Raw genomic sequence first — 227199 nt, 5'->3', positions numbered from 1 at the left:
GATCGACGACCTGGTCGCGGCCGTCGACGAGGTACGGGCCAGCAAGGAGTTCCAGGAGTGGCTCGATGTCCAGAGCCGATTCCACGACTACTCGTATCGGAATACGCTACTCATCAAACAGCAGTGTCCCGAGGCGACGAAGGTCGCGGGGTATCGGACGTGGCAGGAAGAGTTCGATCGGTACGTGAAGGAGGGTGAGTCGGCTATCTGGATTTGGGCGCCGATCATTACGACGCGCTGCCCCGAGTGTGAGAATTCGCCAAGCTACCACGAGCAGACTGGCTGTGACTACGACGAGACGCCACCAGAGGAGTGGGCAGAGGGGGTAGTCGGGTTCAAGCCCGCGCCAGTATTCGACATCTCTCAGACCGAGGGTGAGCCGCTCCCAGAGCTGGAGACCGACGCGGCCGGGGACGCCGGTGACCTCGTCGGCCGGTTGTTCGACATCACCGACGAAGTTGGGGTATCCGTACGTGTCGTGCCCGACGACGTGTGGCCACACGGGAACGCAGACGGCATCTGTCGGTGGCCCGAGGGACAGGACGAGCAGCCGGTCGTCGAGGTACGGGACCGACCGGACCGAGCCGCAGTCGCCGGGACGCTCGTCCACGAGTACGCCCACGCGCTATTGCATTCAGGGGAGCTCGACGCGTCCGAGCGAGCGAAACGCGAGATCGAAGCGGAGGCCGTCGCCTATATCGTCGGTCGACACTGTGGCCTTGATATGAGCGGGTCCACGTTTTACCTCGCCGCGTGGGATGCGGAGTCAGCGGACGCGATCCGGAACCGGCTCCAACGGATCAGCCAGACGGCAGCCGACTTGATCGGGTTTCTCGAGGATTGAAGTCGAACTTGTTGGCCTTAGCTCTCGGACCTCGTTCGGGTTCCTCTATTTGAAAATGGCGAACTACCTGTTTGGGTAGCGCCGGTTGAGCCACTTCCTGGTTTCGTGTTTCAATTCGACGGCAAACTCGTGCGCCGAAATCTCACGGATCGTTTCCAGGTTTCATCGCTGGAGTTGCCCTGGTATCTGTCTCGACGAGCGTATTTTCGTCGTCTGCCAACCCGATCAGCGGTACCGTGTGGTCAAACGACGGGACTACCTACTAACTGGGCACTCTGCTATGCCTGTCGTTCACTGATTTCGCCAGCGATGCGGTCCCCGGGTTCACGGAGTTCGCCGGATTCGACCTCGTAGACGTAACCCGAAACTGTAATGTCGTCCGGAATGAGGTCTGATTGTCGCAGATACTCGACCTGTGCCGCACAAGCTTCGTCGATATCGTCGGTCATCTTGACCCAGTCGATGACGTCGGCATCGCCGATGTTGAGTTCGGGAAGCGACGGGTCAAGGGCAACATCCGATAGGTCGCCGGCCTGTGCTCCGAGTCCCTCACGGACGGCTTCGTCCGGGGCACTCATCATCCCACAGTCGGTGTGGTTGATGACGATGATTTCGTCCGTATCGAAGAAGTTCGTCGTCAGTGCGGCCGAGCGGATGACGTCGTCGGTGACCTTCCCACCAGCGTTCCGGAAGATCTGGGCATCCCCGAGTTCAAGTCCGAGTACGTCTTCCACTGGGATCCGTTCGTCCATACAAGCGATGACGAGGAGATTCTTGTTCGTCGGGATGCCCTCGCGACGGCGGCGGGCCCAGTTGGAGCGCTCCGAGACTGTCTCGTCGACGTGTTCGTGGTGTTTGTGATCATCTACTATGATTGGGTGGAAGGGTTGAGTCCGTAGGAGTGTTTGGGTATGACATGGCTTTGCCGCCGACTGTCATTCACTCAGTCACCCCCATCGCTCCGTTCGGAACGGTCAACTCGGACACTGTATTGACCGGTCCCAATCCCCACTCAGCTAGTACGGTTTTCACTATCCCATCGCCCCTCACAGCTGGCGAGTTCGTCGACTACGCCGCAAAATCCCGCAAGCCTGTAGACTGCAGATATCCGCTACAACTGGTCAGTCTGCTTGATCGCGAGCGATGGCTGTGCTCAGAAAGTACAGTCCACGAGTATCACGTTGTCCTGCATAGACTAAGTGAACGACAATTTTAGCAAAGCACGCCGATCGGAACGAATGACTCTCTATTACTGACCGACGACGTCCGGTTCGAGTGCGCCGACTTCATCGAGAATCGCATCTACATCGTCCTCAGCAACTCCGTTTTCTCTGAGCGCCTCTGCCAGATATGTTGCAACACGATCGAAGGCTTCATCGGTGATTCCCATCCCTTCGTGGGCTTGCTGCATGTCGGCCCCATCATACGAAACTGGGCCTCCTGCGACAGCGCTTAGGAACTGGACCTGGTGGGCAAACAGTGCCTCCTGATCGACATCCTCGAAATATGGTTCGAGAACCCTGTCGGAGAAGACACGCTCGTAAAAATCAGCCACAACAGATTCAACTGCTTCACGACCCCCAATCCTGGCATAAATCGACTGGGTCTCTGTCACTATTCTGCGTGAGTGTCGCCCTCGTCATGATTGCTTTGAAAGAACATGTTCGAGAATATCTTACTCAACCACATGATCATCGCGTTCGTAGCAGAATTCTTTCGCTGAACCGGAGACAGGGGTTCTCGTGGCGCTCGGCGTACTGAAATGGCGTTCGCCGCGGACCGGGTTGAAGCCACCTGTTCATCAGGCTCGGAGACCGCCTTGGAGTGGTAAATCGAGCTGTCTGTCTCATTTCTCGTCGAAGCCGTGCAAGCGACGGTGCTTCTGCAGGAATTCGACTGCTGGATGATGGGATTCATCGTCGGGGAGGTGAATCTCGGTTCCGGCCAGTTCACTGAACTCCGCGTAGCCGGGTTGGTCTGGCGCTTCTGTGACGAGCACATCGTAGTCATCGGACACTGAGAGCCATCCCGAGTCGAACGCCCAGTGGTGGAGTTTGCACAGGGCTAGCCCATTGGGAACGACGTCTCGGCCGCCAGCGCCCTTTGGATAGATGTGGGCCGCTTCGACTTCCGGCGTGCCATCAGGAGTGGTTCGATGGCGTCCACAGACCGCACAGCGGTTTCCATAGGCTGCACGGACGTCCCGCCTGAAGGCTGTATCACGTACCCGGCGACGCTGCTCGATGAATTGCTGGTTCTCGTCGGTTAATTTGGGCGCATCTGCGTCGATGGCTTCAGGTGTGGGTGGTTCATCCCCACCCAACGGTCGCTGTGTGGGCTCACGACCGAGGAGGACAGTCGACAGGGGGCCTTGTTCCTCGCGAAGCGTCCGTACTCGCTCAGCAGCGACACGGGTGAATCCCTGCACGACTGGACGGCCATCGTATCCGAGCCACTCCCAGACCTGCTCGACGGTGGGGACTGCCGTCGTGTATGCTTCGATCGTGTAGCAGTGGCGACTCCGGGGTTCGTCCCAGAGAAGTGAGCCAGCTTGGGTGCTCTCGAATGCTCGTTCGATGCGTCCGCCAGCGATGAAGTCGCCATCGTGGTAGAAGAGGAGGTAATCGCCAGCGGCGAGCTGGTCGATCGCAGCCTGTTTCTTCGTGGCGTCAGTTTCGGTCGTTCCCCAGATCCGCACTTGCTCGTAGCCGGCCAGTTCCGGTGGGAGCGTCTCGTATTGGGAGAGATCGTGTGGGTGTACGACTGATTGGCGAAAGCGAGTCAGCCAGTCGTCACTGACCGGGACGAGATAGAGGCCTGCGGGGGGCGTTGGCTCGGTCTCGACGATATCCAGGCTAGATTGGAGCCGCGCCAGTGCACGGCGCCCGCGACTGGTGAGTTCGTATGCGCCGTCGTGTTTCTCGATGTATCCAATCGCCAGCAACCAGGTGTAGTGTTTGATCGGGACGTGGTCGGCGGGCTGGTAGTCGGTATATGCCTCGGCAAGGATCGTATCACGCTGGTTGAGTGGAATCGGTCCTGCTTCTAATCGGGCGAGGAGATAGTCGAAGCCAGTGACTGTCCTCCGGAGTGCATCGAAGAGGATGTCGTATTCACGATCGCCCGGCTCATCGAGTGCAGTGAGGAACCGGTCACCGGTTTCAGTGAGAGAGATAGTGCCCATAGATTCCGGGTGTGAGATGAGCCCCAGATCTTCGATAAAGGGGACTTGCTTGTCGAAGGTGGATTCGCGGGCACCGAGTTCTGTCGCAAACCAGGCCCGGAGAGCGGTTTCCGTTGGTGTCTCGGTCACGATGTACTGGCACATCGCGACGAGATTCGCGAAGCGATCGCTGGCGCCCCCGATAAAGCGGACTGCTGTCGGGTATCGGTCGTCATCGTCGACAGCGACTGGATAGACACTGAGAATTGGATCCGAAGGAGGATCACGGGTTCGGGAGTTCTCTCCGGCCTCAGGCGGCATGCTCTGTGTATGTGGGGATTGGTGGATGAAGATTGGGGTTGGTGGGTCACGATACCCCGCAGTGGTTGTTGGCCAGGACCGCTCCCTGGCGGTAACTCTGCAATGATAGTCCCATGGTCGAATACTCGAAGGAAGTCGTTTACAGCCCTACAACCGCATCAGTGAACTATGGCAGCCTTCGAGCCGGAGAAACTCGAGGACAAATATGTTCAGTATCCAGATGAGCTCCAGACCGCATACAAGAACGCGTACCAGCACGTCCACGGCCAGTACGACTCGGCACTGCTTCGCTCGATCGGCCGCCAGATACTCGACGAAAGTGAGCCATTCTCCGAGGCGATGGCGAGTTTCGGGTCGAACTCCCCGATAATCCGCGTGAACGGGTCGGACAGATCCCCGTCAGCGACGAGACGTTCGAAACCGTCCTCCAGGCATTCGTCGACCGCATCGAACTGGAGTTGCGGCGTGTCTTTGAGTTCGAAGATGCTTGAGGAACGGTGATGGCCCGGCAGATGCACTCAACCGATACAGCGTGGGGTCAGAGAACCGTGACACAACCGTTGAGCGCACGCTCGGAGTTGCCAGATCGATGAGGACGCGATTCGGTGTCGATCCTCAGGTGATCACGCTTGCACTCGCCCGGATGTCTGAATCCGTCGGCAACTCGTTTCTCATCGTCGTCCTGCCGCTGTTCATCGCGAGTGACTTCGTCACGGGCAATACGTTCGGACTGACGGAGGTGTTCGTGACTGGGTTCGTCCTCTCTATCTTTGGGTTCGTCAACAGTCCGCTGCAGCCGTTCACCGGGCGCCTCTCGGACCGAACCGGACGGCGGAAGGTACTGGTCCTGTTCGGACTCGTACTCATCGCCGCGGCGAGTTTCTCGTACTCGCTGGCCACGACGTACTGGCACCTCCTCGGCCTGCGAGTCCTGCAGGGTATCGCCGGTGCGTTCATCATTCCGACGACAGTCGCACTCGTCAACGACCTCGCCGACGAGGGGAATCGCGGCGGCAATATGGGGACGTACAACACGTTCCGGCTCATCGGATTCGGCGTCGGCCCGATTGCCGCCGGTGGCGTCGTGGCTGCCGGGCCGTACTCGCTGTCGCTCGGGGCCACGACACTCTCGATGACCGGCTTCGACGCCGCCTTCTACTTCGCGGCCTCAACCGCCACACTCGCGTTTCTGCTGGTCCTAGGACTCATCCGCGACCCTGACGTCGAACCCGACGATTCTGACGAGTCGGTAATCGAGGGGATTGCCGTCTTCGATCGGACCGGGACGAACCTGCTCGACCCTGTGTTCGCACTCGGAGTCGTCTCCTTTTTCATGGCTGTCGGCATTGCCCTGTTTGCCACGCTCGGGAGTATCGTCAACGCACGGCTGGATCAGGGCCCAGAGATGTTCGGGCTCCAGTTCGCGGCGTTCATCCTCGCTCAGATACTCCTGCAAGCGCCGATCGGGCGAGCGACCGACTACTACGGCCGGAAGGCGTTCATCTTGGTCGGGACGGTACTGCTCGTCCCCACAACGCTCGCACAGGGACTCATCCCTGGAGTGGTGCTTTTCGAAGGCGTTGTCTCGGAGTCGTGGCTAATGTTCATCGCACGATTCCTGCAGGGCGTCGCCGGCGCGATGGTGTTTGCCCCCGCGCTCGCGCTGGCGGGTGACGTCGCGTCTGAGGGCCAATCCGGATCGACCCTGTCCGTCCTCACGATGGCCTTCGGCTTCGGTGTCGCCGTCGGGCCGTTGCTCTCGGGCATCCTCATCACCTGGGGGTTCGTCGTTCCGTTCGCCTTCGGCGCGCTCCTCGCTGCAATCGGTATCGTCCTCGTCGTAACGCAGGTAGAAGAGGTAAACACTCCCCGACGGCCAGTTCCATTCGTTGGATACGTAACGTGACAGACGTTCCGCTCAGTACAGGCGAACGATGTAACGGGAGTTGTCGTGACCTACCTCGTGGCTGTCAGAAGCGGCGTGCTGAATACAGAGGTTGCAGTCAGCAAATTCACGTCCCCGCTAGATGGGTTTTAGCATACTGTTGTACTATCCACTACTCCCCGCCCCGGACAACGTGGCCGTACTTCAACAGAGCAACGAACACAACCCCACCGACTGCGTTTCCCATCGTGGCTAACGCGAGGAACGATACGTAGTCAATCACTGATACTAGGGGCGAGAGAAAGACGCCGAACAGCACCTCAACGTTACCCGCGATTGAGTGAGGGAGGTGGAGGATACCGATTACACCCGTGACGATCCAGATGATAATGAGACGGCTTGTTGTCTCTTGAGCAGCGGTGACCAGCCACGCTAGTAGTCCCATCAGCCACCCCGCAAGCACGCCAGCGATGAAGAGCCATGTGAAATCGTGGGTAACGAGTGAGAGAGCGATAGTCTCGAAGGCCTCCGGCGAGGCGACACCTAGATCGGGCAGCAGCGTAACGATGAGTGCGACGAACGCCGCACCACCGACGATATTACTGGCGTAGACCAGACCCCAGAGACGGCCTAGTTCCGCGAGTGACGCTTGCCCGTCAATGACCGGCATCACGGCCACGGTCGTATGTTCAGTGAACAGTTCTAACCGTCCTAAAATAACAAACATGAATCCGACGGAGTAGACACTTGCGAGTAGTAACTCCGTCCCGAGATCCCCGTACCCACCCGATGAAAGAGTGAGTATCACTGCCATCAATAATGGTCCAAACCCAATATCAAGGCCGGCCGAGACTCCAGAAAGTAACAATCCGTTCGTTTCGCGGTTGACTTCGTGGTACCCGCGTTCAATCAACGAATTGAGAACCTCTGTAACTCGCATCGGATCAGCGGTATCCCCGTTTTCCGGTCCTGATTCCTCCACAGACTTCCTCCGTGTCCGTCGCTCAAAAAGCATATTGACCGATGCAAATCAGACGCATCTTCGTGACCAGTTTGGGAGAGTTCTACCCTGACCAAGGCAGAATGAACGACCTCCAGTGACAGAACCGCGCCCTATATTCCGCACGACACTCTGAACACTACCGATTTTCGGCAAGGTGGCCAGCGGTCAATACGCAGATGTACTGCGCAGGGAATTCAGCGGGGAAACCACTGAAAACAGTAGCCAGTTCTACTGCCAGCGGCGGATCTGTTCAGTACAGGGCTTGGCCGTATCACCGAGAAGCGTCTCGATGGATGAGATTCCCGTCGATATCTCGAACAGCCAGTCCAAAAGTCCACACAAGCAACGTTTGGATTCTGGGCCGAACAAGATGTATCTGCACCTGCCAGCAGCAGAATCTTCCACGTAGGAGTTATTAGTTATGTTGGGTGTTATCAATGGGCGATATCGACGTAGCTATCGGCATCGACGCGGACTGTGTCGCGGGATGGCTCGGGTCGTATGGTGGCGAAGACTCGCCTGCAGACCTCTCCCGGGGACTATCGGCAGGCAAGGAGGGCATACCGCGCCTCCTCCAGTTACTCGAAGACCAGGACGTCACGAGCTCATGGTACGTCCCCGGACACACCATCGAAACGTTCCGCGACGAAATCGAAGCCGTCGCGGCTGCTGGCCACGAAATCGGCATCCACGGCTACACTCACGAGAATCCGACTGACCTCTCCCGCGAGCAGGAAGCGACCATCATCGAAGCGTCCATCGACCTTGTGGAAGACGTCACCGGTTCCGAGCCGGTCGGCCACCGGGCTAGCTGGTGGGAGTTCAGCGACAACACGCCCGACTTGGTTGAGGAGTACGGATTCCTCTACGACAGCAGCCTGATGGAGCGCGAGTTCGAGCCCCACTGGATGCGGAAGGGCGACGAGTGGGCAAAAATCCAGTACGACGAAGCCCCTGAAACGTGGATGGAACCGTATCGGGAGGGCGAGGAGACGGATATCGTGGAGATCCCCATTAGCTGGTACCGCGACGATATCCCGCCGATGCTGTTCATCAAGCAGCCGAACTACCACGCCGGCTACAAGGACCCCGAGATGATGTACGAGCAGTACTACAAACGCCAGTTCGACTTCCTCTGCGACCGCCGCGGTGCGGGCGTCTACACGTTCACCATCCACCCGGACCTCCACGGCCTCCCGCACATGATTCCCCTCTTGGAGGAGTTCATCCAGTATGTCAAGGGCACGGACGGCGTGGAGTTCCACACCCTCGAAACCATCGCACGGAAGTACAAGGACGACCCCTCGGTCTACGAGAGCGAAACCGAGTACGTCTAACGGAACGCCGCGAATACCTCTCGGATTTTCTCGCGGTCGTCGTACGCCGACAGCGCCAGCAGTAGCGCGAGGCGTGCCTTGTGAGCGGGCAGATTCGATGCGAAGATAGCGCCGTGTCGGTGCAGCGTCTCTCCGCCGCCATCGCCGCCGTACACCGGCACGACAGACCCATCGAAACAGCGTGAGGTGACGACGACGGGCACGTGATCAGCAGCGTTCGCGACGGTGTCGCCGAGACCCGCTGTGACGTTCCCGAGACCAGTCCCCTCGACGACGACGCCGTCGGCGTCTCGTTCCAGCGCGGCCTCCAGTAGGTCAGCACCGACAGCGGATCCGCTCTGCACCACGTATACGTCGGGTGCGAGCGACCTCGCGGGTATCGTCGGCGACTCGCTCCTCGGCTTCCGGATGACGTGCACCGTGTCGCGTTCGACGGTGGCGACGGAGCCAGCGCCGGGCGATTCGAACGCCTCGAGTTTCGACGTGTGAGCCTTCGTCACGTAGCGGGCCGCGTGGACTTCCTCGTTGAACGCGACGAAGACGCCGCCGCAGTCACGGTCGCTGAACTCGCGTGCGGCCCGAAACGCCGTGCGAAGGTTCGCGGGGCCGTCGGGACTCAGCTCGTCCGGTCGGCGCTGTGCCCCGGTCAGGAACACCGGCGTCTCCGGTGCGACGGCAGCGTCGAGATAGAAGGCGGTCTCTTCGAGCGTGTCCGTGCCGTGCGTGATCGCCACCGCATCCACGTCGGGATCGTCGTCAAGGGTTGCCACACGATCGGCAATGGATTCGAGCGTCGCGGCGTCCATCTCGAAGCTCAACGTTTGCGCGACCTGTTCGACGGTGACGCTCGCGTACGCTTCGACTTCCGGAACGGCTGAAACGATTTCTTCCCCCGATTTCGCTGGCGTCGCGCCACCCTCACCAGGCGTGCTCGCGATGGTACCGCCGGTGCCGAGAACGACAATTTCCATACGGGTAGTCCCATCCGGAGGGGAGTCAACGTTTTGCCGGTGAGGGATCGGCCACCCGCGACAACCTTCGTTTAGGCAACAGACAGCAATCGGTTACAACGGCCATGGGAATTATCGACTAACCAATCACGGTCAGATTTCATCCTCACCGAGTACGAAACCCGGCCCCAAGTCGGTGGACCCGCGAGTGCCGGACTCGGAGACTGAAGTGACCGCCGAATCCACAATCGAAGAGAGGTGGGCCACGGCTCACGTCAAGCGGTCCAGTCAGCGATGGGAAACTCGTCGAACCGCTCATCGTTCGAGTCCGGAAGCACGTACTGCTCCCACTCGTGGACGCCCGGGTCGCCGTAGTCGCCGATGTCCGGGTGTCGAGGAACGTCGTCGTAATCGGCCAGTCGCTCGCGGATGATTCGGCGGGCTCGTTGACCCGTCTCGGTGTCGCCCTCGAGTCCGTCGAACACCCACCTCGGCTGCACCGTGAGTTCGAGACCGTGGGGCGTGTGCCTGCTGTGACGCCGTTCGTAGGCCGGCGCGCGGGCCACCACGAACATCGATTCGCCAGCGTAACAGAACTCCCATCCGGTGTCGGCGGGGTCGCTCGGTACGTCTTCGGGCCACGGCTCCGGGTCGTGACGGTGGAGGTACGCGAGAAGGTCCCACACATCGTCTCGGTACTCCGCGACCGAGCGCGTTTCATCCTGCGGTTCGAAGAAGATAGCCAGTGCAGTGATGTCGGCGATGGCCGGCGCTTCGTCGAAGTAGTCCGCGAGTCCGTCGGCGACCGTCTCCTTCCCCGCCTCCGTGCTTGCAGCGGGCGCGAACATGTATCGGAGGTCGCCGTCTTGGTGGGCGTCGACAGCGAAGTGGCAGGGAAACGGCAACTCCTTGTCGGTCATCGTCTCGTGAAACGCGCCGTACCGTCGGGTCTTCCACTCCACGAGTCCGTCGTCGATGGCGGACTCGATCTGGGATCTCGTCTGGAGACCACTCACGACCCTACTAGAGCCGCGAGTGAATTAAACTCGCTGCCCGTCGCACCGGGCTGTGAGGGCGATGGTTACGGCCGATCGTCGTGGACGGAAGCGAGGTCGACCGTGGTTCCGTCGGGGGTTCGCAGATTGATGGGCGTGAGCGTGGTTCCGCTGGCGGCACCCTTCGCCGAACACGCCGAGACCGCAACTATCGCGTCCCGCTCTGCTCGGAACGTCACTGCGTCGCCAGCCTCGGCGGGACTCTCACGCACGTCGAAATACACCTGGTCGGTGACCGTCGAGTGTTGGAAGAGATTCATCGTATCGGGCACCGACGTGTCGAGGCCGAAAGCGTCGAGCGCCAACGCGAGGTTCTCCCGACAGCCGCCGGGTTCGTTCTGATACCCCTCGCCGGTCGGGCGGTCAGTGAGCATCCAACCGGTGCAGGGACCGAACATGATGTCGTGGACGCCGCAGTCGTCTTCGGTGATGGTAAGCAACTTCTCGCCCGCCGTCGTGTAGAGTGCGTCTCCGGTCGAGATGCGGAGTTTGCCGTTGCAGTCGCGGGTGTACGACTGGGCAAACGCCTCCGTGGGGTCGTTGCGGACGAACGCCACGAGGTCGGCGACCTGGCGCGATTCCGGCGTGATGACCTTGAACGTCTCCCCGGCGTCGACCGCGAACGCACTCCCACTCTTCGGTGGGATTCGATGGGTCTCCACGAGTGGGCCGACGGTCGCCTAAGTGAAAAATCACTACCCGGCGGTCGTGGATTAATCAGCATCTGGTGCCAGTTTCTCCGATGAAATCGTTGATATCGCCTCCGAATTAGTATTCGCGTTACAGCGATAGCGAGGCGAAAGCCTACCCGTTCACGGGTGGGATGAAGCGCCAGCGTGTGGAACCTGCGACGCATGTGCGTTCCGTCTGCAGGCATTCCAGCGGGCAGGTGTTGCAGATCCAATCGACTACGCTGAGCGGCCGGCTTATCTCGAAGAGTCGTAGCGCCACTCGAACAGCCTGTACTCGTTGTACGGACCTCCCCTCGTGACCTCGCCGGGAGTGCTGCTTCGAGAGCGGGAATTCATGGACTTCCTGGTGTTGCTACGTGGAATTTTATCGCCCCCCGAGAGCGGTGCGGGCGCCCGAACTCCCGCGGAGTACTAATGGCACATCGCGCATTCATCGCCTACGAACGACCGGATAGTACGTACAACCTGCACTACTCGCACATGGGCGGCCAGAACCTCCGTCTCAAACGAGCCATCACCGAGGAGACGCCGTTCGGGAGCGACAACCCGTCGGAGACGCTCCGGACGGTTCACGATCAACTCCTCGAATCGGACTCGCACGGAGAAGCCGGTTGCATCCTCGAACGACACGACTGCCCGTCGCCACAAATCGACATCGAACCGCGCGGGCTCGACTGGACGCTTGACGAGATCGTCACCGACCTGCTGGACTATCAGTACTACGACGCGTGCTACGTCGTCGACAGCAACTACCGGGTGACCGCCTACCGCACCCACTGGTTTGGCCTGCAACACGACTGCGAGACGATCGATGACTCACCTGCAGTCGGCCACGGTGCCCTTCGAACCGTCCGGTGGCACGAGGGCGAGCCGGTCGGTGACGGCTTCGCGCAGGGCGAGTTCCACGGGCTCAAGGCGACGGTCGGCGACATGCTCGATCGCGGCGTCTTCACCCACCTCGAAGCGATCGTGTACATGGCCCGGAAACTCGACGAGTGGACCACTGAGACACAGGCACTGATTGTTCGACATCCACATCTGAATCGGTAACGCAGGAGAGTCTCAGCGGCTCACCCGCCACTAGAGCCGTGTGGGCCTCCATTCGAACAGACCCATTGTTTGAGCCCTTCGACGGGACAGTTCGCCGAAAGACATAGACGGTGCATGCACGTACATGCATACATGGGGACGACGACGATCTCACTCAAGGACGAAGCGTACGAACGGCTCAAGGAAGCCAAGCAGGAGGGCGAAAGTTTCAGCGATGTCGTCCTTCGACTAACCGATTCGCCGAGTACCGAAGCACAGATCGCCGAACTCGCGGGCGGGCTCGGTACCGAGTTCGCCGAGATGGTTGAGGATTCCTCGGCCGAGGTGCGCGACTCACTCGACGTGGAGTCGGGTACCGACGAATGAGGCTCTTGGATACGAACGTCCTCGCCAAGTGGGGGAACCCGGAAGCGAGCGACGAGGTCGTTCCGTACCTGCAGGACCACGCGGACGAGCAGTTCGTCACCTCGTCGTTCGTCCTATTCGAGTTCTTCCGGCCCGCGAAGCGGCGGGACAACTCCCGCGAAGTCCACGCGTGGCTGGACCGAGTCTTGGACGGCGTCGAACCGTTCACCCAGAGCGCGGGCCTCTCAGCGGCGAGCGTCGAGGCGAAACTCCAGACACAGGAGACGTCACTCCCGATGCGAGATCTCCTGATCGCGTCCCACGCCAAGGACCTTGGAGCGACGTTCGTCACCGTGGACAAGGGTGACTTCGCGAACCAGCCCGTCCAACAGCTGCTCGACATCGACATCATTCGGTAAGTTTCCGACCAGTGGCTCCGGGTCACGCTCGATGACTGTCGTGTGTAGCGTCGATACCAACCTGATCGACCGAGACCCTCACAGCATGGGAACCGGGTAAACCGATTCACTCGAAATCCGGTGTGCGACGGCACGGTTCGTTTGTCGCCCCCGAGAGAGGTGCGGGGGAACCAGGCCCCTCGCAGAGTACCAATGGGACATCGCGCACTCATCGCCTACGAACGACCGGACAGTACCTACAACCTGCACTATTCACACTGGGGCGCCCAGCACCTCAGACTCAAACCAGCCATCACCCCTGAGACGCCGTTCGGTGGCGACGACCCGGAGGAGACACTCAGAACCGTCTACCGGCGACTTCGTGAAGCGACGACCAATAGCACTGTCGATCGCGTTCTCGACACTCACGACATCCCGTCGAGACAGATCGATATCGAACCGTGGGCGATCCGGCTCACCCTCGATGAGATCATCACTGAATATCTGGACTACCTGCATCACGAAGCGTGCTACGTCGTCGACACCGATTTCCGAGTTACCGCATATCGGACCCACTGGTTCGGCCTACAGTTCGATTGCAAGGCCGTCGAGGATGCGCCCACGGTCGGCAACGGTGCGCTCCGTACTGTGCGCTGGTACGACGGCGAACCAGTCGGCGACGGCTTCGCACAGGGGGAGTTCCGGGCGCTCAAAGACGTCGCCGGCGACCTGATCGACCGCGGTGTGTTCACTCATTCAGACGCCATCGACTATCTGGAGACGAAACTCGACGAGTGGGCCGAAGATCAGGAAGAACTCATCGTCCGTAGACCGCAATTTGTCGAGTAGCGCGTCCGATTCGTTCGGAACCCGGTGTGCGCCGTCGTGTGATTTTGTCTCCCCCCGAGAGGGGTGCGGGGGGCAACAAACGAGGCCTCGCGCTGACCTTCGATGGCGACGACAGAACCCTACGAGAGTGACTTCGACGAACAGAGTGGTCGAACGATCCCTGCCGAGGAGTGTCCTGAGTGCGACGGGCGACTCGCCACGGACGGCGGCGAAACCCGCTGTACAAAATGCGGACTCGTCGTCGAGGCGTGTCGACTCGACCGACGAGGACCGCGTATCTTCGACGAGGACGAGACGAACCGGAAACGGACGGGCGCGCCGATTACCGAAGCCCGTCACGATCGCGGCCTCTCCACGGAGATTGGGAGCAAGATCGACGGACAGGGCAACGAACTTCCGGGGAAGAAGCGACGGCAGCTGGGTCGACTACGCCGCGAGCACACCCGCGCGAAGTGGCGGTCGAAAGCCGAACGAAATCTCGCCCACGGCTGCACGGAAATCGCGCGAATGACCGGCGCGCTTGCCCTCGACCAGGACGACCGCGAGCAAGCCAGTGCCCTGTTCCGGTCGGCGCAGAACAAAGACTTGCTCCACGGACGGTCGATAGAGGCGTTCGCAGCGGGCGCCATCTACGCGGTCTGTCGCTGTACCAACGCCACCCGAACTCTCGGCGAAGTTGCGTCGGTCGCGCAGGTCGACCGCGAGCGCGTCACCAACGCCTACGACGTACTGAACGACGAACTCGGCCTTCCTGCACCACCACAGCGACCGCGAGAGTTCATCCCCAGCCTCGCCTCGGCGATGGACGTTCCCACGGACACCGAGTGTCACGCTCGCGCACTCGCCGAGCGCGCCTGGCGTGCCCAGGAAAGCATCGGCGTCCATCCAGCGGGCTTCGCAGCGGCGTGTCTCGCGGTTGCCTGCCGCGACCATGGCGAGGACTTCACACAGCTCGACCTCGCCGCTGCTGCCGACGTGAGCCCGGCGACGGTCCGCGACCATCGCGACACGATCGAAGCCGAACGGGAGGCGTGGGACCGATGAGATTCGTCTGGTTCCGTGGATGGGTCCCCGGCCTCGATCCGACCGTCGAGCGCGTTCACGAGTGCCGCCACTGTGGGAAATCGGTGGACTCGTCGACGAGTTCGTGTCCAGCCTGTGGCCGGTCGGCCATCGCGACGTACGAGATCACGTAGGCGCGCAGCAGGCGACCATTCTATCCGCGCCCTGAGGGGCGGGGCGCTCGTGTCCGGGCGCTCCGGAGACCCATGCACCCGCTCGAACAACTCGACTTTCCGACCCGAGCCGCCAAGCGCGCTCAGTACGAAGCCTTCGAGTTCGTCCTCACGACCGAGGGCATCCTCGTCCGGAACTGCAGCCATCCCGACCCGAGCGAACACGAGTACCTCGTGGCCATCGAGGGTGGGCTTCCGACCGAGTGTGAGTGTCCGGCCGACGAACACTACGAGAGTGCGTGCAAACACCGCGTCGCCGTCGCGATTCGGCGGCCACTTCTCGATGCGATGGCGCCGGCCAGTCAACCCATCGTGGCGGACGGCGGACGGGTCGAATCATCCACGACGCTGTCGGACTTCGAGGAAGTGACGGACCGACGCGGTGGAACAGATGATTCAGATGAGTCGGGCGAGGACTGCGACGAATGCATTGGCGAGTTCCCGTGCTGGGAGTGCGTTCTGTTCGGCCGTAAAGAACTGCCCGACTAGCTGTCCGCTAGCCTGGAGCCAAAGACGGATATCGCGAAGAAGCGAGCGCTGATCGCCGCTGATCCCGATAGTTCCAAATCGTGTCTCGCAATCGTCCGAGTAACTACCTCTACTGCTTTCGATGCTCACCAAGACCGGCCATTCCTTCCCAAGAGTGAAAACACATGCTCGCCAATGACAGTAACGAGATTTGTAGATAATGAGAGTAGGACGAAAAAGCTCAGATCACGACTGGCACGCTTTAGACGACGAGTTTTGTGGACACTCTTGGCAGTATCAGAAAGACGACGAGATCTCTCAAACGAAGGAGGTAGATGATCCGAAGGAACTGAAAGACGCCTATTGCGGACAATGCGAAGCCCAGCGGCGTGCCCAGGGTGTAGAGCCATAGCGCTCACCCGTATCACCGTCTGGTAGAGTGAACCGTTTGAATCGCCGTTGCTTAGCGCGGTATTCTCCAGAATAAGCCCGAACAGAGTGGTTGTTCGGATACCGTTCCACTCGCCGTATGATCGCCTCTCGTCGTCCTTTTCTAGTATTTACGAGCCAATAGATCCCCGTCGTTCTGCACGTAGATCGGCCCGGATGTTAACCATTATCGCAACAAAATAACAACCAAGAGGAAGGTATATGTAACGAGGGGTTTCAACCAGCCAATAGACACTGGTCGTGGCCATCGTTCCGGGGGGAACGTGGGTGCGGCAAGTGGCGACACTGGAAACCATGCGCCCTGCTAGTGATATCGACGACGCGGGGGAATCGATTCACAAAGCACTTCGAACCCTATGGGGGTCTGTTCCGAAACTCGGGGTCCTAACGGTCGCGCTGGCCCTGTTCGCCGTGGAACCGGCGAGCGCGCAGTCCGTCGGCGAATCGTTCTGTGAGACGGACATGGCCACGACGATCAAGAACCTCTTTACGCTCATTCAGTTCGGCGGCCCGCTCGTGGGTGGTGTCGTCGCACTCGGTGCGACGGTGGCGCTCCCGCTGTTCAGACGGGCGGATACCAAGAAGGAGTTGAAGTCGATACGTGCGCAGGGAGTCGTCTGGGGCGTCATCGTGGCGCCGCTCGGGACGACCATCCTGCAGTTCCTGCTCACGTCCGTCGTGGCGGGTGGGTCCAGTTGCAGCTTCTGATCCGGACGCTGGGCGTCACCACGGCGGTCGCGCTCGCCATCGCCGTGAGTGCGCTCGTCGCGACGCAGTCGGTCGCACGCCCGCTCGGTGATTCCCGATTCGCCCCGAACGAGACCGGTCACCACCACGATAGCGACCGGAGTCTGTGGTCACGGGACCGCGATACCATCAATCGGTCAACGCTCCGGAACTGGACAGGGAGCGGTGCGGCGGAGCGTTCGCTCGCCGCGACGACGGACGTGCCGTTCAATCGGCCACCCGGCGCCGTCGCGGAGTGGAATCGAGAGATCGTCTCCGAGTTCCCGGAGTTCAGGACGGACAGATCGGTCTACCCCGCTACGGCGTCGCCGACCGACGGGACGTTCGTTCGTGACGCCTATATCGAGATCTTCACCGTCCAGCCGTCGACGATTGTCCGAGCCACGTCCGATCGGCAACCGCATTACGTGGCTCCGGAGGGAGAACTCTACGCGACACTCGACTATCGGGTCGTCGTCCCACCCGATTCGAGTACGCCCAACGCCACCGAGACCTGGGAGTTACTGTCCCACGACGTCTCGGCGGTACAGCTCCGCGTCAACGGCAACTCCGAAGCGGAGAGTGGGGGAACGCACGTTCAGACGCTGGAGTACGACCTCGCCGAGCACGCCGGGACGGACCATACGCTCACGGTCGAGACCACCGTTTCCGTCTCGCTCCAGCACCACCACGAGTGGTGTTCGAATTTCTCGGCGGGCAACTGCACGTCGTGGTCGTCCGAGACAACGAATCTCTCGGAGAACGTCACCGTCTCGGATTCGATGGATGTGACGGAGTACAACCTCAACGTGTCCGGTTCCTACGCACGGTTCCCGAACGGCGACCTCGGCATCTTCGCCTTCAAGCACGACCCGTGGCTGGGATACGAACTCCCCGGTGGCCGGATCAACGGCATCTGGCGCTTCTACGCCGCTCGGGATCCGGGGTGGGACAATCTCGTGACCGCGACGGCCGAGGGCGTCTCGGTCGAGCACTCGCCCATCCATCCGTTGCAGGTCTCGGCGTACCCGATCAAGACCGGACCGACTGCATCGCCGGCCGAGACCGTCACAATCCAGGACGCTTACGGCTGGGAGTACGACCCCCCGTCGCTCCGGGAGACAGTCCACCTCGACGTCCTCGAACAGCCATACCAGGGGAGTTTCATGATCGCGGCGCGCTTCCAGACGCCCAACCAGACCGTCTCGGATCTGACCGCCTACAGGCTCGTTCACGGTGTGAAGACGGAGACCGATCCGGACGCGTACGACGAGATCCCGATCCACCGGAGCAATCTCACGCTCGACGTGCTGAACAGGGGTGCGACGAACGCGACCGTCCGCGTCACGCTCACGGACGCACAGACGGGCGACCCCATCGCGACAGAAGAGCGCGAGGGGTACATCGTGCTCGCTGGTGAGCACGTCCAGACTGGGTCCGACGGGACGCTTACGAAGACGATCGACCGGCCAGCCGGCGCCATCAGCGCCCGCTACGAACCCAGGCGTTGGTGGCTGCATTCGATCGGCTACGTCGGGGACTCGGACGCATCGTCCGTCCAGGGGACGGCACTCATGATTGTCCGGTGGATCTACCGTGCAGGCGTACCGGTGTCGTTGTTCCTGCTGGCCGTCTTCTTCATCGACCGCATCACGGGGATGCCTGTCTGGCCCCCATGGAGGGAACTATGACGGGTGGGCGCTTCTCTCGCCGGCGGTTCATCCAGGGCGGGCTGGCGCTTTCAGCAACCGGAGTCGCTGGGTGCGCAAACTTAGGCGTCCCCTCCGGATCACAAACGGCTTTCAGTAAGACATCGGTCGACGGCAATCAGCTCGTGGTACAGTTACAGTCCAAACGAGACTTCTCCCACGTAAATCTAATCGCACCCGATGGGAATGAGTTCCAATCACTAAGTGTTGACTCGGGGGCGTCCGAAATACGTTTTCCACTCTTTGACTTCTCCTCAGGTCAGCGCTACTCTCCGGGAGAACACGAAGTAGTCGCAATCCAAGACGGTGAACAAGTATCTTCTACTACGGTAGAACTAGCTCCTGATTTAGAATTAGTCAGTGTAGAGCAATATTCGGGTGGTGAAGATTCACCGCAGAACCGCGCGAATTTACTAGTGACTGTCGAAAACGTAGGAACTGGTCCGACATGGATTTACTACTTGGCATATGAGGGGGCACCTAATTCAACTCAGACACCCAGAGAAGGTCACCCAAGGAATTCACCGTCACAAGCTATTGAAAAGCCAGAATCAGAAGATGAAACGATTCTAACTCCAAAGGAATCACAGTCATTCCTCAGCCGGTGGCCCCCCTTGCGGTTTTCGGGGAATGAACATTGCAGAGGCATGGAGATTGAGTTCGATCTAACGGTATACTCTGGCGTTGGAGAGAACATCAAGCAGCCACTTCGGGCGACTCTCTCTGGTCAAAGGATTCAAGAACTGTACAGAGAGACTTGTAGCGACATTTCCGTGGAGATGGTGAAAGATGAGTAGGCAACTCTGGCGTTCGGTCCCGTTTGCTCTGGCTCTGGTAGCTGGACTCTTTACCAGACCAGTGCGCGCTCAGAGCGGTGATGATTCTAGTGGTGGAGGGGCTTTAGGTGATACCATTGTTTGGGCCATCCAGAAGGCGCTTGAGGTTCTCTTTGAACCTCTTGAAGCTATTATTGAACGTCATGCGAACGATGTAATCGAAATTATCGTCGGCACTCCCCATCCTAATCGCATCTTTGCCGAACCGACTAACAACTCATGGCCCGACATTTATGCATACTTTTGGGACGTTGTAGTGCCGCTATCGCTACTTCTCTGGACCTTAGCAGTCGGGATTGTAATTCTCTTGGAATCCACAAGTTATCTCTTCAGTAGCTATCACCGCGCAAAGTTGAAACGCCGGGCATTTGCGGGACTACTTGGGATTCTCGCCTGGTGGTGGATGGATGCGCTTGCACGTCAGTTTATCCAAGAATTAGCACTCTTTATCGCTCCTGACCTTTCTGAAGTTGAGCTGTTCCAGACCCTCTCGTTCGGATCAATTGGTGCTTTAACGACCGCGATTACTCTCTCTGTCGATTTTGCATTATTTGCGCTGGTTGTGCTGATCTATTTCATCCGTGAAATCGTGCTGTATCTCTTCACCCTCATGATGCCAATTATGATTGCACTGTGGATTCCGGGAGTTGGTCCCTTTAACCTCGTCTCCAAGTTCATGGAGCGCTTGGCGGGGTTCTACGTTCCTTTCCTGTTCATGACTATCCCGGTCGTTTTCCTATTCCGGCTTGCCCATATCTTGGGTGCTAATTTCTCGATCTCTCTCACTGGAATCGGCACTTGGCTTACCGCGCTGGTAATCCCAATTGTCGCCATCGTCTCTCCGTTCGTACTCTTCTGGCAGGCCGGGTCGATCTTTTTCATGGCCCAGAGCGCCTCGCGGCATGCATCCTCACGGCGAGCACGGTCGCGGGTAAACCGGACACGAGACACCGGGGGTTCCGCGCTCCACAGCGGGCGGAACTTCATCCGGGGTGTCCGCGGCCAGGCCGCCATCAGATCTGACGGGCAAGCGGTCTTCGACTCCGGGAACTCCCGTGCCCACGCCGCGGGATCGCGGCTCAACGATACGGGGTCGCGACTCCAGGGGACACTCCATCGGAGTTCCGGTACAGATGCCCGTTCAGACGGTGGCTCCACGGACAGATCCGAGAGTTCCGGTTCCGCCGAATCCACGGACAGCCAGGGCGAGTCGGACGATGGAGACGATCGCGACCGTCAGTTCGACGCTCTCAGGGATCCAGCGCGGACTGGCAGCCGTTCGAGTAGCGAATCGAACGACGACAGCGATCGCAGTGCGATCGACGACGACCCACGGTACATCCGCTAACCATGGACGACGACGCAGTCAAACGAATTCCGAAGTCGCTCGGTACAGACACGAAACTGCTCGGGCAGTACACGATGACCGACCTCGCTGTCGCCCTCTTCCCGGGCGTTCTCACCGTGCTTCTCCTGCAGGTGGTCCTGCCTGCAAACGTCACCGTTCGCGGCTACCAACTCGATTCACTGACGCTCCCGATCGCTGGCGTGATGATCGCCCTCGGTGCCATCTTCGTCTACCTCACGCCGGCCTACACGACCAGCGCCGACTGGGTTACCTCGATGCTCACCTTCCATCGACGCTCGGACCAGCTCGGCCACGAGGCAGCCACGGAGTACACCCAGATCGAGCGGGTGTATCCCGACCGCGGTGCGATCGAGCGCACGGACGGCGCGGTCATCGGCATGGTCCAGGTCATCCCGCCGACGATGGCGCTGGCGACCAGCGAGGAGTGGGCGACGAAGGCCGAGGCGTTCCAGGACTTCCTGAACACGACCGTCGAGTTCCCCATCCAGATCTACTCGACCACCCAGCCGTTTCCCGTCGATGAGCACCTCGCCCAGTACGAATCGCGACTCGACGATCCGGACGTCGAGGCGAACCCACGGCTCGAAGCGCTCATCGAGAACTACGTTCAGTGGTACGAGGCGGAACTCGAAGAGCGCCGGATGACGATCCGCGACCACTACGTCGTGGTTCCGGTGACGCCGGCCGAGGTACAGTTCGACGAGGCGAGCCTTTCCCAGAAACTTGCAGAAGTGCCGGTGCTCGGGCTATTCGTCCGGGAGTTGTACGCGCCCCGAAAGGCCGTCGAACGCCAGGCACTCATCGACGAACTCGACGACCGACTATCGCGGGTCCAGTCGGGACTCCGGTCGATCGACGGCTGTACGGCCCACCGCGTCGACGCGACCGAGGCGACGAAGATCATCGGCGAGTACTGGAGCGACGAGTCACAGCACTACGGCCAACTGGATCAGGTGCTTCGCACGCGCGGTATCGTCGGAGGTGGGCAGACGTGATCGGATCGTTGCTGTCCGTCCTCCCGACGCGAGAGGAGACCGACGAGGAAGCGGACGAGCAATCCGACTCGGAGACGGACCCGGAACCAGCCGAGAGGGGCACAGCCGAGGACCAGGACTCGGACGAACCAGCAGCGAATCCCACGACAAACGTCAGCGTCGAGTACGACGGCGCGGACTCGGAGCTGCCCTCGGTTCCCGACATCCACCAGACGGTCGTTACGCCGTCGAGCATCGAGCGCTATCCCGACGCGGTCCGGACGGGCGAGCAGTGGACTCGGACACTCTGGGTCGGGGAGTACCCGGACACGCCGATGGACGGGCTCTTCGAGACGCTGTACTCCACTGCGGATACGCGGCGAACGGACATCAGCCTCCACATCAGGCCACGGGATACGAACGCGACGCTCGACACACTCGAACACAAGATCGAAGACCTGGAAGCCGACCGCGAGTACCTGGCCGAGAAACGACGGGCGGGCGCCCGCGGCGTCGAGAAGGACCTGCAGGACTACCAGGACCTCTACGACGCGCTACGGAACACGTCGATGCAGGCCTTCGACGTCTCGATGTATCTCGCGGTACAGGGCGACGATCGCGACGACTTCAACGCGAACGACGTGATGAACACGACCCGGCAGTCGCCGGCGAACCTCACACCCGTGCTACCGCGGTGGACACAGCTCGACTCGTTCATCTCGGCCAGCCCGGTCAGTGTCGACAAACTCAACGAGTCGCTGGATACGACAACGCCGATGCTCGCTCGGGCCGTCGGTGCGATGTTCCCGTTCGTCGCCGGCGCCTTCGCCGAACCCGGTATCGAGTACGGCACCTACGCGCTCAACGAGAGCCCACTCATTCTCGACCGGTTCGAACGGGAGACGGGGTACTGTTCGATGGTCATCGGCCAGCTCGGCGCCGGGAAGTCCTTCTCGACGAAACTCCAGTTGCTCAGGCGGGCGATGTACGACCGGGACACCGTCATCATCATGCTTGACCCGCTGGAGGGATTCGCCGGCGTGAACGAGGCGCTCGGCGGGGAGCGCATTACCGTCGGCGGCACGCGCGGGTTCAACCCGCTCGAAATCAAGGCGACGCCCGAGGAGGTCCTGCGAGAGGTGCCCGATCTCGATCCGTGGTCCGAGCAGATCTCGTGGATGCTCACTTTCTTCGAGACCTTTTTCGCTCACGTCGCATCGAACCCGCTCGAAGAGCGTAAGCAGACGCTTCGGCGGGCGATCCAGGAAGCCTACGAACGCCAGGGGATCACTCGGGACCCGTCGACGCACGACCGGGAATCGCCGACGATTCGCGACGTGATTGCCGTCCTCGAAGACCTGCTGGAGGATCCCGAGGCGTTCGGGTATGCGACAGAAGGCGAGCAGGAGAAAGTCCAAGGCGATGCCCAGACGCTGCTGACGGATCTCCGACCGTCTTTCCGCGAAGGCGGCGAACTCGCGAACCTGGCCCAGTCGACGGAGTTCGATCTCGACTCGTCGGTGCTATACCTGGACCTTCACCAAGAAGAGGGCGCGACCGGCCGCTCGGAGACGAGTCTCATGATGCAGGTGCTGTTCAACGCGGTCTACGAGCGCGCCAAGGGGACCGATAAGAAGGTCATCTTCGCTATCGACGAGGCGCACTACCTGCTCAACGACGCGACGTCGCTGGAGTTCCTGGAGACGGCTGTCCGGCACAGCAGGCACTACGACCTTTCACTGCACTTCATCACCCAGACGGGCGGGGAGTTCACGCTGACGCCCGAGGCGCGGACGATCGCGAACCTCTGTTCGCTCACGCTAATCCACAGGGTCCAGGAAGAGGCCGAGAAGCTCTCGGAGTGGTTTGGCCTGACCGAGCGCGAGGTAGAGTGGATTCGGACAGCGAAAGCCGGCAACGACGAAGACGGATTCTCCGAGGCCCTGCTTGGCATCGACGAAGAGGGCTGGTTCCCGCTTCGGGTGCGGGCGAGTGAGTTCGAGGTCGGCGTGCTCGACCACTCGGGCGACTAACTGCTCGCTCCCACGTGTCCCAACTCGCGAGTCCGGGACATTGCCTCTGCTGTAGGCGATATACGTGCCACGTCGATCACTCCGACTTACGTATGTGGTACGATATCGGGGTACAACATTATTCACCGGTGCCACCGTAGTTCCCCTGTGACTCGCGGCCACTCATTCATCACAGCTACGGTCGTCGTTCTCGTGCTCTTCGCCGGTTGTACGGGCGTCGTCGAGAACAACGCCGCTCCACTTACGACGGACAACCCGGAGACGATCGCGAGCGATTCGCCTGCCACCGAGGGCACTCCACCCTCGTCCCCATTACCATCGCCGGACGAGACGACTACAGCAGAGACAACAACGGCGTCAGCGGATGGAGCCGTCGAGGTTCACTTCATCAACGTCGGCCAATCGGTGAGTACGCTGGTCGTCAGTCCCACCAACGAGACGATGCTGATCGACTCCGGTGACTATCAGGACGACGGTGAGTACGTCCTCCAGTATCTCAAATGGCACAACATAACCCGGATCGATCACTTCGTCGTCACCCACGCCGATGCGGACCACATCGGCGGGAACGCAGCCATCATCGACTACTACGAAACCGAGGCAAACGGGATCGGCGCCATCTACGACCCCGGAATCGCGGCGAGTACGCAGACCTACGAGGAGTACCTCGACGCCGTCGAAGCGCACAACGTGACGCTGTACGAGACACGCGAGGGCGATCCGCTGCCATTCGACGGTGCTGATGTCGACGTCCTCGGTCCACCCGAACCGTATCTGGAGAATCGCGACCGGAACGAGAACAGTATCGTCCTGCAACTCAGCTACGGAAACACGAGCTTCCTGTTCACGGGGGACGCCGAAGACGATCAGGAAGCGTATCTCGTCGACACGTACGGCAGGGCACTTAAGTCGACGGTCCTCAAAGCCGGCCACCACGGGAGCCAAAGTAGCACCAGCGGCGATTTGCTCGATGCGGTCAGCCCGAAAGCGGTCGTGATATCCAGTGCGTACGACTCGCAGTACGGCCACCCGCACGAGGAGGTCCTCCAGCGGCTAGCCAACCGGTCGATCCCGGCCTACTGGACGGCGACGCACGGCAATACGGTCCTCGTGAGTAACGGGACCCATATCACTATTGAGACGCAGCAGGGCGCACCCACCGATCCGACCAAACTCCGGACCGGGACGGCTATCCAGCCGGGTTCGACAGATCCCGTGGAGACCCGGACGACGATCGCCGGGTCGGAGGGCGGATCCACGGAGACGCCTGTCGCAACTGACGGCGGGACAGAGACTGCCGTAGACGAAGGCTCACTCGTCGTCGACGAGATTCACGCCGACGCTCAGGGGAACGAACAGGAGAACCTGAACGACGAGTACGTGGTCTTCAGAAACACCGGGACCGAACCGCTGGACCTGAGCGGCTGGACCGTTGCAGACGCGGCCGACCACACGTACACGTTCCCGGACGGATTCACCCTCGCTCCCGACGCGACTGTGACGCTCCACACCGGCAGTGGTTCTGATTCCGATACCGATCTCTACTGGGGCTCGGGAAGTCCGATCTGGAACAACGGTGGCGATACAGTGATCGTAACTAACCCGGCAGGTGACGAAGTCATCAGGGAGGAGTACTCGTGATCCCCGACGGAACCTACACGGCGGTCGTCGACCGAATCGAAGACACACTGGCGACGTTACAACTCGAAGGCGACGACGACCTCTACAATCTCGTCATCGGCGAGGAGGAACTCCCGGAGCCCGCACGCCATGCCGATGCGATCCTCGATGTCGAACTCGAAGACGAGGAACTCGTTCGAGCGGACTACGATGAAGCGGAGACCGAAGCGCGCAGAGACAAAGCACAGAGTCGATTCGACCGACTTTCGGAGCGTCCTCCTCGGGATGATGAGGACTCCCATTCCAAGTGACTGGGTTCAAGCGTTACACTTGCACTCGGTGGACTTCAGCAGTATCTTGCGGGTACGTCTTTGCGATGGATTAAATCCTGTTTCGTTCCAATCCCGGGTCGACGTGGACCGTGGCTCATGAATCACCACCCCACTCGACCCCACTCATTGCCAGTCACTCACTGAGAGCGGCGGCAGAAAATCCCACAGGACAGAAGGTCTTTGCTGCGAGACTGTGGGGGAAGTTGCCCGTACACAGGTGAGAGAAGCGATCTACTGCGCTCCGCAAACTGGCTCATCATCACCCACCCTATCTACTGTTACCGGCCCCTCCCCAGCAGGGGTGCTTTCAAATCTCCTGTAACTCCATGCTCAACCACTAATTATAGTGAAATGTGCGGTATAGAGCTACCAAAACAGATTGACGGAGCGCTCATTCACGTCCCCGACGTACTGGGGAATGCAGTTCACACCCGAACCTCAACCCCAGTGGGCTGCCAGTGCCCGTCCATTACACTGCCGGTTCTTGCGGACACCGGCCACGTGGTCATTCACCGGTGTCTGCTTCGAGTGCGTCGACACGCTCCTGCAGCTCGGCGATCTACTCTTCCTGTCGGAGACACACCGCCAGCCAGATCTGCGGCAGGAGCGAACACACGTTAAGTCCGGATACGTATAAATCGCTACTCACCGGGTGGGAACTACCACCTAAACGAATAGGGCAAACGATGATACTATACCGCAGATAACTGGGAAAATGCCCATCCGACGGGCAACGAAGCCATCCACTTCGTTGGAGCTGCCAGAACTCCACACCCAGATCCCACTCACCGCGACACGTCTTTGGACCCGCCCCACGCCCGGAATTCCGGGCACGAGGATGTTCCGAAGGGGGAACGTAGTGAGGTGACAGTTGGTAGATTCCGCGCCGCTTTGAGTTGCTGGGCGGAAGCGGCATCGCCACCGTGACCTTGGTGTTCGCTCTTGGTGGCCCCTTCGAAGACCATCACGACGACACGTCTGGCGAGTCCGGGGAGACGCCCAGCAATTCTGCAGCGTGCTCGACCCTGAGCGCGGAGCCGACGTTCCGTGGAACACAACGAGGTCGATCTCGTCGAGGAGATACGTCGGGACGTTCTGCTCGACGACCCGGTTGACGAGCGTCTCCACGTCTGCGGCGTGAGTCGTCCCGATCACCCCGTGGCCGGTGTTGAGAACCTCCGCGAACGTCTCGAAGCTCTCCGGCGTGTTGATCTCCGCGATGAGCTCCACGTCGGGATTCAGATAGTTGGTCTCGGTCATGAGGTCGGTCATCGTCACGCGCTTGTACTCGTCCTGGTGGTCGCGAGTCGTGAGCGACACGCCGGTCTCGTGGGGCAGCCAGACCTCCCGCGACCCTTCGTCGATGCTCACCGGGCGGTCGCGGAAGCTGATGAACGGCATGTGGGCGTTCCACATTCAGAAACTACTAGTAGACACTATTGTGTCGAAAACCACTATACGATAGATGACTAAACCATCATTCCATCATATTACCGACAATATTAATCAGGTCTGCTGGATTACAGTCGATTTCAGCAAAATACCCCTCATTACACGTCGAAGTCTCGATAACAAGATGACAAGTTCACGTGCGAAGATCTCAGTTCTGGTGCCCCGCAATACTCCCTTACAATCAACGATTCAAACGATGACCGCTTGCTTGGGTCCTACTCCCTCTAGCCCCCGACGACTTGGGGAGATTCAAACGCACTCTCTTCCCACCTTTCGGCATTTACACCCTTGATCAAAAGCCAGAGGGGAAATAGCAATTCCCCAATGAATGTGAAGTCAGTGAAGGTGATACCAAAACTAGGGGCCAAGAAGAATATGAACGAATCGATCATGTAGCCAAGTCCGCCGATCACCAGCAGGACTCCCAAGACTCGTGGAATGAAGCCGGACTTGTACACTAAGAGTCCCATTGGGAGTAGCCACAGCCCCCAAAATATCTGAGCAATAAAGATCCCATGCTGGTGTAAATCAAGGAAGAGAGACGCTAGGCCTTGTGACTGTTCGGTTGTGAAGCTCGCGGAATACTCCGATCCGCTCACAAGGAGCAATGTAGCATAGTGAGTGAGCTCATTGAGCATAGCTATTGGGACGCCAAGTAAGAGGAAGATGACCATAAGCGAGGCAAGGTTCTTACTGACTGGCTTCAGTAACTTGTACAAGAGAATTACCACGAATATATTGATTACCTGAGCGAGGAGAGCACTCACGATACTCAGTCGAAACAACGATTCATTAGCTGCAATATTACTGGCTGTCGTTGCTATATCACCGGGCACAAAAAGTGTTGAAGGGACATATAATATCCCGAAAACCCCGACTGGAATGAGACTCAGATGCAGGAAACCAGCGATTCTGGCGAGCCTATTCGGCGATATTCCGAGGTCGGTACTCCTGACACTATCTTTTGCATCACTTGCCTCCATAGTGACCCTAAGACGCGCACACAGAAGTGTTTGGGCATCAACTATTCCATACTTTAATACATGTGCTAATTGGGGAGTACTGAGATGAATCAGCGGCCGCGTTGAATTCACAGCGCGTATCTCATAAAGAGATCGTCGTTCCAGTGAGACATGTCGGTAATTCAACCACGTAATTCGTTGGCTGCCCGGCCATTCCATGGGCGCGATGTGGTCCGTTCCACGCGAGGCTAGTCTTCCCCGGCTCGTACGTCGAAAGATGTAGTAATCAGCTCCCCATCGGGCTTCGCCTGTAAGAAGAACCGGTATCGGCCAGTGGTAGGAAACCGAACAGCAAACCGAACGATACCGTCCTCCGGGGCCGTCCCTTCAGGATGAACGTGGAGATATGCGAGATCTCCGTCTCGAAGCGCAACTAGATGGCCGAGTGCGCCGAGATACGGATCAAGATGAGCGACATCCCCGTCCTTGCGCACTTCAAACTCGATATCGGCCGTCTCACCAGCGGTGATTTGCTCCGAGGCGAGTTCGACAGTGTACCCTTCGATCTCAGCCTCACGCGTGGACTGAGGACGGCCTTCGTACTGAGCCGAACCCGACGACAGCATGTCTACACCGAGTGTCGTTGGCTGTCCATCTACGAGTACATCGACGAATGCCCGATAGACTCCAGGATCCGGGAGGCTAAACTCCACTGACCACGTCCCGTCGTCGGCCAGTGTTGGATGGAGATGCTGGAAGCGAGTGAGGTCACGGCGGACGAGAATTAAGTGAGCGAGTTGGTCGTGTGTTTCTTTAAAGTCTGTGACCACGTCCCCGGCCTCGGTGCGCACTCGATACGTCCACTCGTGAGGCTTCTCGGGATCGATACGTGTCCCGGACACCTCAAGTTGGAGCCCATTCGCGGCGACGCTTAGTCCACCTGGTTGCGAATGACTACCTGCATCAGTGTATCCGTGAGAAGTGCCGTTACCGTGGTTATTCGCCGCAGGGTCGGAATCGTGGTGGTCGTCGGCCATACGGAACGTACGTCCGCAATCGTCTACTATCTTGTTCCGCTCCGAAGGAGTTCAGCATACAGTGTTGTCACCAAGAACTGCTACGAATCTATGGATTCCAGGGAGCTGTAGTTTCGAACCCGCTTACTCCCGGTCTCCCTGCAGGCGAGGCAGTCGAAGAGCTATGTGATCTACGGTTAGTCGGCCGGCGGAGCACTCCCGGACGGAGCGACCCCGGAAAGCGACGAAAGGTCCAGATCGACTCGTCGGAGGAACTGTGCGTTGATTGCGACGATAACAGTACTAAGCGACATCAGGAGTGCACCGACGGCGGGGGAGAGCAGGATTCCGACGGGCGCGAGGATGCCCGCGGCGAGCGGGATGGCGAATACGTTGTAACCCGCCGCCCACACGAGATTCTCCTGCATCTTTCGGTAGCTGGCCTTGCTGAGTTTCACGAGTCGGACAACGTCGAGCGGATTATTTTGGACGAGGATGATATCCGCTGATTGGACAGCGACGTCCGTCCCGCTCCCGATGGCGATACCGATGTCAGCTCGTGTTAGGGCTGGAGCGTCGTTGACGCCGTCACCGACCATTGCGACCAGTTTACCCTGCTCTTGAAGTTCACTGACCTTCTTGTCCTTATCCTCCGGCAGTATTTCTGCGAAGACTGTGTCTATTCCGAGTTCTTCGGCGACGGCGTGGGCAACGTCTTCGGAATCGCCGGTCAACATCGCTACCTCGATACCGAGTTCGTGCAAGGCGTCTACGACTCGGTAGCTCTCCTCTCGTATCACGTCCGCCAGTGAGAAGGCTGCAATCGGCTCTTCATCACGAACGAGGTAGACGACTGTCTGTGCATTCTCACCGGCACGGTCGGCGAACTCCGTGAGTTCAGAGGGTACCTCACTATCGAGTTGTGCGAGGAGGTTCGGCCCGCCGACGTACACCGTTTCTCCGGCTACCGACGCCCGAACGCCACGACCCTTTATCGCCTCGAATCCGCTCGCATTCTGTACAGCGACGCCGCGTTCATCCGACGCGTCGCGGATGGCTTCTGCTATCATGTGCTCCGAGTCGCCCTCGACAGCGGCTGCAAGTGCCAACGCCTCGTCCTCGGTGACGTCATCGACAGTCTCAATCTCCACGACTCCTTGCTCTCCTTCCGTGAGTGTCCCCGTCTTGTCGAAGACGATGGTGTCCAGGTCGCGTGCCTGTTCCATGGCAATCCGATCACGAACGAGCATGCCGTTTCGAGCAGCGAGTGACGTGTTGATGGCGACGACCAAGGGGATGGCGAGTCCGAGTGCGTGGGGGCAGGCGATCACGAGGACAGTGACTGCACGTTCGATGACGGGCGCACCGAACGTCGTGGCGACCGTCCACGCCGCCGCCGTAACTGCCGCCGAGGCCACCGCGACGTAGAATAGCCACCCGGCAGCCCGGTCGGCGAGCATTTGGGTCCGGGATTTGCTTTGTTGGGCCTCTTCGACGAGGCGCATGATTCCTGCGAGGGCAGTGTCGTCCCCCGTCGCAGTAACTCGGACCCGGAGACTGCCGTCTCCGTTGATCGTTCCGCCGATTACTTCGTCACCGGGCTCTTTCGAGACGGGACGTGATTCTCCAGTGATCATCGCCTCGTTGACGTCGGAGTCACCCTCCTCAACGACGCCGTCGGTAGGGACATTCGCGCCAGGGCGCACGAGAACGAGATCACTCTCGTCGAGTTCGCTCACGGGAACCTCCTCGGTGTCGCCACTCTCGGTGATGCGTTCAGCAGTGTCCGGAATCAACTTGGCAAGCTCGTCAAGTGCACTGGAAGCACGGCGGACGCTCCGCATCTCGATCCAATGCCCGAGAAGCATGATGTCGATCAGGGTCACAAGTTCCCAAAAGAACGCCGACTGTGCGGGGACGATGACGGTAGCCAGGCTGTAGACGAACGCGACAGTGATCGCCATCGAAATGAGCGTCATCATGCCCGGTGACCGGTCCCGAAGTTCCGGGACGGCCATCCGGAGAAACGGGACGCCACCGTAGGCGAAGACGATCACTGCGAAGACGGGGTTGATCCACTCGCTTCCGGGGAACGCCGGAACAGAGAATCCGAGCCACTCTTGGAGGGCCTCGCTGTACAGGAGGACGGGAATCGAGAGGAGTGTCGAGACGAAGAATCGGCGGCGGAACATCTGTTCGTGGCCCTCGTGCATCCCGCCCCCACCGTGGTCCCCGTGGCCTCCCTGGTTCATCCCTGCGTGGCCCCGGTGCTCAAACTGTTCTTCGACCTGCCGCCCGGCTTCGTCAGCATCGGCTTCGTCTTCTAGAATCGATTGTTCTGTCCGGACTTCGTCGTCCTGAACCTGCCCTTCCTCCGTGATTGACTCAGTTTGGAGATCTTCATCGTCACGGTGGTCATCACTGTGATGTTCGTGGTCGTCCATTGCGGTTCCTCAGTTACTCGGACCTACGCGTCCAAGTCTGATTACTCCCTGGCCGTCAAATCTCGGTACCAGTAGATACTATCGATGTCTTCTTACTCTCCCTCTCCGCGGATGACCATCACCTTCACACGGCGAACGCCGTCGAAGTCGCGGAGCCGATAGGTTAGTTCTCGGACTCGATCGGCTGGTCCCCGACAGAACAGTGATTCTAGACACCACTCGCCGTGATGCGTATGACTCGTCGTATCGATCACATCCTGATACTCGTGTTGAACCGCGTGGAGGTCTCCTATGACGTCGTGATGGCGATAGTCGAAGGCGATGAGGGCGACGACTTCGCCCGCTGTCTCTTCGAGGCGCGAGTGTGCTTCGATGTACTCCAGCATCGCTTCTCTGACTGCCCGCGACCGGTTTTCAATCTCTTGCTCTTGCCACACCCGGTCGAACTCTTCGACAACCTCGTCAGGGATGTTGAAGCTCGTTCGCATACACCTATTCTCGCAGTGCAGTCACAAGGTGGCTCCGTATGACGGAACCACCGATTCGGTATTAACAACCGTTATCCACGTTCTCGGCCGACTCTCTCACAGATGTTACACGGTGAGGCACTCGGGCTCCTTCTCGGAGCGGTCGCACTCGGTGCCGTCCACGGCATCGAACCGGGGCACGGTTGGCCTGTCGCCGCCTCCTACGCGCTCGACCAGACGAATAAGTGGGTATACGGATTCGCAGCGAGTTTCATCCTCGGGATCGGACACCTCATCAGCAGTATCGCAATGGTGGCGGTGTTCTTCTACGCAAAGAATTATTTCAATCTCACACAGATCAATGAGCCGATTCACCTCATCTGGAATATATTCCTCGGAGGGCCAGTTAGCGTGGTCGCTGGTATCTTGCTCATCGCGCTCGGAATCCATGAGTATCGTTACGGCCACTCAACCGGCACTCACGATGGCGATCATGACCATTCGCGCAGTGACCATGACCACGACCATTCACATGATCATGACGATGATTCCGGGCATGGGCACGATCACAACCACCATTCACACGACAACGACGACGGTCATTCACATAGCGGAGGCGGTGAGGGACCGCTTGACCGACTGAAAGGATATTTCCCATTCATCGTGGGCCACTCTCACTCGCACTCGCACGACGACCTTGATGAGGCAGCTGACCGCGGCTTGTTCGGTATCGCGTGGTTCGCCTTTCTCCTTGGGTTCGCACACGAAGAAGAGTTCGAGATAATCGCGCTCTGTGCCGGATCAAGTCATTGCCTCGAATTGATGAGTGCGTACGCTCTTACGGTCATTTTCGGGATCGTCGGGTTGACGATGTTGCTGATAGCGGAGGGTGTCATAGAAAGCCTCACACACGAGGACGCAGGGTGTTGGAACTGTGTCTACGAGCGCCAGCACCCTGCAAGAAGAGGGTTCTATCGACGAGTTCTTCAATGTCGTGGCTACCGAGACGCTCGCGTTGTTCGAGCATCTTGAGTTCGACTTTTTCAGCGAGTTCGACGTGTTCGCCCCCGCTCGCCGGGGGCGAACACGAGACCACCACCCACCAGAACTCTTCCGAGCGTTCCTCCACTGCTACTACAAGGACATCTACGGCATTCGCCCGGTCACACGAGAACTCCAGAACACGGTCGTCTGGCTCAGCTGTGGCTTCGATCGACCGCCCTCAAGAGACGCGGTCGATCGCTTCCTCACCGACCTCGAACACGTCGTCGACGAAGTCTTCGACCACCTCGTCGAGCAGGCCGCCGCCCGCGGCCTGCTCGACATGACCTACCGAATCGATTCGACGGACGTGCGAGCGATGCCATCCGACCCAGATGCGTCGAAGAACTACGACCCAACCGCTGAGGAGTACTATTACGGCTACGGCTGTACGATCGTCTCAACCGGCGCAAAGATCCCGATTGCAGCCGAGTTCACCGAGAGCAAACAAGCCGCAGAAGAGACGGCGATGCGCGTCACCCGTGACGCGCTCGCCGTCGCCCAGCCGATCTGGATGCTCGGTGACAGCGCCTACGACACGCTCGACTGGCACGACCTCCTGCTGACCGCAGGAGTCGTGCCAATCGCCCCGTACAACCCGCGAAACACCGACGATCCGCTCAATATCAAGTACAGAGTCGAAGACCGCATCGAGAAACACAGTGACGAGATTCAGCTCAAACAGTCGATCCTAGACGAGACGTACAACCGCCGGAGTCAGGTCGAGCGAACGAACGATGCGGTCAAGGACTGCGGCCTCGGGACGCTACGCGCCCGAGGCCGCGTCCACGCCCGAGCGCAGGTGTTCCTTGCGCTCTGCGTTCGACTCGTCGTCGCCGTCACCAACTACGAACGAGGTGACAATCCGGGAAGCACCGTCATCACGGTATGAGATGGATTCTATGACACCCTCAAACGAGCGCCTGGTCGTCGGGCCGCAGGTCGGTCACGTCGAGGGAACGGAGCGCCGACCGGCGCATCCCCGTTCGCCAGAGGATGAGCATCACCACGTGGTCGCGGCTAGCGTAGTGGTGCTCCCGCAGGTACGAGAGGGTCTCGTCGGCGCGGTCGGCTTTCAGGTGAACGTCCCGACTCTTGGCGCCGTCGGGCAGCTCGGGCGCGTGGACTTTCTCAGCCAGCCCATCGCGGACGCCCTCGATGTCGGCCCAGTACCGAAGCGCCTCGCGGATCGTACTGAGTTGCTTCTGGAGCGTCAGGGCGGCAATGTCGCCCCGACGCCAGGCCACGAAGTCTGCGAGGTCGCGCCCAGTAAGGTTGTTCAGATTCTCGATCTCCCGTGCCTCACACCACTCGTTGAAGAACCGGAGTCGCGTCCGCGCGTTCCGAATCGTACTCTCTCGGACGGAGGGTTCGTGGTGCCGGAGGAACCGCTTGATGCCTTCCTCCGGCGGGAGAGGTGCCAAGTCGTCTTCGCTCATGCGGGCCCTCCCGTTCGGTCGAGATCTCGGTCGTAGGGACCGACAGGTGTCAGCAGGCGCACCTCGTCGCGCTGGAGCAGGTCACCGCTCCGCCGGTCGAGGAGTTCGTTGAAGACGCCATCGACGCCCTCGACGCTGGCGCACTTCGAACACCAGAAATGGTGGTTCGTGGGCTCCCAGGAGCGGTGCCCGCGGGGACAGGTGAACCGCCAGCGGTCGTGGCGGTCTTCGATTCGGACGGTCTTCTTCTCATCTTCCGACATAGCCGACCGGGACTGAACATCCGGGATGTAAAAGGGGAAATCCAGACGCGTGTGGTGAAAGTGAAACTGCCGAAACTGGTTACTCGCCTGCAATAACCCTCTGATTCTACCCACGTGAGCGGCTGAGCCGTCTGTGAAAGTGGTGGTGGTTCGATACCTCAAACATCCTGGCTTAAGCCAGCGCGCGTTTCCTGTCGTCATGTGTTCGCTCGCGAGAGCGACACCCCGGCCGGCGCGTAGGGTCGTCGGCCACCGACTCTTTCTCGCAACCAACTCGCACCCGACCGGGAAGTCACTCTTACAACCCCACTTTTGTGCCATCTATTTCAACCTTGTGTCGTATATGTCAAAACCAACCCGTATGCATTCACTCACAGAACCGACCGGTGCAACTATCGGGGTAGCGGAAGACTCGCGGGTATGCGTCCGCGAGTGGCAGGCATGAACGAGGTAGACGATGCGATCCTGGAATTTTTCGCTGACCAGGATGATGGCCTCGTTCTCTCTCCAGCCCTGATCTGGTTCAATCTTCACGACCGGCTATCTGTCATTGAGAAGAGCCACGAGACAGTAGCACGCCGTATGAGGAATCTCGAAAAACGCGGGTTGCTCGAAAAAGTGGACGAAAACAAAGGTTACTATGCAATGAATCAGAAGGGCCGCGACTACCTCGCTGGCAACCTTGAAGCGGACGATCTCCGGCTCGACGACGAATAACTAATTCCTCAATCGGTTCGGTTTCTTTCCTCACATTCCTTCGTGGAACACCTGTTCAGTACAGATGCGAACTGAACAGCAGCGAGGGTACCGTACAATCGCCGCGATCGACGCGGATCCGAGTTACAGCAGGTCGTCGCCCAAATCTACGTACTTGCCCGCTCTCCCGCCTGGACTCGGGTACTCCCCGGAGAACAACCTGAAAACGACGAACAGGTACACGGGGACGCTGACTACGGTCAGGAGATCGACAACCCAGTAGTCCCGTCCGCCTTGTCCGCCGAGGGCGTTCACGGCGAACCAGTCGATAGCGAACAGCACGACCACGAAGCCGCCGATGAGAGCGAGCAGTATCGCGGCGACGACAGCGAGCAATAGCGCTCTGCGTAGCAGCCACTGGGCCGCACTCGAAGTCACTGAACGGACCCGCTGTCCTCGTTCCCCCATACCGTAGCACCTCGTGTCAGCGAAGTAAATGTTGTGGTGGAGAGAACGTTTCAAGCCTTCATATTGCGTGGCCGTGCTTCTCGTTTTGGACTCGATTCCGATTCGGGCGGGGACGGAGACTGCCGAAGCCTCGGTGGAACGACCTTCGAGTTCGGAGAGTTGATCGCCTGTACTGAACAATACTCGATTCTACTGCACTCTATTCGCTCGGATTCATCGACAGTGAAACCTTGTGCTTCACCCGACAGAGCCCTGGTATCGGGTGAATCGAACGAGATCTGCATAAAGTTACTCAGATAGTCGCTTGACTGCTTTACAGCGCGCCTCTCCAAATCGCCCGACTGCGGCGGGATGTAAATTGGAAACCGAAACCCACCCCCCTATACTATACAGCCCATCGCGCCCGCTCGCCTCGATGGCGAGCGACGCACGCCGTGGGCCGCGCTGTGAGAGCGGCCGGCGGAGTGTATATATAAGACGCGCGAATGGCCTGGAATCGAATACTACTAGCTATTTATATGGCATGAGTCTGTCAATCCCTCTTGATGACCGAAGACTTAGACGATCTGGCCGAGTTAGAACAGGACCAGTTTTTCTACGAGCAATGTCTCGATGACCTGGGGCAGAAACACGTAGCCTGGATCGATTTGATGGGGATTCTCGATTCACTAAGTAACGACCAGAAAATGCCAGCGGTGTATCGCGGAGAACTCTTAGCAGTGATATCTAGATTTCTCGACTTTGACCGTGCTGAGACGTTTACAATCGGCGACGGTGTGATAATAATGACGGACGACAAGGATTATCTCTACGAGTTCCTGGGTTCCTTATTCAGCCATTATGTGAAATTCAATATTCACCGATACAAAGGCGACTGGGACATTTGGCTCCATAGATTGATTCGTGCGGGTATCGGCACCGGAGACGTATACCAAATCGATATGGATGGATATGATGAGAAAAATCGAAATGGAAATCCAATCCCTGATGGGATAGAGAATATAGTGGACGTTAGAAATAATTGCTCACCTTTGGAAGCGACAGTTGGTCGAGAGCAGTATCGATCGCGGTGGTCAGTTGCTCAAGCGAGTCGAAGAACCGGTTGCTGAGAGCGTTTTGGAGTTGTCGCCAGCACTCTTCGACAGGGTTGAGTTCCGGCGAATACGCCGGTAACGTGACGAAGGCGAGGTCGTCACGGGCCGCTAGGTCCGTGACGGCCGACGCCTGGAAGTACGGCGCACCATCTAATACGACGATCAAGTCTTCTTCGAATTCTTCGCATAACGCGAGAATGAAATGTTTTGCATGATCGGCGGTGACGTACTCGGTGAACCGTGAGAAAAAACAGTCACCGTCTTCGGTGATTGCGCCGAGCAGACACGTCCAGTCGCGTTGGCCGGACAATTCGGCGCTCGGCCGCGTGCCGCGCGGAAACCACGCGGCACGCGGCTCGACTTGCACCGATTTCTTCGTCTGATCGATACAGACTATTTTGGCGTCCATCTCCGCTCGCTTTTTTTGATCTCGTCGTGGAACTCTTCTTGGTCGGATTCTTCAGCTTCGGCGGCTGTGCGGCGTGGTTTTTGATAACTCAATCCAGCTTCTTTCAACAGCCGCCGGCAGCTCGGATAGGAGTACTCGACATCGTAGGCGTCTTCGAGAAATTCCTGGACGAGCGCCGGCGTCCACGCCGGCGCGTCGATCCCGGCCTCTTCGGGCGGTTCGTGCACGGCTTGTTCGAACTCTTCTTGCTGTGATTCTGAGAGTTTTCGTTTTCTCCCGGATCGATGATCATCAGACACAGCTTGCTCAAGCGGTTCGTCCGTATCAAATCGCATCAGCCAGCTGTAGATCGTTCTTCGACCGGTGTCGTGCCACTCTGCAAGTTCGGATTGCGTTACGCCGTTTTTGTACGCAATTGCGGCTAACAACCGTTGTGTCGGCTTGTTTCCCTCGACGTTGTCGAGGGCGTCTTGGAGGTCTTCGACGGAGATCTCGTCGAGGTGGTCCATTGATCACAGCAACACTCTCTGAGCGGAAAGTTCTAACGGCTACTATACTCCATTCGGGCCCGCTCTTATTCGCGCCTTACAGGCGGAGGAGGGGGCACCGTATAGCATTCATGAACACGAGACAGGCGGCGATTCACCTAAGACAATCAAGTGGTGGAATGACCAACCAATCTCAATGCAAGATCGGCAGGACATCCTGAAAATGCTAAATGAATACTTCAACTGGTTCGATTCTAAGGACACCTACCAGTACTCGCCGTACGAAAGTAATCACATGATGCGGAGTCTTCGATTCTTTGAGGTCTCTCGCTTCGAGATCGACTCAGGAATATAGCCCTTCACTCAGTATCTCCTCAGACGGTAAGCTTCGACTCGGCGTGCTGAGATGCGGTGGGGTGTATTTTGATGATGTGGCCTTAGCCACACCCCTAAGTGGAAACGCGACCGCCCCTGGCGCGTTTCCGCTCGGGCGTTGGCTCCAGCCCATCGCCCATAGCCCATCGCGCCCAGCTCGACGTCCTCGATCTCCTGCCTCACCGTGGGGTGAAACCCGCAACAGCGCCGAAAATACCCGGAAAATAGGGGAATCGAGAGTGTCGCCACTACCCGCGAACCGGGACGCTCCCAGCCCGCGGGCAGGCGACCGCTACGCCAGCAGCCTCCAGGCGTCGACTCTACACCGCTCGCCGTCCGGCCGCGACCATTTCACCAAGGCTGACCGGAACCGCTCAGCATCCTGTTTCGCGTCCGTCCACAGACCGAACGCTCGCTTCGCCAGGAACGCCGGTGAGGGGTCCGCGTCGGGGTCGAGTTCCCCGAACCGGATTTTCATCCGCGCATCGCCCTTGTCCCGATAGTCGATATTGTACCGGTCGCAGAACGCCAGCAATGCGCTCGTCCGTTCATCCAGGCCGCGCTCCGCGGCCTCCAGGGCCTTCGCGCTCGCCGACGCAGCGTCCCTCACCGCATCCTCGGCCCGCTGCACGGCGTCGTGGACCAGTTCAGCGACGTAGGTAGACCGCAGAGAGACACTGCCGTACTCTCGCTGAACGAGATCGTCCATCCGCCGGAGCGCGTCGCGGACGCTATCGACGTGGCGGCCCTTCTCTTCCGCTATATCAGCGGGGGCTACCTCCCCGCCGTCCGTTACGAGGACTTCCAGCGATTCCCACTCAACGGGCGAGAGGCCGTCTTTGACGTGCTTGAGAACGACGCTCTCTTGCTCGTGGTGGATGTGCGCCATGTCCAGCGTCGGCGGTTCCTCGAAGCCGTCCGATACCTCCGCGTCGAAGTAGGCATCCTCGACGAACGGACCGCTCCCGTGGTCGGGCGCTACGTCCAGGCCAGCGTCAATCAGCACCGCGTGGAGTACTCGGTCCAACTCGCGTTGCAGCTGGGCGAGCGCCTCCTGGTCAGCGCCGAGGGTGTCGTCCCAGCGACTCACTTGATAGGAGACGCCCACCTTCGGATGTGCAAGCGGGTCGTCCGGGTCCCTCGCAAGTGCCTCGCGGGAGTAGTAGTGTTTGACCTCCACGGGTAGCTCGTGCGAAGGGAACGCCTCTCGGACGCGTTGAGGACCCAGCGTAACCGTGTGATAGTAGCCCGGTAGGTTCCGGCCGTGTTCGTCGTCGTCGTTTTGCACGACCTTCCGGTAGCCCGTGCGGTCGTCTTCGAGTAGGTGCCCCATCGTCGCAACCGGGCCATCCCGAGCGTGGACGGGTCCGCTCTCGTTCTTGTGAACCCGGACGTACCGCTCGGCGTCCTGTGTGTTGCTGAACTCCAGCGGGTTCTCGAAGTACCCCATCGAGATACCGACCGCCTCCGCGGCCCGCTTGAGCAACGTCGAGTAGCGGAGCGCGTTGATGTTGCTCCCCTGGATGCGAACGTTGATCCCTTCGTCCATCTCCTCGGGTACGTCCATCTCGAAGCGTTGCCCGTCGTCGCTCTCGACTTGCATCCCCTGCCAGCGGGGGGCGATGTGGGCGTTGAAGCTCTGCTCACCCACCGGGTCCTCGTCGGATGCACGGGCGACGTGCAGCCGGAACTCGCGGATCTCGTCCAGACGGAAGTCCGTTCCCGTGGGCGTAGATGGGCCGGGGTGGACGATGCCGGAATCTTGATAGTACAGCTTCACGTTCCATGATTCGCCGGCAAGTTCAAAGCGGGCCTGTTGGCTACCGCCACCCGCTTTGACCTGCGAATCCGCCGCGAAGTACGGCATCAGGCCGTCTTCGACGAACAGGAGATTCGCCGCGTACTCGTGCCAGGCGGGCTCTATCGCGCGCACTTTCACCCCTCCTGTTCGGCCTCAGCGACGGCGCGCTGGACTCGCGCCTCGCTTTCTGCGACCGATTGCTGACCACTCCAGTCCCAACGAACGCGTTCGCCCGTCTCCACGTCGTAGAGGAGAGAGGCGCGGACGAACTCGCTCACGCGAACCCCTCCAGTGAGGACTGGCCACGATCTCGGTTCTCACGGGACTGATACTCGGTACCACCGACGGCGTCGTCCCAGGCGGCGCGGTGGTCCAGGTAGAGCTTGAAGATATACTCCCACCGGGACCACCCCGCAGGTCGCTCGTAGCGGTAGCAGTACGCCAGCGAGTCCGTCGAGGTGATCTCGCCGATGATGAACTCGCTGTCGTAACACCGTTTGTCCAGACCGAAGGCGTGTAATTCAGCCTCGGGAAGCACCTCGCGAACGGCGGCGACGATCTCCTCGCAGACCTCCACATCATCCCGGCCGCACATCGTCCCGATACCAACCCGGTCGGTCACCAGATCGTGATCGCGGAGTTGCTGAGCGTGCCATTGGTAGTCTTCCGGCTCCCAGCCCTGGACCACAGCGACGGGTTCGGCGCTGATATCGAGTATGTCGTGAAGCTTCGCGCACTCAATGTGCGCCTCTAACGTCCGCTGTTGCTGTTCTTTGACAGTCCAGTCGTGGAACTCTCGTACATCGTCTTCGCAAACGTAGTCGCGCCAGGCGTACTTCGCGGGCTGGAGTGCCCCGATAGCCTGGAGATACAACTCCGTCGACTCTGGGTACTCCGCCAGTCCCTGGCCGCCGTTCTCGGGCGGGGCGAACATCGAGTAGGCGCCGGGGTCGATGAACAGGTCGTAATCCCGCCAGCGGGAGTCCCGCCCGTTCAGCATGGTCTGATAGTTGACCATGATCCGCGACGGCCGCGGCCCCTCCAGCCAGCGCTGGGCGCGCGCCAGCATCTTGCGCGACGACCCGCTGGCCGCGCCGGCCCAAAACTCCTGAGAGGTACGCGCCCGATCTCGGTCGTCGGTCACGCGCTCTCACCCCCGTCGAGACGGCGCCGAGCGCGACGGAGTAGATTGCCCACAGTACCGGCCGAACGGCCGGTCTTGCGGGCATACTCCCGCATCCCGTAGCCGTCCTGCTCAACCGCCTCGTACACCTCCCGCTGTGCATCCGACAGGGCCGACAGATCCTCCTCGTACTCGAAAAGGGACGACTGGTACCTCACCACCACTCACTCCCGAAACACTCCGGATTCTCGCAGAGCTTGTAGTGCGGGTACGCCGCTACCGGAACGTCCGTGAAGTCTGCGTCCCCGCGGTAGTCCGCCTCGACGCACGCCGGCTGCGGCTCGTCACTGTTCGGGTCCGGGCGGTGGAGCGTGTCCGCATACTGCGAGCGGTTCCGAACGGCCGTCTCAGGCACCTCACGGCCGTCCGCGTCGGGGTGTGAGCGGCTCACGCCGCACCACCTCCGGCTAATGACGCCCCTGGACGTGGCGGGTGCGCGGGAAGAGACCTGTTCGTATTATCGTTTCCGGCCCCGAGCGCGAATCCGCGAAAACGGGAATCTCCGGTAGTACGAGGACTGTACGGACAAGTCTCTCTCGTACAGTAATCGCCAGTTAAGGAAGTGGGCCAACGCGGATTTGAACCGCGGACCTCCCGGTTATCAGCCGAGCGCTCAACCTAACTGAGCTATTGGCCCTCGGCATCAGTTGCTTTTGGACGGGGCACTTTAACAGTTACCCTTTGGGCGCGATTCCAACGCCGTACGGCGGTTCTGTGGTACCATCCCACAGGGGATACCTGTCAGTAGAGCGACCGGGCCGTCACTCGACGCCGCGCCGGCGGTCGCTGTCGTCGTCGAAGTCGATATCGTACGCGTCGTCGTCCAGGTCGTAGGCGTCGCCGGACTGTCCGGGGCCGGGACCGCCCGCGCCCGGACCGCCCGCACCGGGGCCCTGGCCGGCCTGGCCAAACGGGAACCCGCCGATGTAGACGTTGCCGGTGGCGAATCCGCCGCTTTTCTTGTCCATGTAGGGGACGATGACCTTCTCGCGGACGGCCCAGCGGATGGGCGCGCGGGTGAACGGCACGACGAGCAGGATGCCGATCACGTCCGTGACGAGGCCTGGCGTGATCGTCAGCGCACCGGCCACCAGCAGGAACGCGCCGTCGAGCAGTTCGTCCGTCGGGAGTTCGCCCGCGGCGAGCTTTCGCTGTATCTTTCCGATGGTGTGGCGACTCTCGGCGCGGACGAGCAACAGTCCCAGGAGAGCGGTCAGCACGACGAGGAGGACCGTCAGGGGCGCGCCGATCTGGGTCGCCACGAAGACGAGAAACAGCGAGTCCAACAGCGGGATCAGCAACAGCAACCCCAGATACCGGAGCATACCCAGTCTTGTCACCGACGACTCAAACACTTTTCGAGGGAATTTCAGGAGTCAGACAGGCGGCGCTCCCGACCGCTCCTGAACCCCGACCTCGATGGGATCGTCGGGTTGAAGCGTTATCTGCATGGACAGGTCGAGCGGCGGTTCGGTGACGGGTTCGAACGCGAACCGCTGGGCGAGGGTCGCCAGCACGAGCTTCGTCTCCATGAGTGCGAAGCGCATCCCGATGCAGTGGCGCGGGCCGCCGCCGAACGGGAAGTAGGCGTACTCGGGCAAGTCGTCGCGGAAGTCGTCGGTCCAGCGCTCCGGGCGGAAGGCGTCGGGGTCGTCGTACCACCGCTCGTCGCGGTGGACGACCCACTGGGGCATCGAGATGGTCGAGCCCGCGGGGATCTCGTATCCGCCGATCTCCACGTCGCGCGTGGGCTCGCGGAAGACGGTGTACGCCGGCGGGTACAGCCGCAGCGCCTCGTCGACGACGCGGTCGAGGTACTCCACGTCGAACAGGTCCGCGGCGGTCGGGCGCGGGCCGTCCGCCGCGCTCCCCGCCGACCCGTCGCCGAGCACGTCGTCGAGTTCCTCGTGCAGACGGGCCTGCTTCTCGGGGTGGGTCGCGAGCAGGAAGACGGCGTAGGAGAGTGTGAGCGCCGTCGTCTCGTGGCCGGCGAACAGGAAGGTGAAGAGGTGGTCGCGGATCTCGGACTCGTCGAGGCCCTCGCCGTTGACGTCGAGGTCGAGCAGGATCGACAGCAGGTCGTCGAACTCCCCCTCGCTGGCGCGGCGGTCGGTGACGATGTCGGCGATGGCGTCGTCGAACTCCTTGACTGCGCGGCGACAGCGGCGATTTGCCGGCGTGGGCACCCACAGCGGGAGCAGCGACGACACCGATCCGACGTCGAACCGGTCGGAGATGGCCGCCGCGGCGTCGCGGATGGCCGACTCCCGACCGCGGACGTCCACGTCCAGCAGCGTCTTCGCGAGGATCTCGAGCGTGAGCGTCCGCATCTCCTCGCTCACGGTGACGGTGTCGCGGCCCTCCCACTCGTCGGCGCGTTCGTCCGCGAAGCGGGCCATCATGTCGGCGTAGGTCTCGATGCGCTCGCGGTAGAACGAGGGCTGGAGCGCGCTCCGGTGGGCCTGCCAGGCCTCGCCCTCCATGAGGAAGAGGCCGCCGTCGGCGATCTGCCCGAGCGAGTTCCGGATGACCGACGCCCGGCGGAAGTCGGCGTCGTCGGTGACCAGCACGCGCTCGATGTCGTCGGGGTGGGTGAACATGTAGCCGTCGCTCCAGGCGACCCGGTAGCTGACCACGTCGTCGTCGAGGGCGCGACAGCGGTCGTAGAACGCCAGCGGGTCCCGGAGGAACTCGACGGTGTTCCCGGCCAGCGGCAGGCCGTCCGGACCCGGCGGCCGGTCGCCCGGCGTCGACTGGCGCAGCGCCTCCGCCGTCGATGCCTCGGACCGCTCCGTCGACGCGTCGTGCGTTGCCATCACCTGTGTCTACGCGCCCGACCGACAATGCTGTTGGGCCGAGTACGCCCGTCTCTTTAAGTAGTCGCGCGAGAAGCGACAACGCAGTCCTTATGCGCGGCGTGGCAGTAGGACCGTCGATGACAGTCATCGGGATCGTCGGACTGCCCGGCAGCGGGAAGAGCGAGGCCGCCGCCGTCGCGCGCGAGGAGGGCGTCCCCGTCGTGACGATGGGCGACGTGATCCGCCAGGCCTGCCGCGACCGCGGGCTCGACCCCGCGACCCACCACGGCGAGATGGCGCGGACCCTCCGCGAGGAGAACGGCCCCGACGCCATCGCCCAGGCGTCGCTCCCGCTCATCGAAGACCGCCTCGACGACGCCGACACCGTCGTCGTCGACGGCATCCGCTCGGACGTCGAAGTCGAGCGCTTCGTCGAGGCCTTCGGCGAGGAGTTCACCCTCGTCGAGGTCCACGCCCCCGAGGACCTGCGCGCCGAGCGCCTCGACCTCCGCGGCCGCGACGCCTCCGCCGAGGAGGGCGGCGAGTCGATGGCGGAGCGCGACGAGCGCGAACTCGGCTTCGGCATGGGCGAGGCCATGGCGATGGCCGACCTCACCGTCGAGAACGACGCCAGCCTGGAGGCGTTCCAGTCGACCGTCCGCCGCCTGCTCTCCGACGGCCCCGACGCCATCGCGGACGAGCAATGAGGACCGATCACCCATGAGCACAGTCTACTCCGTCGATATCCAGATCACCGCACCGGTCAACGACACCGAGGTCACCGACAGGGTCGCCGACGCCGTCACGAACCTCTTCCCCGGCGCCGACGTCGACCACCAGCACGGCGAACTCGTCGCCACCGCCCACGACATGGAGCACTTCTCCGAGTGCCTCCACCGCCAGGAGATCCTCGACACCGCCCGCGGCGCCTTCTTCGAGCACCTCCAGGGCGACACCTTCTCGTTCGACCTGAAGAAACAGGCCGCCTTCCAGGAGGTCGTCAACTTCGCCGTCGGCGAACCCGACGAACTCGGCGAGATTCACGTCCGCGTGCGCGTGAACGACCCCGACGCCGAGTCCTACATCGACCACGTCGCCCCGCCCACGAAAGAGGGCAAACCGATCGACCCCGACGAGTAGGCGTTCGAGTCGAAATCGGCGTGGCTCCATGCGTGTGACGAGCTGACTGTATTTACCAGGTGGCGCGCGCTGTCGCGAGTCTCGTCTCGCGACAGCACCGTGCGAGGGATGAGTAACGCAGGGAGCGGAAGCGACCGAGTAACGCAGTCGGTTGGGGAGGCGTGTGGCTGCGGTGAAGTAGTCGTCGGGTAGGAATGAAAGGGGCGAGCCGTTCGACGAGCGAGACGACGCAAGCACTGGAGCGAACGCAGTGAGCGAAGCGCGCAGCGAGTCGCAGCCGTCGAACGGCTCGGGGCTTTCAGCGCTGCTCAGTCGGTACCGTAGCGTATCGGATCCTTTGGCCGCTGCGCTCCCTGATACTGACAGACTCCCTGTACTCGACTCTCGAACTCACCTTCGGCTCTCCCCCACTGCCACCATCTCACACCCCTCGACCACCTTTTTCACGGAGTCCCGCAACCACGAAGCCATGGCAGCGATCTTCTTCGACGTGGACGGGACGCTCGTTCGGTGGTCGGGGGGCTACGGTGAGATCATCGCCGACGCGTTCGACCGAGCGGAGGTCACACCCGCCGACGACTGGCTCGCCCACTACAACGAACGCTTCTTCCACCACTTCGGCGAGTTCGCCGACGATCCGTACCACCGAGCGTTCACCGACCTCTGCGACGAGTACCCCGTCGACGCCGACCCCCGAGAACTCGCGGACGCGCTCGTCGCCGCGGAGTTCGACGCGGTCGAACCGGTTCCCGGCGTCGAGAGAGCTGTCGAGAAACTCGCCGAGGACCACACGCTCGGTATCCTGACCAACGGGATCCCGGGGGTCCAGTTCGGCAAGGTCGAGGAGGTCGGCCTGCTCGACTACTTCGACGCGCGCGTCGCCTCGCACGACCCGGACGTCGAGGCGACGAAACCCGACCGGGACATCTTCGAGGCGGCGAAGGCCCGCGTCGACACCGAGACGTACGTGATGGTCGGTGACGACCGCGAGCCCGACGTCGAGGGCGCCCGCGCGCACGGCTTCGAGACGGTCCACGTCGACGCGTCGATCGCCGACCTGCGCACGCCCGACTTCCGGACGCTGGCGACGCTGCTCTGAGTCGGTTTCCTCGCCCGACTGCCCCGCTCACCCGTCGATCCCGCTGACGAAGACGGCGAGCCACTCGCCCACCTCGCGTCGGCGGGTCACCCGCACCGACTCGACCCACTTGACCCACTGGAAGCCGCGGCGGCCGGGGGCGACCAGCCGCATCGGCGCGCCGTGGCCGTGCGAGAGCGGCTGGCCGTCGACGCGGGTCGCCAGCAGCGCGTCCCGCGCCTCGTCGAGCGGCAGACTCCAGCGATAACCGGTCACCGAGCGGAACTGCACCCAGGCGGCGCCCGATCGCGGGCCCGCGGCGTCGATCAGGTCGCCGACGCGGACGCCCTGCCAGTCGTGTTCGGAGTACCACCCGCTCGTGCAATCCAGCAGTGCTCGCGTTTCCGTCTGATCAGGCCCCGTACCGCTGGCCTCGGCCACTGCGTCGCCGCCACCGTCGGGCAGGTCCGCGGCGGACAGCTCCAGCGATTCCCCCACCATCCCGTCGACGGTCAGCGACCACGACGACCGGTCGACGGGGTCCGGGTCGTCGGCGACCCAGGAGGTGACGGGGAAGCGGTTGCCGTCGTCGCTGCCCTCCTCGCGCGACCCGGTGAACCGCCGCTCGGCGCCCGTCGTCCCGAGGGCGGTGTTCGCCGCTTCCTGCGCGCGCCAGACGACGGCGCCCGATCCCACGAGCGCGGCGTACCGCAGCGCGTTCCGGCGGTCCGCGACCGACCGGCGCGACGGCAGCGCGAACCGCTGGCGCAGGTGGAGCGCGAGCAGGATCGGGACGGTCAACCCCAACCCGATGTGGAGGTTCAGGAGGCCCCACGGTCCGAGGTCGAGAGTCCCGCCGAACACCCACCAGATCCCTGTCGCCAGCGCCGCCGCCGCGACGACACCTAACAGCGCGGACAACGCCCGCGTCGCGTCCAGCGCGTCCGGAGCCAACCGGTGGCGCACCCGCCGGAGTTTCCAGGCCAGCAGGACGACGGTCGCCAGGCCCGCGACCGCGTGGACGTCGAACACCCAGGCGCCCGCTGGCCGCCCCGAGACGAGACTCACCGCGCCCGTCCCGAGCAGGACGACTACCGCCGCTAACAGCGAGGCGTCGACCACCCGCGGCGGCGGCTCGATCCGCGGTCGTCTGCCCATTACCCGCGCTTAGGACTCGACGGGCTTGACTGACAGGGTCGACTCGATCGTCGTTCTGTTCGGCTGCGTCCTCGACAACTGACCCTGGGAACGGTCTGTCGCGACGCAGGAGAACGGCGGAACTGATCAGAAGTCTCATCTCCTCGTTCTGTCCACAGAGCGGTATGACAACTATCGTTGCAGTCCGGCACGGTGAGACGACGTGGAACCGGAAGCAACGACTGCAAGGGTGGGCGCCGGCTCCGCTCACCGACCGTGGCCGAGAGCAAGCCGACTGTCTCGGCGCGGCACTCACAGAGAGACACGACTTCGACCGTATTCTGTCGTCGGACCTGCATCGGGCGGAGGAGACGGTGGAAATCCTGCGTGAACACGTCGACGCGCCCGTCACGTTTGAACCGGCGTGGCGCGAACGCGACGTCGGCGTCTACCAGGGCTTGCTGTTCGACGAGATGTTCGAGCGGTTTCCCGAGTACGAACTCGACGCGGCCGGCCCGGAAGCAGCGCACAAGCGACCGGAAAGCGGTGAGAGTCTCGTCGACGTTCGCGACCGCGTCGTCGAGCGGTGGGAGACGACACTGGCCGAGTGCGAATCGGGAGAGACCGTCCTTATCGTGACTCACGGTGGCCCCATTCGCCTGCTTCTGGGACACCTGAAAGACCTCGATATCGTCGAAACGATCCTGGAGCAGTCACAGGGGAACTGCTCGATCAACGAGTTCGAGGTCGACCACGAGACGGGCGCGGTGAGGATCGTCCGTGAGAACGATACCAGCCACTGCTGAATCGCCCGCCTCCACTGCATGGTAGGGATGGCACGTCACACCACGAGAAACCCCGCTGAGACCGGGGACTCACCCCAGTAACCGGTCGATCGACTGACTGGCTGATGCACTGTGTCGAACGCGACCGACTGGTGACCGTCGGTGCCACGTAGCGTCCCTATTCTCAAGGGCCGTCCCTCCGAACGGGCGACACGATGCTTCGTCCCCCCGCAGTCACGGAACTCATGACGCCGGCCGAGACGGTCGACCCGGAGACGAACGCCCTCGCGGTCGCGCGCACGCTCGACGACCCCGACGTCGAGTCGGTCGTCGTGGTCGAAGGCGGCGAGGTCGTCGGTATCGTCACCCAGTCCGACGCCGTCGCGCTGCTGGTCGACCACCGCGACCCGGACGCCCTCACCGCCGCCGACGTGATGTCGAGCCCGGTCCACACGGTCGACGCGGACGAATCGATCGTCGCGGCCGCCGAGCGACTGCGGACCCACGGGATCGGATCGCTGCCCGTCCTCGACGACGAGGGGCTCGTCGGCATCGTCACCGCAGGCCTGCTCTCGCAGTACATCCCCCACGTGCGCAGACCGGCGCGCGACGCCGGTACCACCGAAGCGGCCGTCCGCCGGACCGACCGCGCCGACACCGCCTACGAGAAGCCCGACTGGGAGTTCGAGTACGTCGGTCACCAGGGCCACATCGACGTCGGCGACGTGGTCCGCTTCTCGAAGCCGCTCGACGAGGACGAGGTCGAGGAATTCGCCGACGCCAGCGGCGACACCAACCGCCTCCACCTCGACGACGAGTACGCCCGCGGCACGCGCTTCGGTCGACGCATCGTCCACGGGACGCTCGTCGCCGGCGTCGTCAGCGCCGCGCTCGCCCGACTGCCCGGTCTCATCGTCTACCTCTCCCAGGAAGTGAGCTACCTCGGTCCCGTCGACATCGGCGAGCGCGTCACCGCCGAGTGCGAGGTGGTCGAGGAGATGGGCGACGACCGCTACCGGCTCACGACGACCGTCACCGACAGCGACGGCGAGACCGTCATCGACGGCGAAGCCGTCGTCATCGCCGATCCGATCCCGGAGACCGCCTGAGGACTGGCGCCGTCGCGACTGCTGACCGCCGGCGCTCGCGCCGCGAGCCACTTACCGCTCACCGGTCCCGACCGCGTACACCTGTCCCGTGGCGTCGCCGACGTACGCCCGACCGTCGACGACGGCGGGCGAACTCGTCACGGCGCCGTCCGCGTCGAACCGCCAGCGCTCGCGTCCGTCCGCGGTGTCGAGCGCGACCACGGCGCCCGCGGTCGTCCCGAAGACGACCGTCTCGCCGACGACCACCGGCGAGGACTTCACCGCGCCGCCGGCCTCTCGGCGCCAGCGCTCGCTCCCGTCCGCGGCGGCGAGCGCCAGCACGTTCCCTCCGTCGGTCCCGGCGTAGACGGTCCCGTCGGCGACTGCGGGCGAGGCGAAGGCCGGGCGGTCCGTCGAGACGTGCCAGCGCTCGCTCCCGTCCCCCGCGTCGACCGCGAAGACGCCTCCGGGGACCCCACCGGCGTAGACGACGCCGTCGGCGACGGTCGGCCCCGACCACGCGCGGGTCTCGTCCATCCCCGGATAGCGCCAGCGCTCGCTCCCGTCCCCCGCGTCGAGCGCGTACAGCCGACCGGCGTAGCTCCCGGCGAACACCCGGCTGTCCGCGAGCGCGACCGGGGCGACGACGCCGAGGAAGCCGCCGACGTCGAACGACCACCGCTCGCCCCCGTCGTCGGTGCCGACGGCGTAGACGCGCCCGTCCGTCGCTCCGACGTAGGCCACGCTCTCCCCGACGACCGGCCCGCTCCGCACCGCCGTCGGCCCCGGCCGGTCGCCCGCGACCGAGAACGACCACTGCTCGGTGCCGTCGGCGGCGTCGACCGCCACCAGGTCCCCGCTCTCGTCGCCGCAGTACACCAGTCCGTCCGCGACCGTCGGCGTCGCCCGAACGCCCCCGTCCAGTTCGTGCATCCATCGCACGACACCGTCGACGGTCTCGACGGCGGTCACCGATCCGCCGGCTCTCCCGGCGTACGCGAGGCCGTCCGCGACCGTGACCGACCCCTGGACGCCCCCGCCCAGGCCGACCGACCAGGCGGTTTCGACCGGCGACTCCGGGCCGAGCGCGTCCGCCTTCCAGCCGGTGCGTGCGTCGTCGGCCTGGGCGACTCGCCACTCCCCGGCCGGCGACTGTGCGTCGGGGGTGACGGCCCGCTCACGCTCGGCGGGCGTCGGCTCCCGATCTGCCGGCTCCGCTCCGTGAGTGCCCGTCCCCGATCCGGTCGGGGTCGGCCGACCCTCCGATCCCGTCGCCGTCACGTCGTCGGGGTCGGGCGGTCCTTCCGGGCCGTCGGTCGAGGGGCCATCGAACAGCGAACACCCGCCGAGCGCGCCGACGCCAGCGAGGAGTCCCCGCCGCAGGACGGCCCGACGCGGCAGGCGTCCGGCGTCCGCCTCCGCACCCCGATCCATGGTGAGTGAGTCGCGCGCTGCGGGCAAAAAGGAGGGGGCCGACCGCGGCGATGCCACGCGGAATCGGATTGTGTACCCGAGAGAATCAGTGACTGCGCCGATTCGACTGCGACGGTGATTAGAGTGCGACGGCGATCAGGCTGCGGCGGTGGCTATACGAGCGACTGCGGCGGTAGCAGGACCAGCGACTGTGACGGTGGCGTGAAGTCGCCTACGCCAGCGGCTCAGTGACCGTGAGAAACGCAGAGAGTAGCGTCGCAGAACTTACAGCAGGCCGGTCTTCTGGAGCTTCATCAGGTCCTCGGTGTCGAGGGTCTCGCCTTCCTTGAACTTCTGGTAGATCTCCTCGGCCTCCTCGCGGGCGGCCTCCTCTTTCTCCTGGCGCGCCTCGCGCTCTTCCTCTTCTTCCTTCTTGTCCAGTTCGCGCAGGCGCTTCTGGACGCGCACGAAGTCCTCGTGGTGCTGGTCGGCCGCTTCCTGGGCCTCCACGAACTTCTCGTGCATCTCGTCGGCCTCGTCGCGGATGTCGTCCGCCTCGCGGTAGGCCTCGATCATCTGGTTGTGGTGCTCCTGGGCCTCGTCGGCCAGCTCCGTCACCTTCTGGTGGTGCTTGGAGGCCTCAGAGCGGATCTCCTCGGCTTCGGCCTTGATCTCCTCGAGGTCGCCCCCCTGGTTGAGCTTCTCCTTCTTCTCGGCGAGCTTCTCGCGCTTCTCCTCGATCTTCTCGATGAGTTCGCGCTCGTCCTCGGCCGAGAGGACTTCGGTCTGCTGCTTGAACTCGAGGTCCTCGATCTCGGACTCGAGCTGCTCGATGTCCTTGCCCTCGTCGAGTTCGAGGTCGTCGCGCTTCTCCTCGACCTCGTCGAAGAGCTCGTTGGCCTCGGCGTTGAGCTCGTTTCGCTTCTCCTTGTGCTCCTGGACCTGCTGGTTGAGCTCGTCGCGCTTCTCGCGGTGCTCCTGGGCCTCGTCGACCTTCTCGCGAGTCTTCGCGTTGAGGTCGTCGCGGCTGGAGGCCCGCTCGGAGGCCATCTGGTTGAGTTCGTTTCGTCGGTCTCGAAGCTGTCCCGCGAGCTTGATGAGCTCGCCCTTGGACTTGTTTTCGAGATCTTCGTCTGTCACCGATACGTTCTTGGATTCGTCTATCGAGTCTGCCATAATTGTACCTCTATGCCATACCCGCTCCGGCGAGAGACAGGCCCACCGCTACGGAGTGGCTGACGCCGACAACAAGGGTGTCCTGTCATGCTGGTCGAAGTGCGATACAGCCGGAACGCCGGAGACGTTCTGGTACCAGACTCTTGCGCTTCCCCTGGTTTAAATATTCCGGTGAACCGTGCCCCCGCGTCCCAGGCCCAGGGACCCGAGAACGCCGCGAGCGAGCCATGCGACGAGTTACCAAACAGTACGGTCAGCTTATAAACGGTACGTGTTGTCGACGGACGCGTCGCCGACGGCCAGCGTCAGATCGACCGACGACGCTGATTTCGGTACGGAGACGGTCTCGGCGACCACCCGTTCGCCGGCGCCGACGGTCACGTCGACCTCCCCGCTCTCGTCGCCGGCGGTCCAGCTGACTCTCCCCGACACCGATTCGGGCGCGTCGTTGGCGACGACGACGTCGCACTCGCCCGGCGACGCGCCGACCAGGAACGCCTGGACCGGCTCGAACGCCGTCGTCAGGCTGTCGGCCGCGTCTTTCGGCGTCCCGTCGCGCGCGTAGACGCCCATCCCCGCGTCGCCGGCGTCCCGGAGCGCGTTCGCGACGACGACCGGCGCGTCGTCGGTCCGCAGCCGCTCGGCGACGCCGCGGACGAGCTCCGCCTGGTACGCCTGCGAGGCCTCGGCGTCGTCGCTCCCGACGGCGGCGTCGTGTTTGCCGGCGTCGAACCCGGCGGCGTCGAACCCCTCGTCGGTCGGATCGACGCCGTCGGGGAGCGAGCCGGCACCGAACTCCCCGACGACCCCGCCGAGGTCGTAGCGCTCGGTGACCCAGTCGAGGTCGGCGACGCCGCCGTAGTCCCAGCCGGGGTACAGCGCGGCGGCGTCGGGGTCGGTCCCCGGTTCGCCGACGACGGGGAACACGGCCAGCTCGTCGGGGACGGCGTCGGCCACCTCCTCGGCGGCGCCGCGGTCGTAGTCGCTCCGCCAGACCCGCCAGCGGAAGCGCAGCCGGTCGAGCATTCCCGACCCGACGCGACTGACGAAGGTCTCGGTCGGTTCGTCGTGGATCCCCACTGCCGCGAGGCTCGGGTGGTGGGCGTAGGTCCGCGCCAGCCGGCCGGCCAACTCCTGCCCGCGCGCGATGTCGAACACGCCCGGCCCCGTCAGCGGCAGGTCCTGCCAGACGAGCAGCCCCGCCTCGTCGCAGGCCTCGTAGACCTCCTCGGACAGCGCGTGGGCGTGGGCGCGGACGAGGTTCGCGTTCACTTCGACGGCCCGCTCGGCGTCCTCGACCGACGCGTCCTGGAGCGCGACCCCGCGGACGGGCACGTCCTCGCCGTTGACGCGCAGGCCGCCTTCGTCGGTCTGTTCGACGGTCGCGATCCCGGTCGTCTCCGTCCGGACGGCGCCGTCGAGCTTCGCGCGGACCTCGTAGCGGTGCTGGGCGCCCATCCCGCGGGGCCACCACAGCGACGGGTCGCGGACCTCGATGGCGTGTTCGGCGACGGCGCGCTCGCCCGCGGCCGCGCTCACGCTCGCGCGGTCCATCATTCCGCGACCGCGGCGGTCGCCCGCGGGTTTCGTCGTCAGCGTGAGTCGGTCATCGAGCGGTTCGGAGCTGTAGACCTCGACGGCCGCGTCGATGGTCGCGCCGTCGCCGGTCCGCCGCGACGACAGTTCCACGTCCACGACGAAGGGGTCAGGCTGGCCCGTCACGTCGACGCCCCACCAGATCCCCGGGACCGACTCGCTCGCGGGGATCCGGTCGGTGTCGTGGATACCGCCGAATCGGTCCTCGGGGGCCCAGCACTCGACGACGAGTTCGTTCTCCTCGTCGGGCTCGAAGGGTACCCGCACGGGGTCGAAGACGGCGTCGGACTCGGCGACGAGTTCGTCGTTCAGCCAGACCTCGGCGTTGGCGTACAGCCCGCGGAGTTCGAGCAGGGCCAGCGCGTCGTCGGTGTCGCGCGGGTCGTCGAAGACGGTCCGGTAGGCGACCCGGTCCTCGCCGGCGAAGGCGGCCGGCCGCCCCGGCACGTCGACGTCCTGCCAGTCCCTGGGTTCGGGCTTGCCGCCGCCGGGGTCGACCGCCGCACCGCTCCACTCAGTCGGCATACCAATCTGGGCGTTCCCCGGTGGTATATCCTTTACGTCGGACGGTCGGCGCCACGCCGGCGCCCCGACCGTTCAGACGACCGAAACGACCCGGCGTTTCCGGCGGACTACTTCCGCTCGCGAGACCGCGTGACGGGGGCGACCACCCCGCCGCAGTCCGGCGATTACACTTTCACTCCGGGTACGGCTCGCATTCATATGTGACCGGGGCGAACTACGAGTATGTTGAGCGAGATAGTCTGCCGGTGCGAGGCGGCGAACTGTTCGCGCAAGCTCACCGACGGCTCGTGCATGCTCGTCTTCCGCACCGAGGGCGGCGAACGCCGCGCCTACGAGTGCGAGTGCGGCCACGTCACCGTCACCGTCGCCGCCCCCGACGAGTGAGCGGCCGGAGCGGCGACACGCGGACGGGCGCGCGGCCGAGTCACGCACGGCCGAGCGGGGCAGGGCCGACTTCGACTCCCTGAAGTACGCGCGCCCGAATCGCCGGACATGAACGACGCCAGCGACGGAGCCGAACCGGCCGACGCCGACGTGACCGGCGACGGATCGGCCGACGAACTCGTCGAAGTGGTCCGCGCTCAGGGGCACGAGAACGTCACCGCCGAGCACGTCAGCACCCTGGAGTTCACGAGCGACGACTTCCTCACCCCCGCCGGCGACTGCATCCTCGCTATCGAGGCCGACCGCGTCCCCGCGGACTTCTCCGACGCCTTTCTCGACGCGTGTCAGGCCCACGGCGCGACGATCACGGCGACCATCGAGGCCGACGGTCACACCCACGAGGTGACCGGCCGCGGCCACCCCGACTTCTCCTTCGAGAACGAGCGCAGCCACGTGATCCGGACGAGCGACTACGTCGACGACCGGACGGTGATGGTCGGCGCGGACGGCGCGGCCGCCGACGTCGACCGCAACCTGGTCGCGGCGCTCGCCGACGGCGCCGACGCGACGCTGACCCTGCGGGTCGACCCGGCCTGATCGGGCGGCTCGGGCGCACCGACGAACGCGTGACGCGGGACGGTTATGGTGGCTCGGTCCCGACGGGCAGACATGAGCGACGACGCAGGGGACGCGGGCGCGACGGACGACCCGGAACCCGCCGAGAACATCAGCGGCGGCGCCGCGGGCGGCGGTGAGGCCACCGTCTTCGAACCGGGCGAGGCCGACAGCCGCGCCGAGGCCGTCGTCGACCGCCTGGGCGAACTGTACTGGCAGAAGGCCTACGGCGGCCGCGACGGCTTCGAGTGTCTCGTCCGCACGGTGCTGAGCCAGAACACCTCCGACGTGGCGAGCCAGCCGGCCCACGATTCTCTGATGGACCGCTATGGTCCCGGAGGTGACGTCGGGGGCGACGACCTCGCCGAGTCACTCGCCGACGCCGACCAGCAGCGCCTCGCCGAGACCATCTCCTCGGCGGGGCTGTACAACCAGAAGTCCGAGCGCATTATCGCACTGGCCGAGCGGATCTGCGAGGAGTACGGCGGCGCCGACGGCTTCGACGAGTTCGTCAAGACGGGCGACCCCGACGAGGTCCGCTCGACGCTGCTGGACATGAACGGCGTCGGGCCGAAGACCGCCGACTGCGTGCTCCTCTTCTCGGGCGGCCGCGGCGGCGTCTTCCCCGTCGACACGCACGTCCACCGCATCGCCCGCCGGATGGGGCTGGCGCCCGCCGACGCCGACCACGAGGGCGTCCGCGAGGCGCTGGAGCGGGAAGTCCCCGCGGAGAAGTGCGGCTTCGGCCACACGGCGATGATCCAGTTCGGCCGGGAGTACTGCAAAGCCCGCAAGCCCGCCTGTCTCGACGACCCCGAGGCCTGTCCGCTGGTCGACCTGTGCGAGCAGGTCGGCGTCGATCCCGAGAGCGGAGAAGTCGTCGACCCGGCAGAAGCCGTCGCGAAAGGGTGAGCGCCCCTCGAGAGCGGTTTCTCCGAAGGTCTCGGTGCGTCAGCGGAAACGGCAAAACGGCGCGGATCCGACGGAAACTTCGGAACGCGGACGTGTCGACGACTGCACCGGGTAGTATATACGCATAGTTCCGTCACTAAGTACACGGACCGGGCAAGTCAAATGGGAACACTCTCGCTAGGAGCTGTAACTGTCGTTCTGTGGGTGGTACTCGCGCTATTCTTCGCACTCAGAGGCGCCCTTACGAGAGGACGGGTCGTCCTGCTCGCGTTCGTCGTCCCGTTCTGGCCGGTCCCCTACGGGGTCGTCAGGTGGATCGTCGAACTGGCGGTAGCTCTCCTGACGGTGACACTCGGTATCGGGCTCGCGATCGCTCTCGTCCCGGTCTACATCGCCCTTGCGATAGGCGGGCTCTGTTTCCTGTACATGGGCGCCCTGGCGCTCTGGAAGGTCGTCACAGGCGATATCCCCTGACGCGCTCAACCCGGTCACGTGACTTCCCGCGCCGAAGTCGTCGACCCCGTAGAAGCGGGAGCGACCAGCGATAGAGCCTGGAACGACGGGCGATTGAACTGTCGGTGCGGACGGAAACGGAACGGGGTTCGAAGGAGAAGCGACCGCGACCGGTCAGCCCGCGGTCTCGCTACTGGCCGTTTCGAGCGGCGTCTCGTCGTACCAGATCCGCACCGACCGATAGGCCGACGACGGCGAGGGGTCCTCGGGCGCGTCGCCGCGGTAGAGGTACGCCCGCAGGCGGACGGTGCTGTTCTCGCCGGACGGCCGGGGCTCGAACTCGACTCGCTGGGTGTCGCCGGCGCCGACCGTCACCGAGCGGCGGTCGCGCTCGGTCGCGGACTGGACGACGGTCTCGTTGTTCTCGACGGCGACGGCCTCGCGGACGAACACGAGCGTGTAGTCGGTCCGGGCGCCCTCGCCGTTGGCGAGTTCGAAGTACAGCGACCCGCCGGCCTCGACGGTGTCGGTGAAGTTCGCGGTGACGTACTCGCCGGAGCCGTTGGCGGTCAGCGCCGAGAACTCGGTGAACTGGTCGTTCGTGCCGGCCTTGACGGCGTCGCTCGTCGCGAGGACGGCCGTCGCGCCGACGACGCTGGCGACGAGGAGTATCCCGAGGAAGAACGTCGCCGAGAGCCGCGGGCGCGCGGCGCGGGCGACCGGCCGCCACGGGACCGACGGGCTGTACCGCATCATCGCGGGCAGCGTGAACCGGCGGTAGCCCGCGACGACGACGGCGAGGACGGTCGCCGCGGTGATCCCGACCAGCATCGGGAGCGGCCGGATCAGCCACGGGCTGGCGTTGACCGCCACGGCGACCGCGGCGACGACGGCGACGCTCGCCGCGACTGCGAGCGCGAACCGCGCGACCGGACTGATCGGGTCGGTCGACGCGCCGCGACTCGGCGTCGAGGCCGCACGCGTCCGCGTCGGGTCGGCGCCGTCGCCGCCGCGCGGGTACAGCGCGGCGACGACTGCCCACCCGGGCGCCAGCAGGAGCACCGGCAGGCCGAGCGCCAGCCGGAGCGTCGGGAAGTCGAGCGACAGTGCGACGACGGCGTCGAAGGCGACGACCAGCGCGACGACCACGGCGAGGTCGCCGACGCCGTATCGACGGGTGTCAGTGTCGTAGCTCATCGTTTCAGGCTCCCGGTCGGGTACACAGCTCCGCTTCCTGGTTGTCGTACACGCGACTGCTCGCCTCGGGACAGATCTGCTCCTGGCTCACCCGCCGAGTCACGACGACTCCGCCCTCGGTGGTGAACTGGGGCGCCCCCGTGGACTGATACGTCCGGTAGACGGTCCTGTCGTGTGGCGGGCCCGCCTCGCTGATGCTGGTGAGGTTTATCGGCAGCCCGAAGAAGGCGCCGCTGCTCTTGAATGCCGTCTGGTACGGGTGGTCGGTGTAGATCGCGTCTTCGGTCCCAGGCGTCGTCTCGCCGATGGTGCCCATCGCGGCGATTTCGGACTCCGTGTAGGAGTACTTCGGCCACTGCTGGTCGAACGTCGGGTCGTCCATAGTCGCCTTCTTGCCGGCGATCATCGCGAACGGGAACGCGAGCAGCAGGACGACGAGCACGGCGGCGACCGCGCGCGTCGAGAACTGCGCCCCCATGTAGCGGAGTCCGGCGGCGCCGACGACGGCCATCAGCGCGTAGGCGAAGGCGTACCACCGGCCGGGCAGGAACGTCCGGATCCCGAACAGCGGCAGTCCGAGCGAGAAGAACAGCATCACGCCGATCGCGATGACGATCGTGTGTGACGCCTGGGGCGAGCGGTGGCGCCGGACCAGCGCGAGGCTGCCGAGGATCGCCGCGAACAGGAGGACGAGGAAACCGAGCGCGTCGACGTAGGGTGCCACCTGGCCCGCCAGGGTCGACGGGCCAGCGGCGGCGGCCTCGCCCGCGCTGCTGCTCGACGGGACGAGGTTCAGGAACCCGGCCGAGGTCTGGACGGTGAACCAGAACAGGCCGACGGCGCGGGTGAGGAAGCGTTCGCCGCTCCAGGGCGTGACAGCCCAGATCGCGCCCGTGAAGACGAGATGGAACGCGAAGGCGCCGTGCAGCGGAACGGTGTCGGCGAGCGACCGCGAGGCGCCGTCGGTGATCGGGTCGGCCGACTCGCCGGTCTCCAGCGAGGTCGACCCGAGGTCGGTGCCGCCGCCGGCGTACTGGTCGGCCGGCGTGACCCAGTCGACGCGGTTGACGAGCACCTGCGCGAGGACGGCCGACCCCATGAAGACGAGCGAGACGAACGCCGACACCTGGTGGGTAAGCGTGACCGCGACGATGAATCCGACCAGCAGCGCCCAGTCGGCGCGGGTCGTCTCCGCGTGGAGCAGGCGCGTCACGGCGAACACGACGCCGAGGAAGAAGACCAGGCCGAGGCTCGTCGGGATGATGTGCATCCCCCAGCGGATGGCCTGGTCGGTCATCGCGAAGGCGCCGGTCGCGAACAGCGCCCAGCGCACGTCGACGAAGTACCTGGCCGTCCCGTAGACGAGCAGGACGGCGAAGACGAGGACGCTCCCGAGGACGAGGTAGAGACTCATCCGGAGGGACACGCCCAGCAGCTCCGAGCCGACGACGTTCGCCAGGTGGTGGAACGGCGCGAAGTAGTACTTCGCGTCCGCCAGCGGCGCGAGCGACCCGGCCTCCTGCAGCGAGGCCGCGTACTGGGTGACGTGCTCCCAGCTGTCGACGCCGATGAACCCGGCCGTCGTGAACAGGCCGGTGAATCTGACCACGAACGCGTGGGCGACGATCTGCGCGAGCACGAGCCGCTCGTCGAGCGCGTCCTCGGACAGGAAGACGATCTGCAGGAGGATGAACGCGCCGACGGCCCCCGCCAGGAGGATGACCCGGAGGGTCCGCGTGCCGGCCAGCGCCGCGGCGACCGTCACCGCGACCAGTCCGATCCCGGTCAGTTCCGCGGCGGCGACCCCGCTTCCCCCGATCGTCCACCTGGAGCGGTCGACGGAGGCGTCCCGGCGGATCGAGACCAGGTACAGCAGACAGCCCAGGCCGAGGACGACCGGGACGGACTGGACGTACGCCTCCGAGGAGAGGAACGCCAGCGGGAGCAGGCCGAGCGCGACGACGAGGCCGAGCGCGGCGATCACGGCGTCGAGCCGGCCCGTCCGGAGCCAGGTCGTCGGATGCGTGTTCACGCCGCCACCTCCGCGTCGAGGACGCTGTCGTAGACGCCGAGGAGGTCCTCGCCCATCCGGTCGAGGCCGAACTCGCGAGCGCGCTCCCGGCCGTTCGGCGGGCTGGTGGACGTGAGCACCTCGGCGAGCGCGTCGGCGAGTCCCTCGTCGGTGTCGCTGACGTGCGAGCAGTCGGCGCCGTCGAGCAGCGTCGGCACGTCGCCGACCGGCGTCGCGACGACCGGCAGGTTACACGACAGCGCTTCCTTCACCGCGTTCGGCGACCCCTCCCGCTCGGAGGGGAGGATCATCGCGTCCGCGGCGTTCATGTACGTCGGGACCTGCTCGTGGGGGACGCCCGACACCGCGTGGAGTTCGACCCGGCCGTCGACCGCGTCGCGGGCCCGGTCGACGACCCGCTCGGCGCGCGGGTAGTTCTTCTCCTCCCGCGAGGGGTCGTAGGGGAAGAGGACGTGGTTCGCCCCGCTCTCCCAGCCGACCTCCTCGCGCGCCTCGTCCTGCGGTTCGGGCGCGAAGCGGTCGGTGTCGATCCCGTGGGGGACGACCGTGTAGTCGCCGTCGAGGTCGGTCGCCATCTCCTCGGACATGACGACGACCGCGTCGGCAAAGCGGGCGCACTGTTCGCTGACGGTTCCGTAGCGACCGAGCAGGTCCGAGCCCCACAGCGAGAGGACGACCGGCCGGATGGGTTGGGCGAGCGCCGCGGGCGCAGTCAGGCCGTAGTTGGCGTGGACCAGGTCGAAGTCGGGGCCGGAGGCCGCCTCGAGGACCCGGGCGTAGAAGCGGACGTAGTCCGCGAGCGACCGCTCGCGGGTGCCGCCGGGCACCGGGACGACCGTGCAGGAGACCCCGTTGCGTTCGAGCACCTCCACCTGCTGTTCGAAAAAGGGCCTGCGGGACGTGACCAACTGGAGCGTTCGAACCATCTAACGCACCACCGGCAGCGCCGTCGATAGCGCGGCCCGTATCGGTGCGCGCGGCCGGACGGCGTCGCGCCCGACCGGGTGATTCGAACCCCTCGATCGCGGTCTGATATCGTACCCGTTCACACCCCTATCCACCCCGCAATCTCCTATTGTAATGATGCGGCTACGGCCCTCGATCGGCCGGACTAACGGCTCGAACTCCCCACGGGACTCCCGCGCTTCGCGAACGGTACCGGAGAAACGGGCGAGTAACAGGAAAGCGGTCTGGGAGTCGATGGCAACTCCGTGCGGTCCCCCGATCGCCCGTGCGATCGGGGCCGACCACCTGGGGCGAGGAGTTGGTGAGGGCGCTCAGGACGGGGAGTTGGTGAGGGCATCAGGACGGGGAGTTGATGAGAGCATCAGGGCGAGGAGTTGGTGAGGGCATCAGGACGGGGAGTTGATGAGGGCGCTCAGGGCGAAGAGCCGGTGACGTCCTCGATGGCCCCCCGCATCTCCAGGCGGATCCCCTCGTTCACGAACAGCAGGGCGAAGTAGATCGCGGCGCCCGCGGCGACGCCGAGCGCCACGCGGGGGACGCCGCCGGGGAGATACGGCTTCACCGCGGCGACGGCGCCGGCCATGAGGACGGCCGACGCGACGCTCCAGGCGATCCGCCGCCAGGGTACGTCGATGTCGACGAACCGCGAGACGTAGGTGATCGCGACGGCGGCGGCCGTCGCGGCGCTCAGCGTCGTGGCGGCGGCCGCGCCGATGATCCCGAACCGCGGGACGAGCGCGAAGTTCAACACGAGGTTCGTGACGATGGCGGCGACGCTCCCGCGGTAGCCCAGCACCGGCTTGTCCATCGCGTACAGCGACGGCCCGAGCACGAGCTGGACCGACCGCAGGATCTTCTCGGCCATGAAGACGATGAGGACCGGGTACGCCAGAACGACGTCCGCGCCGAACAGTGTCCCCAGGATCTCCCGGCCGATGACGACCGCGCCGGCGAACGCCGGGATCGTCAGGTACAGCGGGATCTGGAGCCACTGCCGGAACGCCGACTCGATCTCGTCGAGCCGGTCGTCGGCGTGCCACTGAGATATCTGCGGGAACAGCGACGTGCGGATCGCCTCGGTGAGCATCATCGCGACGGAGGCGACGCGCCAGGCGATCTCGTAGGCGCCGACCATCGACACCGGGACGAACAGCCGCAGGATGGCGACGTCCATCCACTGGTAGACGAACCCGCTGACGCTCCCGACGAACACGTACCGGCCGAAGTCGATCAGGCTCCGCGCCCGCGCCGCGCTCGGCGCGCTCGCCGCCAGGTCGGCGCGGACGAGTGCCGCGAGGAGCGTCGCGAACCGCCCCAGGATGTAGGCCGTGATCATCGCCTTCGCCGCCCACCCGAAGTGGATCAGGGCGGCCCCGCTGGCCACCCAGACGAGCTTCCCGATCACCTTCAGGAAGGCGTTCTCGTCGACCCGGAGCTGTCCGGCGAGGGTGCGGAGCCCGAGCGCGCGGCTCTGGGTCACCGCGAGGCCGACGACGATGAACGGGACGACCCCCTCGACGCCGACGTACTGTTCGACCCGCGGCGTGAGGATCACGAGCCCGGCGATCCATGGGAGCGCCAGCACGCCCTTGACGGCGATCGACGTGGTCAGCACCTCGCCGAGCGGCTCGTCCGCCGAGAGCTGTTTCTCGACGGCCTTCGAGATGCCGAGGTCGACCGGGACCCCGAGCATCCCGACGACAGCCTGGAAGACGAAAAACGACCCCATCGGGCCCGTCCCGAGCGCCTGCGTGAACCCGGCGATCGCCGCGAACTCGACCACCGCCACGACGATGCGGCCCGAGAACAGCTTGAGGACCGAATCCCTGAGATCCATTCGCTGTCAGGAGTGCGCGCCGGTCGGTCCGGTCGGCTGCCGATTCGACGCGAGGCGGCGGCCCCGTGGGGCGCCCACCGGGCCCGGTCGATGGATCGCCCCTGCTCGATCCCCGCTGCGTGGAGCGCACCGCCCGATCGCTAATCGGGTTCCGTGTCCGTGAGTCATCACTCGCCCGTTCCGGTCGCCACCCTGTTGTTAAACACCTGTTACCCTCGCGTCCGGCGATTCCTCACCCGGTATGCGCTTCATATCTAACTGCGAGAGCCCGGTCGAACCCCACATGACCACAGATCGCCCCAACGTGCTGTTCGTGTGCGTCGACGCGCTCCGCAGCGACTTCGCGTTCGGGGACCACGGCTGTGAGAAGCCGTTCTTCGAGTTCTTCGAGCGGGAGGGCACGGCCTTCGACACGATGATCGCGGCGGCCTCCTCGACGACGCCCTGTGTCTCGAGTTACATGACGGGCGACTACCCGCCGGACCACGGCGTCCTCTCGCTGCGCGACTTCACGCTCGAAGACGACGTGACGACGCTGGCGGAGGTGTTCGACGCCGCCGGGTACGAGACCAACGCGCACGTCACGGGACCCATCACAGCCGACACCGGCCTGGACGCCGGCTTCGACAGCTACGAGTACCGGACGCGGGACCGGACCGTCTACACCGACTGGTTCGACGAGTTCCGGGCCGACGTCGAGGCCGCCTCCGACCCCTGGTTCGAGTACCTCCACCTCTGGGAGGCGCACGTTCACCGAGACCTGCCGCCGGACGCCACCGACGACGAGATCGAGTACGACGCCAGCGTGCGCGGCGTCGCGGAGAAGCTGGAACGCCTGCTGGACGAGATCGACCTCTCGGAGACGATCGTCGCGGTCACCGGCGACCACGGCGAGACCATCCACGACGGGACGCTCCGCCACAAGGCCGCGGTGATCGGCCTCAACCAGGTGCCGATCCCGCTCACCGGCAAGCGCACCAGACACGTCCGCAGCGACGTCGAGGAGTCGCTCCGCGAGAGCGGGATCGAACTCGAGGACTTCTACAACTCGCTGCGGCGGTTCAGCGGCGTCGACTTCCCCAACGCCTTCCACCGGGTCGGTCACAGCTACCACGTCTACGACTACCTGACGCGCGTGCCGTTCGCCCTCGCTGGCCCGGGCGTCCCCGAAGGCCGTCGCGTCGGCGACCAGGTCCGACAGGTCGACGTCTTCCCCACGCTGCTGTCGGCGGCCGGACTCGACTCGCCGTCCGACGTGTCGGGGCAGGACCTGCTCGACGGCCGGATCGACCACCGCCCGGCGTACATGCGCGGCGTCGGCTCAGAGCAGGAGCGCGGGCGCTGGCTCGACGGCGTCCGCTACGACGGCTGGAAGTTCGTCACGGGTCGCGACCGCGACGTCCGCCAGCTGTTCGACCTCGAATCCGACCCCAAGGAACGGCACAACGTGGTCGACGACTATCCCGACGTGGCCGCGCGGCTCGAAGGCATGGTCGACGAACACGTCGCGCGCGAGCGCGAACTGGGCGAGGACGACATCTCGGAGGACGCCGAACAGCGCATGACGAACAGGCTCGAAGAACTCGGGTATCTCTGACCCCGCAGGGGTCAGCTCCGGCGGTGGCTCAGGAGTACGGCCGTCTTACCGGGGGCAGCCGATGTCGGCGGACGGCTCGTCGGGACCGTAGTGGTTGTCGCTGTACTCGACGTTGCTCCACTCGTCGACGTGGGCCTGGACGATGGCCTCGTTGGTCCACATGTCGGGCGAGTCAAGGGGCTTCTTCGGGTTGTGGAACCAGTTGTGGTGGATGTCCGCCACGTCGTCCGGGACGCCCCGAATCGTCACGTGACAGCTCGGGTCGACGCCGTCGTTGATGTGCTTCGTCGGGATGAACGTGTTGTGGTGGATCTTCAGGGTCGTCGCGCCCGGCCGATGCGTCCCGACCTGGTAGGCGATCGCCTTGCCCTCGAAGCGGTTGTACCGGACTTCGTAGCCGGCGGTGCCCTCGTTGGCGACCGAGTGACGGTTGAAGTCGAAGCGGTTGTACTCGACGAGAGTGTCCTGCCCGCCGTAGCACATGATCCCGTAGCCGAGGCCGTCCATGGAGTTCGTGTGGACGTAGCTGTGGTGGACGTGCGCCGAGGCGTTGAGTTTGATCGCGGAGTGGCTGAACCCGGAGGCTTCGACGTTGTCGATCTCGACGCCGGAGCCCTTGACAGTCAGCCCGCTAGAGACCGGCTTGCTGTACTCGATGTACTCCGAGAGCGGGCCCGTGATGCGGACGCCCGTCACGCGCGCGTCGCTCTCGGCCCACAGCAGGGTTTCCCAGTCGATCACGTCGGTCTTGATCTCCCCGCCGGACGCGCCGTCGATGCCCCGGTCCGAGGCGAGCGTGACGCCCGATGGGATCGTCAGCCGCTCCGTCCCGGTCGCGGGGGTCGCGTCGATGGTCGCGTCGCCGGCGACGTAGACGACGTCGCCGCTGCTGGCGCCGTTCAGCGCCTGTTCGAGCTCGTCGAGCGTGGCGGCGACGACGTCCGCCTCGGACTCGGCGACAGCGTTCGGGTAGCCGTCGCCGCCGCCGAGCAGTTCGGGCGACTCGAGGTCGGCCGTGCCCGCGGTCTCGCCGCCCTCGGTGGCGGAGTCGGACGAACCGGAGGACTCGCCGCCGACGGCAGCGGGGTCGACTGCGCTCCCGTCGACGCGGAGTTCGAACGCCCCCTTCTCTGGCGAGAAGTCGGTGATCTCCCCTGCGACGGTGTAGGCGTCGCGTCCGCCGTCGACGACCTGTCCCGCCGCCGTCCACGACCCGTCGTCGTTCTCGGTGACGGCGTCGTTCCGCTCGGTCGTCCCCTTGACCAGGTCGATCTTCCCGGTCACCGTGAACTCGTAGGAGGTCGGCTCCGGCCCGGTGCTCACGATCTCGACGCGACGCGCGTCCGGGGCCGCCTGTGCGGCCCCACCGAGCAGCGGGACGGCCGCTGCCGAGGCGGCCACTCCGAGGAACGACCGCCGACCGAACCCACCAGTTCGGCCGCGCCGGTCGCCGGTACGCTCCGCCTGCGCTCGGGTATGCTTCGTCTGCGATCCGTCGTCCGCGGTTCCGTCCTGATTACTGAGCGCCACACCGCGGTAAGTTTCCGCTTCTGAGAAAAGGGTATCTGCGGCAGCGATGCCGGAAACGGGCGGGTTCCGCCCGCTTACCTGCGGGGACCCCCTGGTTGGTTGCGGACTGGACCACGCTTCCGTGAGAATGTCCTACTCGACGGGCGCGGTCCGGCGGGTCGCACGGCCGCCGGAAATCGCCCGTTTCGCGGCGAGTAAGACGTGGTTACTGGACTTGCGAGCGGTCTCGGCAGGCAGACGGACGCCGGGAGCGCGGTGGCCGACGACCGGGCGCGCGGGAAGTTGCGAGGGGTCCGACACCACCGGGTCGCGGCGTGTCGGAGACGCCGGAGCCGACGACCGACCGGGGCCGGAGTCGCGGAACCGAGAATCGGTGAGCCTACCGCGGACAGCCGATGTCCGAGGACGGTTCGTCCGAGCCGTAGTGGTTGTTGCCGTACTCGACGTTGCTCCACTCGTCGACGTGGGCCTGGACGATGGCCTCGTTGGTCCACATGTCCGGGCTGTCGAGCGGTTCCTTCGGGTTGTGGAACCAGTTGTGGTGGATGTCCGCCACGTCGTCCGGGACGCCGCGGATGGTGACGTGACAGCTCGGGTCGACGCCGTCGTTCAGGTGCTTCGTCGGGACGAACGTGTTGTGGTGGATGCTGAGCGTGGTCCCGCCGGGGCGGTGAGTGCCGACCTGGTAGGCGATCGTCTTCCCGCCGAAGTGATTGTAGCGGACCTCGTAGCCGGCGGTGCCCTCGTTCGCGACGCAGTGGCGGTTGTAGTTAAAGCGGTTGTACTCGACGAGGGTGTCCTGCCCGCCGTAGCACATGATCCCGTAGCCGAGGCCGTCCATCGAGTTGTGGTGGATGTGGCTGTGGTGGACGTGCGCCGAGGCGTTGAGCTTGATGCCCGCGTGGCTGAAGCCGTACACCTCCACGTTGTCGATCTCGACGCCGGAGCCGTCGACCGTGAGGCCGCTGGAGACTGGCTTGCTGTACTCGACGTACTCCCAGCCGGGGCCCGTGATCCGGACGCCCGTCACGCGCGCGTTGCGCTCCGCGGACATCATGTGCGAGTAGTCGATCACGTCGGTCTTGATCCGGCCGCCGGGCGCGCCGTCGATGCCCCGGTCCGAGGCGAGCGTCACGCCCGCGGGGACGACCAGGTTGTCGGTGCCCGTCACCGACGAGGCGTCGATGGTCGCGTCGCCCGCGACGTAGACGACGTCGCCGCTCGACGCCGAATCGAACGCGTCCATCAGCTCGTCGAGCGTGGAGACCACGACGTCGGCCTCCGAGCGGGGGACCGTGTTCGCGTACCCCTCGCCGCCGCCCAGGGTCTCGGACGCCGACCCGCTACTGGTGGTGTCGTCGGTCGTCTCGTACTGGCTGAGGTCGATCTGCGAGCCGTCGACGTACACCTCGACGAAGCTCTCGACAGGACCGAAGGCGGTCAGTTCGCCCTCGAAGTAGTAGGCGTCGCCGTAGCCGTTGCCCGTGTAGCCGTCCGCGGTCCACGTGCCGTCGCTGTTCTGGCTCACGGAGTCGTTCCCGCTCGCGGAGTTCTGCCCGTTGTCCGTGTCCTTGGTGATCTCGCCGGTCGTCGTGAACGTGTAGTCCAGTTCGCAGGGGTCCTGCGTCGTGATCACCTCGATGTGGTGACGCTGGGGTTCGAACTGCGAGAGGTCGATCTTCGAGCCGTCGACGTAGATCTCGACGAAGTCCTCGACCGGCCCGAAGTCGACGAGGTCGCCCTCGAAGTAGTAGGCGTCGCCGTAGCCGTTGCCCGTGTAGCCGTCCGCGGTCCACGTGCCGTCGCTGTTCTGCGTGACCGAGTCGTTTCCGGCCGCGGAGTTCTGTCCGTTGTCCGTGTCCTTGGTGATCTCGCCGGTCGTCGTGAACGTGTAGTCCAGTTCGCAGGGGTCCTGCGTCGTGAGCACCTCGATGTGGTGGCGGGGGTCCGAGACGAGGTCGTCGGCCGTCACGGTGGTGCCGTCGAGGATCAGCTCGTAGGCGCCCTGCGCGGAGAAGCCAGTGACCGACCCTTCGAACGTGAACGCGTCGCCGAAGCCGTTGCCGGTCTTGCCCGTGGCCGTCCACGTGCCGTCGCTGTTCTGGCTCACCGAGTCGTTCTCCTCGGCCGAGTTGAGCCCGTTGTCCGCGTCGGGCGTGATCTCGCCGGTCGTCGTGAACTCGTAGGCCACGTCGAGGTCGTTGGTCTCGCTCGTTCCCTCCGTCGAGACGATCTCGAGGTGGTGCGCCGTCGGCGCGCTACTCGCCCTCCGGGCGAGCAGCGGCAGCGCAGCCGCCCCGCCGGCCGCCTTCAGAAACGAGCGGCGACCGGACCCACGGCCGCCCGGTAATCGGCCGTTACGTCCGGTAGGTTCGTTCTTACTGTCCGGTTCGTTCTGGTTACCGTTGCCCATGTTCCGGGTAAGCCGCATCTACTGCTAAAAGGGTAATTGCGCGGACGGTGCTCGATGCGGGCGGTTTGAGCGGGTTTACCTTCGGTTACTCACCGCCTGGTTGCGGATTGATTGCGGTTGGCTACCGGATGCGCTACAGTGAGTGCGCGATATTCCAGGACCGCGTGCAGCCGATCCGGCGGCGAGCCCGCACCGACCGAAACGCGGCGGCCCGGAAATCGGACGTTACGGAGCCAGTAAGCACAGGTTATCGCCCGTTTCACGTCGGTATCCGAGTACTCCTGGACGAGATGTGAGGCAGCGTGGGGTTCCGCAGTCACGACGAAACGGCCTGCGGCGAGACGGCGTTTGAAAACCTCAGGTGTCGGTCTGTCCGCCACTGCTGGCGCCCGGTTCGGGCCCGTCGGGTACGGACGGAGTCCCGAGCGTGAGGGCCTTCCGGTCGACCGTCGAGTCGTTCAACTCGATCGGGTCGCCGGTCACCCTGATCGTCGAGTTGGCGACGAGGCAGTCCTCGGAGTTCGTGAAGACGATCCCCTCGCGGTCGGCGCCGGTCTGTTCGATCTTGCAGTTCCGGAACGTCGTCCCGTGGCGGTCGGCGATGTCGACGGTCGCTCCCTCGGCCGCCTTCCCAGTGATCGTCACGTTCTCGAACGTGAGGGGGGCCTCCGTCCCGCCCCCGTTGGCGTGCGTCGCGTCGATCGCGCTGAAGTCGTCGCGGTCGACCTGTATCCGCGTGTTCTTGATCGTCGAGCTCCCGTGGTCGGGGTGATAGGAGATGGCGCCGAACCCCTCGCCGGCGTCCTCGCCGATGCGGATGTCGCAGTCCTCGACCACCTGCCCGTTGCGCGCCCGCAGGCGGATGCCGCGGACGTTCAGATCGCTCTCGGAGATGGTCGGCGGGACCTTGTCGACGACGACGGTCGCGTGTCTGACCGTCGACCCCGTCGACCCGATGCGGATGTTCGCGATGTTGTTGTTCTCGTAGCGACCGCCCCGGACGTGGACCGCCCCGTTGGCGCCGCGATAGCCGTCGTAGTCGGCGCCCGGCGCCGACGCGTAGAGGCCGTTGTTCGGGAAGTTCGCGACCTCGCAGTCGCGGAACGTCACCGTCCCGGCGTGGTCCTTCCCGACGAAGATACCGACGCCGTTGCCCCCGTCGTGGCCGCCGTCGCGCGCCACGATCCGCTCGACGAGGCCGATCCCCTCCTCGTCCTGGACGTCGAAGCGGTAGGCGACGTGCTTGCGGCTCTTGTCGGTGTCGGGGAGTTTCCCCTTCGTCCGGAGGTCCCTGGCGATGAAGTTCCCGTGCGTGACCAGTCTGAGCGAACCGCCGTACCCCGGCTCGGTGTAATCGAACGTGATCCCTTCGAGGAGCACGTCCGAGACGTCCCGGAAGTCGATGAACGCCTCCCGGAAGTCATCCCGCGGGACCGCGGGCCTGATGACGGCGTCGTCTCTGGGCAGGGAGGCGAGGCCGACGTTGCGGACGTCCCTGACGCGCAGCTCGGGGAGCTCGTACTCGCCCGTCGGGAAGTACAGGAGGGTGTCGTCCGTGTTGATGCCCTCCGCGACGACCTCGCCGACCGACGAGTCGCCGCTCGCGGCCTGGGCGACGTTGACGATCGAGTCGTAGCGCTCGCCGTAGCGCTCGACGATCTCGGGGACCGGGGTCGGGGAGGGCGACGGGGTCGGCGTGGAGGGCTCTGTCTCGGTGGGAGCGGGGTCGGTGGGCGTCTCCGTCTCGGGCGGTGTCGGTTCCACCGTCTCCTCGCCGTCCGAGCGGCACCCGGCGAGTCCCGCGGCCACCGCTGCAGCGATACCGGCGCGCAAGAAGCCGCGTCTCGTCCGCTCTTCAGCAGGCATTCGTTGCTATTACCTCCCTCCCGCTAATTGTTATGACGCTGGTACCACTCGCAGCCGCCGCCTAGGGGTCGCCGACGCGACCGGGATCGGGAGCTGTCAGCGGCAGCGCCCCGGAACGCGTCGAGAGCGGTCGGCGGTCTCACCTCGCCTCTCAGACGGATTCGCCAGGAGGGCGTCAGGCGGCCGCTACGGCCGATAAGGCGGGGATAACAAAGCGCGAATCGGGCGAGGTGTCGGTCGATGAAGGTATCAGTGTTCGGTCTGGGATACGTCGGCTGCGTGATGACCGCCTGTCTGGCGCGCGAGGGTCACGAGGTCGTCGGGGTGGACGTGAACCCGGAGAAAGTCGAGACCGTCGCCGGAGGGGAATCGCCGATCGAGGAGCCGGGCGTCGGCGAGGCGATCGCCGAGGGCGTGGCCGAGGAACGCATCGAAGCGACGACCGACGCCACCGCGGCCGTGCTGGACTCGTCCGTCTCGTTCCTGACGGTCGGCACGCCGCTGGACGACACGGGCCAGTTGAGTACGACGAACCTCTACAACGTGGTCGACTCCATGGTCGAGGCGGTCGACGAGAAGGGGAACCACCGGGTCGTCGTCCGCAGCACCGTCCCGCCCTCGACGACGCGCAGCCTGCGCGAGTACATGGACTCGAAGACCGCGGAGGGGACCGACGTCGACTTCGCGGTCAACCCCGAGTTCCTGCGCGAGGGCGCGGCGATGGACGACTTCTTCGACCCGCCGTACGTCGTCGTCGGGACCTTCGAGGGCGACGCCGCCGAGGACCTGGTGAACCTCTACCGGACGCTCGGCCTCGACGGCGAGGTGCGCACGGTCGCCCCGGAGGAGGCCGAGTCGCTCAAGATGGTCAACAACGCCTTCCACGCGCTGAAGATCTGCTTCGCCAACGAGGTGGGGTCGCTCGCCTCCGCGGCGGGCGTCGACGGCCGCGAACTGATGGATCTCGTCCAGAGCGACCGGAAGCTCAACGTCTCCGAGCAGTACCTCGACCCCGGCTTCGCCTTCGGCGGGTCGTGCCTGCCGAAGGACTCGCGGGCCATCGCGACCATCGCGGAGGACAACGGCGTCTCCGCGCCCCTGCTCGACAGCATCCCCGAGAGCAACGACGCGCACATCGAGCGCGTCCGCGACCGCGTCGAGTCCGTCGACGGGTCGACCGTCGGCATCGTCGGCATCGCGTTCAAGTCCGACACGACCGACATGCGCAACAGCCCCGGCCTGCGGCTCGCCAAGCAGCTCGACGACGAGGTGCTGTTCTACGCGGACGGTCTCGACCCCTCCGAGGCGGTCGGCTCGAACCGCGACTACCTCGACAAGACGATGCCCGACCTGACAGACCGCCTGGTCTCGGACCCCGACTCGTTCCTGGACCGGGCCGACGTCGTCGTGTTCGCCAACAACTGCGCGCGCCCCGAACTGACGACGCGACTGGAGGACACGCCCGTCTGCGACCCCGTCGGGACCGTCCCCGAGGTCGCCGACGACGTCCCCGAGTACCACTCGGTCAGCTGGTAGTCGCGGACGGCGATCGGGTCGACCGACCGGCGAACCGGCGGCGCGCCACCGGCCGACCGGCGCCGACGGCCCTCCGGCGAAACGGTCCCCTAACCGGTCTCCGGCGCGTTTAGCGGACTGTTACTAACGGACACGAGGCCCCTCCCGGTAGCTGATGGTTCAGAGGACTGAACAGCGGGCGGATCGACGGAGTGACGGCCCGGCGGACGGACTGCGCGTCTGCGTGTTCACGAGCGCCCACGACGCGACTGATTCCCGGGTCGTCGGTCGCGAGGCCGTCTCGCTGGAGGAGGCGGGCCACGACGTCACGTACTACACGCCATTCGACGGCGACTCGCCGGTCGAGACGGTGACCTACGGCGACGCCGAGGAAGGGTCGATGATCTCGATCGGCGAGCGACTGCGCGCCGCCGCCGACGTGGCGCGGGTCCTCGCCGACACCGACTACGACGTCTACCACTTCCACGACGTGGAGTGTCTCCCGGTCGGGGCCTTCCTCTCGGTCGCGACGGACGGGACGGTCGTCTACGACGTCCACGAGAACGTCGAGGACACGCTGGCCCACAAGCCGATCTTCCCCGAACCGATCCGACCGGTCGCCGCGAAGGCGGCCGGGCTGGTCGAACTCGGCCTCTCGCGCGTCGTCGACGAGATCGTCACCGCCTCGCCCGACATCGCCGAGCGCTTCGCGGGTCAGGACCCGACGGTCGTCACGAACTACCCCCAGCGCCGGTGGGCCGAGGGGACCGACCCGATCGAGGACATCGAGCCCGACGGGGAGGGACCGACGAAACTGGTCTATCGCGGGCTGCTCTCGGAGAACCGCGGGATCCACACGTTGATCGAAGCGGTCGACCGGATCCCCGACGCCTACGACGTCGAGCTGTCGATCGGCGGCAAGTACGGCTCCGACGAGGAGCAGGCGGCCATCGAGCGGCACATCGAGGCCTCCGACCGGGTGGAGTTCGTCGAGTGGTTCCCCTCGCTGGAGGGGATGATCGACCACTTCCGCGCGGCCGACGTCGGGACGATGTGCTTCCACCCGGACCCGAACAAGACCGACGCGGTCCACCGCTCGAACAAGCTGTTCCAGTACATGTCCGCGGGCCTGCCCGTGGTCGTCTCGGACATCGGCAACTGGGGGACGCTCGTCGAGGACGTCGACTGCGGCGTCGCCGTCGAACCGGAAGACCCCGACGCGGTCGCCGAGGCGCTCGTCTCGCTCATCGACGACCCCGACCGGCGCGCCGAACTCGGACGCAACGGCCACCGCGCCGCGCTGGATCGGTTCAACTGGGAGAGCCAACAGGAGAAACTCCTCGACGTGTACGAGCGCCACACCCCCGCGCCGTACCGCGGTAATGCCGGCCAAGACGGCACCGAGTCCCGGCGCGTCGAACCGACGGATTGAGCCGACCCGGGTAGCCGCCCCGTACTTATGGCTCTCTGCCCGGTTTCCTCGCTTGTGCACGCCACCACGAACGACCCGGCGACACCGACGTGCAAATCATGAGCGGCGAACGGAACTCGGTCCTGTTCGTCCACCACCGGGACATCTCGACGTCGTACGGTTCGACCGCAGAGCACCACGTCTCGCGGAAGATGGCAGAGTCGGCGACCGTCCACGTCCTCTGTCACGGCCGCCGGGACGTAGAAGACGAGGACGGCCCGCCCCAGGACGTCGTCTACCACACCGTCGACACGGGGTCGATCCCCCTCGTCTCTGGAATCCTGTTTCACGCCCTGTGCCTGCTCTACGGAGTCGTCCTGGGGATTCGCCACCGGTACGATGCGGTCTACTCCTTCCAGCGGACCGTTCCCCAGGGGTGGGCCACCGCGACGGCCGGCGGGTCCCGATTCGTCGTCGGCCTCGTGTCCGTCCCCGTCAGACAGAAGCGCGACTTCATCGAGTCGAGCGGGAGGAGGGATCTGAAGAGTCGCCTCACGATGGAACTGAAGTCGCTGTACGCGGCGCTGTTCGGCGCGCTCCTCGTCCGGACCACGGCGGTCGTCTGCCTGACCGAGGGCATCCGCCAGGTGACCGAGGAGGAGTACGGCGTCGACCTCTCCGACGCGTTCGTGATCGGGATGGGCGTCGACGTCGACGCGTTCGTCGAGGGGGCCCGCCGAGGCGCCGAGGGCCGGCGCGCGGACGACGAAGCCGACCTGGTCGTCACGTACGTCGGTTCGATCGGCCTGATCCGGGGGATCGGCGACGTCATCGAGGCGGTCGACGAGAGCGACCACCACATCAGGTTCCGCGTCGTCGGCGACGGCGACGACGAGACCGTCGAACAGCTGCAGGCGCGAGCCCGCGAGCTTGGTGTCGCCGACCGCGTGGAGTGGGTCGGACTGGTCCCCCACGACGAGGTCCCGCGGATGCTCGGCGAGACGGACGTCGCCGTCTCGCCCCTCGGCGACATCGAGTCGTTCCGGATCAGCTTCCCCGGGAAACTCCTGGAGTACATGGCCGCCGGGACGGTCGTCGTCGCGACCGACCTCCTGGCCCACCGGCAGCTGCTGACCCACGGCGAGAACGGGCTCCTCTACGACGGCACCACGGAGGAACTCGTCGCGACGCTCGACGCGTGCGTCGAGGGCGACGTGGACACGCGTGCGCTCGCCCGCAACGCTCGTTCGACCGCCGAGGACTACGATTGGGACGTCATCACCGCGAGACACGAGCGAGTGCTGTTCGACCGACTCGTCGAACAGCGGCGAGCGGCCCCGGTCTCGGCGTGACCGTCCCGGAGCCACCGCGAACCGATCGGATCGCCCGGAGCCACCGCCGAACCGATCGAATCGCCCCGACCCACCGCCGAACCGGCCGAGCGGCCCGGAACCGCCGTCGAATCGACCGAGTGACCTGGGACCGCCGTCGGATCGGTGGGTAGCGGGTCCGGACGGACCCTCCCCCTTAGTCGACTCATACTTTATATCCCCGAGGGAGTGTCCCCCCGTGTGAATCGAGCTATGGATCCAATTCTGTCTCTCCCGACCGGCGCGGCCGCGGGTTCAGACGCGGAGACTCCCTCGATGGTCTCCATCGAGTCGGTGACCGTTGACGGCGGGCGGATCGAATCGACTGTCGAGTACAGCGACGACCTGCGGCCGTTCTTCGACGAATCGCCCTTCTACGTGGAGTACGACGTGGACGTATCCGACCTGCCGCCGTCGATCCTGTCGATCCCGGTGCTCGCACAGGTCTGTCCGGTCGCCTGGGCGCTCGGCGCTGACGTGCGCGTCCCGGTCGTCGACCGACGCTTCCTCGACTCGCTGGAGGCGGTCGGGCGCGCCCTCTACGAGATGTACCCGTTCATCGACGGCGGCCGGGTGATCGCCGAGCGGGCGCCAGCGTGGAGCGAACGCGATCGAGGGCCGGCGGGGCCAGCGGAGAGCACCGCGGCGACGCCCGGCGAGTCGGGCACCGCCGACGGGGCGGGCATGCTGTTCACCGGCGGGGTCGACTCGCTGGCGACGTACGTCCGCCACCGCGAGGAGGAACCGACGCTGATCACCGTCCAGGGGTGGGTCGTCGGCGTCGACGACACCGACCGGTGGCGGCGAATGAGCGCCCGGACGGAGCGGTTCGCCGAGCGCTTCGGCGTCGACGCCCAGTTCGTCCGGTCGAACATGCTGGAGTTCCTCGACACGACGATGCTGAGCGCGCACTTCCACGACCGCCACGACGGCGGCTGGTACAGCGCCGTCGGCTCGGGGCTCGGGTTGCTCGGTCTCTGTGCGCCGCTCGCCGTCGCTACCGGCATGGGTCGGATCTACGTCGCCGCCTCGGTCTGGCAGGGGATCGAGGTGCCGCCGGTGCTCGACCACTGGGACGGGGTCGCGATGCCGTGGGGTTCGCACCCGAACATCGACGACGAGATCGCGTGGGCCGACGCCCGGGGCGTCCACGACGTGTTCGAACTCGACCGCCAGGAGCGAATCGGCGTCGTCGCCGACTACGTCCGCGAACGCGACTCGACCCTGCCCGTCTACTCGTGTTCGGCGTCGGAAGCGGCCGAGAACTGCGACCGCTGCGAGAAGTGCCTCCGGACGGCGATCGGGCTCGCGCTCGAGGGGCTGGACCCCGCCGACCACGGGTTCGACATCGGTCGGCACACCTTCCAGCGGGCGGTCCGGAAGTTCGAGGCCGGCGAGTGGCTCAACGACGAGCACGCCCCGTACCACTGGCAGGGTTTCCAGCAGCGGCTCTCCCCCGACGACGACCTACCCATGGAGGGCTCCGAGGAGTTCCTCCGCTGGCTCCAGGACGCCGACTTCGAGGCGGTCGCGGGCAGCCCGACGCGCGACCGCCTCGTCCGGGCCGCCGCGCGACACACCCCCTATCCCGTCTACGCGACGGCCTACCCGCTGTACGGCGCGGTACAGAAGCACCTCAACGGCGGGTGACTCCGAGGCGAGCGGCCGGGAACAGTGCGGGTTCGGACGGTGCAAAGATGTTCTGGTAAACGGCCTGTACCGGCTGAAATCTCCGCATAACAATTGGGCCATATCTGTAAGCAATTGGCGAACAGCCGCCCGACGCGGGCGGTTCCCCCAAGACAATGAGTGTGCCACCTCGCAGCCGATCGGTTCGCCCTCACGGGCTGTCGCTCGCCAACCGCCTCGCTTTCGCCAACCGCCCTGCTTCGCCCACGCGGCGACGCCGGAGCCGCCCCGCCGGCGGCCGGCCGGCGACGGTGAAGCAATGACGCTCGGTGACGCAACCGTCGTCGAAGAGATCGTCAGAGACGGCTGTTACGTCAGCGACTTCCAGTTCGACCCGCCGGATCTGGCCGCGCTCGCGGGCCGCGTCGACGACCTGTCGTTCGTCGACCTGCTTGACGTGGGACCGGGGACCGGCTTCGGCACGACGACGCCGGAGCCCACGCCGCCCGACGCCCGCCACCTCGACATCGTCGCCGACGCGACCGACCAGACGGGTCTCACGACGCTCATGCTGCCCGGCGTCGCCGGCCAGAGCGAGGTCGACCTGATCGCCTCCTACGAGGACGCGTTCGACCTCGTCCGCGTCGGCGTCGACGCCGACGACCCCCACGCCGCGCGGCCGCTCCTCCGCGAACTCGCAGACCTCGACGTGCGGACGAGCCTCAACCTGCTGAAGACGTACCTGATCTCGCCGTCGGAGGCGGTCGACGCCGCCCACTTCGGCGTCGAACACGGCGCCGAAGTGGTGTACGTCGTCGACTCGGCCGGCGGGTTCACGCCGGAGGACGTCGGGACGTACGTGACGTCGATGATCGACACCGGCGCCGCCGTCGGCTACCACGGCCACGACAACATCGGGTTCGGCCTGGCCAACGCGGCCACGGCCATCGACTGCGGCGCCAGCTACGTCGACGCGTCGCTCCAGGGCATCGGCCGGAGCGCCGGCAACACGCAGACGGAACTCCTCTGCGGCCGCTACGCGTCGGACGTGTCGCGAGCGGACTGGCGGCGCCTCCGCGACCTCGAAGACCTCGTCGAGTCGGTGTACCCCGGCGAGTCGGGCGTCGCCGTCGACGACGTGCTCTACGGGCTCGCGGGCTTCCACTCCTCGTTCTCGGACCAGTTGCGCGCGCTCGCCGCCGAGTACGACGCCTCGTTCACCGACCTGCTCGTATTCGCCGCGAAGCACGACTGCTCGACCGTCGACGACGTGCGACGGACCTACGAACCCGGTCGACAGGAGTCGGCGCCCGTCCAGCCCGACGCCGCCGAGCGCTCGACGAACTGAGCGCTCGACCGGCAACCGATTTTCAGACCGGCGTTCGACGCCCGTCTCGGCCCCTGGACTCGGCGAGTAGCGAGCGCAGAGAACGGCCGTCGCGGCACTCCGAGCGGTGTTCTCAGACGAGCGTGTTCAGCGCGTCGCGGACGAACGGCTTCGGGTCGTCCAGCCGGAGGTAATCGAAGCGGGGGTGTTCACGCAGCGACTCGATGACCTCGGCGAACGCCTCGCGGCGGTCTGGTCGCTCGACGAGTTCCTCGTCGTCGAACAGGACGCTGTGGAGGTACGACAGCTCCCCGCGGAGGAGGTGGCCGGCGGTGCCGACCTCGTAGTCGTCGTCGATCCGGTCGCGCTCCCCCCGGGCGAGTTGCCAGTAGTGATACGGGAAGTCCGCGCCGGCACGGACGGAGAACGGCAGCGACGACCACAGCCGCGGGTTGATCTCCATCAGTTCGAACTCGCCGGTCTCGTCGTTGCGCAGGAACTCGACCATCGCGAGGCCGTGCCAGTCGAGTTCGCCCAGCAGCGCGCGCCCGGACTCGCCGAGTTCGGGGATCGACACCGACTCGCGGAAGGAACTCGGCCCGCCGGCGTAGTTGTACGCGCGGACCTGTCGGTGCTGGAACGTCGAGACGGGCTCGCCCTCGTCGTACAGCGCGAAGAAGGCGTACTCGTCGGTCGTCGGCAGGAACTCCTGGACGATCGGCGTGTGGCCGTTCTGGTGGCGGATCGTCTCGACGTCGGGTTTGTCGCCGTTGAGGTACTGCGTCGAGGGCGGGTCGCGAGACTTCTCGGGCGGGTAGTCGTCGACGTATGCGTCGGCCAGCAGGGTGTAGCGACCCTTGACGATCCACTCGCGGTCCCAGTCGTCGACCTCGTCGAGGAGGCGGGTGTCCGGGACGGCGACGCCCGCGCGCTCGGCGGCGTCGAACAGTTGGACGCGGTCCTGCACCCGTTCGAGACCCTCCCGGGTCGGCCACTGGGCCTCGACGTGCGGTTCGAACTCCTCGCGGTAGCGGGCGAGGGCGTACACGTCCTCCTCGCGGACGGGGAGGATCGTCAGCACGTCCGGGCGCATCGCGAGGGCGAGCAGGGCGTCCTTGTACGCGACCAGGTCGTCGTGCGGCGAGGGGACGACGATCGTCTCGCCCGCGTAGCGCGAGCGGAACGCCGCGGCGTCGTCGTCCTCCGAGACGACGATCGTGTGGATGCCCCGTTTCCCGAGCGACCGGACACAGGCCACGCTGCTCGGCGCGTCGATAGCCGGGACGACGACCGACCGCGGCCCGTCTGCAGGATCGATACTCATCTCCTCGCCGATTCACGCGAGCGTCCCGTTAGTATTGACCGCCGGAACCCGAGAAGTGTCCGCCTACCGCCCCGATCCGCACCCGACGCGCCGAATCGCCCGTCGAGTTCCGGTCGTCGGACCGCTCAGGCCTCGCCGGCCTCGGTCGCGTCGTCGATACGCGCCCACTGGTCGTCGGAGAGCGACACCTCGATGGCGTCGAGGTTCTCGTCGAGCTGGTCGACGGTCCGCGCGCCGATGATCGGGACGCAGGTGAACCGCTCGTGGTCCATGAGCCAGCGCAGCGAGACCTGGGCCGGCGTCGCGTCGACCTCGTCGGCGACCGCGCGGATCTCGTCCAGGACCTCCCACGCCTGGTCGTCGAGGTACCAGTCCGTGAAGTGCTCGTCGAGGTCGCCCCGCGAGTCGTCCGGCGTCTTCACCTCGCCGTCGCCGACGCGCTCGTACTTGCCGGTGAGGAACCCGCCGTGCAGCGGCGAGTACGGACACACCGCGATGTCCTGGTCGGCGCAGACGTCGAGGTACTCCGAGACGGGGTCGCGGTACGTCGCCGAGTACTGCGGCTGGGTGACGGCGAACGCCTCGTAGTTGTTCACGTCGGCCTGCCAGAGGCCCTTCGTGAGCTTCCAGGCGTCACACGTCGAGATGCCGACGTAGTGGACCTTCCCCTCGCTGATCAGGTCGTCGACCGTCCGGAGCGCGTGGGCGATGTCGACGTCGTCGTCGAAGCGGTGGAAGTACAGGACGTCGAGGTAGTCGGTGTCAAGCTTCTCCAGCGACCCTTCGACCTCCGCGCGGATGTTCTTCCGCGAGAGGTTCTCCTGGAAGCGCGAGACGTCCGACCAGTAGCACTTCGAGGCGATCACGTAGTCCTCGCGGTCCCGTTCCTCCAGCCACTCGCCGATCCACTTCTCGGAGCGGCCCTCGCCGTAGCCGTTGGCCGTGTCGATGAAGTTCCCGCCGCGGTCTTCCAACGCGTCGAGCAGTTCGTGTGCCTCCTCGCGGTCGGTCTCCATGACGCCGCTGTCTTCGTGTTCGAGGCCGAAGCGCCACGTCCCGAGACAGATGGGCGATACCTGCAATCCAGTCGAGCCGAGTCGCACGTACTCCATGGTAACACAGTGTGACGGCCGCGTGTTAACCGGTCGGGTCCCGGAAGCCCCTTCCGGTCGTCGCTCGGCGAGAACCCGGGCCTGGCCCAGTAGTCGCCGGGACACACCGCGACTGTCGGTCACCGCTCGTCGGCCCACAGCGCGGCCGCCGTCGCCGTGATCAGGACGAACGCGATCAGCGAGAGGTTCGGGATGGTGAGGCCGACGACGCGCAGTTGCACGGCCGCGCAGCCGCCGAACGCGCAACGACCGCCCGACGCAAGCTGGAGCCAGGAGTGATACGCCGCGAGGGCCGCGCCGCCGGCCGACAGCGGCAGGACCGTCCGGTAGACGCCGACTCGGCGTTCGAGGAGCGCGACGCCGAGGACGACGACGAGGGGGTACATGAGGATCCGCTGGTACCAGCACAGCTCGCAGGGGACCAGCCCCATCCCGAGCGAGAAGTACAGGCTCCCGGCCGTCGCGACCGCGGCGACGAGCGCGCCGAACGCGAGCAGCGCGTGCGCGTCGAGGCGGTCGGTGGCGCGCTGGGTCACGGCCGACGCCTCGCGGCCCGCCTCAAAAGAACTTCCGAGTCGACGCTTCCTTCGGTGGCAGGGGCCGCTCGTCCCCGGTCAGGCCTCCGAGCGACCGTTCCACTCGTAGCCGTTCTCGGCCAGGCCGTCGCGGACGTGCGGGACGTGCTCGGGGTCGACGGGCCCCTTCGGTTCGACCGCCGGACGGTCGTCCGGCGCCTCGAACTGGTAGCTGACAACGACGATCACGCCCTCGTCGTCGACGCCGGTGAGTTCGACGACCAGTTCGCCGTCGTACGGGTAGACCGCGCAGTTCGTGATCTGGTCGGGTTCGCCCGGCGGCACGGGTTCACGCTCCGCCCGCGATGGGGGCGTCGTCGGGGACCTCGTTCGGCAGTCGATTCGCACCGTCACCGAGACGGTCGAGTCCGCGCCGGGAGGTACTCATCTCGTGACCCTCCCGGTCTGCTCGTCGGCGGTCTCGTCGTCGTCCGTGACGGCGTGGAAGTGTTCGTCGCAGAGAAACGGCGTCCGGTCGGTGACCTCGTAGTCGACTTCAGAGACGAGCCGCTGGTCGCCTTCCCGGAGCGCCGGGGACCAGGTCGCGAAGCCGACGTGGCCGTCGCGGTCGCACATGACGCAGGTCCGCTCGGCCTGGCTGAAGCGGTCGAGGGCGCGCCCGAACTCCTCGAACTCGCAGTTGCGACAGAAGCCGCCGAGCTCGCGACCCGACACCGTGTCGACGACGGCGCGATTGTATCCGGCCTGCCGACCGCAGCGGATGCAGTTCATCGTGTTCACCTCCGTGTTCGTTCGGACATTCTACTCACGTGAGCAGGGACTAATACGTGAGTAGCCCGGTGAAACTGATAGATCTGACAGTCTTCGTATTCGAATTTGTCAGCTCTCGTCGCGTGGTAATTCGGTATCCTCTCTGATCACATTCAGTTCTGCTCTTAACTCCGCGTAGCCCCCCCGGCCGCTGTACTCACGCGGATTGAGACTGCCCCGACTTTCGATTCAGGCGCGCTCGCGTTGATTTATCACAGCGGTACCCGGAATTAGCCGCAAACCGCCGTCTCGACGCGAAGGCGACCGCCGGCAGAGTACTGTCGGCGACGACGGATAACGAGACTGTCAGTGATTGTTTTCGCATATGTCACGACTGTATATCAATATCGGATCTGTCGGTAGCGGCCCGATGTCGCTGGAACGGACCACGGTTTCAGGTGGAATAGTTGCCGGATAGGATTCTTCGCTCGGATCTACTCGGTTCGCCGGCAGATATCTGAGATATACTGACCGTGTGTTTCAAACGTGATTTTCGGGAAGGTGTGCGGCACGGAGTACTCGCGGAGCGGTTGCGCAGGAGAACACCTTGCGGGGATACTGCCCGAGAGAACGTCGGCGAGGGGTGAGAGCGCGCCGTTACACGAAGCGGAACGTCTCGAGGTTCTTCGGCGCGAACGTGCGCATGTTGAACTCGTGGTACAGCGCCGAGGAGAGGTCCTGCGTCGAGGACTCGTCGCCGTGGACGCAGAGGACCTTCTCGGGCCGGGGGTTCATCGTGCGGACGAAGTTCTCCAGGCCCTGGCGGTCGGCGTGGCCGGAGAACCCGTCGACGGTCTCGACGTCCATGTTCAGCGAGAGCGTGTTCGCGCGGCCGCCACCGTTGTTGACGGGAATCTCGTCCCAGCCGTTCTGGATGCGGCGACCGAGCGTCCCCTGCGCCTGGTAGCCGACGAAGATCATCGTCCCGTCGTCCTGCCCGCCCACGTGGCGCAGCCAGGACATGATCGGGCCGCCCTCGACCATCCCGGAAGTCGAGAGGACGATACAGGGGCCGCCGTCGGCGACCTCCTGGCGCTCCTCCTCGCCGCCGTCGATGTGGTTGAACTGGTCGGCGAGGAACGGGTTCTCGTCGTCGTGGAAGATCCGGTCGCGCAGGTCATCGCGGAGGTACTCGGGGTAGGTGGTGTGGATGGCCGTCGCCTCCCAGATCATCCCGTCGAGGTGGACCGGTACCGTGGGGATCTCGCCCTCGCGCATCGCCTCCTCGAGGACGAGCATGATCTCCTGCGAGCGCCCGACGGCGAACGCGGGGATGAGCACCTTCCCGTCGCGCTCGATGGTCTCGCTGATGACCTCCTTGAGCTTGCGCTCTGAGTCGGCCTGGTCGGTCTGGTAGTCGTTGCGGCCACCGTAGGTCGACTCCATGACGAGCGTCTCGACCCGGGGGAACTCGTTGACGGCGCCGTTGAACAGGCGCGTGTCGTCGTAGTGGATGTCGCCGGAGAAGGCGACGTTGTAGAGGCCGTCGCCGATGTGGAAGTGCGAGATGGCCGACCCGAGGATGTGCCCGGCGTTGTGGAAGGTGAGCTTGATGTCCGGGGCGATGTCGGTCACGTCGCCGTACTCCAGCGGGATGCAGTGTTTGATCGCCTCCCGGACCATCTCGGACTCGTAGGGCGGCGCGCGGCCTTCCTTCGCGGCCACGTCGAGGTAGTCAAGCGTCAGCAGGCCCATCAGGTCCCGCGTCGGCTCCGTGCAGTAGATTGGGCCGTCGTAGCCGTACTTGAACAGCAGGGGGATGAGCGCCGAGTGGTCGAGGTGGGCGTGGGTGAGCACGACCGCGTCCAGCGAACTCGGGCCGGACCCCAGGGCCTCGGGCACCTGGAGGTAGGGCACCTCGTCCTCGGCGCCCGGCTTGTCGCCGCAGTCGATCAGCACGCGCGTCTCGGGCGTCGAGAGGATGAAGGAGGCGCGCCCGACCTCTCGGCAACAGCCGAGCGTCGTGATGCGGACCCACTCGTCGTCGGACATCTCCTCGCGGTGGATCTGGCGACCGATCCGTTCGAGGATGTCCCGCCGGTCGTCCCGTTCCTGCTTGAGGAAGTTGCGGACGTTGTTGACCGTCGCCGACTCGATGGGGGGCGTGCGGACGACCTCGGGCGTCCAGCCGACCTCCTGGGTGATCTCCCGGAGCGTCGAGCCGTGTCGGCCGATGACCATCCCGGGCTTTTGGGCTTCGACCACCACTTCGCCGGTGTCGTGGTGGAAGTCGAGGTCGGTCACGCCCGCGTCCTCGGGGATGATCCCCTCGATGGTCGCGCGCGCATCGTCCGGTTCCGACAGTTCGCTCGGGTCGGGCCGGACCGTGATGCGCTTGCGGAGCTTCGAGGCGAGCTTGCGGATGAGGTCGCCGTTGCTCGCGAACGTCTTCGGATCGCGGGTGTACACCACCAGCTCGGGCCCCTCGTAGGTGACCTCCGTGATGGAGATCTCGTTCGGAACTTCCTGTTCTATCTCTGCTCTGATATCGTCGAGTTGCTTGTCTACTTGACTCATAGCTGCGAAAACAGGGTCGGACCGGCCGGCCACCGGGCTCGGTGCGCGCTCGGGCGCTCACCGTTCCGATCGCCACGGCGTACCTGCCGGGATCTGAAAGCAATATTCATAGGTCGGTTTTCCTACTGGCGTAGTCCACTCCGGACCCTACACGGAAGTGTCCGGAAAACCGGCTTACCTCGGTCTAATTCCCCGGTGTTATAAAAGCCTTCGCAAAACAGTAGACGCTCCGACGCGTTCGGCCGGTATGCGCCTGACACCTGCGGTGGTCGCCGCCGAGCGCGAGTGGGTCCGCGAGCGCGCGCCCGTCGTCGTCGCGCTGATAAACGAGACGCGCGCCCAGCTCGGCGAGCGCTTCGGGACGGACGTGGCGACCGTCGACGCCGACCAGTACCGCCGGGCGGTCGACGAGGTGTTCGCGGACGGCGACCGCGCGGTCAACGTCGCCGCGCTCGTCGGCCTCCTGCGCGATCTGGACGTCGAGGGCGACTACCCGGGCTTCGTCGTCGACGAACTCCTCGGCCGGGAACTCGCGGGGACGATCGCCGGGACCCAGCCGCTGCGACTGCTCGGCGAGGCGACCTTCCACTACGCGGACGTGGCCATCGAGGACGAGGCGGGTCCCGCCGGCGTCGCGGACGGCGACCCCGCCGGCCTCGACGACCTCGACGCCGCGCTCGCCGCGGGGTTCCAGACCCGACTGCCCGGCTGGGAGTGGCGCGAGAGCGAGAGCCCGTTCGCGGTCACGGACTGAAACTCTCGGACGCTCGCCCGGCCGGCTATCGCGTACTGAACCACAGAGCGACGTAGAACAGCACGACGGCCCCGACGGGGTACCCGAGGGGGAGCAGTAACATCGCGGCCAGACCGCTCAGGAGGTCGCCCCCCTCGACGGTCGACGCGAACTGGAACAGCCACGGTCCGGCCGCCGCGGCGGCGACCCCGACCGCGCGGTGGGCGGATCGCTGCCGACGCGTGACCAGGTAGCCGAGCGCCGAAAACGCGGCGAACGGAAGTACCGCGGCGGCGAGCTTGACGGACCCGGCGTAGGACCCGCGGTAGTCCGCGGCGACGACCGCGGTGGCCGCGGCGACGGTCGCCACCGACGCGGTCACGGCCAAAACGTCTCCGCGCTCGAAGAACTCGCCGTCGGCGATCCGCTGCCCTATCGAGCGCCTGACGGCCGGCGTCTGCGACCGTGCGGTCACAGTAGCCGGCTGTCCCCCCGCCTCGGCCCGGGTCCCGGCGTCGTCCGTTCCGAATCGCGACCGCACCGACCGGACCGCCAGCCAGATCCCCGCGACGGCAACCAGCAAGACCGCGACGGTCAGACTCGGCGACGATGCCAGCCAGAGCAATATGGCGCCGATCGGCAGCACGAACGCTCCCGGCACGAGTAGCTTGAACAGAGGGTGTCATAGAATCCATCTCATACCGTGATGACGGTGCTTCCCGGATTGTCACCTCGTTCGTAGTTGGTGACGGCGACGACGAGTCGAACGCAGAGCGCAAGGAACACCTGCGCTCGGGCGTGGACGCGGCCTCGGGCGCGTAGCGTCCCGAGGCCGCAGTCCTTGACCGCATCGTTCGTTCGCTCGACCTGACTCCGGCGGTTGTACGTCTCGTCTAGGATCGACTGTTTGAGCTGAATCTCGTCACTGTGTTTCTCGATGCGGTCTTCGACTCTGTACTTGATATTGAGCGGATCGTCGGTGTTTCGCGGGTTGTACGGGGCGATTGGCACGACTCCTGCGGTCAGCAGGAGGTCGTGCCAGTCGAGCGTGTCGTAGGCGCTGTCACCGAGCATCCAGATCGGCTGGGCGACGGCGAGCGCGTCACGGGTGACGCGCATCGCCGTCTCTTCTGCGGCTTGTTTGCTCTCGGTGAACTCGGCTGCAATCGGGATCTTTGCGCCGGTTGAGACGATCGTACAGCCGTAGCCGTAATAGTACTCCTCAGCGGTTGGGTCGTAGTTCTTCGACGCATCTGGGTCGGATGGCATCGCTCGCACGTCCGTCGAATCGATTCGGTAGGTCATGTCGAGCAGGCCGCGGGCGGCGGCCTGCTCGACGAGGTGGTCGAAGACTTCGTCGACGACGTGTTCGAGGTCGGTGAGGAAGCGATCGACCGCGTCTCTTGAGGGCGGTCGATCGAAGCCACAGCTGAGCCAGACGACCGTGTTCTGGAGTTCTCGTGTGACCGGGCGAATGCCGTAGATGTCCTTGTAGTAGCAGTGGAGGAACGCTCGGAAGAGTTCTGGTGGGTGGTGGTCTCGTGTTCGCCCCCGGCGAGCGGGGGCGAACACGTCGAACTCGCTGAAAAAGTCGAACTCAAGATGCTCGAACAACGCGAGCGTCTCGGTAGCCACGACATTGAAGAACTCGTCGATAGAACCCTCTTCTTGCAGGGTGCTGGCGCTCGTAGACACAGTTCCAACACCCTGCGTCCTCGTGTGTGAGGCTTTCTATGACACCCTCCACGACGCCGCTGATGATTTTTGTTTTCGTTTTCTGAGGGTGTGTGGTCACGGTATTCGATGCACAGCCGAGTCCTCTCGCTACATCCTCGTGCGTCGTATTTTGGAGGCTGGCCATAAAGACCGTCCTCGTCGACGGGATGCCCTTGCTCTGGGACGGGACGGCACAGACGATGGATCCGTCCCGGGTACAGCGACGGATCGAAACCGCAGCCGACCGCTTTCGGGCCGAGACGGCGCGGAGCCTCGGCCTAAGTGGTGGCGACCCGGCGGGGTCTTTTGATCTCGGGTGGGGGTCGGAGGGCTGTCGCAAAGTCGTGCCAGCAGTTTCGCCGCTAATACAACCAGCAGCGCCCAAATCAATCGCTTGACGGCAAAACTCCGGCGGAGATGCTAAACTAGGCAGTGCCCAAATCCCCATTCGTTTAGCTATGACACTTTTGTTACCCCGTCTCGTTCTGCCTACCTCGCCTTCCAATACCACAGAATAACGTTGACAATGAGACCGATACCCAACATTCCCAGGTTTACCCCCGTTGAGGAATACCAGAAAATGTCAATAATGTATATTTGTCCGTTTATGACGGGCCACAACGGTTCGATAGGTTGCGAAATATCGGGGGCAGACAACATATCTGCGAACAGGTGAGACAGTGTCGCAACCCACACCCCCATGAATCCGATGACGAACTTGTTTGTGGATGACGCTAAAGAGGTTCGTCCCTATCGTTCTGCCACCTTCTTTATGAGCCGTCCGACACCGGGCCCAAGTATCGCTGCCATGACGGTGATTCCGATAATCGTGTGGAAAACTCCGTGATGGACAACTGTCTGAATGAGTTTTGCCACGTAGAGCGTGTCATAGAAACATCCCCCTGCTATCATAGGAATGTCTATGTTTTCAATCTATAACCGATTCAAAAGTATGTGCACCCGGTGCACGGCTTTCTAAAGTGGTTAGAAGACACTCATTCATCTGTAGATACTGGTATTTTTCGTCTATCAACCATCGCGTGGCTCAGAACGAACAGCTGCTGTGAGAACGGGTTCGACCGTCTCGAAGCTACTGGCTCCGAATACGTGGGTAACCACGAGAACCATTCTATGACACGCTCACGTAAATATCGATATCTGGTAGCACTCCAAACCAGAAACTGATACCAACGAACGACATCGCAACTTTCGTTCGATCTAAAAAGTACCAACTCGGAGCCAGCCATCTGAGTGCCATCCCGAGATGACCGAGTGTATCTACCATGAATCAGGTAGGGCTTCGAGTCGAAAATATCATTGACTGCTATTCAACCGTATCTGACAGTCTGCACAGACGGTTTTGATCAGGATGACGTCGCGGTGATCATCCTTTTGCTGACGTGCCTGCTGAGTCGAAGAGCGCCGAACACGACGACAATTGCACCTACTACGGAGGCAATCCAGTACACGCCGAGTTGTCGAGATTCAGCAGGTGACAGGCCAAAAATGCGGTTGATTAGGACGGGGACACCGATTGTGACCGGCACCCCGATCAGGAACGGAATGCTCCACGCTACCCCTGTCGTCACAACGATATCGATCCTGGACAGGTCGTTCTCTCGGTGAAGATAGAGGGTCACGACTCCGAGCGGGACAAATACGATCGCCAGGAAGACTGTCGCCAGCATAGTTGCTTCGTCGAACAATGCGGCCACGGAGAAACCCGCAATCAGGATCACTCCGACCACGACAGCGAATGAAAGATAGCGTAGGAATCTCGGAATGCTTCCCGTCCGTCTTTGAAGGACGAATATACCGGCCAGGGAGATCCCCAGCAGAAGAGCCATTCCCGACAGCACGGCCAACAACATCATCCCCCCAAAGGCGGCTCCGAACCCGTTGGACATACTGCAACAATCCCGTGGCTGGCGCAAATACCCACGGGACGCCTACAGTCACAAATATTCGTAATTTGATGGGTTAGCCGTGGGACGCTGCAACCACAGGTCCACAGTCGTATCGACACCGAACCGACTCCCCCGGTCCGACCGATGAGCCGAATTCGAAGGTGGACTCCGCTCTCAGTCGAGTCGGCATCGGCACGATCGAATATTATTAAAGTATTCGAGTTGAATTAATAGTAATAACCAAATTTAGCCCGTTTTATAGCAGCTGATTTAATATAATATCGTTGTCTATATTCGAATATGAGTTCCACACCACAGCCGACCGACGTGGATGCCACCCAAGAGGCACAGTCGAGAACCGCTGGACGGAGTGACGGAGACGTCGTGTTACGAGCTGACGGCGTCGAGAAGACGTACGACACCTGGCATCCGTTCGGCCGAACCGTGGAGGTATTAGACGGTGCATCCATGCAGATCCGGGCCGGAGAGATCGTCGGGATTGTCGGCGAAAACGGCTCCGGGAAGTCGACGCTGATGCAGATCCTCGTCGGCGCTCTCGAAGCAGATGCCGGCAGTGTCGAGACGAGCGGGACCGTCGGCTGGTGTCCCCAGGAACCGCGATTGTACGAGCGGCTCACAGTCGAGGAGACGTTCCACATCTTCGGCGAAGCCTACGACATGACCCACACGGAGATCCGCGACGCCCGCGACCGCTTTGCCGAGACGCTCGATTTCGAGCGGTTCCTCGACTATCAGGTCCGACATCTCAGCGGCGGCAATCGACAGAAGGTCAACCTCTCAGTCGCGCTGATGCACGACCCCGAGGTCCTGTTGCTCGACGAACCCTACACCGGGTTCGACTGGGACACCTACCTCGCGTTCTGGGACCTCACCGAACAACTAACCGAGGACGGCGTCGGTATCGGCATTATTTCGCACTTCATCAACGAACAGGAACGGTTCGACGGTATTTACGAACTGGCTGATGGCACGCTCACCTGGGAGGTGTCCGGGGATGGCAGCGATGCGTGACCGAGCACTTCCGGGTACCGGTCATCGCGTCTGGACCGGAGTCCGTGCGCACACGCTGGCGTTCTTCCGCAACCCACTGTACCTTGTCCTGCTGGTCGTCCTGCCGCTCATCGAGATCCGGTTCGCGGGATCCGCACTAGAGACGCTCCCGGCGGTCGCATTCCCCAAGATGGAGGCGTCGCTGACGACGACCGGCCGGCTGTTCGGGGCCATCTACGCGACGGCCGTCTTCGGCGGGATCGTCGGACTGTTCCAGCGGTTGAGCGCCGACGAGACGGATCGTCGCCTGATCATCGCCGGCTCATCGCCGGGGCGGCTCTTTCTCACCCGAACGCTCACCGTCCTCGGCATCACGCTGGTCGTCGCGACAGTCGCGACGGCGGCGCTCGTCTGGACGGAAGACGTGGCCACCCCCGCGCTCACGTTCGCCGTCCTCGGTGCGAGCGGCGTGCTGTACGCGTTCGTCGGCCTCCTCCTCGGGTCAGTCCTCTCAGGCGAACTCGAAGGGTCGCTGGCGCTCGTGTTCATCGTCGACGTTGACGTCATCCTCGCGACGGGACTGCTCCCGACGGACCTGTTCGTGGGCGAAGCGTTCCCGCTCTATCATCCTTATCAGCTTCTTCAGACAGCGGTTATCGACGGTGGACTCGGAAACGAGCACGTGTTCCCAGCGCTCGTGTACGCACTCGTGATGGGGGTGGCGGCTGTTCTCGTCTATCAACGAACGGCGAGCGTGAATGGAGGTTGTGTCTGATGCGCACGAACCATGTTCGAACAGCAGTCGTCACCGGGTTACGCGAATACGCCCGGACTCCCGTCTTGCTCGCACTGTTGGTCGTCGCGCCTGCGTACTTGGTCGGTCTGTTTGGATACGCCGCACCCGATACCCCTGTCCCCGTGGATACCCCTGGCGGCGGCAGGACAGTTGTCCCACTGGCTGACGTACTGACCATCCTTGGCGTCGTCCTCGTCGCGGCGATGGTCGGCGGATTAGTCGGACTGTTTGTCGTCCAGTCTGCGACGGCAGCTGATGGACGTCTCGTCGTCGCGGGATTCCCACCCGCCTCAATCCTGCTCGCACGGGGAACGATACTCACGATGGCAGCTGCTGCAACAGTTGGCATTTCAATGGCGGTCGCAGTCAACGTGTTTACTCCGGTGAGCGCACTCGGGCTGGCTATGGCCGGATTGCTGACGGCTCTCATCTACGGAGCAGTGGGTGTTGTTGTTGGTACGCAAGTCGACCAACTGGCCGGCGTCTGGGTCCTTTTGTTCGCACCGCTTCTGGACATCGTCTTGTATCAGAATCCGTTAGCGACCGAGACGACTGTGGTCGCAACATTGTTGCCCGGTCACGCGACGATGCGAATTGCTGTTGGTGCCGGCGTGGGGTCAGGCGTTGACTGGGCGGCGGTCGCAACCGCCGTCACATATCTGGTCGCCCTCACGGCCGTCGCTGTTGGCCTCTACTCAAGAAGTACTTGATAGAGGGGATCGAATTTGCCACCGGAAAGCTTGCTTGAATAACCGTTCCGCACATCTCTGAGTAATCGATATAGTTCCAGCGGACCTCCATTGAATTTGCAAATAAATACCTCCTATGGCAGGTAGTGGAAGTATAACTAATGATCTGATATACCAGACCAGAGTGAATGGCGTCCGATCAGTTGTCACGGAGACGATTCCTCAAGGGGGTAACCACAACTGCACTCGTTACGGGGGCGGCGGGGTGTAGTCGAAACGACCGAGAACCGACGGAGGCTGAAGGAGTATCGACACGAATAAACAGGGTTTCGCCGACTGACAGTCCAGCCCCAACTGAGAGTCCGACTGCAACTGGGACCCCGACATCAACCCCGATCCCGGAGGTTGTCGCCGAATACGGTGATCGATTCGACTCGATCGTAAATATTGTTGAGGCAGGAGCTGATAATCAGGGCTCAGAACCGATAAATGACGTGCTGACCAAGGCTATCGCGGATAATACACTGGTCTACTTCCCAGACGGTCGGTACAAGCTCGACTACTTGGAGATCAAGGACACTCACCAGTTTGGACTCGTATCGATCCCGAATACGGAAACAGTCCTCGTTCCGAACGGGCCGATAAGTGAGATCGGTAACCAGTTTATCAACCTCATGTGGGTGAGCGACGTTCTCCTCGACGGGTTTGAATTCGATTTTTCCGAGTCTGACGTTGGTGGTGCCCTCAGAGTCATTGCTGAGGGAGACATCATTGCTCGGAACCTCCGGACGCGCGGTCCATTGCCGGACCAGAATTCCGAAGAAAATCACGTTGCTTATCGGTTTGAGGTGCAGAAGCCTGACGCCAAGGGACTGGTCGAACGGGTCGTTGCCAGAGACGGAGGTCACGACGGAGGGGACGGTGTTGGGATATTCGTCGGGAAGGACCATTCCGGTTCTCTGACGTTCCGTAACTGCGAGGTCGCGAATTTTCCGAACAATGGGCTCTATGCGTCAGCACCAGGACAGACGCTCGATGGATACACCGGTAATAACGGAGATATTCATGTCCGAGGCGGTCGCTATGAGAACAATAATGTTGCGAATGTGCGAGTGGGCTCCACTGGCTCGACTGTCAAGGACGTAACTGTCACTGTCGATAAGGTACCACCAGCCCTTCCAGGAGGAACTCTGAATGTCCGGGGAATCTGGCTCCGAGAACGAAATGACCTGTTGGTAGAGGACTGCAAGATCGAGTTTACCGAAAACGCCGCCGAAGGATTCGGAGCGATCTCGTACAATCCGATGCACGGTTCCTCGACAGTTCGAAATACGGAGATTAGAGTCGACCGAGACGACTACAATGCGATTAGAGCAATCGATTCGAGTAGGGGTGGGACAGAAGCACCACTTCACTTCGAAAATGTGACTGTCACCGGAACTGCCGCCAAGGGAGCCGCTATCGAAATTGCTGACCGCCCCAAGACAACCTTTCAGAACTGCCGGATCGAGCAGTTAGGCCAGAACCGGTCGGGTATCCTCTTGATTGATTCGGATAACTGCGTCGTCGCTGACTCAACGATCCGGGTATCTAATCAACCCATTGCCACCAGGGATGCCTCCGTCGATCGGGAGAATCTCACTATCGAAACGTTATCGCCTGCTGAAACGACCGCGACCCCATCAGTTGATCCGACCATAACTCCGCCTGCTAACCAAAACGAAACTACTCGTTGATCACTCATAATTCATCGAGTGACGAACAGCTACGACGCGTCGACCGGAGAGAGCCGATTTCGTCGACACGACCGGTGTAGGTAACGCCCCGACGTCTATACGTTCGACTGTTCATCGAGTACCGGCTTTCTCATCCAAGCGTCGGATCTCTAAGTTATACGTATCGGTCGTATCGAAGGTAAATTGCATCTTGGCCAACTGACCCTCAGCCAGTCGCCCCACAAACAGGTCTGTGAGATTTGCCTGTAGTGGGCTGATCTGGAGCGTCACATCGTACTGACCTTCTCCCGACAGAGCGATATTGTCGCCGTAGTGGAATCCCATATTCGGCGAAATCATCGGCCAGACGTTGGTCAAGGATATCAGGCCATCGCTGTTACTGATTTCGACAGAGATGTCGACCGGAAGAATGGTCTTCATCTTGGTGTCCTAGACACTCGCGTCAGATGCACCGAATCATTAGACTGAATGACGACTTTCTTCTTGCGAATCCCCAGTGAAGTTCCAGAAGTGGTGCGGGATGGAGTACATCAGCGGAAATCCGATATCGCTGGCCATCGTCGTTCCGTACATTCCCATCCTTTCGATGATAGCAGGATACTAGATGGCATCAGGTCAAGCCTCCACAAGCGGTGGATCACGCCACGCAGACTGCCTCTCGAATCCTAGCTGACCCAGGCAACCAGACAGTAACAGTCAACCTGAGAGCGCGGACCCTATCTGAGGAATTTCCATCGATTCATCGTTTCATCTGAGATGTTATATTATGGTAGTTCGTTTCGATCCCGCTACAGTCACGGTGGTGTCCGGAATTACCAGCTTCGACCTCTCTGAGAGCCCTCACGCCAAGCGAACGACGACTCCGGAGAGTACCATTATTGAGACAACACCGAGTAACGCCGCCAGTAGGAGGTGTTTTTCTTCCATGTTTCCAACTTCGATTGGAATGATAAAGACACCTTTGGAACTACGATGTGCTGAATTTCGTGAACAGTTCCAAACGATTTACCGAACTGTGTTAGAAAACCCGGCAAACGAGGGAACTATTATTCCCTCGTTGTCTGGTCAGAGGATTAACTGGTTTACCCACCTCATCGATAACCTGCTGGCGGAGGGATTGTAACGAGTTTGCGGATGTGTGCGTCGGGACGAGAACTTGATTATTAGACTACTCCACTCGAACTGTCCCAACCATCCCAGAACTCTCATGTGGGATACAAAAGTATCTGTACGTTCCAGGTTGATCGAACGTGTGCTCATACTTCTCTCCGGAAGCGAGAAGTCCCTCAGTGACTCGGTTTCTCGCAGCACGCTCGGACTCGAAACCACCACTTGCGAAGTACGCGGCCTCATCTGGAGTCTCGTCTTCATACGCTGTGACCGTGTGTCGGATGTCGCTCTCGTTCGTCCACGTTACCGTCCCCCCAGAGTCAATCGTCGCAGTCTTCGGCTCAAACGAGAGATTGTCGGGCATCGTGACGGTCTGGGTCGACGATGACTGTCCATTCAGACATCCGGCGGTACTAAGCGTCGCTAGGGTCGCAGTACTGAGTTGCAATACCGTCCGTCGATCGTAGAATTCGGGTGACATTGTATCAGAGATGGGTCGTGCCAATTAGAGCGCGACGAAGAGGTCGGTCACGTACATAACGCCCAGGCCGAGCAGAAATGCGAGCAGATTCGTGGCGCTGGCAACGCGACCGCCTGCATCCCGAATCATTCGCGCAATCTCCCAGTCGACCTGCAGGATTGCACCCACCCCGATTGCGAGGAAGAACGCACCGATCGTCGGCGAGTAGGCGAGACTACCGATCCAGCCGCCGAGGATGACCGGTGCGCCGGCTATGACGCCGAGCGCAGCGAAGTGCTTGAGCGACGGGCGTTCTCCGCGGGCGACCGGCGCGACGACAGCCGGACCTTCCGTCACGTTGTGGAGCATGAATCCGATCACGAGGAATGCGCCGAGTGATACTCGGCCGAGCGCGAATGAACTGCCGATAGCAAGTCCCTCTGCGAGGTTGTGCAGGCCGATCCCGACCGCGACCAGATAAGCGATCCAGAGACCGCTACTCGCCCGACTATCACCAGCGGCGACACGACCCTGACGCCACGCGCTGATCGCCTGGACTAAGAGGAGTGCGCCGAGAATCCCGAAGACAACCAAGAGGTTGCCCTCGTACGCGCCGGGAACCTGCCCGGCGAGTTCGAATGCTTCGAACCCGGCGTCGAACGCCAGGAATCCCAGCACACCGGCCGCGAAGATGAGCACGGCGTGCAGCCAGCGATCGCTCATCGTCTTGATGTAGGGGAACCACAGCATCCCTAATGCGACCGGGATCACGCCGACGAACAGTCCGATGACTGCAAGCGTCCAGAGCAGATCGAGACTGAATCCGGGTGACTGACTCGGAGCGACGATCGTTTTCTGGAACGTCGCTCCGTCTGAGAGCACGAGAGCGACTTCGAGATCCCACCCCGGATTCCAGTGATAGGGGACCACGACCTGTGCGCTTTCCATCGGGGCGAGCGTTTGGTCACCGCCGGCTCCTTCGACCCGGAAATCCCAGTAGGCTTCGTCGACGAGAACCTGTGATATCGTCGCAGATTCGGGCCCGTTGTTCGTCACGTGCAGTACGACCGTTTCGTCGCTCGGAAGCGTCGTGTGCGTGACCGTCAGGTCGGGGAGCGGTGTGCCGCTCTCGCTCTGAAGACTGGCGAGCGGTGACGTGAACGCGAACACGCCCAATACGAGCACGAGCAACACGATCGGGAGTAACGCGCTGACCCATCGCGGAAGTCCGAGCGGTTGTGTGATCTCGTTCTCGGCTGGGACATCACCGTCCGTCGTCGAATTTTGCGTCTTGTCCGCCATGTTAGACCACCTCGAAGAAGCTCATCCAGCCGAGTTCGGCGAACTCCGACTGATGCGCGTGGAACATATACAACCCGGGCTTGTGGTCCGAGTAGTCGATCTCGATTATACCGCGCTGTGCTTGGCACTGCATAATCGTGTCCACAGTCTTGCGCGTCGGCGTCAGCGTCGTCCCGTGGTCGTAGTAGTCGAAGAACTGCGAGTGCGTGTGGAACGAATTGATGAGATCGAACTCCGTCGCATTGGAGAGGTACACGCGCTGGCGTTCGTTCTTGTCGATCTGGATAGGACGTTTCGTCTCGCCCGCCGTCCAGTTCCCGTTGCCGTCGGTGTCACCGACGCCGTACGCGAAGGCCCGTGTGTTCGCCGCGTAGACCTCGTTTCCGCCGTCGAAGTTGGTGTCGAACGAGTTCATCACCATCACCATCTCGTTGACGGCGTCGTTTTCGGCATACTCGTGATTCCGGCTCTTCGCCTCGTCGACGAGCTGTGTCCGGAAGTCGTCGGTGATCGGACCAGGGTAATTGACGTAGTCGCGTGGATTCTCCCTGACGCGTTCGGGGTCCGGATCAATGATGATCGTGCCGTAGAGTCCGCGATGGATGTGTTCTTTCAGCGGGAGCGAGTGGCAGTGATAGAAGTGTGTCCCGGCGGGCTGGGCGATCCACTCGTACGTGAAGGACTCGTCCGTATCGAGCACACCCGGCCCGTTCTGAGGAATCCCATCCATTCGTGGATTGAGATTCTTCAGATGCGGATGAATCGTGTGTGCGTGTCGTCCCAAGTTTGTGAACTTGACGCGGATCAAGTCGCCCTCAACGGCCCGAATCGTCGGACCCGGCACCTGACCATTGAACGCCCATGCTTGGAACTCGACGCCCGGCGCGATCGTGATCGTCGTGTCGACGGCAGTAAACTCGAACTCCCGTACGGTCCGGCCATCCTCCTCGTAGACCTGCTGAGGAACGTTATCCTGCCCACTTTCTCCGGTATTGAAGGCGGTGAGGAACTCGTGAGGGTCGAAATCCAAATCCCGGTATTCACCCACCGCACCGAAATTGCCGTGTTCATCCTCGTCCTCGTGGCTGGAGTCGGCACTTGCCCGAGAACTCCCGAGCCCGACTGCTGCACTCCCGGCGACACCGAGACCGCCGAGTACCGTGCGGCGACTGACACTCTTCTCACCAATGAGTGATTCGACCAGTCGCTCCTCGAGTCGTTCTGTGACGTCCGCTGCACTGCCGTAATCTATCGATGGCATGATCTCCTCCGCTGGGCGAGCCTTCGGATACCCATATGCGCTAGTTGAGACACCCAATATATAAATTAGACCCATCTAAACTTTGAGTGAGTCTAAACTAATCAGGGGTGGTGGGGGCTTTCGAGCTGCTTAGTTAGTACTCTTAGCCAGAGATTGGGTAGAAATAGAATGTGCAACTTCTTCGGGTAGTGCAACCAGGTCGTCTCCACTACCAGGGTCAAGTGTGACCATTCCAAATGAAGTTGTCTCGACAATGGTCACGACAATTCCGGGGTGAATCCCGTGCTCGGATAAGTACCGAAGTAGATCTGGATCTTTGTCCGGTACCCGTTCGATTCGAACGCTTTCGCCCATTTGGTGATCAGCAAGTGTGTCACCAGGTTTTGCTTCCGAAACGTCCAGATCCGCCGTAGGAATCGGGTCACCATGCGGATCAATCGCTGGATCACCTAGTTGCTCTGCAATGCGATCGGCGAACTGGCTACTGATATGATGTTCGAGACGATCTGCTTCGTCGTGTACCTCTGCCCAATCATACTCAAGGTGGTCCGTCAGATACCGTTCTAAGAGCCGGTGGTGGCGAATGATTTCGAGAGCGACAGGAATTCCAGTATCGGTGAGTTCGACCCCCTGATAGGGTTCGTAATGTACGAACCCACGCTCTGACAGCTTTTTCATCATACTGGTAACCGTCGGTTGCTCTACATCCAGATACTCAGCGAGAGCTGAGGTTCGTACCCGGTCGTCCGTTTCGTTCTGGAGATAATAGATCGCTTTGAGATAGTCCTCCATGATCGTACTCAGCATTGGAGAGAGATTAGACGTGGCTAAATTTATAATTTGCTACAGCCGATTTCCCTACATATCGCGTTGGAGAGCGTCTTTCCGCTGTTCCTACTCTTTGCTTTGGAAATGATACGCAGGTACGAGAAGACCACCGTTGGATAGTTGACCTGCCGTCTGCAATCCGGGCTGGGGTGCCAGACAAATCAAGCGTCCTTCTTAAACTTACAACGAGATCAGCGATCAGACATGAGTGATCTGCTCCCCCTTACGGCGGAATCCAGCTTGTGTGATCGCGGAGAGTTGTATTGGGGGATTCCATCGTCGCACCGCACTTGGGGCAGTAATCTTCGATCGCATCCTCGTCGTAGAGATAGTGATCGCACTCGGGAGGGCTGGCTTGGAAATACACGTCGTCCCAGTCGAAATCAGGCTCTCGACCATAGAGACAGAATGTACAGTCTTCTGAACGCCCTCGATGGTTCGTCACCAATCGAACGGGGCAGTACATACACTCACGGAGTTCGATAAGTGGTTGGTCGGAATGGTTCGTCCAGAGAGTTTCTTGTCGTCCCCATTCGTGAAACCCCTTCGGACCCCGACAGCGGTCTATCTCTGGTCGTATTGCAAGCAGCTTCTCCACCTGTGCGGAATGGTACTGGCTTCCTGCCCACTTCCAGAATGGATCTCGGTCGTACTCACGGACAATCGCGTTCTTGAGCGCTTTCAGAGGAAAGTCGGGGCCGTGCTCGTCGCTCGCGGTGTAGGTGTAACTGCCGTCGGGTTCGTGAAGCCGGCGTAGCTCGCAACCCTGGGCAGTACAGATTCGTACGTAATCAGGTCATCCTGTCCGCGGGGATGGGCATAGGGCGGCACGCACTCCCACGCATGTTCGCCGTCGTAGAGGAGCGCTTGGCAGTTCGTAAATCGGCTAGCTTTGCTCGTTCGTTGGGCGTATCCAGAACCGTCGTCTTGCTCAAATTCGGCACCGATCGTATCGTAGTTGAACGTATCGAGAAGGACTGTTGCCGCGCGTATCCAGACGACCGAGTACCCAGCGGCCAAGTAGTCATGCGTCACCTGATGGACGTCCTTGTCCTCGTGACTGTGCTGTACCTCGACGGCGAGGCCTTCCCCGAAATAAGGGTTCCAATCGTCGAAGGTCGCGAGTGCGTCGGTCCGGCGTTCGGTCACAGGTGTCGGCACCTCGGCCACGTCAACGTCCACCTCCGTCTCGATGCGGGCGTTTTCTCCGAATTGCTGGTGCAGAGCGACCTCAACACGGGCGACTGCGCGTTCGTGGGTCTCTGACTCGCCGCCGTTCGAGCAGCGCTGGCCGGCGTCGTCTGATACATGGTAGAAGTGTCGAGGCTTTCCCGGCGCCTATCGCGGGTACATCGTCCCGCCGCATACCGGACAGGTGACTTCTCCTCCATCGTCGACTATGGCGGGGACGACCGGGCGACCGTCACGACGACCGCGGAAGGGCATACCGGCAAAGAACATCTCGGTAAGCAAATAATCTCTCCCAGCTGTAACCCGGTAGAGACCCGCCGGGTTTGCGCTGCCATGATATACGGTTCATTTATTGGTTCATATGTCTTGTTGACCTCAGAGTGAGTTTTCGTCGACGCTGCATTCGGAAGCGGTGTCGATAGGACTCCGTTGGCTACTGCCCTCGGCTACCTCCTGGCGATGGCTGTCATCGAGATGCTCACAGTCTACCGACACACCTGAATTCTCGTCGTGATTCAAGAGAGAACCAGCCTTGACGGGCGATTAATTGATACCATTCACTTATCGTTGGAAGAAAGGCACGCATCAGTTCCATCCTCCGAGGTTGTGGCTCTGCAGAGGTCATTCGTCGCCGAGTTCCGAGAGCCGAGCCCTGATTTCCTCGGCATCCGCCTCAGAGAGCGCCTCAACACCGAACTGAACGAGGAGCGGGTAGAAGTGGCGGTTCTTCTTGAACTCGTCCTGGCCCGCCTTGCGGAGCTTTAGCTGGGACTCGAGGTAGGTATCCTCCATCTCGTCGAGGACATCGTCGGGAATATAGATCGTTCGCCCATTCCACTCGTCCTTGATGTTTGTCTTCGTTTTGCTCGTTTTGCTCGTTTCGTTCGTTTCACTCGTTGAAGTCGATTCGGTCGTTTCGGTCGATGAACTGGTTTCCACCGTTTCACTCACCTCACTCGCTCCGCTGGAATCGCCCTCGTCATCCTCATCTTCATAGTTGCCCTCGATGCCGGAAGCATCACCCCAGCCATCGCTCATGCTTCCACCTCCTCGGGTGCGGTCTTCTCAAACGTCTCGTCGAACAGGTCGGCGATCTCGTTGAACAAGTCGCATGCATCCTCGACGCGCTGGTTCTCTTTGCCGAAGCCGAAGACGGACACCCCCTCGCCAATCGACTGAGAGAGGTCGGTCCGCTTCGGGATCTCGAACACTGGGAGGGAGTACGCCGACTTGATCTCCTCGATGGTGTCGCGGTGCTCGGCGTTCTGCTCGACACGGTTACAGACGATGGCGAGCCGATTGATGTCTCCGTACGCCTGTTCGAGGGAACTCAGCTGCTTCGCGAAAATCTGGAGGCTGTTGGCGTTGAGCTTCTCGGGAATGACGGGGATGACGACGTTGCCGGTCGCGACCAGGGCGTTGTCGGTGAGGACGTTCAGGGATGGCGGCGTGTCGACGATGATGTAGTCGTAGTCCTTGTCGAGCTCGTCGAGTGTCATCTCCAGCCGCTCGCGACTCTTCGGCGCCTCAAGCAGCGTCTGGATGTTCTTGTTGTTCGCGAGTTTCTCGCTGGCGGGAAGGATGTCGAATTCCTCGTGCTCGACGATGATGTCGTTCACCGACTCCATCTGGTCGAAGTCGAGGACGTCGAACAGCGTCGTACGGTCGGTATCGTAGTACAGATCGTTGTAGCCAAGCGAGCAGGTGAGCCCGCCGTGGTAGTCGATATCGACCAAGAGGACGTCGTGGCCTCGGGCAGCGAGTGCGCCGCCAGTATGAATGACGTCGGTTGTCTTCCCCGCGCCTCCCTTCTGATTCGCCACCGTGATTCGTGCGGTATTGGTGTCGGTCATTAGCTTCGTTTCTCTCGTTATGTTCGTTTCGTTCGTTTTGGTCGTTTAGTTCGGTGCGTTCGGTGAGGGTGTTTCACTCGGTGAGAGGATTACTACGATGTTAAAACCAACTGTTCGTTCCACTCGTTGAAGGTGTTTCGTTCATTTTCATCATATTGTTCGTTTCTCTCGTTTCCCTCGTTTCGTTCACCGAGCACTCTGTATTCCAGCGTCGGTCCGGCTCGTTCCAGTAAATTCATTCATTACTCGAAACACTCTCGTTGCGTTGGTTTCGTTCGTTCCATTCGTTTCTCGAAGGCTGCCACCAAGAGCTTGTCCTGACCTATCACAAGGTGGGTGAATTGGCGAAAACGGCACTGTCTAGTTCTGAAGCTCCTCAATCGGCGTCTTTCCATCGAGAGCTTGATGCGGTCTGTGGCGGTTGTAGTAATGCATAAACTGTTCAAGCCACTCGCGGACGCTCGACCGACTGCCCACCCACGAGTTATGGAAGCGGCCGACCCGCATTTTGAGCGTATGAAACCACTTCTCGATGCGGTTTCGGTCGGTATAGTTGACCCGACCGCTTAATCCTAATCGAGCAAGGGCAGTCCGGTACCCGAATTGATCGACGAGAAACTCAGCCTCCGAGAGATCATGTTTCTCTTGGAGTTTCTGCAGAAACGCAGCCGCTGGATCGGTGCCATGCCGCCCAAACAACGCGACATCAAGGATCAACTTTGTTTCGATGTCTATTGCAGCATACAGCCAAGACCACTCACCGTTAATTTTGACAGCGGTCTCGTCGACGGCGACCCTTGACGGCTGCGCCGTCGGCGGGTCGCAGCCGCTGTCAGCTAGCCGATGTACCCAATTCCAGACCGCGCCATGCGAGCGTTGAACGCCTAATTCAGCTAAAATCGTTGTTGTTTCTCTGAGCGAACAACCGGTTTGGTGGAGGCGGACGGCGAACGCCCTGACGGGCGTCGCCGTCCGCTCATTCTCCCAAGTTTCTTCTAAATCCGGTTCATAGCTCTCGCTGAGCAGGTCTGCGAGCATCTTGACCAACTAACTCAACGACCTGCTCACTTCTCAAACTGACTCAACTAGACAGTGCCCTTAATCCCAAATATGCAGATTCCGGTGAGGAAGCGGCAGATCTCCTTGTTTGGCACCGTAACTATTTGATAGTATTTGAATGCAAATCGAAAAAACTGGTTCTTGAAACAAGGAGTGGTGACGTAAATACTGCAAAAGAAGACCTACGAAAGGGAATCGGAAAAGCAACAGCTCAGTGTGACCAGTTGCTAAATCGATTTGAAGACGATGGATGTCTGGAATTTAGATCAAATGGTGAAGAACACCGTATAGATCACGATGATGTTAAGATGTCATTCCCAGTGGTGGTGGTTGGTGATCAATATGACCAAATTGGAATGAAGTTATTTGATAGTGCGATTGACCTACCTCGGACACCGCTTGTTGTCAGTGTGATGGATATAGATGTCATACTTAAAGCATTGGATCATCCCGTCAAGTTCATCGGGTACGTCTCCCAAAGGCGGAATATAATCACCAAAGAATTGCTATTTGCACAAGACGAACTTGACCTGTTGGGACTATTTTTAGAGAAAGATGGCGAATTTCCTGAACTGGATGATAACCAACTTCTAAACCTGATGGACTACTCACAGGCCGTTGGAACGGCCATCGACTACGAATACGGGCCATAGCGTAGAAAATCTAATCTCGTTTAGTTTATAATTCGCGCGTCTTATATATACACTCCGCCGGCCGCTCTCTCGGCGCAGCCCATGGCGTGCGTCGCTCGCCATCGAGGCGAGCGGGCGCGATGGGCTGTATAGTATAGGGGGTGGGTTTCGGTTTCCACTTTACATCCTGCCGCAGTCGGGCGATTTGGAGAGGCACGCTGTAAAGCAGCTAAATAGTCACTTGAGTAGATCGGGGGAAATCTCAAGCAATTCGCTCGAAACAAGTACTCAGTTACGTGAAATACTGGGTTTCACTGTCGAGAGATTTGCGTAATAGGGTACGTTAGAATTGAATATCGCTCAGTACAGGTGATATAGCGGTCAACAAGATGGTTTATTTCTCAGGAAACTCTCGAAATCCTCGCGCAAGGCTTAAAGTATCTATCTGGCGGTACGTCTCCCGAGGACATACACGAACAGCGCGATCAAGATCGCGCCAACGAGCGACTCAATCCCGACCAGCACCCGCGACCACGGCCCATGGGGAGCGACGTTGGCATAGCCGATGGTTGTGAACGTGATAGCGCTGAAGTATATCCCACGACTGAGAGCTTCGACAGCGCCGCCTAAATCGGCGAGCGCTGGCGCCGCAGGGACAAGGTCGATCCGGTAGATCGTCTGTCCGTCCTCGACACCGCCGATGAACGGGTACAGGAACCCTGCACCGACGATGGTCACGGTCCACGCAACGAATAACCGCTTTACACTTTCTCCGTGGTTCGTCAACAGACGGTTCAGCGTTGCGACAGTGTACCGTCCGCAGTTACCTTGGCGGCGGTCTAGTTCCCGTCGGGCTTCCTCCTTGCGGATATGGTAAGCTCGGGTCTCTTCAGCCAACGCATTCTCCTCATGGAGGCCTTCTAGCCGGCGGTAGACCCAGGTCGCCCCTTCCATGGCTGCTATGTCAACAGAAGTGTCGTCGGAGGTATCCATGCTCTCTGGTGGACGATCCTTACTCTCATAACTGCAGACGGTTCCGAAGTCTGTCTGGCTGTTGATGCGCGCGTTGGCAAACTGCGCTTGGTAGAGTTTGGCACCATAGAGGCTGGTTCCCCGGAGATCTGTCCGTGTCAGGATGGCGTTTTCGAGCTTCGCGTCGAAAAAATCACCATTACGGGCTACAGCATCGGTGAGGGTGGCATACCGGAGGTCCGCGTGGGTGAGCGTGGCATCCTGAAGGTGCGCGTCAGTGAGGTCGGCATCCCGGAGGTCCGCGTCGGTGAGGTCGGCATCCTGAAGATCTGCGTCAGTGAGGTCGGCATCCTGAAGGCTCGCGAAGGTGAGATTGGCGCCCCGGAGGTCCGCGTTGGTGAGGTCGGCATCCTGAAGGTCCGCATCGCTGAGGTCAGCATCCTGAAGATCGGCGTCAGTAAGGTCGGCATCCTGAAGACTCGCGAAGGAGAGAGTGGCATCTCGGAGGTCCACGTCGGTGAGGTCGGCATCCTGAAGATCCGCTTGGGTGAAGTCAGCATCCTGAAGGTACGCGTGGGTGAGGTCAGCATCCCGAAGGTCCGCGTCGGTGAGGGTGGCATCCTGAAGATCCGCGTCGGTGAGGTCGGTAAACGTGAGCGTTGCGTCGGTGAGAGTGGCATATTGAAGATCCGCGTCGGTGAGGTCGGCATCCCGGAGGTCCGCGTCGGTGAGAGTGATATCCCGAATGATCGCGTCGGTGAGAGTGGCATTGCGGATGATCGCGTCAGTGAGGGTGGCATCTCGGAGGTCTACGTCGGTGAGGTCGGCATCCTGAAGGTACGCGTCAGTGAGATCGGCAAACGCAAGCGTTGCGTCGGTGAGATCGGCATCCAGAAGGCTCCCATAGGTGAGGGTGGCACCCCAGAGGTTCGCGTCGGTGAGGGTGGCATCCCAGAGGGTCGCGTCGGTGAGGTCGGCATCCCGAAGGTTCGCGTCAGTGAGGTCGGCATCCCGAAGGTTCGCGTCAGTGAGGTCGGCATCTCGAAGGTTCGCGTCAATGAGGTCGGCATCTTGAAGATCGGCGTCAGTGAGGTCGGCATCCCGGAAAGCGACCTGGTGAAATGATATAGAATCCTCCAATTCAACTCCAGCCAGATTAGCACCATCAAGCAATTTGCCGACTTGATACGTCTGATCTCGTGTCACGGAGTCAGCCCGGGACTTAGCGAGGGTTTCAATACTCTTTACATTGCTCTCTTCGGGGTCAGCGTGCCACGCACACCGAGTTAAGTTCCTTACTGTATCGCGGTAACAACAGCTCTGATGTAATGGGTTATCTCCTATGTCGTAGTCCTCAGGCCATGTATATCCACATTTCCCATCTGGTACCTCAATCATGTGCATATGCATAAGACTACACCTATTAATATGATATCCTACACCGACGAATATCCGTGTTGTATATTGTAGGGTTTTGAGTACGTTTGCCAAATCTGGTAATACCCTCGGCGAAGGTTGCCCATACAGACTGTGAAGGAAATTCACGTCGATACCGCATAAAAAGGAAATATCCAAGATCTCCATGATTTCCTAATGGGACCCGTCTTGATGTGAGCCCCAACGATAGCACGTCGAGAGATAGGCTCGACACGATTTGCACACGACGGTGGTTCTGACGTGTACATATTCGGGAATCGACGACCTCCACGTGAAAGAGTTCTATCCTCTCAAGCGATTCGATGTGGCCTCTTTAAGAGTAGTCGGAATTCTAGTATCTCGCACAGACTAGTATTTTACACTCGTGTTCACGGACAGCCGGTCTGCGAATCTGCGAGGTCGACAGTCAAGCTCGATTTCCGGGCTATCGAGGACGAATCACCTGCTCAGTGGAGCTGGGTATCGAGCAGATTCGTACGAATGGAATGGGATCCGACGACCGGTTGTCGGTCCGAAAAAGGACTACTCGCCCTTAATTGCCGCTCTCGGTCGATGTCGCGGTGCTATCGTCTCCGGTCTGTTGCCACCAATCCTGGTCGGCGAGGACGTCGTCTTCTACTTCTTCGACGACGGGGCTGGCACTGACGGTGATCAACCGGTCGCTGTCGCCGAACGGTCTCCACTCGCGGTTCATCTCGAACAGCTGGGGCTGGTTCTCGTCGTCGTCGGCGTCGGGGATGAAGCCGAGGTCCTCGTCGTACTCCCCGATGTTCGCGTCCTCGGCGACGAACAGCGGGACGACCTCGTCGGTGTTGAGCCATCGAATCTGGTACGTATTGTACTCCGAGAAGTAACTGCTTTGGACGTCCCCGTAATTGGGCGCCCACTCGATGACGCCCGAGACGAACGTGAACCAGGCTTTGGAGTGGTAGTTGTCGATGAAGGTGAGCGCCTGCCACTCGTCGTCGAGGTCACCAGACGCCCCGCCGTCCTCGGCGGTCGTGGTGCCCTCGTCCGTGGGCGTGGTCCCGCTGTCGTCTTCACCGTCGTCAGTCTCCTCCTGAGCGAGCGCCGACCCCGAGGCACCGAGGGCGAGCGCGCCCGACGCGAGCACGCCTTTCTTCATGAATGACCTGCGCGAACCGTTTACCCTATCTAAGAGGCTATTTTCATTGGGTGATGGCATCGCTGTCCCTCCTGGAACGGGCAGACTTGGCCGGTGATAGACATGAGTGACGGGCTTGCAGAGGCTACGTTCGTATCCGTCCGATTCATCCTCTGTGTTGACTGATTCCGGAGCGCTGAAATACGGGTGTGCCGACTGCTTTCTGACTCTGCAATTCGAAGGGCGATCTCACTACTTTCACTTGCACTCCTGGCCGGGCTGGCATCTTTTTATCACCTCTTTCCGGTTTCGAGCGACGATGGCGACGGAATCCCGGCTTCGACGCCGAGACCGCGGCGAAGGGAACCGCAGTTACGCCCGGCGTGATTCGACGGTACCACGACGGCCCGGACTACGACGAATTCGCTCGTCGCCGAGAGGAGACTGATCAAAACAGACTCGCGATCAGTTCGCCCGTCTCAACGACGTATCTCGCGGCGTTGTACAACAGTCCGTGATCGTCGCTGTCGGCCTCGTCTGCCTCACTCTCTCGCTCGTCCCGCGCCATTCTGGTGACGGTATGTTCGGACCGTTCTAATGAATGTAGGGGGTCGTTCGATCCGGAGAGATCGAACGGAAAGAACCGCGAGCGACCTGCCAGCGGGCGCTCGTCGTGACTCTTCGTCCAGCATCGTTTCGGCCTCTTGGCCGGGCTGTGGTCTGTTAGGACGTTGATAATGGATGATTATGTACTTCGCGCCACTACGTAGTACGGGTCGATGAATGCCACTTGACAATCACCGTCACTCGACCGACGACCTCTCTCTGGACGCGTGCCTCGAGGTGCTATCGAATCACCAGCGTCGAGAGATACTACGGTTCTTCCACGACTCCGACACCGATCACGCCCCGGTGGACGAACTGATAACGGAGATAATCGACGCCGAAGCGAACGTGACGGGGAAGCGTCCGGGCCACGACACCATCGCGTCTACTATGTTCCACATCCACTTGCCGAAACTGGCGGATGCGGGCGTCCTGGACTACGACACTCGGAACCTCGAAGTGACCTACCACGGGAACGCCAAAATCGACGAACTCTACGCCGCGATCCGCGAGTTCGAGTAGCGGATTCCGGGGTTCGTCGTGGGCGCGGTGTCCCTCGAGCACCCGATCACGAGAACGCGATCCGCGGTTTCTCTGGGGCGGTCGGGGCTGACCCGTCGAACTCGACGGACGAGAAACTCCGCCTCAGTTCGGGTCCGTCGACTCCGACGGTCGAACTGGCGCGTTGCGTTTCCCAGGGCGTGGTCACCCCAACCACACGCTGGCGAACGAGTCGAAATACTCGTCCCCGGTATCGATCAGCACGTGGTCGGCCCCGAGCGCGGTAACCCGACTTTTCACTTCGTCGACGTGGGCGTCGAGCCGGGACTGATACGTCTCGACCAGGGACTGGCTGAAGTACGACCGTCGGGTGGTGTCGGTCTCGGGATCCGCGAACAACGCGTCGCCGACTACGTCCGGGTCGCGCTCGTCCGGCGCGACGACCCGGACGAGCAACACGTCCACGTCGTTGCGCGCCAGCGCCGAGATCCCGGATTCTATCTCCTCGGGTTCGGCGAGGCAGTCGGTCACGACGACGACGAGCGAGCGCGACCGGATCTGGTCGGCGTAGGCCGACAGGACCGTCTCGAAGTCGACCTGCCCCTCGGGGTCCAGTTCGTTGATCTGGTCGATGAGCGCCAGCACCTCGCCGCGGTTCGACCGTCCGGTGTCCAGCCGGTCGACGCGCTCGCCCATCGTCGAGAACCGGAAGTCGTTGTGCTCCTCGGCGGTGAGGTAGCAAAAGCCCAGCCCGATCTTGGCGGCGTACTCGAACTTGTGAGCGTCGCCCTCGCCGTAGTCCATCGAGGCGCTGGCGTCGAGGAGAGTGTGGACGGTCAGGTTGCGCTCCTCCTCGAACTGCTTGATGTAGTACTCCTCGGTGCGGGCGAACAGCTTCCAGTCGACGAGCCGGGTGTCGTCGCCGGGGGAGTAGCGGCGGTAGTCGCTGAAGGTCAGCCCCTCGCCGACGCGCGGTGACTCCTGCTCGCCCTGGCGGAGGGCGGCGGTCTCGCGGTCCAGCGCCGCGTCGAAGCGGTCGAGCTCGTCGAGGAAGTCGGGGCGTATCGTCACGGTTCAGAGGAGCGACTCGATGACGTCGTCGGGGGTCTGTCCGTCGCGCTCGGCGCGGAAGTCGAGGATGATGCGGTGGCGGAGGACGGGTGCCGCCAGCGCTTCGAGGTCGTCCTCGGAGACGTGGTTGCGCCCCCGGAGGAACGCGCGGGCCTTCGAGGCGACGACGAGGGCCATGCTCGCGCGCGGGCTCGCGCCGAACTCGATCTCCTCGGTCTCGCGGGTCGCGCGGACGAGTTCGATGGCGCGGTCGCGCAGGTCCTCGGCGACGGGGATCTCCCGGACCAGATCCTGGGCCTCGCGGATCTCGTCGCGGGTCAGCACCTGCTCGACGGGGACCCGCCGGCTGCCGCTGGTGTACAGGTCGACGATGTCGCGCTCCTCCTCGGCCTCGGGGTAGTCGACGACGAGCTTGAGCATGAAGCGGTCGGTCTGGGCTTCCGGGAGGGCGTAGGTGCCGCCCTGGTCGATCGGGTTCTGCGTCGCGAGGACGAAGAAGGGCTCGGGCAGGTCGTACGTCTCGCCGCCGGCGGTGACCTGCCGCTCCTGCATGGCTTCCAGCAGCGCGGCCTGGGTCTTCGGCGTCGCGCGGTTGATCTCGTCGGCGAGCACGACGTTCGCGAAGATCGGTCCCTTCTCGAAGACGAACTCGCGGCCGTCCTCGGTCTCGCGGATGATCTCCGTGCCGGTGATGTCCGAGGGCATGAGATCGGGGGTGTTCTGGACGCGCGAGAAGGAGAGATCGGTCACCTCCGCGACGGTCCGGACCATCGTGGTCTTGCCGAGTCCGGGGTTCGATTCCAGCAGGGCGTTGCCGTCGGCGAGGACGCACACGAACAGCTGTTCGAGCACGTCGCGCTGGCCGACGATGCGCTTGCCGACCTCCTCGCGGGCGGTCGCTACTTTGTCCTGTAGGGCCTCCACGTCGTCGTCGATTGTGGGTTCGTCTTGCATGGGTATCGAAAGGGTCGTCTCGAACCGTTACCCCGAATCCTCGCCACTCGCGTCGTCGTTCGACTCCTCGTCCGATCCGTCGCCGCTCGATTCCCCCTGGTCCTGGTCGCGGATCCGCCGGTTGTACTCCCGGACGAGTTCGGCGTCCTCGACCTGGTCGGGGGACGCGAACTCGGCCTGCTGGCTGTCGACGCCGTCGCCTCCGCTGGCGCTGTTCCCGCCGCTTCGCTGGCGGTCCGGGAACGTGCGCTCCTCGTCGACGTCGCGGCCGCCCCCGTTCGACTCGATCTCGGCGGTCTGGTTGTTGTCGCCCGCGGAGACCTCCTCGCGGTCGCCGAGGACGCGCTCGCCGTCCAGCAGCCCGGTGTAGTTCTGGCTCTCGTCGGGAGCGCCGTCGTCGGTCGGCTGCGGCCGGTCCAGCAAGGCGACGTCGATGACGGCGACCTGGATTGTCGCGAGACTCAGGGCGGCGATGACGACGGCGACGGCGCCGAGCCGCCCGACGTTCACCAGTTCGAGCGATGAGCTCTCGCGCAGGTCCCCGAGCACCTCCGCGTAGAGCCGGCGGGCCATCCGCGAGTCGGCGTCGGCCTCGACGGCGTCGCGGGCCGTCCTGAGCTTCTCCGCGACGACGGGATTGACCGCCTCGAACTGCTCGACCAGCGGCTTCCGGACGCGCAGCCAGACGACGAGGGCGAACACGGCGAAGCCGAGAGTCGCCGCCACCGTCGCCGACCCCGGCACCGCGAGGCTCCCGAGGTCTCGCCCGAGCGCGCTACCGACCGGCTCGGTCACGCTCGCCGGCAGCGCGAGCCTGTCCGGCAGCCGCGCCGGTTCGAGGACGGCGAGCGCCAGGTTCGCAGCGAGGAAGACCGCCGTCGCGTCGACGACGCCGGTGACGATTGCGGCCTTCCAGCCCTCGCGACGGATCTCGTCGATCGCCGCGGCCATCTGTTCGCGGGTCTCGTCGCCCCCGTCGGAGGGTACGTCGCTCCCGTTACCATCGGAGGGTACGTCGCTCCCGCCACCGTCGGAGGGGTGGTCCGGACCGTCGGTCATCAGTAGTCCTCACAGGTCGTCTTGTTCTGGTTCTCCGGCTGTGAACAGAGCGTGCCGAGGTCGTCTTCGAGCGTGTCGATACGGCTGTCACGTTCGGCGACCCGCGACTGGAGGGTATCGACTTCCGACTCCAGTTCCTCGACCTGTGTCTGCAGTTCGTTGACGCGGGAGTCCTTCTGGTCGAGCTCGTTTCGCAGCTGCGTGACGTTCGATTCGAGCCGGTCGATGCGGGCGTTGCGATCGGCCAGTTTCGACTCGACCTCCTCGATCCGGGACTGGGCGTCCGACAGGTCGGATTCGAGGGTATCGACCCGTGACCGGAGGTCCGAGACGGTCGTTTCGAGTTCGTCCCGGCGGTTCCGCAGGGACGACACCTGCTCCCGGAGTTCGTCGCGCTGCTCTTTGAGTTCCTCGACGCGGTTCTCGAGCCGAGTGATGTTCTCGCGGGCGTTTCGCAGCTGCTGCCGCGTGCGGGCCAGCTCGGCCTGCGTCGAGTTCAGCTGCCGCTTCGTGCGGTTGAGTTCCGCGGCGACCTGGTCGACGTCCTGGGTCCGCGTGTCCAGCCGGGCGCGGGTCTCGTTGAGCTTCTGGCGGGTCTGGGCGAGCTGGCTCCGGGTCGCGTTGAGCTGTTCGGCGAGCTGGGCGTTCTCGGATCGGAGGGCGTCGTTCTGGTTCCTGAGCTGCTGGGCCGAGTCCTGATAGAACACCGTCGCTCCGGCCACGCCGGCGACCGTCAGGAGGACGAGGGCGACCAGCCCCAGGCTGATGTTACGCCCGACTGCGCTCATGGCAAACCACTCGTGAGTGATGTCCGACCGCGGTACACTTGAACTCGCCGGAGGATCACTTCAGTTGAGAAGACGACGAACGCCCCCAGCAGCGCGAGCCACCCCCACGCGTCGCGCACGGTCCGGACCCGCGTGGACTGTTCCTTGGCGAGCCGCGCGATCTCGGCGCCCTCGTCCGGGCCGAACTCGCGGCCGCCGGTCGCGTCGACCAGCCGCTCCAGTCGCGGCTCGACGCCGAGCCGGGCGTACTCCAGCGGGTAGTTCACGGCGTAGGTCGCGTCGAGGACGCTCCGGTACCCCGTCTCGCGCGGGGTGAACTCCCCGCGGTAGGTCCCCTCGGATATCTGGCGGAAACTGACGTTCTCGACCGAGGGCCGCTCGTCGCCGCGGTAGGTGAGCGTGGCCGGGCTGCCGACGCGGGCGTCGCTCACGTCGGTCACGCCCTCCCGGTTGCGGCCGGGGTCGCCGATGGCGTAGTTGACGGACTTCGTGACGACGAGCGAGTCCGGCTGGTCGAGCAGGCCGTCGAGGCCGCCGTCCTCGCCGTAGGCGGTGATCGAGACGACGCGACCGAGGCCGAACCGCCAGGAGGCGATGGCCGGCGTCCCGTCGGCGGTCGCGACTTGGTAGTCCGCACCGGCCTTGACCGACACCTCGTTGGCCTTCGAGGGGTTGGCGGTCAGCGTCACGCCCGAGGTGATGAACGTGTTCTGTTTCACGATGGTGAGGTTCTGCCCGCGGTACTGCCGGGAGGAGCCGCCGAACAGCAGCCGGAGCCGGCTCGTCTCGTTGGCGCCGAAGTACGACCCGCCGGACTCCTGGGCGATGCGCCGGAGGTTGCCCGCGTTGACGCGCTCGCCCGCGCCGACGGTGATCACGCGGACGCCCTCGCGGCCGAGCTGATTGGCGACCGCGGCGGGGCGGTCCGGGTCGTCGACGCCGTCGCTCAGGAGGATGACCGTCCCGGGGTTGTTCCCGAGCATGTCGCGGGCGCCGAGCAGGCCGTTGGCGATGTCGGTTCCGCCGCGGGTGGTCTCCAGGCGGCGGATCCGCTCGGCGATCGCCTCGCGCGCGTCGCCGAGCTGCTGGCGGTCGGCGATCCGGTAGGCCTGGCCGCCGAAGGCGACGACGCCCACCTGATTGCGGTCGCCGAGCTGGTCCAGCACGTCGAGCGCGATGCCCTTCTGGATCGCCAGGCCCTCCTCGGCGCTCCCGGAGATGTCCACCAGTAATACGATGTTCGTCCGGCCGCCGGTGGCGTTGCCCATCCGGACCGGGAGCATGGAGGCGATGGCGGACTCGCCGTAGTCGCCCTGCTGGAAGGCGTTGTCGCCGCCGACGGTCACGAGCCCGCCGCCGTCGATGACGTGCTCCTGGAGCGCGCTGACGTTGCCTAACTGCGAGGCGGGGGTGTCCTGGACCACCACCGCGGCGTAGTCGTCCAGGTCCGGGGGGACGGCCGTCGCGTTGGTCACGTTGTACAGCGACCCCAGGTAACTCTGCAGCCGGTAGTCGCCGCCGGAGACGTACAGCAGGTTGGGCTTCTCCACCACGCGCACGTCGTGGTAGTACACGTCGTTGCGCTGGTAGACGTCCTCGCCCTGCACCGTCGCCGTCACCCGGTGGTCGCCGACCGACTCGAAGGTGTGCTCGACCGAGATGGACTCGCCCCCGGCGAGCGACTCCTCGCGGACCGTCTCGCCGTCGATCTCGACGGTGACCGACGCCGCGTCGTCGGCCTCGACGCCGGACAGCGAGACGACGAACTCCGTCGAGAGGCCGACGCTGGCGGTCGAGGGGCCGTCGACCGAGACGGCGCGCTCGGTCCGCTCCGGCGAGAGTTCGACCGCGCTCACGGTCGCGTTGAGCCGCTGGGCGTCCTCGGCGGCGGCCGCGAGGCTCCGCCCGCCGGTGACCTGCCCGTCCGAGACGACGACCACGGTGCCGTTCTCCCGGAGGTTGGCGGCGATGCCGTCGCCGATCCGCGAGTCGCTCCCGCTGGCGATGGTCGCCGTCGTGACGGGGACGCCGGCGCTCTCGATGCCGTCGACGAGGCCGTCCGTCGCGTTGGGGAACACGCCCATGCTCGCCGACTCGTCGGACAGCAGCGTCACGCGGGGTTCGCCGGGCGTCTCTCGCGTCTGGACGGTGTACGGTCCCATCGCGCCGACGACGAGGAGGGCGACGACGAGCACGCGGCTGGCGAACAGCAGCCGGCGGCTCCGCGTCGACGCCGAGCGCGCGCCCGCCTCGCCGCGGAAGATCAGGTACGCCAGCAGCGCCACCGCGACGGGCAGCGCCGCGACCGGCCAGAGGTGTTCGACGCCGACGGTCAGCCCGTCGAACGAGTACGAGACCTCCATCAGAGCTCACCCCGCCGGCGCAGGTACCCGATCTCCAGCACGGCCACGAGCAGGGCCGCGAGCGCGGCGAACTCGGTGATGCGCTGGGGGACGGTCCGGGTCTCCTCGCGGGTGACGTTGCCCGTCGCTCCCGACCGCTCGCTCAGCGGTTCGACGTCGACGGCCGACTCGCGCTCGTCGAGCAGCGCCGCGCTCCGGACGCCGCCCTCGGTGCGGTAGAGGCCCACCTCGCGGAGCGTGACGGCCGGTCCGGCGAGCCGCCCGGAGGGCCCCTCGACCCGGTCGACGCCGAACCGCACGGTGTCGCCCGTCTTGTGGTTGAGCGCCGCGAGCGGCTCGCGCCCGGCGAGGTGGAAGACGGCGCGCTTCCAGAACACCGGGTACTGGTAGTTGTACTTGAAACTCGACCGCTCCTCCATGTAGCCGTAGTAGAGGAGGCGGCCGGCGTCGCGCCGGTCGGTCGCGAGCAGCGGCGTGCCGTCGCGCAGTTCGACCAGCGCCTCCCCCGAGCGCAGCGACCCGGTCAGGTACTCGTCGGGCGGCTGGAAGTCGATGCCCTCCGTCAGCTCCGTCTCGGCCGTCGAGCGGATGGTCGGCGACGTGCCCGTGCCCCCGTCGGGGTCGAGCAGGAGGAGGTCGCTCAGTCGGTCCGGCAGTTCCTTCTGGGCCTGGACGGCGACGCCGCCGCCCTCGGCGAGGACCGTCCGCCCGGCCTCGACGTTCCCGGGGAGCAGCGAGTCCGCGTCGACGTTACTGTAGACGATCACGTCGTACTGGTTCTTGACTGTGGTCGGCGGGTTCTGGACGGTCAGATCGACCTGTTCGAGCAGGGACAGCGCCGTCGTCAGGTAGCGGTTCCGGTCGTTCGTCAGGACGAGCACGTCGACGGTCGGGTCCTCGGGCGCGGCGACGGGGACGACGTCGTCAGTCGCGAAGCCGTCGCCCGGCGAGAGGCGCGCCTCGGAGGTGCCTGCCGGGACGGGGAACGTCACCGTCCCCACGTCGCCGGCCGCGAGGTCGACCTCCTCGGCCCGGTCGCCGAGGCGGACCGTCCGCGTGACCGGCTCGCTGCCGAAGTTCTTCACCGACAGCGTCACCTCGGACTGGCTGAACCGGCGGTCGACGAAGCCGACGTTGCCCTCGCCGCCGCCGTCGAACTGCCGGAGCGTGACGCTGAGGCCGCGGGCGCGCAGGGAGGTCACCGCGTCGCGCCACTCGTCGCCGGCGAAGTCGCTGAGGACGACGACGCGGACCCCCTCGTCGGCGAGCGCTCGCGCCTGCGCGATGGCGCCGCGGAGGTCTCCCGGCGCGGCCGTCGGTTCGAGCCCCCGGAGCGTCTCGCGGGCGGCGCTCGGCGGGCCGCGCCGGAGGACGACCTGGCCGCCGCCGCTCGTGGTGACGACCGAGGTCCGCGTCGTCACCTCCTCGTCGGCGGCGGCGAGCGCGCGGTCGAGTCGCGTCTGCCCGTCCGCGGTCGTCGCCATACTGGCGCTGGTGTCGACGACGAGCACCGTCTCCTCGACGACCGCGCGCTCCTCGACGGGGACGTACGGCGCGGCGAGCGACCCGGCGAGCAGCAGGACCGCGAGGATCTGGATGAGCAGGAGGAGGCTCCGCGAGATCCGTTCGAACAGCGGGGTCGTCGCCCGCTGGCGCTGTTCGTCGGCGAGGAACCGGAGGGTGGGGAGTTCCACCCGGTCGGGGTCCGGCCGGATGAGATACAGGACGACGATGGGGATCGCGACCAGGGCGGCCGCTAACCCGATCGGCGCGAGAAACACGTCGGAGAGGGCCATTCGTGTTGACGGGTCGAAGGGAAGCACTATTGGTCTTGTGCCGGCGCGCTCCCCACCGGGGGTCGCCGGCGTCGCCGTCCCCGAGATCCGCCGCCCCTCTAGACTGATAGCCCCCCGATCGAGGCGACGCTTTACATCGAGGTAGAAGCCATTAGGGGGAATACCGCATCGGTAGAAGTAGATGAAACAGTCACCCATCGAAACGGAAGCCACGTACGAGATCGACGACGACCAGTCGGCGGCCGAAGCGGTCCTCGACGCGGTGGCGGAACGCGCCGGCGTGGGCGTCCTCGATCTCTCCGTCCCCCTCTACGACGCCGTCGACCCCGACGCCCTGAACTCGTTCTATCGGGCCTGCGATGACGGGGAGTCGGCGACCGTCGCGTTCTCCTACTACGGGTACGACGTCGAAGTATCCGGGAACGGTCGAGTGCTACTCAGCGAGTAGATGGCGTCGTCCGCCGACCGCGACGCGTTCGAGGTTTGCGGTCGCTGCGGCGAGCCGCTGGCGGGCACTGACTGGTACCCCGCGACGACCTACGTCGGAGCCGACGGCGCGATACTGGTTCTCTCGTTCTGCGACGAACACTGCCTGGCCGCCTGGGACGACTCCGCCTGACGCGCGCTCGCTTCGTCCGGCGAACTGACGCCTCTCCCTGACGCGACGCTCGGCCGTTTCTCTCGGTCACCTCCTCGCTGCGACGCTTCCCGCCATGACGGGGAAACCGGTCGTCTCCCCGACTGTCGCACTCAGTCGTCGGCCATGGCGGCCTCGAAGAGCTGCCGGCAGAGCTTGCGCTGGGCGGCGCGGACGTGCGTGTTGAACGTCGGCTGGGAGATGTCCATCGACGCGGCGATCTCGCTCCCGGTCTGTCCGCGCGGTTTGTCGAAGTAGCCGCCGAAGTACGCCGTCTGTAACACCTCCAGCTGGCGGTCGGTCAGCTCGTCCGTGAGCGTCATGCGGAACTCGGTCGGGGTCTGGCGCGGGCGCTCGTCGCTTCGCTGGGCGACAAGTTCGGAGTCGGGATAGTTGTCGACGAACATCTCGACGAACTCCCTGACGTCGGCGTCGGCGGCGACCTCGACCACGACCGTCGCGGCGCCGTCTTCGACGGCCACGGTCCGGGGGCGACCGCCGTGGCGCCGGACGGTCTCGCAGAGGCTCTCCTCCGACAGCGCGGCCTCGAAGAGACATATCGGGACGCCGTCGTCGTCGTACTCCGAGACGACCGACACCTCGGTCGCCGCCAGGTCGGGGGCGAACGCCCGGAGTTCGTCGGCTGCCACGCCGCGGGCCGACATGAACACCCGGAGTCGCCCGTCGGTCGACGGGACGACCCCTTCCAGGGAGAGGTCGCAGCCGGTCTCGCGCGCGAGTCCGACGATCTCCAGGCGCTCGTCCTCGACGCGGAACTCCAGTTCGGTCACCTCGTCGCTGACGAGCGCCTTCTTGCTCTCGACGGCGTTGATGGCGTAGGCGATGGTGTCGCCGAGCTCCGCGAGCACCGAGCGTTCGAGGTCGTCGAACACGCCGGGCTGGTTCGCGTAGACGTTGAGGACGCCGTAGAGCACGTTGCCGTAGACGAGGGGCAGCGCGATGGACGCGTGGTAGCCGCGGTTGAGCGCCGCCTCGCGCCACGGCTCGAACGTCGGGTCGTCGATGACGTTGTTCACGACCTGCGGCTCGTGGGTCTCGACGGCCTTCCCCGAGGGGCCGCGGCCGGTGGTGCGCTCGTCGGCAGTGACCGTCACCGCGTCGAGGTACCCCTTCTCGGCGCCGGCCCACTCTCGCGGGGTGATCTCGTCGGTGACGGTGTCGTGTTCGCCGACCCAGGCCAGTTCGTACGGCCCGACGTCGGCCAGCTGGTCACAGACGACCGTCTCGATCTCCTCGCGCGAGGACGCCTGGACGAGCGCTTTCCCGATGTTCCTGATGGTGTCGTTGATGCGGTTGAGCCGCGAGAGCGACTCGTTCTGGTCCTCCAGCGTCTCCTCGCGCTCCTGGAGCAACCGCTCGCGGTCGGCGCGACCGCACGCCGTCTCGACGGTCGCGGCGGTCGTCTGGACGAACTCGAGTTCGGCGTCGCAGAACCCGCCGGGCGACTCGGTCGCGGTGACGAACAGGCCGTGGGGGCCGAGGGGGATCGCCGCGAGTTCGGTGATGTCGTCTCCCGCGCCCGACATCCCGGCGACGTCGCCGACGATCCGCTCCTCGCCCGCGGTGAACGCCTCCCAGAGCGGGCCCGACGGCGTCGAGCTCAGCGCCGCCGTGGGGAGTTCGTCCGCCGCGCGCTCGGTCTGGCTGGCCGTCGAGAGCCGTCCGGTCTCCCTGTCGTACCGGACCAGCGCCGTCAGCGGCAGCCCGAGCGTCCCCTCGGCGTGTTCGACCGTCGAGCGCCTGATATCCTCGAAGGTCTCGGCGTCCATCAGGTCGCGGCTCATCTCGTTGAGCGCGCTGAGCTGTGTCTGCCTGTGCTCGCGTTCGAGCTCGTAGCTCACCCACTGCCCGGTCAGTTCGAGGAACGTCCGCTCGGCCGCCGAGAAGGGGTCGGCGCGCGCCTCGCGGGAGGCGAAACAGAGCGTGCCGTACTGCTCGCCGCCGACGACGACGGGCGCGCCGATGTAGCTGTCGAGGCCGTAGGTCCGGTAGGCCTCGCGGTCCACCCACCCCTGTTCGCTCGCGTGGTCGACGCTGACGAGGTCCCTGTTCTCGACGACCTCTCTGCAGTACGTCCCGGAGAGGTCGGCCTCCTCGCCCCGCTGGATCAGCTCGTGGGAGCCGACCGCGTCGACGATCTCGAACCGCTCGCCGGAGACGTGCGCGAGGAACCCGATGTCGAGGTCGAACCGCTCCCGACCGAGCTCGAGGAACCGATGGAGCTTCTCCTCGAACGTGAGGTCGGCCCGGGAGATGATCTCGTGTTGCGCGCGGAGCGTCTCGGTCCGCTCCTGGAGCGACGCCTTGGCCTGGGTCCGCTCGCGGAGCGTCTCCATCATCCGGTCGACCTCGCGTGCGGGCTGTTCCGGCCCGAAGAACTCTTCCGGCGGCGTGTAGTAGAAGTTGTGACAGACGGTGGTGTCGTAGATGAGGTGCGGGTGGACGCGGATGACGTCGACGAGCGCCTCCGGGGGGAACGCGTCGAGGTCGTACTGACACAGTGCGATGGCGGGCGCGCCCGCGAAGGCGTCGTTCATCCTGCTCTCGTAGGCCATGAACTCCTCGATGGACACGTCGCCTTCGAGGATCCAGTCCGTCTCTGCGACCACCCGCAGCCCCTCGTGCTCCGCGGTCGCCGCGCGGATGGCGTCCTCGTAGAGCGCCTCCATCGAGTCGGCGTCGAACGAACCGCCCTCGAGGTACGTGTTCTGGACGGTCTCGAAGACCAGCGCGCCGGAGGCGACCGCGGCGTCGACGTCGATACCGCGCTCGCGCATCGCCGCTTCGATCGTCTCGAGCGAGTGCTCGTCGGCGACGTACATGCACTTCTCGCCCCGTTCGAGGCCCTGCCGGAGGAACGGGACGGCGGCCGCGTACTGCTCCTCCTCGCCCTCGTAGACGAGCGCGAAGTGGTCGTTCGCGTGGTCGTGGCCGTCCATCGGCTCGATCGGCCCACGGAATTCGGGGCTCTCCCGCAGCGCCTCGACGGCGCTCTCCAGGTCGATCACCGGCTGTCGTTCGCTCTCGGCTCGCGGCTCCAGGCTCATCGCTCGCGACTCACCCCGCCCGTTCCCCGGCCGTCACCGCGACCGCTGCGCCGCTCGATTCCCGTCCGATCCGCTCGAGGATGTGTGAGTGATATCATGGTGTGATTGGGCGTCTCGGGGCCGCAGTCCCGGTTCTTTCGTTGCCAATAGGAGACTCTTACCTCGTATAAGGGACACGATTCTTGGTTGACAATACGTGCGGGATTCGACCCGCCTACGCCGGACCTGCTAGAGAGATAGCTGCGGATGAGAGGCGCGTAGTTACCAGCTTCGTCCGCCTCCGGGACCGCGGCTCGGCCGGGTCACGGTCTCGGCTCGCGCCGGTGCTCTCGGGCGCGATCCGACCGGGCGATCACTCCGGAAACAGCTCCCGCTCGCGGTCGATGGCGTCGATGCGCTCGATGTCCTCGGGATCGAGCGTCAGCCGCCGCGCCGCGTAGTTGGCTTCGAGGTGCGCCGGCGAGGAGGCCTTCGGGATCGTCACGACGTTGTCGTGCGAGAGCGCCCACGCGATGCTGACCGCCGCCGGGGAGGTGTCGTGTTTCTCCGCCACGTCCGTCAGTACGGGGTCGTCGAAGGCGTCGCCGCCGATCAGCGGCGAGTAGGCCACCAGCGGGTAATCGTGGGTCTGCGCGTCGGCGAGCAACTCGCGGTCGCCGTAGTAGGGGTGGAACTCGACCTGGTGGGCGGCGACGGGCGAGTCGAGCACCTCGCGCGCCCGGTCGAGCTGGGCCGGTTCGAAGTTCGAGAGGCCGACGTGTCTGGCCAGTCCCGCCTCGCGCACCGCGTCGAGCGCCGGCAGCGTCGCCTCCGGGTCGTAGTCGCCGCGGGGCCGGTGGACGTACAGCAGGTCGACCGCGTCGAGGCCCAGCCGCTCCAGGCTGGCTTCGGTCCCCGGTCGCACGTCCTCGGCGGCCAGCGAGTCGACCCAGAGCTTCGCCGCGACGGTCAGCTCCTCGCGCGCGACGTCGCTCGCGGCGACGCCCTCGCCGACCACCGACTCGTTGTCGTAGATCTGCGCGGTGTCGAGGTGTCGATAGCCGACGTCGATGGCCCGCTCGATCGTTCCGGCGTCGGCGACGCCCATCGTCCCGAGACCGACCGGTGGGAGATCCATAGCCACCGATCGGTCGCCAGTCAGTTGGGGCTGCCGGTCACCGAACGGGATCGGTCGACCCCCGGTCAGCCGTAGGCGTACCGCAGGACTACCTCGCCGTCGCGCTCGACGACCACGGCGTCGCCGCCGTTGTTCCATACGGCCGAGTCGCTTCCCCAGTAGAGCGTGTCACCGGTGTCCGCGCCCGTACCGGTCCGGAGGGTGACCGTCTCGCCGGGGCCGAGCGCGAAGCCGCCGGGGAAGGCGTAGCTGTGGCCACCCTCGTCCCGCACGACCCAGCCGCCAAGGGCGAGCGAGGCGTCGCCGTCGTTGCCGAAGACGACGTACTCGCCGTTCGGGTTCTCGTGGTCGTTGCCCGCGGCGTCGGCCTCGATCCGCTCGACGGTGAGGCCGCTGTCGGACCTCGCGAGGGGCGCGTCCGACATCGAGAGCCCTCCGTCGGTCCACTCTGACCCGCTTCCGTCCGTTCCGTCCGCGCCGTCCGTGCCGGGGGTCCGGCAGCGCCAGAGGCCGCGTCCGGCCGCCTGCGCTTCGGACTCGGCCGCGTAATAGCCGTCCGAGCGGGCGAACGTGCTGTCGTAGACGCGAGCGCGGCCCGTCGCCACCAGCCGCTCGTTGAAGTCGACGCCGTCGGCCGTCGCCGTCTCGTTCGCGGGCGTCTCCTCGCCCGCGGGCGCGACGTGGACGTACGCCAGCAGTCTGTCGTAGCGGTCGCGCCGGTCGGCCGCCGGGTCGGTGACGAGCGTCACCCGCGCGCCGGCCAGCCACTCGCGGGCGAACGCGCTGGCGTTCTCGCCCGCGGCCTCCAGACACGCGGCGCCGGCCTCGGTGTCCGGCACGCCCTCGTACTCCGAGGGGTCGTTGTCGGCGTGGACCTCCGGCGTGTCGACGCCCAGCAGTCGCACGGTGTCGGTCGACCCGTTCGCGTAGCGCACGTCGATCGTATCGCCGTCGACGACCTCGACGACCGTGGCCGTCGTCCCGTTCGTCGCGTCGGGCGCCGACGCGGTCGGGCCGCCGCTCGTGCGCTCGTCCACGTCCACGCTGAATCCGGCGCAGCCGCTCAGGACAGCCAGCACCGCGACCGCGACGACCGCCGCGGCCCGTCGCCCGTTCATACCCGTCGTCTCGTCGCCAGTCGCATGAGCGTTGGCCTCTCGGGGAGCGGCCGTCCGCCGGTTCTCCTCGGTTGCCCGCGCCGGTAGGACTATGTGTCGGTGTCGCATGGGGTGCTGTGTATCGCTATGCAACCGTGCCAAAACTGTCAGGCGGTAATCGACGAGTACACTCTGGACAAACAACTCGAACCCCTGCGCGACCTCACAGTCGACGACTTCAACCTCTGCGTCGACTGCACGACCGTCGTCGACGACGCGTGCGTGGAGTGCGGCGGCGCGGTATACGTCCCGCGGAGCGAATCCGTCGAACCCGACTACTGCCCGGCGTGTCGAGCCGACCGCATCGACCGCACGGGCCGCGACCCCGGCTGGCACCTCACGGTCCCGTCTTCCTGAACGGCGCCTGCGTTCGCAGTAGCGGACCCGTCCGTTCCGTTTTCTCGGTGTCGTCGCCGCCCGGCGCTCACCGACCGGCTACTCGACGTGACCGACTCGGATCGGCGCTCTCGATCGACCGAGCTACGAGCTGCTCTCGATCTCTTCGCGGAGGCGCTCCCGGAGTGCGTCCTCGTCGGCCTCGTCGACCGTCAGCCGCGTGACGGTCTCGCGTTCGCTGAGGAGCGTGTCGGTCGCGTCGATCTCCAGTTCGACGTCGAGGCGGTCGCCGCCGGCGTCGACGACGACTTCCAGTTCGTCGAGGTCGTCGCGGTACGCCTCGGCGACGGGTTCGTACTCGAACTCCTGGACGAACTCGCGCTCGCGGGCGAACTGCGTCCCCGTGGAGGTCACCGTCGTCGCCGTCCGGAGGTCGAACCCGAGCCCGCCGACGGCGTCGTGGAACGTCCGGAGCGTCTCCGGCGGTTCGACGCTGATGTGGTCCTTGTCGTCCGGGTCGGCCGCCCAGTCGATGTCGAGGCCCGTGTCGATCCACACCTCGGTCGGCCCGAACACCGTCGTCGGCGTGTGAGCGGGGACGTCGATGGCCACGTCGTAGGTCAGCGACTCGCCGGCGCCGACGGTGAACCCCTCCGTCAGCGTGAACTCCGTGATCGTCGTGGTGTACGACCCCTCGTCCGTCCGGTAGGCCGTCCGGAGCGCGCCGTAGATCTCGTCGACGGTCTGCGCCTCGTTCCCGCCGTCGACCTCGACGGTGCCGTCGAGCGACTCGCCGGCGGTGACGCGCTCCGATTCCAGCACCAGGTCCACGTCCGCCGAACCGATTCCCATGCTCGATAGGATTCCCATAGTCGATCCGGAGTGGTTCCGCTCAGGTTATAAATTCTCTGTGTCACGACCGGCGAGCGATCCGGTTCCGACGAGCGGCTCACGTCAGGGCGACGCCGCCTCGGCGTCCGCCCGGAGCCGTTCGACGACCGACGGTCGGCCGCGGACGACGATATCTACCGTCTCGCCCTCGTACTCGACCGATTCGACGGCCGCGCGGTCGTACGCCCGCGAGACGAGCCGCATCGCCTCGTCGCAGTTGGGCAACGTCAGTTCGGCGCGCTCGGTCGGCAACCGCTCCGCGACGGCTGCGAGCAGGCGGTCGAGGTTGCGTCCCTCACGGACGCTGATCGGGACGGGGTTCGGTGCCAGCCCGTCGACCGCGTCCCGGCGCTCGGCGACGGCGTCGTCGTCCAGCAGGTCGACCTTGTTCAGCGCGGTGACGACCGCCGACTCGTCGACGCCCTGCGCGTCGAACACGTCGAGGGCGACCTGCACCTTCTCGCGGAGTTCGGCCGGCGGGTCGCTCGCGTCGGCGACCAGCACCACGGCGTCGGCCGCCGCGGCGTCCGACAGCGTCTCGCTGAAGGACTCGACCAGCCAGTGAGGCAGGTCCGCGACGAACCCGACCGTGTCGGTACACAGCACCGGCCGGCCGTCGACGGTCGCCCGCCGCGTCGTCGTCTCCAGCGTCTCGAACAGCCGGTCCGCGACGGTCGCCGTCTCCGTCGCGGCGTCGGGGTGGTTCGCCGCTGTCCCCCGCTCGGGGTCGGTTTTCCCGGGGCTCTCGTCCGGCCCGTCCAGTTCCAGGTCGTCGGCGAGCCGGTGCAGCAGCGTCGACTTGCCGGCGTTGGTGTACCCGGCGAACGTGACGAGGTCGAACCCCTGCTCGCGGCGCTCGGCGCGGTGCTGTTCGGCGGGGCTGGGCAGGTCCGCCAGCTTTCGTTCGAGGTCCGCGATCCGATTTTTCACGCCGTCGATCGGCGTCCCCTTCTCGACTCGCTTGTTCAGCCCGCCGACGTCCGAGCGCTCCTTCAGTCGCGGCAGGTCGTACCGCAGCCGGGCGAGTTCGACCTGGAGCTGCGCCCGCCGCGTCGTCGCCTGGTCGGCGAAGATGGCGAGCACGAGCCGGTAGCGGTCGAACACCTCGGTACCCTCCGGGAGCGCCGCCCGGAGCTCGGTCGTCTGTCTGGGCGTCAGCTCGCCGTCGACGGCGACGAGCGAGGCCTCCGTCTCCGCGACGCGGTCGGCGAGTTCGTCGACCTTGCCGGCGCCGAAGTACGTCCCCGGGTCCTCGGCGCGGACCTGCGTCACCTCGCCGCGCACCTCGTAGCCGGCGGCGTCGGCGAGCGCCCGGATCTCCGCGGTTTCGACCGGCGGTTCCGCGGCCCGTGCGGCGACGACGGCGCCGCCTGCCCCCGTCCGCGCGTTCGTCGTCCGTTCTATCGTTGCGTGCTGTCGTGAGTCTCGTGACATCTGTCTCTCTGACTTGGTTCGATCGGCGAACGGTACGACAGCGTCCGAGAGCCGGACTCACGGCTCTCGAACGGGAGAACGCGCCGGTCCAGTCGCCGTCGTCACGCCGCGCGACTACCGGCTACCCGGAGACGCCGCCGGCTGTCGGCGGTGACACGGGACGAGCCGCGTTGAAGGGCAACGGGCCGGTTCAGAAGAAGTTGCTGAGCTCCATCGCCGTACTCTATCGATCAGCCGCGTCCGTCAAGAGCGTTGCCGTGGTGTGTGGATACATCACATAGCTCGCTCAGAAATCACCGAGCGTCGCCTGGTTCGCCTTCAGGGACTGCGCGCGGTAGCCGAGTTCGCTCGTGACGTGGGCGGCGAACTCGTCGGCGAAGCCGTGCTGGGTGTACACCTGTTCGGGGTCGACGGCCTCGACGAGGGAGCAGAGTTCGTCGAAGTCGCAGTGGTCCGAGAGGACGAACCCCTCGTCGTACCCGCGCCGGTAGACGAACGAGCTGTCGACGGCCCACCCGGAGAACCCGGCCGTGACGGCGCCGCTCGACTCGACCAGCGACTGGACCCAGGGGCTCCGGGGTGACCCCGAGCAGACGAGCGCGTCGCCTGCGGCCAGATCCACGTCGGACCCGTAGCGCTCGCCGGGGAACGTCACGTCGCGGTGGGTCTCGATCACGTCGCTCACGTCCGCGATGGAGTCCGTGACGAACACGCGCTCGCGCGGTGAGTCGGCGAGGATCCGCTGGAGTTTCTGCGCCCGGCCCAGCGCGTAGCCGAACAGGAGGACGGGCCGGTCCATCGTCTCCGTCAGCCACGACCGGATCGCCGCGACCGACGCCTCCGTGGGCGGCAGCCGGTACTCGGGCGTGCCGTAGGTCGTCTCCAGGATCAGGACGTCCGCGTCGACGGGGTCGAAGCCGTCGAGGTGGAAGCGGTCGCGCGTCGAGCAGTCGCCGGTGTAGAGGTAGCGCCGGCCGGTGTCGGGGTCGGTGAGCCGCATCGCCCGCGACCCGGCGACGTGGCCCGCGGGGAACAGTTCGACGGCCGGATGGTCGACGACAGTCGGGTCCGCGCCGCTCCGTCGGGTCGCGATCAGCGCGGCCGTCAGGTCGGAGGCAATGACCTCCGAGGCCCTCGCGTGGTGGTCGCCGTGGGCGTGGCTGACGAACGTGGTATCGCCCGCGCCGCTCCCGTCGAGGACGAACCGCTCGCCGCCGGCGAACGCGATCTCGATGCCGTCGCGCAACCGAACCCTCCGCGTCACGGCCGCTCTTGGGTCCACGACCGAATAGAGGTGTCGGCGGACGGCCGTGCGCCCGCGACGCACTGCGACCACCGGTATCGAGGGCGTTTAGTTTCGTCGCCGCTCGGCGTCCGATTCCGTCGCTGTCCGGCGATCGGCTTTACTTTCACTTCCGCTCCGGGGTAGGCTGGCGTTTTACCCCCTCGCGTCCCTCTGTCTGCGGCGATGACAGAACCTGTCGACGTTCCGATCCTCGATCCGGGGCTGACGCTGTTGCGCTGTCCCGGGCCGCGCTCGACGGCGATCCATCGTCTCGCACTCGCGACACTCGCCGACACCGCGGGCGTGGCCTACTGGGTCGACGCCCGCAACGTCGCCTCGACGTATGCGTTGTACGACCTCGTAGACAGTCCGCGCCGACTCCGCCGGCTCCGGATCGCCCGGGCGTTCACCGCCTACCAGCACCACGCGCTCGGCCGCCGCGTCGTCCAGCGGGCAGACGGGCGGACCGGCCTGCTCGTCGCGCCGAACGTCGCCTCGCTGTACCGGGACGACGACGTGCCCCGCTACCAGCGCGAGCGCCTGCTCGACAGCACCGTCCGGACGTTCGCGGCGCTGGCCGACGCTCGCGAGATTCCGACGCTCCTCAGCGTCCCCGCCGAGCGTGACCCCGGCCCCGCGGCCGAGCACGCCGACCGCGTGATCCGCTGCGAGGAGACGAAGATGGGCCACCGCTTCGAGGGGCCCGGCGTCGAGACGACCGTCTACTGGGACGAGGGCTGCTGGCAGACGACCATCCCCTACTGGGTCGACCTGCTCGGCGCCGCGCCCGAGTCGCCCGGACTCGGGCTCGACCCCGCCGGAACCGGTTCGCCCGACCCGGTCGAACAGGCCACGCTCGCCGCGGCGGCGGCCGGAGTCGCCGGAGTCCCCGGAGGTGCGGACTGATGGGCCGGACCAACCCGACCTATCGCGACTTCCTCCGGCGGCTGGAAGACGACTGGCGCCCCTTCCGCCGGGGGCTGCGCCGGCGGCATCAGGACGACTTCGACCGGCTGTTCGAGCGGGCCCGCGGCCACGCCGACGCCGCGGGCTACGCCAACGGGACCGACCCCGAGTTCGCCTTCCTGCTGTCGGTCCTGCTCGCCCAGGAGCGCGAACTCCGGGAGCTGCGCGAGCGGGTGGACGAGAGCGAGAGCGGGGACGAGACCGGGCGCGGAGACGAGAGCGCCGACGGCGGATTCACCGCGGAGCGGTCGGGACGCGACTGATGTCGCTGCTCGCCCCGGAGTTCCGGTCGGACGGGTCGGTCCGCGAGTGGCACGCGACCGCCGACGGGGTGGAGACGCGGGTGAACGACGACTACGCGCCGTCGCTGTACGTCGAGGCGCCGGATCCCGCCCGCACGGACCTCGCCGAAGCGCTCTCGTCCGATCCGAAAGTCGTCGCGACGGGAACCGAGCGCCGCTATCTCTCCCTCGACGCCGACGAGCGGAAGCCGGTCCTGCGGGTCGACCTCGCCCGCGTAGACGAGGTACGGACGCTCGCCCACGAGATCCTCTCCCAGTACGCGGTCGACTACGCGCCCGGGAAAGTCAGGCTCTACGACGTGGACCTGGCGCCGGGCTTTCGCTACTGCGTGGACACCGACACCTCGCCCGTGCCCGACCGGGAACTGCGCCGCCTCGATCTGTCGATCCCCGAGCGGGCGCTCGCGGAGGACGATCTGACCGCGCTCCGGGTCGACGGCGAGCGACTAGTCGACGCCCGGACGGCGGGCGCCGCGGCCAGCGCTGCGGCCGATTCGCGCCGGGCGATCGACCGGACGGTCCTCGACGCCCTGCGAGAGCGGCTCGACACCGTCGATCCGGACGTGCTGGTCTGTTCGACTGCGGAGCTGATCCCCCGGTGTCACGACCGGGCCGCGGAGGTCGGTCTCGACGACTTCCGGCTGGGGCGAGCCCACGGGTACGAGCGGCTCGCCGGCGCGAGCACGTACGAGAGCTACGGCCAGGTCGGCCACTCGCCGGCCCGCTACGCGGTCCCCGGCCGGGCGGTCGTCGACCGGTCGAACACCTTCCTGTTCGGGAAGTGCGGGCTGCCGGGGCTGCTCGACCTCGTCGGGCGCTCGTGGCGGCCGCTCCAGGAGACCGCGAGGGGGTCTATCGGCACGATACTCACGTCTATCGAGATCCGCGAGGCCCGCGAGCGGGATGTGCTCGCGCCGTGGAACAAGTGGGAACCGGAGGCGTTCAAACCGGTCCGGCGGCTCCACGACGCCGACCGCGGCGGGTTCACGTTCGCGCCCGACCCCGGCCCGTACGAGGACGTCGTCGAGGTCGACTTCGCGTCGCTGTACCCCAACATCATGCGCGAGTGCAACGTCAGCCCGGAGACGGTCGGCTGCGACTGCTGCGACCGCGAGGACGTGCCCTGGCTGGGTTACAGCGTCTGCGACAGCCAGGGGTTCATCGCCGACGTGCTCGGCGGCCTCATCGACGACCGCGCCGATTTCAAGGCCGAACTCGCGGACCTGCGCGAGCGGGCGGACGCCGAGACGCTCGCGGCCGTCGGGGGCGGCGACTACCAGGCGACCTACGCCGAACCCGACGAGGGCTCCCCGCTCGCCGAGCGCATCGCCGCGCTGGAGGGGCGGGTGGACGCGCTCAAGTGGGTGCTCGTCTCCTGTTTCGGCTACCAGGGCTACCGGAACGCGAAGTTCGGCCGAATCGAGTGCCACGAGGCGATCAACGCCTACGCCCGGGAGATCGTCCTCGACGCCAAGGAGCAACTGGAGGCCGCCGGCTGGCGCGTCGTCCACGGGATCGTCGACAGCCTCTGGGTGCAGCGCGAGGCGCGACCGGAGGGAGCGCCTCGGAATTGCGAGCGGGGAGTGCGCGGCGCTTCGCGCCGCGAAGTCGAGGCGGCGGAGCCGCCTCGCGCGGAGCGACCCGCGAGCCGCGAGGCCGACGATCCGGTCCCGATCGAGGAGGTCGTCGCCGAAGTCGACGCCGACGCGACGCCGGAGGACGCCGAGATCCCGCTGGAGGTCGAGGCGCGCTTCGACTGGATATGTTTCGCCCCGATGCGCGACTCGCGGGCGGGCGCGCTGACGAAGTACTTCGGGCGGAAGGCCGGAACCGATCCCGAGACGGGCGAGGCGTTCAAGTTCCGCGGGATCGAGACGCGCCAGCGCTCGACGCCGCCGTTCGTCGCCGACGTGCAGCGCGACCTGATCCGGACGCTCGACGCCGACAGGTCGGCCGAGGCCGTCTGCGACCGCCTCGCCCGCGAAATCGCCCGGCTGGAGCGCGGCGCGGTCGACCCCGAGGACCTGGTGATCCGCCAGCGCGTCTCGAAGTCCGTCGAGGCGTACGGTCGGCGGACCCGGACCGTGGCGGCGCTGGAGCGCGCCGCCGACCGTGGGTTGGAACGGCCGCCGGGGACGAGCGTCGAGTACGTCGTCGTCGACGACCAGAAGCGAGGCGCCGACCGCGCTCGGCTCCCCTTCGAGGACGTGAGCGACTACGACGTCGACTTCTACCGCGAGCGGCTCGTCCGAGCGGCCGAGAGCGTCGTCTCGCCGCTCGGGTGGGACCGCGGGCGGATCCGCCGGTACCTCCGCGACGGCCGCGACCTCTCGCTGTCGGCCTTCGAGTGAGCGCCGCCGGCGAGCGCTCCGCGTGGTGCCGGCCGCGTTCTCACCGCTCTTTCTCCACGTACGTACCGCATTCCGTCCGACTACTTTCACGGCCGTTCGACCCCCTATAATCGCAGGACGTGGCGGGGATTTCCGCCGCGAGACCACTTTCACTTCCGCTCCGGGGACGCGGCTAACGGCTTTTGTACCGGGGTCGCTGGTCGGAGGTGTGCCAGTGAGCGAATACGCGGCGAACGACTCGCCGCGCGGCGGAGTGGTATCGGACTCGGAGGAACTGGGTGCGGAGGCCTCGCGGGGCCGACGGCGCTGGGCGACCATCGTCCTCGAGGAGTGCGGCGACGGCTGGCGCGCGACCCAGGCCGGCGTCGCCGCGGAGGGGCGCGGCGAAACGGCGGCCGACGCCGCCGCGGCGTACTGCCAGCGGATCGCCGAGACCGGCGACCGGAACGGCGGTCGGGAGGGCGCGAGATGACTGACGCGGGCAAGGCCGGGTCGCGGGTGGTGTATCGGTGTCACGGCTGCGGGTTCGAGTTCGGCGTCGCGAGCGCGGGCGCGGTGCCGTGCCCGCGCTGTGGCTGTATCGGCGACCACGAACTGACGGGAGCGCTCGCGGGGACGATCGATGGTGGCCCCTGAGGACCTACGCGAGTTGCTCTCGGACCCGTACCGAGTGGCCTGTCCGAAGGGTCACACGGCGCTGAATCCCGCCGAGAGGGCGCCCAGCGCCTACTGTCGGACCTGCCGCGAGTCCTACCACGCGGAGGAACTGGTCGACCGACGGCGCGGCCCCGACCCCTGCGAACCTCACCGCAGGGGGAAGGACTAAGTGTGCGTGTTACTAACACACAGGTGGAGCCATACGGGGCTCCCGACGTGAACCAGCGTCGTGAACTCCCGGAACATTGGCACCGTGCACGAATCAGCGTGCGACTGCGACGGGCCCTGGCCACCCCGTCGCGCCTCGAGGTTTTATCGACAGTCTTCGTCCGGAGCGACGGATATCGCGCCTCTCGACCGGGTACTCGCTCGCGCTCGTCGGGCAGTAACTCTATTGTGGAGGACCGGAAAGACGACCCGTGAACAGACGCTGGGGCGACCGCGGCATCTCCGAGCAGACGCTGCTGATCCTCATGGCCGCGGCCGCGGTGTTGCTGGCGATGTCGGTCGTCACTTCGCTGTCGGGCGGGGCCGGGAGCGCGGACGCCGACCGGCCGCGGGCGAGTTTCGTCTTCGAGACCAACGGGACGGACGTGCTCGTCACGCACTACGGCGGCGACCGACTCAACGGTTCACACGTCTACGTCGTCTCGGACCGGCGGGGCAGGCTCGGCAACTTCGCGGGGACCGACGGCGAGGCCTGCGCGACGCCGGTCTCGAACGTGACCCGCGGCGCGTCGTGCCGGGTTTCCGGCGCCACCTACGAGGCGCTCGCGATCGTCTGGAACGGGTCGAACGGGGGCCGGCTCGTCCTCGATCGCAGACCGGCGGCGCCGACGCCGAGTCCGACGCCCACGGCGACCCCGACGGTTACGCCGACGCCGACCGTGACGCCGAGCGCCACGGTGACGCCGACGCCCGCAGCGGGACCGAACGGAACGAGCATACCGACGGGAACGCCCGGAAACAGCACCGTGACGCCAGTCCCCAACGGTACGACCGCGCCGACGGGCACCGCGACGAACGGGACCGAAACGAGCGGGACTGCGACCGCGACGCCCGCAGGACCGACGACCGGGACGCCGACGAGCGCGGACACCCCCACGGCGACGCCGACCGGCGGATGACCCCGGAGACCGGGACGAGTTGGCGCCGCCGCCGCGCCGAGGGGTTCTTCACGACCCGAGCTAGAGGGGCGAACGAGCAGATGGACGCGACCGAGCGCGCGGGTAGGGCGCGGCGGCGAAATCCGGCAGCGGGGGCGCACCCGTGAGCGGCGACCTCGGACGGCTCGGGAGCGCACCGACGCCCGATCAGGTCGTCTGCCACGTCGACATGGACTGTTTCTACGCCGCCTGCGAGCGACTGCGCGAGCCCGCGCTGCGCGGCCAGCCGCTCGTCGTCGGGATGGGCTACGAGTCCGACGAACCCCACGGCGCCGTCGCCACCGCGAGCTACGAGGCCCGCGAGTTCGGCGTCGAGAGCGCGATGGCGATCTCCGAGGCGCTGGAGCGCCTGCCCCGGAAGGTCGAGGCCGCGAAAGACCCCGACCTCGACGTCGAGGAAGCGGGCTTCTACCGGCCGGTCGACCTGGACTACTACAACGAGGTCGCCGCGGACGTGAAGGCGATCCTCCACGAGAGCGCCGACGTGGTCCGCGAGGTCAGCATCGACGAGGCGTACCTCGACGTGACCGACCGGGTCGCGTGGGACGGCGAGGCGGCCGAAGAAGCGGACCTCCAGAGCGTCACGGCGTTCGCCCGCGACCTCAGCGAGCGCGTTCGCGAGGAAGTGGGCGTCGTCGCGAGCGTCGGCGTCGCGCCGACGATGAGCGCCGCGAAGATCGCCAGCGACTACGACAAACCCGAGGGACTGGTCGTCGTCGAACCCGGCGAAGTGCGGGAGTTCCTCGCGCCGATGGACGTGGCGGAGATCCACAACGTCGGCCCGGTCACCGCCCGCGAGTTGCGGGACATGGGCATCGAGACGGCCGGAGACCTGGCGGCGTCGGACCCCGACCGCATCCGCGAGCGATTCGGCGAGCGCGGACTGGAAGTCCGGCGGTTCGCCCGCGGCGAGGACCCCCGCGAGGTGACCCCCGTCGGCGAACCCAAGAGCCTCTCGCGGGAGTCGGCGTTCACCGATCCGACCGAGGACGTCGAAGAGAAGCGGGCGAAGGTTCGCGCCCTCGCCGCCGACGTAGCCGAGCGCGCCCAGCGGGAGGGCGCGCTCTACCGCACCATCGGGATCAAGGTCGTCACGCCGCCGTTCGACGTGAACACGCGCGCCGAGTCGCTGCCCGGTCCCGTCGAGGACGCCGACCTCCTCGAATCGACGGCGCTCGACCTGCTGGAGGAGTTCGCTGACGACCGCGTCCGAAAGCTCGGCGTCCGCGTCTCGAACCTCTCGTTCACCGAGGGCGAGCAGGCGAGCCTCGGTGGGTTCGAGGGGACGGCCGAATCGGCGACGGCGGACGACGACAGCGGGGCGCTCGCGGACGAGTCCGCCGAAGACGGGGCGGTGGGCGACGGATCCGACGGAGACGGGATGCAAGTAGACGAGGCCGACGAAGGTCGGACGCTCGCGGACTGGGCCGACGACAGCGGGACGCCCGGCGACGACGAGGCTGCGAACGATGAGGCCGCGGCCGCGGACGACGAACCCGCCGACGAGGCCGACGGGCGATCGCCGGAGGAGCGGGACGGACAGCTCTCGCTCTGGGAGTACGAGTGAGCGGCGTGGCCTGTACTCTCCGAGCGCAGACGAACAGCTACGCGAGCCGTTCGAGCGGGTCCCAACCGTCGAAGATCCGGTCGAGCGCGTACCGTTCGGCGGCCTCGTCGTCGAGCTGGTGGGCCCAGTCGACGCGCTCGTCGGGCGTGAACCCCGGTCCGCTGTTCTCGTACTCGGCGTAGAACGCGGTCTCCTCCTTGGCGGGTTCGTCCCAGTTGTGCCACCCCTCGGGCCGGATATGGCTGCCGAGGTACGTGTTCAGAAAGACGGTCCGCGCGTGGGGCCGCCACGGCCGACCGAGGTAGAACGACTCGGCGGACGCGTCGCCGGTGACCTCGCAGTCGCGGAACACGAGGCCGAAGTCGTCGTCCTCGGGGGTCGAGGCCGCGGTCACGTAGCCGCTGTCGCCCTTGCAGACGACCTCGCAGTCGTCGAAGACGGCCGTCGCCCACCCGAAGACGAAGTCGACCGTCCCCTCGACGTAGCAGTCGCGGTAGTACTGGCGGCTGTCCTCGCCGTGGACGTAGAGGGTGTCCTGGTTACCGACGAACCGGCAGTTCTCGAAGACCGCCCGGTCGCCGTCGACGCGGGCGGCGACCGCCTGTCCCACGCGGCCCGCGTCGTTCCGGACGGTGAGGTTCCGGACGGTGAAGTCGTCGCCGAACAGGAAGCAACTGGACGACTCGGTCGTGCCCATCTCCTCGCCGAAGCGGTTCTCGCTGCCGTTGTAGTCGTCGTAGGTGAGCACCGTCTCGGCGGCGTCTCCGCCGACGAGCGTGACGTTCGTCTTCGTGCTCGGCACGACCAGTTTCTCCCGGTACGTCCCCGGGGCGACGAAGACCGTCGTCTCGTTCTCGCGGAAGTCCGGCACGGCGTCGACGGCCGCCTGCACCGTCTCGAAGTCGCCGTCGCCGGTCGCGTCGACCACGAAGTCGGCGGTGTCGCGCATGTCTCCGAGAGAGGCCGCGGGCGGACATGACGATTGTGGCTCGACGCCGCAGTCCAGCAGCTATACGTGCGACCCCGTTCGACGGTCTCGCATGCGACTCGCCCGCTTGCAGACGCCCGACGGCGTCGTCGAGGGCCGCTACGAGGACGGCGTGGTCGTCGCCGACGACGGCGAGTACGTCGTCGGCCGCGACGGCGACCTCACCTATCCCTGCTCGCCCTCGGCGCTGTACTGCGTCGGCCGCAACTTCGCCGAGACGCTCGACCAGATGGACTACGAGCGCCCGGAGGAACCGGACTTCTTCATCAAACCGCCCGCCGCGCTCGTCGGTCCCGAGGACCCCGTCCGCTACCCCGAGTGGACCGACGAACTGACCTACGCGGGCGAACTCGTCGCCGTGATCGACGAGCGGTGTCGCGACGTGTCGCCCGAGGAGGTGCCCGACGTCGTCCGCGGATACACCGTCATGAACGACGTCGACGCGCTCGACCAGCAGGGCCGTACCGCCCGGAAGGCCTTCGACACCTCCGCGCCGCTCGGGCCGTGGATCGAGACCGACGTTGACCCCACCGGACTGGACGTGGAGACGCTCGTCGGCGGCGAACAGCGGCAGGACGCCAACACGGAACTGATGCTGTTCGACCCCCACGAGATCGTCTCTTACCTCTCCCGCCGGTTCACGTTCCGGCCGGGCGACGCCGTCGCGTTCGGGAGCCCCGCCAATCCGGGCACCGTCGAACCCGGCGACACCGTCGAGATCACCTACGAGGGCGTCGGGACGCTGCGGAATCCGGTGGTCGAGGGGAGCGACTGACGGCCTCGCCCGATCCTCGATCGAGAGCCGATGCTCCAGTTCCGCTATCACGAGGATAAAGACACTCGACGGGCAACGAGGGGACAGTGAACGCGAACGACAGAGCGATCACCGCGCTCGTGATGCTCGCCCACGGGGCGGTTCACACCTACGAGATGGCGGTGCCGCTGTTCGTCGTCATCTGGCTGGACCAGTTCGACACCATCGCCCTCGGCGTCGCGCAGTTCGACGTGACGAGGGCGACCGTGGGCGTGATCGTCACGCTCGGTTACGGGCTGTTCGGCCTCGGAGCGCTCCCGGGCGGTATCGTCGTCGACCGTATCGGTTCCCGGCGGCTCATCAGCGCCTGCCTGCTCGGCATGGGCCTGTCGTACATCCTGCTCGGCCTCGCGCCGAACATGGTGGTCGTCGCGCTGGCGCTGGTCCTGTGGGGCGCGAGCGCCAGCGTCTACCACCCCGCGGGCCTCTCGCTCATCAGCAAGGGCGTCGAGGAGCGGGGGACCGGCCTCGCGTACCACGGCATCGCCGGTAACCTCGGCATCGGTCTCGGGCCGCTGATCGCGGCGGTTCTCCTGCTGTTCGTCCAGTGGCGGACGGTCGCGCTCGTCCTCGGCGCGCCCGCGATAGTCGCGGCCGTGTACGCCTCGCAGGCGAACTTCGACGAGACGGCGGCCGTCGACGCGGAGGCCGCCGCGGACGGCGGGAGCGCGGGCGGGTCGAAGGCCGACAGCGGCGTCGACTCCCTCGGGGAGTTCCTCACGGAGTCGCGGCGACTGCTCGCCGGGAGCTTCGTGCTGGTGTTCGTCGTCGTGATGTGCTCGGGGCTGTACTACCGCGGCGTGCTGACGTTCCTGCCCGAACTCCTGCAGGACCTCCCCGGCTTCGCGCCGATCCCCGTCGACCAGCTACTTCCGGCCGGCGTCAGTTCGGCGCTGGGCGTCGAGGCCGGCGGCGGTCAGGAGCTCAATCCGGAAGATTACTTCTACTCCGGGCTCCTGCTCGTCGGCGTCCTCGGCCAGTACGCCGGCGGGAAGCTGACCGACCGCGTCCCCGTCGAGTACGGCATCGCCGGCGCGTTCGGCGTGCTGGCCGTGCTCGCGCTGCTGTTCGTCCCCGTCTCGAACGCGGGGCTCGTCCCGCTGATGGCGCTGGGGGCCGTCCTCGGCGTGTTCCTGTTCGTCGTCCAGCCGCTGTATCAGGCCACCGTCGCCGAGTACACGCCGTCGGGGACTCGCGGGCTCTCCTACGGGTTCACCTACCTCGGGGTGTTCGGCGTCGGCGCGCTCGGCGGGACCATCGCCGGCGGGATCCTCGCGTTCGCCGACGCGACCGCGCTCTTCCTCACCCTCGCCGGGTTCGCCGTCGTCGGGTCGCTGCTCGGCGTGGTCCTCGGCCGTCGGGCGACGGCCTGACGCGCCGCGGTCGTCGGCACCGCCGCGACTGCCGCGCCGCCCCCTCAGCAGAAGTTCTGCGTGACGACGACCTGCGTCTTCTCGCCCTCCGCATCGAGGACCGCGCCGACGCCCTCGCGCTCCCAGTAGGGCCGGAGGAGGTTCTCGCGGTGGCCCGGCGAGTTCATCCACCCGCGGACGATGCCGCGGGCGATCCGCGTCTCGTTGCCGCCGTAGCTGACGACGCCGACCTCGGTCTCCACCGGCGTGTACGCGTAGGTGTAGGCGAGGTTCTCGCCGCCGGTCACCGGCTCGCCGCCGCCCCGCTCGATCCGGCAGTCGTAGCCGAACCGCTCGTAGCGGTCCAGGAGCGTCTGCCCGTCGGGCGACGTGTGGGCGAAGAACTCCTCTACGGCCATCTCGTTGCTGTAGTAGGCGGCTATCTCGGCCAGGTCCTCGCTGTACGACAGCGGCGGGAGGCTCCGGTTGCGACGTATCTCGTTGACTCGCTCGTGGATCTCGCGCTCGATCAGCGTGGCGTTGATCTCCCCCGATCCGGCGCCGTTCGCTCCGCCCCCATCGGTCGCGGCCGACGAGGCGTCGGAGTCGGCGACCGATTCGCCCACGCCGTCCGCCGTCGGGACCGACGGGTCGCCGTCCGCCGGAGCGGCGTCGTCCACCGACTCGGTCGCGGCGGGCGCGTCCACCGCTGGACCCTGACCGCCGAACGCGACGGCCCCGAGCCCGACCGTCGCGGCGACGACCGCGACCAGAACGAACCCGACGAGGACGGCCGTCCGGTCGCCGAACGCGGCGGGACCGGCGGCGCCGCCGACGTCGTTGCTCTCGGGCTGTTCCATCGGGGCGATCTAGCCGGCCCGCGGGGAAAGCCTCGTTGCTCAGACGGGGATCCGGCGGGCGTAAACACCCGCTACCGCGGGGAAACGTGTGACTATTCGTGAACTGACACGTCGGTTTATCTCCGGTGGCGTGGTGTGGAAACTCGATGCGAACTACGACACAAGCGCTCGGTGCGATAGGTTGCGTCGTCCTGCTGGCGGTGAGTGCCCTCGGCGCGGCCGGGGCCGTGGCGACTGCCACACAGGCTGCGAACGAACCGCTCCCGCCCGGCGTCGGGGACGAGGGCGTGACGAACAGCACGGCTCTCGTGGAGGCTCACGTGACGGCGGTCAACGAGACCGGCGCGACGCTCGCGGTCGGGAGCGAGTACAGCGTCAACGACAGCTACTACGTCAGCCAGTCGACGACGTCGACGTTCGGCGAGGGCGTGAGCCCCTTCCGGCTCCGGACGGTCGGCACGTTCGAGGACGAGAACGAGACGGTCCGGTTCCTCAGCGACCAGTGGGCCAACGAGACGGTCCTCGTGAGCAAGGTCAGCTACGAGAACCGGACGGAGTACACCAAGCAGTACCTCAACGCCACGGCCGGCCCGGCGGACCCGTTCTCCGACGACCTGCCGCGGCGGTACGTCGAAGAACAGGTCACCGGCGAGGCGCTCCTCGCGGGGACGCTCTCGCTGGGCAACTTCACCGTCGAGTCCACGGAGACCGTCGGCGGTGAGAACCTGACGACGCTCACCGCGGCCGGGGTGAACGAGTCCGTGTTCAACGGGACTGCGGCCGTCGAGCGCTTCGACGCGACCATCGTCGTCAACGAGGAGGGGCGGGTGCGCGCGCTGAACGCGACCGTCTCCTACGAGCAGAACGGGTCCACCTTCGACTACTCGTACGACCTCGAACTGCTCGCGACCGGCGACGCCGAGCCGCTCGAACCGCTCTGGAGCGACCGCGCGGTCGCCCAGCCCGCGGTCTCGGTCGACATGAACGCGAGCGATTCGTACTTCACGCTCACCAACTACGGCCCCGACGCCCTGCCGGCGAACTCGACGGTCGTCGCCACGCACGACAACCGGACCGTGAACCTGACGCTGAGCGAGGACCTGGGCGCCAACGAGTCCGTCTACGTCTACTACTCCAGTGACGGCGGCCCGGCGCAACTCGCCGCGACGCCGCCCGCACCCGAGAACGCGACCGCGCTCTCCGGGGAGTACGACTTCGAGATCCGCTCGCCCGACGGGACGACGATAATCTACATCGGCTTCGGCTTCGCGAGCGCCAACGAGACGACGACGAACGCGGTCGGCGCCGAGGCGCCGGCCGCCGTCGGCACCGACTCGCCGGCCGCCGTCGGCACGACTCCGCTTTCTGGCCTCGTCCGGGCCCTGCCGGTCGGGTAACGCGGCGTCAGTCGACGCCGTTCTCTAAGTTGTCCAGGAGCTTGCCGACGAACAGTCCCATCCGCGGGGACAGGTCGCCGTCTTCGGGGGTCTCGGTCGGGTGGGCGGCCATCGTCTCGACGAAGCGCTCGCCGAAGGTCATGGTGTGCATCATGTCGACGACGTCGACGGTGAGCCCCTCGTCGCCGGTGTCCATCTCCGGGTGGCGCTCCTTCTCGGCGGGGGAGTAACTGATCGTCCACGACGGGCCGCCGACGGCGTCGAGCACCGTCTCCAGCGACCCGATCTCCAGCGGGCCGTCCGGCGCGCCGACGTAGACCGTCCCCTCCTCGACGGTCGTCTCGTAACGCGTCACTGTCCCATCCACTCCATCGGTCGCAACCACTCTACTCCACGTTCGCGCTCCGCGGTTAAATCGCTTGACCATCGAACACGTCACTTCGCTTCACAACGGGCGGCCGCTCGCGGTCTTCCCAGAACTCCACGGACGTCGGCGCGTGGGGAGGACGAGGGTGACGGTAGCAGTCGGAGAGCGCGAAGAACTGGCGTCGAGCGACGGGGGGTCGCGGTGAGCGAGAAACGGCTGCGGCCGCGGGGTCGTCAGACGGAGGTCTGACGGGGGCTTATGGCTCCGCCGCGGCTGTCGATCGGTAATGGCAGAGACAGAGTCGATCACCGTCGCGGACGTCAGCGACGGGCCCTGTGGGTCGGGCGAGCCGGGTCGGTCGGTCGACCTGCCGGTCGTCGAGTTGCTGACCGGCCGCGGCTTCATCACCGGCAAGTCCGGCTCGGGCAAGTCAAACACCGCGAGCGTCGTCGTCGAGAAGCTCCTCGACAACGGCTTCGGCATGCTCATCGTCGACATCGACGGCGAGTACTACGGCCTCAAAGAGGAGTACGAGATCCTCCACGCCGGCGCCGACGACGAGTGCGACATCCAGGTCACGGTCGAACACGCCGAGAAGATCGCCACCCTCGCCCTCGAACAGAACGTCCCCATCATCCTCGACGTCTCCTCGTTCCTCGACGAGGAGGAGGCCGCCGAACTCCTGACCGAGGTCTCCAAGCGCCTCTTCGCGAAGGCCAAGAAGCTCAAGCAGCCCTTCCTGATGCTCGTCGAGGAGTGCCACGAGTGGATCCCCCAGAAGGGCAGCGTCGGCGAGTGCGGCAAGATGCTCATCAAGATCAGCAAGCGCGGCCGCAAGCACGGCCTGGGCATCGTCGGCATCAGCCAGCGCCCCGCCGACGTGAAGAAGGACTTCATCACCCAGTGCGACTGGCTCGTCTGGCACCGGCTCACCTGGAACAACGACACCAAGGTCGTCAGCCGGGTGCTCGACAACAGCTACGCCGAGGCAGTCGAGGACCTGGACGACGGCGAGGCGTTCATGATGAACGACTGGGACGAGGACATCCAGCGCGTCCAGTTCCACCGCAAGCAGACCTTCGACGCCGGCGCGACGCCGGGCCTCGACGACTTCGAGCGCCCGGACCTCAAGTCCGTCAGCGACGATCTCGTCTCCGAACTCGCGGAGATCAGCGAGGAGAAAGAACAGACCGAGGACCGCATCGCCGAGCTCCGCGACGAGCTCGACGAGAAGAACTCCCGCATCGCCGAACTGGAAGCGGAACTGCAGGACGCCAGGGACATGCAGCGGATGGCCGACCAGTTCACGCAGGCGCTGGTCGACCACGTCAAGGGCGCCAACCCGGGCCGCACCGAACAGGAGCGGATGCGCGAGCGGCGCGCGGCCGCGACCGGGGACCAGGCGTCGTTCGACGAGGTCGGCCGGTGGGGCGACGGCGCGTCCGACCGCGACGAGGAACCGCCGCTCCCCGACGAGACCGCCCGCGAGGACGACGGCTACGAGCAGAACGCGATGACCTGGAACGGCGACGGCGAAGCCGCCGGCGGAGGAGCGGCCCCCGCGAACGCGAACGGCGACGCGACCGCGGCGAACGAGGGGAGCGCCGACGCGAGCGCAAACGGCGACGCTGGCGCCGGAATGTTCGACATGGCCGGCGCGTTCGGCGACGACGCAGACGACTCGGTCGCCGAGGCGGCGGGCGCTGCGACGGACGGCGGCGTCGTGAACGACGCGGCCGACTCGGACGGCGCGACCGACACGGCGGCGATGACCCGCGGGTTCGACGCCGTCGACGGGAACCCGCTGGGCGACCGCGCGACCGACGCGTTCGAGGCGGGGACGACCGCGACGGTCGACGCCGATTCGGTCGAGGACGCCTCGGCGTTCGCCAGCGACCTGGCGGACGACCTCGCGGACCTGAGCCCGGAGACGCGCCAGATGCTCCGTTACTACCGCGACCACGGCCCCGGCACGCCGATCGACGCGCTGTTCGCCGCCGGTGGCTCCGAGGACCGCACCGCGGCCTACGCCCGCAACCGCCGCCTGCGCGTCAACGGCCTCGTCGAACACGTCGGCCGCGGCCGCTACGACTACCGCGTCCCCGAACTCCTCGCCGAGCGCACCGACCTGGAGAGCGTCGACTCGCTCGTCCAGCAGGTCGAGCAGGCGCTCGACGACGGCGACCTCGACGACGTGTCGGCCGACGACCCCGCGGGCGCCGGAGACGTGCCCGCCGAGGACGCCACCCCGAACGAAGACACCGGCAACGGTCTCGACGACCTCCGGCCCGACGACTCCGACACTTCCGACGACCCGACCGACGACCTGTCCGTCGCAGCCGACAACGACGAAGTCGAACTCCTCGACTGACTGGCTCGCGAGACCGCACGCGGTGTCCGCTCTTCTTCGATCACCTGTCTCACACCTCCGGCGGCCGTGGGCGGCCCTTCCCGGCGCCCGAGTGCGCCTCCGATCACAAAACTCACGTCAACGTGGCGAACAGTTCGGGTATGCCATCGTTCTCGCGGCGCCGCGTTCTCGCGACGGGCGCCGCAGCCCTCCTCGCCGGAGTGGCCGGCTGTGCGGACAGCGGCGGAGCGTCGACCGACACGCCCACGGCCACGGAACGGTCCTTCGAGCACAGCGTCTCAGATCCGGCTGCCCGGACCGTCAGAAACGACGACGGGGAGCCGGCGGTCACCTCGTCGGCCCGCTCGACCGACGAGAGCATGCTGGGGACGCCGACACGGATGGCCGACGAGTACTGGACCGTCAACGACGCGGACGAACGGGACGCCCTGGACTTCTCCGGCGCGAGGACGGGCGCAGAGGCGGCTCGCACCTTCGCGGCCGAGACCGACCTCTCGACGGCGACCCTCGTCGTCCACCAGTACTACGTCGAGAAGTGCGTGACCCGCCGATTGGAGCGGCTCCGGTGGGGCGCGGCCGAACAGGGGCCCGAGGGGTCCGCCGCGATCAGGCTGACGTACGAGGACGCCGAGCGGGACGGTGACTGCGAGCAGGAGGGGATCGGACCGATCGAGGCGACGGTGTTCCGGATCCCCGAAGAGATCGGGCAGGTGACGCGGTTCGGCTACCAGGTGTGAGCGACCGCCGAGGTCCGATCAGATCTCGGGCAGTCGCAGACCGGCGGCGACCATCGCGAGCGCGCCGACGGCGAGAACGGCGAGGCCAGGGAGGAACGACCCGGTCAGGTCGCGGAGCCCGCCGACGAGGAACGGGCCGAAGAAGCCGCCGAGTTCGCCGACGGCGAATATCAGGCTGACAGCTGTCGCCGTCAGCGCGGGACCGATGTCCTCGATCTCGGTCGGGATGGCGCGGACGAGCGGCGAGACGCCGCCGACGCCGCTCCCGGCGACGAGCGCGGCCGCGCCGGCGCCGACGGCGTCCCCGACGAAGGCGAGCGCGACGACACCGGCCACGGCGGCGAGTCCGCAGGCGACGACGCCGTCGCGCCTGCGGCCGAGGCGGTCCGAGACGGGCGGGACGACGACCGTGCCGACCGCCTGGCCGACGACGAACAGCGTGGCGACCGTCGCGGCGACCTCGGGGGAGACGCCCCGCGATCCGGCGAGCGTCGGGAGCCACCCCTGCAGGCTGTGGCCGAGCAGGAGGTAGGCGGTGCCGACGACGACGAGCAGCCGCATGACGCGGTGGGAGAACACCCGCGCCACGTCGGTCCGGAGGGAGGCCAGCGAGAAGGCGCTCTCGCCGTCGCCGCCGTAGGGCGTCCCGTGTCGGCGACCGTGCCAGAGTGCGACGGGGACCCAGACGGCGAGGAAGGCGAGCGCCGCGGCGCCGAGCGCGCGGAAGGTCGGCCGCCAGCCGCCGAGCGCGGGGCCGAGGATCGCCCGGCCGACGCTGTAGGCGGCGGCCGTCCCCGCGTACGAGCCGAGGATGTACACCGTCGACATCGTCCCGAGCAGGCGCGAGGGGAAGATGCTCGCGACGAGCTTCGGCAGACCGAACGTGATCCCGGTCGCGCCGACGGCGAACAGGACCGTCGTCGCGAGCATGCCCGCGAAGTCGCCGGTCGCCGACCGGAGCAGTTGCGCGACGCCGAAGATACCGACGGATATCGCGATCCCCCGGCGCGCGCCGATGCGGTCGAGGACGAGCCCCGAGAGCAAGGAGAGCGGGACGTAGGTGAGCGGGACGGCGCCGACGAGCGCGCCGGACTGCGTGTCCGAGAGTCCGAGGCCGTCGGCGATGGGGTCGAGGAACGCGGCGAGGGCGAACCAGTTCGCCATCAGGAGCAGGTAGCTGCCCGCGCCGAGGACGACGAGCAGGTAGGAACTCGGCGTCACGGCGTCGACGGCGTCCGTGTCGGCCGCCCGCTCGCGACTCGCGTCGTCGGATTCGCGACCGACGTCGTCGTCGACCATGGGCCGCCTAGTGACGGGCGCCCCAAAACGGCACCGTCACCGCCCTCGCTCGGTCAGACGCCCCAGGGGTACGTCTCGGGGACATCGCGGCGCTCACTGTGCGTCGCGAGCGGGTACAGCGCCCGGCTCTCCTCGACGTGGACGAACGAGTCGTAGCGCTCGGGCAGGACCGTCGGGACGTAGTTGCCGAGTTCGCGCTCGGGGTGGTAGACGACGCCGATGGCGCGCTGGCCGCGCTCGGGTTCGAGCCCCGACGCGTCGGCGTCGTCGAAGACCATCGCCGCGTCGCCGACGCCGGCGCGGTGGAACACGTCGCCGTAGCTCGCGTTCGTCGCGGCCGGGACCTCCATCCGCTCGGGCGTCGCGTCCCAGGACCGGCCGGCGATCACGCTCCCGCGGTGGGTGCCCATGCCGACGAGGTGGACGTCGTCCTCGCCGTGGCGCTCGCGGGCGAGCTGCCCGATGTTCACCTTCCCGCGGTCGGCCATGTCGGTCGCTCGCGCGTCGCCGACGTGGGTGTTGTGGGCCCACACGATCGCGGCTCCCTCCGTGTCCTCGCGCTCGCAGAGGCGGTCCAGCGTGTCGGTCATGTGGCGGTCGCGGACGTTCCACGACTCCGGGCCGCCCTTGGCCATCTCCCGGTAGTAGCTCTCGGCGTTTCTCGCCACGAGCGCGTTCTGGACGGCGTCGAACGCCGACTCGTCGACCGCGTCGCCTCCCGTCTCCGGTCGGGGCAGTTTGTCGACGATGTCGGTCAACACGGACACGACCTCGTCCTCGCAGTTCTCGGGGGCGATCCGCGTCGACCGGGCGTACTCGCGGGCGTCCTCGCCGTAGGGCTCGAAGCAGTGGTAGGCGTCGCGGGCGCGCTCGGCGAGTTCCGGGTCGAGGTCGTCGAGGTAGTCGACCACCGCGGCCATCGACTCGTAGAGGCTGTAGACGTCCAGTCCGTAGAAGCCGACCCGGTCCTCGGGGGGGCGCTCGGCGTTGTACTCGCGGAGCCACTCCAGGAAGTCGAGCACTTCCCAGTTGGCCCACATCCACGTCGGCCACCGGTCGAACCCCTCCAGGACCGTCCGGGTGTCCTCCGGGGCGGTGGGGTCGCCCCGGACGTGGCGGTTGACGGCGAAGCAGTCGGTCCAGTCCCCCTCGACGCCGACGAACGCCACGTCCGTCTCGCGGATCAGTTCGGCCGTCACCTGCGCGCGCCGGCGGTAGAACTCGCTGGTGCCGTGGGAGGCCTCACCGATGAGGACGTACGACGCGTCGGTCGCCGTCTCGACGATCCGGTCGAGCCCGTCCTCGATAGGGCGGGCGTTGCGTTCGACCGCCTCGACCGCCGCGTCGATCCCATCCGTCCGCTGCGGGGCGCGCTTGCGTGCGGACATCGTCGCCGCGTAATCGAGTCACGGACAAGAGCGGACGCCCGGCGAGTGCAACCCGGCGCGGTCCGCCGCGGAGCGGTCGGTCACCGCAGGGGCGGGCGCTCACGCCGTCTCCAGGAAGCGCGCGGTCCCGTCTTGCTCGACGGTGATGCGGTACCCCTCGTAGCTGAACGTCACCTCCATCCGGGCGTCCGGAGAGGGCGGGTTCGAGAAGAGGTGGTCGAGCACGTTGTCCACGCAACTGTACATGTCGCTCAGTGCCGTCACGTCCGTGCCCTCCAGGTCGGCGACGGCCACCGCGACCTCCGCCGCCGGTTCCTCCGCATCGGTGTCGAGCGTTCGTCGCATGACGTCCGTCTCTCGTTCGTCCGACATCGTCAGGCCGTTGGACTGCGACCGGTTTATCGGTGCCTACTGGGACGACAGATCCGCAAGTATCCCGCAGGGAACCGCCGGCGGGCGCTTATTGCGCTCCGGACCCGAACACGTTCATGAGTGTCATCGGCGAGTTCACCGTCCCGGCGGAGTCGTTCGCGCTCGCGGACGCGCTCCGCTCGGCTCCCGAGATGCGCGTCGAGGCGGACCGACACGCCACCCACAGCCCGCGCGAGGTCCTGCCGTTCCTCTGGGCCACCGGCGGCGACTTTGAGGCGTTCCGTCGCGAACTCGACGCCTCACCGTCGGTCGAGACCGTCTCGGTGGCCGAGCGCACCGACGGCGAGCGGATGTACCGGTTGACCTGGGCGAAGCCGTTCCGCGACCTGATCCACGACATGATCGACCACCACGCAGCGATCATCGAGGCCGCCGCGAGCGGCGAGCAGTGGTCGCTCCGCCTCCGATTCGCCGAGGAGGAGATGGTCTCGGCGTTCCAGGAGCACTTCGAGGAGACGGGGCGGCGTTTCGAGGTGCGCTCGCTGTGGCGACCGTCCGGCCCCCGCCAGCGCGAGTTCGGCCTCACCGCAGAGCAGTACGAGGCGCTCGCGGCGGCGGTCCGCGAAGGGTACTTCCAGGTGCCCCGGGAGGCCACCGCCACGGACCTCGGCGACCGCCTCGACATCTCCGCGAACGCGGCCTCACAGCGGGTTAGACGCGGGTCCGCGGCGCTGGTCAGGAGCGCGCTGTTGATCGACGAAGACGACGGCGGCGGCGCGGACGGTTAAACGGCGTTATCATCGAAGGCGGTACCTGATTGAGCCAGACGACCTCCCTCGAAGCGAGATGACTACGACAGATCTGCGAGACGTCGCCGCCGCTGAGTCCTTCGACGCCGATGCCGACCTCGTCTTCGGTGCGCTTTCCGACGCCGACAGGCGGTTCGTACTCGGTCGACTCGTCGAACGGACGGGGGAGGTCGCGCTGGCGGAAATAGCGACCGACCTGGCCGCGTGGCAGCGGGACGTCGACGCCGACGAAGTGGGCGACGCCGCCGTCGAGTCCGAGCACGCGAAGCTCTATCACGTTCACGTCCCCAAGCTCGCCGACGCCGGTCTCGTGTCCGTCGAGCGCGAGGACGACGCGACCGCCGTCTCGCTCGCGGCGGACGCCGAAACGGTCCGAGAACACGCCGACCTCTCCGCGGTCGACGCCTGAAGACAGCGCTGCGATCGGAGCGACGGAGGTTATTCTGCGACCGGTTCGACGAGGTCTTCGAGCGCTGCCCTCGGGTCGTCCGCCTTGGCGACGCCGCTGGCCAGCAGGACGCCCGACGCCCCGAGGTCGCGGGCGGCGTCGAGGTCGTCGCCCGTCGAGATGCCGGCGCCGCAGAACACGTCGACCGAGCCGTCCACCGCGGCCGCGGCCTCGACCGCGTCGGTGACGACGTCGGGGTCGGCCTTGCTGACCGGCGTCCCCGTCCCGATGAGTTCCGGCGGTTCGACCGCGACGGCGTCCGGACCGAGCGCGGCCGCGGCGCCGACCTGCTCGGGATTGTTCGCGCAGACGACCGTCTCCAGGTCGGCGCGCTCGGCCGCGTCGAGGCCCGCGTCGATGTCGGCGAGCTTGCGGCGGGCTTCCGAGTGGTTCAGGAGCGTGCCTGTCGCGCCAGCGTCGGCGACGGCCTCGGCGAGCGTGCTGCCGGTGTGGCTGCCGTGTTCGACGGCGCTGACGTGCTGGGCCCACGTCTCGACGCCGGTGTCGGCCACGGCCGAGAGGTGGGCGGCCTGCGGGGCGACGGCGATGCGGACGCCGGTCTCCTCGCTCACGTCGCGGGCGGCCTCGGCGACGGCCACCGGGTCACACGGGTAGGCTTTCAGATTGACCAGGACGAACATACCCGGGAGGCGAACCCGGACGGAGAAATAGGTTGTGAGTCCGGCGAGACTGGCGTCGCGGTCGGTCGAACCGGAGCGGGCGGTTCGTCGGAGAGCGGCGGAGGAGGCAGCGAATGGACGGCCGCCGAGGGTGAGAGTTAAGGCGGTGTCCTCGTAATCTACGTCCGTTGTGACACAGGGGACCGAAAAGCGAGGGACGGTGTTGGTCGTGGAAGACGAGACCCACCTCGCGGAACTGTACACGGAGTACCTCGACGACGAGTACGACGTGCGGACGGCGTACGGCGGTGTCGAGGCGCTGGAGATGCTCTCCTCGGACCTCGACGTGGTCCTGCTGGACCGGCGGATGCCGATCGTCTCCGGCAACGAGGTCCTCGCGGAGATCGAAGAGCGGGGCCTCCAGTGTCGGGTCGCGATGGTGACCGCCGTCGACCCCGACTTCGACATCATCGACATGGGCTGTGACGACTACGTGGTCAAACCGGTGACCCGCGACGGCCTCCGGGCGGTCGTCGACCGACTGATGAAGCTCTCGGAGTACAACGACCGGATGCGGGAGCTCACCGCCAAGCGGCTCAAGCGGAACGTCCTCGAGATCGAGAAGACCGAGTCCGAACTCGCCGAGAGCGACATGTTCCGTCGCCTCCAGCGGGAGATCGAGGAGATGGAAGAGGCCGTTCAGGGCATCGCCGACGAACTCGGCGCGGACTACGTGGCCAGACAACAGTAGCGACCCACGCCCCGACGGGCCGCGGTCTCCGATACGATTCCACCCGTCCGGGATTCTACCCGTTCTCCCGACCGTTCTACCGCGGGGCCGTCTCGGTGCCCGTTCCGTCTCAGGAGTCTTTCCGCTCGACGACGTCGCCGAGCGTGTACTCGCCGGTCGAGTCGCCGCCCGACCACTCGGACTCGTCGGTCGTGCCTCCGGCCGAGAGGTCGACGTCGAGCGCGCTCTCGAGTTTCGTCTGGACCTCGTCGCTCGGCAGGGTGTCGCCGCGTTCGATCTTCCGGATGAGACTGGCCTTCTCGTTGAGCTTGCGCGCCAGGTCTTCCTGGCTCAGGCCCGCGGACTCGCGCGCCGAGCGGACGGTCTCGTCGTAGTCCTGTGCGAGCTCGTCCATCTCGTCGAACATGTCCCGCCGCGAGCCCGAGGACCCACCGCCCGAACTCGAAGACGACGAGGAGGTCGAGGAGGAGGAGCCGCTCGACGAACTCGACGACGTGGAGTACTTCGTCGACGCGCCGGAGGAGGTCTGCTGTTTCACCTCGGTCCCGAAGTCCGTGCACTCGTCGCAGACGTCGAGTTCCGCCCCCTCGATCTTGACGCGGTTGGGGGAACTCGTCTCCTTCCCGCACATCTCACACTGAACCATGATCCACCCTTACCGGCGACTGTTGATAAAGTATACGCCAGCGACGGCCGGAGCGCCGACGCGGGCGGCCGCCGCGACCGAGCCGATGCCACCCCAACTTTTCCCCGCCCTGCCCGTACTGGGCGTATGGAGACCAGACCGCTCGGCGACACCGGCCAGGAGAGCTCCGTCCTCACGTTCGGCGCCATCGCGCTCGACTTCCTCGACCAGGACGAGGCGAACGAACTCACCGAGGACGTCCTCGACCGCGGCGTCAACCACGTCGACGTTGCGCCCCAGTACGGCACCGCGGAGGTCAAGCTCGCACCGACGCTCGCTGACCGCCGCGACGAGGTGTTCCTCGGCTGCAAGACGCTCGAACGCGGCTACGAGGGCGCCTGGGAGAAACTGGAGGAATCGCTCGACCGACTCGGCACCGACCACATCGACCTCTACCAGTTCCACGCCGTCACCGAACAGGAGGAGATCGACGAGATAACCGCCGACGACGGCGCCCTGAAGGCCTACCGCGAGGCCCAGGAGGAGGGGATCATCGACCACATCGGCGTCACGAGCCACGGCCGCCCCGAGGTGATCCGCGAGGCGGTCGAACGCATCCCGGATCTGGCGACCGCCATGTTCCCCGTCAATGCCACCGTCGCCGCGAAGGACGACGCGGACCACGCGTACCTCGACCTGGCGAGCGAACTGGAAGACCGGGGGATCGGCGTCATCTCGATCAAGACCTTCGCCAAGCAGCCCTGGCCGGAGGACCTGGACGAGGACGACCGACCGTACAACACGTGGTACGAGCCGTACGACGACCCCGAAGAGCTTGCGCGGTGTCTCCGCTACACCCTCTCGCAGGACGTGACGACGCTGACCAACGCGGGCGACCCGCGACTCGTCGGCCCGATCCTGGACGCCGCCCAGTCCTTCGAGCCGATGAGCGACGCCGAGCAGCAGGCGATGGTTGACGAGCGGCGGTCCGAGGAGTCGCCGGTGCCCGCGGACCTGGGGTGAGCGGTCGTCCGACTGCGGTGGTAGCGGTCGCTCGGTCGCGGTCGTTCGGTCGTGGGGACGAACCGCTCAATTTGATAACTCGATAACCGATAGTTCTGACGTGTCCGGCCCGATACGGGTGATTCTGGCCGGATCCCGGCGATCCGGATCGCGGGGTATTTCATTCGCCACCTGTATTCCTCGGTTATGGACCGACGACGTTTCGTCAAAGCAGTGGGCGCTGGAGTGGCGGGCCTCACCGCGGGGTGTAGCGCCGAACCGACCGGCGACGGCGACGCGACCGACACGAGCGACGGATCGACCGACTCGACCGGAACGGCCGACGGCACCGTCACCGGCACCGCGTCCGGGACGCCTGTCCTCCGCGTGGGGACGTACCCCTCGTTCGTCGACGCGCCGAGTTCGAGCCCGGGCCCGTGGCTCAAAGAGCAGTTCGAGGCCGAGCACGACGCCGAACTGAAGTGGTTCCCGCCGGAGAGCAACATGGACTACTTCCTCCAGCGGCGCCAGCAGGGCGTCACCATCGACACCGACCTGTTCCTCGGGCTGACGCCGGAGAACCTCGTCAAGGCCGACCGCGAGACCGGCGACGGCGAGTCGCTGTTCACCAGCGTCGACACGTCCGCGCTCTCGAACGTGGGCCACGTCGTCGACGACTACCGCTTCGACCCCCAGGAGCGGGCCATCCCGGTCGGCGCCTCCTACATCAGCCTCGTCTACAACCAGCACGCGTTCGACGAGCGCGGCGTCGACGCGCCGCAGACGTTCGACGACCTCGCCAGCGACCCCTACGAGAACGGACTGATCGTCCCGAACCCGCAGAACAGCGAGACCGGCCTGGAGTTCCTCTTCTGGACGGTCGACCACTTCGGCGAGGACGGCTACCTCGACTACTGGAGCAAGCTGATGAACAACGGGACGCAGATCCTGAAAGACTGGGGGACCGCCTACGACGCCTACTCGAAGGGCGAGGCGCCGATGGTCGTCTCCTTCTCGACCGACCAGGTGTACGCCGACCGCTACGACCAGGACATGGCGAAACACCAGATCGGCTTCCCGAACGGCGAGGGCTACGCCTACGTCGAGGGCGCCGCGCCCTTCACCGGCACCGACAAGATGGGCCTGGCAACGGAGTTCATCGACTTCGTCCTCCAGCCGGAAATCCAGGCCGAGATCGCCCAGCGCAACGTCGCGCTCCCGGCGGTCGACAACGCGGACCTCCCCGACGACTTCGACGAACTCGTCCACGAACCGGAGACCATCGTCAGCTTCGGTTACGACGAGCTGATGGGCAACGTCGAGCCGTGGCTCGACGATTGGTCCCAGCAGATCGCCAGCAACTGAGCCGATGAGGCCCGGCCGGGTCGCTGAACGGGTCGGCGTCCCCCTGCTGGCAGTGGTGACGCTCGCGCTCCTCGGACTCGTCTTCTTCTACCCGGTGGGGATCGTCCTCGTCGAGTCGGTGCGGGTCGACGGCGTCTACTCGCTGGCGCGCTTCGCCGACGTCCTCGCCGACGAGTTCTACCTCGACCTGTTCGGCTTCACGGTCTATCAGGCGATCCTGTCGACAATCGCGGCCGTCGCGCTCGGCGTCCCCGGCGCGTACGTCCTCGCGCGCTTCGAGTTCCCCGGCCGCAAGACGATCCGCTCGCTGACGGCCCTGCCGTTCGTGATGCCTACCATTCTGGTCGCCATCGGGTTCGTCGCGACCTTCGGGGAGAACGGCGTGGTCAACGTCGTACTCGGGGCCGTCGGGCTCCCGACGGTCAATCTGCGCGGGACGCTCCTGATCATCGTCCTCGCCCACGCGTTCTACGACGCGCCGCTGATCGCCCGGATCACGGCCGCCGCGTGGGAGGGCGTCGACGCGGAGATGACCGAGACCGCCCGCTCGCTTGGCGCCTCGCCGCTCCGGGCGTTCCGCGACGTGCTCGTCCCGCAGTTGCTCCCCGCCGTCCTGACCGGCGCGTTGCTCACCTTCATCTTCTCGTTCATGTCGTTCGCCATCGTCCTCGCGCTGGGCGGGCTCAGCCTCGCGACGGTGGAGGTGTGGGTGTACCACCGGATCAGCCAGCTCGACTACGGGACGGCCTCGACGTTGGCCGTCATGGAGATGGCCCTCTCGCTGGCGCTCACCTACGCGTACCTCCGCTACGAGGCGCGCCAGCGCGCCGCGAGCGCCGCTCGCCCTCCCGAGCGGATGGACCTGTTCGGCTCGGTCACCAAGAGCCGGCTGTTCGCCTGGGGGTACGCCGTCGTCGCGGTCGTCGTCTTCGTCGTCCCCATCGTGAGTCTCGTCCTCGCGAGCGTCACCGGCCCCGAGGGGTTCACCCTGCGAAACTACCGGTTCCTGGTCGAGCGGCAGGCGACCGCTTACGAGTTCCAGGTCAAGCCGCTGACCGCGGTCACGAACTCGCTGCTGTTCGGCGGCGGGACGCTCCTGCTCGCGGTGCCGATGGGCGTGTTCCTCGCCGTCGTCAGCACGCGGACCTTCCGCGGGCGGAAGCTGATCGACACGCTGGCGATGGCGCCGTTCGCCGTCAGCGGCGTCGTCGTCGGCCTCGGCCTCCTCCGCGGGTTCGTCTTCGGCACCGAGGCCTTCGGCTACCGGTTCACCGTCGCGGGGCCGCTCGCCATCGTCGCCGCCCACGCCGTCGGCGCGTACCCCTTCGTCACTCGGAACGTCGCGCCGGCCCTGGCCGGCATCGACGACTCCATCGTCGAATCGGCGCGCTCGCTGGGCGCCTCTCGCGCCAGGGTCATGCTCGACATCGAACTGCCGCTGGTCGTCCCGGCCATCCTGGCGGGGACGGCCTTCGCGTTCGCCATCAGCATCGGCGAGTTCGATTCGACGGTTATACTGGCCACCGGCGGAACGAGTTACACCATGCCAGTGGCCATCGAGCGGTTCATCGGCCGACGGCTCGGCCCCGCGACGGCGATGGGCGTGGTCCTGCTCGTCGTGACCGGCGTGAGCTTCGTGATCATCGACCGCCTCGGCGAGGGGAGTGGTTTCGGTGGGTAGGCTCGAACTCGACGCCGTCCGCAAGGAGTTCGCCGACACCGTCGCGCTCGACGGCGTCTCGCTGGACATCGCCGCGGGCGAGTTCTTCACGCTCGTCGGCCCCTCCGGCTGCGGCAAGACGACGACGCTCCGCACTATCGCCGGCCTCGAAACCCCGACGAGCGGGACCGTTCGTTTCGACGGGGAGGACGTGTCCGGCGTTCCCACCGAGGACCGCGACGTGGGTATCGTCTTCCAGAACTACGCCCTCTTCCCGCACATGAGCGTCCGCGAGAACGTCGCCTACGGCCTCAAGTTCGCCGACCCGCCGGGCGGCAAGTCGGTCGACGAGCGCGTGACCGAACTGCTCGACCTCGTCGACCTGTCTGGGATGGGCGACCGCGAGCCCGACCAGCTCTCCGGCGGGCAACAGCAACGGGTCGCCCTGGCCAGAGCGCTCGCGCCGGCCCCCGAGATCCTCCTGCTCGACGAGCCGATGTCCGCGCTGGACGCCCGCCTCCGGGAGACGCTCCGCCGCCAGGTCAAGCGCATCCAGACGGAACTCGACGTGACGACGGTGTACGTCACCCACGACCAGGAGGAGGCGCTCGCCATCTCCGACCGGCTCGCCGTGATGGCCGACGGCCGCGTCGAGCAGGTGGGCACCCCTCGCGAGGTGTACGAACGGCCCGCGACGGAGTTCGTCGCCTCGTTCGTCGGCGAGAACAACCTCTTCCGCGGCGAACTCGTCGGCACCCGTGACGACGGGTCGACGACGGTGGCCGTCGACGGGAGCGAGTTCACGGTCGACGACGGCGACCTGGCGACCGACGACCTCACCTTCTGCGTCCGCCCGGAGGACCTGGTCGTCGACGCCGACGACAACCGATTCGAGGTCGCCGTCGATACGGCGGAGTTCCTCGGCGAGACCACCCGGTACTACGCCGACTGGGGCGACCGGACCGTCGTCTTCCGGACCCCGGACCCCCACGACGACGAGTCGCTGACGCTCGGCTTCGACCCCGCCGACGCGCGGGTGCTGTGACCGCAGGGGGCCACTCCCAGCAGTGGCGACCGATCCGCTGTCCTCGTCCAATACCGAGTGAATTAACCGACGAATACTCCTGTATCGGCGTATGATAACGCTCGCTTCGGACTTCCCGAGCCCGTACCCCGCGGCGATGCGCGGCGTGATCTGCTCGCGCACCGACGCGCGGATCGAGGACGTCGCCCACGACTTCCCCCGCCAGGACGTGCGCGCCGCGGCCTTCTGGCTCCGCGAGGTGCTCCCGTATTTCCCGCCCGCGACGCACTGCGTGGTCGTCGACCCCGGCGTGGGGACCGACCGAGCGGCCATCGTCGTCGAAGCCGGCGACCATCAGATCGTCGCGCCGGACAACGGCGTCGCCGTCCCGGTCGCCCGGGAACTCGCCGGTGAGAGCGACTTCGCCGTCTGGGACGTCGACTACAGCGACGACGAGACGGCCAGCAACACCTTCCACGGGCGCGACGTGTTCGCGCCGGCGGCCGCCGACGTCCACGACGCCGACTCGATCGGCGAAATCGATCGCTGTACCCGGACCGACGAGTGCGTCGACCTGCGGTTCCCCGACCCCGAGGTCGGCGAGTCGTCGGCCCGCGGCGAGGTGCTCGTCGTCGACGGGTTCGGGAACGTCGTCACGAACGTTCCCGGAGACGTCGTGGCCGACCGCGAGACCGTCCGCGTCGGCGGCGAGTCAGTTCCGGTTCGGAACGCCTACGCGGCGCTCGACGTCGGCGACCGACTCGTCACCGTCGGGAGCCACGGCAACGTGGAGTTCGCCGTCAACCAGGGCCGCGGCGACGACGCGTTCGGCCTCGGCGTCGGCGACGACGTGTTGATCGAGTGGTAGCGGCGGACGGCCGTCGCCTCTCCGGCCGGTCGCGCCCGTTCAGTCCACGAACTCCCGGAGGTTTTCGAGGTTCTCCGGACCGAGCCCGGCGACGGCGAGCAGCGCGTCGTCTCCGGCGGCGCGCACGTCCCTCTCGGTGACGTATCCCGCGGTCCTGAGCTTCCCGGCCGTCTTCGGGCCGATTCCGGGGACCTCCTCGAAGGGGACCTCCGGGTCGTCGGCGGGTTCGTCTTCGGCCTCACCGCCGTCTCCGTCTTCCGGGTCAGGCTCGGAGAGGATGTCGAGCGCCTCCCGCAGCGCGTCGGCCTTGTGTTTCGCCTTGCGGCCGTCCTCGCGCTCGTAGGCGGCCAGTCGCTCGCGCAGGCGGTCGTACTGCCCGGCGTCGCTGGGCATCTCGGCCCCCGGCCGCGGCCGGTAGCGGGTCCCGAGTTCGGCGTCGAAGCTTCCGCGCCTGACGAGCGTCGTCCCGCCCGATTCGTCCCGGAGGAGGACGACCTGCTGGTCGGTGTAGATGACCTGCCGCAACTCGGCGGTGCGCTGGTCTTCGAGGACGAGTCCGATCTGTGTGCCGATCCTGTTGGTTCTCGACGGATCGAGGTGTGCGTCTGACATGGTGTGCGAAGTCGTGCCTGGTTGTTTCACGGCGGCACGCGCTCCGTACGATCGGCACGTTCTCCGGCGATTTGGGCCTGTCGTTTTCGCCGTCGAACACGCGCCGCGTCCGGCGATTCGACCGCGCTCACAGCGCCTTCATCGCGTAATAGAACCGCTGGAGCGCGGTGAAGTGGCCGACAACGGCGAAGAAGACGAGCAGCCAGCCGACGACCGTCAGTCCCGAGAACGACTGCGTGACGAAGCCGGCGACGACGCCGACGGCGACGACCAGCGCCAGGCGGTCCGCGCGACCGACCAGACCGCCGTAGACGCGGTCGAGGCCGACGGCCTGGGCCTGCGTCCCGAGGTAGGAGGTCATCAGCACGCCGGTGACGGCGGCCATTCCGATCGCGTACGCCTCTATCCCCGCGGCGAGCCCGGCGATGACGACGATGTCGGCGTAGCGGTCGATGACGTGGTCGAGCAGATCGCCCGCGGGGCCCCCGGTGCCGGTCTCGCGGGCGAGTTCGCCGTCGACGAGGTCGAGCCAGCCGTTGAGCGCGACGGCCACGGCCCCGCCGACGTAGAGAAGGGGATCGCGGCTGGGCGCGAGCGCGAAGGCGGCCGCGCCGACGAGCGCCAGCAGGAGCGCGATGACGCTCACGCCGTTGGGGGTCAGACCGACGCGCTTGGCGAGGCTCACCGACGGCGCGAGGACGCCTTTCACCGCGGGCCGGAACCGGTCGAGTGTCATCCTGTGGACGTAGTCATAGATAATCCACGAACGAAACTGTACCGACCTGGGGCTCGCGTTCGCCCGCGACGACTTCCCCGATCGCCGCGGCGGTCTCCTCCGGGTCGAGGTCGGTCGCGTCTATCTCGTAGACCGCGTCCTCGCCGTGGCGCTCGACCGCTTCCGCGAGGATCACGTCGAGCGCCTCCGACTCGGCGTTCTCCGCGGCCTTCGCCGCGGGCTCCCCGCGGTCGGTGAGCCGCCGTTCGAGTTCCTCCGGGTGACAGCGCAGGACGACGACCCGGTCGGCGTCGAAGTGGTGCGCGAGGTGGGACTCGAAGAGCACGTCCTCGCGGCCGGCGAGGTAGTCGGCCAGCGCGTCCAGATCGGCGACGGCGGAGTCGCGCTCCTCGTCGTGTTCGACGACGAAGTCCTCCTCGTGGATCACGTCGTTGAGGTGGATCACGTCGAGGTCGGCGGCGGGGCCGTCGGCGTCGGCGGCCACCCGCTCGACGGCGGTCGTCTTGCCCGTCCCGGGCGTGCCGGTGACGGCGACGCGCATCAGGCGACCCCCACGGCCGTCGCGTTCGGTGCGCTCGCGACCGCCATCAGGCCGAGACCTCCGCGAGGACCTCGTTGACGGTCTCGACGGCGCGGCGGGTCTGTTCTCGCGTCCCGCAGGTGATCCGGATGCACTCCGGCAGGCCGAAACTGGAGCAGTCGCGGACGATGACGCCGCGGCGCTGTGCGGCGTCGGCGACGGCGCTCGCGTCGCCCACCTCGACGAGGACGAAGTTGCCACCGCTCTCCCAGGTGCGGGCGTCCAGGTTCTCGTGCATGTACTCGCGGGCCCACTTCGCGGTCTCGACGGTCTTCTCGACGTGCTCGTCGTCGTCGAGCGCCGCGAGGCCGGCCCGGCAGGTCAGTTCGGTCACGCTGAAGGGCGTGTTCACGCGGGCGTAGGCGTCGGCCCACGCCTCGGGGGTGACGGCGTAGCCGAGGCGCATCCCCGCGAGGCCGTAGGCCTTCGAGAACGTCCGGACGACGGCCACGTCGTCTCGCTCCTCGACCATGTCGACGGCCGACGGCGAGTCCGTGAAGTGGATGTACGCCTCGTCGTAGACGACGAGCGTCTGGTCGTCGGTCTCCTCGGCGACGGTCCGCACGTCGTCGAGGGCCATCTCCGAGCCCGTGGGGTTGTGCGGGCTGGTGACGTAGACGATGCGGTGGCCGTCGTAGGCGTCGAGCACCGTCTCCGGCGTCTGCGCGAAGTCGTCGGCCTTCTCCATGCGGTACTCGTCGACCTCGCCGTGGTGGTAGCGGGCCGACATCGGGTAGTAGGCGAAGCCCGGCGTCGGGACGAGGACGCGCTGACCGGGGTCGATGAACGCGCGGGCGAGGTAGTCGAGCGCGGTGTCGCCGCTCGGCGTCAGCCAGATCTGCTCGTCGGCGACCCCGTGGCGGTCGGCGATCTTGGCCGTGAGGTCGGTGTGGGAGGTCTTCGGGTAGCTGGCGACGCGGTCGGCGTGCTCGCGGACGGCGTCGGCCGCCTTCGGGCTGGCGCCGAAGGGGTTCTCGTTCGAGGAGAGTTTGACGAGGTCGTCCGGGTCGAGCCCGAGTTCGCGGGCGACCTCCTCTATCCCTCTCCCGGCGCGGTAGACGGCGTGGGAGGAGAGGTCCCGTGGTTCCATACCCGAGAGATGCGGACGGCGGGTCTTAAGCGTGCTCACACGGCGTGAGCCGTTCACAGGGCGCCGCGCGCTTCCGACTTCGCGACCGCGACGAGAGACGCCGGCTGGCCGGCGCTCCGGGGCGAAGTGGGTACGTTCAAGAGGGTCGAGTCCTCGCGGTCGCACATGTCAGCACTCGACTTCGCGATGTACGTCCTCCACCTCCTGTTCGCCGGCGTGTGGGCCGGGAGCGTGATCTTCGTGACCGTCGCCGTGTGGCCGACGGCCCGCGACGGCACGGCGAACGCGAAACCGCTGCGGTTCGTCGTCGAGCGCCTGCGGTGGATCTCCCGTGTGAGCGCGCTCGTCCTCTTCGCCTCCGGCGGACACATGGCCGGACAGCACTATAACGTCGCGCGATTGACCGGCCAGCCACGCGGGCACCTCGTGCTCACGATGGTCGCGCTGTGGCTCGCGCTCGCCGCGCTCGTCGAGATCGGATCGAGCAAGCTCGCCGACGGCTTCGACCAGAAGAAAGTCCGCCAACCGGCTCGCGACGCCAAGCCGTTCTTCCTCGCCGCGTCAGTCGTCGCCGCGCTGCTCCTCGTCGTCGGGGGACTGCTCGCGGGCGGCTTCAGCTAACGACGGACCCGACTGCGACCGCTCACGTTCTCAGAGGTCTTCGTCCACGTGGTCGGCCGCCTTCAGCGCCAGCGCCGCGATGGTGAGCGTCGGGTTCATCGCCCCGCTCGTCACGAAGACGCTCGACGACGCGACCGAGAGATTCCTCACGTCGTGGGTCCGCAGGCGTGGATTCACGACGCTGGATTCGGGATCGGTCCCCATCCGCGTCGTTCCCATGTGGTGGGCGGCCGGTCCGGTGTTGTCGGGCCCGACGGTCCACTCGATCTGGGCGCCCAGTTCGTCCAACACGCGCCGCTGGATCTCGTTCGCCTTCGCGAGGGTGCGCCGCGTCCTGTCGCCGAGCGACCACCGCACGTCCGGGACCGGGTTGCCGTGGTCGTCCGTCGTCGACGGGTCGAGCGCGATCCGGTTCGACTTCCGCGGGAGCTGTCCCACGAGTCCGCCCATCGCGACGTGTGTCCCGTAGTCCGCTCGCAGCGTGGCGAGCAGGTCGTCGCCCCACTCGTCGGCGGTGAGCGCCTGCTCGACGGGCGAGGGGCCGGCGTAGTTGAGAAACTCCAGCTTCATCGGCCCGACGCCGTCGAAGTCGTTGTCGTAGAACTGGTGGCATTCGCTCGTCATGAAGCCGACGTGGTTCTGCCGCGTGGGCTCGTCGAGCGTCCCCCCGACGCCGGCGAAGAGGTGCTCCATGAAGTACCGGCCGACGAGCCCGCTGGAGTTGGCGAGGCCGTCCGGGTGGGCCTCGGACTTCGAGAGGAGGAGGAGCCGCGGGATCTCGACCCCGCCCGCCGCGAGGACGAACTGCCGCGCTTCCTGGCGGTGCTCCGCCCCGTCGGGCGTCGCGTAGACGGCGGCCTCGACGCGCTCGCCGCTCCGGTCGGTTTCCAGTCGCTGGACGGGCACGCGATCGAGGACGCGCGCGCCGGCCTCCTCGGCTGCGGCGATCGTGTGGTCGGCGCTGTACTTCGCGCCCGAGGGACAGACCGGATCGCAGGTTCCGTAGCCGACGCACTGGCTGCGGCCGTCGTACCCCGCGGAGTTCCGGGCGTTCGGCACCGAGTGCATCGCGATTCCGAGTTCCTCGCAGGCCTCAGCGAACAGCGAGTCGCTGTAGGAGGGCCGGAAGGCCGGCATGGGATGAGGCTCCTCGCGCGGCGGCGCGAAGGGGTTGTCCGAGGCGCCCGCGACGCCGATGGCCGACTCCGCGTCGGCGTAGTACGGCCGCAAGTCGTCGTAGGAGACCGGCCAGTCGGCGGCGACGCCGTCGCGCGAGCGCCGCTCGAAGTCGGACTCGTGGAGCCGCATGACCATCCCCTGCCAGTGGAGCGTCGACCCGCCGACGCCCTTCACCCGCATCGCGTTAAGCGGGTAGAATCGCTCGCCGCTCGCACTGAACGCGTCGCGCTCGCCGCCCATGTCCCAGACCGAGTGGGGGCCGTGGGCCGGCCTGATCGCCCGCTCCATGCGCTCGCGACGGTCGTCGAAGTCGAACCGCGGCCCCGCTTCGAGGACGACGACGTCGCGACCCCGCTCCGCGAGGCGGTTCGCGACCAGCGCGCCCGCCGGTCCAGCGCCGACGACGCAGACGTCGACGCGCTCGCTCGGCGTGCGGTCGACGTCTTCGTCTGTCGCGCTCATCGTCGGACCCCCTGTCTCATCACGCCGGGATTAGGCAAACCTAAACTTATGCGTTGCCATGCCGCTCGCGGCTCGGCGGGCGACACGGTGGTTCGAGGAGCGTCGGTGCGGAGTACTTAATCGTCCGCGGCGACTATCCCGACTGCGTGCCTTTAGTCCCCGCCCGAGCGTACCCGGATGGGAGCGATGACAGCGCGGCGAACCCGGGCACGCGACACACGAGTGGCGCCGCAAGCGCCAATTCGCCGAGCGGCTGACGCCGTCTCGGCATTCGGTCGCCCTGACGGGTGACCCGACTCGGCGGCTACCGCCGCCTCGTCAACCGGAGGCGCCTGACGGCGCCTCCCGCCTCGACGGCTTGCGCCGTCTCGGCATCTGGTGGCGCTATCGCGCCACCCGCCCGGCACGAGGGTTTCCCGGCTGACCCGGCACGCCGCCAGGGATGATGTCGGTCGTTAGTGTTCCGGGCGCACATTTTGCGTACGGCCTCGGGAAAGCGACCAGACCACGGCAGCGCCGCACAGTCACTCGACGCGGGGTTCGTAATCGGGCTTGCTCGCTGCCGGGATCACGGCCAGACGACCGTCGTCGTTCAGTATCATCGGCTGGACGGCTGCCGCCGATAGCGCGTCGAGGAACGCCCGCTCGCGTCGATCGGGCTGCCCGTTCGTGAACAACGGGACCGGATACGTGCTCGGGTAGCCGACCTCCCCCGGACCGCGCGGCTCGCCGTTCACCTCGACGTCGAGAATCCGGTACTCGTCCGTCCCACCGGCACGGAGACTCTCGACGTCTCGAATCGGAATTCGGGCCACCGTGTCGTCGCGCTCGGTGACCGCAGCGACCGTCCGTCGTAGCTGTCCGTAGCGTTTGTCGACGCCGCCCTCGGGCTCGTCCTCGAGAAACGTCTGCTCGAAGATCTCTGGGTGGTCGCCGTCGACCGCGCCGATGAGGTGTATCTCCCGATCCGGACCGCCGAGGGAACGCCAGTTGGTGATCCGAGCGTTGTAGACGCCGAGTAGCTCCTCCCGACTGATGGATCTCACGCCGGTCCGGTAGACGGCATCGCTCACGACGACGGCCGTTCCGGTCCGGAAGAGGTCGTGCCGGACGAGGCCGGAGACGTCCATCTCGCTGGCCACTGTCGCCGTCGTCTCGGCCCGCAGCGTCGCGACGTCCGCTGTCTCGGCCCTGAGGGCAGCGAGCGCCTCCGGGCCGTCGTTTTCGCCGACCGCCACCCGGTACGGGGGTCGGTTCGGCGTCTCCGTCGGGGAGAAACCGTGTCGCCGGGCGAAATAGCCCGCGAACCCGGGGCCGGAACTGCCGATGCGGTCGGCAGGTGTCCCACCGTACGTCTCGTCGGTCGGGAGCGAGTTCCCGTTCCACAGCGCCGCCGCTCGTGCGATCGGTTCGACGAGAACTCCCCCGGTTGCGACCGAGAGCGGCGTGTTCTCCCGCGGGGAGGAGGCGGACGTGGAGGTGGGCGTCGACTCGGACTGTCGTCCGGTCGCGGTTTGGCGGTGTCCGGGAGACATCGACTCGGTTCGAGGGCCCTCGCGAGCGTCCCCGCCGAAGAGACCTGCGCACCCGGCGGTGAGTGTCGGTAGCCCGAGGGCCGTGACGGTCCGAAGGAAGGCTCTGCGGGAGGGCATTCGAGAATATCCGCGCGTCTTCGTCAATTAACGGTTGATATGACTGCTATATAGGCGCGGTCGACCGCGGTCGATCGGAGAGAACGACCGGGGGCCGTCGGACTGCCCGTACTGAAGTCGGGGTTGCGCCGCCCGCCGTTCACAACGGGACGTGTACACTCGTCCGCCGGCGTTCCGGTGGTTGCCTACTCGCGGTTCTCAGACGCCGTGACCGCACGGCTATGGCGTGACGATGTGTCAGCGCGCGGGTACAACGGCACTCCGGTGACCAGTCGACAGCGCCGTTCGTAAAAAAAAGAGCCCAGCGGTCCAGAGGTCTGGGAAACAGGGGGGTTCATTTACCCGGGGGGAACTAACCTCCACGTAGAGATGAGCGCCAGTGAGGACTACATATTCGTCTGCCCGGCGTGCGAGGAGTCCATGGAGGTCAACGCCTCGATGCGCGACGCGCTCGTCGAGAACGGCTGTGTCGTCTGCGGGTCGCCGGTCTCGGAAGGCGCGTTCACGGAGACGGAGCAGTCGGCCGACCAGTGACGCGGCCGAACGGAACGCGCCGTCGCCGAACCTCACTGGCCATCGCAGCGTTCGACGTCGCTCACCTCGAATTCGCGCGGACATAGCCAACAATAAAGTTTCGCCGAACATAGCCGACGTACCTACAATGGGTCTGGAGCAAGAGACAGAGATGACGCGGGAGGAGACGGACGCGCTCCTCGGCCGGAACGAGACAGGCGTTCTGGCGCTCGCTCGCGACGACGACCCCTACGCGATCCCGATCTCCTACGGCTACGACGCCGACGCGCGCCGCTTCTACATGCGACTCGTCTCCACGCCGGAGAGCGAGAAGAGCAGGTTCCTCTCCGGGACGCCGGACGTCCGGCTCGTCGTGTACGAGGAAGACGCGCAGACGTACCGGAGCGCCGTCGTCACCGGGACGCTCGAACCGATCGCCCGCGACGAACTCACGCCCGAACACGTCGAGCAGTACGGCGAGACGAAGCGCCCGCTGTTCGAGATCTGGGGGCAGTCCAGGAAGGATCTGGACATCCAGCTGTACGTCCTCCGACCGACGACTATCAGCGGTCGACGCACCGAACTCCAGCCCGACGGCGACGACTGACGCGCGTCCGGGGATGCCTCCGCGGCGCGCCCTCCGCTCTCTGGAACAGCGAGTATCCCCAGACTGAAGTGGCGACCCGCGGTAGCGTTCCAGCGATGCCTGCCGGGATCCGCGTGACCGTCACGTTTCCGACGCCGCCTGGCTGTCCCGTCGCCGAGTTCTCGGAGGCGGCCGACGCGACCGTCGACAGCGTCACCACGACCGTCGCTTCCGCGGACTCGGCGAACACTCTCAGCGAGTTCCTCGTCGACGCCGAGGCCGTCCCGGACGACTGCGAGCGCACGCCGGTGTTCGCGTACGCCGACCGGCGCGTCTATCGCGTCGACCACGACGCCGACTGTCCGTGCGTCTGCCTCGGCGAGTACGACACGCCCGTCCACCGCTACTTCGCCGACGGGGAGACGCTGGAACTCGTCTTCCACGCTCGCGACTTCGAACTCCTCCAGACGGTCGTCGGCGAGTTGCGCGAGCGGTTCCCCGACGTCGACATCCAGCGGCTCGTCCGGGCGCCCACGGGGGGCGCCTCGCAAGACACCGTGTTCGTCGACCGCGGGAAGCTCACCGACCGACAGCTCGAAGTCCTCCGGACCGCCTACGAGATGGGATACTTCGAGCAGCCGCGCGGCGCCAACGCCACCGAGATCGCCGACGAACTCGGCGTCTCGCCCTCCACGGTCACCGAACACCTCCTCGCGGCCCAGTCGAAGCTCCTCCAGGACGTCCTCGAACGCGGATCCTGACTGCGGCCGCCGGTCTCGCCGCCAGTTCTCCCCCGCTGTGACCGGCGCCGAACGCCCGTCGCACTTAAACCCCCCGCGATAGCGGGGTCGCAAGCCCGTCCGGCAGGCGTCCATCTATACGGATATGAGTCAGTCTCAGTTCGCCGAGCGCGACGCCCCGGAGAACCACACCGACGGACAGCGGCCGCGCACCGACGAGGCCGACGTCGGCGGCGTCCTCGAAGCGATCGATGACGCCGACTGCCGGACGATCCTCGCGGCGACCAGCGACGAGGAACTGACCGTCACCGAGATCAGCGACGCCTTCGACATAGCGCGGTCGACCGCCTACCGCAAGGTGGAGGTCCTCGTCGACGCGGGACTGCTCGAAGAGCGCGTCCGCATCCGCTCGTCCGGGAATCACGTCAGCGCGTACGCCTGCGCCGTCGAAGACCTCACGCTGTCCATCGACGGCGATTCCGGCCTCGAACTCCGGGTCACCCGCACCGAGGAGGAGACCGCGTTCGCGAGCGCCGGTCGGCGGTTCTAGACGCTCCGGCGCTCTCCTTTTCTTTGCAGGCACGGCGCCTTTTCGAACATCTGGCGTATGCGCAGGTGACCCTCGACGATGATACGTGCGCAGTCACAGGCGGTGTGCCCGCCGACGCCGGTCGGTACCGTGCGAAGCCACCTCGTCGCGGACCGACGGTCCGGCGCGTGACCCGGCGTCGCCGAGCCGTCGCGGAACGGTACGGGCCGTTCGCGATACTCCTCCTCGCGGTCGCGTTCCTGCTCTGGGTCCGACTGCTCCCCGACGACCGGGTCATCACCGACACGGCGGTTTTCTTCTCCGGGAACGACGCGTGGTACCACAGCCGAACAACCCAGTACGTGGTCCGCTACTTCCCCGAACTCACGCCGTTCGACCCGTGGTCGAACTTCCCGTACGGCACCGGCCACCACTCCGGGTTCGGCGGCCTGTTCGACCAGATCGTCGCGCTCGCCGTGCTCGTCGTCGGCCTCGGGGATCCGAGCGACCACCTGGTGAACGTCGTCCTCGCTCTCGCACCGCCGGTCTTCGGGGCGCTCACGGCCGTTCCGACCTACTACGTCGGGTCCCGCCTGACGGACCGATGGGGCGGAGCCGTCGCCGCCGGCCTGCTCGCGCTCGTCGGCGGCGGGTTCTTCTACCGGACGATCGTCGGCGCGTCGGACCACCAGTCGGCCGAACCGCTGTTCGGGACCGCGGCCGTCGCCGGCTTCGCCGTCGCGCTCCTGGCGGCCTACCGCGAGAAGCCGCTGGTGGCCGACGTTCGGAACGGCGACTGGGACCTCGTCAGGAGGCCGGTCGTGGCCGGGATCTTCGGCGGCATCGCTGTCGCGGCCTACATGGCGCTGTGGCCCCCGGGCGTCATGCTGCTGTTCACGATCGGCGTGTTCGTCGTCGTCCAGTTCTCCCGCGACCACCTCGCCGGGCGCGCGACCGACTACCTGACGTACGCGGCGGTGGTCACGACGGCCGTCGCCGGCGTGTTGGCGCTGCTGTACTCGCGTTCGAACTCGCTGTCGGCGACCGCCTACTCGCTGCTCCAGCCGCTGGTCGCGTTCGGCGTCGCGGCGGGGTCGCTCGTCCTCTACGGCCTCTCGCGGTACCTCGACCGCGAGGGATACGACCGGCGGACCTTCCCGCAGGCGGTCGCCGCGCTCGCCGTCGGTTCGCTGGCGTTCCTGTGGCTGGTCTTCCCCCGCGGGATCGACCTGTTCGCGGCGCTCGTCACGCGCGTCTATTCGTTCGGCCTGCTCACGTCGGTCTCGGCGGGGACGGTCGGCGAGATCCAGCCGGCCACGGTCGGCACCGCCGTCGCCGCGTTCGGCGGCCTGCTGGTGCTGGCCGCCGCGGGGTTCGCGCTCCTCCTGTACTCGGTCGTCCGCGAGAACCGGCCGGTCGGACTCCTCGTGGTCCTCTGGAGCCTCTCGATGTTCGCCGCGTACTTCACGATGTCGCGGTTCGGGTACTACTTCGCCGTCACCGTCGCGCTCCTCGCGGCGTACGCGATCTGGTGGACGTTCACGGAACTGGTGCCGCTCGACCGCGAGGGGGACGCGCTCGGGGACGTCGACGTCTACCAGGTCCTGGGCGTCCTCGCCGTGGTCTTGCTGATAGTCCCCGGGAACGTCGTCGCCGTGTCCGGCCGCCAGCCCGTCTGGGAGCAGGCAGAGCGCCTCGGCGGGACCGACCGGGCGTGGTACGAGGGGCTGAACTGGCTGCAGGAGAACTCTCCCGAACCTCCCATGGGGTACTACGAGTGGTACGACCGCCCCGCCGACGGCGACTTCGACTATCCGCAGGGGGCGTACGGCGTCATGTCCTGGTGGGACTACGGCCACTGGATCACCGTCATGGGCCATCGTATCCCGTACGCCAACCCGTTCCAGGAAGGGCCGGTCCCGGCCTCGGCGTACCTCCAGGCGGCAAACGAGACGCGGGCGAACCTCATCCTCGAAGCGCTGCCCTCCCTCTCGGAGAACCCGTCGCGGGTCGCGGACATGTCCGTCGAGGAGCTCAGGGACGTCGTCGCGGACCAGCCGGCGCGACTGGACGGCGAGAACGGGCGGTACGTGGTGATCGACGACCAGATGGCCAGCGACAAGTTCCCGCCGATCACCCGCTGGGCGGGGCCGGACCTCCCCGCGTACTTCCAGGAGGCCCGGTACCGCTTCGGCGGCCAGAACGTGACGCTCCGGGAGACGACCGACCGGTACGCGGAGACGACGCTCGCCTCGCTGTACTACCGGGACGCCGACCGGCTCGCTCACTACCGGCTGGTGCACGAGGTCGACCGTTACGCCATCGTCGGCGGGTACGTCAGCGGGCAGAGCGTCAACCCGCTGACGCGGCTCAGGCTCGGTTCCGGCTGGGACAACGTGGCCTCGCTCGCGGCCCGTCTCCAGCGGGCGGACCGGACGCGACAGGTCGTCCCGCTCGGACCGCGGCGGACCCGGTTCGTCTACAACGCCGCCGTCGAGTCGCGCGTGAAGATATTCGAGCACGTCGAGGGCGCGACGATCACGGGCCGCGCCCCGAACGTCGAGAACGGGACCGCCGCGTACGCGACGCTGCGTCTCCGGACCCACACCGGGCGAAACTTCACGTACGTCCAGCGGGCGACGGTGGCCCCGAACGGCTCGTTCGAACTGACGGTCCCGTACGCGACGAGCGACGTCGTCGCCCCGGACGACGGCGGGACCAACTCCAGCGTCCGAGCCCTGGGACAGTACAGCGTCTTCGTCGGAAACCGGACGGACCCCGAAGCCACTGGGACCGTCGCCGTCCCCGAGCCGGCGATCTACGACGGAGAGACCGTCGACGTACAGGTCGAACCCGTCGGGGAAGCGAACGAATCGCAGGGGTCCAGTGGGTCGCTGTCGTCGCCCTCGTCGATCGCTCTGCCGAAACAGCGTAGCTCACGAGCGGCTCCCGGCCGGACAACTGCGGGACGTGAGACGCTCCGGGGAGCCCGGCCGGGCCGGACGGACTGGAGCGAGTAACCCACCGTTAAGACCCGCCCCGCCGAATCCGGTATCGATGCCGATAGACCCGGCGACAGCCGTCATCGCGTTCGTCTCGCTCCTCGGGGCGACGGGCGTCGCCGCCGTGACGCTCCGGTACTACGAACCGCCCCCGCGGGAGGGCGAGGAGGAGACGCCCGAGCCGTACTTCGAGACGGCGGCGTTTTTCGTCCTGACGGCGGCCTTGTTCGCGCTGGCGGGGTCGGTGATCGCCCACGTTTCTGGACTGGCCGCTCCGTACGGACGCGTCGCCACGCTGCTGTTGACGCCGGTCGGGCTCTATTCCGCGTACGCGACGTACACCGGGCGGATCGCGGACGACGCGGACGAGGCCGGCGGGCTGATGGGCGTCGTCAGCGCGCTCGTCCTCGGCGTCTATCCGGTCGCCTTCGGCGTGATATCGCTGCTCTGACGTTCAGAGCAGCGCCAGGACCGCAGCGGTCGAGTTCTGCGGGTCGGGAAGCTGGTCGCTGAAGGCGACCACGACGTACAGCAGCGAGAACAGCGTGGCGTTGTAGATCCCGTGAATGAGGGCGGGGACGACGATGTTGTCCGTCAGTTCGTAGGCCGCGCCGAAGACGAGCGCGGGGCCGACGAGGACGCCGAGGGCGACGAGGTTCCCGGTCGCGGAGCCGCCGGTGAGGGCGAACCAGTGGAGGCCGGCGAAGACGGCGCTTGGGATGAGCACGCCGAGGACCGGCCCGAACACCTCGCGCAGGCGCCCCTGGACGACCCCGCGGAAGAGCAGTTCCTCGCCGGGGCCGATGATCAGGATCGACGCGGGGATGAGGATGAGGAGGATTGCGGGGTTCTCCATCCCCATCTGGGCGGCCTGGTTGGTCCCCGTGTCGACCTGCAGGATCGTGACGAGGATCGACCCGGCGAAGGCCCCGCCGAGCGCGAGGACGTACCCGCCGACCACGATGGCGACCTGGCGGAGCGACGGCACCGCGGCGTCGATGTCGAACGGGCCGGGGACGCCCTCGTAGCCCAGTATCGATCGGATCTTGGGTCCGACCACGGGCCTGAGCCTGAGATAGGCGAAGGCGACGCCGGCACAGCCCACGCCCTGGATGAAGACGAGACTGAGCACGATCTGCGCCGTCGCGGGGAGGTCGAGGTTCAGCCCCGCGACCAGGACGCCCACCGTGATACCCACCAGTACGAATCCGAGCAGCAGGCCCCCGGCGCCGAGACCGATCGCCGACACCAGCGCGACGGCCGTCCGCAGGAGGGACCGTTCTCTCGTCGACATACCCGCCGATTGGCGCGACTGCCTGAAAAGCGGTTCCCTCGACCGCGAGAGTTCGCTATCGCCCCGGGCCGCCACCGGGACACCGGTTCCTGCCAGACGGCTGCGCTGGTCGGATCTGTCCAAGCGGTGCCGCGATGAACCGTTCTCGCGCACCGTTCTCGACCAGCGGATCGTGGCGCAGGGCGGGCAGCGCGGCGTATTAGGACCTTTCATACTACCGGGAACGTAAAACCGCGTTCAGGGCAAGGTATATGTGACCGTCTAGCACACGTAGGCGTACGATGGTAGAATGTGACCACTGCGGCGACGACGTATTTCACGTGTGGAGGCGACGCGAACGCGCGGAGACGATGACGCACCGGACGGTCGTCTGGGTCTGCCGGAACTGCCACCCGGAGCTGGGAGCTACCGGGAAGACCGACGCCTCGGCGACCAGAGCAGTCACAGACGGCCGTCGGTTGGGCAAATCGGGATAGGCCGGCGACTGGTTCCCGAACCGGCCGACGTTGTCTCGCGCCCGAGGCCGCGATCCCCTTTGCAGCGGTAGGAAGTTACTTGTAGGATAGGGCGAAAGAACCACCCGACAGGGACTGGGGCGCATGAGTACGACGTTCTACGGCGTCCTCGGGGTGGGGCCCGACGCCGGCGACGACGCGATACGCGCGGCCTACCGGGAGCGCGCCAAGGACCACCACCCGGACGTGAGCGCCGCGCCGGACGCCGCCGAGCAGTTCAAGCGCATCACCGCGGCAAAGGAGGTGCTCCTCGATCCGAAAGAGCGGAGGCGATACGACAGGCTCGGCCACGCCTCTTACGTCGACGCCCACTGCGACGCCTCGCTGTGGGCGGTCGACGAGGGAACCACCGACGCGGGCTCGTCGGCTTCCGCGTCGAGGTCGGCCTCGAAGCGAACGGAGCGAACGACGAAGTCGCGGAGCGGAAGCGGGCGCGGTCGGTCCGCGTCGCGCACCGAGTCAGAGACCGACAGCGCGTCCACCGGCTCGACTGACGCGTCCCGCGGATCGCGGACGCGGGCGGAAACGCGAGCCAACGATCGGTCGCGATCGGGCACGTCGAGCCAGTCGGGGGCGACCTCGTCGAATCAGTCGGGAACGACCTCGTCGCGCCGCTCGGACACAGACGGGTCGAGTCGGTCGCGCGGCCGGGGGTCCACCGAATCGGACGACGCCGCCTCGTCGTCGGCGTCGAGTTCGGGTGCGAGGCGCACCACCGGCGCGACTGCCTCGGGATCCGCGGCGACCGGCGGAACGACGAGCGGATCAGCGTCAGATGCTGCGGGCGTGACTGCGTCCGGGTCGACGGGCGCGAACCGATCGGCGGCGGGCACCTCGAAATCGGAGGCCGTCTCGGGAGGCGGCCGCCGGTCGTCGGCCCGGAGGCGCCGAACGCAGCGGGCGGGCGGGGCCGCGAGCGAGCGGTCGGGCCGGCGTGCATCGACGGCCGCGGCTGGATCGCACGCCCGGAACACCTTCTGGGACGCGACCGACGGCGACGTCTCCGACGCCCCTCGGTCCGACCCCGTCTTCGAACGCGCCGCGTCCCTCCTGCGAACGCTGGGCGCCTGGGTACTCGTCCACCTGCTCTTCCTCGGGCTGGCAGTGGGAACGGGCTGGTACGTCTACGCGGTCGTCCTGCCGCCGTCGGCGCGAACGCTGCCGTTACTGTTCGTCGTCGTCGGCGAGGTCGGTCTCGCGGTGGTTCTGTCGTCGTTGCACGTACTGTCCCGCGTCTACAGATAACGCCGAGTCGAGCGCTGGAGCGCCGGTCGCAGCTTCAAACGAGCTTTTGTCTCTTGGGAAAAGCCATTAAGCTAGGCCCACTCAGGACGCACAATGGGTCGTCTGCTGCCGTTCAAGTCGGAACCTACCCGGACGCCTGACGAACCTCGGGTCCTCGACCTCGACGACGAGGCGACCGAGGAGGCCCTCTCCGCGCTCTCCTCTGACACCGCCAGACAGATCCTCGGAACGCTCTACGAGGAGCCGAAGACGCCCCCGGAGATCCGCGACGAGGTGGGGACCTCGCTACAGAACGTCCACTACCACGTCGAGCGACTGGAGGACGCCGAGCTGATCCAGCCGGCCGGTGAGGGGTACTCCGAGAAGGGCACCGAGATGACCATCTACGCGCCGGCCAGCGAGGCACTCGTCCTCTTCGCGGGCCGGGAACACCACCGTTCGCGGCTGAAGACGGCGCTGACGCGGCTGCTCGGCGCGATCGGTCTGCTCGGGCTCGCCACCCTCGCGATCCAGCGGCTGTTCGGCGAGTCGGGCGGCCGACTCGGCCAGTACGACATCTCTGTCGGGATGGGATCCAGCGGCGGGAGTGAACGCCCGCAGTCGGGCGGTGGCGACGGAGGCGACGGGGGTGCGGGCGCAGCAGGCGGTGCCGACGGAGGCGGCGCCGACGGCGCCAACGCCGGGGACGGGGCGGAGGGACTGACCGAGACGGCGACGCCGGAGGACGACGTCGGGATCTTCGGCGTCGAGGACACCGCGACCGACGGCGGCGCGACGGCGACGCCCGAGTCGACGCTCACGGCGACGCCGGAGCCGACCGAGGCGCCGACCGCGACGGCGACGCCCACGGAGCCGCCGTCTCCCACGGCTGCCGGAACGCCGTCACCGACGCCGGCCGGGACGCCGTCGCCCACGCCCGCTTCGACGCCGACACCGCAGGCGACGCCGACCGCCACGGCGACCCCTGCGCCGACGGAGACGCCGACCGCGACCGAGACCGCGACGCCGACGGCGGCGATGGACACGCCGACGCCCACGGAGCCGCCCTCCCCCACGCCGGAACCGACGGGTTTCGAATCGGGGACCGCGAGTCCGGCGACGGACGTGAACCTCACCGCCCGGACCGTCGAGAGCGGGCGCCAGTTCTCCGAGAGCGGCGGCGACGGGTTCCTCGCGGACCCCGCGGTCGCCTTCTTCCTCGGCGGCCTGTTCATGATCCTCGTCGTCACCGCCTGGTGGTACTACCAGGGCTGACGGCGTCTCTCGCCGGAGCGGCCGATCTCGTCCGTTCCCACCTGCGCCGAGCGCCTCGTCCCCGATAGCAAGTCGTATGGGTCAGTCGCGGCAACGGAGACGCATGAACGTGCGAAGTGTGGACGCGCTGGGCCCCGACGACCGGGCCGCGCTGTTCGACCGCGACGCGGGCGTGGAGGCGGTCCGCGAGGACGCTCGCGAGATCGTCGACCGCGTCAGGACGGAAGGGAACGTCGCCCTCCGCGCCCTCTCCCGGGAGATCGACGGCGTCGAGGTCGGCAACATCGACGTGACCGACCAGGTCGAACGCGCTCACGAGGAGATCGACGACGACGTCCGGCGGGCGATCGCGGACGCCGCCGAGAACATCCGCGCGTTCCACGAGCGCCAGCGCCCCGAGGACTGGACCGAGGACTTCGAGGGGCGGGAACTCGGCCGGCGGTTCCGCCCGCTGGAGACCGTCGGCGTCTACGCCCCCGGAGGCACGGCCTCCTACCCCTCCAGCGTCCTGATGGGCGTCATCCCGGCGGTCGTCGCCGGCGTCGAACACGTCGCAGTCGCGACGCCCCCCGCGGAGGAACTCGACCCCGTGACGCTGGCGGCCATCCACGAGGCGGGCGCGGACGCGGTCTATCAGGTCGGCGGCGCGCAGGCGGTCGCCGCCCTCGCCTACGGGACCGAGACGATCAACGCCGTCCAGAAGGTCGTCGGCCCGGGCAACCAGTGGGTCACCGCGGCGAAGGCCGAGGTGCGGGGCGACGTGGAGATAGACTTCCTCGCCGGACCGAGCGAGGTCCTCGTCCTCGCCGACGAGACGGCCGACCCGTCGCTCGTCGCGGCGGATCTCGTCGCGCAGGCCGAACACGGCGAGACGAGTTCGGTCGTCGCCGTCACGGACGACGAGGCGACCGCCGAGGCCGTCGCGGCCGCCGTCGACGACCACGCCAGCGGCCGCGAACGCGAGGAAACCATCCGGGCCGCGCTCGACGGCGACGCCAGCGGCGTCTTCCTCGCCCGCTCGATGAGCGAGGCGGTGCTGTTCGCCGAGGAGTACGCCCCCGAGCACCTCTCGATCCAGGCCGACGACGCCGACGCCCTGCTCGATCGGGTCCCGAGCGCCGGGAGCGCGTTCCTCGGCCCGTACAGCCCGGTCGCGGCCGGCGACTACGCGACGGGGACCAACCACGTCCTCCCGACGAACGGGAAGGCGAAGGTCACCGGCGGCCTCTCGGTCGACACGTTCCTCCGCTCGACGACGGTCCAGCGGCTCTCCCGGGACGCCCTCGGCGACCTGCGAGAGACGGTGACGACGCTCGCCGACGCGGAGGGGCTGGAAGCGCACGCCCACAGCGTCGACGCTCGCTTCGACGGCGAGGGCGGCGACGAATAGAGCCTCACAGTACCGCCGCGGGCCGTCAGGTCTTTCTGCGATACCCCCGTTCGGTCGGGCATGACTGCAGATCCGCTCTACCGACCGGCGCACATGGCCGACGTGGCCGGCATCCAGCGAGTCGCGCGCGAGTCGTGGCACGCCGCCTACGACGACATCCTCGGCGAGGACGTGGTCGACGACGTGCTCGACGAGTGGTACGTCGACGACGCCATCGAGTCCGGCATCGACCACGACGCACAGGACTTCTTCGTCGCCGTGATCGACGACGAGGTCGTCGGGTACATCCACGTCGGGCCGCACCCGCCGCGCCGGGTCCACCAGGTGTACCGCCTCTACGTCGACCCCGACCACTGGCGGAAGGGCATCGCGCGGAACCTCCTCGCCGAGGCCGAGCAGTCGCTGTACGACCGCGACGTCGGCGTCTACGAGGCAGAGGTCCTCGCCGAGAACGAGCGCGGCCTCGCGTTCTACCGGTCGACCGGCTTCGAACAGGTCGACGAGCGCGAGACTGACCTCATGGGCGCCACCGCGACCGAGTATATCGTTCGCAAACGCCTGTAGCGGTCCGGAGGCGGCGCCTATGCGGCGCCGGCGAGTCGCGGGCGAGTCGACGTCGAGGCACCGGAGAAGCGCCGAACGGGCGGGCCGGGAGTGTCGTCGCCAACAGGGTTAACACGTTCGGCGAAAAACTCTCGTGTATGAGTTCCACGACGGACGCGCCCGAGCCGGGCGGCGAGGAGATCGAGGTGACGGAGGCGGCCGCGGAGGAAGCGCTGTCGCTCCTCGAAGACGAGGACATGGACACCGACGTGGCCGGGCTCCGCCTGTTCGTCCAGCAGGGCGGCTGCGCGGGACTCTCCTACGGGATGCGCTTCGAGTACGAACCCGACGAGGACGACACGGTCTACGAGCACCACGGGCTCAGGGTGATCGTCGACCCGGCGAGCATCAACTACGTAGAGGGCTCGGTGCTGGACTTCGAGGGCGGACTCCAGGGCGAGGGATTCCACGTCGAGAACCCCAACGTCGTCAGCGAGTGCGGCTGCGGCGAGAGCTTCCGGACCTGATCGCCGCGTTCGACGGCTCAGTCTTCGAGTTCGAACGCCACCTCGACCTCGGCCTGGTACTCCCTGTTCTCGACGCTCGCTATCTCGACGCCCATCTCCTCGACCTCGACCCAGTAGACGTTCTGGAGCGTCTCCTCCGCGCGCTCGACCGCGTCGTCGACGGCCTCGTCGAAGCTCTCGGTACTGGTCCCTATCAGCGTGATTTTCTTGAACACCATCGCGATCGAACAGTACGGCGCCCCGACACAAAAGGCTCGGGCGCGTGACGACGGGAGACGCCGATCAGGCCGCTCGTCGTTCGAGTCGGTCCTCGATGTAGCTGCTGATGCCGTTGAGGTGGGCGGTGCCCCACGTCGCGACGACGACGGCGCCGAGGGTGTTGTAGATGAGGTCCCACAGCGAGTCCGTCAGGCCGTACTGGGTCAGGACGCTCTCGGTCCCCGCCATCGACGCGGCGACGCCGATGCCGAACTCGATGATCTCCCAGAAGACGCCGTACGCGAGGACGAACAGCAGGATGAAGACGAAGACGAACCGGGGCGGGAGCGTGATCTCCTCGGAGTGCTCGTCGAGCGCGCGGACGGTCGCGTAGCCGACGCCCGCGACCACGGACGACGACAGCGCGTGGGTCATGTGGTCCCACCAGTCGATCGTGACGTAGAAGCTCTGTCCCCCGGGGATGCCGATCGTTCCGAAGGCGTGGAGGAAGACCGCGCTGGTGATCCACAGGGTCAGTCCGGCGTCGAGCGGCACGCCGTAGTCGCGTTCGAGCACCGGGACGATCTGGGCGATGAGCAGCGCGACGCCGGCGTTGGCGATGATCTTCACGTTCACCTTCCAGACGCCGACGAGGAAGACGCCGAGCATCACCAGCTCCATTAGCCAGGTCAGCTGACGCTGGCGCCGCTCGTCGATGCCGAGGCGATCGCGGACCCTCATGCCGTCCCCTCCGGGGTGCGCTCGTCGACCGTCGCTCGACGGCGGACGTAGCTCTGGAAGAAGAGGCCGGCGACCAGCCCGGCGATGCCCGAGCCGACGAACTCGACCATGAGTTCGTGTTCGATCGATTCGAGTTCCGCGTCGGAGAGGACGCCGTCGGGGCCGGGATCGAGCAGGAGCGTCGTGCCGAGGTGGACGTCCGACCCCCAGCGGGCGAGCGCCCACAGGCCCGCCGCGGCGAGCGTCGTGACGACGACGAACAGCACGGCGAAGCCGACGCTCATCTCGACGGGCGTGAACATGTGGAGGTTCACGGCGACCAGCAGCGCGAACGCGGCGATCGAGAGATAGACCGCCACGTTCCCGGTCAGCTGGACGGTCGCGACGGCGCGGCCGACGACGGGGAGGCCGGCAAGCAGGACGACCTCGGCGGGCGGCATCGCCCGCAGGTCACTGAGTGCGAGTGCGGGCAGGACGACGACGGCGCCGACCACGAGCGCGAAGACCGCCCAGAGGTAGTCGCTCGTCAACGCGCTCTCAACCGCGACCAGCCCGAACGCCCCGACCAGGATCCACGCGATCACCGCGTTGATCCGGGTGTCCGTCAGCAGTTCGCCGAGGTTCCCTTGTGCCATCTATACTCCCTCCCATTCGACTCCACCAATGAAACGCTGACGGATGGCGGAATCGGCTGATCCGCCGGAGAAATACGCGGGCGCGGCTCAGACCGCGTGCCGACGCCGGGCGACCTCGTAGTCGCCGTCGTCGTCCACACCGATTATCGCCCACTCGTAGTCTGGATCGGCGGCTTCGAGTCGGCCTTCGAGTTCGGGGACGTCGTCGGCCCACGCGACGAAACAGCGGTACTCGCCCGAGTCCGGCGTGTCGTCGAACTCCTCCGCCGGCGTGACGTGGACGGCCCGCCACTTCCGTTCGGCGAGATACTCTCCCCCGCGATCGGTCACCGTGTATCCGAGGTCAGCGAAAATCGACCGGGCCTTCTCGTCGAGGTGCTTGGTAACAGCCCTCATTCGTCCGTGGATACCACGACCCACCCAATAAGTGTTGCTACGATTCACGTTCCGCTGCGGAACCGTTCCCACAAGCGGGAGGTATTAGCCACTTACTGGCCGATCTGACCGGTAGCGCTACGGAGGATCCGGATCTGTCGTCGCCGCGGCCGGGCGTCAGCGTCGCTTACTCGTGGGCGGCGTCCCACTCGTCGGGTTTCTTGAAGTTGCCGCAGTCGTTGCACTTGATCCGGCCCATTGAGTCCATGGCCGTCAGGAACGAGTCGCAGTTCCCGCAGTAGTAGCCCCATCGACGCTCCCGGTCGGGCGTCCGGTAGACGACGAAGAACGGGCCGTCGGACCCGCGTTCGGCGTCCTCGGTGTCGACGTACAGCGTCTCCTCGTCGGGGCCGGTCTTCGTCTCCATGCGTGGCGTATCGGGGAGGGCGCCCTAAACGCTTCCGTCGCGGCATCGAAGCGGATTTGGCCGCGCGGTGGCTGGTCGCAGACAGATGTCGCCACGGGTCCTCCACTACACCGACCTCGAGAACGCCTACGACACGCCCGAACGGATCGCGCGCGTAGCCGGCCTCCTCGCCGACCGCCGCGGCCCGGACGCGCTCCTCGCCGGATCCGGCGACAACACCGGTCCGGGCGTCCTCTCGCTGGTGACCGACGGGCGCCAGTCGCTGGACTTCTTCGACGCGGTCGGCCCGGACGTCGAGACGGTCGGCAACCACGACTTCGACCACGGGTTCGACGCGCTCGAATCCGTCGTCGCGGACTCCCCCCAGCAGTGGGTCCTCGCGAACGTCAGCCTCGACGGCGAGCGATTCGGCGCCGCGGCCGGTATCGAGCCCGTCACGACTGTCTCGGTCGACGGGGCGACCGTGGGCGTCGTCGGCGTCCTCGACCCCGCGACCCCGGACATGACGCCCGGGACGAGCGCGCTCGACTTCGCCGACCCCGTCGAGACCGTCGCCGAGTGGGTCCCGCGCCTGCGCGAGCGGGGCGCCGACTACGTGGTCGCGCTCGCCCACACGACCGACGAGGACGCTCGGGCCATCGCGAGCGAGACCGGCGTCGACGCGGTCCTGGCCGGCCACTCGCACCACCGGCACGCCGGCGTCGTCGACGGGACGCCGCTGGTCCGACCCGGCGCGACCGGCGAGTACGTCTACGAGGTCGACCTCGAATCGGGCGACGTGTCCCTCTACGACGCCCAGGAGGCGGACCCGGACCCCGCAGTCGAGTCGGCGCTGCGCGACCGCGTCGCGGCCGAGGGGCTCGACGAGGTCGTCGCCCGCGTCGAGGAACCGCTCTCCCGCGACCGCGAGCGCCGCCTCGGCGGCGAGTGGCGGCTCGGAAACTTCGTGGCCGACGCCTACCGGTGGAAGACCGGCGCGGACGTCGCCCTCCAGAACGGCGGCGGGATCCGCGAGGGGCCGCCGCTGTCCGGTGACGTGACCGTCGCCGACCTGGTGAGCGTGAGCCCGTTCGAGGAGCCGGTCGCCGTCGCCTCGGTCACCGGCGACGAGTTGCGCTCGGTCGTCGCGGAGGCGGACGGCCGCCGCGTCGACGGGCTCAACGACTACTGGTACGGCCACGTCAGCGGGATGTCCGTCGCCGCGGAGAACGGCGGCTACGTGCCCTACGTCGACGGCGAGCCCGTGGACCCGGAGGAGCGCTACACCGTCGCCGTCCCGAACTACATCCTGATCACCGACCTCGAGTTTCCGACGCTCACGGGGGACCACGCGGTCGAACACGACGACCTGCAGTACGAGGTGGTCGTCGAGTACGCCCGCGAGTGCGGGATCGACGCGCCCCTCGAAGGCCGGATCCCCGACGCAGTGGCCAGCGAGTGAGTCCGGGAGGGGCCGTCCGGGTTTCGGCGAGTCGGTCAGACTCTCGCGTCGCAGCGGCCGGTTCCTGTTGCGAGTGCAATAGAAAACTTGACGCGGGGTGACCGTGAACTCCCGCGGGATGACGCAGGTCGTCGTCCCAGTCCGCTATCCGCTCTCGGAGCACTCGGAGGCCACGCTCGCCCGGGCGCTCGAGATAGCCGAGGACAGAGACACCCAGTTGACGGTGATTCACGTCAACCAGTATCAGGACAATCACCAGGCCACCCGCCGCGACCTCAAAGACGCCGTCGAGCGCGCGTTCGGCGCGCTGTCGGGCACGCGGTACGTCGTCCGCCGCGGACTGCTCGTCGAGGAGACGCTGCTGGACGAGATCGTCGCCGAAGACGCCGACATCGTCGTCATCGGCAAGAAGCAGGCCGGCCGCTGGCGACAGATGATCCGCCGACTGGTCGACGACCCCGACGTGGAGACGTTCCTCCGGGACGAACTCGACTGCGACGTCGTCACCGCCGAACGCTGACCCCGTCGCCCAGCTCAGCTTTCTCAGGACCGGTCGTCCTCGCCCGGCCCGTACTCGCCGTCGACAGTCGACTCCTCGTCCGGAGACCGCGAGTCCGCCTTCGCGGGCCCGCCGCCCGGCGTTCGGTCCCCGACGGCGACCTGCATCTCGCCGCTCGTCTCGTCGAAGACGTGGTGCTGGTGCGGGTAGGCGATCTCGACGTCTTCGTTCGCGATGGCCTCGGCGAAGGCCGTCTGGATCTTCGAGCGGACGCGCAGCAGCCAGTAGGGCTCCTCGATCCAGTAGCGGAGGCGGAGGTTGACACCGTGGTCGCCGAACTCGTCGATGTAACAGGTCGGCTTCGCCGGGTAGCGTGCGGCGCCGACGCGGATCTGCGGCCCGCCGCCCACCACGCCGTCGACGTTCCGGGCCGCATCCTCGATGAGCTCTCTGGCCCGGGCCACGTCGCTCTCGTAGGTGATCAGGACGTCCAGCGCCTGTCGCGTTCGGGTGTCCTCGGCGGAGTAGTTGACGACGTCGCGTTCACGCATCGCGCCGTTGGGGATCACCAGAAACGTGTTGTCGAGGGTGAATATCTTCGTGTACCGGAGGGTGATGTCCTCGACGAAGCCGCGCTGGTCCCGCTCGGCGAGTTCTATCATGTCGCCGATCTCGTAGGGCTGGTCGGCCAGCAGGAACACGCCGCTGATGACGCTACCGACGATCGGCGCGATGACGACACCCACGGCGGCAGAGAGGACGGCGACGGAGAGCGTCAGGTCGCCGAGGCTGTATCCGTAGATGCCCATGATCGTCAGGCCCGCGAGGATGAAGACGGCGACCCTGATCCCGCGGAGCGCCGTCCGCGTGAGGCTCGGGCGACGGAACCGACGGGCGATCCGTCGGCCGAGCAACTGGACGAGGAGCTGCGAGACGGCGTAGGCGAGGACGACGACGACGGCCACCTGGAAGATCTGTATCACCGGCGTCGGCAGCGCGTTGGCGAACATCCGCACGCCCGGCGGGACCCATCCCGGCCCCGCCGGCGTGCCGTCGGCCGTCGCGGTCCCAGCCGCCGCGTCGCCGCCGGACGTCGCTGTCTGACTCGTCAGGGCAGCGAGCGACCGCAGCCAAGCGACCATGCCCACAGCACCATCCCACCCGGCAAAAGAATTGTGTCCCCGGATCGACCCCACACCGGGCGACCGCGGAAAACGACTTGTGGCAGGTGACCCTACGAGCGGTATGGACGGACCAGCGACCGCGGAGCCCGCCTTCGACGTTCAGGAGACCGGAGAGACCGACGCCGACGCGCTGATCGCCGGCTTCTCCGAGTTCGGACTGGCGGGCCTGACGGCCGTCGACTACCTCGTGCAACAGCTGGAACTGACGCCGGCCGGCCGCGTGACGACCCCGGACCTGCAGACGATCACCCCGTTCGACGACGGCAGACCCCGCCATCCCGTCAGGCTGTTCGCCGCCGACGGGGTCGACGTTGCGGTCCTCATGAGCGAACTGTTCGTCCCCGTGGCGGCCGCCCGGTCGTTCAGCGACGCGCTCCTCGACTGGACCGCGGCCGCCGACATCGGCGAGACCGTCGTCGTCTCGGGCGTCCAGATGCCCCACGCCGAGACCGACCACCGGACGTACTTCGTCGCGACCGACGACTACCGCGAGGCGCGACTAGCCGACGCCGACGTGCCGCCGATGGCGAGCGGCTTCACCGACGGCGTGAAAGCCAGCCTGCTCGCCCGCGGCATCGACTCGCCGCTCCGGACGTGCGTGTACGCGACGCCGACGCATCCGCAGGCGCCCGACGCCGAAGCGGCGCTCAGGCTCGTGGAGACGGTCGACGACGTGTACGATCTCGGCGTCGACACGGAGCCGATGAAGTCGTTCGCGGCAGACGTCGAGCAGCACTACCAGGACCTGGCCGCTCGCCTCGAACAGGCCCGCGAGGAACAGCAGCCCGAAGACAGGATGTACATGTAGCCGACGCCCGGCGTCGGCTCGACGGCGCTTATTCGACCTCGCCGCCGAGGCTGGTCAGCGGCGACGCCCCGCCGACGATGGCGGCCGCGGCCAGTATCGCCGCCGAGAGCGCGATGAAGTCGCCGGACGGCGAGTAGCCGGCGAGCCCCGCGCCGGCCTCGACGATGAACACCGTGATGAAGAAACTCACGATGGCGAAGACCAGCAGGACGATCGATGCCACGATGCTACTGACGAGCGCGCCGAACGAGTCGAGAACTCCCATATCTGTGATACCTCTACTATTCGTATGGCTCCCAGACACATGTAAGTACGTGCAATCCGGACGCGACTCGACTTCGGCCGCCCGTCCCTGCGCTCAGTACTCGTGGACCGTCTCGTCGGTGACGGCGGCGTCGAGGAGCCGCGTCGGGGTCGCGTCGTAGGCGGGGTTCTCGACCGCGAAGCCGTCGGCGGGTTCGCGGATAACCTCGCTGGCCTGGCGGTGTTCGTTCTCGAAGGCGAAGCCGCCGGTGACCATCTTCGCCTCGGCGCCGACCACGCGGACCGGGACGCCCGCGTCGTCCGCGGTCGCGGCGAGCGGGTACGTACCGACCCGGTTGTAGAGCGTGTCCTTCACGATGCAGTCCATCCCGACGACGACCTGGTCGACCTCGGGGAGGAAGTGCCCGGCCGCGCCGTCGACGATGAGGTGGGCGTCCACTCCGTCCAGATCCGCCAGCGTGCGCACCATCTTCCGCCCGAGGTACCGGGGTCGGGCCTCGGTGCAGTACACGTCGAGCGACGCGCCGTCGTCGACGGTCCGCTCGATCGCCTCGAGGACAGTCGAGGAGTAGTCGTGCGTGAGGATCGCCGGGTCCTCGCGGAGGTACTCGACCGCTCGCTCGGCGGCGCGCTCCTTCGCGGACTCGACGCGGGCGACGACGTCCTCGACGACGTCGCGAGTGCGCTCTTTCGCGGCCGCGACGGAGTCGTCCTCGGCGTCCTCGACCGTCGAGACGATCTCGCGCTGGGTCGTCTGGAGCGAGGCGTGCGAGGGGTTCGCTCGCCGGAGCGCGTGGCTGTTGCGCTCCAGCGTCCGGACGTACTCCTCGACGGTCGGATACTCGCGCTCGGTCAGCGCGAGCAGGGCCTCGGCCGCCTTCACCGCGACGACGGACGAACTGTGCGTCTGCATGTCCGCGATCTCCTCGACCGTCCCGTCTATCATACTGGATACGTCGCCACTCGCTCTCAAAGGCTTTCCCCCTCCCGGCACTCGGTTTCGCCCGCGACCCCACTGGTCGCCGTCGCCGGCCCCCCGCGACTATCGGATCTGATACTCCCGCCGAAGCTGGTTTAGTCGATGCTCGCCCTATCCCGACTACACGATGGCCGAAGACGGCGCAACTGCCGCGTTCGAGCGCGACGGGTCGGCGGTCGACCCCGCGGAGCGGGCCGTCTCGGAGTTCACCGGCGTCGCCATCCTGGTCGCCATCACGCTGCTCGTCACGGGGTCGGTCGGGCTCTTCGTCCTCGTCGACCCGGGCTCGGAGAACAAGGGGCCGAACGCGAACTTCAGTTTCCAGTACATCGACCAGTCGTCGGTCCTCATCGTCACGCACGACCGGGGCGACTCGTTCGACGCGGGGAACCTGTCGATCAGGAGCCAGGGGACGACCGTCACGTGGGCCGCGCTCGCCAACACGAACGACACGGCGGTCGTCGGGCCCGGTGCGACGGTGCAACTCAGCCGGCGGAACGCCTTCGGGAGCCCGGTCAGCGCGAGCGGCAAGGCGCGCGTCCTCTACAAACCGCCGACCGGCAACGAGACGGTGCTCGAAACCTGGAAAGGCATCGGCTGATCGGGAGCGAAGGCCGGCCGCGACCCATCAGCCCTTGATGTTGCAGACGGGGAACGTGCGGGCGACGCGGTCGCCGATGCCCAGCGCGTCGGAGACCCGGACCACTTCGTCGACGTCTTTGTAGACGCCCGGCGCCTCCTCGGCGACGGTCGCGCCGCTCTGGGCCTTGACGTAGACGTGGCTCTGCTCGCGGAGGTCGTCCTGCACGTCGCCGCCCCAGAACTCCTGTTTGGCTTGCGTCCGGCTCATCAGCCGGCCGGCGCCGTGGGCGGTCGATCCGAACGTCTCCGAGAGCGACTCCTCGCCGCCGCGCAGGACGTAACTGCCCGCGCCCATGCTCCCCGGGATGATGATCGGTTGGCCGACGTCGCGGTAGGCGGGCGGCACTTCTTCCCGGCCTGCGGGGAACGCCCGCGTCGCACCCTTCCGGTGGACGAACAGCTCGCGCTCCTCGCCGTCCTCGACCTCGTGGGTCTCCTTCTTCGCGATGTTGTGGGCCACGTCGTAGAGGAGGTCCATCTCCAGGTCCTCCCAGGTGGTGTCGAAGACGTCCGCGAAGACCTCGCGGGTGCGGTGCATGATGAGCTGGCGGTTCACCCAGGCGAAGTTGATGGCGGCGCACATCGCGCCGTAGTAGTCCTCGGCCAGTTGCGAGCCCGCCGGCGCCGCGGCGAGTTCCTTGTCCGGGAGCCGGTCCAGCAGTCCGGCGTGGGCCTGCTCGATGTCGCGCAGGTAGTCCGTACAGACCTGGTGACCCAGGCCGCGAGACCCGCAGTGGATGAGCACGACGATCTGGTCCTCCGAGAGGCCGAAGCGCTCGGCCACGTCGTCGCGGTAGACGTCGGTGACGCGCTGGACTTCGAGGAAGTGGTTGCCGCTCCCGAGGCTGCCGATCTGGTTTTTCCCGCGGTCTTTGGCCTTCTGCGAGACCCGGTCCGGGTCGGCGTCGTGACGGACGCCCTCGTCCTCGCAGTGTTCGAGGTCCTCCGGCACCGCGAAGCCCTCCTCCAGCGCCCACTCCATCCCCCGTTCGAGGATGGCGTCGACGTCGCCTTTCGTCCCCTGGTGGACGCCACCGCCGCCGAGCCCCGACGGGACGGCCTCGAACAGGGCGTCGACGAGTTCCTCCTCGCGGCCCTGGACGTCCGCGTAGGTGAGGTTCGTCTTCATCATCCGGACGCCGCAGTTGATGTCGTAGCCGACCGCTCCGGGCGAGATACAGCCGTCTTCGGCGTCGATTCCGGCGACGCCGCCGACGGGGAACCCGTAGCCCTGGTGGCCGTCCGGCATACAGATCGCGTACTTGCGGACGCCGGGGAGGTGCGTCGCGTTCTTGAGCTGCTGGAGCGTCTTGTCCTCGCTGATCTCGTCGAGCAGGTCCTCGCTGGCGAGGACGCGCGCCGGTCGGTTCATCCCGCCTTCCTGCGGGATCTCCCAGACGTAGTCCCTGACCTTCTCCAGGGTGACGCCGTCCGCGTCGTAGGTGGTCATGGGCGTAACTCCGCCGCGGGCGCCGGAATAGGTTTCGCTGTCCGCTGCTACGTGTTCGATTTTCGTCTCTATTTGCCGATCCGCTCGCGGCCGTCACGGGTCGGACGAGGAGTACGCCGGTGACAGCAGCCCGGTCGCGTCGACCGGTGACGGGGACTCAGAGATGGCGGAGGTTCCGGCAGGGGCCATTCCCGCGATAGCTCTGGCAGGCATCGGCCCGAGCGGTGAAGCCGCGGACCCTGGTTTGTCAGAAAACGGCGTCAGGTACGTATTGCAGCGGTCTCCGAGTCCCGTCGTTCGATGCACTCGTAGACGGCCTCCCTGAGCGCCACCTCCCGCGGGTCGTCCTTCAGGTGGAGGCCCAGCCGGTTCGGAGTGTAGGCGAAGCCCAGTTCCGCGTCTGGGTCCGCGAACCCGAACGATCCGCCCGCGCCCGGCGTGCCGAACGCGGCTTCGGACGTTCCGAACCGGAAGTCGGGCGACGGCTTCGAGTACCCCATCGCGTACGCCGTCTCCACGCCAATGACGACGTCCCGTCGGTCACCCGACGGCGGCACCGGGGGCGCGGTCAATTCCGCGAACACCGCCTCGTCGAGACCCAGCGCCTCGCCGCCCGTCGCGAGGTCGCCGTACAGCCGTGCCATCGCGCGGGCCGTCCCGATGCCGTTGCCCGAGGGTATCTCGACCGCACGGAACGCCGGACTGTTGAGGTCGGCCGGACGCCGGGTATCGAGCACGTTCAGCGCCCGACTCGTCACCGACCACGGGTTGAAAAACGACAGGACGAACCGGGGCGACATCGTGCGGAGGTTCAAGAGCATGTCCAGGTACCCGAACGCGTCGAGTTCGGCCACGCGGTCGGTCGGAATCCCCTCGGGGAGCCCGATGTAGAACTCGAGGTCGAGCGGCTCGGCGACCTCGTCGGCGAAGAACTGGCCGAGCGTCCGCCCGTCGGTACGCCGGAGGAGTTCGCTCGCGTACCAGCCAAGCGTGAACGCGTGGTAGCCCTGGCGGGTGCCGGGCTCCCAGTCGAGTTCGTCGTTCGCGAGCAGCTCCGAGAGGAACTCCGAGTCCGCGATCTGCTCGGGCGACAGGCGGCCGTCGAGCGTCGCGAGACCGGCCTGGTGACTCAGCAACTGCCGGACCGTGACGTCTCCCTTCCCGTGCCGGGCGAACGCGGGCCAGTGGTCGGCGATACGGTCGTCGAGCGCGAACAGCCCCCGCGAGAGCGCGACGGCGATGGCCGCCGCCGTCATCCCCTTCGTCGCAGAGGCCACGAGGACCATCGTGTCGGCCTCCCACGGGTGCTCGCGGTCGGTATCTCGGTACCCTCCCCAGAGGTCGACGACGGGCTGGCCACGGTGGTAGACGGCGACGGCCGCGCCGAGTTCGTCGCGGTCGCGGAAGTTCTCCGCGAACACCTCGCTGACGGGTTCGAAGCCGGACGCGACGGTACCGTGGACCGTCACGGCGTCCGCGGACGACGCCATTCTCGTTGCCATTCATTCTACTACGCCCCCTGGAACGATAACTGTGACAGTCGACGGTCGACGTTGCTGGCGCGTGAACGACGCGCGCGCTGGATCGGTTGCTCCTCGGTTCGGTCGGGTCAGTCGGCGGCCGGCGCCGCCTCCTCGGAGTCGCGCTCGCGTCGGTCGGCGGCCGCGAGGCGGGCGTCCAGGGACAGCGGGCCGGCGCCGAGCGTGAAGACCGCCGAGAGCATCCCGAACAGCGTCACGTGCGCGAGCACGGGGTCGTCGGGCAGGCCGAACAGCGTGAGCACGAGCATCGAGAAGGCGACCGCGGCAGCGCCGCGGGTGTAGAGCCCGACGATCAGGAGCACGCCGACGCCGATTTCGGTCAGGCCGGCGCCGAGTACCCAGAGGCCGGCGTCGACCGGGACGACGTTCGTGAGCTCGTACTTCGCGACGACCTGAAGCGCGCGCGAGGGGTTGGCGAGCTTCTCGACGAGGCCGAGATAGGCGAACGCGACGCCGAGCCCGACGCGGAGGACGGTCGCGACGTACCGCTGGTAGGGGCCGACCTTCGCGGCGAACCAGTCGGCGACGCCGTGGACGGGGTCGACCCTACCGTAGTAGGTTCCGGGCGTGCTCGCGACCTGCTGGAGCATGTGGTCGGCGCTGGGCCGGCCGCTCCCCAGCAGGATGATCGCGACGAATCCGGGGACGTACTCCATAGCGAGGATGAGCTGTGGGTTGAACGCCAGCGCGCCCAGATACGTGAGGAGCCCCGCCGCGGCAACGATCCGCGTCGCGAGCCCGAACAGGATCAGGAAGCCGAGCGAGACCTGGAGGATCCGCGCCTGGACTTCCAGCGGGGGGATGAACAGGTAGCCCGTGAATCCCGCCCCGATCAGCGGCAGGCCGAGACTCAGCCGGAGCATCCATGGCACGTACTCGCGGTAGGAGGCGAGCGCGTCACGGAGCGCGTCCACGTCCGGGATGGTCGGCCTGATCAGAACCAGGCCGGCCAGCAGCGCGAGGACCGCAACGGTCCCGCCGCCGAGCAGTGCGGCGTTCGTCGAGTTCGAGAGCACTTCGACCGCGAACTCGATGGCGTCCCGCGTCGCCGTCGGCGGGTCGGTCACGTAGTCGACGTGAGCGCTCGCTCGCCCGGCGAGCAGCGCGACCGCGACGATACCGACCACACTCCCGAGGGCCGATCGCCTCCGCCTTCCGTTCATGGGCTGAGCTAGGTACCCGTTGCTGAAAAAGGCCTCAGTATCGGGGGTTGCTAGCGCCGCCGCGGAAGCTGGAGCCCACAGCGGATCAGACGTCGAAGACGACGTAGGCGTGCCAGCCGTCGGCGGTCTCCGAGAGATCCATCTCGGAGTAGGTGACGGCTTTCAGGTCGCGCGCCTCGACGCGGTCAAGCGGGACCCCGCGGGCCGACCCCTCGACGCGCCACTCGCCGCCGGACTCGCGGACGGTCGCCTCGTTATCGACCGGGAGGATCCCGCGAACGTCGCGCTCGTAGATGAGTTCGTCCAGGTAGTCGAACAGCAACGCCTCGCGGCTCTCGGCCGCGACGGAGAACGCAAACCGCTCGCCGCCCGCGTCGGGGATCTCGTCACACATCGCGGCCGCCATGCCGTCGGCGACGGCGCCGAAGACGGCGTCCAGGGAGTCGCCGGTCGCTTCGACCGCCACGTCGGCGGTGTGCTCCCGCAGGTCGAAGCTCACGCGTCACCACCCGCCGACTTCGCGTCGCTTTCATCCGCAGCATTCGTGCCAGTGTCGTCTGCCGGTCGATCGCCGTCTGGCGATCGGTCGCCGTCCGCCGGTTGATCCCCGTCGCCGTCTTCGAACTGGTCGAGCATGTAGTGGCGGACCTCCTCCTCGTCCTCGACCGCCGACGCGTCGAGGTCGGGGTGGATAGCGGCGAACTCGCGGTAGGCCTGCTCGCGGATGTCGCCGGCGGCCTGTCCAGTGAAGTCGCTCAGGTCGGCGGCGGTCTGGGTCCCCCACGTCCCGAGGTCGTGCATCCCATCGCGGGCCTGCTCGCGGATTGCATCGAGACTCGCGAATTCCTCGCCGGCGTCGGTTCGCCCGGAGTCGCCCGTCGCGACGCCGCTCGTGACGATGGAACGGATCCCCTCCTCGACGGTCAGGTCCACGTCGTAGACGCGTTCGGAGGAAACGTGGATGACGTACCCGCCCATCACCGGGTTGGGCGCCAGCGGCATGAACAGCGTCGTCATGTCGTCGTGGCCGGTCGTATCACCGATAGTCGGCGGCGACTCCGCGGTGACGAACGCCAGCGAGTACGACCCCGATCGGGGGAACTCGACGAGTTTCACCTCGCGAAAGCTCTGGGCGTCGTTCGACAGCAGCAGCTCGGTCATCTCGTTGAAGCTCGTGTAGAGAGAACCGATGCCGGGGATCCGCGCCATCGCCGTGTCGAATATCCGTTCGAACTCGTCGCCCGAACGCGTCTCGGCGACGAGGCCGAGGACGAAGACCATCCCGACGAACGTCGCGATGGCGAGGAGCTTCATCGTGAGCGGATCGACGTTCTGTCCGATGCCAAAGACCTCGTTCGCGACCTTGACCACCGGAGAGATCGCCCGAAGGATGAAGTTGATGACGAAGACGAGGATCATGACCGTGATGACGAGCGGGATCGTCAGCGCGGCGCCGGAGATGAGGATCTGCCGGATCTTGCCCCCGAGCGTCGGGCCCGACTTGCCCGAGGCGGGCGCGGATGACAGCAAAACCATACGGACGAGTCACCTCGGGCGGCCGAAAGTCTTTCGGGGCTGGTAAGTCCGCGGGGCGGCCGCTGGCGATGGAATTATAGTGACTTACCCGTTACTGGACCGATAGTGAGCGTCAACGTCGAGCGACGGGTCGTCGATCCGGGGGACGCCGACTACGTCGAGCAGGCCTGGCAACTGAAAGAACGCATCCGCGCCGAGGAAGGTGTGTTGCGCCAGCGCCGCGGCTTCTTCGAGAACGCCTACAAACGCTCGACCGTCTACCTCTTCGTCGATAGGGCCGACCGCGGTACGCTCGTCGGATTCGCCGCCGTCCGCCGGGACGGCTACATCCTCTTTCTGGCCGTCGACGACGCCTATCAGGGCGAGGGATTCGGCGAGGCCCTCGTCGCCCGCGTCGCGGAGGACTACAGTTCCGTGACCTGTCACGCCCGGACAACCAACCGCGACGCGATCCGCTTCTACCAGCACATCGGTTTCACCATCGAGCGCCGCATCGACAACTACTACGAGGACGGCGGCGACGCCTACTACCTCAAACTCGGCGAGGAAGAAGGGCTCGCCGACCGGTTGTCGAAGTTGCTCGGGGGATAGGGAGGTCGACCGCAGGGAGACCTCCGTGAGGGCGAGCGGGGCGCGAAGCGACCCGTGAGCAGCACAAGCTGCGCGGCCCAGTTCCCACCGGGAGTCCCTGGCACGCGCCGACCGGTGAGCGCAAACGCTTTAGCGGACCGTTCGAAATCGGGTAGCCGTGCAGGAACAGACGCGGGCGTACCTCCGGGGGCGCTTCGGCGACCACTACCGACGGACGGAGTTCACGCCGCCGCCGGACGCCAACGAGCGCGAGTGGGGCTACATTCCGTGGACGGACGGTCCCGGCGAGACGATGATCCGCCACCGCTCGCTGCTCGACATGGGGTCGCTCGACGACTTCCTCGCCCGCGAGCGCCCGAAACACGTCTACTTCTCGGCCGGGCGCTACGAGAGCCCGGGCGCGAGTTCGATGGGCGAGAAGACCTGGCGCTCCTCGGACCTGATATTCGACCTCGACGCCGACCACCTCCCCTCGGTCACCCTCGGCGAGGACAGCTACGCCGAGATGCTCGAAAAGTGCAAGCAGGCGCTGTTTCGACTGCTCGATTTCCTCGACGCAGACTTCGGCTTCGAGGACACGACCGTCGTGTTCTCCGGCGGCCGCGGCTACCACGTCCACGTCCGCGACGACCTCGTCCAGGAACTCGGGAGCGACGCGCGCCGCGAGATCGTCGACTACGTGCGCGGGATCGGTCTCGACCCCGAACTCGTCGAGACCACGGAGATGCGCGGCGGGGTCAGCCGCCGAGCCCTCGAGACGGAGGGCGGATGGGGCCGACGCGTCCACGAGCGCCTCCTCGAATTCGTGGACGAGATCCTCGCGATGGAGGAAGACGAGGCCAAGGCACGGCTGCAGGAACTCGACGGGATCGGCGAGGGCCGGGCGAACACCGTCTACGGCGCGCTGGAGAACAACGCCGAGGCGGTCGAAGCGGGCAACATCGAACTCGGCGGCGTCGGGCTGCGGACGCTGCTGGACGCGTTCGTCTCCGAAGTCGTCGAACGGCAGAACGCGCCCATCGACGAGCCGGTCACGACCGACGTGAACCGACTGATCCGGCTCCCCGGGAGCCTCCACGGGGGGAGCGCGCTCGAAGTCAAACGGCTCTCCCGCGACGAACTGGAGGCGTTCGATCCGCTGGTCGACGCGGTGCCCGAGACGTTCGTCGGCCACGAGATCAACGTGCAGGTGACGGACCCCGGAACCGTGGAGCTGAAGGGCGATAGTTTTAATCTCCAGGCGGGTGAGGTTTCCGTTCCGGAGTACCTGGGCGTGTTCCTGATGGCCAGAGGGCGCGCTGAGAAGGCACCAGAATGAACGAGGAGACCGAACAGCGATGATGGACCTGGACGAACTGCGCTCGGTGCAGAGCCGCGAGCGGCAGACCGACAGCCTCCAGCAGCTGCGGGAGTCGTTCTACCAGGACGCCGGCGAGTTCATCCAGCAGCTCCACCGCGAGCGCGAGCGGGCCGCCGACGAGGCCGACGACCCGTGGAACGCCCCCGAGGTCACCCGCCTGAGCGACGACATCGACACGGCCGAGCAGACCGTCGAGGCCATCTACGAGCGCCGCGTCGGCAAGATCGTCAAGATGGCGTCGCTGGCCGCCGCGGACATGCCCACCGAGGACGAGGGGCTCACCGCGGAGGAACAGACGCTGTTCGACACCCTCGTCGACGCCATCGAGCGCAACCGAGCCAACGTCGAGGCCGTCATCGACGGCGAGGACCCCGTCGCGGCCGTCGCCGACGCGGTCGAGAGTTCCGAGACCCCGGTCGGCGCAGGTCCGAACTCCGAGTCCCCGGACAGCGCGGCGTCCGAGCCGGACCCCGCGGACGGGACGACCGACCGCCCGACGGCCGACGGCGAGACGCGCCCGACGCCGCCGGACTCGCCCGCCGACCTGGACGCGGACGGTTCCGCGGCGGAGACGGGAGTCGACGCGGCGGACCTGATGGGGGGCGACGGCCCCGACGAGAGCCAAAGTGAAGCAGACGCGGGGGACGATGCCACGACGGACTCACCCGCTGCCCCCGCTGAGCCAGGAGGCGACCGGCCTGCTCCGCCCGACGAACCGACGGGCGACGCGAATCCATCCGCCGGTGGCTCCGAGGATCCGACAGCGGCGGAGGACGCGGACGAGGGGGGCGCGGCGGACGTCCCGTCGGTCGACCGCACGACGGTACGGATCACGGCCGACGTCGGCGAGATATTCGGCGTCGACCAGCGCGCCTACGACCTCTCGACCGACGACGTCGTGCAACTGCCCGAGGCGAACGCGGGGCCGCTCGTCGAGCGCGACGCCGCCGAGCGACTCGACTGACGGTTGTTTTCTCCGAGAGACGTAGTTCCGACAGCGGCGCCGCTCAGGTCCGCGGATCGGGTCGTGACCCGAGCGTGAGTTCGACGGTCTGTTCCTCGCCGTCGCGGAGGACGGTCACGTCGATGGTGTCGCCCGGGCTGGTCTCCAGCGCGAGGAAACTGGCGAGCGCCTGACGGGTCTGGATGGGCGTTTCGTTCATCGAGACGATCACGTCGCCGCCGGTCTCGATGCTCTGTCCGTCGATCGTCGTCGTGCCGCTGTTGCCCTGCAAGACGCCGTCCGACGGGCCGCCGTCGCGGACGAGGGCGATGTAGACGCCGACGCGGTCGTCCAGACCGATGGCCTCGGCGCGCCGCGGTCCGAGCGTCTCGAGTCGGACGCCCATGTAGGAGTGCTCGTACTCGCCGTCTTCGAGGAGCGCCGGGATCACGCGGCGGACGAGCGGCGCGGAGATGGCGAAGCCGATGTTGTCGCCGCCGCCCGAGTTGACGACGCCGGCCACGGACCCCTCGAGCGTGACGAGCGGACCGCCGGAGTTGCCGGGGTTGACGGGCGCGTCCGTCTGGATCGCGTCGGGGATCGAGAAGTCGTTCGGCGCGGGCAGCGTCCGGTTGACGCCGCTGACGATGCCGGCCGAGACCGACCCCGAGTAGCCGAACGGGTTGCCGATAGCGATGACTTCGGTCCCGACCTCGGGGTCGGACTCGCGGAGCGGGAGGGGCGTCGCGCTCGCCGGTAGCTCGGGGACCGACAGGACAGCCAGGTCGCTGTACACGTCTGTGCCTTCGACTTGCGCTTCGAGCCAGCCGCCCTCGCTGAAGCGGAGATACACGTTCTTCGCGTCGGCGACGACGTGCTGGTTCGTGACGACGTGGCCGTCGCTGTAGACGAATCCAGTCCCGCTCGAGGGGTTCGGGGTGCCCGTGTAGACCTGGATCTGGGCGATCGAGTCGATCGTGGACCGGTACACGTCGGCGTACGCGCCGTCCGACGACTGGTCGAACTGCTCGAAGTCGCCGGCGGCGCCGCCGTCGCCCCCGTCGCCGGTCGGCCGCCGGGTCTCCGGGTCGACGGGGGTCGTGTCCTCGGTGTCGCCGCTCGGACCGTCGCCGAACAGGGAACCGGAACAGCCGGCCGTCCCGGCCGCGAGCGCCGTCCCGCAGGCCGCGAGAAAGCGCCGCCGTGACGAATCGCGCGTGTCCATAGCGACTCGTCGGCTACCGGACGGAAAAATCCCCGGACCGGTTCGCACCCCGTTCCGTCGGTCGAAACGCGCCAGGCGTCGTCAGACGATTCCAGAGAGTCTCTCCCCCTAAGGGGGGTTTTTGGGCGTCAACGGTCAAGCGGAATCGACCGAATGGCACGTCCAGACCCCCACGGCAGTTTCAACGAGATTCGCGACGAAGTCGACGGCCACCCCATGCTGAGTCTCTTCCGGTACGCCATCCCGTACTCGGGACCGCTGGCGCTCGGCGTCGTCTCGACGATGATCAACCGCGTCGCGCGGCTGTTCCCGGCGCTGCTCATCGCCGCGGCGATCGACCTCGCGGTCAACCCCTCGGGCACCGCGAACAGCGTCCTGTCGGCGATCCACGTCGTCCCGTCGGAACCCGTCCCGCTCGAAGACACCCAGGCGCGCCTGAACATGCTCTACTACCTGGGCGCGCTCGCGGCGGGCGCCTACGTCGTCCAGTCGATCAGCCACTTCGGATCGCGCTACTTCTTCCAGACGACGGCCCAGCGCATCCAGCACGACCTCCGACTGGACACGTACGACCACATGCAACGGCTCTCGCTCGACTTCTTCAACAACCACCAGACCGGCGGGATGATGTCGATCCTCAACAGCGACATCAACCGCCTGGAGGACTTCTTCAACGCCGAGATCCGTGAGATCACCCGCGCCGTCATGATCTTCACGCTCGTCGGCGGCTGGATGATCTACACGGCGCCGCGCCTCGGCGTCCTCGTGTTGGTCCCCGTGCCGATCATCGCCCTGATCACGGCGAAGTTCATCATCTGGATCGAGCCGAAGTACAAGCGGATCCGCGAACTCGTCGCGCGGATGAACACGCGGCTGTCGAACAACCTCGGCGGCGCGGCCATCGTGAAGTCCTTCGACCGCTACGACGTCGAGCGCGACCGCGTCGCCGAACAGTCGGGCGGCTACCGCGACGAGAAGATCGACGCGATCACCGTCCGGAAGGCCTTCTTCGCCTCGCTGCGCCTGCTCGTCGGCGCGATGTTCGTGACGATCCTCGTCCTCGGCGGTCGCGACGCCGTGACCGCCGGCGGCCTGACCGCCGGCGCGTTCGTGACCTACTTCATGTTCCTGCGGTACCTCGACGGGCCGATGACCCGCATCGGCAAGACCGCCAACAACTACCAGAAGGCCAAGTCCAGCGCCGAGCGGGTCTTCGGCGTCCTCGGCTACACCGCCGACGTGACCGACGCCGAGGACGGTCACGCGCCCGACGAGGTCGACGGCCGGGTCGGCTTCGAGGACGTGGACTTCAGCTACTCCGAGGGCGGCGACCAGATCCTCGACGGCGTCGACCTCGACGTCGAAGCGGGCGAGACGGTCGGCTTCGCCGGCACCAGCGGCTCGGGCAAGTCCACCCTGCTCAAACTCCCGCCGCGGTTCTACGACGTGGACGACGGCGCGGTCACCATCGACGGGACGGACGTGCGCGAGTTCGACTTGCAGACGCTGCGCAACCGGATCGGCGTCGTCGAGCAGGACCCGTACATGTTCTCGGGGACCATCCGCGAGAACATCGCGTACGGCGACGACGAGCTGTTCCGGTCGGTGCTGGAGAACTACGACGACATCCCCCGTCACGTCGACGAACAGGTGCGCGAAGCGGCGAAGGCCGCCGGCGCGCACGCGTTCATCACCGACTTGCCCGACGGGTACGACACGATGGTCGGCGAGCGCGGCGTGAAGCTCTCCGGCGGCCAGCGCCAGCGCGTCTCCATCGCTCGCACGCTCCTGAACGACCCCGACGTCATCGTCCTCGACGAGGCGACTTCCGACGTCGACACGGAGACCGAAGAGCTCATCCAGCGCAACCTGGAGACGCTCACCGCCGACCGCACGGCGTTCATCATCGCCCACCGCCTCTCCACCATCCAGGACGCCGACCGCATCGTCGTCATGGACGACGGCGAGGTCATCGAGACGGGGTGCCACGACGACCTCGTCGACCACGGCGGCGCCTACGCGGGCCTGTGGGCCTCACAGACCGACGAAGGGAACGCCGCCGGCGTCGCCGGCGCCGACGACTGAGCGCGGTCGGGGCCGTCTACTCCGTCTTCGCTTTCTCCGCTGCCGACTGATCCCGATCGTTCGGAGCCTCCGCTTCGCCGACCCGGACGAACAGCATCCCCTCGAACAGGAGTTCGGCGGACTCGCCGCCCGGGAAGAACTCCGCGTCGGTGGTGCTCTCGACGCAATCGGCGTCGGTGAACCGATAACACTCGGAGCCGAGGTCGGTGGGAAGCAGGCTCAACTCGAAGGGGGCGACCTCGCCGCCGAACTCGGCGTCGAGACGGGCGCCGTCCGCTGTCACGGTCGCGTGGTGGTTGCCGCTGGGCGTCTCGTATCGGCCGGCGAGGTCGCGGACGCGCCGCTCGATGGATCGGACGGGATCGACCGACTCTGGCTCGCGGTCGGTCAGGGTGGCAAGCGCGTCGCGTGCGGCGTCTCTGGGGTCCCCGACTCCGGAACAGGCGACCGCTATCCCGACGCCTTCGTCTTCGAGGAAACCCACGTATGCGCCAGAGACGCCCGTGTTCCCGCCGTGGCCGACCAGCGTATCCGTCCCGAACGGTCGGATCTCCCACCCGTAGCCGTAGGTGAACTCGGTTCCGTCGACCAGCCGTTTGCGAGTGGCCGCGGGCGTCCGCATCCGATGGAGAGACGCGCCGTCGAACGGGGAGTCGCCCCCGAGATGCGCCTGCAGGAACTGGGCGAGGTCGGTGACGCTCGCGATCAGTCCGCCGGGACCGCACAGCACCTCGCTGGACAGGAGTGCGTTCTCCGCCGTGGACGCTTCCCGGAATTCGTCGTCCTCGACGACGTACGGGGTCATCGCGTCCGCGGTGTCGTCACCGAGCACCGAACTGTCGTAGGTCGACCGAGTCGCGCCGAGCGGGTCGAACACCTCCCGCTCGACGTAGGTGCCGAAGTCGACCTCGGTCACCGACTCGACGAGGCGGGCGAGGACGGCGTATCCGGAGTTGTAGTAACAGAAGCGGTCGCCGTCGGTCCGGCGGCGGTCGAGGGTTTCTTCGAGGAACGCCCGGAAGTCGTCCCAGCCGTCGAGGTGGCCGGCGGCGAACGCGAGGTCGTCGTTCGGCATCCCCGACGTGTGCGAGAGGAGGTCCGCGACTGTGATCGGCTCGCCCGGCGCCCCCTCGAAGTACGGCACGTATTCGGAGACTGGATCGTCGATATCGACGCGGCCGCGGGCGTCGAGTTCGACGACCGCCAGCGCGGTCACCGGCTTGGACACGGATCCGACGGCGTAGCGGGTGTCTCCCGTCGCGGGCGCGTCCGAATCCAGCCGCCGATCGCCGTATCCCGCCGCCGCGAGAATCTCCGAGGCGTCGGTCAGCGCGACGCTCGCACACGTGCAGTCCGCGCCCTCGAACCACGATGCAACGCTGGCTAGCGCCGCTTCGATGCCGTCCGAGTGTCGTGTACCGCCACCGCCCTGAGAGGGATCGCCGGGTGCCATCGTTCGGAGGTGTCGTCTCGACGACCTATATCGGTTGGTGGTCAGTGCGCCACGTTCCAAGCAGTCGATGTCGGCGCCGACGTATCGTCGTCGAAATCTACGGGGTAAAGTACAACACCGAGTTCCCCAAAGGGAGAGGCATGGCTCCGAAGGTCGCGACGGACGGGTCGGGTCGGCCGGACTGGCGCCGCCCCGCGCTCCGCGTCGGTCTGGAGATCGCGCTCGTCGCACTCGTCGCGGCCTACCTCGCGATCCACCTCTCCTCGCCGCTGATCGTGGCGCTCCTCGTCGTCGCGGCCGCCGTCGGATCGGTCGCCCTGCTGTTCCGGGAACTCGACCGGCAGGCCTACGCCTGGGTGCGCTACGCGAGCAACCGCGCACAGCGGAACCAGAAGAAACGACGGCACGAGCGGGAGAAGCGACAGCGCCAGCAGCGCGCGGCGCAGCAGCGCCGGCAACGCGCCGACGGCGACTCCGAGTGATCGCGGACGGGGGATCGAACACAGTGATCGCCGCCTCTCAGTCGATCATCGTCACGAGGGCCGTGAACGCGATCCCCCGTATGCCGATACCAGTGAGACGGAATCCGAGCGAGACCAACCAGGACCCGGCCGAGATAGAGAGTCAACAAAACCGCCGCGGCCGCGGTCTCGGTTCGCCCGGAAATTCGGCGACGAACTGCCGGTGGTCGTAGCATTAAGTGCGTCTGCACCCTATCACGAGGCGAACCATGAAACTGACCTGGCACGGCCACTCGACCTGGCTCGTTACGGTGGGGAGCACAGATCTGCTGATCGACCCGTTCTTCGAGAACCCGAAGACGGACACCGATCCGGAGGAACTCGACCCGGACTACGTCCTGCTCACGCACGGACACGCGGACCACATCGGCGACGTGGACCGCTACGAGGGAACGAAGCTGGTCGCCACGCCGGAGGTCGTCGAGTACTGCCGCGACGAGTTCGGCGACTACGAGGCCGTCGGCGGGATGGGGATGAACCTCGGCGGCACCGTCGAGGTCGGCGACGCCTTCGTCACGATGCACCGCGCCGACCACACCAACGGCATGGAGACCACCTACGGCACCTCCGGCGGCATGCCCGCGGGCTTCGTCATTTCCGATACGAAGCCGACGCAGGTCGCCGACGAGGAGAGCGATACGTTCTATCACGCCGGCGACACGGGACTCATGACGGAGATGCGCGACGTCATCGGCCCGTTCCTGGAGCCGGACGCCGCGGCGCTGCCGGTGGGTGACCACTTCACGATGGGGCCGATGCAGGCCGCCATCGCGGCCGACTGGCTCGACGTCGACCACGTGTTCCCGATGCACTACGACACGTTCGGGCCGATCGAGATCGACACCGACCGGTTCGTGAACGAGGTGGCCGCCACGGGCAGCGACGCCGAGGTCCACGTCCTCGACGGCGACGAGACGTTCGACCTCTCGGAAGGATACTGAGGCGGGTTCACGGGGTCGACTCGCCCGTCCCCGTGGGCGGTGACGGCCGAACACGGTCGGTTAGGTATTCTTTAGGAGCGGGGGTTCGATGGTCCGAGTGCAATGTCCGATATCGAAGTCACGAGCGTCTGTGAAGAGGGATACACGACCGAAAGCGAGATCGACGGCGAGTGGCAGCTGGTGGTCGACGCGCTCTCCGAGGACGGTCCGTCGCCCAACCAGGTGCTGGCGGCCAACTATGCGTCCTGTTACATCCCGGCCCTGCGCGTCGCCGCCGACAAGAACGGCTACGACGACATCGGTCGCGTCGAGGTCGAAGTAGAGGCCGACCTGGACGAGGACGACGACCTCGAAGCCATCTCGTTCACCGTCAAGACGGAGACCGCGTTCGGCGACGACGGCCAGGATATCGTGGAACTCGGCGAGGAGATCTGCCACGTCCACTCGGCGCTGACGGAGTCGCTCCACGCCGACATCACGCTCGAAGACGACGCGCTCTAGAAGCGGCGAACGCGGTCAGGCAGCGACTTCTTCCTCGCCGTTACCTTCCTCGTGGACGCGCTCGACGACGTCGTTGACGATGACGATGTCGCCGACCGCCTGCACCCAGCGGTAGGGGACGATGATACCGCGGGAAGCGCTCACTTCCGGATCGAACAGCTCGCCGTTGATCTGGTGGAGCGCCAGCCCGGTCACCTGCTGGACGTCGAGGTCCAGGCGGAGGTCCTCGACTTCGCCCACGAACACGCCGTTTTTGGTGTAGACTTCCCGCCCCACGAGCGTCGTGATCTCCTGCGGCGCCGTCTCGGGATTCATATGCCGTACCTCGTGTGGCGGGGGCTTAAAATCTTGTTCTACGTCTGACGCCGCCGCCGAATCCGCGTCTGTCGGCCGTCGTTCGTGCGTCCGACGGACACGACGGCGAGCAGGTTAAACGGGTGACGGACGTACTACCGACTGATGAGTGAAGCGAGTGACGACGCGACCGACGAGGAACTCGAACGGATCCGCGAGCGGAAGAAAGAACGACTCAAATCGGAGGGGCCGGACGCCGTCACCGGAGCGTCGGACGCCGACGACGGGGCCGGCGGCGACACTCCCGACGAACCGATCCACGTCGAGGACGGGAGCCACTTCGAGGAGGTCGTCGCCGACGGCGTCGTCCTCGTCGACTTCTACGCGGACTGGTGTGGCCCGTGCAAGATGCTCGAACCGATCGTCGACGACATCGCGGCGACGACCGACGCGACCGTCGCGAAGGTCGACGTCGACGCCCACCAGGGGCTGGCCCGCGAGTACGGCGTCCAGGGCGTCCCCACGATGTTCCTGTTCGTCGACGGCGAGGCGGCCGAACGGCGCGTCGGCGTCCAGGACGAGGGCGCGCTGCGCGACCTGATCGCACAGCACGTCTAACCGGGACGCGGCCCCGTTCTCACGATCCGTGTGCGCCGGCGAACCAGGCGGTCAGCTGGCGCCGACCGCCGCCGCGCCGGTGTCGATGGGGTCCTCGATGTCGCCGGTGACCGACTCCAACAGGTCGGTCACGGTGACCATGCCGACGACCTCGCCGTCCTCGATGACGAGCGCGAGCTCCTGGTTCTCCGCCTGGAACTGGTCGATCGCGTCGCTGACGTCGGCGTCCGGCGACATCGTCACCGGCGGCGCGGCCAGTTCGGCGAAGTCGACGTCGTCTCCGGCCAGTTGCTCGCGGTTGCGCATGAGGACGGGCAGGTAGACGATCCCGCGGAAGTCCGTCAGCTCCTCGCCGACGAGCGGGTATCTCGTGTGCGGGTTCTCCTCGATCCGGCGGAAGTTCTCCGCGGCGTCGTCCTCCGTCGAGAGGGCGACGACGTCCTCGGCGGGGACCATCACCTCCCGGACCGGCCGCTCGCCGATCTGGAGGGCGTTCATCACCTCCTCGCGGCGCTCCTCGCTGAGTTCGCCCTCTTCGAGGACCGAACCCAGTTTGTTGCGCAGGTCGGCGCGGGACTCGATGACGTCTTCCTCGGTCTCCAGCCACGCGCCGGTCATCTCGATGCCGAACAGCCGCAGCGTCCACTTGGCGATGTAGTCGCCCAGGCTGATCAGCGGCGAGATCGCCCAGTTGAACAAGTACAGCGGCGTCGCGCCGTACTTACAGACCATCCGCGAGCGCTCGACGCCGAGGTAGGTCGGGGTCTGCTCGCCGTGGGTCAGGTGGACGAGATTGATGATGAGGAAGGCGATGATCGCGCCGGATCCGACCGAGGCGAGGGCCGTGTTCGCGAACAGCGGCTCGAAGATGGCCGCCAGCGCCGGTTCCGCGACGATCCCGACGGCGATGCTCGACGCGGTGATCCCGACCTGGCAGGTAGTGAGATAGATCTCTAGGTTCTGCGTCATCTCCCAGGCCCTGTTCAGCGCGCCGCTTGTGCCGTCGCCGACGAACTCCGACTCCGTGAACTGCCTGGCGCGCGTCAGCGCGAACTCGATAGCGACGAAGAAGCCGTTGGTCAGGATGAGTCCGACCCCCGCGATCAATCGGACCCAGACCTCCAGGTTACTCATCGAGCCGTGCGCCTGTGCCAACCCGATACCCGCAAGCGATCGGATCCAGGTCTCCAGGGCGGTCATCGCCGACGGATTCTCCTTCGAGGGGTAAAGAAGCGGCGAAACGCCCGATTTCCCGGGGTATCGACGTTTCGTGGCCGTTCTGTCCGATTCCCGGGGCCGGTCGCGCGCTCCTGAAAGGTTATGCCACTGGCTGCCATGGCCACTGCCATGCCTTCGACGCTGGTCCATCTCGCCTTCGGCGGGATGATCGCCGCCGCGCTGCTGGGGTCGGTCTTCGACCGTCGGTCGCTGCTGGTCGTCCTCGCCGTCGTCGCCGCGCCCGACTTGGACTCGTTTCTCGCCCTCGCGTTCGTCGCCGGCCACCGAACGCTCCTGCACACCTACCTGATCCCGATCGTCGCGAGCGCGCTGTTGTACGTCGACCTGCGCGTGCGCGACCGCTCGTTCGTCCGCGACCGCTGGGGGCCCCGCGGGATCCGGGTCGCCTGGGTCAGCGTCGTCGCCCTGGCGTTCGCGGGGATCGGGCTGGACTTCGTCGACCACGGGGTCAACCCGCTGTGGCCGCTGCACGACCAGTTCTACGTCCTCGACGGCCGCTTCGAGATCTCCGACCAGCGGGGGATCGTCCAGTCCTACGTGGATCTGAGCCCCGACACCGAACAGACCGGCCCGCGGAGCCGCGGCTCCTCCCAGGAGGTCAACATCTCCACCGGCGTCGACCCCAATCCCGGCGGCGAGGGCGGCGGCCCCGACCCGGACACGGTCGAAGACCCCGAACGCATGTTCCCGGTCGTCCGCCACGGCTGGCAACTGGCCATTCTGGTCACGGGGACGTTCGTCACCGGCGCCCGTCTGGTGGCGGAGGAACTCGACGAGAACTAAACCGCTGTCCGAACCGTTCTGCCGGCCGCTAGTGCCCGGTTAGATGTCGTCCGGGAGCCCCTCGCCGGCGGCGTCGACGGCGATCACGTCGTCGACAGCCTGCCGCGCGCTGGCGGTGTCCTTGAGGCCGGTCCCGGTGGCGACGACGACGACGCGCTCGCCGGATTCGACCGTGCCGCGGTCACGCGCGGTCCGGACGCCGGCGACGGCCGCCGCGCTCGCGGGTTCGGCGAAGACGCCCTCGCACTCGCCGAGGAGACGCTGGGCGTCCAGTATCTCCGCGTCGGAGACGACGACGGCGTCGCCGTCGCTCTCCCGGAGCGCGCGGCAGGCCTTCCCCGCGTTGTGCGGAACGCTCACGTCGATGCTGTCGGCGGTCGTCTCGTCGGCTTCCCCGGACGACCGCTCGCCGCCGTCTGCGACGCGGGCTGCGTCGACAGGTTCGGCGTCTGTGTCCTCGGACTCGGCGACGAATCGGTCGTAGATGGCGGTCGCGCCCTCGGCCTGCACGCCGAGCATCCGGGGGGCGTCGTCGAGCAGGCCCATGCGCTCGAAGTCGCGGAGGCCCTTCCACGCGCCGGCGAGCGAGCAGCCGTTGCCCATCGGCATGACGACCCAGTCGGCGTCGGGGGCCTGCTCGGCGAGTTCGAATCCGAGGGTTCGCTTGCCCTCCACGGCGTAGGGATTCATGGCGGCGTTGCGGTTATACCAGCCCCGTTCGGCCGACACCTCGCGACAGAGTTCGTAGGCGTCGGCGTAGGTGCCGTCGACGCCGAGCACCGTGGCCCCGTAGAGGCGCGGCTGGACGGCCTTGGCCTCCGGGAGGTCCGCGGGGACGAAGATGCGGCAGTCGAGGCCGGCGCGGGCGGCGTAGCCGGCTAGCGAGGCTGCGGCGTTGCCGGTCGACGCGCAGGCGACCACGTCGTGGCCCTGCTGGCGGGCGCGCGAGACGACGACGGCGCTGCCGCGGTCCTTGTTCGACCCGGTCGGGTTCGTCGTCTCGTTTTTCACCCGGGCGTCGACGCCGAGCGCGTCACCGAGCGCGGGCGCGTCGAGGAGGTCGGTCCCGCCGGCGCCGAGCCTGACGGGGTCGCCGTCGACGGGGAGGAGCGGCTCGTAGGTCCACAGGTCCTCGGTCGGGCCCGCGAGGGCGTCGGCCGCGCGCTCGCGGAGGGCCTCGTAGTCGTAGCGCACGTCGAGGATGCCGGCGACGCCGTCGTGTTCCGGGCAGGTGTACTCGACGTCGTCGGGGGCGTAGCGCCGACCGCAGCGTTCGCAGGCTAGGGCCTCGACGGTGGTCATCTGTTCGTTCGCTTCCCAGTCGGACCGACCGTCACAAATGCCTTCTGGCTTTCCGGCGGGCAACCGTGACCGTCTCGCAGCTACCTCGCAAACGACGTTATCCCGGTCAGCGCGCAATCCCGGTCGTGAGCCTCTTCGCCGAGTTTCGGATCCGGTCCGAGGACTTCGCGCTGTCCTCGACGCTCGAACGACTGCCCGACCTGGTGGTCGAGATCGATCGCGTCGCCGCCACCGACGAACTACTGACGCCGTACTTCTGGGTCTCGGAGGTCGACCTCGACGCCTTCGAATCGGCCGCGAGCGAGGACCCCACCGTGGCCGACCACCGGCGACTCGACGACTTCGAATCGGCCTCGCTCTATCGGGCGACCTGGACCGGAGACGTCGACACGATCGTCTACGCCTACACGCACGGCGGGGCGACGATCCTCGAAGCGAAGGGCCAGGGCGGCGTCTGGGACATCAAGATCCGCTTCGACGGCCGCGACCCGTTCGACGAGTTCAAGGAGTTCACCGACGGCCACGACATCGCTTATCGCCTCGAACAGCTCTACGAGACATCCCGCCCGCGGACCGGGAGCCGATACAACCTCTCCGAGAAACAGCACGAGGCGCTCAACACCGCCTGGGAGATGGGGTACTTCGAGGAGCCCCGCGAGACGACGCTCGACGCGGTGGCCGCGGAACTCGACATCGCCCGGCAGTCGCTCTCGCAGCGACTGCGGCGGGGTCACCACGCGCTCATCGCGAACACGATCCGCGTCACGCCGCTCGCCGAGGAGAAGGCGTGAGTCCGCCGCGACCGATCACTGAAAAACCCCTGCCGTGTGCAGTACGAAGGTCTACCCGTCTGGGGACACACTCTCCTCCATGGAGACGCACCCGACCGACGAGACGCGCTCGGTAACGGACGCCTTCGGGCTACTCGGCCACCGATATCGTCGGTACGCGGTCAGGACGCTCGGCGAGCACCGGTGCGAACTGGCGCTCGCGGACCTGGCCGACGAGGCGGCGCGTCTGGAGTACGACGACGACCTCAGCGCCATCGCCTCCGAGGACGTCCGGGAACTGTACCTGTCTCTCTACCACACGCACGTCCCGAAACTCGTCGAGGGGAACGCGGTCACCTACGACCAGGACGCGGACATCGTCGCCCCGCTTGACCGCATCGACTCGCTCGTACAGGTCCTCGACGCTGTCGAGTGAGCCCGGCCTGCCGCAAGCGTTCCTGCCTGCCACACGTTTCTGAGCGCGCTCTGAGACGGACCCGACCCGCCGCGGCCCCGGGATCTGTCGCAGCCGCGCTTCCCCGTGATTGATGTACCCCGTCACCGACAGCGGTGGTATGAACGAGGGGCTGCGGGTGCGCGAGCGGATCGGCGTCGCCGACGGCGTCACGCTCGCGAACGCCGTCGTCGGCTTCGCCGCCGGCGTCGTCGCGCTGTCGGACCCCACGCTCGCGGCGCGACTCGTCCTGCTCGCCGCCATCGCCGACGCCCTCGACGGTATCGTCGCGAGGCAGTTCGGCGGGACCGAGGTCGGGCCGCTGCTGGACTCGGTGACCGACGTGGTCTCGTTCGGCGCGACGCCGGCCCTGCTCCTGTACGGCATCGCGGCCGCCGAGTGGGGCTGGCTCGGCGACGGCCTCGCCGCGGCGCCGCCGGACCGCGCGCTCGCCGCTCTCGCGGCCGGCTCGCTGTTCGTCGTCTTCTCGATCCTCCGGACCGCCCTGTACAGCCAGTTCGTCGGCGAGGGCGAGAACCGGCCCGGCATCCAGAACACGCTGGGGGCGACTATCCTCGCCGCCGCGTACCTCGCCGGACTGACCTGGGTCCCGGGGCTGCTCGCCGTCGCGGCCGTCCTCTCGCTGGCGATGGTCGCGCCGGTCCCGTATCCCAAGCTCAGGGCCCGCGACGCCGGCCTCCTCGGCGTCGTCCAGGCCGCCGCGATCGTCGCACCGCTCGCGTTCCACCGCGTGCTCCCGCGCTTCCTGCTGGTCGCCGCGCTCGCGTACATGCTGCTGGCGCCGCGGTTCTACTGGGGCGAGTGAGCGCTCTCCGCATGGCCGTAGCCGCTAGACTGCCGCGAGTCGGCGACAGCCTTACCCGGTGTCGGAGTGAGCGATACGACGTGACGCCGAAACGGCCGATATGGTACCGTTCGAGTCCGATCCTCGGTGCGTTCGGTGGCGCCGCGAGCGCAGCCTGGTACGACGCGACCGGAGCGGCGCTGACCAGTAGCGGGTTCGATCTCGCGACCGGCCTCGCCGACGCCTTGTTCTCCGTCCACCCGCTCGTGGGCTATCTCGGATTCGTCGGCCTCGGGGTCGCTCTCGGCTCCCTCTTCGCTCGGATCGACGCCGACGAGAGCGAGTGAGAACGGCGGCCCGACCCTCGCCACCCGAAGCTTTTTCGGACAGTCAACCGACGAATCGATCGTGGTTTACGAGACGGGAAATCGCACGATAGACGACGCGGTAGCGCGGGTGCTGGCGGGCGAGCGGCTCGACCGCCGCGACGGGATCGCGCTGATCGCCCAGCCGGTCGACGAACTCGCCGCAGCCGCCGACGCCGTCCGCGCGCACTTCGGCGACGGGACGGTCGACGCCTGTTCGATCGTCAACGCGAAGGCCGGCGACTGCGCCGAGGACTGCGGCTTCTGCGCCCAGTCGGTCCACTTCGACACCGGCATCGAGACCTACGGCTTCCTCGACCCCGAGTCGATCCTCGAATCGGCCAGGCGGGCCGAGCGCGACGGCGCCCAGCGCTTCGGCATCGTCGTCGCCGAGAAGGGCGTCTCGAAGGAACACCGCCCCGAGGAGTGGGAAGAAGTCCTCCGCGCGATCAGACTGGTCCGCGACGAGACCGACGTGGAGGTCGACGCCTCCCTGGGCATCCTGACCGAGGAGGAGGCGGCGATCCTCGCCGAGGAGGGGATCAATCACTACAACCACAACATCGAGACGTCGCCGAGGTTCTTCCCGGAGATAGTCGACTCCCACTCGTTCGACGACCGGGTGGAGACGCTCGAAGTGGCCAAGGAGGCTGGGATGGATCTCTGCGCCGGCGTCATCCTCGGGATGGGCGAGAGCCCGACCGACCGGGTCGATGCGGCCGTCGCGTTGCAGGACGTCGGCGTCTCCTCGCTCCCGGTGAACATCCTCAATCCGGTGGCGGGCACCCCTCTCGGTGAGCGATTCGACGACGGCGCCCAGATCACGACCGAGGAGATAATCCGGACCGTCGCCGTCTACCGACTGCTCCACCCCGAGGCGCGCGTCCGCCTCACCGGCGGACGGGAGGCGAACCTGGACGAGGACGAGCAGCACCTGCCGTTCGAAGCGGGCGCCGACGGCATGCTCACCGGCGACTACCTGACGACCGAGGGCCAGTCCGCCGCCGACGACATCGAGATCGTCGAGCGGGCGGGACTGGAACCCAACACGGAGGCCAACGAGTTCGACCCGTCCGCGGTGAAAGCGCGCGAGGCCGACCCGGCCCCGACCGACGACGAGACGGAGACGGCGGCGGGGAGCGCGACCAGCAACGTTTCAGACTGACGACGCGGTTTCGGATCTCACCACACACGCATGGACGACACGACATTCGCGGTACTCGGTACCGGTGGTATCGGCAGACGGACGCTCGACGTGGCCCGGCACAAGGACGGCCTCACGCCGGTCGCGGCCTGCGACCGCAACGGCGTCGCTATCGATCACCAGGGCCTCGACGTCGACGAACTCCTCGACGCGACCGAGGGGAACATCGCCTCCGGCCCGGACGAGGCGTCCGGTGACACGCCGGCGACGCCTACCAGCGACTACGCCTCCGACGGGGGCGCAGCGGCCGCCGAGGGCGCCACCGCGGGCGGCGGCGTGAAACAGGCCGGCGAGGGCGCCGGCATCGTCGCCAGCGAGCAGGGCGAACCCACCGACGCGCCCATCGACGACGTGATCGCCGAGAGCGACGCTATCGACGCGGTCCTGCTCGCGCTCCCGAACCTCGAACACGACTTCATCCCGCGGATCGCCGAGCGCTTCGCCGACGCGAGCTACGAGGGCGTCCTCGTGGACGTGCTCAAGCGCTCGCGCGTCATCGGGATGCTCGACGACCGCGAGGAGGCCCTGGTCGAGAGCGGCATCACCTTCGTCTGCGGCGCCGGCGCGACCCCCGGCTTCCTGACGGGCGCCGCGGCGCTGGCCGCCCAGTCGTTCGTCGAGGTCGAGGAGGTCAAGATCTGGTGGGGCGTCGGCCTCAAGTCCGGCTACGAGGACAACCGCGGGACCGTCCGCGAGGACATCGCCCACCTCGACGGCTACGACGTGGAGACGGCCCGCGAGATGAGCGAGGGTGAGATCGAGGCGCTCGTCGACGAACACGACGGCGTGCTGGAGTTCCGCGACATGGAACACGCCGACGACGTGCTCCTCGAACGGGCGGGGATCTGCGACGCCGAAGACGTGACCGTCGGCGGCGTCCTCGACGTGCGCTCCGACGAGAAACCGACGACGACCACCGTCCGCGTGACCGGCCGCACCTTCGACGGCGAGCGCGGGACGAACGCCTTCGAACTGGACGACGCGACCAGCATGGAGGCGAACGTCAACGGCCCCGCGCTGGGCTACCTGAAGGCGGCCGTCCTCCGCAACCGTGCGGGCGACTACGGCGTCTACGGCCCCGCGGAGATCATGCCGAGTTTCTGAACCCGCCCGTTTGCCGACCGCTTCGACCCGCTCGCTCGGCCTCACCGCCCCCGGGAGACCGTGTTCCGGACGGCCGGAGCGACTCGACGGAACTGACTTGCAGAATAAAGCTACAGACTCTACTCTCGTGTGAGTCAAGCGCGAACGCGGGCCGGACCGCGACCGCACAGACCCGTTCACCGGGATCCGGACACGAGAACCCACTATGGCTCACTACCCGTACGACGTCGGCCAGGACCGACACCAGCGAGAGGGAGAACAGCGCGACCAGGCGCGTCATCACGGTGATCGAGAGGGGATCCAGCGGGGGCGTCAGCAGACGAGACAGCGAGAGCACCGGCAGACGGGGGACCGTCGAGAGCACCGGCAGCGAGGCGACCGAAGCAACCAGGGCGGGATCGCCGAAGCGGTCAGAGAGATGGCCCCCGGACTGGGGAGCGACCAGCACCAGGGAGGGGGACAGCAGCGCCGACAGCAGGGACAACACCACCAGGGCCACCGCCATCACCAGCAAGGCGGCCAGCAGCATCAACAGGGCAGCCAGCAGCACCATCAGAGTCAACGCCACCAGGGCAGCCAACACCACTTCGACAGCCAGCGACACGATCAGGGCCAGCAACACCGCCACGGTAGCCAGCAGCATCAGGGTAACCAGCAACACCACTGGGGCCAGCAACGAGGCGATCAGCACCACTCGCGCGGCCCGGAGGAGTTCGGCGAGCGCGAGCGGCAACACTTCAGCCAGCAGGGAGAGCGCCGCGAGAGCCGGCGGGACCGTCAGAGCGGCCAGGGCGGGATCGCCGAAGCAGTCAGAGAGGTGGTTCCCGGCGTGGGAGGCGACCAGCACCAGCGCGACAGTCGACAGGGGACGCAGCAGAGCCGACGACAGCACCACCAGCAGGGCCACCAGCGTCAGCCTCCGGATTCGAGCGGATTCGGTGGCGCCCAGTGGGAAGGCGTCGGCCGGCAGGGCGGCCAACAGTACAGCGACCGGGGTCGCCACCAGGGCGGCCAGCACCAGCGCAGACGACACGACGAGGGGCGGCACCACGGGCGGAGCAGTCGGAGCCACGAGCAGTCCGACGACCAGCGGCACTTCTGGGAGTAGCGACCGACCAGTTATCGCAGACGGGGCGACAGCGCCCCGCGTTTCTTCGCCTCTCCGTCGACCCCTGGCGAGTTTTCGGGCACGGCCCGCTTCAGCGCTCGGCGGCGGGGACGTGTCGGCTCAGCGATTCTATCTCGGCGACGTCGACTGCTTTCGTTTCGGCGTCGTACGCGATACCGCCGTAGTCGTCCAGTTTCGGCAGGTGGTGGTGGTGTAGCGACGCCGCGACCTCCTCGACGCGGTCCGCGGGCACGTCTCTCACGTCGGTCTCCGCCTTCCGTGCGGCGACGTCTCTCGCGAGGTCGACGAGCGCGACCGGCGGCTCGCGCTCGGCGAGGGCCGAGACGGCGAACCGGCGGCGGTCGTCGGCGAGCAGTTCGCAGATGGCGTCGATGGACTGTCCGTCGCTGGGTGGTGAGTTGATCTCGTAGGTCATCTATCACGGGGAGCGGTCGCGTCCGCCGGGGCACCGTTCGGCATCGGGGACGGCCTGACTCTACGTCCCGTATCCCGTTGACGTATATAAGCGGCGTCGGACTCGCGAGGGAACACAACGGGTGGTGTTCCTCGGCGAGTAACAGGCGCTGACCGGCCGGGGGCGGACGCAAAGGTACTCCCGCGTCGGAGCCGTACACCGTTGGGACGGCATGCAAGACGCCCAGGAAGCGATCGACGCGCTGGAGAACCTCGGGCTCACGGAGTACGAGGCGCGCTGTTTCGTCGCGCTCGCACAGCTCCCCCACGGGACGGCCAAGGAGATCGGGCAGGTGGCCGACATCCCGCGGTCGCGGGTCTACGAGACGATGGAGCGACTGCAGCGGCGGGGACTCGTCGAACTGCACGAGGCCGAGCCCCGGCAGTACCAGAGCGTCTCGATCGAGACCGCCATCGAACTGCTCCGGACGGAGTACGAGTCGTACTTCGACTCCGTCGAGCGCACGCTTCGCCAGCTGGAACCGACCTACAAGAAGGCCGAGCAGGCGGTCTGGGCGATCAACACGCACGAGCAGGTCACGGGGCGGGTCGTCGACCTCCTCTCGGAGGCGACCGACGAGATACTGCTGCTGGTGATGGATCCTGACCTGTTCGACGAGGACACCGTCGCCGCGCTCGAAGCGGCCAGCGAGCGCGGCGTCGCCGTCTACGTCGGAACGTGCTCCGGAGACGTCCGCCAGCACGTCGAGAGCGCCCAGATGGACGCCACCGTCTTCTCGACCGACCTGATCGAGTGGTTCACCGAGACGGGTGGCTCGCCCCGCGTCGGGCGCGTCGGGCGCGTCCTCCTCGTCGACCGGAACCCGGTACTGGTCAGCGCGATCCACGAGGAGGAACTGCCGGGAGTCCCGAACGAGACAGCCGCCTGGAGCGACGGGGTCGACCACGGCTTCGCCACCTTCGCCGAACGCGTCCTGACATTCCACCTGCAGGAGAACATCGACCTGGACGACGAGATCGACGCGGAGACCGACGGCTGACCCGGAGGCTTCGTCGCCCGACCAGTCCTCAGACCACCCGTTCGATCGCTCGCGGGCCGTCCGCCGAGTGAACACCAGTCCCACCCCGAGGGACGGACTCAGCGTTTATCCCGCCGGGCCTCCGTGTCGACGGTATGGTCGATCTGGCGCCGTTCGAGGAGTACTGCGAGTTCGGCGGGGACAGGGTGTACCTCCTGTTGGCCATCGCCCGGGCGAAGGAGAACGAAGACCGCCCCAGCGGCGACTCGCCGACGTTCCGACGGGTCGTCGAGGCCGAGGGCGACCTGGCCGCAACGGCGGACGAACTGGCCCACGCGGCGAGCCGGTTCGACGCGCACCATCGCCTCTATCTCACGGTGAACGCCCGGGACGCGCTCGGCGCGACGTTCGAACTCAAGCGGTCGCTGGACGACTGGATCGAGGGACGGATCCACGGCGACGAGGGCGTCCGCGGCAAGTTCAAGCGGGTCGACCGCGAGTTCCTGTCGACGCTCCAGTCGGACGGCTCCCGCGACGAGACGAACTTCCTCTTCGACCTCGACGACGCGACCGCGGCGGACCGCGACCGCCTGCGGTCGCGACTCGCCGAGCACACGACCGTCTCGCTGGAACGCGAGACGCCGAACGGCTACCACCTCGTCACCGAGCCGTTCGACTACAACCGGCTGGAGACCGACGTCGCGTACGAACTGAAGACCGACGGGCTGGTCTTCGTCTCGTATCTCGGGGAGTGAGGGCCGGCGGTCGAACGTCCGATGGAACCGAAAGGACGAGGGCCCGCCCGGGCGCGGGAACTGGTATGACCGACCGCGGGTTCGACCTCGAAGCGCGGTTGCGCGAACGCGAACGGGCGGGGCTCCGCCGCGACCTCAGACCGGCCGAGACCGTCGGGGCGCGCGCCCGGTTCGCCGACGATCCGCGCGGCGACGCGCCCGACTACGGCGCGGAGTCGCTCGTGTTCGCCTCGAACGACTACCTCGGACTCACCGGCGACCGCCGGGTCCAGCGGGCGGCCGAACTCGCCGCCCGCTCGGTCGGCACCGGCGCCGGCGCCTCGCGGCTCGTGACCGGCGACACGGGTCTCCACCGCGCGCTCGAACGCGACCTGGCCGACTGCAAGGGGGCCGAGCGCGCGCTCGTCTTCTCCTCCGGCTACGCCGCGAACGTCGGAACTATCGACGCGCTCGCGCCCGACGTGGTCTTCTCCGACGAACTGAACCACGCGAGCATCGTCGACGGCTGCCGCATCGGCGCGGACGAGACGGTCGTCTACGACCACGCAGACCCCGACGACCTCCGCGCGAAGCTGGCCCAGCGAGCGGCCGGCTCGCTCGACAGCGGAGCCGAGGAGGACTGGCTCGTCGTCACGGACTCCGTGTTCTCGATGGACGGCGACGTGGCACCGCTTGCGGCCGTCTGCGACGTCGCCGACGAGTTCGGCGCGTGGGTGATGGTCGACGAGGCCCACGCGACCGGGCTGTTCGGCGACGGCGGCGGCGTCGTCCAGCGCGAGGGGCTGTCCGACCGCGTCGACGTGCAACTCGGGACGCTCTCGAAGGCCCTGGCGAGCCAGGGCGGCTACGTCGCCGGCGACGAGGCGCTGGTCGAGTACCTCCTCAACGCCGCCCGGTCGTTCGTATTCTCGACCGGGCTCGCCCCGCCCGCCGCCGGCGCGGCGCGCGAGTCTCTCCGGATCGCCCGCGAGACCGACCGCCCCGAGCGCCTCTGGGAGACTGTCGAGACGCTCCGCGCCGGCCTCGAAGCGATGGGCTACGAGGTGCTCGGCGAGACGCAGGTCCTCCCCGTCCTCGTCGGCGACCGCGACGACGCCCTCGCGCTCGGGGACCGGCTCGCCGAGTCGGGTATCGTCGCACCGGCGATCCGGCCGCCGACCGTCCCCGAGGGCACGGCCCGTATCCGGGTCGCGCCGACGGCGACCCACTCCGCCGCCGCGGTCGACCGCTGTCTGGAGGCCTTCGAGACCGCCGGACGGGAGGTCGGTGTGCTGTGACGGCCCCGAGTGCCGACGACCTGTCGGCGGACGACGTGACGGACTTCGCCGTCGTCGGGACCGACACGGGCGTCGGGAAGACAGTCGTGACCGCCGGTCTGGTCGGGTGGCTCCGCGATTCGGGTGTCGCGGCCCGCGCGGTCAAACCGGTCCAGACTGGTTATCCGCCGGACGACGATGCGGGGTTCGTCGCCGAGGCCTGCGGGAGCGACGACGCCGCGATCTGCCTCGAACGGCTTGAACCTCCGCTGGCACCGGCGGTCGCCGCGGATCGGGAGGACGTGGATCTCTCGTACGAACGCATCCGCGGGGGCTGCGAAGACGCGCTCGCCGACACACCGGTCGGCGTCGTCGAGGGGATCGGCGGGCTCCGGGTCCCGCTGGCCGGGGACGCCGAGGTCGTCGACCTGATCGCCGACCTGGACGTTCCCGCGCTGGTCGTCGCACGGTCCGGGCTGGGGACGCTCAATCACTCGGCGCTCACGGTCGAGGCGCTCGAACGCCGCGGGTGTCGCGTCCACGGGATACTCCTCAACGAGTACGAGGGCGCGTCGGTCGCCGAACGCACGAATCCGGAGACGCTTCGGGAGATGACCGGCTGTCCGGTGTGGACGCTCCCGCCGCTGTCGCTCGAAGTTCCGCGGGCAGCGGTCGCCGGCGTCCGGGAGCGACTCCCGAACGACGCCGTTCCGGGCACGTGACGAGCGGTCGGCGGCGGACCGCCGTCCGGGTAGGGGTATAAAGGGAACGGTGGGGCGTGAGCCCCGGCGTGTGACACTACGGAGCCAACTGGCTCCATCGGAACGAGCGCATTTCGCCACATAAGTGGGGTAAATCGTTCTAGCGCTAAACGGGTCTTTGAGCGCGGTAGCGCGGCGCTATCGCCGTCTGAAACTCGGAATAGGGACGCTACCCGCGTGACGAGCGCGAGGGTTCGATCGCGGCGCCGTCGGCCGTTAATCGCCGCTTTCGAGGAGCGCAGCGAGGTCGGCGTGGTCCGAGAGGAGCCCGACCATGCGGTCGACGGTCTCGGGGTCGCGGGTGCGACCGGTGCTCAGCACGTCTTCGAGGCGGTCGACGGTGACCTTCGTGTCCGACTGGACGAGCAGGACCGGCACGTCGGCCTCGGCGGCCTTGCCGAGGATGGCTCCCGACGGTCTGAGCCCGCCCGTGAGGACGATGCACTCGATGCCCGGCGCTTCGAGGGCGGCGGCCTGTATCTCCGCGCGGTCGCCGCCGGTGACCATGGCGGCGTTGCGCATGCGCCGGAAGTGACGCAGGGCGGCGTCGCTGCCCATCGCGCCGACGGCGAAGCGCTCGACGAAGCCGTCGGTCGACGCCTCGGGGTTGAGCAGTTCGGCGCCGATCGAGTCCGCCAGGTCGGCGACGGTGACCCCGGCCAGGTCCTGGACGCGCGGGACGATCCCGAGCACCGCGATGTCGCGGGTCTCCAGGAACGGGACGACGTCGGTGTTCAGCGACTCGAAGTTCCCGTCGGCGACGGCGTTGAAGAGGACGCCCGCGAGGTGGCCCTCGAACTGCTGCGCGGCCGCGAGCACCCCGTCCACGTCGGCGGGGTTGGCGTAGCCGCCGACGAGGACCGTCCGCGCGTCGAGCAGTTCGGCCACGTCGGGGTCCGTCAGGCCGACGATGCCGCCCGTCTCCAGTCGGCCGCCCCCTTCGATTACGACGAGGTCGTACTCCTCGGCGAGGGCGTCGTAGTGCTCGCGGACGCGCTCGCGCACGTCCTCGTCGCGGTTGCCCCGGATCGCCTCCTCGATGAACGCCGGCGAGTACACCACCGGTTCGAGGTCCGCGAGGTCGTCCTCGATGCCGAGTACCTCCTTGGCGAGGATCGGGTCCTCGTCGCGGGTCTTCCCGACGGGGCTCTTCAGGCGGGTGCCCTTCGGCTTGAAGTAGCCGACGTCGAGGCCCTCCTCTTGAGCGAGTTTCGCGACGGCGATCGCGATGGCTGTCTTGCCGGTGCCTTCTCCGGTGGACGTGACGAAAATGGGTTTCATAGTTCCTCCTGGTCGATGGTGAGTCGCACGTCGACGGCCCGGACGCCGTCCGGCGTCGCGACGAGCGGGTTGATGTCGAGTTCGACGATGGCGGGGAAGTCGGTGACGAGCTGCGAGAGGCGCTGGATGGCCTCGACGACCGCCGCCTCGTCGACGGGTTCGCGGCCGCGAGCGCCCCGCAACAGCGGCGCGGCCTCGATCTCGTCTAGCATCTCCCGGGCCGACGGCTCGCTGACGGGCGCGACCCTGACGGTCGTGTCTTCGAGCACCTCGACGAAGATGCCGCCGAGGCCGAACAGCACGAGCGGCCCGAACTGCGGGTCGCGGTTCATCCCGGCGATGGTCTCGACGGCCGCGTCCATGTCGAGCATCTCCTGGACCTGCACGCCGAGGATGGTCGCGTCGGGCTGGTAGTTGCGCGCCCGGGTCACTAGGTCCTCGTAGGTGTCGGCGACCTCCTCGGGCGGGACGCCGACCGCGACCCCGCCGATGTCGGACTTGTGCAGGATGTCCGGGCTGACGATCTTCATGACGACCTCGTCGCCCGCTCCGACCCGCTCGGCCGCATCGACGGCGTCGGAGCGGCTGTCGACGATGTCGGATCCGGGCGTCGGGATGCCGTAGGCGTCGAGCAGCCCCATCGCCTCGACGCCGAGGCGGTTGGTGTCGCGACGGCCGGCCGATTCGAGGATCTCGCGGGCGGCCTCCCGGTCCACGTCGAACGTCTCCGGTTCCGCGTACTCCCGGCGGCTGATATCGCGGTACTCCCGGAGCGCGTCGAGGCTCCTGACGGCGCGAGCCGGGTCGAAGTACGTCGGGATGCCCGCCGACGAGAGCGTATCGTTGGCCGCGCGCGTCGACGAACCGCCCATGAGCGTCGCCGCGACTGGCGTCTCGTACTCGGCCTGCAGGTCGACCACGGATTCGGCGAGCGCCTCGAACGAGAGCGTGGCCGTCGGACAGGCGAGCACGACGGCGGCGCCGACGTTCGGATCTGCGAGCGCGACGTCGAGCGCGTCTTCGAAGCGTTCGACGGGCGCGTCGCCGATGATGTCCACCGGGTTGTAGACGTTCGCCTCGTCGGGGAGCGCTTCCTGGAACGCCGCGACCGTCTCGTCGGTGAACGACGCCAGCGAGAGGTCGGAGTCGCCCACGGCGTCGGTCGTCATCACGCCGGGGCCGCCGGCGTTGGTGACGATGGCGACGCCGTCGCTCTCGGGCAGGGGCTGCCCCGCGAGGATGCTCCCGAAGTCGAACAGGTCCTGCACCGTCTCGACGCGGAGCACGCCCGCCTGGTCGAGCGCGGCCTCGTAGGCGGCCTCGGAGCCCGCGATGGCGCCGGTGTGAGAGGCGGCGGCCGACGCGCCGGCCTCGGTGCGGCCCGACTTGACGACGACGATGGGCGTCTCCCGCGATACCTCGCGGGCCGACTCGACGAACGCCCGGCCATCGACCACGTCTTCGAGGTAGCCGAGGATGACGTCGGTGTCGGGGTCGTCGCCCCACTCCGCGACGAAGTCGCTCTCGTCGAGGACGGCCTTGTTGCCCAGCGAGACGACGTTGTGGAAGCCGAGGTTGCGGTCGTTCGCCCAGTCGACGACGGCGGTGACGAACGCTCCCGACTGGCTCATGAACGATATCGAGCCCGGTTGGGCGCTCTCGGGGCCGAACGTGGCGTTCATGCCGAGGTCGGTGTTCATGACGCCGAGGCTGTTGGGGCCGACGAGGTTGAGGTCGAACTCCGCGGCGAGTTCGCGGAGTTCCCGCTCGCGCGAGGCGCCCTCGCTGCCGGACTCGCCGAAGCCCGCGGTGATGACGACCACGTCGCGGACGCCGGCCTCGCCGGCCTCGCGGATGGCGTCGAGGACGATGGAGGGGGGCACGACGACGACCGCCACGTCCACGTCGGGGACGTCTGTCACGCTGTCGTGGGATTCCAGACCCAACACCTCGTCTTTCGTGGGATTGACGGCGACCACGTCCCCCTCGAAGTCGGCGAGGAGGTTCGCCGTGATTGCGCGACCGACGGACCCCTCGCGGTCGGTCGCGCCCACCACCGCGATCCGGTCGGGTTCGAACAACGTTGCTAACTGGCCCATCTAGATCGGCCTTCGAGTCGTGTCCGTTTATAAACTGTCCCCGTTCTCAGACCGCAGGAAGGGGCGGTCCGAGGCCCGGCCGGCGGTCCTCCCGGAGCGGGACTCCCTCACGCCTCGGCGACGACCGCCGGCGTCGCGTCGGCGAGGTCCTCGATCCGGTCGGGAGCGATCGGAAAGACCGCTTCGGGTGTGCCCGCGGCGGCCCAGACGGTCTCGAATTCCAGGAGCCGCTCGTCGAGGTAGACGGGGACGATCGTCTCGTGGCAGAACGGCGGGACGCCGCCGATGGCCCAGCCGAGCGTCTCCTTCACTTCGGCCGCCTCGGCGAGCCGGACTTCGTCGGGGGAGACGCTCCGCAGGTCGGCGAGGCGTCGCTCGCTCACCCTGTGTGCGCCGCTCGTCACCACGACGACGAACTCGTCGGCGACCATCGCGATGGAACTCGCGATCTGGGCCACGTCGCAGCCGACCGCCTCGGCGGCGTCCGCGGCGGTCTTCGTCCCCTCGGGGAACTCCCTGATCTCCACGTCGACGCCGAGTTCGGCCGCGCAGCGCGCGAACTCCGCTGCCCGCGGATGCATACCATAGCCTTCGCGACGGGATTATAAATGCGCTGGCCCCGTCGGTTCGACGCGATGACCAGGGACGAACTGGCGGCGTTCGACGAAGCGGTGCTGGCCGAGGCGGCCGACGAACACGGCGTGTCCGCGGACCGCCTCGCTGATCTCGTTCGCACGCACCAGTCGAACGTGCGCGACCTGCCGGGCGTGGAGGACATCGTCTACGAGTGGCGCAACTACTTCCACAGGGACCCGCTGGTCGGGCGGACGGAGGGAGCGTACTACCTGGCGCTGCCCGACCACGTCTGGGAGGAGTTCGCGGAGGACATGGATATCGAGGGCGCGGAACGGGCGGCGCTCCTCGCGGTCCACGACCGGCAGGCCCGCACCGCGGACCCCGACGCCGGCGTCGACACGTCTCGCCTCGACGCCGACGAAGCTCTCGTCTTGACTCGCCCGTGAACATCTGTACCAACGGATCGTCGGTGATCTAATTCTCGCGGTCACTCGAATCCGAACGCGGTCGGTGTAAACTGAATCGCATCAACGAAACGAGTTTGCGCAAAACGACACTTCAATTTTTGCTATCCAAAAATATTCTTCCCGTCTAGCAATCTTTAAGGGGTGGGCGGACGAACAAACGGACGTAATGAGCACCCAGAAGCACGTCCTGCAAGAGGCCGGCACGGTCGAGGAGAACTCGCTACGGCTCGACCAGGGGAAAGCCGAGCAGATCGTCGACGCCCTGAACACGGACCTGGCGGCGACGTACATGCTGTACCACCAGCTGAAAAAGCACCACTGGAACGTCGAGGGGGCGGAGTTCCGCGACCTGCACCTGTTCCTCGACGAGGCCGCCGAGCACGCCGAGGAGGCCGCCGACGAGATCGCCGAGCGACTACAGGCGCTGGGCGGGACGCCGGTGTCGAACCCGGTCAACATCGCGGAGACCGCGCCCGTCGAGTTCGAGGGCGACGACGTCTACGACATCCGCACGTCGCTGGCGAACGACCTGGAGATGTACGGCGACATCATCGAGAGTCAGCGGGAACACATCGAGCTCGCGACGGACCTGGGCGACCACGCTTCCGCGGAGATCCTCCGCGAGATCCTGGTCCAGACCGAAGAGGACGCCCACCACGTCGAACACTACCTCGAAGAGGACACGCTGGTCACCGACGCCGCGATCGAGAAGTAACGAGTCGTCGCGCTACTGTCGGACGTCGAGGGTGAGGTCCGTCGCGATCCACCCGTCGTCGTTGCCCGACTCGGTGAACACCGTTTTGGTCTCCGTGGTCGAATACGCGGATATCTCGGGGCAGTCCGCTGGGGTGCGTTCGTCCGGCGCTTCCGACGGCCGCCGCGCGTCCGTCGACTCGTCCGTTGCTTCCATGACTGGGTTTAGGCAAACCTAAAGAAATAAGGGTTGCGGTCGGTCTCGTTTTTTTGACGGCCCGTCCCGTCGCCGAGTGGTCGGGCCGTTCGCGGCAGTTCGGACCGGAGTCCGGGGGATTGAGTATGGTGCTCGCCGAGGACAGCGCATGGAACCACTTTCGGTCGGACTCGTCGGCTGCGGGAACATCAGCGAGCGGTATCTGGACGCCGACGGGACCTTCGACGCCTTCGAACTGGTCGCCTGTGCGGACCTCGACGAGGACCTCGCGCGGGCGACGGCCGACGAACACGGCATCGAGGCGCTGCCAACCGACGAACTGCTCGCCGACGAGTCGCTCGAGGCGGTCGTCAACCTGACGCCGCCCCACGCCCACGCGCAGGTCATCACGGACGCCCTCGAAGCGGGTAACCACGTCTACACCGAGAAGCCGTTCGCGACCACGGTCGAGGACGCCGCGGACATCGTCGCGACCGCCGCGGAGGAGGGCCTGCTGGTCGGCTCCGCGCCCGACACGTTCCTCGGCGCGGGCCTCCAGACGGCTCGGCAAGTCATCGACGAGGGCCGGATCGGGGAGACAGTCGGCGCGACCGCCCACTGGACCTCGCCGGGCCACGAACGCTGGCACCCGAACCCGGACCTGTACTACCAGGAAGGCGGCGGCCCGCTGTTCGACATGGGGCCGTACTACGTCACCGCGCTCGTCTTCCTCCTCGGGAGCGCGACCCGCGTCGCCGGGTCGGTCTCCCGGCCGCACGACACCCGGACCATCGGGAGCGAACCACGTAAGGGCGAGGAGATCGACGTCGAGGTGCCGACCCACGAGGCGGGGCTGGTCGACTTCGCCAACGGCGCGACGGCGGACCTGCTGATGAGTTTCGACGTCGAGGCGTCGACGCTCCCCTCGCCCGCGTTCGAGATCTACGGCACCGAGGCGACGCTGGCGCTCCCCGACCCGAACCACTTCGAGGGCCCGGTCCGGATCCGCAGCGACGGCGACGACGAGTGGGAGACCGTCCCGCTCACGCACGACTACACCGCCGGCCGCGGCGCGGGCGTCGCCGACCTCGCGTACGCGGTCCGCGGCGACTGGGACCACCGCACCAGCGGTGACCTGGCCTCGCACGTCCTCGAGATCATGTCGGCTATCCGGACGTCGTCGGCCGAGAGCGCCTTCGAGACCGTCGACTCCGATCCCGGCCGGCCGACGCCGCTCCCCGCGTCGTTCCCGGACGTGGACCTGTAACGCTCGGAGTGGGCCGCCCGCACGGTCCGCCGCAGTGGACCGTCCCGATCGAGTAGTGACGTTTTTTCCGTCGGCGCTCGAAGGACGCGACATGGCCGACGACGACTCCGGCGAGGACCTGGCGCGGCTGGTCGCCGACCTCGTCCGGACGCTCCGCGAACTCGAAGCGGAACTGGAGCCGCCCGCCCCCGAGGACGGCCCGCGCCTCCCCACGCCGCGGGACCTCCGCAGGCTCACAAGCGAGGTGGCGATCCCGAGCCTGATCCTCGTGCTCGAATCGAACATCCGCGCGCTCCGACTCCTCCAGCGCGCGCTCCGGATGGCCGAGGGCGCAGACCGAGCCCAGGAGGGAACCGAACAGGTCCGCGAACGCGCCCGCGCCGCGAGCGAGACGACGCTCTCTCGACTCGACGACGCCCTCGTCGAGCTACAGGACGCCGTCGAGGGGCGACCGAGCAACGACGAGGCGGCTGACCTGCTGGACGACGCCCGCGAACTGCGCGCCGAGGTCCAGCGGCGGATCCGCGAGAGCACGCGATCGGCCGCCGGTGACGGCGCGAACCCGTCCGGAAGCGATGGTGGTGCCGACGCCGAGTCGCCCGATGGAACGGGAGCGGCGACGGACGACGGCGAGGGGGACGAGAGCGACGGGGACGAGAGCGACGGGGACGAGAGCGACGGGAGCGAGCCGGAGCAACCGGGGGCCGCCGTCGACGTGGACGCCGAACTCGAATCGATCAAGCGAGAACTCGACGACCTGCCCGGGGCCGTCGCGGCGTCCGGGCCCGCCTCGGACGCCGCGGATGGTGACTCCGACCGGCCGGACTCACGGGGGGCCAAGTCTGATGACGATGACGGCGACTACGATGGTGACGACGGCGACGACGGAACTGACCGCGCTGATCCCGGAGCGGACGACGGAGACCCAGATAGCACCGGCGATAGGGACGACGACGACCGGTAGCGCCGGCCACCGAGCAGACGCGCGGACCGTTTCCTCTCGGGGTGATGATCACGGTACTCACCGGCATCCGGCGCGCCAAAAACATATGATTTAGAATATAATGATTTATTATGTAGTGGCGCATGCGTTCGGGTAGCCATGACGCCGACCGAGCGAGAGGGGGATCTGCGCGCCGAACTGTCCGTCCGGGAGACGCTCCCGGAACCCGCGGCGCGCCAGCGAGCGCGACTTCGCGCGAGGCTCCGAGACCTCGAAACGGCGGGCCGTATCGACGGGTTCGACGTGTCCGACAGCCCGAAGCGAATTCGCCGTGAGAACCCGACCTCCGTAGATGCTCGCGATCGGTACCTGGCGTTCACGCAGTGGGCACGCGACCGCGGGGTGTCCCTGCGCCCGTCGTTCCAGACCCGGGAGTGCTACGCGATGGACACCGGCGAGAAGGGCGAGTGGATCGTCTTCCCAGCTATCTCGCTCGCCGTCTACGACGACGGCGACCTCGCCGCCGTCTACCCGCACGCCGACGGCGAGGAGTACCACTCGGTAGCGGATGGGTTGTCCACGCTCGCCGGGACGAACGGGGACGAGTCCGTCGAGGACTCGGGTCCCGCACCCGTCACCACGGCCGACTGATCCCGATCTGTCGAACGCTCGCGGCCCCGGGTGCCGACAGTTCGCTCCCGGCAAGTTCACTCCCGGCAAGCCGATCGACGCTCCACCGGTCTCTGGGGGGCACGACGCAGAGACAGTCGAAAAGCGGTCTCTCGACGGTTACACCGGTTCGAACCGGTAGCCGTCCCAGTCCTGACTCTCGGGGACTTTGATACCGGCCTCGGGGTCGCGGAGCTGTTCGGCGTAGACCGGTTCGACCGGGTCGCCGGTCTCGACCTCCTCGGTGGTGACCTGCCCGACTGCGCGGACGTACTCGTCGGTCAGGTCCTCCCCGGAGAGGTCGAACTCCACGATCGCGAGCGTGTTCGGCTCGCGGACGCCCGGCGGCGTCGCCGTGCTCTTGGTCCACGTGACGACCTCGCCGGTGCGGTCGGCCAGGTCGAGCGTCTCGGTCTGTTTCGCGCCACAGTCCGGACAGAGCGTGTGCCCGGGGTACGTGACGTGGCCGTTCTCGCAGACGTGGGCGTCGAAACTCATTGTCCTGCCTCCATGATGGTGGTGATGACGCAGTTCCCGAACCCGCCGACGTTGCAGGCCAGTCCGGTGTCGGCCTCGACCTGTCGCGGTCCCGCCTCGCCGACGAGCTGCTTGTATATCTCGTAGCCCTGTGCGACCCCGCTCGCGCCGAGCGGGTGGCCCTTCGACTTCAGTCCGCCCGAGGTGTTGATCGGCAGTTCGCCGTCCCTCTCGGTGCGGCCCTCGTCCATCTGCTTCCACGCCTCGCCGTGCTCGGCGAAGCCACAGCCCTCCATCTGGAGGAACTCCAGGATGGTGAACATGTCGTGCAGTTCCGCGACGTCGACGTCCTCCGGGCCGATGCCGGCCATCTCGTAGGCCTGGTCGCTTGAGTCGACGACGCCGCCCATCACCGTGGGGTCGTCGCGCTCGTGGACGACGTGGGTGTCCGTCGCGCCGGCGATGCCCGAGATCACGGCGTAGTCGTCGGTGATCTCCTGCGCTCGCTCCTCGGTGGTGAACACGAGACCGGAACTGCCGTCGGTGATCGGACAGAAGTCGTACAGCCGAAGCGGGTCGGCGACGATGGGGCTCTCCAGTGCGGTCTCGACGTCGATCTCCTTCTGGAACTGCGCGTGCGGGTTGTCGACGCCGTTCTTGTGGTTTTTGACGGCGACCTTCGCCAGCGACTCGCGCGGGGCGTCGAAGCGTTCGAGGTAGTGGCGCGCGGTCATCCCGGCGAACGAGGGCAGGGTGAGCCCGTGCTTGTACTCGGCGGGGTGGGTGATCGAGGCGATGATGTCGGTCGCCTCGGCCGTCGACCGGTGGGTCATCTTCTCGCCGCCGACGAGCAGCGTCATGTCGCTCGCGCCGGAGGCGATCGACTGCCAGGCCTCGTAGATGCCGGCGCCGCCCGACGACGAGGTCTGGTCGACCCGCTCGCTGTAGGCGGGCATGAGCCCCAGGTCGTGAGCGAGGGCGTTCATGATCCCGCCCTGGCCCTCGAACTCGCCGCTGGCCATGTTCGAGACGTACAGGTGCTCGACGTCGTCGGGGGTTATCCCGGCGTCCTCGAGCGCGGCCTCGCCCGCCTGGGCGATCAGCTCGCGGATCCAGGCGTCGCGCTGACCGAACTTCGTCATCGACGCGCCGATCACTGCGACTGTCATGGTAGACACCTCGAAGGGCGGTAATGTGGGTGTTACGGTGAGGCCCCCGGCGGGGCCTGAGTCGGCGCCCCGGCGACCGCCTCGCTCAGTAGAACGACCGCGCCGCCGCCTTCCACTCCTCGCCCCGTCGCACGTCTTTCGGCCAGCGACTCCGCCCGCGGGACTTCATCCGGCTCGCCAGTTTCCACGCGTCGACCCTGTCGGGCTCGTCGTTCTCGGCGGCCGCCGCGGCCGCAGCGACCTGCCGGTCGTGGAGGTGGGCGCCCACCGCGGACGCGATGGCCGCCGCTTCCGCCTCGTCTGCGTCGGCCGGGATCGACACGGACACCTCGGCGTCGCCGAGCGCGACCGTCACCGTCTCGTCGCCCTCGGTCGACTCGTTCGACGCCTCCGGACCTCCGTCTGAGAGCTCTGCTTCGGCCATTACAGTGGGATGTTGCCGTGGTCTTTCGGCGGGCTGTCCTCGCGCTTGCGCTCCAGCATCTCCAGGTCCCGGATGAGACGCTTGCGCGTGTCCTTCGGTTCGATCACGTCGTCGAGGTACCCGCGCTTGGCGGGGCCGTAGGGGTGGGCGAACTCCTCGCGGAACTCGTCCATCAGCTCCTGGCGGCGCGCGTCGGTGTCCTCGGCCTGCTGGAGCTCCTTCCGGTAGAGGATGTTCACCGCGCCGCGGGGCCCGAGCACCGCCATCTCCGACGCGGGCCAGGCGTAGTTCACGTCCGAGCCGAGGTACTTCGAGGACATGACGATGTAGGCGCCGCCGTACGCCTTCCGGACGACGACAGACAGCAGGGGGACCGTCGCCTCGGCGTAGGCGTAGATGAGCTTCGCGCCCCGGCGGATGATGCCGTTGTGCTCCTGGTCGGTGCCGGGCATGAACCCCGGCACGTCGACGAGCGTCACGATGGGGACGTTGAACGAGTCGCAGGTCCGGACGAACCGTGCGGCCTTCTCGGAGGCGTCGATGTCTAGCGTCCCCGCGCTGACGCGGGGCTGGTTGGCGACGACGCCGACGACGCGGCCGTCCATCCGGGCGAAGCCGACGACGACGTTGCGCGCCCAGTTCTCGTGGACCTCGAAGAAGGAGTCCTCGTCGACCACGCGGTCGATCACCTTCGTCATGTCGTAGGGCTTGCGCGGCGCTTCGGGCACGATGTCGGTGATCCCGTCGAGTTCCCGGTCGGGGTCGTCCCACGACGACACCCGCGGCGGGTCCTCCATGTTGTTCTGCGGCAGGTACGAGAGCAGCCGTCGGATGTTGTCCAGCGCCTCCTCCTCGTCCTGGCAGGCGAAGTGCGCGACGCCTGACTTCGTGGAGTGCGAGCCGGCGCCGCCGAGTTCCTCCTTGGACACCTGCTCGCCGGTGACCGTCTCGATGACGTCCGGGCCGGTGATGAACATGTGCGAGGTGTCCTGGACCATGAACGTGAAGTCCGTCAGCGCCGGCGAGTAGGTCGCGCCGCCGGCACAGGGCCCCATGATCGCCGATATCTGGGGGATCATCCCCGAGGCCTTCGTGTTGCGCTCGAAGATCTTGGCGAACCCAACGAGAGAGTCGACGCCCTCCTGGATGCGCGCGCCGCCGGAGTCGTTGAGGCCGACGACCGGTACGCCGGCGTCGGTCGCCCGGTCCATCACCTTGCATATCTTCTCGGCGACGACCTCGCCGACCGATCCGCCCAGGACCGTGAAGTCGTGGGCGAAGACGAACACCTTCCGGCCGTTGACGTCGCCGTAGCCCGTGACGACCGCGTCGCCGGGGAACTCCTTCTCGTCCATCCCGAAGGAGGTCGCCCGGTGTTCGACGAAGGCGTCGATCTCGGTGAAGGTGCCGTCGTCGAGGAGGTACTCGACGCGCTCATGGGCGGTCATCTTCCCGCGAGCGTGCTGGCGTTCGATGCGCACCTCGCCGCCGCCCATGCGCGACTCCTCGCGGCGTCGGCGGAGCTCTTCGAGCGGCGACTCGTCGTCGGTCGCGTCGCCGCCCGCTGCTGTACCCGTCCCGTCCGTCGCGTCGTCTGTCTCTTCGCTGCTCATCTCACCACTCCATGCCGCCGTTGACGCCGATAACCTGCCCTGTCATATAACTCGACTCCTCGCTGGCGACGAACGAGACGATCCCGCAGATGTCCTCGACGGTCGCGAAGCGGTTGAGCGGGATGTCCCGCAGGATCTTCTCCTGGACGCGCTCGGGCACTTCGTCCAGCATGTCGGTCGCGACGAACCCCGGCGCGATGCAGTTGGCCGTCGATCCCGAGGAGGCCATCTCCAGCGCGAGCGTCCGCGTGAACCCGAACAGGCCCGACTTCGTCGTCGCGTAGTTGGCCTGGCCGTAGTTGCCCTGCTGGCCGACGACCGACGAGATGTTGATGAGCCGGCCGTGGCGCGACTGCTTGATGTCGTCGAAGAAGGTCTTCGTGCAGTTGTAGACGCCGCCGAGGTTGACGTCGATGACGGCCTCCCAGTCGTCGCGGCTCATGTTCTCGAACTTCTTGTCGACGGTGATCCCGGCGTTGTTGACGAGCACGTCGAGCGAGCCGAACGCGTCGTGGATCTCCTCGCCCATCGCCTGCACGTCGTCGAAGTCCGACACGTCCGCCTGGGCGGCGACCGCCGTGCCGCCGTCGTCCTCGATGGACTCGACGACGGCCTCCGCCTCCGCCGCCGACGAGCGGTAGTTGACCACCACGTCGGCGCCGCGGTCCGCGAGGTCCTCCGCGATGCCCTTCCCGATACCCCGGGAACTCCCCGTGACGAGACAGGTCTGGCCGTCCAGATTCATGGGGAACACCCCCCCTCGCGTCGGTGCGTTCTCATGTTCTACAGTGGCCCCCGGAAACGGGATAATAGTTCCCCTTAATTACTTTTCATAAGCTACGCGTCCTCTCCAGGCGCCGAGGTACCCGTACGTGAACTGGGACGCTGAGTGCGGGCGCGTCCTTCCCGATCCGGGAACTGACGACGGTTCCCGGACATGTTTCGGTGCCTTCGTAGGTAATTACGGGAGCGGAGACCGCCGCGGGACGGCGGGGAACCGACAACGACAGGCTCTTTAGGGCGACCTAAACAAGTGACAGTACGAGACCGATGACAGGGGACATCTGCGTCGTGGTGCCGACGATACGCGAATACGAGTGCGTCAGGGCCTACGCCGAGAACGCGCGCGAACACGGATTCGACCTCGACCGGCTGTACGTCGTTCTCGTCACCGAGGACTTCTGCGAGACGGAGGCGATGCGGGACATGCTCGACGACGAGGGACTCTCCGGCGAGGTGTTCGACGGGTCCCGCCGCGAGCAGTGGTACCGCGACCACGGCGTGGCGGAGTACGAGCACGTCGTCCCCGCTGCGAGCCACGCCGAGACGAGTTTCGGCCTGCTGTACATGTGGGCCGGCGACTACGAGTACGGCGTCTTCATCGACGACGACACGCTGCCACACGACGAGTACGACTTCTTCGGGCGCCACCTCGACAACCTCGCGTTCGAGGGGGAGATCACCGAGGTCTCCTCGGACGAGCGCTGGGTGAACGTCCTCTACCAGAACGTCGACGACCACGAACTCTACCCGCGCGGCTACCCCTACAGCGCGATGGGCGAGACCGTCGAGACCCGAACGACGGAAGTCGACGACGTGGTCGCGTCGCAGGGGCTGTGGACGAACGTACCCGACCTCGACGCCGTCCGGATCCTCATGGACGGCGACCTCCAGGGCCAGGCCCAGACCCGCCTCACGGCCGACGACTACGGGGAGGACTTCGTGGCCGCCGCGGGCGACTACCTCACCGTGTGCTCGATGAATCTGGCCTTCCGGCGCGAGGTGATCCCCGCGTTCTACCAGCTCCCGATGGACGACAACCCGTGGGACGTGGGCCGCTTCGACGACATCTGGAGCGGGGTCTTCCTCAAGCGCGCCTGCGACGTGCTCGGAAAGCAGATATATAACGGCGCGCCGCTGTGCGAGCACAACAAGGCGCCGCGCTCGACGTTCGGCGACCTCACCAACGAGGTCCCCGGCCTGGAACTCAACGAGCACGTCTGGGAGGTCGCGGACGGCGTCGGCGGGGGCGCCGACGGCTTCGCCGGCGTCTTCGCGGCCATCGCGGACGCGCTCGCCGACGGGGAGTTCGACTACGAGAACGGCGAGTTCCTCAACTACGTCGGCGAGCACATGCGCGACTGGCTCGCCTGTCTCGACGCGCTCGACGCGCCGGAGGCCGAGCGGAGCGTCGCCGCGACCGACGACTGAATCCGCTCGATATCGGGAGGTTTTTGTTTCTTTAGGGTAGCCTAAAACACATGACGGAGCACGCGCGGTACGGGCGGCGTCGACTGCTGAAGACTCTCGCGGCCGGGACCGCAGTCGGCGTGGCGGGCTGTCAGGGCGCCCCGGGTTCGGGAACGGACACCGACGCGGGCGACGGGGACGAGGGCAGTGACGGCGGTGACGGCACCGGCGGGACGGACCAGGTCGGGAGCGTCGAGATCCCCTCGCTCACGGAGTTCCGCGGGTCGGGGACGCTCGCCTCCGGGCGGCCCGCACCCGAGGGCACGTCGATCCAGGACCTGCCGGACCTCTCGGGCGAACTCAACCTCTACATCGGCGGCGGCGAGGGCGGTATCTACTACCAGTTCGTCGAGATGCTCCAGGAGATCTACCCCGACTTCACCGTCTTCTCCTCCGACGCGGGGTCGGCCTCGCTCGCTCAGACCATCGTCGACGAGGTCAACGCCGGGTCGCCCCAGGCCGACGTCTTCTGGTCCATCGACGCCAGTTCGCTCGGCTACGTCGCCAACGAGGGCGCCTACGACCCGCTCCCGGACGAGGCGGTCGACCCCGTCCCGTCGGGCTTCCGCGGGTCGGACAACGCCTGGGTCGGCGTCGCCGGCCGGGCGCGGGCCGTCCCGTACAACACCGACAAGCTGAGCGCCAGCGACGTCCCGTCGAAGGTCGCGGAGTTCCCGAACGCGGACGCGCTCCAGGACTCGATGGGCTGGGCGCCGACCTACGGCGCGTTCAAGTCGTTCGTCACCGCGATGCGGCTCACCGAGGGGAAAGAGGCCACGAAACAGTGGCTCACGGACATGCAAGACGCCGGTATCGAGCGCTTCGGTAACGAGTACGTCGTTTCCCAGCAGGTCGCCGACGGGGCGATCGACGCCGGCTTCGCGAACCACTACTACGCGATGCGCGTCAAGAACCAGCGCCCCGACGCGCCTATCGATCTGGCGTTCACGGAGGGCGACGCCGGCGCGCTCGTCAACGTCGCGGGCGCGCTGACCGTCAAGGGCACCCCCAAGGCGGATCTGGCCGCGAACTTCGTGCGTCACCTCCTCTCGGCGGAGGCCCAGGAGTTCTTCGCGACGGTGAGCTTCGCCTACCCGATGATCCCGGGCGTCGAGCCCGTCGGCGGCCTGCCGACGGTCGACGAGCTCAGCCCGCCGGACCTCGACCTCGCGAAACTGGCCGACCTCGAACCGACCCTCCAGCTCATGCGGGAGGCGGACGTCCTGTAACCGATGCGCAATCGCGAGCGCGGCGGGTCCCGGATCCAGCGGTCGACCCGCCTGGGCGCAGGTGCGGTCGACAGCGGCTACGCCGCGCTCGCGCTCGCGATCGTCGTCACGCTCCTGCTTCCGCTCGGCTGGCTCGTCCTCGACGCCGCGGGCCTCGGCTGGCGCGCGCTCGAACTCACGCTCGACTCGGAGACGCTCGCCGTCCTCGGCCGCAGCGTCGCGCTCGTGACCGTCGTGACCGGTGCCAGCGTCCTCGTGGGCGTGCCGCTCGCTGTCCTCACCGTGCAGGCGGCGATCCCGTTCAGGCGCTTCTGGACGGTCCTCGTCGCGTTGCCGCTGGCGGTCCCGAGCTACCTCGGCGCCTTCGCGGTCATCTCGGCGTTCGGGCCGACCGGTCCGCTCTCGGAGGCGCTCGGCGTCCCGCTCCCGACGGTCGAGGGGTTCGCCGGCGCCGCCGTCGTGCTGACGCTGTACACGTATCCCTACGTCTTCCTCACGACGCGCGCCTCGCTGCTCTCGCTCGACGCGTCGCTCGTCGAGGCCGCGCGGACGCTCAACTGCGGCAGACTGGCGGCGTTCCGCCGGGTGACGCTCCCGCAGATCCTCCCCGGCGTCGCCGCCGGCGCGCTGCTGGTCGCGCTGTACGCGCTCGCGGACTTCGGGACGCCGAACTTCATGAACCTCGAGGTGTTCACGCAGTTCATCTACAGCCGCCACAACGCCCACATGGGCGGGTACGCCGCGTTGCTCTCGCTGCAACTGCTGGCCGTGACCGGCGTCGTCCTGGCGGCCGAGTCGCGGATCGGCGCCGACGACTCGGGCGCGTACGCCAGCCGGGGCAACCGCGGCGCCGCCGAACTCGATCTCGGGCTGTGGCGCTTTCCCGCGATGGCCTTCCCGGCGCTGGTCGCCGTGCTCGCGCTGGTGCTCCCCATCGGGATCTTCGGCCTGTGGCTGGTCCGCGGCGGCCCCGGGTACGAGTTCGCCCAGCTGACGTTCTCGTGGTCGTACGGCTGGAACTCGGTGAAGGTCTCCCTGCTCGCGGCGGGCGCGTCGATACTGGTCGCGCTCCCCATCGCGATCCGGGCGGCCACCGCCGACTCGCGGTTCGCCTCGCTGGTCGCCAGAGCGCCGTACGTCGGGTACGCGACGCCGGGCATCGTGCTCGCCATCGCGCTGGTGAGCTTCAGCCTCGACGTCGCGCCCGAACTGCTGTACAAGTCGATCCCGCTGCTCGTGTTCGCCTACGTCGTCCGCTTCATGCCCCAGGCCATCGGCTCCATCCGGACGTCGACGATGCAGGTCGACGGGCGCCTCGTCGAGGCGGCGCGGACGCTCGGCCGGTCGCGGGCCGGGGCCTTCCGGGCCGTGACGCTGCCGCTCATCCTCCCCGGGATCGTGACGGGCGCCGCGCTCGTCTTCCTCACGTCGATGAAGGAGCTGCCGGCGACGCTGCTGCTGCGGCCGCTCGGGTTCGACACGCTGGTGACGTTCATCTGGCGCGCCGAGGAGGCGGGCATGTACGGGCAGGCGGCGATCCCGGCGTTCGTGCTCGTCCTCGTCTCCGGGCTCTCGATGGCGGTGCTTTTGGCACAGGAAGACAACTAATCGGCTAGATTCCCCCGACGATGATCGAACGCACTGTCCCATCGGCGGCGAACGAACGCGTCGAGCCCGACCGCGAGCGCGGCGACCCCGTGCTCGAACTCGACGGCGTGACGCGCGCGTTCGGCGCCGAGCGGGCGGTCGACGACCTCTCGCTCTCGGTCTACGAGGGGGAGTTGCTCACCCTGCTCGGTCCGTCGGGCTGCGGGAAGACCACAACGCTTCGACTGCTGGCCGGCCTCGACCGGCCAGACAGTGGGTCGATCCGCGTCGACGGCGAGGCGGTCGCCGGTCCCGAGACCTTCGTCGCGCCGGACGAGCGGGACGTCGGCCTCGTCTTCCAGTCGTTCGCGCTGTTCCCGCACCTCACCGTCGCGGAGAACGTCGCCTTCGGCATCGAACACTGGCCTGCCGACGAGCGCGAAGCCCGTGTCGAGGAACTGCTCGCCCTGGTGAACCTCCCGTCGTACGGCGAGCACAGCCCCGACGACCTCTCGGGCGGCCAGCGCCAGCGCGTCGCGCTCGCCCGCTCGCTGGCGCCCGAGCCGGACGTCCTCCTGCTCGACGAGCCGTTCTCGAATCTCGACGTGAGCCTGCGGACGGAGATGCGCGAGGAGGTCCGGGACATCATCAAGGAGACGGGCGTGACGGCCGTCTCGGTCACGCACGACCAGGAGGAGGCCCTCTCGATCAGCGACCGCGTGGCGGTCGTCCACGACGGCGGCGTCGAGCAGGTCGGCCGGCCCGAGGTCGTCTTCGAACAGCCCGAATCGCGCTTCGTCGCGGAGTTCCTCGGCCGGGCCGGCTTCGTCTCGGGCGAACTCGCCTCCGGCGCGGTCGAGACCGACCTCGGGACGCTCCCCGCCGACGTCATCGAGGGCCTCGGCCCGGAGTACGACGGCGCGACCATCGACGTGATGGTCCGGCCGGACGACCTCGTGGCGACGCCCGCCGACGCGGATCCGGCCGACCGCGACGCGAGTTCGGGCGCCGACGGCGACACGGATTCGGGCAACGGCGAGATCGTCCACCGACGGTACACGGGGCCGTCGTTCGTCTACCAGGTCGAACTCGACGG

General features: G+C 66.4%; 218 protein-coding genes, 1 tRNA gene and 4 pseudogenes (2 of these 223 cut by a window edge). 112 read left to right on the top strand and 111 right to left on the bottom strand.

Annotated elements, in window-relative coordinates:
* On the top strand, positions 1 to 844 hold the 3' portion of the coding sequence (locus PSC72_RS01435; protein WP_274324118.1) for an ImmA/IrrE family metallo-endopeptidase. Its footprint begins 80 nt before the window's first position; only the last 844 of its 924 coding nucleotides appear in the window; its start codon lies beyond the left edge, outside the window; its stop codon occupies positions 842 to 844.
* A 278-nt stretch (positions 845 to 1122) separates the two neighbouring features.
* Here the strand turns inward: PSC72_RS01435 and PSC72_RS01430 are convergent, their stop codons facing one another.
* The 3 genes from PSC72_RS01430 to PSC72_RS01420 all read right to left on the bottom strand — a co-directional run bounded on the left by PSC72_RS01430 (position 1123) and on the right by PSC72_RS01420 (position 4328).
* Positions 1123 to 1719 (bottom strand): beta-class carbonic anhydrase, encoded by a 597-nt coding sequence (locus PSC72_RS01430; protein ID WP_382261835.1) that lies wholly within the window; start codon positions 1717 to 1719, stop codon positions 1123 to 1125.
* A 374-nt stretch (positions 1720 to 2093) separates the two neighbouring features.
* On the bottom strand, positions 2094 to 2459 hold the full coding sequence (locus PSC72_RS01425) for a group I truncated hemoglobin (protein ID WP_274324116.1): 366 nt from the start codon (positions 2457 to 2459) through the stop codon (positions 2094 to 2096).
* A 231-nt stretch (positions 2460 to 2690) separates the two neighbouring features.
* On the bottom strand, positions 2691 to 4328 hold the full coding sequence (locus tag PSC72_RS01420) for an HNH endonuclease (protein ID WP_274324115.1): 1638 nt from the start codon (positions 4326 to 4328) through the stop codon (positions 2691 to 2693).
* 168 nt (positions 4329 to 4496) lie between these two features.
* On the opposite strand from PSC72_RS01420, the pseudogene PSC72_RS01415 reads away from it, so the two are divergent.
* Together PSC72_RS01415 and PSC72_RS01410 are read left to right on the top strand one after the other, a co-directional pair.
* Positions 4497 to 4819, top strand: a pseudogene (locus PSC72_RS01415) (DUF5783 family protein).
* A gap of 98 nt (positions 4820 to 4917) precedes the next feature.
* Positions 4918 to 6234, top strand: a complete 1317-nt coding sequence (locus tag PSC72_RS01410; RefSeq protein ID WP_382261834.1) for an MFS transporter — start codon at positions 4918 to 4920, stop codon at positions 6232 to 6234.
* A gap of 151 nt (positions 6235 to 6385) precedes the next feature.
* Here the strand turns inward: PSC72_RS01410 and PSC72_RS01405 are convergent, their stop codons facing one another.
* Positions 6386 to 7153 carry a formate/nitrite transporter family protein gene (locus PSC72_RS01405; protein ID WP_382261833.1) on the bottom strand — a complete coding sequence of 256 codons (768 nt, stop codon included), beginning with the start codon at positions 7151 to 7153 and terminating at the stop codon, positions 6386 to 6388.
* 500 nt (positions 7154 to 7653) lie between these two features.
* Between PSC72_RS01405 and PSC72_RS01400 the strand changes: the two genes are divergently transcribed.
* Positions 7654 to 8553 carry a polysaccharide deacetylase family protein gene (locus PSC72_RS01400; protein WP_274324113.1) on the top strand — a complete coding sequence of 300 codons (900 nt, stop codon included), beginning with the start codon at positions 7654 to 7656 and terminating at the stop codon, positions 8551 to 8553.
* Here the strand turns inward: PSC72_RS01400 and PSC72_RS01395 are convergent.
* The 3 genes from PSC72_RS01395 to PSC72_RS01385 all read right to left on the bottom strand — a co-directional run bounded on the left by PSC72_RS01395 (position 8550) and on the right by PSC72_RS01385 (position 11220).
* Complete coding sequence (locus tag PSC72_RS01395; protein ID WP_274324112.1) at positions 8550 to 9524, bottom strand: asparaginase; 975 nt, start codon at positions 9522 to 9524, stop codon at positions 8550 to 8552. The genes PSC72_RS01400 and PSC72_RS01395 overlap by 4 nt on opposite strands.
* Before the next feature lie 254 nt (positions 9525 to 9778).
* Positions 9779 to 10519, bottom strand: coding sequence for a YqcI/YcgG family protein (locus PSC72_RS01390; protein ID WP_274324111.1), 741 nt, complete (start codon positions 10517 to 10519; stop codon positions 9779 to 9781).
* 65 nt (positions 10520 to 10584) lie between these two features.
* Positions 10585 to 11220: an urea carboxylase-associated family protein gene (locus tag PSC72_RS01385; protein WP_274324110.1), complete on the bottom strand. Its 636-nt coding sequence runs from the start codon at positions 11218 to 11220 to the stop codon at positions 10585 to 10587.
* A 160-nt stretch (positions 11221 to 11380) separates the two neighbouring features.
* On the opposite strand from PSC72_RS01385, the pseudogene PSC72_RS01380 reads away from it, so the two are divergent.
* The 14 genes and pseudogenes from PSC72_RS01380 to PSC72_RS01315 form a co-directional block, all read left to right on the top strand.
* Positions 11381 to 11503, top strand: a pseudogene (locus PSC72_RS01380) (7-cyano-7-deazaguanine synthase QueC); the annotation flags it as partial.
* Positions 11504 to 11664: 161 nt separating this feature from the next.
* Positions 11665 to 12300 (top strand): DUF6735 family protein, encoded by a 636-nt coding sequence (locus PSC72_RS01375; RefSeq protein ID WP_274324109.1) that lies wholly within the window; start codon positions 11665 to 11667, stop codon positions 12298 to 12300.
* Between the two features lie 132 nt (positions 12301 to 12432).
* Positions 12433 to 12666 carry an antitoxin VapB family protein gene (locus tag PSC72_RS01370; protein WP_274324108.1) on the top strand — a complete coding sequence of 78 codons (234 nt, stop codon included), beginning with the start codon at positions 12433 to 12435 and terminating at the stop codon, positions 12664 to 12666.
* Positions 12663 to 13064: a type II toxin-antitoxin system VapC family toxin gene (locus PSC72_RS01365; RefSeq protein ID WP_274324107.1), complete on the top strand. Its 402-nt coding sequence runs from the start codon at positions 12663 to 12665 to the stop codon at positions 13062 to 13064. Before PSC72_RS01370 ends, PSC72_RS01365 begins: the two co-directional genes overlap by 4 nt.
* Before the next feature lie 192 nt (positions 13065 to 13256).
* The gene (locus PSC72_RS01360; RefSeq protein WP_274324106.1) at positions 13257 to 13892 is read left to right on the top strand and encodes a DUF6735 family protein; all 636 of its coding nucleotides are present in this window, start codon (positions 13257 to 13259) and stop codon (positions 13890 to 13892) included.
* A gap of 102 nt (positions 13893 to 13994) precedes the next feature.
* Entirely contained in the window at positions 13995 to 14936 is a 942-nt protein-coding gene (locus PSC72_RS01355; protein ID WP_274324105.1) for a transcription initiation factor IIB, read from the top strand.
* Between the two features lie 224 nt (positions 14937 to 15160).
* Positions 15161 to 15616, top strand: a complete 456-nt coding sequence (locus PSC72_RS01350) for an SWIM zinc finger family protein (RefSeq protein ID WP_274324104.1) — start codon at positions 15161 to 15163, stop codon at positions 15614 to 15616.
* Between the two features lie 840 nt (positions 15617 to 16456).
* Positions 16457 to 16753 (top strand): hypothetical protein, encoded by a 297-nt coding sequence (locus tag PSC72_RS01345; protein WP_274324103.1) that lies wholly within the window; start codon positions 16457 to 16459, stop codon positions 16751 to 16753.
* A complete protein-coding gene (locus tag PSC72_RS01340) occupies positions 16741 to 18462 on the top strand; it encodes a hypothetical protein (protein WP_274324102.1) in 1722 nt (573 codons plus the stop codon). The genes PSC72_RS01345 and PSC72_RS01340 overlap by 13 nt, the downstream gene beginning before the upstream one ends.
* 807 nt (positions 18463 to 19269) lie before the next feature.
* Entirely contained in the window at positions 19270 to 20664 is a 1395-nt protein-coding gene (locus PSC72_RS01335; protein ID WP_274324101.1) for a hypothetical protein, read from the top strand.
* A 2-nt stretch (positions 20665 to 20666) separates the two neighbouring features.
* A complete protein-coding gene (locus PSC72_RS01330) occupies positions 20667 to 21680 on the top strand; it encodes a hypothetical protein (protein ID WP_274324100.1) in 1014 nt (337 codons plus the stop codon).
* Positions 21677 to 23692 (top strand): VirB4 family type IV secretion system protein, encoded by a 2016-nt coding sequence (locus PSC72_RS01325; RefSeq protein WP_274324099.1) that lies wholly within the window; start codon positions 21677 to 21679, stop codon positions 23690 to 23692. Before PSC72_RS01330 ends, PSC72_RS01325 begins: the two co-directional genes overlap by 4 nt.
* A gap of 147 nt (positions 23693 to 23839) precedes the next feature.
* Positions 23840 to 25333 carry a lamin tail domain-containing protein gene (locus tag PSC72_RS01320; RefSeq protein ID WP_382261008.1) on the top strand — a complete coding sequence of 498 codons (1494 nt, stop codon included), beginning with the start codon at positions 23840 to 23842 and terminating at the stop codon, positions 25331 to 25333.
* Positions 25330 to 25623 (top strand): DUF3006 domain-containing protein, encoded by a 294-nt coding sequence (locus tag PSC72_RS01315; protein WP_274324098.1) that lies wholly within the window; start codon positions 25330 to 25332, stop codon positions 25621 to 25623. The genes PSC72_RS01320 and PSC72_RS01315 overlap by 4 nt, the downstream gene beginning before the upstream one ends.
* A gap of 1071 nt (positions 25624 to 26694) precedes the next feature.
* On the opposite strand, the pseudogene PSC72_RS25545 reads toward PSC72_RS01315, so the two are convergent.
* The 5 genes and pseudogenes from PSC72_RS25545 to PSC72_RS01290 form a co-directional block, all read right to left on the bottom strand.
* Positions 26695 to 27060 (bottom strand): annotated as a pseudogene (locus tag PSC72_RS25545) (ATPase, T2SS/T4P/T4SS family); the annotation flags it as partial.
* 260 nt (positions 27061 to 27320) lie between these two features.
* Positions 27321 to 28079: a DUF4386 domain-containing protein gene (locus PSC72_RS01305; RefSeq protein ID WP_274324096.1), complete on the bottom strand. Its 759-nt coding sequence runs from the start codon at positions 28077 to 28079 to the stop codon at positions 27321 to 27323.
* Positions 28080 to 28306: 227 nt separating this feature from the next.
* Positions 28307 to 29095, bottom strand: a complete 789-nt coding sequence (locus PSC72_RS01300; RefSeq protein WP_274324095.1) for a hypothetical protein — start codon at positions 29093 to 29095, stop codon at positions 28307 to 28309.
* A 176-nt stretch (positions 29096 to 29271) separates the two neighbouring features.
* Entirely contained in the window at positions 29272 to 31518 is a 2247-nt protein-coding gene (locus PSC72_RS01295) for a copper-translocating P-type ATPase (protein WP_382261005.1), read from the bottom strand.
* A 92-nt stretch (positions 31519 to 31610) separates the two neighbouring features.
* The gene (locus PSC72_RS01290; RefSeq protein WP_274324094.1) at positions 31611 to 32006 is read right to left on the bottom strand and encodes a CopG family ribbon-helix-helix protein; all 396 of its coding nucleotides are present in this window, start codon (positions 32004 to 32006) and stop codon (positions 31611 to 31613) included.
* A gap of 102 nt (positions 32007 to 32108) precedes the next feature.
* Here PSC72_RS01290 and PSC72_RS01285 point away from each other — a divergent pair, with 102 nt between their 5' ends.
* Both PSC72_RS01285 and PSC72_RS01280 read left to right on the top strand, forming a co-directional pair.
* Positions 32109 to 33017: a hypothetical protein gene (locus PSC72_RS01285; protein WP_274324093.1), complete on the top strand. Its 909-nt coding sequence runs from the start codon at positions 32109 to 32111 to the stop codon at positions 33015 to 33017.
* The gene (locus PSC72_RS01280; RefSeq protein ID WP_274321708.1) at positions 32920 to 33918 is read left to right on the top strand and encodes a transposase; all 999 of its coding nucleotides are present in this window, start codon (positions 32920 to 32922) and stop codon (positions 33916 to 33918) included. Before PSC72_RS01285 ends, PSC72_RS01280 begins: the two co-directional genes overlap by 98 nt.
* 22 nt (positions 33919 to 33940) lie before the next feature.
* Here PSC72_RS01280 and PSC72_RS01275 read toward each other — a convergent pair.
* Together PSC72_RS01275 and PSC72_RS01270 are read right to left on the bottom strand one after the other, a co-directional pair.
* Positions 33941 to 34465, bottom strand: a pseudogene (locus tag PSC72_RS01275) (tyrosine-type recombinase/integrase); the annotation flags it as partial.
* Entirely contained in the window at positions 34462 to 34728 is a 267-nt protein-coding gene (locus tag PSC72_RS01270) for a hypothetical protein (protein WP_274324091.1), read from the bottom strand. The pseudogene PSC72_RS01275 and the gene PSC72_RS01270, both read right to left, overlap by 4 nt.
* A gap of 441 nt (positions 34729 to 35169) precedes the next feature.
* On the opposite strand from PSC72_RS01270, the gene PSC72_RS01265 reads away from it, so the two are divergent.
* Positions 35170 to 35445: a transcriptional regulator gene (locus PSC72_RS01265; RefSeq protein ID WP_274324090.1), complete on the top strand. Its 276-nt coding sequence runs from the start codon at positions 35170 to 35172 to the stop codon at positions 35443 to 35445.
* Positions 35446 to 35568: 123 nt separating this feature from the next.
* Here PSC72_RS01265 and PSC72_RS01260 read toward each other — a convergent pair whose 3' ends face one another.
* From PSC72_RS01260 to PSC72_RS01215, 10 genes are all read right to left on the bottom strand, one after another.
* Complete coding sequence (locus tag PSC72_RS01260) at positions 35569 to 35892, bottom strand: hypothetical protein (protein WP_274324089.1); 324 nt, start codon at positions 35890 to 35892, stop codon at positions 35569 to 35571.
* A gap of 1011 nt (positions 35893 to 36903) precedes the next feature.
* A protein-coding gene (locus PSC72_RS01255; RefSeq protein WP_274324088.1) for an IS630 family transposase occupies positions 36904 to 37904 on the bottom strand; the annotation gives its coding sequence in 2 pieces (ribosomal slippage) (positions 36904 to 37412 and positions 37412 to 37904; 1002 coding nt in all).
* A gap of 646 nt (positions 37905 to 38550) precedes the next feature.
* Positions 38551 to 40191, bottom strand: a complete 1641-nt coding sequence (locus PSC72_RS01250; protein WP_274324087.1) for a DUF7845 domain-containing protein — start codon at positions 40189 to 40191, stop codon at positions 38551 to 38553.
* 2 nt (positions 40192 to 40193) lie between these two features.
* Positions 40194 to 40337: a hypothetical protein gene (locus PSC72_RS01245; protein WP_274324086.1), complete on the bottom strand. Its 144-nt coding sequence runs from the start codon at positions 40335 to 40337 to the stop codon at positions 40194 to 40196.
* Positions 40334 to 41203: a deazapurine DNA modification protein DpdA family protein gene (locus PSC72_RS01240; RefSeq protein WP_274324085.1), complete on the bottom strand. Its 870-nt coding sequence runs from the start codon at positions 41201 to 41203 to the stop codon at positions 40334 to 40336. The genes PSC72_RS01245 and PSC72_RS01240 overlap by 4 nt, the downstream gene beginning before the upstream one ends.
* Positions 41200 to 41400, bottom strand: coding sequence for a sigma factor-like helix-turn-helix DNA-binding protein (locus tag PSC72_RS01235; protein ID WP_274324084.1), 201 nt, complete (start codon positions 41398 to 41400; stop codon positions 41200 to 41202). Before PSC72_RS01235 ends, PSC72_RS01240 begins: the two co-directional genes overlap by 4 nt.
* Positions 41397 to 41633, bottom strand: a complete 237-nt coding sequence (locus PSC72_RS01230) for a hypothetical protein (protein ID WP_274324083.1) — start codon at positions 41631 to 41633, stop codon at positions 41397 to 41399. Before PSC72_RS01230 ends, PSC72_RS01235 begins: the two co-directional genes overlap by 4 nt.
* Before the next feature lie 172 nt (positions 41634 to 41805).
* Positions 41806 to 41879: transfer RNA gene (locus PSC72_RS01225), tRNA-Ile, on the bottom strand.
* Positions 41880 to 42003: 124 nt separating this feature from the next.
* The gene (locus PSC72_RS01220; RefSeq protein ID WP_274324082.1) at positions 42004 to 42567 is read right to left on the bottom strand and encodes an FxsA family protein; all 564 of its coding nucleotides are present in this window, start codon (positions 42565 to 42567) and stop codon (positions 42004 to 42006) included.
* A gap of 51 nt (positions 42568 to 42618) precedes the next feature.
* A complete protein-coding gene (locus tag PSC72_RS01215) occupies positions 42619 to 44058 on the bottom strand; it encodes a cytochrome P450 (protein WP_274324081.1) in 1440 nt (479 codons plus the stop codon).
* Positions 44059 to 44177: 119 nt separating this feature from the next.
* On the opposite strand from PSC72_RS01215, the gene PSC72_RS01210 reads away from it, so the two are divergent.
* From PSC72_RS01210 to PSC72_RS01200, 3 genes are all read left to right on the top strand, one after another.
* Positions 44178 to 44747 carry an AAA family ATPase gene (locus PSC72_RS01210; RefSeq protein WP_274324080.1) on the top strand — a complete coding sequence of 190 codons (570 nt, stop codon included), beginning with the start codon at positions 44178 to 44180 and terminating at the stop codon, positions 44745 to 44747.
* Positions 44748 to 44760: 13 nt separating this feature from the next.
* A complete protein-coding gene (locus PSC72_RS01205) occupies positions 44761 to 45180 on the top strand; it encodes an RNA-binding domain-containing protein (RefSeq protein WP_274324079.1) in 420 nt (139 codons plus the stop codon).
* A gap of 469 nt (positions 45181 to 45649) precedes the next feature.
* Positions 45650 to 46279, top strand: a complete 630-nt coding sequence (locus tag PSC72_RS01200) for an HAD family hydrolase (protein WP_274324078.1) — start codon at positions 45650 to 45652, stop codon at positions 46277 to 46279.
* 27 nt (positions 46280 to 46306) lie between these two features.
* Here the strand turns inward: PSC72_RS01200 and PSC72_RS01195 are convergent, their stop codons facing one another.
* The gene (locus PSC72_RS01195) at positions 46307 to 47416 is read right to left on the bottom strand and encodes a molybdopterin-dependent oxidoreductase (RefSeq protein ID WP_274324077.1); all 1110 of its coding nucleotides are present in this window, start codon (positions 47414 to 47416) and stop codon (positions 46307 to 46309) included.
* Positions 47417 to 47580: 164 nt separating this feature from the next.
* On the opposite strand from PSC72_RS01195, the gene PSC72_RS01190 reads away from it, so the two are divergent.
* Positions 47581 to 48201 (top strand): histidine phosphatase family protein, encoded by a 621-nt coding sequence (locus PSC72_RS01190; RefSeq protein WP_274324076.1) that lies wholly within the window; start codon positions 47581 to 47583, stop codon positions 48199 to 48201.
* A 194-nt stretch (positions 48202 to 48395) separates the two neighbouring features.
* On the top strand, positions 48396 to 49289 hold the full coding sequence (locus tag PSC72_RS01185) for a CBS domain-containing protein (protein WP_274324075.1): 894 nt from the start codon (positions 48396 to 48398) through the stop codon (positions 49287 to 49289).
* 51 nt (positions 49290 to 49340) lie between these two features.
* On the opposite strand, the gene PSC72_RS01180 is transcribed toward PSC72_RS01185, so the two are convergent.
* From PSC72_RS01180 to PSC72_RS01170, 3 genes are all read right to left on the bottom strand, one after another.
* Positions 49341 to 50702, bottom strand: coding sequence for an outer membrane protein assembly factor BamB family protein (locus PSC72_RS01180; protein ID WP_274324074.1), 1362 nt, complete (start codon positions 50700 to 50702; stop codon positions 49341 to 49343).
* Positions 50703 to 50966: 264 nt separating this feature from the next.
* Positions 50967 to 51857 carry a coiled-coil protein gene (locus PSC72_RS01175; protein WP_274324073.1) on the bottom strand — a complete coding sequence of 297 codons (891 nt, stop codon included), beginning with the start codon at positions 51855 to 51857 and terminating at the stop codon, positions 50967 to 50969.
* 258 nt (positions 51858 to 52115) lie between these two features.
* A complete protein-coding gene (locus PSC72_RS01170) occupies positions 52116 to 53978 on the bottom strand; it encodes a glycoside hydrolase family 2 protein (protein WP_274324072.1) in 1863 nt (620 codons plus the stop codon).
* 222 nt (positions 53979 to 54200) lie between these two features.
* Here PSC72_RS01170 and PSC72_RS01165 point away from each other — a divergent pair, with 222 nt between their 5' ends.
* The 4 genes from PSC72_RS01165 to PSC72_RS01150 all read left to right on the top strand — a co-directional run bounded on the left by PSC72_RS01165 (position 54201) and on the right by PSC72_RS01150 (position 56363).
* Positions 54201 to 54362 carry a hypothetical protein gene (locus tag PSC72_RS01165; RefSeq protein ID WP_274324071.1) on the top strand — a complete coding sequence of 54 codons (162 nt, stop codon included), beginning with the start codon at positions 54201 to 54203 and terminating at the stop codon, positions 54360 to 54362.
* Positions 54363 to 54470: 108 nt separating this feature from the next.
* Positions 54471 to 54959, top strand: a complete 489-nt coding sequence (locus PSC72_RS01160) for a DUF371 domain-containing protein (RefSeq protein WP_274324070.1) — start codon at positions 54471 to 54473, stop codon at positions 54957 to 54959.
* A gap of 72 nt (positions 54960 to 55031) precedes the next feature.
* Positions 55032 to 55889, top strand: coding sequence for an endonuclease III domain-containing protein (locus PSC72_RS01155; RefSeq protein WP_274324069.1), 858 nt, complete (start codon positions 55032 to 55034; stop codon positions 55887 to 55889).
* A 204-nt stretch (positions 55890 to 56093) separates the two neighbouring features.
* Positions 56094 to 56363: a hypothetical protein gene (locus tag PSC72_RS01150; protein WP_274324068.1), complete on the top strand. Its 270-nt coding sequence runs from the start codon at positions 56094 to 56096 to the stop codon at positions 56361 to 56363.
* 153 nt (positions 56364 to 56516) lie between these two features.
* On the opposite strand, the gene PSC72_RS01145 is transcribed toward PSC72_RS01150, so the two are convergent.
* The 4 genes from PSC72_RS01145 to PSC72_RS01130 all read right to left on the bottom strand — a co-directional run bounded on the left by PSC72_RS01145 (position 56517) and on the right by PSC72_RS01130 (position 62374).
* On the bottom strand, positions 56517 to 57539 hold the full coding sequence (locus PSC72_RS01145) for a DUF1616 domain-containing protein (protein WP_274324067.1): 1023 nt from the start codon (positions 57537 to 57539) through the stop codon (positions 56517 to 56519).
* A gap of 4 nt (positions 57540 to 57543) precedes the next feature.
* Entirely contained in the window at positions 57544 to 59571 is a 2028-nt protein-coding gene (locus tag PSC72_RS01140) for a hypothetical protein (RefSeq protein WP_274324066.1), read from the bottom strand.
* Positions 59568 to 60497 carry a glycosyltransferase gene (locus tag PSC72_RS01135; RefSeq protein WP_274324065.1) on the bottom strand — a complete coding sequence of 310 codons (930 nt, stop codon included), beginning with the start codon at positions 60495 to 60497 and terminating at the stop codon, positions 59568 to 59570. The genes PSC72_RS01140 and PSC72_RS01135 overlap by 4 nt, the downstream gene beginning before the upstream one ends.
* Before the next feature lie 452 nt (positions 60498 to 60949).
* Complete coding sequence (locus PSC72_RS01130; RefSeq protein WP_274324064.1) at positions 60950 to 62374, bottom strand: oligosaccharide flippase family protein; 1425 nt, start codon at positions 62372 to 62374, stop codon at positions 60950 to 60952.
* 283 nt (positions 62375 to 62657) lie between these two features.
* On the opposite strand from PSC72_RS01130, the gene PSC72_RS01125 reads away from it, so the two are divergent.
* A complete protein-coding gene (locus tag PSC72_RS01125; RefSeq protein WP_274324063.1) occupies positions 62658 to 63971 on the top strand; it encodes a sulfatase family protein in 1314 nt (437 codons plus the stop codon).
* A 45-nt stretch (positions 63972 to 64016) separates the two neighbouring features.
* Here PSC72_RS01125 and PSC72_RS01120 read toward each other — a convergent pair whose 3' ends face one another.
* The 3 genes from PSC72_RS01120 to PSC72_RS01110 all read right to left on the bottom strand — a co-directional run bounded on the left by PSC72_RS01120 (position 64017) and on the right by PSC72_RS01110 (position 69780).
* On the bottom strand, positions 64017 to 65501 hold the full coding sequence (locus tag PSC72_RS01120) for a right-handed parallel beta-helix repeat-containing protein (RefSeq protein WP_274324062.1): 1485 nt from the start codon (positions 65499 to 65501) through the stop codon (positions 64017 to 64019).
* Between the two features lie 379 nt (positions 65502 to 65880).
* Entirely contained in the window at positions 65881 to 67914 is a 2034-nt protein-coding gene (locus PSC72_RS01115; protein WP_274324061.1) for a right-handed parallel beta-helix repeat-containing protein, read from the bottom strand.
* A 357-nt stretch (positions 67915 to 68271) separates the two neighbouring features.
* Positions 68272 to 69780, bottom strand: a complete 1509-nt coding sequence (locus PSC72_RS01110; RefSeq protein ID WP_274324060.1) for a right-handed parallel beta-helix repeat-containing protein — start codon at positions 69778 to 69780, stop codon at positions 68272 to 68274.
* 240 nt (positions 69781 to 70020) lie between these two features.
* Between PSC72_RS01110 and PSC72_RS01105 the strand changes: the two genes are divergently transcribed.
* From PSC72_RS01105 to PSC72_RS01085, 5 genes are all read left to right on the top strand, one after another.
* The gene (locus PSC72_RS01105) at positions 70021 to 71316 is read left to right on the top strand and encodes a nucleotide sugar dehydrogenase (RefSeq protein ID WP_274324059.1); all 1296 of its coding nucleotides are present in this window, start codon (positions 70021 to 70023) and stop codon (positions 71314 to 71316) included.
* 154 nt (positions 71317 to 71470) lie between these two features.
* Positions 71471 to 72727 carry a glycosyltransferase family 4 protein gene (locus tag PSC72_RS01100; RefSeq protein WP_274324058.1) on the top strand — a complete coding sequence of 419 codons (1257 nt, stop codon included), beginning with the start codon at positions 71471 to 71473 and terminating at the stop codon, positions 72725 to 72727.
* A gap of 98 nt (positions 72728 to 72825) precedes the next feature.
* Positions 72826 to 74058, top strand: coding sequence for a glycosyltransferase family 4 protein (locus PSC72_RS01095; RefSeq protein WP_274324057.1), 1233 nt, complete (start codon positions 72826 to 72828; stop codon positions 74056 to 74058).
* Between the two features lie 294 nt (positions 74059 to 74352).
* Entirely contained in the window at positions 74353 to 75726 is a 1374-nt protein-coding gene (locus tag PSC72_RS01090) for a hypothetical protein (RefSeq protein ID WP_274324056.1), read from the top strand.
* Positions 75727 to 76024: 298 nt separating this feature from the next.
* Positions 76025 to 77053 (top strand): beta/alpha barrel domain-containing protein, encoded by a 1029-nt coding sequence (locus PSC72_RS01085; RefSeq protein ID WP_274324055.1) that lies wholly within the window; start codon positions 76025 to 76027, stop codon positions 77051 to 77053.
* 112 nt (positions 77054 to 77165) lie between these two features.
* Here PSC72_RS01085 and PSC72_RS01080 read toward each other — a convergent pair whose 3' ends face one another.
* The 6 genes from PSC72_RS01080 to PSC72_RS01055 form a co-directional block, all read right to left on the bottom strand.
* A complete protein-coding gene (locus PSC72_RS01080; RefSeq protein ID WP_274324054.1) occupies positions 77166 to 78356 on the bottom strand; it encodes a carboxylate--amine ligase in 1191 nt (396 codons plus the stop codon).
* A 125-nt stretch (positions 78357 to 78481) separates the two neighbouring features.
* Entirely contained in the window at positions 78482 to 79468 is a 987-nt protein-coding gene (locus tag PSC72_RS01075; protein ID WP_274324053.1) for an aldo/keto reductase, read from the bottom strand.
* A gap of 119 nt (positions 79469 to 79587) precedes the next feature.
* The gene (locus PSC72_RS01070; protein WP_274324052.1) at positions 79588 to 80004 is read right to left on the bottom strand and encodes a disulfide bond formation protein B; all 417 of its coding nucleotides are present in this window, start codon (positions 80002 to 80004) and stop codon (positions 79588 to 79590) included.
* 78 nt (positions 80005 to 80082) lie between these two features.
* On the bottom strand, positions 80083 to 80328 hold the full coding sequence (locus tag PSC72_RS01065; protein WP_274324051.1) for a hypothetical protein: 246 nt from the start codon (positions 80326 to 80328) through the stop codon (positions 80083 to 80085).
* Between the two features lie 99 nt (positions 80329 to 80427).
* The gene (locus PSC72_RS01060; RefSeq protein WP_274324050.1) at positions 80428 to 80775 is read right to left on the bottom strand and encodes a hypothetical protein; all 348 of its coding nucleotides are present in this window, start codon (positions 80773 to 80775) and stop codon (positions 80428 to 80430) included.
* Between the two features lie 636 nt (positions 80776 to 81411).
* Positions 81412 to 83331 carry a beta-CASP ribonuclease aCPSF1 gene (locus PSC72_RS01055; RefSeq protein ID WP_274324049.1) on the bottom strand — a complete coding sequence of 640 codons (1920 nt, stop codon included), beginning with the start codon at positions 83329 to 83331 and terminating at the stop codon, positions 81412 to 81414.
* 247 nt (positions 83332 to 83578) lie between these two features.
* Here PSC72_RS01055 and PSC72_RS01050 point away from each other — a divergent pair, with 247 nt between their 5' ends.
* Positions 83579 to 84085, top strand: a complete 507-nt coding sequence (locus PSC72_RS01050) for a hypothetical protein (RefSeq protein ID WP_274324048.1) — start codon at positions 83579 to 83581, stop codon at positions 84083 to 84085.
* A gap of 25 nt (positions 84086 to 84110) precedes the next feature.
* Here the strand turns inward: PSC72_RS01050 and PSC72_RS01045 are convergent, their stop codons facing one another.
* From PSC72_RS01045 to PSC72_RS01035, 3 genes are all read right to left on the bottom strand, one after another.
* Positions 84111 to 84710: a hypothetical protein gene (locus PSC72_RS01045; protein WP_274324047.1), complete on the bottom strand. Its 600-nt coding sequence runs from the start codon at positions 84708 to 84710 to the stop codon at positions 84111 to 84113.
* A 50-nt stretch (positions 84711 to 84760) separates the two neighbouring features.
* On the bottom strand, positions 84761 to 85759 hold the full coding sequence (locus PSC72_RS01040) for a transposase (RefSeq protein ID WP_274321708.1): 999 nt from the start codon (positions 85757 to 85759) through the stop codon (positions 84761 to 84763).
* 1385 nt (positions 85760 to 87144) lie between these two features.
* Positions 87145 to 87687, bottom strand: coding sequence for a hypothetical protein (locus tag PSC72_RS01035; protein WP_274324046.1), 543 nt, complete (start codon positions 87685 to 87687; stop codon positions 87145 to 87147).
* Positions 87688 to 87987: 300 nt separating this feature from the next.
* Here PSC72_RS01035 and PSC72_RS01030 point away from each other — a divergent pair, with 300 nt between their 5' ends.
* From PSC72_RS01030 to PSC72_RS01015, 4 genes are all read left to right on the top strand, one after another.
* A complete protein-coding gene (locus PSC72_RS01030) occupies positions 87988 to 88719 on the top strand; it encodes an ATP-binding cassette domain-containing protein (protein ID WP_274324045.1) in 732 nt (243 codons plus the stop codon).
* Positions 88703 to 89473 carry a hypothetical protein gene (locus tag PSC72_RS01025; protein WP_274324044.1) on the top strand — a complete coding sequence of 257 codons (771 nt, stop codon included), beginning with the start codon at positions 88703 to 88705 and terminating at the stop codon, positions 89471 to 89473. The genes PSC72_RS01030 and PSC72_RS01025 overlap by 17 nt, the downstream gene beginning before the upstream one ends.
* Positions 89473 to 90204, top strand: coding sequence for a hypothetical protein (locus tag PSC72_RS01020; RefSeq protein WP_274324043.1), 732 nt, complete (start codon positions 89473 to 89475; stop codon positions 90202 to 90204). Before PSC72_RS01025 ends, PSC72_RS01020 begins: the two co-directional genes overlap by 1 nt.
* A 167-nt stretch (positions 90205 to 90371) precedes the next feature.
* Positions 90372 to 91919, top strand: coding sequence for a right-handed parallel beta-helix repeat-containing protein (locus PSC72_RS01015; protein ID WP_274324042.1), 1548 nt, complete (start codon positions 90372 to 90374; stop codon positions 91917 to 91919).
* Positions 91920 to 92030: 111 nt separating this feature from the next.
* Here PSC72_RS01015 and PSC72_RS01010 read toward each other — a convergent pair whose 3' ends face one another.
* From PSC72_RS01010 to PSC72_RS00970, 9 genes are all read right to left on the bottom strand, one after another.
* Entirely contained in the window at positions 92031 to 92339 is a 309-nt protein-coding gene (locus PSC72_RS01010; RefSeq protein WP_274324041.1) for an iron transporter, read from the bottom strand.
* Between the two features lie 748 nt (positions 92340 to 93087).
* Positions 93088 to 93393, bottom strand: a complete 306-nt coding sequence (locus PSC72_RS01005) for a cupredoxin domain-containing protein (RefSeq protein WP_274324040.1) — start codon at positions 93391 to 93393, stop codon at positions 93088 to 93090.
* Between the two features lie 141 nt (positions 93394 to 93534).
* A complete protein-coding gene (locus PSC72_RS01000; RefSeq protein ID WP_382260985.1) occupies positions 93535 to 94791 on the bottom strand; it encodes a metal transporter in 1257 nt (418 codons plus the stop codon).
* Position 94792: 1 nt separating this feature from the next.
* Complete coding sequence (locus tag PSC72_RS00995; protein WP_274324039.1) at positions 94793 to 96052, bottom strand: multicopper oxidase domain-containing protein; 1260 nt, start codon at positions 96050 to 96052, stop codon at positions 94793 to 94795.
* Positions 96053 to 96181: 129 nt separating this feature from the next.
* Complete coding sequence (locus tag PSC72_RS00990; protein ID WP_328518173.1) at positions 96182 to 96844, bottom strand: metal-dependent transcriptional regulator; 663 nt, start codon at positions 96842 to 96844, stop codon at positions 96182 to 96184.
* A gap of 717 nt (positions 96845 to 97561) precedes the next feature.
* Positions 97562 to 98062: a hypothetical protein gene (locus PSC72_RS00985; protein ID WP_274324037.1), complete on the bottom strand. Its 501-nt coding sequence runs from the start codon at positions 98060 to 98062 to the stop codon at positions 97562 to 97564.
* 630 nt (positions 98063 to 98692) lie between these two features.
* Positions 98693 to 99109 (bottom strand): hypothetical protein, encoded by a 417-nt coding sequence (locus PSC72_RS00980; protein WP_274324036.1) that lies wholly within the window; start codon positions 99107 to 99109, stop codon positions 98693 to 98695.
* Positions 99106 to 99924: a ParA family protein gene (locus PSC72_RS00975; RefSeq protein WP_274324035.1), complete on the bottom strand. Its 819-nt coding sequence runs from the start codon at positions 99922 to 99924 to the stop codon at positions 99106 to 99108. The genes PSC72_RS00980 and PSC72_RS00975 overlap by 4 nt, the downstream gene beginning before the upstream one ends.
* 360 nt (positions 99925 to 100284) lie before the next feature.
* The gene (locus tag PSC72_RS00970) at positions 100285 to 100962 is read right to left on the bottom strand and encodes an IS6 family transposase (protein WP_274322797.1); all 678 of its coding nucleotides are present in this window, start codon (positions 100960 to 100962) and stop codon (positions 100285 to 100287) included.
* A gap of 125 nt (positions 100963 to 101087) precedes the next feature.
* On the opposite strand from PSC72_RS00970, the gene PSC72_RS00965 reads away from it, so the two are divergent.
* Positions 101088 to 101636 carry a hypothetical protein gene (locus PSC72_RS00965; protein ID WP_274324034.1) on the top strand — a complete coding sequence of 183 codons (549 nt, stop codon included), beginning with the start codon at positions 101088 to 101090 and terminating at the stop codon, positions 101634 to 101636.
* 420 nt (positions 101637 to 102056) lie between these two features.
* Here PSC72_RS00965 and PSC72_RS00960 read toward each other — a convergent pair whose 3' ends face one another.
* Positions 102057 to 103793 carry a pentapeptide repeat-containing protein gene (locus tag PSC72_RS00960; protein ID WP_274324033.1) on the bottom strand — a complete coding sequence of 579 codons (1737 nt, stop codon included), beginning with the start codon at positions 103791 to 103793 and terminating at the stop codon, positions 102057 to 102059.
* Positions 103794 to 104556: 763 nt separating this feature from the next.
* On the bottom strand, positions 104557 to 105150 hold the full coding sequence (locus PSC72_RS00955; protein ID WP_274324032.1) for a hypothetical protein: 594 nt from the start codon (positions 105148 to 105150) through the stop codon (positions 104557 to 104559).
* Between the two features lie 762 nt (positions 105151 to 105912).
* On the opposite strand from PSC72_RS00955, the gene PSC72_RS00950 reads away from it, so the two are divergent.
* Complete coding sequence (locus tag PSC72_RS00950) at positions 105913 to 106257, top strand: DUF7344 domain-containing protein (RefSeq protein ID WP_274324031.1); 345 nt, start codon at positions 105913 to 105915, stop codon at positions 106255 to 106257.
* Between the two features lie 183 nt (positions 106258 to 106440).
* Here the strand turns inward: PSC72_RS00950 and PSC72_RS00945 are convergent, their stop codons facing one another.
* From PSC72_RS00945 to PSC72_RS00920, 6 genes are read right to left on the bottom strand one after another with little or no spacing between them, the layout of a single operon-like run.
* Complete coding sequence (locus PSC72_RS00945) at positions 106441 to 107307, bottom strand: DUF58 domain-containing protein (RefSeq protein ID WP_274324030.1); 867 nt, start codon at positions 107305 to 107307, stop codon at positions 106441 to 106443.
* A gap of 3 nt (positions 107308 to 107310) precedes the next feature.
* A complete protein-coding gene (locus PSC72_RS00940) occupies positions 107311 to 108261 on the bottom strand; it encodes an AAA family ATPase (protein WP_274324029.1) in 951 nt (316 codons plus the stop codon).
* Positions 108262 to 108288: 27 nt separating this feature from the next.
* Positions 108289 to 109320: a DUF7502 family protein gene (locus PSC72_RS00935; RefSeq protein WP_274324028.1), complete on the bottom strand. Its 1032-nt coding sequence runs from the start codon at positions 109318 to 109320 to the stop codon at positions 108289 to 108291.
* Entirely contained in the window at positions 109320 to 110108 is a 789-nt protein-coding gene (locus tag PSC72_RS00930) for a DUF4686 domain-containing protein (protein WP_274324027.1), read from the bottom strand. Before PSC72_RS00930 ends, PSC72_RS00935 begins: the two co-directional genes overlap by 1 nt.
* On the bottom strand, positions 110105 to 112471 hold the full coding sequence (locus PSC72_RS00925) for a VWA domain-containing protein (protein ID WP_274324026.1): 2367 nt from the start codon (positions 112469 to 112471) through the stop codon (positions 110105 to 110107). Before PSC72_RS00925 ends, PSC72_RS00930 begins: the two co-directional genes overlap by 4 nt.
* The gene (locus tag PSC72_RS00920) at positions 112471 to 114267 is read right to left on the bottom strand and encodes a vWA domain-containing protein (RefSeq protein WP_274324025.1); all 1797 of its coding nucleotides are present in this window, start codon (positions 114265 to 114267) and stop codon (positions 112471 to 112473) included. Before PSC72_RS00920 ends, PSC72_RS00925 begins: the two co-directional genes overlap by 1 nt.
* 181 nt (positions 114268 to 114448) lie before the next feature.
* Here PSC72_RS00920 and PSC72_RS00915 point away from each other — a divergent pair, with 181 nt between their 5' ends.
* Together PSC72_RS00915 and PSC72_RS00910 are read left to right on the top strand one after the other, a co-directional pair.
* Positions 114449 to 114715, top strand: coding sequence for a HalOD1 output domain-containing protein (locus PSC72_RS00915; RefSeq protein WP_274324024.1), 267 nt, complete (start codon positions 114449 to 114451; stop codon positions 114713 to 114715).
* A complete protein-coding gene (locus PSC72_RS00910; protein WP_274324023.1) occupies positions 114716 to 114886 on the top strand; it encodes a DUF7576 family protein in 171 nt (56 codons plus the stop codon).
* Positions 114887 to 115017: 131 nt separating this feature from the next.
* On the opposite strand, the gene PSC72_RS00905 is transcribed toward PSC72_RS00910, so the two are convergent.
* From PSC72_RS00905 to PSC72_RS00895, 3 genes are all read right to left on the bottom strand, one after another.
* On the bottom strand, positions 115018 to 117972 hold the full coding sequence (locus PSC72_RS00905) for an MEDS domain-containing protein (protein ID WP_274324022.1): 2955 nt from the start codon (positions 117970 to 117972) through the stop codon (positions 115018 to 115020).
* 352 nt (positions 117973 to 118324) lie between these two features.
* On the bottom strand, positions 118325 to 119089 hold the full coding sequence (locus tag PSC72_RS00900; protein WP_274324021.1) for an aldo/keto reductase: 765 nt from the start codon (positions 119087 to 119089) through the stop codon (positions 118325 to 118327).
* 65 nt (positions 119090 to 119154) lie between these two features.
* The gene (locus PSC72_RS00895) at positions 119155 to 120207 is read right to left on the bottom strand and encodes a lamin tail domain-containing protein (protein ID WP_274324020.1); all 1053 of its coding nucleotides are present in this window, start codon (positions 120205 to 120207) and stop codon (positions 119155 to 119157) included.
* 126 nt (positions 120208 to 120333) lie between these two features.
* Here PSC72_RS00895 and PSC72_RS00890 point away from each other — a divergent pair, with 126 nt between their 5' ends.
* Entirely contained in the window at positions 120334 to 120603 is a 270-nt protein-coding gene (locus PSC72_RS00890; RefSeq protein WP_274324019.1) for a DUF7571 family protein, read from the top strand.
* A gap of 123 nt (positions 120604 to 120726) precedes the next feature.
* Here PSC72_RS00890 and PSC72_RS00885 read toward each other — a convergent pair whose 3' ends face one another.
* The 3 genes from PSC72_RS00885 to PSC72_RS00875 form a co-directional block, all read right to left on the bottom strand.
* Positions 120727 to 121452 carry a sporulation protein gene (locus PSC72_RS00885; RefSeq protein ID WP_274324018.1) on the bottom strand — a complete coding sequence of 242 codons (726 nt, stop codon included), beginning with the start codon at positions 121450 to 121452 and terminating at the stop codon, positions 120727 to 120729.
* Positions 121453 to 121536: 84 nt separating this feature from the next.
* Positions 121537 to 122907, bottom strand: a complete 1371-nt coding sequence (hflX, locus tag PSC72_RS00880) for a GTPase HflX (RefSeq protein WP_274324017.1) — start codon at positions 122905 to 122907, stop codon at positions 121537 to 121539.
* 286 nt (positions 122908 to 123193) lie between these two features.
* Positions 123194 to 124171, bottom strand: coding sequence for an mRNA 3'-end processing factor (locus PSC72_RS00875; RefSeq protein ID WP_274324016.1), 978 nt, complete (start codon positions 124169 to 124171; stop codon positions 123194 to 123196).
* 204 nt (positions 124172 to 124375) lie between these two features.
* Between PSC72_RS00875 and PSC72_RS00870 the strand changes: the two genes are divergently transcribed.
* The 8 genes from PSC72_RS00870 (at position 124376) to PSC72_RS00835 (ending at position 131201) form a co-directional block, all read left to right on the top strand.
* Positions 124376 to 125098 carry a hypothetical protein gene (locus PSC72_RS00870; protein ID WP_274324014.1) on the top strand — a complete coding sequence of 241 codons (723 nt, stop codon included), beginning with the start codon at positions 124376 to 124378 and terminating at the stop codon, positions 125096 to 125098.
* Positions 125098 to 125421, top strand: coding sequence for a hypothetical protein (locus PSC72_RS00865; protein ID WP_274324013.1), 324 nt, complete (start codon positions 125098 to 125100; stop codon positions 125419 to 125421). The genes PSC72_RS00870 and PSC72_RS00865 overlap by 1 nt, the downstream gene beginning before the upstream one ends.
* Positions 125421 to 127811 carry a DNA polymerase domain-containing protein gene (locus tag PSC72_RS00860; RefSeq protein ID WP_274324012.1) on the top strand — a complete coding sequence of 797 codons (2391 nt, stop codon included), beginning with the start codon at positions 125421 to 125423 and terminating at the stop codon, positions 127809 to 127811. The genes PSC72_RS00865 and PSC72_RS00860 overlap by 1 nt, the downstream gene beginning before the upstream one ends.
* Positions 127812 to 128025: 214 nt before the next feature.
* Positions 128026 to 128283, top strand: coding sequence for a hypothetical protein (locus tag PSC72_RS00855; protein WP_274324011.1), 258 nt, complete (start codon positions 128026 to 128028; stop codon positions 128281 to 128283).
* On the top strand, positions 128280 to 128447 hold the full coding sequence (locus PSC72_RS00850; protein ID WP_274324010.1) for a hypothetical protein: 168 nt from the start codon (positions 128280 to 128282) through the stop codon (positions 128445 to 128447). Before PSC72_RS00855 ends, PSC72_RS00850 begins: the two co-directional genes overlap by 4 nt.
* Complete coding sequence (locus tag PSC72_RS00845) at positions 128434 to 128637, top strand: hypothetical protein (RefSeq protein ID WP_274324009.1); 204 nt, start codon at positions 128434 to 128436, stop codon at positions 128635 to 128637. Before PSC72_RS00850 ends, PSC72_RS00845 begins: the two co-directional genes overlap by 14 nt.
* A gap of 250 nt (positions 128638 to 128887) precedes the next feature.
* Positions 128888 to 129595: a hypothetical protein gene (locus PSC72_RS00840; protein WP_274324008.1), complete on the top strand. Its 708-nt coding sequence runs from the start codon at positions 128888 to 128890 to the stop codon at positions 129593 to 129595.
* A 208-nt stretch (positions 129596 to 129803) separates the two neighbouring features.
* Positions 129804 to 131201 carry a DNA polymerase Y family protein gene (locus PSC72_RS00835; protein ID WP_274326227.1) on the top strand — a complete coding sequence of 466 codons (1398 nt, stop codon included), beginning with the start codon at positions 129804 to 129806 and terminating at the stop codon, positions 131199 to 131201.
* Positions 131202 to 131238: 37 nt separating this feature from the next.
* On the opposite strand, the gene PSC72_RS00830 is transcribed toward PSC72_RS00835, so the two are convergent.
* Positions 131239 to 132150: a pectinesterase family protein gene (locus tag PSC72_RS00830; RefSeq protein WP_274324007.1), complete on the bottom strand. Its 912-nt coding sequence runs from the start codon at positions 132148 to 132150 to the stop codon at positions 131239 to 131241.
* Positions 132151 to 132241: 91 nt separating this feature from the next.
* Between PSC72_RS00830 and PSC72_RS00825 the strand changes: the two genes are divergently transcribed.
* Both PSC72_RS00825 and PSC72_RS00820 read left to right on the top strand, forming a co-directional pair.
* Complete coding sequence (locus tag PSC72_RS00825) at positions 132242 to 132964, top strand: fumarylacetoacetate hydrolase family protein (protein WP_274324006.1); 723 nt, start codon at positions 132242 to 132244, stop codon at positions 132962 to 132964.
* 122 nt (positions 132965 to 133086) lie between these two features.
* Positions 133087 to 134376: an MFS transporter gene (locus tag PSC72_RS00820; protein ID WP_274326226.1), complete on the top strand. Its 1290-nt coding sequence runs from the start codon at positions 133087 to 133089 to the stop codon at positions 134374 to 134376.
* A gap of 44 nt (positions 134377 to 134420) precedes the next feature.
* Here the strand turns inward: PSC72_RS00820 and PSC72_RS00815 are convergent, their stop codons facing one another.
* Entirely contained in the window at positions 134421 to 135215 is a 795-nt protein-coding gene (locus PSC72_RS00815) for a CAP domain-containing protein (RefSeq protein ID WP_274324005.1), read from the bottom strand.
* A gap of 146 nt (positions 135216 to 135361) precedes the next feature.
* Here PSC72_RS00815 and PSC72_RS00810 point away from each other — a divergent pair, with 146 nt between their 5' ends.
* Complete coding sequence (locus tag PSC72_RS00810) at positions 135362 to 136612, top strand: hypothetical protein (protein ID WP_274324004.1); 1251 nt, start codon at positions 135362 to 135364, stop codon at positions 136610 to 136612.
* 7 nt (positions 136613 to 136619) lie between these two features.
* Here PSC72_RS00810 and PSC72_RS00805 read toward each other — a convergent pair whose 3' ends face one another.
* Positions 136620 to 136967 carry a hypothetical protein gene (locus PSC72_RS00805; RefSeq protein ID WP_274324003.1) on the bottom strand — a complete coding sequence of 116 codons (348 nt, stop codon included), beginning with the start codon at positions 136965 to 136967 and terminating at the stop codon, positions 136620 to 136622.
* 298 nt (positions 136968 to 137265) lie between these two features.
* Here PSC72_RS00805 and PSC72_RS00800 point away from each other — a divergent pair, with 298 nt between their 5' ends.
* Positions 137266 to 139350: a helicase HerA domain-containing protein gene (locus PSC72_RS00800; protein WP_274324002.1), complete on the top strand. Its 2085-nt coding sequence runs from the start codon at positions 137266 to 137268 to the stop codon at positions 139348 to 139350.
* Between the two features lie 140 nt (positions 139351 to 139490).
* A complete protein-coding gene (locus PSC72_RS00795; protein ID WP_274324001.1) occupies positions 139491 to 140087 on the top strand; it encodes a hypothetical protein in 597 nt (198 codons plus the stop codon).
* 18 nt (positions 140088 to 140105) lie between these two features.
* On the opposite strand, the gene PSC72_RS00790 is transcribed toward PSC72_RS00795, so the two are convergent.
* The 3 genes from PSC72_RS00790 to PSC72_RS00780 all read right to left on the bottom strand — a co-directional run bounded on the left by PSC72_RS00790 (position 140106) and on the right by PSC72_RS00780 (position 143146).
* Positions 140106 to 141386, bottom strand: a complete 1281-nt coding sequence (locus PSC72_RS00790; RefSeq protein WP_274324000.1) for an MFS transporter — start codon at positions 141384 to 141386, stop codon at positions 140106 to 140108.
* A gap of 53 nt (positions 141387 to 141439) precedes the next feature.
* Positions 141440 to 142774, bottom strand: coding sequence for an erythromycin esterase family protein (locus tag PSC72_RS00785; RefSeq protein WP_274323999.1), 1335 nt, complete (start codon positions 142772 to 142774; stop codon positions 141440 to 141442).
* A 99-nt stretch (positions 142775 to 142873) separates the two neighbouring features.
* Positions 142874 to 143146: a HalOD1 output domain-containing protein gene (locus PSC72_RS00780; protein ID WP_274323998.1), complete on the bottom strand. Its 273-nt coding sequence runs from the start codon at positions 143144 to 143146 to the stop codon at positions 142874 to 142876.
* Between the two features lie 116 nt (positions 143147 to 143262).
* On the opposite strand from PSC72_RS00780, the gene PSC72_RS00775 reads away from it, so the two are divergent.
* Both PSC72_RS00775 and PSC72_RS00770 read left to right on the top strand, forming a co-directional pair.
* The gene (locus PSC72_RS00775; protein WP_274323997.1) at positions 143263 to 143934 is read left to right on the top strand and encodes a helix-turn-helix domain-containing protein; all 672 of its coding nucleotides are present in this window, start codon (positions 143263 to 143265) and stop codon (positions 143932 to 143934) included.
* 58 nt (positions 143935 to 143992) lie between these two features.
* The gene (locus PSC72_RS00770) at positions 143993 to 144364 is read left to right on the top strand and encodes a DUF7344 domain-containing protein (RefSeq protein ID WP_274323996.1); all 372 of its coding nucleotides are present in this window, start codon (positions 143993 to 143995) and stop codon (positions 144362 to 144364) included.
* A 29-nt stretch (positions 144365 to 144393) separates the two neighbouring features.
* Here PSC72_RS00770 and tpiA read toward each other — a convergent pair whose 3' ends face one another.
* Positions 144394 to 145044 (bottom strand): triose-phosphate isomerase, encoded by a 651-nt coding sequence (gene tpiA, locus PSC72_RS00765; RefSeq protein WP_274323995.1) that lies wholly within the window; start codon positions 145042 to 145044, stop codon positions 144394 to 144396.
* Between the two features lie 199 nt (positions 145045 to 145243).
* Between tpiA and PSC72_RS00760 the strand changes: the two genes are divergently transcribed.
* Positions 145244 to 145774: a response regulator transcription factor gene (locus PSC72_RS00760; RefSeq protein WP_407653017.1), complete on the top strand. Its 531-nt coding sequence runs from the start codon at positions 145244 to 145246 to the stop codon at positions 145772 to 145774.
* 109 nt (positions 145775 to 145883) lie between these two features.
* Here PSC72_RS00760 and PSC72_RS00755 read toward each other — a convergent pair whose 3' ends face one another.
* A complete protein-coding gene (locus PSC72_RS00755) occupies positions 145884 to 146420 on the bottom strand; it encodes a multiprotein bridging factor aMBF1 (protein ID WP_274323993.1) in 537 nt (178 codons plus the stop codon).
* Positions 146421 to 146546: 126 nt separating this feature from the next.
* On the opposite strand from PSC72_RS00755, the gene PSC72_RS00750 reads away from it, so the two are divergent.
* From PSC72_RS00750 to PSC72_RS00730, 5 genes are all read left to right on the top strand, one after another.
* The gene (locus tag PSC72_RS00750; protein ID WP_274323992.1) at positions 146547 to 147422 is read left to right on the top strand and encodes an aldo/keto reductase; all 876 of its coding nucleotides are present in this window, start codon (positions 146547 to 146549) and stop codon (positions 147420 to 147422) included.
* A 186-nt stretch (positions 147423 to 147608) separates the two neighbouring features.
* Positions 147609 to 148766, top strand: coding sequence for a thiamine ABC transporter substrate-binding protein (locus PSC72_RS00745; protein ID WP_274323991.1), 1158 nt, complete (start codon positions 147609 to 147611; stop codon positions 148764 to 148766).
* A 4-nt stretch (positions 148767 to 148770) separates the two neighbouring features.
* Positions 148771 to 150447, top strand: a complete 1677-nt coding sequence (locus PSC72_RS00740) for an ABC transporter permease (RefSeq protein ID WP_274323990.1) — start codon at positions 148771 to 148773, stop codon at positions 150445 to 150447.
* Positions 150440 to 151471, top strand: coding sequence for an ABC transporter ATP-binding protein (locus PSC72_RS00735; RefSeq protein WP_382260968.1), 1032 nt, complete (start codon positions 150440 to 150442; stop codon positions 151469 to 151471). The genes PSC72_RS00740 and PSC72_RS00735 overlap by 8 nt, the downstream gene beginning before the upstream one ends.
* A gap of 91 nt (positions 151472 to 151562) precedes the next feature.
* Positions 151563 to 152318 (top strand): SAM hydrolase/SAM-dependent halogenase family protein, encoded by a 756-nt coding sequence (locus PSC72_RS00730; RefSeq protein ID WP_274323988.1) that lies wholly within the window; start codon positions 151563 to 151565, stop codon positions 152316 to 152318.
* Positions 152319 to 152357: 39 nt separating this feature from the next.
* Here the strand turns inward: PSC72_RS00730 and PSC72_RS00725 are convergent, their stop codons facing one another.
* The 4 genes from PSC72_RS00725 to hisC all read right to left on the bottom strand — a co-directional run bounded on the left by PSC72_RS00725 (position 152358) and on the right by hisC (position 155336).
* On the bottom strand, positions 152358 to 152930 hold the full coding sequence (locus tag PSC72_RS00725) for a helix-hairpin-helix domain-containing protein (protein WP_274323987.1): 573 nt from the start codon (positions 152928 to 152930) through the stop codon (positions 152358 to 152360).
* A gap of 127 nt (positions 152931 to 153057) precedes the next feature.
* Entirely contained in the window at positions 153058 to 153666 is a 609-nt protein-coding gene (locus PSC72_RS00720; protein ID WP_274323986.1) for a CDP-alcohol phosphatidyltransferase family protein, read from the bottom strand.
* 13 nt (positions 153667 to 153679) lie between these two features.
* Complete coding sequence (locus PSC72_RS00715; protein ID WP_274323985.1) at positions 153680 to 154207, bottom strand: adenylate kinase family protein; 528 nt, start codon at positions 154205 to 154207, stop codon at positions 153680 to 153682.
* 46 nt (positions 154208 to 154253) lie between these two features.
* Complete coding sequence (gene hisC, locus PSC72_RS00710) at positions 154254 to 155336, bottom strand: histidinol-phosphate transaminase (protein ID WP_274323984.1); 1083 nt, start codon at positions 155334 to 155336, stop codon at positions 154254 to 154256.
* 165 nt (positions 155337 to 155501) lie between these two features.
* On the opposite strand from hisC, the gene PSC72_RS00705 reads away from it, so the two are divergent.
* Positions 155502 to 155957, top strand: coding sequence for a CopD family protein (locus PSC72_RS00705; RefSeq protein ID WP_274323983.1), 456 nt, complete (start codon positions 155502 to 155504; stop codon positions 155955 to 155957).
* 30 nt (positions 155958 to 155987) lie between these two features.
* Here the strand turns inward: PSC72_RS00705 and PSC72_RS00700 are convergent, their stop codons facing one another.
* Both PSC72_RS00700 and PSC72_RS00695 read right to left on the bottom strand, forming a co-directional pair.
* On the bottom strand, positions 155988 to 157598 hold the full coding sequence (locus PSC72_RS00700; protein ID WP_274323982.1) for a GMC family oxidoreductase: 1611 nt from the start codon (positions 157596 to 157598) through the stop codon (positions 155988 to 155990).
* Positions 157599 to 158122: 524 nt separating this feature from the next.
* Positions 158123 to 159250: a substrate-binding domain-containing protein gene (locus PSC72_RS00695; RefSeq protein WP_274323981.1), complete on the bottom strand. Its 1128-nt coding sequence runs from the start codon at positions 159248 to 159250 to the stop codon at positions 158123 to 158125.
* A gap of 369 nt (positions 159251 to 159619) precedes the next feature.
* On the opposite strand from PSC72_RS00695, the gene PSC72_RS00690 reads away from it, so the two are divergent.
* The 6 genes from PSC72_RS00690 (at position 159620) to PSC72_RS00665 (ending at position 165071) form a co-directional block, all read left to right on the top strand.
* The gene (locus PSC72_RS00690) at positions 159620 to 159784 is read left to right on the top strand and encodes a DUF7560 family zinc ribbon protein (protein WP_274323980.1); all 165 of its coding nucleotides are present in this window, start codon (positions 159620 to 159622) and stop codon (positions 159782 to 159784) included.
* 127 nt (positions 159785 to 159911) lie between these two features.
* On the top strand, positions 159912 to 160370 hold the full coding sequence (locus PSC72_RS00685) for a pyridoxamine 5'-phosphate oxidase family protein (RefSeq protein WP_274323979.1): 459 nt from the start codon (positions 159912 to 159914) through the stop codon (positions 160368 to 160370).
* A gap of 95 nt (positions 160371 to 160465) precedes the next feature.
* Positions 160466 to 161110, top strand: a complete 645-nt coding sequence (locus tag PSC72_RS00680; protein WP_274323978.1) for a helix-turn-helix domain-containing protein — start codon at positions 160466 to 160468, stop codon at positions 161108 to 161110.
* 124 nt (positions 161111 to 161234) lie between these two features.
* Entirely contained in the window at positions 161235 to 161639 is a 405-nt protein-coding gene (locus PSC72_RS00675; RefSeq protein WP_274323977.1) for a winged helix-turn-helix domain-containing protein, read from the top strand.
* Positions 161640 to 161806: 167 nt separating this feature from the next.
* A complete protein-coding gene (locus PSC72_RS00670) occupies positions 161807 to 164638 on the top strand; it encodes an oligosaccharyl transferase, archaeosortase A system-associated (protein WP_274323976.1) in 2832 nt (943 codons plus the stop codon).
* Positions 164639 to 164675: 37 nt separating this feature from the next.
* Positions 164676 to 165071, top strand: a complete 396-nt coding sequence (locus PSC72_RS00665) for a hypothetical protein (protein ID WP_274323975.1) — start codon at positions 164676 to 164678, stop codon at positions 165069 to 165071.
* 3 nt (positions 165072 to 165074) lie between these two features.
* Here the strand turns inward: PSC72_RS00665 and PSC72_RS00660 are convergent, their stop codons facing one another.
* A complete protein-coding gene (locus tag PSC72_RS00660; protein WP_274323974.1) occupies positions 165075 to 165914 on the bottom strand; it encodes a CPBP family intramembrane glutamic endopeptidase in 840 nt (279 codons plus the stop codon).
* Positions 165915 to 166195: 281 nt separating this feature from the next.
* On the opposite strand from PSC72_RS00660, the gene PSC72_RS00655 reads away from it, so the two are divergent.
* The 6 genes from PSC72_RS00655 (at position 166196) to PSC72_RS00630 (ending at position 171388) form a co-directional block, all read left to right on the top strand.
* Positions 166196 to 166390 carry a hypothetical protein gene (locus PSC72_RS00655; RefSeq protein WP_274323973.1) on the top strand — a complete coding sequence of 65 codons (195 nt, stop codon included), beginning with the start codon at positions 166196 to 166198 and terminating at the stop codon, positions 166388 to 166390.
* Between the two features lie 123 nt (positions 166391 to 166513).
* Positions 166514 to 167674, top strand: coding sequence for a DnaJ domain-containing protein (locus PSC72_RS00650; protein WP_274323972.1), 1161 nt, complete (start codon positions 166514 to 166516; stop codon positions 167672 to 167674).
* Positions 167675 to 167767: 93 nt separating this feature from the next.
* Positions 167768 to 168928 (top strand): ArsR/SmtB family transcription factor, encoded by a 1161-nt coding sequence (locus tag PSC72_RS00645; RefSeq protein ID WP_274323971.1) that lies wholly within the window; start codon positions 167768 to 167770, stop codon positions 168926 to 168928.
* A gap of 103 nt (positions 168929 to 169031) precedes the next feature.
* Entirely contained in the window at positions 169032 to 170318 is a 1287-nt protein-coding gene (gene hisD / locus PSC72_RS00640) for a histidinol dehydrogenase (RefSeq protein WP_274323970.1), read from the top strand.
* 60 nt (positions 170319 to 170378) lie between these two features.
* Positions 170379 to 170882, top strand: coding sequence for a GNAT family N-acetyltransferase (locus PSC72_RS00635; protein ID WP_274323969.1), 504 nt, complete (start codon positions 170379 to 170381; stop codon positions 170880 to 170882).
* 137 nt (positions 170883 to 171019) lie between these two features.
* Complete coding sequence (locus PSC72_RS00630) at positions 171020 to 171388, top strand: HesB/IscA family protein (RefSeq protein ID WP_274323968.1); 369 nt, start codon at positions 171020 to 171022, stop codon at positions 171386 to 171388.
* A gap of 17 nt (positions 171389 to 171405) precedes the next feature.
* Here the strand turns inward: PSC72_RS00630 and PSC72_RS00625 are convergent, their stop codons facing one another.
* The 5 genes from PSC72_RS00625 to PSC72_RS00605 form a co-directional block, all read right to left on the bottom strand.
* Positions 171406 to 171606 carry a dodecin gene (locus PSC72_RS00625; protein WP_274323967.1) on the bottom strand — a complete coding sequence of 67 codons (201 nt, stop codon included), beginning with the start codon at positions 171604 to 171606 and terminating at the stop codon, positions 171406 to 171408.
* A gap of 64 nt (positions 171607 to 171670) precedes the next feature.
* Positions 171671 to 172327: a hypothetical protein gene (locus tag PSC72_RS00620; RefSeq protein WP_274323966.1), complete on the bottom strand. Its 657-nt coding sequence runs from the start codon at positions 172325 to 172327 to the stop codon at positions 171671 to 171673.
* The gene (locus PSC72_RS00615) at positions 172324 to 172962 is read right to left on the bottom strand and encodes a hypothetical protein (RefSeq protein WP_274323965.1); all 639 of its coding nucleotides are present in this window, start codon (positions 172960 to 172962) and stop codon (positions 172324 to 172326) included. The genes PSC72_RS00620 and PSC72_RS00615 overlap by 4 nt, the downstream gene beginning before the upstream one ends.
* Positions 172963 to 173049: 87 nt before the next feature.
* Complete coding sequence (locus PSC72_RS00610; RefSeq protein ID WP_274323964.1) at positions 173050 to 173358, bottom strand: DUF7116 family protein; 309 nt, start codon at positions 173356 to 173358, stop codon at positions 173050 to 173052.
* A 166-nt stretch (positions 173359 to 173524) separates the two neighbouring features.
* Positions 173525 to 173764 (bottom strand): DUF5816 domain-containing protein, encoded by a 240-nt coding sequence (locus PSC72_RS00605; protein ID WP_274323963.1) that lies wholly within the window; start codon positions 173762 to 173764, stop codon positions 173525 to 173527.
* An 85-nt stretch (positions 173765 to 173849) separates the two neighbouring features.
* Between PSC72_RS00605 and PSC72_RS00600 the strand changes: the two genes are divergently transcribed.
* Positions 173850 to 175205: a bifunctional metallophosphatase/5'-nucleotidase gene (locus tag PSC72_RS00600; RefSeq protein ID WP_274323962.1), complete on the top strand. Its 1356-nt coding sequence runs from the start codon at positions 173850 to 173852 to the stop codon at positions 175203 to 175205.
* 118 nt (positions 175206 to 175323) lie between these two features.
* Positions 175324 to 175725, top strand: a complete 402-nt coding sequence (locus PSC72_RS00595; protein ID WP_274323961.1) for a universal stress protein — start codon at positions 175324 to 175326, stop codon at positions 175723 to 175725.
* Between the two features lie 23 nt (positions 175726 to 175748).
* Here PSC72_RS00595 and PSC72_RS00590 read toward each other — a convergent pair whose 3' ends face one another.
* Complete coding sequence (locus PSC72_RS00590; protein WP_274323960.1) at positions 175749 to 176846, bottom strand: mechanosensitive ion channel family protein; 1098 nt, start codon at positions 176844 to 176846, stop codon at positions 175749 to 175751.
* Between the two features lie 103 nt (positions 176847 to 176949).
* Between PSC72_RS00590 and PSC72_RS00585 the strand changes: the two genes are divergently transcribed.
* The gene (locus tag PSC72_RS00585) at positions 176950 to 177696 is read left to right on the top strand and encodes a proteasome assembly chaperone family protein (protein ID WP_274323959.1); all 747 of its coding nucleotides are present in this window, start codon (positions 176950 to 176952) and stop codon (positions 177694 to 177696) included.
* A gap of 28 nt (positions 177697 to 177724) precedes the next feature.
* Here PSC72_RS00585 and PSC72_RS00580 read toward each other — a convergent pair whose 3' ends face one another.
* Together PSC72_RS00580 and PSC72_RS00575 are read right to left on the bottom strand one after the other, a co-directional pair.
* Complete coding sequence (locus PSC72_RS00580) at positions 177725 to 177961, bottom strand: hypothetical protein (RefSeq protein ID WP_274323958.1); 237 nt, start codon at positions 177959 to 177961, stop codon at positions 177725 to 177727.
* Positions 177962 to 178054: 93 nt separating this feature from the next.
* Positions 178055 to 178906 (bottom strand): translation initiation factor eIF-2B, encoded by an 852-nt coding sequence (locus PSC72_RS00575; protein WP_274323957.1) that lies wholly within the window; start codon positions 178904 to 178906, stop codon positions 178055 to 178057.
* Between the two features lie 160 nt (positions 178907 to 179066).
* On the opposite strand from PSC72_RS00575, the gene PSC72_RS00570 reads away from it, so the two are divergent.
* Complete coding sequence (locus PSC72_RS00570) at positions 179067 to 179540, top strand: type IV pilin N-terminal domain-containing protein (protein ID WP_274323956.1); 474 nt, start codon at positions 179067 to 179069, stop codon at positions 179538 to 179540.
* A gap of 27 nt (positions 179541 to 179567) precedes the next feature.
* Here the strand turns inward: PSC72_RS00570 and PSC72_RS00565 are convergent, their stop codons facing one another.
* From PSC72_RS00565 to PSC72_RS00545, 5 genes are all read right to left on the bottom strand, one after another.
* Positions 179568 to 181031, bottom strand: a complete 1464-nt coding sequence (locus PSC72_RS00565) for an RtcB family protein (protein ID WP_274323955.1) — start codon at positions 181029 to 181031, stop codon at positions 179568 to 179570.
* 260 nt (positions 181032 to 181291) lie between these two features.
* The gene (locus tag PSC72_RS00560; RefSeq protein WP_274323954.1) at positions 181292 to 182533 is read right to left on the bottom strand and encodes a serine hydrolase domain-containing protein; all 1242 of its coding nucleotides are present in this window, start codon (positions 182531 to 182533) and stop codon (positions 181292 to 181294) included.
* Between the two features lie 107 nt (positions 182534 to 182640).
* Positions 182641 to 183735 carry a DoxX family protein gene (locus PSC72_RS00555; protein WP_274323953.1) on the bottom strand — a complete coding sequence of 365 codons (1095 nt, stop codon included), beginning with the start codon at positions 183733 to 183735 and terminating at the stop codon, positions 182641 to 182643.
* Positions 183736 to 183820: 85 nt separating this feature from the next.
* On the bottom strand, positions 183821 to 184234 hold the full coding sequence (locus tag PSC72_RS00550) for an archease (RefSeq protein WP_274323952.1): 414 nt from the start codon (positions 184232 to 184234) through the stop codon (positions 183821 to 183823).
* Entirely contained in the window at positions 184231 to 185271 is a 1041-nt protein-coding gene (locus PSC72_RS00545; protein WP_274323951.1) for a DUF502 domain-containing protein, read from the bottom strand. Before PSC72_RS00545 ends, PSC72_RS00550 begins: the two co-directional genes overlap by 4 nt.
* A gap of 105 nt (positions 185272 to 185376) precedes the next feature.
* Between PSC72_RS00545 and PSC72_RS00540 the strand changes: the two genes are divergently transcribed.
* From PSC72_RS00540 to PSC72_RS00530, 3 genes are all read left to right on the top strand, one after another.
* Positions 185377 to 185862: a GNAT family N-acetyltransferase gene (locus PSC72_RS00540; protein ID WP_274323950.1), complete on the top strand. Its 486-nt coding sequence runs from the start codon at positions 185377 to 185379 to the stop codon at positions 185860 to 185862.
* A 157-nt stretch (positions 185863 to 186019) separates the two neighbouring features.
* Positions 186020 to 187180 (top strand): DNA primase small subunit PriS, encoded by a 1161-nt coding sequence (gene priS, locus PSC72_RS00535; RefSeq protein ID WP_274323949.1) that lies wholly within the window; start codon positions 186020 to 186022, stop codon positions 187178 to 187180.
* A gap of 22 nt (positions 187181 to 187202) precedes the next feature.
* Positions 187203 to 188186 (top strand): hypothetical protein, encoded by a 984-nt coding sequence (locus PSC72_RS00530; RefSeq protein WP_274326225.1) that lies wholly within the window; start codon positions 187203 to 187205, stop codon positions 188184 to 188186.
* A gap of 43 nt (positions 188187 to 188229) precedes the next feature.
* On the opposite strand, the gene PSC72_RS00525 is transcribed toward PSC72_RS00530, so the two are convergent.
* On the bottom strand, positions 188230 to 189390 hold the full coding sequence (locus tag PSC72_RS00525) for a S1C family serine protease (protein WP_274323948.1): 1161 nt from the start codon (positions 189388 to 189390) through the stop codon (positions 188230 to 188232).
* Between the two features lie 153 nt (positions 189391 to 189543).
* On the opposite strand from PSC72_RS00525, the gene PSC72_RS00520 reads away from it, so the two are divergent.
* Entirely contained in the window at positions 189544 to 191475 is a 1932-nt protein-coding gene (locus tag PSC72_RS00520; RefSeq protein WP_274323947.1) for an ABC transporter ATP-binding protein, read from the top strand.
* Between the two features lie 16 nt (positions 191476 to 191491).
* Here the strand turns inward: PSC72_RS00520 and PSC72_RS00515 are convergent, their stop codons facing one another.
* A complete protein-coding gene (locus PSC72_RS00515) occupies positions 191492 to 192928 on the bottom strand; it encodes a serine hydrolase (protein ID WP_274323946.1) in 1437 nt (478 codons plus the stop codon).
* Positions 192929 to 193068: 140 nt separating this feature from the next.
* Here PSC72_RS00515 and PSC72_RS00510 point away from each other — a divergent pair, with 140 nt between their 5' ends.
* The 3 genes from PSC72_RS00510 (at position 193069) to PSC72_RS00500 (ending at position 194891) form a co-directional block, all read left to right on the top strand.
* Positions 193069 to 193410 (top strand): hypothetical protein, encoded by a 342-nt coding sequence (locus tag PSC72_RS00510; RefSeq protein WP_274323945.1) that lies wholly within the window; start codon positions 193069 to 193071, stop codon positions 193408 to 193410.
* Between the two features lie 248 nt (positions 193411 to 193658).
* Positions 193659 to 194390 (top strand): metal-dependent hydrolase, encoded by a 732-nt coding sequence (locus PSC72_RS00505; protein ID WP_274323944.1) that lies wholly within the window; start codon positions 193659 to 193661, stop codon positions 194388 to 194390.
* Between the two features lie 102 nt (positions 194391 to 194492).
* Entirely contained in the window at positions 194493 to 194891 is a 399-nt protein-coding gene (locus tag PSC72_RS00500) for an OsmC family protein (RefSeq protein ID WP_274323943.1), read from the top strand.
* Between the two features lie 15 nt (positions 194892 to 194906).
* Here the strand turns inward: PSC72_RS00500 and PSC72_RS00495 are convergent, their stop codons facing one another.
* Complete coding sequence (locus PSC72_RS00495) at positions 194907 to 195206, bottom strand: PRC-barrel domain-containing protein (protein WP_274323942.1); 300 nt, start codon at positions 195204 to 195206, stop codon at positions 194907 to 194909.
* A 144-nt stretch (positions 195207 to 195350) separates the two neighbouring features.
* Between PSC72_RS00495 and trxA the strand changes: the two genes are divergently transcribed.
* Positions 195351 to 195803 (top strand): thioredoxin, encoded by a 453-nt coding sequence (gene trxA / locus PSC72_RS00490; RefSeq protein ID WP_274323941.1) that lies wholly within the window; start codon positions 195351 to 195353, stop codon positions 195801 to 195803.
* A gap of 51 nt (positions 195804 to 195854) precedes the next feature.
* Here trxA and PSC72_RS00485 read toward each other — a convergent pair whose 3' ends face one another.
* A complete protein-coding gene (locus tag PSC72_RS00485) occupies positions 195855 to 196937 on the bottom strand; it encodes a hemolysin family protein (protein ID WP_274323940.1) in 1083 nt (360 codons plus the stop codon).
* Positions 196938 to 197150: 213 nt separating this feature from the next.
* On the opposite strand from PSC72_RS00485, the gene PSC72_RS00480 reads away from it, so the two are divergent.
* Positions 197151 to 197825 (top strand): metal-dependent hydrolase, encoded by a 675-nt coding sequence (locus PSC72_RS00480; protein WP_274323939.1) that lies wholly within the window; start codon positions 197151 to 197153, stop codon positions 197823 to 197825.
* Between the two features lie 39 nt (positions 197826 to 197864).
* Here the strand turns inward: PSC72_RS00480 and thrC are convergent, their stop codons facing one another.
* A complete protein-coding gene (gene thrC, locus PSC72_RS00475; RefSeq protein ID WP_274323938.1) occupies positions 197865 to 199127 on the bottom strand; it encodes a threonine synthase in 1263 nt (420 codons plus the stop codon).
* 125 nt (positions 199128 to 199252) lie between these two features.
* Here thrC and PSC72_RS00470 point away from each other — a divergent pair, with 125 nt between their 5' ends.
* The 6 genes from PSC72_RS00470 to PSC72_RS00445 all read left to right on the top strand — a co-directional run bounded on the left by PSC72_RS00470 (position 199253) and on the right by PSC72_RS00445 (position 203829).
* Positions 199253 to 199918, top strand: a complete 666-nt coding sequence (locus tag PSC72_RS00470; RefSeq protein WP_274323937.1) for a helix-turn-helix domain-containing protein — start codon at positions 199253 to 199255, stop codon at positions 199916 to 199918.
* Between the two features lie 79 nt (positions 199919 to 199997).
* Complete coding sequence (locus PSC72_RS00465) at positions 199998 to 200333, top strand: DUF7344 domain-containing protein (protein ID WP_274323936.1); 336 nt, start codon at positions 199998 to 200000, stop codon at positions 200331 to 200333.
* Between the two features lie 139 nt (positions 200334 to 200472).
* On the top strand, positions 200473 to 201177 hold the full coding sequence (locus PSC72_RS00460) for a protein sorting system archaetidylserine synthase (RefSeq protein ID WP_274323935.1): 705 nt from the start codon (positions 200473 to 200475) through the stop codon (positions 201175 to 201177).
* Between the two features lie 80 nt (positions 201178 to 201257).
* On the top strand, positions 201258 to 201503 hold the full coding sequence (locus PSC72_RS00455; protein ID WP_274323934.1) for a hypothetical protein: 246 nt from the start codon (positions 201258 to 201260) through the stop codon (positions 201501 to 201503).
* 61 nt (positions 201504 to 201564) lie between these two features.
* Complete coding sequence (gene bioB, locus PSC72_RS00450; RefSeq protein ID WP_274323933.1) at positions 201565 to 202686, top strand: biotin synthase BioB; 1122 nt, start codon at positions 201565 to 201567, stop codon at positions 202684 to 202686.
* Between the two features lie 30 nt (positions 202687 to 202716).
* A complete protein-coding gene (locus PSC72_RS00445) occupies positions 202717 to 203829 on the top strand; it encodes a saccharopine dehydrogenase family protein (RefSeq protein ID WP_274323932.1) in 1113 nt (370 codons plus the stop codon).
* On the opposite strand, the gene PSC72_RS00440 is transcribed toward PSC72_RS00445, so the two are convergent.
* Together PSC72_RS00440 and PSC72_RS00435 are read right to left on the bottom strand one after the other, a co-directional pair.
* Positions 203813 to 204880, bottom strand: coding sequence for a hypothetical protein (locus PSC72_RS00440; RefSeq protein ID WP_274323931.1), 1068 nt, complete (start codon positions 204878 to 204880; stop codon positions 203813 to 203815). The genes PSC72_RS00445 and PSC72_RS00440 overlap by 17 nt on opposite strands.
* 148 nt (positions 204881 to 205028) lie before the next feature.
* Positions 205029 to 205373 (bottom strand): DUF7344 domain-containing protein, encoded by a 345-nt coding sequence (locus PSC72_RS00435; RefSeq protein WP_274323930.1) that lies wholly within the window; start codon positions 205371 to 205373, stop codon positions 205029 to 205031.
* 211 nt (positions 205374 to 205584) lie between these two features.
* Between PSC72_RS00435 and PSC72_RS00430 the strand changes: the two genes are divergently transcribed.
* From PSC72_RS00430 to bioD, 4 genes are all read left to right on the top strand, one after another.
* Positions 205585 to 206412 (top strand): TrmB family transcriptional regulator, encoded by an 828-nt coding sequence (locus tag PSC72_RS00430; RefSeq protein ID WP_274323929.1) that lies wholly within the window; start codon positions 205585 to 205587, stop codon positions 206410 to 206412.
* A 134-nt stretch (positions 206413 to 206546) separates the two neighbouring features.
* On the top strand, positions 206547 to 207146 hold the full coding sequence (locus PSC72_RS00425) for a hypothetical protein (protein ID WP_274323928.1): 600 nt from the start codon (positions 206547 to 206549) through the stop codon (positions 207144 to 207146).
* 65 nt (positions 207147 to 207211) lie between these two features.
* On the top strand, positions 207212 to 208423 hold the full coding sequence (locus PSC72_RS00420) for an aminotransferase class I/II-fold pyridoxal phosphate-dependent enzyme (protein ID WP_274323927.1): 1212 nt from the start codon (positions 207212 to 207214) through the stop codon (positions 208421 to 208423).
* Positions 208420 to 209124: a dethiobiotin synthase gene (bioD, locus tag PSC72_RS00415; protein WP_274323926.1), complete on the top strand. Its 705-nt coding sequence runs from the start codon at positions 208420 to 208422 to the stop codon at positions 209122 to 209124. Before PSC72_RS00420 ends, bioD begins: the two co-directional genes overlap by 4 nt.
* A gap of 255 nt (positions 209125 to 209379) precedes the next feature.
* On the opposite strand, the gene PSC72_RS00410 is transcribed toward bioD, so the two are convergent.
* The 3 genes from PSC72_RS00410 to PSC72_RS00400 all read right to left on the bottom strand — a co-directional run bounded on the left by PSC72_RS00410 (position 209380) and on the right by PSC72_RS00400 (position 213124).
* Positions 209380 to 210444: a phosphotransacetylase family protein gene (locus tag PSC72_RS00410; protein WP_274323925.1), complete on the bottom strand. Its 1065-nt coding sequence runs from the start codon at positions 210442 to 210444 to the stop codon at positions 209380 to 209382.
* Positions 210441 to 212543 (bottom strand): acetate--CoA ligase family protein, encoded by a 2103-nt coding sequence (locus tag PSC72_RS00405; protein ID WP_274323924.1) that lies wholly within the window; start codon positions 212541 to 212543, stop codon positions 210441 to 210443. Before PSC72_RS00405 ends, PSC72_RS00410 begins: the two co-directional genes overlap by 4 nt.
* Before the next feature lie 107 nt (positions 212544 to 212650).
* Positions 212651 to 213124: a YbaK/EbsC family protein gene (locus PSC72_RS00400; protein WP_274323923.1), complete on the bottom strand. Its 474-nt coding sequence runs from the start codon at positions 213122 to 213124 to the stop codon at positions 212651 to 212653.
* A 54-nt stretch (positions 213125 to 213178) separates the two neighbouring features.
* Here PSC72_RS00400 and PSC72_RS00395 point away from each other — a divergent pair, with 54 nt between their 5' ends.
* Both PSC72_RS00395 and dpsA read left to right on the top strand, forming a co-directional pair.
* Positions 213179 to 213565: a hypothetical protein gene (locus tag PSC72_RS00395; RefSeq protein ID WP_274323922.1), complete on the top strand. Its 387-nt coding sequence runs from the start codon at positions 213179 to 213181 to the stop codon at positions 213563 to 213565.
* A gap of 187 nt (positions 213566 to 213752) precedes the next feature.
* Positions 213753 to 214301: a DNA starvation/stationary phase protection protein DpsA gene (gene dpsA, locus PSC72_RS00390; protein ID WP_274323921.1), complete on the top strand. Its 549-nt coding sequence runs from the start codon at positions 213753 to 213755 to the stop codon at positions 214299 to 214301.
* A gap of 12 nt (positions 214302 to 214313) precedes the next feature.
* Here the strand turns inward: dpsA and PSC72_RS00385 are convergent, their stop codons facing one another.
* The gene (locus tag PSC72_RS00385) at positions 214314 to 214496 is read right to left on the bottom strand and encodes a DUF7331 family protein (protein WP_274326241.1); all 183 of its coding nucleotides are present in this window, start codon (positions 214494 to 214496) and stop codon (positions 214314 to 214316) included.
* 148 nt (positions 214497 to 214644) lie between these two features.
* Between PSC72_RS00385 and PSC72_RS00380 the strand changes: the two genes are divergently transcribed.
* The 3 genes from PSC72_RS00380 to PSC72_RS00370 all read left to right on the top strand — a co-directional run bounded on the left by PSC72_RS00380 (position 214645) and on the right by PSC72_RS00370 (position 217336).
* Positions 214645 to 215742 (top strand): Gfo/Idh/MocA family protein, encoded by a 1098-nt coding sequence (locus tag PSC72_RS00380; protein WP_274323920.1) that lies wholly within the window; start codon positions 214645 to 214647, stop codon positions 215740 to 215742.
* A 91-nt stretch (positions 215743 to 215833) separates the two neighbouring features.
* Positions 215834 to 216706, top strand: coding sequence for a DUF7547 family protein (locus tag PSC72_RS00375; RefSeq protein ID WP_274323919.1), 873 nt, complete (start codon positions 215834 to 215836; stop codon positions 216704 to 216706).
* Between the two features lie 138 nt (positions 216707 to 216844).
* The gene (locus PSC72_RS00370) at positions 216845 to 217336 is read left to right on the top strand and encodes an HTH domain-containing protein (protein WP_274323918.1); all 492 of its coding nucleotides are present in this window, start codon (positions 216845 to 216847) and stop codon (positions 217334 to 217336) included.
* Positions 217337 to 217474: 138 nt separating this feature from the next.
* On the opposite strand, the gene PSC72_RS00365 is transcribed toward PSC72_RS00370, so the two are convergent.
* The 5 genes from PSC72_RS00365 to fabG form a co-directional block, all read right to left on the bottom strand.
* Positions 217475 to 217852, bottom strand: a complete 378-nt coding sequence (locus tag PSC72_RS00365) for a Zn-ribbon domain-containing OB-fold protein (protein WP_274323917.1) — start codon at positions 217850 to 217852, stop codon at positions 217475 to 217477.
* Positions 217849 to 219000, bottom strand: a complete 1152-nt coding sequence (locus tag PSC72_RS00360; RefSeq protein ID WP_274323916.1) for a thiolase family protein — start codon at positions 218998 to 219000, stop codon at positions 217849 to 217851. The genes PSC72_RS00365 and PSC72_RS00360 overlap by 4 nt, the downstream gene beginning before the upstream one ends.
* A gap of 85 nt (positions 219001 to 219085) precedes the next feature.
* Positions 219086 to 219424 carry a hypothetical protein gene (locus PSC72_RS00355; protein WP_274323915.1) on the bottom strand — a complete coding sequence of 113 codons (339 nt, stop codon included), beginning with the start codon at positions 219422 to 219424 and terminating at the stop codon, positions 219086 to 219088.
* Positions 219424 to 221037, bottom strand: a complete 1614-nt coding sequence (locus PSC72_RS00350; RefSeq protein WP_382260943.1) for an acyl-CoA carboxylase subunit beta — start codon at positions 221035 to 221037, stop codon at positions 219424 to 219426. The genes PSC72_RS00355 and PSC72_RS00350 overlap by 1 nt, the downstream gene beginning before the upstream one ends.
* A 1-nt stretch (position 221038) precedes the next feature.
* Complete coding sequence (gene fabG, locus PSC72_RS00345) at positions 221039 to 221782, bottom strand: 3-oxoacyl-[acyl-carrier-protein] reductase (RefSeq protein ID WP_274323914.1); 744 nt, start codon at positions 221780 to 221782, stop codon at positions 221039 to 221041.
* 305 nt (positions 221783 to 222087) lie between these two features.
* On the opposite strand from fabG, the gene PSC72_RS00340 reads away from it, so the two are divergent.
* The 4 genes in view from PSC72_RS00340 to PSC72_RS00325 are tightly spaced (at most 50 nt apart) and all read left to right on the top strand, a layout consistent with a single transcriptional unit that may run on beyond the window.
* On the top strand, positions 222088 to 223248 hold the full coding sequence (locus PSC72_RS00340) for an alpha-1 4-glucan-protein synthase (RefSeq protein ID WP_274323913.1): 1161 nt from the start codon (positions 222088 to 222090) through the stop codon (positions 223246 to 223248).
* Positions 223249 to 223298: 50 nt separating this feature from the next.
* Positions 223299 to 224516, top strand: coding sequence for an extracellular solute-binding protein (locus tag PSC72_RS00335; protein WP_274323912.1), 1218 nt, complete (start codon positions 223299 to 223301; stop codon positions 224514 to 224516).
* Between the two features lie 3 nt (positions 224517 to 224519).
* Positions 224520 to 226124, top strand: a complete 1605-nt coding sequence (locus PSC72_RS00330) for an ABC transporter permease (protein WP_274323911.1) — start codon at positions 224520 to 224522, stop codon at positions 226122 to 226124.
* 20 nt (positions 226125 to 226144) lie between these two features.
* Positions 226145 to 227199 carry the 5' portion of an ABC transporter ATP-binding protein gene (locus PSC72_RS00325; RefSeq protein WP_274323910.1) on the top strand. Its footprint extends 112 nt past the window's final position, so 1055 of the gene's 1167 nt are visible here — the first part of the coding sequence; it begins with the start codon at positions 226145 to 226147; the stop codon falls past the right edge of the window.

The sequence above is a fragment of the Halosimplex aquaticum genome (genome assembly GCF_028747785.1).
GTDB classification, from domain to species: Archaea; Halobacteriota; Halobacteria; order Halobacteriales; family Haloarculaceae; genus Halosimplex; species Halosimplex aquaticum.
The sequence above is the reverse complement of the archived record's forward strand: the minus strand, read 5'-3'. Positions and strand labels throughout refer to the sequence as shown.

Excerpts from the sequence above, each read along its gene's own strand:
- PSC72_RS01420 (WP_274324115.1), bottom strand. The coding sequence starts at position 4,328 with ATGCCGCCTGAGGCCGGAGAGAACTCCCGAACCCGTGATCCTCCTTCG.
- PSC72_RS01410 (WP_382261834.1), top strand. The coding sequence starts at position 4,918 with ATGAGGACGCGATTCGGTGTCGATCCTCAGGTGATCACGCTTGCACTC.
- PSC72_RS01405 (WP_382261833.1), bottom strand. The coding sequence starts at position 7,153 with ATGCGAGTTACAGAGGTTCTCAATTCGTTGATTGAACGCGGGTACCAC.
- PSC72_RS01400 (WP_274324113.1), top strand. The coding sequence starts at position 7,654 with ATGGGCGATATCGACGTAGCTATCGGCATCGACGCGGACTGTGTCGCG.
- PSC72_RS01395 (WP_274324112.1), bottom strand. The coding sequence starts at position 9,524 with ATGGAAATTGTCGTTCTCGGCACCGGCGGTACCATCGCGAGCACGCCT.
- PSC72_RS01375 (WP_274324109.1), top strand. The coding sequence starts at position 11,665 with ATGGCACATCGCGCATTCATCGCCTACGAACGACCGGATAGTACGTAC.
- PSC72_RS01370 (WP_274324108.1), top strand. The coding sequence starts at position 12,433 with ATGGGGACGACGACGATCTCACTCAAGGACGAAGCGTACGAACGGCTC.
- PSC72_RS01365 (WP_274324107.1), top strand. The coding sequence starts at position 12,663 with ATGAGGCTCTTGGATACGAACGTCCTCGCCAAGTGGGGGAACCCGGAA.
- PSC72_RS01360 (WP_274324106.1), top strand. The coding sequence starts at position 13,257 with ATGGGACATCGCGCACTCATCGCCTACGAACGACCGGACAGTACCTAC.
- PSC72_RS01355 (WP_274324105.1), top strand. The coding sequence starts at position 13,995 with ATGGCGACGACAGAACCCTACGAGAGTGACTTCGACGAACAGAGTGGT.
- PSC72_RS01350 (WP_274324104.1), top strand. The coding sequence starts at position 15,161 with ATGCACCCGCTCGAACAACTCGACTTTCCGACCCGAGCCGCCAAGCGC.
- PSC72_RS01335 (WP_274324101.1), top strand. The coding sequence starts at position 19,270 with ATGAGTAGGCAACTCTGGCGTTCGGTCCCGTTTGCTCTGGCTCTGGTA.
- PSC72_RS01330 (WP_274324100.1), top strand. The coding sequence starts at position 20,667 with ATGGACGACGACGCAGTCAAACGAATTCCGAAGTCGCTCGGTACAGAC.
- PSC72_RS01305 (WP_274324096.1), bottom strand. The coding sequence starts at position 28,079 with ATGGAGGCAAGTGATGCAAAAGATAGTGTCAGGAGTACCGACCTCGGA.
- PSC72_RS01300 (WP_274324095.1), bottom strand. The coding sequence starts at position 29,095 with ATGGCCGACGACCACCACGATTCCGACCCTGCGGCGAATAACCACGGT.
- PSC72_RS01295 (WP_382261005.1), bottom strand. The coding sequence starts at position 31,518 with ATGGACGACCACGAACATCACAGTGATGACCACCGTGACGATGAAGAT.
- PSC72_RS01290 (WP_274324094.1), bottom strand. The coding sequence starts at position 32,006 with ATGCGAACGAGCTTCAACATCCCTGACGAGGTTGTCGAAGAGTTCGAC.
- PSC72_RS01285 (WP_274324093.1), top strand. The coding sequence starts at position 32,109 with ATGTTACACGGTGAGGCACTCGGGCTCCTTCTCGGAGCGGTCGCACTC.
- PSC72_RS01270 (WP_274324091.1), bottom strand. The coding sequence starts at position 34,728 with ATGTCGGAAGATGAGAAGAAGACCGTCCGAATCGAAGACCGCCACGAC.
- PSC72_RS01265 (WP_274324090.1), top strand. The coding sequence starts at position 35,170 with ATGAACGAGGTAGACGATGCGATCCTGGAATTTTTCGCTGACCAGGAT.
- PSC72_RS01260 (WP_274324089.1), bottom strand. The coding sequence starts at position 35,892 with ATGGGGGAACGAGGACAGCGGGTCCGTTCAGTGACTTCGAGTGCGGCC.
- PSC72_RS01220 (WP_274324082.1), bottom strand. The coding sequence starts at position 42,567 with ATGCTCCGGTATCTGGGGTTGCTGTTGCTGATCCCGCTGTTGGACTCG.
- PSC72_RS01215 (WP_274324081.1), bottom strand. The coding sequence starts at position 44,058 with ATGGCAACGCACGACGCGTCGACGGAGCGGTCCGAGGCATCGACGGCG.
- PSC72_RS01210 (WP_274324080.1), top strand. The coding sequence starts at position 44,178 with ATGACAGTCATCGGGATCGTCGGACTGCCCGGCAGCGGGAAGAGCGAG.
- PSC72_RS01205 (WP_274324079.1), top strand. The coding sequence starts at position 44,761 with ATGAGCACAGTCTACTCCGTCGATATCCAGATCACCGCACCGGTCAAC.
- PSC72_RS01200 (WP_274324078.1), top strand. The coding sequence starts at position 45,650 with ATGGCAGCGATCTTCTTCGACGTGGACGGGACGCTCGTTCGGTGGTCG.
- PSC72_RS01195 (WP_274324077.1), bottom strand. The coding sequence starts at position 47,416 with ATGGGCAGACGACCGCGGATCGAGCCGCCGCCGCGGGTGGTCGACGCC.
- PSC72_RS01190 (WP_274324076.1), top strand. The coding sequence starts at position 47,581 with ATGACAACTATCGTTGCAGTCCGGCACGGTGAGACGACGTGGAACCGG.
- PSC72_RS01185 (WP_274324075.1), top strand. The coding sequence starts at position 48,396 with ATGCTTCGTCCCCCCGCAGTCACGGAACTCATGACGCCGGCCGAGACG.
- PSC72_RS01180 (WP_274324074.1), bottom strand. The coding sequence starts at position 50,702 with ATGGATCGGGGTGCGGAGGCGGACGCCGGACGCCTGCCGCGTCGGGCC.
- PSC72_RS01175 (WP_274324073.1), bottom strand. The coding sequence starts at position 51,857 with ATGGCAGACTCGATAGACGAATCCAAGAACGTATCGGTGACAGACGAA.
- PSC72_RS01170 (WP_274324072.1), bottom strand. The coding sequence starts at position 53,978 with ATGCCGACTGAGTGGAGCGGTGCGGCGGTCGACCCCGGCGGCGGCAAG.
- PSC72_RS01165 (WP_274324071.1), top strand. The coding sequence starts at position 54,201 with ATGTTGAGCGAGATAGTCTGCCGGTGCGAGGCGGCGAACTGTTCGCGC.
- PSC72_RS01160 (WP_274324070.1), top strand. The coding sequence starts at position 54,471 with ATGAACGACGCCAGCGACGGAGCCGAACCGGCCGACGCCGACGTGACC.
- PSC72_RS01155 (WP_274324069.1), top strand. The coding sequence starts at position 55,032 with ATGAGCGACGACGCAGGGGACGCGGGCGCGACGGACGACCCGGAACCC.
- PSC72_RS01145 (WP_274324067.1), bottom strand. The coding sequence starts at position 57,539 with ATGAGCTACGACACTGACACCCGTCGATACGGCGTCGGCGACCTCGCC.
- PSC72_RS01135 (WP_274324065.1), bottom strand. The coding sequence starts at position 60,497 with ATGGTTCGAACGCTCCAGTTGGTCACGTCCCGCAGGCCCTTTTTCGAA.
- PSC72_RS01130 (WP_274324064.1), bottom strand. The coding sequence starts at position 62,374 with ATGGATCTCAGGGATTCGGTCCTCAAGCTGTTCTCGGGCCGCATCGTC.
- PSC72_RS01125 (WP_274324063.1), top strand. The coding sequence starts at position 62,658 with ATGACCACAGATCGCCCCAACGTGCTGTTCGTGTGCGTCGACGCGCTC.
- PSC72_RS01115 (WP_274324061.1), bottom strand. The coding sequence starts at position 67,914 with ATGGGCAACGGTAACCAGAACGAACCGGACAGTAAGAACGAACCTACC.
- PSC72_RS01110 (WP_274324060.1), bottom strand. The coding sequence starts at position 69,780 with ATGCCTGCTGAAGAGCGGACGAGACGCGGCTTCTTGCGCGCCGGTATC.
- PSC72_RS01105 (WP_274324059.1), top strand. The coding sequence starts at position 70,021 with ATGAAGGTATCAGTGTTCGGTCTGGGATACGTCGGCTGCGTGATGACC.
- PSC72_RS01100 (WP_274324058.1), top strand. The coding sequence starts at position 71,471 with ATGGTTCAGAGGACTGAACAGCGGGCGGATCGACGGAGTGACGGCCCG.
- PSC72_RS01095 (WP_274324057.1), top strand. The coding sequence starts at position 72,826 with ATGAGCGGCGAACGGAACTCGGTCCTGTTCGTCCACCACCGGGACATC.
- PSC72_RS01090 (WP_274324056.1), top strand. The coding sequence starts at position 74,353 with ATGGTCTCCATCGAGTCGGTGACCGTTGACGGCGGGCGGATCGAATCG.
- PSC72_RS01085 (WP_274324055.1), top strand. The coding sequence starts at position 76,025 with ATGACGCTCGGTGACGCAACCGTCGTCGAAGAGATCGTCAGAGACGGC.
- PSC72_RS01080 (WP_274324054.1), bottom strand. The coding sequence starts at position 78,356 with ATGAGTATCGATCCTGCAGACGGGCCGCGGTCGGTCGTCGTCCCGGCT.
- PSC72_RS01075 (WP_274324053.1), bottom strand. The coding sequence starts at position 79,468 with ATGGAGTACGTGCGACTCGGCTCGACTGGATTGCAGGTATCGCCCATC.
- PSC72_RS01060 (WP_274324050.1), bottom strand. The coding sequence starts at position 80,775 with ATGAACTGCATCCGCTGCGGTCGGCAGGCCGGATACAATCGCGCCGTC.
- PSC72_RS01055 (WP_274324049.1), bottom strand. The coding sequence starts at position 83,331 with ATGAGTCAAGTAGACAAGCAACTCGACGATATCAGAGCAGAGATAGAA.
- PSC72_RS01050 (WP_274324048.1), top strand. The coding sequence starts at position 83,579 with ATGCGCCTGACACCTGCGGTGGTCGCCGCCGAGCGCGAGTGGGTCCGC.
- PSC72_RS01035 (WP_274324046.1), bottom strand. The coding sequence starts at position 87,687 with ATGTCCAACGGGTTCGGAGCCGCCTTTGGGGGGATGATGTTGTTGGCC.
- PSC72_RS01030 (WP_274324045.1), top strand. The coding sequence starts at position 87,988 with ATGAGTTCCACACCACAGCCGACCGACGTGGATGCCACCCAAGAGGCA.
- PSC72_RS01025 (WP_274324044.1), top strand. The coding sequence starts at position 88,703 with ATGGCAGCGATGCGTGACCGAGCACTTCCGGGTACCGGTCATCGCGTC.
- PSC72_RS01020 (WP_274324043.1), top strand. The coding sequence starts at position 89,473 with ATGCGCACGAACCATGTTCGAACAGCAGTCGTCACCGGGTTACGCGAA.
- PSC72_RS01015 (WP_274324042.1), top strand. The coding sequence starts at position 90,372 with ATGGCGTCCGATCAGTTGTCACGGAGACGATTCCTCAAGGGGGTAACC.
- PSC72_RS01010 (WP_274324041.1), bottom strand. The coding sequence starts at position 92,339 with ATGAAGACCATTCTTCCGGTCGACATCTCTGTCGAAATCAGTAACAGC.
- PSC72_RS01005 (WP_274324040.1), bottom strand. The coding sequence starts at position 93,393 with ATGCCCGACAATCTCTCGTTTGAGCCGAAGACTGCGACGATTGACTCT.
- PSC72_RS01000 (WP_382260985.1), bottom strand. The coding sequence starts at position 94,791 with ATGGCGGACAAGACGCAAAATTCGACGACGGACGGTGATGTCCCAGCC.
- PSC72_RS00995 (WP_274324039.1), bottom strand. The coding sequence starts at position 96,052 with ATGCCATCGATAGATTACGGCAGTGCAGCGGACGTCACAGAACGACTC.
- PSC72_RS00990 (WP_328518173.1), bottom strand. The coding sequence starts at position 96,844 with ATGGAGGACTATCTCAAAGCGATCTATTATCTCCAGAACGAAACGGAC.
- PSC72_RS00980 (WP_274324036.1), bottom strand. The coding sequence starts at position 99,109 with ATGAGCGATGGCTGGGGTGATGCTTCCGGCATCGAGGGCAACTATGAA.
- PSC72_RS00975 (WP_274324035.1), bottom strand. The coding sequence starts at position 99,924 with ATGACCGACACCAATACCGCACGAATCACGGTGGCGAATCAGAAGGGA.
- PSC72_RS00970 (WP_274322797.1), bottom strand. The coding sequence starts at position 100,962 with ATGCTCGCAGACCTGCTCAGCGAGAGCTATGAACCGGATTTAGAAGAA.
- PSC72_RS00955 (WP_274324032.1), bottom strand. The coding sequence starts at position 105,150 with ATGAAGAAAGGCGTGCTCGCGTCGGGCGCGCTCGCCCTCGGTGCCTCG.
- PSC72_RS00950 (WP_274324031.1), top strand. The coding sequence starts at position 105,913 with ATGCCACTTGACAATCACCGTCACTCGACCGACGACCTCTCTCTGGAC.
- PSC72_RS00940 (WP_274324029.1), bottom strand. The coding sequence starts at position 108,261 with ATGCAAGACGAACCCACAATCGACGACGACGTGGAGGCCCTACAGGAC.
- PSC72_RS00935 (WP_274324028.1), bottom strand. The coding sequence starts at position 109,320 with ATGACCGACGGTCCGGACCACCCCTCCGACGGTGGCGGGAGCGACGTA.
- PSC72_RS00930 (WP_274324027.1), bottom strand. The coding sequence starts at position 110,108 with ATGAGCGCAGTCGGGCGTAACATCAGCCTGGGGCTGGTCGCCCTCGTC.
- PSC72_RS00925 (WP_274324026.1), bottom strand. The coding sequence starts at position 112,471 with ATGGAGGTCTCGTACTCGTTCGACGGGCTGACCGTCGGCGTCGAACAC.
- PSC72_RS00920 (WP_274324025.1), bottom strand. The coding sequence starts at position 114,267 with ATGGCCCTCTCCGACGTGTTTCTCGCGCCGATCGGGTTAGCGGCCGCC.
- PSC72_RS00915 (WP_274324024.1), top strand. The coding sequence starts at position 114,449 with ATGAAACAGTCACCCATCGAAACGGAAGCCACGTACGAGATCGACGAC.
- PSC72_RS00910 (WP_274324023.1), top strand. The coding sequence starts at position 114,716 with ATGGCGTCGTCCGCCGACCGCGACGCGTTCGAGGTTTGCGGTCGCTGC.
- PSC72_RS00905 (WP_274324022.1), bottom strand. The coding sequence starts at position 117,972 with ATGAGCCTGGAGCCGCGAGCCGAGAGCGAACGACAGCCGGTGATCGAC.
- PSC72_RS00900 (WP_274324021.1), bottom strand. The coding sequence starts at position 119,089 with ATGGATCTCCCACCGGTCGGTCTCGGGACGATGGGCGTCGCCGACGCC.
- PSC72_RS00895 (WP_274324020.1), bottom strand. The coding sequence starts at position 120,207 with ATGAACGGGCGACGGGCCGCGGCGGTCGTCGCGGTCGCGGTGCTGGCT.
- PSC72_RS00890 (WP_274324019.1), top strand. The coding sequence starts at position 120,334 with ATGCAACCGTGCCAAAACTGTCAGGCGGTAATCGACGAGTACACTCTG.
- PSC72_RS00885 (WP_274324018.1), bottom strand. The coding sequence starts at position 121,452 with ATGGGAATCCTATCGAGCATGGGAATCGGTTCGGCGGACGTGGACCTG.
- hflX (WP_274324017.1), bottom strand. The coding sequence starts at position 122,907 with ATGTCACGAGACTCACGACAGCACGCAACGATAGAACGGACGACGAAC.
- PSC72_RS00870 (WP_274324014.1), top strand. The coding sequence starts at position 124,376 with ATGACAGAACCTGTCGACGTTCCGATCCTCGATCCGGGGCTGACGCTG.
- PSC72_RS00865 (WP_274324013.1), top strand. The coding sequence starts at position 125,098 with ATGGGCCGGACCAACCCGACCTATCGCGACTTCCTCCGGCGGCTGGAA.
- PSC72_RS00860 (WP_274324012.1), top strand. The coding sequence starts at position 125,421 with ATGTCGCTGCTCGCCCCGGAGTTCCGGTCGGACGGGTCGGTCCGCGAG.
- PSC72_RS00850 (WP_274324010.1), top strand. The coding sequence starts at position 128,280 with ATGACTGACGCGGGCAAGGCCGGGTCGCGGGTGGTGTATCGGTGTCAC.
- PSC72_RS00845 (WP_274324009.1), top strand. The coding sequence starts at position 128,434 with ATGGTGGCCCCTGAGGACCTACGCGAGTTGCTCTCGGACCCGTACCGA.
- PSC72_RS00835 (WP_274326227.1), top strand. The coding sequence starts at position 129,804 with ATGGACTGTTTCTACGCCGCCTGCGAGCGACTGCGCGAGCCCGCGCTG.
- PSC72_RS00830 (WP_274324007.1), bottom strand. The coding sequence starts at position 132,150 with ATGCGCGACACCGCCGACTTCGTGGTCGACGCGACCGGCGACGGCGAC.
- PSC72_RS00825 (WP_274324006.1), top strand. The coding sequence starts at position 132,242 with ATGCGACTCGCCCGCTTGCAGACGCCCGACGGCGTCGTCGAGGGCCGC.
- PSC72_RS00820 (WP_274326226.1), top strand. The coding sequence starts at position 133,087 with ATGCTCGCCCACGGGGCGGTTCACACCTACGAGATGGCGGTGCCGCTG.
- PSC72_RS00815 (WP_274324005.1), bottom strand. The coding sequence starts at position 135,215 with ATGGAACAGCCCGAGAGCAACGACGTCGGCGGCGCCGCCGGTCCCGCC.
- PSC72_RS00810 (WP_274324004.1), top strand. The coding sequence starts at position 135,362 with ATGCGAACTACGACACAAGCGCTCGGTGCGATAGGTTGCGTCGTCCTG.
- PSC72_RS00800 (WP_274324002.1), top strand. The coding sequence starts at position 137,266 with ATGGCAGAGACAGAGTCGATCACCGTCGCGGACGTCAGCGACGGGCCC.
- PSC72_RS00795 (WP_274324001.1), top strand. The coding sequence starts at position 139,491 with ATGCCATCGTTCTCGCGGCGCCGCGTTCTCGCGACGGGCGCCGCAGCC.
- PSC72_RS00790 (WP_274324000.1), bottom strand. The coding sequence starts at position 141,386 with ATGGTCGACGACGACGTCGGTCGCGAATCCGACGACGCGAGTCGCGAG.
- PSC72_RS00785 (WP_274323999.1), bottom strand. The coding sequence starts at position 142,774 with ATGTCCGCACGCAAGCGCGCCCCGCAGCGGACGGATGGGATCGACGCG.
- PSC72_RS00780 (WP_274323998.1), bottom strand. The coding sequence starts at position 143,146 with ATGTCGGACGAACGAGAGACGGACGTCATGCGACGAACGCTCGACACC.
- PSC72_RS00775 (WP_274323997.1), top strand. The coding sequence starts at position 143,263 with ATGAGTGTCATCGGCGAGTTCACCGTCCCGGCGGAGTCGTTCGCGCTC.
- PSC72_RS00770 (WP_274323996.1), top strand. The coding sequence starts at position 143,993 with ATGACTACGACAGATCTGCGAGACGTCGCCGCCGCTGAGTCCTTCGAC.
- tpiA (WP_274323995.1), bottom strand. The coding sequence starts at position 145,044 with ATGTTCGTCCTGGTCAATCTGAAAGCCTACCCGTGTGACCCGGTGGCC.
- PSC72_RS00755 (WP_274323993.1), bottom strand. The coding sequence starts at position 146,420 with ATGGTTCAGTGTGAGATGTGCGGGAAGGAGACGAGTTCCCCCAACCGC.
- PSC72_RS00750 (WP_274323992.1), top strand. The coding sequence starts at position 146,547 with ATGGAGACCAGACCGCTCGGCGACACCGGCCAGGAGAGCTCCGTCCTC.
- PSC72_RS00745 (WP_274323991.1), top strand. The coding sequence starts at position 147,609 with ATGGACCGACGACGTTTCGTCAAAGCAGTGGGCGCTGGAGTGGCGGGC.
- PSC72_RS00740 (WP_274323990.1), top strand. The coding sequence starts at position 148,771 with ATGAGGCCCGGCCGGGTCGCTGAACGGGTCGGCGTCCCCCTGCTGGCA.
- PSC72_RS00730 (WP_274323988.1), top strand. The coding sequence starts at position 151,563 with ATGATAACGCTCGCTTCGGACTTCCCGAGCCCGTACCCCGCGGCGATG.
- PSC72_RS00725 (WP_274323987.1), bottom strand. The coding sequence starts at position 152,930 with ATGTCAGACGCACACCTCGATCCGTCGAGAACCAACAGGATCGGCACA.
- PSC72_RS00720 (WP_274323986.1), bottom strand. The coding sequence starts at position 153,666 with ATGACACTCGACCGGTTCCGGCCCGCGGTGAAAGGCGTCCTCGCGCCG.
- PSC72_RS00715 (WP_274323985.1), bottom strand. The coding sequence starts at position 154,207 with ATGCGCGTCGCCGTCACCGGCACGCCCGGGACGGGCAAGACGACCGCC.
- hisC (WP_274323984.1), bottom strand. The coding sequence starts at position 155,336 with ATGGAACCACGGGACCTCTCCTCCCACGCCGTCTACCGCGCCGGGAGA.
- PSC72_RS00705 (WP_274323983.1), top strand. The coding sequence starts at position 155,502 with ATGTCAGCACTCGACTTCGCGATGTACGTCCTCCACCTCCTGTTCGCC.
- PSC72_RS00700 (WP_274323982.1), bottom strand. The coding sequence starts at position 157,598 with ATGAGCGCGACAGACGAAGACGTCGACCGCACGCCGAGCGAGCGCGTC.
- PSC72_RS00695 (WP_274323981.1), bottom strand. The coding sequence starts at position 159,250 with ATGCCCTCCCGCAGAGCCTTCCTTCGGACCGTCACGGCCCTCGGGCTA.
- PSC72_RS00690 (WP_274323980.1), top strand. The coding sequence starts at position 159,620 with ATGAGCGCCAGTGAGGACTACATATTCGTCTGCCCGGCGTGCGAGGAG.
- PSC72_RS00685 (WP_274323979.1), top strand. The coding sequence starts at position 159,912 with ATGGGTCTGGAGCAAGAGACAGAGATGACGCGGGAGGAGACGGACGCG.
- PSC72_RS00680 (WP_274323978.1), top strand. The coding sequence starts at position 160,466 with ATGCCTGCCGGGATCCGCGTGACCGTCACGTTTCCGACGCCGCCTGGC.
- PSC72_RS00675 (WP_274323977.1), top strand. The coding sequence starts at position 161,235 with ATGAGTCAGTCTCAGTTCGCCGAGCGCGACGCCCCGGAGAACCACACC.
- PSC72_RS00665 (WP_274323975.1), top strand. The coding sequence starts at position 164,676 with ATGCCGATAGACCCGGCGACAGCCGTCATCGCGTTCGTCTCGCTCCTC.
- PSC72_RS00660 (WP_274323974.1), bottom strand. The coding sequence starts at position 165,914 with ATGTCGACGAGAGAACGGTCCCTCCTGCGGACGGCCGTCGCGCTGGTG.
- PSC72_RS00655 (WP_274323973.1), top strand. The coding sequence starts at position 166,196 with ATGGTAGAATGTGACCACTGCGGCGACGACGTATTTCACGTGTGGAGG.
- PSC72_RS00650 (WP_274323972.1), top strand. The coding sequence starts at position 166,514 with ATGAGTACGACGTTCTACGGCGTCCTCGGGGTGGGGCCCGACGCCGGC.
- PSC72_RS00645 (WP_274323971.1), top strand. The coding sequence starts at position 167,768 with ATGGGTCGTCTGCTGCCGTTCAAGTCGGAACCTACCCGGACGCCTGAC.
- hisD (WP_274323970.1), top strand. The coding sequence starts at position 169,032 with ATGAACGTGCGAAGTGTGGACGCGCTGGGCCCCGACGACCGGGCCGCG.
- PSC72_RS00635 (WP_274323969.1), top strand. The coding sequence starts at position 170,379 with ATGACTGCAGATCCGCTCTACCGACCGGCGCACATGGCCGACGTGGCC.
- PSC72_RS00630 (WP_274323968.1), top strand. The coding sequence starts at position 171,020 with ATGAGTTCCACGACGGACGCGCCCGAGCCGGGCGGCGAGGAGATCGAG.
- PSC72_RS00625 (WP_274323967.1), bottom strand. The coding sequence starts at position 171,606 with ATGGTGTTCAAGAAAATCACGCTGATAGGGACCAGTACCGAGAGCTTC.
- PSC72_RS00620 (WP_274323966.1), bottom strand. The coding sequence starts at position 172,327 with ATGAGGGTCCGCGATCGCCTCGGCATCGACGAGCGGCGCCAGCGTCAG.
- PSC72_RS00615 (WP_274323965.1), bottom strand. The coding sequence starts at position 172,962 with ATGGCACAAGGGAACCTCGGCGAACTGCTGACGGACACCCGGATCAAC.
- PSC72_RS00610 (WP_274323964.1), bottom strand. The coding sequence starts at position 173,358 with ATGAGGGCTGTTACCAAGCACCTCGACGAGAAGGCCCGGTCGATTTTC.
- PSC72_RS00605 (WP_274323963.1), bottom strand. The coding sequence starts at position 173,764 with ATGGAGACGAAGACCGGCCCCGACGAGGAGACGCTGTACGTCGACACC.
- PSC72_RS00600 (WP_274323962.1), top strand. The coding sequence starts at position 173,850 with ATGTCGCCACGGGTCCTCCACTACACCGACCTCGAGAACGCCTACGAC.
- PSC72_RS00595 (WP_274323961.1), top strand. The coding sequence starts at position 175,324 with ATGACGCAGGTCGTCGTCCCAGTCCGCTATCCGCTCTCGGAGCACTCG.
- PSC72_RS00590 (WP_274323960.1), bottom strand. The coding sequence starts at position 176,846 with ATGGTCGCTTGGCTGCGGTCGCTCGCTGCCCTGACGAGTCAGACAGCG.
- PSC72_RS00585 (WP_274323959.1), top strand. The coding sequence starts at position 176,950 with ATGGACGGACCAGCGACCGCGGAGCCCGCCTTCGACGTTCAGGAGACC.
- PSC72_RS00580 (WP_274323958.1), bottom strand. The coding sequence starts at position 177,961 with ATGGGAGTTCTCGACTCGTTCGGCGCGCTCGTCAGTAGCATCGTGGCA.
- PSC72_RS00575 (WP_274323957.1), bottom strand. The coding sequence starts at position 178,906 with ATGATAGACGGGACGGTCGAGGAGATCGCGGACATGCAGACGCACAGT.
- PSC72_RS00570 (WP_274323956.1), top strand. The coding sequence starts at position 179,067 with ATGGCCGAAGACGGCGCAACTGCCGCGTTCGAGCGCGACGGGTCGGCG.
- PSC72_RS00565 (WP_274323955.1), bottom strand. The coding sequence starts at position 181,031 with ATGACCACCTACGACGCGGACGGCGTCACCCTGGAGAAGGTCAGGGAC.
- PSC72_RS00560 (WP_274323954.1), bottom strand. The coding sequence starts at position 182,533 with ATGGCAACGAGAATGGCGTCGTCCGCGGACGCCGTGACGGTCCACGGT.
- PSC72_RS00555 (WP_274323953.1), bottom strand. The coding sequence starts at position 183,735 with ATGAACGGAAGGCGGAGGCGATCGGCCCTCGGGAGTGTGGTCGGTATC.
- PSC72_RS00545 (WP_274323951.1), bottom strand. The coding sequence starts at position 185,271 with ATGGTTTTGCTGTCATCCGCGCCCGCCTCGGGCAAGTCGGGCCCGACG.
- PSC72_RS00530 (WP_274326225.1), top strand. The coding sequence starts at position 187,203 with ATGGACCTGGACGAACTGCGCTCGGTGCAGAGCCGCGAGCGGCAGACC.
- PSC72_RS00525 (WP_274323948.1), bottom strand. The coding sequence starts at position 189,390 with ATGGACACGCGCGATTCGTCACGGCGGCGCTTTCTCGCGGCCTGCGGG.
- PSC72_RS00520 (WP_274323947.1), top strand. The coding sequence starts at position 189,544 with ATGGCACGTCCAGACCCCCACGGCAGTTTCAACGAGATTCGCGACGAA.
- PSC72_RS00515 (WP_274323946.1), bottom strand. The coding sequence starts at position 192,928 with ATGGCACCCGGCGATCCCTCTCAGGGCGGTGGCGGTACACGACACTCG.
- PSC72_RS00510 (WP_274323945.1), top strand. The coding sequence starts at position 193,069 with ATGGCTCCGAAGGTCGCGACGGACGGGTCGGGTCGGCCGGACTGGCGC.
- PSC72_RS00505 (WP_274323944.1), top strand. The coding sequence starts at position 193,659 with ATGAAACTGACCTGGCACGGCCACTCGACCTGGCTCGTTACGGTGGGG.
- PSC72_RS00500 (WP_274323943.1), top strand. The coding sequence starts at position 194,493 with ATGTCCGATATCGAAGTCACGAGCGTCTGTGAAGAGGGATACACGACC.
- PSC72_RS00495 (WP_274323942.1), bottom strand. The coding sequence starts at position 195,206 with ATGAATCCCGAGACGGCGCCGCAGGAGATCACGACGCTCGTGGGGCGG.
- trxA (WP_274323941.1), top strand. The coding sequence starts at position 195,351 with ATGAGTGAAGCGAGTGACGACGCGACCGACGAGGAACTCGAACGGATC.
- PSC72_RS00485 (WP_274323940.1), bottom strand. The coding sequence starts at position 196,937 with ATGAGTAACCTGGAGGTCTGGGTCCGATTGATCGCGGGGGTCGGACTC.
- PSC72_RS00480 (WP_274323939.1), top strand. The coding sequence starts at position 197,151 with ATGCCTTCGACGCTGGTCCATCTCGCCTTCGGCGGGATGATCGCCGCC.
- thrC (WP_274323938.1), bottom strand. The coding sequence starts at position 199,127 with ATGACCACCGTCGAGGCCCTAGCCTGCGAACGCTGCGGTCGGCGCTAC.
- PSC72_RS00465 (WP_274323936.1), top strand. The coding sequence starts at position 199,998 with ATGGAGACGCACCCGACCGACGAGACGCGCTCGGTAACGGACGCCTTC.
- PSC72_RS00460 (WP_274323935.1), top strand. The coding sequence starts at position 200,473 with ATGAACGAGGGGCTGCGGGTGCGCGAGCGGATCGGCGTCGCCGACGGC.
- PSC72_RS00445 (WP_274323932.1), top strand. The coding sequence starts at position 202,717 with ATGGACGACACGACATTCGCGGTACTCGGTACCGGTGGTATCGGCAGA.
- PSC72_RS00435 (WP_274323930.1), bottom strand. The coding sequence starts at position 205,373 with ATGACCTACGAGATCAACTCACCACCCAGCGACGGACAGTCCATCGAC.
- PSC72_RS00430 (WP_274323929.1), top strand. The coding sequence starts at position 205,585 with ATGCAAGACGCCCAGGAAGCGATCGACGCGCTGGAGAACCTCGGGCTC.
- PSC72_RS00425 (WP_274323928.1), top strand. The coding sequence starts at position 206,547 with ATGGTCGATCTGGCGCCGTTCGAGGAGTACTGCGAGTTCGGCGGGGAC.
- PSC72_RS00420 (WP_274323927.1), top strand. The coding sequence starts at position 207,212 with ATGACCGACCGCGGGTTCGACCTCGAAGCGCGGTTGCGCGAACGCGAA.
- PSC72_RS00410 (WP_274323925.1), bottom strand. The coding sequence starts at position 210,444 with ATGAAACCCATTTTCGTCACGTCCACCGGAGAAGGCACCGGCAAGACA.
- PSC72_RS00405 (WP_274323924.1), bottom strand. The coding sequence starts at position 212,543 with ATGGGCCAGTTAGCAACGTTGTTCGAACCCGACCGGATCGCGGTGGTG.
- PSC72_RS00400 (WP_274323923.1), bottom strand. The coding sequence starts at position 213,124 with ATGCATCCGCGGGCAGCGGAGTTCGCGCGCTGCGCGGCCGAACTCGGC.
- PSC72_RS00395 (WP_274323922.1), top strand. The coding sequence starts at position 213,179 with ATGACCAGGGACGAACTGGCGGCGTTCGACGAAGCGGTGCTGGCCGAG.
- dpsA (WP_274323921.1), top strand. The coding sequence starts at position 213,753 with ATGAGCACCCAGAAGCACGTCCTGCAAGAGGCCGGCACGGTCGAGGAG.
- PSC72_RS00385 (WP_274326241.1), bottom strand. The coding sequence starts at position 214,496 with ATGGAAGCAACGGACGAGTCGACGGACGCGCGGCGGCCGTCGGAAGCG.
- PSC72_RS00380 (WP_274323920.1), top strand. The coding sequence starts at position 214,645 with ATGGAACCACTTTCGGTCGGACTCGTCGGCTGCGGGAACATCAGCGAG.
- PSC72_RS00375 (WP_274323919.1), top strand. The coding sequence starts at position 215,834 with ATGGCCGACGACGACTCCGGCGAGGACCTGGCGCGGCTGGTCGCCGAC.
- PSC72_RS00370 (WP_274323918.1), top strand. The coding sequence starts at position 216,845 with ATGACGCCGACCGAGCGAGAGGGGGATCTGCGCGCCGAACTGTCCGTC.
- PSC72_RS00365 (WP_274323917.1), bottom strand. The coding sequence starts at position 217,852 with ATGAGTTTCGACGCCCACGTCTGCGAGAACGGCCACGTCACGTACCCC.
- PSC72_RS00360 (WP_274323916.1), bottom strand. The coding sequence starts at position 219,000 with ATGACAGTCGCAGTGATCGGCGCGTCGATGACGAAGTTCGGTCAGCGC.
- PSC72_RS00355 (WP_274323915.1), bottom strand. The coding sequence starts at position 219,424 with ATGGCCGAAGCAGAGCTCTCAGACGGAGGTCCGGAGGCGTCGAACGAG.
- PSC72_RS00350 (WP_382260943.1), bottom strand. The coding sequence starts at position 221,037 with ATGAGCAGCGAAGAGACAGACGACGCGACGGACGGGACGGGTACAGCA.
- fabG (WP_274323914.1), bottom strand. The coding sequence starts at position 221,782 with ATGAATCTGGACGGCCAGACCTGTCTCGTCACGGGGAGTTCCCGGGGT.
- PSC72_RS00340 (WP_274323913.1), top strand. The coding sequence starts at position 222,088 with ATGACAGGGGACATCTGCGTCGTGGTGCCGACGATACGCGAATACGAG.
- PSC72_RS00335 (WP_274323912.1), top strand. The coding sequence starts at position 223,299 with ATGACGGAGCACGCGCGGTACGGGCGGCGTCGACTGCTGAAGACTCTC.
- PSC72_RS00330 (WP_274323911.1), top strand. The coding sequence starts at position 224,520 with ATGCGCAATCGCGAGCGCGGCGGGTCCCGGATCCAGCGGTCGACCCGC.